We start from the raw sequence: 230,686 nt of genomic DNA, 5'->3' as shown, positions 1-230,686 counted from the left end.
TTTTGTAATCCACAATAATAGCCAGGGCTACGGCAACCATTTTCCCCTCAAGTTCTATACAAAGCTGACCTTCCGGAAAAATTTCCAGAAGTCTTTTGATGTCCATGCGTTCCCAGTAAGGATCCTTCACTTTACCGTAGACCTGGGTCATTATATCTCTCAGTTCCGGATAATCTGAGAGCTGAAGATGCCTTAAGTGCACATTTTGTGACTTTCCTTCCTGTGCCACGGGATTTTTTTGTTTTGTCATATTGTTAACCAGCAAGAGGTCAAAATGATTTAGAAGATACCGAAAAGATACTGTCGTTCTGGCTTCCGGGTTGCGAATTTCGATAACTTTAATTTGAAACATCATTATAGCCATGCATTACTACGAATCATTGATCGATACAATTGGGAATACACCGCTGGTTAAGCTGAATCGAGTGAATAAGAGTATACCGGGAACCATTTTGGTTAAGGTAGAATACTTCAATCCGGGTAATTCCGTGAAGGATCGAATCGCCTTAAAAATGATAGAAGATGCTGAAAAGGAGGGGGTGTTGAAGCCAGGTGGAACCATTATTGAAGGTACTTCAGGTAATACAGGAATGGGGTTGGCTTTAGTGGCCATAGCCAAAGGTTATAAATGTATTTTCACACTTGCTGATAAGCAGTCCCAGGAAAAAATGGATGTACTCAGAGCAATGGGTGCAGAAGTGATTGTGTGCCCAACGAACGTACCAGCTGATGATCCGAGGTCATACTATTCCGTGGCTAAAAAGCTTAATGAGGATATTCCTAACTCCTTCTATCCGAATCAATACCATAACCTGTCAAATACCGCTGCGCATTATGAGACCACAGGCCCGGAGATATGGGAAGATACTGATGGAAAACTCACTCACTATGTCGCAGGAATGGGCACTGGAGGGACCATCAGTGGAGCTTCTAAATACCTTAAGGAAAAAAATCCGAAGGTCAAGACTGTTGGTATTGACACCTATGGTTCCGTATTTAAGAAATATAAAGAGACCGGTGAGTTTGATCAGAAGGAGATCTACCCATATCTGACCGAGGGCATTGGAGAGGATATATTACCAGCCAATGTTGACTTTGATACAGTAGATCACATTGTGAAGGTTACTGATAAGGATGGTGCCATCATGGCTCGTAAACTATCCAGAGAAGAAGGCCTTTTTGTAGGGTGGTCATGCGGTTCGGCGGTTTTCGGTGCATTGGAGTATGCAAAGCAAAATTTAAAGGAAGAGGATGTGATGGTGATCCTTTTGCCGGATCATGGAACGAGGTATTTAGGAAAAGTCTATAATGACAACTGGATGAAGGATCATGGATTTTTAGAATCCAGAAAGTTTGCCACAGCCAAGGATATCATTGAACACCGGAATGGTAATGGAAGGCTAAAAACCATCAATAAAAACACTAAAGTTGGAGAAGCAATTCTGAAGATGAATCAGCTGGGAATAGACCAGATTCCAGTAGTGGATGGCGATGAATTTGTTGGTAGCCTAAACGACACGAAGGTCCTAAAGAGTATTTTGGAAAATCCGGATGTCAAAGATCAGCGGGTAAATGACATTATGGATCCCTGTTTCCAGTTCGTGGGGATGGACAATACGATCGACGTTTTATCCTCTCTGATTAGTAAGGAAGCTAAAGCCTTACTGGTTCGAGATGAGCAAAATGGTGTGCATATTATTACCCAAAGTGATCTTTTGATGGCAATGGCCAATTGATTAACTTAGATCATTATTAACTAAACTCTAACTCTTTACTTGCAATCCCGCTGTAAATTTCAGCGGGATTTTTTGTTAAACTTTTGAGGATAACGGATGGTTACTTAAGATCTGCTGGTCTTATTAATTTTGCAAGGGGTATGAGTTTGATAAAGCTCCAGGGGGTTGTTTAATAGGTCACTATTCATCGCGCTTTTAATCCTAATTGCAGGATTGAACTTTTCCTTTGGTCAGGATGAGGGTTGCGGGACGATTGTGGGTGTCAGACAAAGGAAGCTGCTTGAAGATTTTCATCCTGATCTCAACAAATCCTCAGCACGCATTGCGGCCTCAAATTCGGAGGTGGCCATAGTGGCTCATATTGTTACGTTGGATGATGGTAGTGGCGGTCTGACTGACGACGAGTTGGATTTGGCCATAGAAGATGTAAACGCTTATTTTTCCAGTGCAGGTTTACACTTTTTTGTTATTCAAAAGAACTACATACAATCCACAAAATATTTTGATTTGGTCACCTCAGATGAGCTGGAGATGACCTCTGGAAATGATATTGGCAATACTATCAATATTTATTTTGTAAACTCCATCGAAACTACCGAGGCTTTAGCCTTGTGTGGTTTCACTTACTTACCACTTGCGGGACCGGAGCGAATGGTAATGGATAATGACTGTGCAATTAATGGAAGTACCCTGCCTCATGAAATGGGACATTTCTTTTCTCTACTACATACCCATGGACTGACATCCAGTGGTACGGATGAGTTAGTGGACGGATCTAACTGTATTGATGCCGGTGATGAAATATGCGATACTCCTGCTGACCCGGTACTTTCTCTTAGCAAGGTGTCGACTTCCTGTGAATATATTGGTACGGAAACAGATGTGAACGGTGATCCATACCTTCCCAACGTTCGGAACCTGATGTCCTATGCGCCAAAGCAATGTCGTGATGAGTTTTCGGCAGAGCAATATGCGCGTATGAGTGATGCATATTTGAGTTTTCGGTCCAACCTATATTCAACCAGTGTTGTAGCCCTTTTGGAGGTGGAGGAACCCAGGGTATGTGTAGGGAACAGTATTGAATTCACTAACGCGTCATTGGCAGCGACTAGCCTGGAATGGACCTTTGAAGGAGGTAATCCACCCACCTCGACTGAAGAAAATCCAATTGTGAGTTATAATGATTTAGGTACCTACAATGTGCGTATTATTGCTACTTCCGCGGGTGGGGAACGAGATACACTGCTAATGCAAAACTTTATTCAGGTAGAGGCTCTTGAACGACCTCTTTTTGTGGATCGATTTGAGGATTTTGTTATACCCGGGATAGAAGTCATCAATCCCGGCATGGATACCACCTTTGTGATGATAGATTCGGTAGGATTTTCCGATAGTTATTCAGCCATGATCCCATTTTATAATTACCCAATGGCTGGGGAGGTCGATTACCTTAAGATGGGGCCGGTAAATACTGAGATCAACAAAGTGATAAATGTTGATTTTGAATATGCCTACACTTACTATGATGACGATGTCGAGCAGTATTATGATGAGCTTCAGATAGTCTATCGTTTCAACTGTGATAAAAACTGGACAATACTTTGGCAGGATGAAGGCGTCACCCTCGCCACTGCTGCTGCTACAAGTGCTCCATTTGTCCCTTCTGGTGCTGACTGGCGTCACGTGTCGCAGTCGCTTGTGGTGGCCGACTCAGTAAAATCAGTAGAAGTTGCCCTTAGGACGATCAATGGTTATGGCAATAATCTCTATATCGATGATTTCAACGTGTTTTCTGACTCCGAGGTGGATTTTGGAACGGTTAATATCAAAACCACCCAAGCCACCTGCCATGGAGATACTGATGGTAGTTTGAATATTAATGTTGATGGTCCCGGATCGTATAAATACAGCCTTGATAATGTGACCTATAATCCGAGTGGAAATTACAATGGTCTGGCTGGTGGTCAATACCTGATGTACATCGTGATGGATGATGTGGATACGCTTATGAAGTCTTTCACCATTGTCGATCCGGACTCACTGATAGCTGATTATCAAATTGATGTCCCTTCGTGTAGTTCCGGAGGAGCGGTCAATGTGATCGTTTCGGGGTCAGGCGGTACAGGAATCTATGAATATGCGCTAGATGGGGGAGCCTTTGGGGGATCATCTACTTTTACAACTCTGTCTAATGGGGCTCACACTGCTCATGTAAGAGATGTTATGGGCTGTCTGGGAAGTGTTGATTTTTCAGTTCAAACCTATGATAGTCTCATTGTGACAGGGACCAAGAGTGATATTCTTTGCTACGGAGCTAATGACGGCTTGATTACATTGGATGTCACCGGTGGATTAGGTGAAATAGTTTTCCTTCTAAATGGCCAGAGCTTTACGAATGTGACCGGGTTCTCCGGATTAAAACCGGGCAATTATGAGGTGGTTGTATCGGATGAAACATTATGTGAGTGGAGCAAGACTTTTCAAATTAGTGAGCCGGCTGAAGTTGATATTGTAATTGGTATAATAGATGTGGTATGTGCAAATAAGGCTGAGGGGTCCATTACGGCTATAGCTTCAGGAGGTAATGGAACTTTTCAATATTCCCTTGACACCGGACGAACATGGAATTCTTTGGGACAGTTTGCCGAACTATATAAAGGAGAATATACGTTGTTGGTGTCGGATAGCGAAGGATGTGAATATTTTGAAGAGGTGACGATTGACGGGCCTGATTCACTTTACGCGGAAATTGCAGTTACGAATGAAGAGTGCTATGGTAGTGGGTCGGGTAGCATATCAATATCACCTTCTGGGGGGACTACACCGTATTCCTTGTTCTTTGATGATGTCATGGTTGATAGTGTCGTTGTGGAGCTCTCATCCGGTAGCTATCTTTTCGAAATGGTCGATCAAAATGGTTGTTATTACAGTGAGCTGGTTAACATATTTTCGACATTCGATTCTATACCTACACCGGAAATTAGTGTGGAGGCTAACATTATTTCAGTTAATCCTCAACAAGATTATGAAATAGTATGGTACCGGAATGGCCAGTTCTTGGCAAACGAAAATGGCGAGCAATATGAGGTTCTACAGGGTGGGCTTTATGAAGTCGCCTATTTGAATGCCATTAACGGCTGTGAATCAATCGATGTGGGTTATGAAGTTCCGGAATTTAACAAACTGGCCAAACAAATAGCCGTTGGCCCGAACCCTGTCAAGCTTGAACTTCATTTTCTCATTCCTCCTATGCTTATAGGAGCAATCAACAGGATTAAGATATTTGATATATCGGGAGACCTTATTTTATCCAAATCTTATCGCGAGTCAATTGTATTGAATCAACCTCCCGGATTGTATTTTGTAGTGATCGAAGGCGAAGGATTTGTTCACCAGGTAAGGGTACTGAAAGAGTAGATGTTTTCACGAAATATCGCATGTTAGACAACCAATTTGTATCTAGTTTTGTCGCATGACTATTGAAGAAGTTCATCAACTGATCCGGACGAGAAGGTCGGTTTATCCACCTCAATATATTGAACAGGAAATACCAAAAGCGGTGTTGCAGAAGGCACTTGAAAATGCCAACTGCGCCCCTACCCATAAGCTTACGCAACCATGGAGATTTCGCGTAATGCAAGGTACTGCACAGAAACGCTTCGGGATTTTTATGTCGGAAAAATACAGGAGTATCACCTCACTCGAGACTTTTTCCATTGCCAAGTATGAGAAGCTGAAAATGAATCCACAAAAAGCAGGAGCGCTTATTGCCATTTGTATGCAAAGAGATCCAAAGGGGCGAGTTCCGGAATGGGAGGAAGTTGCGGCAGTCGCTATGGCTGTTCAGAATATCTGGCTTACTCTTCACGCATATGGTGTAGGCTCATATTGGAGTACTCCTGATTTGCTGGAATATTTTGGTGAATTTGAACCTCTTGAGGAAGGTGAGCAGTGTTTGGGGATATTTTATGCGGGATATTATAACGAGTTGCCTCGTGGCCCTAAGAAGGAGGTTGCGCAGAGTAGAGTAAAGTGGTTGGACTAGGCAGGGAGGTCTCTGGAGTAAATGTCAAGAATGGACTTCTTGATAGCTTGTTTCTTATAATGCTGTCTTACGAATCCTGCGATTAACAGGATTGTGAAAATTGAAGAAATGATGGTTATTAATGTGAGGTAGATGTTTTCATTTTTTGCTGAATTCTTTTCAACAAAAAATCCAGCAGCCAATACCTCCATTTTATATTGATCTTTCACTTTGATCATCTCATCCTGGAAGGCGAGAAACTTCTCGTTTTCCTCTCGATATCTTATAGCATTCTCATGAGATTTTAAATACTGTTCCTGAGCAAAATAGATGCTTGACATAACATCAAAAACAGTGTAATGGTCAGGCTTCAGGTCTACATTAGGATACAGGTCAATCGCACGAAGGCCCATTGCTTCAGCCATTTTCATATCGCCCGATATCTGATAAGATTCACTTAAGTTTAAAAAGACCATGAATCGCTCGTAATCATAACCGGTGGAGTTGTTCCAGATATCATTTGCCTTTAGGTAGGAGGTAATAGCTTCTTCTGTTTTTAATTCTTTGGAATAGGCATATCCTATGTTCTGCCAGGAGAGACCAACATACTTGATCAAATCAGGTCTTTTTGCAGCTAGCTGAATCAAATCTTGAAAATTTTCTCTTGCCGCATCCAGATGACCAAGCTCTATTTGAACTAAACCTCTTTCATTCAATAAATCCATTAACAGAACCTGATCGTCAACTTTCCTGGCTTGTTTGATACCTTCATTAATAAATGTGAGTGCTTGTGGATGTTGATGCTGTTCAATTTCCAATGAGGCCTTATTTTGAAAAATCCTTGCCATCATTTTATAATCCTGCATCCGCTCAGCTATTTCAAGGGCTTCATCAAAATATTTTGACGCCTGAGGATAAGCAAAGTGCTCCTTAAGGATAACTCCCGTATTTCTCATCAAAGTTAGGTATAGAGAGGTAGCCTCCCCGTCGGAGTCCTTAACTGGTTCCAGCACCTCCAAAGCTTTGAGGTAAAGCAGAAATCTTTTACCCTGCTCGTTTTGAATTTTATAAACCCATGCTTGAATGAAAATGGAATTAGCCTCTAATACTTCAAATCCTTGTTGATGAGCTAACTTTTCAGTCTCTTTTCCGATTAACAGGGCCGTTTGGGGGTCTGATTCAAATAGTTTGTAGGCAATACTATGCTGCTCTTGAATGCTCTTTTCAGAGGCGGCCAAAAGGACAGATATACTCAGGGCGAGTACGAAAGTAAGCAGTAAACGTAAAGAAATCATATCGTATAGCCTTCCCCTAATATAAAAAAAAGGCGGGTATACGTACCCGCCTTTTCTACGAACAAGGATATTTTTCGATTAACCGCCTCCTCCGGGAGGTGTTTCGCCTCCTCCGGATCCAGTTCCGCCACTACCATCAGGTGCTACCTGATCTAATTCTGAATTGATAACGATTTCTTCAAAGCCCTCATCGGAGGTGCATGAAGGAGCAATGATTGCTACAGTAAAAAGCACTGCAAAAATTGAAAGTAATTTTTTCATAATACTGATTGTTTAATGTTTGAATTCTCAATCAATATAACTAATTACTTCAATTAAAGCAAACTAAGTATCTGTATATCAGATAGTTATGATTCTTAACCTTTTGACAATAAGGAAGATAATACCTAATGGTTAAATGTTTACATTTACCATACTTATAGGTACTATTAACCAAAATGTAGCGAGAAATATTCCAAATCGAGGACCCGAAACACAGAAAACGTGTTCGGTTATGAAGGAAATTGTCCTATGTAAAGGGCAAAAAAAAGCCTGAGTGGATCAGGCCATGAGGTAATTTTTGAATGAAGAAAACTGTTTCCCTAAGGGGTCAGCTTGTTTTCGGCGAGACATTAAGTCAGCTGCGAAATCAGGGATCTTATATTCGGTATTTAATGCCTTTTCAACAGTAGGGATGAATTTACATGGATGGGCAGTTTCTAAAAAGACTCCCACTTCCCTGTCAAGTAGCGTTTTGTTTAGTGCTTCATAGCCAATTGCACCATGAGGATCCAATGTGTACTTATGATCAGACTGGCATTGCTGCATGGTCCTGAGGGTGTGCTCATCATCTAATGTATAGCCTTTCACGTCATTTTTGACAGCATTCCAATCATCACCATATAGCTCCATCATTCGTGGAAAGTTGCTTGGGTTACTCACATCCATCGCATTAGAAAGCGTAGCAATGGTCGGAAGGATTTCGTAGGATCCGTTGCGAATATATCTTGGAACGATATCATTGGCATTAGATGCTGCTATGAAGCGATGAATGGGGAGTCCCATTTTCTTGGCGAGCATACCAGCGGTGATGTTGCCATAGTTTCCACTTGGGACAGATACCACTACATTCCCGTCACCCTGAGCCTTGCGGACGGCCTGGTAATAATAGATTGACTGTGGTAGCCAGCGCGCAATGTTAATAGAGTTAGCGGATGACAAAGCCAGTTTTTCATTGATCTCTTTATCAAGAAAGGCTAGCTTTACCAGTGCCTGACAATCATCGAAGTCTCCGTCAACCTCCAACGCGGTAATATTTTCACCAAGCGTGGTTAATTGCTTTTCCTGTAACTCACTGACTTTTCCAGTAGGGTAGAGGATAATCACTTTTACACCAGGTACTTTATAAAATCCTGCGGCCACAGCTCCTCCTGTATCTCCGGAAGTTGCCACCAAAATGGTGACTTCCTTATTTTCGGATTCATTAAAATACCCTAAACAACGAGCCAGAAAACGAGCTCCAACATCTTTAAAGGCATAGGTTGGTCCATGAAAGAGCTCCAGGCTATTTATATTTTTTGCAACACTTACCAGCGGGATATCGAAGCTTAGAACATCTTCCATGATCTCCTCCAGCTTATCCAATGGAATATCATCACTGCAGAAGTGCTTCATCACAGAGGTTCCGATTTCAGGAAGTGTATAAGAGCCATATTCGGAGAAGAATGGATCACCAAGTACCGGAATAATTTCAGGAAAGTAGAGACCATTATCCTGAGGCAAGCTTTTGATGACTGCCTCTTTGAATGATATTCTCTGATTTTTGCCTTTTGTACTATAGAATTTCATGATTCTGCTCTGTTCATGAGATCACTTCACAGCCTCTCAAATTGATTTTGGATGAATGAAGAATGACAGGAAGGTTCATTTCTTCATAAAGCTTTTTGATTTCAGGTTTGGCGGCATTCATGGCCTTTTCATTCTTGAACAAGGCAAACATGCTTGGTCCCGAACCTGATATATTGAATCCAACACTGCCATGATCATAGGCCAGTTGCTTTACCTGATCGTAACCCGGGATAAGCCCCTTTCTCACAGGCTCGGCCACCAGGTCAGTAACAGACTTTCTTAACAGCTCAAAATCATGGGTGTTAAATGCCTGAATTAGGCCTGCTACATTTGACCATTGATCACGTGCATCCTTAATGCTTAGACTGGTAGGTATTAATTTCTTTGATTCGGAAGTTTTAATCACCACATCAGGGAAAATGATCAGTACCCATAAATCCGCAGGGACATTTACCTGAAAAATATCAAGTTCTGGTTCATATGCCCGAATAACGTTGAATCCTCCAATGAGTGAAGGCGCTACGTTATCGGCATGGTAAGATTTGGAGGCGAATGCTTCTCCTTCCAAAGCAAAGTGGATCAGATCCTTTTTGTCAATGGGCTCTCCCAGTAGTTCGTTCGCAGCAAAGACTGCTCCAGCTGCACTGGAGGCACTTGACCCTAATCCACTACCTGGCTTAAAAAGTTTTTTGATTGTGATGTCAAATCCCTGATCTGACCCGAGGTGGTCAAGTAGGGCCCTTATAGAGATAGTGGCTACGTTCTCCTCTGGTTCTAGCGGCAGATCAGCACCAATAATTTCTTTAATGACAAGTTTGGAATCACTCCTTTTAGACATGATGATTTCGTCACCAAGCCCATCAATAGCAAATCCAATGGTATCATATCCACAGCCCACGTTGGCGACAGACGCCGGGGCAAAAACCTTAATTTCGTCCATATTATTGATCAGATTGGGCTATTCTAAGTACATCGGCGAAAATCCCGGATGCAGTTACGTCTGCTCCGGCTCCGGCTCCTTTGATCACCAACGGCTGAGCCTTGTACCTATTGGTGTAGAATAGCACGATATTATCACTTCCTTCAAGGTAGAAGAAAGGATGTTCCGGTGAAATTTCCTCAAGGCCTACAGAAGCTTTACCGTCTTTATAGCTTGCTACGACACGCAATTGGGTCCCGTTTGCCTTTGCCTTATCATATATTGCCTTGAAATGAGGTTCTTCTTTCTCTACCTTATCATAGAAGTCATCTATGGAAGTACTACCAACACAGCTTTCAGGGAGGAATGATTCCAAAGCGATTTCTCCGATTTCATGCTCATAGCCACTTTCGCGAATCAGTATCAGTATTTTTCGCTTCACGTCCTCACAGAAAAGGTCCAAACGTGGATCAGGTTCGGTGTAGCCCATTTTCTTCGCTTTTTTGATTACCTCAACGAACTTCTCGGTTCCATCATATTCATTGAATAGGAAATTGAGTGTTCCGGAAAGAACAGCCTCGACAGAATGTACCTGATCGCCTGATTTGATGAGGTCAGATAGTGTGGAAAGCACTGGTAGCCCTGCGCATACATTTGTTTCGAAAAGAAACTGGCTTCCAAATCGCTGAGCAGTTTGCTTAAGAGCTTTGTATTCTCCAAATGGTGCTGTCGCAGCAATTTTATTTGGTGTTACAACAGATACGCTTTCTTTCAAGATGTCCGAGTACATTGAAGCAATTTCTGATGATCCTGTGATGTCTATAAAGATGGAGTTACGAAGGTTGTAATTCTCCATGTACTGGTAGAATGCATTACGGTCAAACTTCTCCGTAGACTCTCCAATTTTTTCTTCCCATTTGGAAAGCGGAATACCATCCTTCATGAAGGTCATTACCCTGGAGTTTGCCAGTCCAATGACTTTGATGTTCAATTGATGATGCTTTTTAAGGTAGGTAAACTGACCTTGCAATTGGCTCAGGAAGGCTTTACCCACATTCCCGGTACCAATAATGAACAGGTTGATTCGTTTGCTGTCAGATAAAAAGAAGCTCTCATGAAGTACGTTGAGCGCCTTGTCAAGATCCTCTTTAACAATCACCGCAGAGATGTTCCTTTCAGAAGACCCCTGAGCAATGGCCTTAATGCTTACACCGTTTCGACCCAGTACATTAAACATTTGTCCACTCACTCCTACCTGGTTGCGCATGTTGGCGCCCACCAGAGCTATGATCGAAAGTTCATCTTCCGATTCGATCGGATTGATGATGCTGTTTTTGACTTCGGTACTGAACTCTTCCGATAAACATTCAACAGCGGTGATGGCATCCTTGGCTGCAACACCGATCGTAATGGTATGCTCTGAAGAGGCCTGGGTAATCAATATGATATTGATCTTGTTATCAGAAAGGGTTTTAAACAGTCGAAATGAAAAGCTTGGAATTCCAATCATTCCACTTCCCGACAAGTTGATCAGCGATATGTCCTTGATACTTGTAATCCCTCGAATTAATGTTTTGTCCTGATCCCATTCCTTGGTGATTTCCGTGCCCTGATGTTCAGGGTTAAAAGTATTTTTTATGGTGATCGGAATGCCAATTTCCAAAGCAGGCTGAATGCTTGGCGGATAAATTACTTTGGCTCCGAAGTGAGAAAGCTCAAGTGCCTCTTCGTAAGAGATGTGGTCGATAAAATGAGCTTGCTTAACCAATCTTGGATCTGATGTCATGATGCCATCCACATCAGTCCATATTTCCAGGTGACCTGCCTTCAGAAGCTTGGCCATTATGGCGGCCGTGTAATCCGAACCACCCCTTCCAAGAGTGGTAGTCTCATTGTTATGAGTGGAGGCAATGAACCCCGGGAATAGGTTGATTTGATTAAGTGTTAATGCCTGTGCAAGTTTTGTGGACGCTTCAAAATCAACAGCAGCATGACCAAAATGCTTGTCCGTTTTGATCACTTTACGTGAATCAAAAAGTGTAATCTTATCGAAAGACTTGTTAATAAATTCTTTGATAATGAAAGATGAAAGCCGTTCTCCTGTACTAACTATATAGTCACTGCTTTTTGGAGTCAATTCCTTTAAAAGGAAAACCCCTCTGCATATTTCCTCCAGTTCATTGATAATCTCATCAATGGTGGTAGAAGATTTTTCTCCTGTTAGTTTTTCGAAAAGATCAAGGTGAAGTGCTCGAAGATCCTGAAGCGCTGTTTGGTAACCAGTATCATGTTTTTGTGCCAACTCACCAATGTTAATCAGCTTGTCTGTGACCCCACCTACGGCAGAAACCACCACTGCTATTTGGTCTGATTGAGCTTTATCAATTACAATTTTGGCTACCTGCCTGATAGCTTCCTCCGAACCAACCGAAGTACCTCCGAATTTTAATACCTTCATCTTATCTGGGCTTTCCGCTCAAGAAAAAAAATTTACTGCGAATTTAAGATGCTTAGATCATCTTATGAGTGGATTTTGAAGTTTCTTTTAATCCTGCTCCATGATATCAGGTTGATATTGTGGAAGAAAGGCTTGTATATAGAATTAATCGTGGTGTCGCTGAGTTTTGGTTGAGAAATCGCAATGGACTTAGACAATATATCTGAAGAGGTCAGGCTGGTCGTTAAGGTATTCACCATAAAAATTCCGCTCCTTCATGCGTTCGAGTAGTGGCTGGAAATCTTTCGGTGACTTTAGCTCAATACCAACCACGGCAGGTCCTTGTTCTCTTGAAGTTTTTTTGGTGTACTCAAAATGAAGAATATCGTCATCCGGTCCCAATACTTCACTCACAAACTCTTTCAATGCGCCGGCACGTTGAGGAAATCTCACAATGAAATAATGCATCAATCCTTCATAGAGTAAAGAGCGCTCTCGAATCTCCTCTGTTCGAGTGATGTCATTGTTGCTCCCTGAGAGCACGCATACTACATTTTTACCCTTGATTTTATCCGCAAACTGGTCCAGGACTGCTACGGATAATGCACCTGCCGGCTCCAGTATGATACCACTTTCGTTGTACATATTAATGAGTACGGAACAGAGCTTTCCCTCATTCACCAGCACGATTTCCTCCATGAATTTTTGGCATAGGGGAAAGGTGAGCTCACCGACTTTCTTCACCGCTGCCCCATCAACGAACTTGTCAATTTTCTCCAGACTTATAACCTTGTTTTGTTTGATTGATTCCAGCATGGCCGGTGCTCCCTCGGGCTCAACACCGATTATTTTGGTTTTGGGACTTAATACCTTAAGTACACTCGAAACCCCGGCAGAAAGACCGCCTCCCCCGACAGGCAGAAAGACGTAATCCATGTTGAAATCTGCATCGCTGAAAAGCTCAAGCCCAATAGTGGCCTGACCCTCTATGACTTTTTCGTCATCAAATGGATGAACAAAAGTGCAGTCATTGGCCCTTTCGAAATCTTTGGCTGCATGGTATGCATCATCGAAGGTATCTCCCTCGAGCATGATATCCACCATCTGCTTTCCAAACATGCGAACTTGTTGGATCTTTTGTTTGGGTGTAGGAGAGGGCATGAAAATCGTGCCCTTTACGCCAAGTTTATGGCAGGAGTAAGCGACGCCCTGCGCATGATTGCCTGCACTGGCACAAACCACACCTTTAGCAAGACTTTCCTGATCAAGAGAGGTAATCTTGTTGTACGCACCTCGTATTTTGTAAGACCTAACAACCTGTGTGTCTTCTCTCTTCAGATAGACGTTGGCCTTGTATTTATCACTGAGGATGAGGCTGTGCTGAAGGGGGCTGTTGATCACCACTTTGCTCAGGTTATTCCGAGCTTTCTTCACCTCTTCGATTTCTGGGATATATGAATTGTTTTTTTGTGTTGTCATAGAAAGCTTGCGGAATTTAATCAATGGCCAATCTAAATAGGTTGTCCTTTAAGACGAAATTTCATGGAAAGAATGGTGTTGAAACTCGTGATGCGAACGGCCAGGTGGAATTTTACTGCGTTTGAGAAACAAAAAAGGAACCCCTTGCGAAGTTCCTTTTAATATCTCAAGTCTTGCGACTCTTAGCTATTCTCTGGTCTCAGCTTTCTTACAGCTTTACCTGCTTGCCACATTTCTGATTCGTGAAGCTCCTTCAATTCTTCTTCTAGTTTTTCACGGTAGTCAGACTGTGAATTACTATCGATTGATTTTTGCGCTTCAACACCGTCAATTACTGACTTGTAAAGTTGCTCGAAAACCGGCTTGGTAGCTTCGTAGAATGGTCCCATCCAATCCAAAGCACCTCTTTGTGCTGTAGTAGAACAGTTTGCGTACATCCAGTCCATTCCATTCTCAGCGATCAATGGGTAAAGTGATTGAGTAGCTTCTTCAACAGTTTCGTTGAAAGCCTCAGAAGGAGAGTGTCCATTCGCTCTTAGTACTTCGTACTGAGCTTTGAATAGCCCCTGGATAGCACCCATTAGTGTACCTCTTTCACCTGTAAGGTCAGAAGAAACTTCTTTGTAGAAAGTAGTTTCAAATAGGTAACCAGAACCAACACCGATACCTAAAGCGATCACTTTGTCTCTCGCTTTGCCAGTAGCATCCTGGTGGATAGCAAAGCTGGAGTTAAGTCCTTTTCCTTCTACGAAAAGTCTTCGAAGAGAAGTACCAGAACCTTTAGGCGCAACAAGGATTACGTCAACATCCTCAGGTGGAACGATACCAGTTTTCTCTTTGTAAGTCACACCAAATCCGTGAGAGAAATAAAGTGTCTTACCAGGAGTAAGGTGTGCTTTAACCATTGGCCAAAGTGCAATTTGACCTGCGTCAGAAAGCAAGAACTGTAGGATAGTACCTTTTTCGCATGCTTCTTCCAATTCGAAAAGTGTCTCACCAGGAACCCATCCGTCTGCTACAGCTTTGTCCCAGGTCTTAGAGTTTTTTCTTTGCCCAACGATTACGTTGAAGCCATTGTCTTTAAGGTTAAGTGCCTGTCCAGGACCTTGAACACCGTAACCAAGTACTGCGATTGTTTCGTTTTTAAGTACTTCTCTTGCTTTTTCAAGAGGGAATTCCTCACGAGTCACTACTTGCTCGGTCACCCCTCCAAAATTGATTTGTGCCATTTTTATTTATTTATTGAAAATCTATTTTTAAAAATCTTTAATACTCAGCCTGTTCGACTTGGCTTCTTCCAATTGCTGGATGAAGGCTTCCGTCTTACGTTTCGATTTTGAGACCGCAATTCTACCTGATCTCACGAATTCTAGCAGCCCATGAGGCATTAATTTGTCGTAAAGATCATGTGTGTCAGACTTGTGACCGGTCTTTTCAATGATGATATGATCTTTTTCGATCACCAAAATACGTGCACCACTATTCCTAACCAGCGTCTCTATTTTGTTACCATTCAGAAAAACATCTGTAGGTACTTTATAGAGCGCAATCTCCTGGTAGTAAACGTCATCATCTTCGTAGACGAATGCGCCTAGTACATCTACCAGTTTTCGAATTTGCTTCACAACCTTTTCAACCTGATCCTTGCTCACGCTTTGAATCACAATCGTAAATCGACTTACGCCCGGAACCTCGGTAGTTGACACATTCAAACTATCGATGTTTATTTTTCGGCGCGTAAAAATAATGGTTATTTGGTTGAGAAGCCCAGCCCTGTCTTCTGTAAGAACAGATAGGGTGAAATCTCTCACTTTATCACCGTGAATGTTATTTATTGAATTAGACATGGTATTAAATTAAAATTTAAGAAAGCGACGACCTCATCCTAATCGAATGTCTGAAACACTGGCTCCGGCAGGAACCATTGGAAACACATTCTCTTCTTTCTCCACGACTACTTCTAGCAACTGCGGCCCATCTGAATTCAACCATTGGTCCAATGCAGCATCCAGATCAGCTCTTTCCTCAATTTTCTGCGAAGGTATGCCGTATCCTTGTGAAATCAATTGAAAATTTGGATTCGTCAATTCTGTGAACGAGTATCTCTTGTCATGGAATAGCTCCTGCCACTGTCTTACCATGCCAAGGAAATTGTTATTCAGGATCAGGATTTTTACCCCGATCTGACTTTGGAAGATGGTTCCTAATTCCTGAATGGTCATCTGAAAACCACCATCACCAATAACAGCAATTACTTGTTTTTCAGGTTGTCCCATCTTGGCGCCCATCGCTGCTGGCAGACAAAATCCCATGGTGCCCAGACCACCTGAAGTCACATTTGACTTGGTATCGTCGAATGCATAATACCTGCTTGCCACCATTTGATGCTGACCAACATCGGTTACCAGAATAGCTTTACCCTTGGTTTTATCAGAAATCTTCTTCATTACCTCAGTCATCAAAATGCCTCCTGAAGTAGGATTAGTGGCTGTTTTGATGATTTTTTCAAACTCTATCTCGTCGCAATCACGGAATTCTTTCAACCAACTTTTATGTTGATTTTCCTTTGTGACTTTGATCAATGACTGCAAAGCTTCTTTGGCGTCTGCGTTTACAGCCACATCGGCTTTTACATTTTTGTCGATCTCAGCCGGGTCGATCTCTATATGGATTACTTTGGCTTGTTTCGCATATTTATCCAGATTGCCAGTTACGCGATCATCGAAACGCATACCAACTGCAATCAATACATCGCATTCATTAGTCTTGACATTAGGTCCATAATTACCATGCATTCCCAAATAACCGACATAAAGCGGGTGATTATTCGGTACAGCCGATAATCCCATAAGAGTAGAGGCCATTGGAATCCCCGCCTTTTCAGCGAATGCGATCAATTCTTTTTGTGCTTCTGCGATCAAAACACCCTGACCTACCAGCATCAAAGGTTTTTGTGCTTTGTTGATCAAGTCAGCAGCATCACTGATAGACTTCTCATCCAAAATAGGGTATGGATGATAGCTTCTGATCTTTTCACACTTTTCATAGCTATAGTCAAACTCCTTGAGCTGTGCGTCTTTGGTGATATCGATCAATACCGGTCCAGGACGGCCGCTGTTAGCAATGTAAAATCCCTTTGCGATGGCATAGGGGATTTCCTCCGGTCTGGTCACCTGATAGTTCCACTTCGTTACCGGCATAGAGATGCCTACAACGTCCGTTTCCTGGAATGCATCGGTACCTAGCAGGTGAGAAAATACCTGTCCGGTGATACAAACCAAAGGAGTGGAGTCTATCTGAGCATCAGCAATACCTGTTATCAGGTTAGTTGCTCCTGGCCCTGATGTTGCAAAGCAAACTCCGGTTTTTCCGGTTACGCGAGCGAACCCTTGGGCTGCGTGAACGGCACCTTGCTCATGTCTGGTTAATATATGGTTGAGCTTATCTGTGTAGCTATAAAGTGCATCATAGATAGGCATGATCGCTCCCCCAGGATATCCGAAAATGACTTCGACATTCTCTTCCAGAAGACACTTCAATACTGCTTCGGATCCCGTCACTCTCTCAGAGGCAGGACTTTTCTTTTTTTCCACTTCTAAAGATGATGTACTACTCATAAGTCATTTATTTAAGCATCAGTAACACAACCTTCAGAGGCAGTGTTTACCGATTTGATATATTTCCAAAGTATTCCTTTATTGGCTTTGTAAGCAGGTTTTTTCCAGGCTGCTTTCCTTGTAGCCAACTCTTCATCGCTGAGTTTTACCTCAAGCTTATTATTGATAGCATCAATACGGATGATATCACCATTCTTGATCAATCCGAGTGGTCCGCCTTCCTGAGCTTCAGGCGTAATATGTCCCACTACAAATCCGTGAGACCCACCAGAGAAACGGCCGTCAGTGATCAAAGCTACATCTTTACCTAAGCCGGCTCCCATTACCGCTCCTGTAGGTTTCAACATCTCCGGCATACCGGGAGCTCCTTTTGGACCTGATTGTCGGATGACGATCACTTCACCCTTTTGAACTTCTTTACCAATGCCTTCGATCGCGGCAAACTCATCTTCATAGATTCTTGCCGGCCCTTCAAAGACTTCACCTTCTTTACCGGTTATTTTGGCAACCGCTCCTTCAGGAGCAAGGTTCCCGTAAAGGATTTGAAGATGTCCTGTCTTCTTGATTGGTTTATCAAAGCTGTATATGATATCCTGTCCTTCTTTAAGATCGGCAATTTCTTCCAGATTTTCAGCTAAAGTTTTCCCAGTAACCGTCATGCAGTCTCCATGAAGGTACCCTTCTCTCAATAGGATTTTCAATACTCCGGGAACACCACCAATTTTATGAAGGTCCTCCATGAGATATTTTCCACTAGGTTTTAGGTCCGCGATGAATGGTGTTTTGTCGCTGATTCGTTGGAAATCCTCCAAAGTTAGATCTACGTCTGCTGTTTTGGCCATCGCCAACAAGTGAAGTACCGCGTTGGTTGATCCTCCGAGTACCATCACCGTGGTGATTGCATTTTCGAATGCTTTCTTGGTCATGATGTCTGAGGGAAGAATGTTCTTCTCCATCAGGTTACGGATCGCCTTACCTACATTTTGGATCTCCTTTACTTTAGGATCTCCTTCTGCCGGGTTTGATGAACTATAAGGCAAGCTCATACCCATCGCCTCAATCGCCGAGGCCATAGTGTTGGCTGTGTACATTCCACCACATGCTCCAGGTCCTGGGATAGAGTTTTTAACAATGCCTTTAAAGTCCTCATCGGAGATGTTATTGCCTAGTTTTTTTCCGTATGCTTCGAAGGCAGAAACGATATTCAGGTCTTCACCTTTCCAGGTTCCAGGTCGTACTGTCCCACCATAAACCATAATAGATGGTCTGTTCAGACGTGACATCCCCATGATGGCTCCCGGCATGTTTTTATCACAACCCACAACCGCCACGATCGAGTCGTAAAATTGCGCCTGAGATACTGTTTCTATTGAATCAGCAATAATGTCCCGGGAGATAAGAGAATATTTCATCCCGGTTGTTCCGTTGGACATACCATCACTCACACCTATAGTGTTGAAGATCAATCCCACCAGGTCAGCCTCCTTTACGCTCTTTTTTACCTGATGCGCGAGGATGTTAAGGTGCATGTTGCATGGGTTTCCTTCGAAACCGGTGCTGACAATTCCTACCTGTGCTTTTTTAAGTTCTTCCTCTGTGAGTCCCAGTGCATAAAGCTGGGCCTGTGAACCAGGCTGGCTAGGGTCTTGAGTAATGGTCTTGCTGTACTTATTTAGTTCTTGGCTCATGTTGTAATTAAACAATAGTTAATCCCTGGTATTCGTCAAACATCACTTTTTGCTGATACAAAATATGCAGGATGTGTCCGATTGATTCTTCCCAATCCTTTTTGTAATGTTCTCCATTAATGGAGTCAATTCGAGTAATCTCTGACGCAGTACCACAGAAAAATGCTGTCTCTGCTTTATATAATTCTTCTGGTTTTATGTCTTTTTCAACTACCTCAACCTTGAGCTCTTTGCAGATCTCAATGAGGGTTTTTCTGGTGATGCCCGGAAAGATGTTTCCCAGTTTTGGAGTGAAAAGCACCCCGTCTTTTTCATAAAAAATATTAGCTCCCGGTCCCTCCGTGATATTGCCATCCATATCTAAAAGAATAGCCTCATCATATCCCAGAGATTTTGCTTCCGCTGATGCCAGGGTAGCCTGTGAATAGTTTCCTACCACTTTCGCATCGATCGGAGTAGATTTCGGGCTTGGTTTCAGGTAGGATGAGATCATGCAATTCAATGGCTCATATCCCGGATATTTTGCCCACTTCCAGGCTGTCATAAATACGTTTACTTCCGAAGAAGGGGAGAGCATCATATTGGGGCCGGCAAAAACTAAAGGCCTGATATACGCATTGGTAAGTTTGTTTCGGTCGATCAACTCATAAGCAGTGTTGATCAGTTCTTCAGTAGAGTAGGGCACCTTTAGAAATACCCTTTCAGACGATTTTTTGAGTCTTTCAAAATGCTCTAATGGACGGAAAATGTTGAATCCGTTACCGTTATTATATGACCTCAGGCCTTCGAAAACGCCGGTACCATAATGGAGCGTTTGGCTAAAAATACTCGCCTGAGCATCCTTTGCCTTAATCCACTTGCCGTTTAAAAAAACCTCTGTCTTATCGTCGAAATACATCTACAAACTCTATTGCAAAAAAAAACGCCATTCTTTTTGGGAATGGCGCTTGATATATCCTAAAACTATCAGAAACACCATTTCCCAATCGCTGTGACCACAGTGACCAGAATAATAATTGGTGTTACGACAATATTTGAAACGATTCTATTCATTTGTGCCTCAAAACTAATGCAATAGTTTAGAAATTCATTCAATTAGTAAATGATATTTCTAATCATAATTCCAAACTTTTGCATTAATAATTACAATTTCTAAAATCATATCAATGCTAAATTACCTCTTAGGAGAATCTATAGTAGTGATTTTGCTACAATTCCAATCCGATAGATTTGATGAAAGCGTCCTGGTTAGGTGCTCTGCCCAGAAACTCTTTGAGCATATCCATTTCCTGAACTGATCCACCCTTCGATAAGATGGCATTTCTGTAGGCCTTTCCCACCTCAGGATTGAGTATCCCCTCCTTTTCAAACCTGGAAAACATGTCCTGGGCAAACACCAATGACCATAGGTACCCATAATAAGATGAGCCATATCCATATAAGTGCCCGAACGCTGCTTCGAAATGGGTGCCCTCTACTCGTGAGAATGGACTGATCCGTTCCATCAAAATGTGAAATAATTCAGTTGTGGTGGTGTCACCATCAGGGTCAAAGCCATCATACAAGGTAAGGGCATATTGGCCATAGATGACCTGTCTAAGGGTCTCCAATCCTGACTGTAGATTCTGGGCAGCATACATCTTGTCGAAAAGTTCTTTTGGTAGTATTTCGCCCGTCTTATAATGTTTCGCGAAAAGGGCCAAAGCCTCATAGTTCCAAACCCAGTTTTCAAAAATTTGGGAGGGCGCCTCAACAAAGTCCCTGCTCACCCTGGTTCCGCTTTGAGAAGGAAGCTCGGTAGTCGAAAGGATATTATGCAACACATGTCCAAATTCATGGAAAAAGGTCTCCACTTCCGAATGTGTAAGTAAGGCAGGTTTGTCAGGGGTTGGTTTGGTGAAGTTGCAGAGGAGTGCTGCCTCAGGGGTTTGATTGCCGGATGATAAAGCCATGGATGGTCTCAATGGCCAGCAGGCTGCATGGGTGAATTTATTTTCTCTTGGATGAAGGTCCAGATAAAACCTGCCAACATAATTGGGTCCTTCAAAAACTTCATAGGCAGTTACATCTTCGTGCCAGACGGAAGCGTTTTCTATTTCTTTATAGGTTAGCCCGAAAAGCTTCTGGGTAATTTGAAAAAGTCCGGATTTAACATTCTCCAGTTCGAAATACTGGCGTACTTCCTCCTGATCCACACCATAGGAAGTTTGCAGGAGTTGATTCTTTAGGTAATAGACATTGTAATATGCTACCTCTTCGCCGGACATGCCTAGCTCCTTTTGCATTTCAACTAGCTCGGCATAATCAGCATCTCCTTTTGGGCGAACATTCTTTTCCAGGTCAAACTCAAATTCCCATACGGTTTTAGGGTTTTTGGCCATTTTCCCATCTAGTTCATAGGAAGCATAAGTAGTATAATCCAGGTGTTTGGCCATGGCGTCTCTTTGCTCGATCAGCGTAGCCAACACGGGAAGGTTACTGTCCGCAGCGCGGTTCAGGAATTTAACATAAAGCTCCTTTCTGGCCGCATCTGATGATGCATTTTCCATGAAGGGGATGAAATCGGGATAGGAGAGACCTACCTTATATGTTCCATCCTCCTGAAGATGGCTTTTCTTAAAATCTTCTGTTGTCCCTTCCATCTCTTCCTCAGTGAAAATGGCAAAGTCAGAATACATAGCAATATTTTTTTGGAAGGTATTTCCAGTCTCGGTTATGGCATCCAGCATTAGCTTAAGATAATCTCGCTTTTCCTTCGAAAGATTAAAGCCGTTTTTGGCATAGTCTCGCATTTGGTCAGCGACCAGTTTTGATCTGGCCGGAGAAAGCTTTTTTGCTTCTTCTGTTTCACTGTAGGCCTTATATGCCTGGTAAATATCCTCATCGAGGGAAATTTCATTGCTCAATTTCCCCAATTCAACTTCCAGTTGGGATGCGGTGGTTCTAATGAGAGAATCGGGATGTGCATTAGCAAGGATGCTGAACACCCCCCACGATTTAGAAGCGACATTACTTAACCTTTCTAATGGCCAAATGGTATTCTCGAAGGTTCGGCCTTCAATAGGCTTTATTTCCTCCACCGTATTTTTATAGAGCGACTTCAGTGCGCTCATTATTTCATTGAGGCTGTCAACATCGATATTGGCATAGGCAGTTGGTTGGTTCTCAGGTAACTGGTAATTGTCAACAGGTTGCTTGTTTTCAGTGCAGGAGAATAAAATGATCAGAGATATAAAAGGGGCGAAAATGGAGTTTTTCATGTTTCTAGGTTTGGTTTATCAGCCAATAACGACTGATGAGGTCAGATGTTTATTAATTATTATAAGTGGTGGAGAAAGCTTATAAATGTCATTTTAATCGCGGCCATATTTTCATGAGTAATAAGGCAGAAACAGATGCAATGACAAGCAAAGTCAATCCAATAATCACCTTTCCGTAAATCAATTGGCCGGTACCGATAAGAAAAGCGTAAACACCGATGGTTCCCAAAATCATGCAGAGAATTCCTACCGGAACTTTCCAGGTTCCTGAAGGGGTGCTCCCTTGTTCCATTTGTGAAGATATTTTTTTCCAACCTGGGCCTCCGGGGTTAATCTTTTGGACGAATCGGATTAACACATCCTGGTCTGCCGGCTTGGTAAGCAGGGTCACCAGTATCCATCCGAGGGTTGTGATGCCAACTCCGGTGACTAATTCAACCCATGGCTTGAGCGGTTCCAGTCCCATCCAGGAATGTGCAGTTTTGAAATAGATAGCAACTAACAAGCTCACAATCATAGCAGTCAATTCGCTGTAGGCATTTACCCTCCACCAAAACCAGCGCAGAATGAATAATAATCCGGTACCGGCTCCAATTTGTAATAGAATCTGAAATGCCCCTAGCGCATTATCAAGCATCAACGCTAAAATCATAGTGAATACCATGAGGATAACAGTCACAATTCTGCTCAATCCCACCAGTTGGCCCGGTGAGGCATCAGGCTTGATAAATCGTTTATATACATCATTAATGATATAGGAGGCTCCCCAGTTGAGATGAGTTGATATCGTGGACATGTAGGCAGCGATTAGGGAAGTAACCACAATACCCAGTAAACCGGAGGGGATGAAAGTGAGCATCGCCGGATAACCCAAGTCATGATTGACAACATTAGCAGCATTTGGGAAGGCCTGTTTGAGACTTTCCAAATCCGGGAATATGACCAGAGAAGCAAGTGCAACGATAATCCATGGCCAGGGTCTGAGGGCGTAGTGAGCGACATTGAAAAATAGCACTGCCTTCACCGAATGATCTTCATTTTTGGCAGCAAACATTCTTTGAGCAATGTAGCCACCGCCGCCGGGTTCCGCACCGGGATACCAGACGCTCCACCACTGAACTAATAGCGGTATGAGAAGGAGAGTTACGAAAATTTCAGGGTTGGATAACGAGGGAAAGAAGCTGAGCTTATCGGCCACGTTTTCATGTGCCAGTAAATTTTCCAGGCCACCAATCTGGGGATGTTTAAGAGCCACTATGGCTGCAATAAGGGCTCCCGCCATTGAGAGGATGAATTGGATAAAATCTGTGATTAGTACTCCTCTTAAGCCACCCAGGGAGCTGTAGATTACCGTGACCGTTCCGGCGATTAATAGAGTCTGTATGGGAGTGAGGTTAAGTAATACGCTTCCGATTTTGATGGCTGCCAGGGATACCGAAGCCATGATCATGACATTAAAGATAAACCCGAGGTAAACAGCTCGAAATCCACGTAGGAAACTGGCCATTTTGCCACTGTATCGGAGCTCGTAGAATTCAATATCTGTCAAGACCCCTGATTTCTTCCACAGTCGCGCGTAGACAAAGACCGTGAGCATTCCCGTTAAGAGGAAGGACCACCAGGCCCAGTTTCCTGAAACCCCATTTTGACGAACAATGTCTGTTACGAGATTAGGAGTATCTGTTGAGAAGGTAGTCGCAACCATAGAAACACCCAAAAGCCACCAGGGCATTTTACCACTTGCGGTGAAGTAATCCTCAGAGGTTTTATTTCCGGATTTGGCCGCCCAAAGTCCTATACTTATGGAGAGAATGAAAAAGCTCCCTACAAAGAACCAATCTAATGTCGTCAGAATCATACTTAAAATTTCAAACCGGATAAAGATACATGTAAATGTTTGGCAGAGGATTGGTAGCCTGAATTACAATTCAATGAATTTTTGTTTGATGCATAAGCGGGATCAAATCGGGAAATATTAAATTATTCCTTCAAAAAAATGGCCTATGAAAATCTTCGAATGGTTGCTCAGTATTCTCGCTGCTGTTATAATGCTCCAAACCCTTTACTTCAAGTTTACAGCGCAACCTGAAAGCGTTTACATATTTAATACAGTCGGTATGGAGCCCTGGGGAAGAATTGGTTCAGGAGTGGTTGAATTGATAGCTGGAATTTTGTTGTTAATCCCTACTTACCGTATTTATGGCGCCATTCTCAGTCTTGGAGTAATAAGCGGCGCTATATTCTTTCATTTGACCAGGTTGGGTGTGGAGGTACAGGGTGACGGAGGGTCACTCTTTTATTTGGCTGTGGCAGTATTTGTTGCAAGCGCCATAATCACCTTTATTAAAAGAAAGGAAATACCGATCATTGGGGAGTGGTTTAAATGAAACGCTTCTTTTGGTTCAATCAGAAATCATACAAATAGGCAAAGACTGGTTTACAAGCCGCGGATGGAAGGCCTTTCCATTCCAGGAAGAATGCTGGAATGCCTATCTGGAGGGGAAAAGCGGCTTATTGAACGCACCCACCGGAAGCGGAAAGACCTATGCATTGTGGATTCCATGTATACTCGAGTTTTTGAGAGATCATGACAAGGCTAATGTCACTCCCGGGGTTCGGGTTTTGTGGGTTACGCCTCTTAGGGCTTTAGCTAAGGATATTCATCGGGCCATGCAGGAGGTCTGTGATGAGCTGGATTTAAGGTGGACAATAGGCTTGCGAACAGGAGATACTACCGCTACAGAGCGTCAGTCTCAAAAGAAAAAAGCTCCACAGGCCCTGGTTATTACTCCTGAGAGTCTCCATGTTTTGCTTAGCCAAACCGATTATCCCAACTACCTAAAAGGTATCCAGGTTGTGATTGCGGATGAGTGGCATGAGATCTTAGGTACAAAGAGAGGGGTGGCATTGGAATTGGCCATCAGTCGTATCAAAACACTCACAGATCACCAACTTAAGATTTGGGGCATATCTGCGACGATCGGCAATCTTCCTCAGGCCAAGCGCGTGTTGCTGGGTGAGGGTATGCATAAGTCCGGGGTGATCATCCAATCGAATATTGAAAAGAAGGTAGAAGTAGTTTCGGTACTTCCTGATGAAGTAGAGAAGTTCCCCTGGAGTGGTCATTTGGGTACGGCTTTATTACCTAAAATTGTCCCGATCATTAATGCTAGCAAGACTACCCTGCTTTTCACCAATACGAGATCTCAAACAGAACTCTGGTATCAAAAGCTGGTGCAATTTGCTCCGGAGCTATCAGGGCTGATTGCCATGCATCACGGATCCATAGAACAGGATATCCGGAATTGGGTCGAGGATGCGCTACATGCTGAAAAGCTCAAAGTGGTGGTGTGTACTTCCAGTCTGGATCTGGGAGTTGATTTTCGTCCTGTCGACACAGTGATTCAAGTAGGAGGGCCAAAAGGAGTGAGCAGGTTTTTTCAAAGAGCGGGGCGAAGTGGTCATCGTCCGGGGGAGGTGAGCAAAATTTACTTTGTGCCAACACACTCACTGGAATTGGTAGAAGGAGCAGCACTTCGAAAGGCTATCGAGGAGAAACGCTTTGAGAGTCGAAAGCCTTTGGAGAAATGTATGGATGTCCTCGTTCAGTATTTAGTTACACTGGCAGTGAGTGGTGGTTTTCGTCCGCTTGATATATTAGAAGAAATCAAACAAACCTATTGCTATCGCTTGTTGCATTCAGAAGAATGGGGATGGGCTTTAGACTTTATCACGACCGGAGGTAAAACACTTGGGGAGTATGATGAATACGCCAAAGTTTATCAGGAAGACGGTATTTACAAGATCATCAATAAGCGTGCGGCTACGCGGCATAAGCTGTCCATCGGGACGATCGTTGGTGATCCGGCGCTCAAAGTCAGGTTTATGACCGGAGGATATATCGGGACCGTGGAGGAATCTTTCATATCCAGACTAAACCCGGGTGATCGTTTCTGGTTTGCCGGAAAGAACCTTGAGTTTGTGATGATCAAGGATATGACCGTTCTGGTAAAAAAGTCCAATCGGAAAAGTGGTCGTACGCCTGTTTGGGGAGGGGGAAGGTTGCCTCTTTCGTCGATGCTGTCAGATGTCATCCGTGAAAAGTTGGAAGCCAGTGCCAATGGCGACTTTCATGATGTTGAGATGAAAACAATAAAACCCATACTGGATTTGCAGGCAAAATGGTCCCAGGTGCCAGATAGGCATACTTTATTAATAGAGAAGGCGAAGTCAAAGTTCGGGAATCACGTTTTCTTCTACCCTTTTGAAGGATTGTATGTACATGAGGTGTTGGCTGGGGTAGTTGCGCTGAGAGTGAGCAGAATAACCCCGATTACTTTTTCCATGTCTATGAATGATTATGGATTTGAGTTGCTTTCAGATCAGGAAATTCCGATTGAGGAGGCTTTGGAGCTTGACCTGTTTAGTGAAGAGGGTATTATGGAAGATGTTCAACACTCCATTAATCAAACTGAGATGGCCAAGCGGAAATTTCGCGACGTGGCCACAATAGCAGGGTTGATTTTTCAGGGTTATCCTGGAAAAAATATCCGGGCCAGACATCTTCAGGCGTCGACGGGTATTCTTTACAAGGTTTTTGAAACCTACGACAAGGAAAATTTACTGATCCAACAGGCTATGGATGAAGTGATGACCATGCAATTGGAACATTCGCGCTTATTTGAGGCGATCAGGAGGATAAATGCACAAAAAATTGTTTTGATGGATACAAAAAGTCCGACGCCTTTTGCCTTTCCAATAGTGGTTGATACGATACGAAGACAGAATTTATCTTCAGAACAATTGATTGATCGGGTGACCAAAATGCAGATGCAACTAGAGAAACTTGCCGAAAATTCTTAAATATTGCGGTTCAAATAGGCATGATGATTGTGTTTGTAGTAAAATCATTGTGAAATGAGCCGTATAAGCCCTTTTTGCTTATTCATCAACTAACTAAAGATTAAAGAAATGAAAACGATTTTTACAGCCATAGCAATTTTATTCATGCTTTCAACCAATGCCCAGACGATCATTGGTAAATGGAAAATGGTAGGTATGAAGTCCGGTAAGGAAAGATCATTGATCGATATCTACGAAAAGGATGGTAAATACTTCGGTAAGGTAATTGAAACTTATCCAACCAATGGTGATGATCCAAATCCACTGTGTACAGAATGTGATGATTACAGGAAGGATCAGCCAGTTGTTGGGATGGATATTATTACCGATTTGGAATATAATGGCCGATCTGGTGAATACAAGGGTGGAGAAATTTTGGACCCTACTTCCGGTAATGTTTATAACTGTAAGGCCTGGTTAGGGAAAGATGGTTTCTTAAGAATTAGGGGGTATTTGATGTTTTTTAGTCTGGGTAAAACCTATGTTTTACCTAAATATGTCGGAGATAGCAATTAAGTGTCTGAAAATAGATCAGATCAGCAAAAGCTCCTAATAGAAGGCCAAAACCTCGTTTTGGATGCTCGAAAGGTAATCTTTTGGCAAGAAACAAGGACCCTGATTTTATCAGATCTTCATCTGGGTAAGGCGGGGCATTTCAGAAAATCAGGCATTCCCATATCGAAAAGGGTACATGAGGGTGACTTATTGCGTCTTTCAGATGTGGTAAGTCATTTTCAACCTTTAAGAATACTTTTCCTCGGAGATCTTTTTCACAGCGACCATAATGAGGAGTGGGACGATTTTGAAGAATGGATGAAGCGACAACAAGGGGTGGAGATGGTGCTTATAAAAGGAAATCATGACATTTTGGAGGAGGGTATTTACCAATCTACCAATTTGAAAATATGTGATGAGCTAAAAGAAGGGCCTTTTCATTTTACTCATGAATCGGTAGATACGGAACTCTATAACTTTTCCGGGCATATTCATCCAGGGATTAGATTGAAAGGGAAGGCGCGTCAGGGAGCTACGCTGCCATGCTTTTATTTTGAGGAAAATTCAGCTTTAGTTCCCGCTTTTGGCGATTTCACAGGGGTATATAAGATTAAACCTGCTAAAGGGTCAAAAATCTTTGTTATCGCCGAAGGAGTGCTTTTTGGCATCAACCCCTAAAAACAATTATTTTACATAAAAATTGATTCGCCGCTAATCAAATGGGTTACTTAACGCTTATTAATCGTATTAAACCACAGGTTAGCGCCTGAAAAGGTGTATGAAGGATAGTGAAATTCTAGAGAGGATTAGCAGGGGAGACGAACGAGCTTTAGACTATTTGTATCAAAAACATTACAGAATGATGGTGAACATCGTTTTGAAAAACAATGGTACTGAGGAAGAAGCAAAGGACGTTTACCAGGAAGCGCTGACCGTGTTTTGGCAGAAGGCGTCGAGTGGCAACTTGGTGCTGACTTCTAAAATTAGTACCTTTTTGTACAGTATATGCTTGAATCAGTGGAGGAAAGAGCTGGATAGAAAGAGCCGCCTGACACGCGAGGAGGTGGATGGAGAGGAGTATCAGGTACATGAAGAAAAGGAAAATGAACAGATCATTACGCAGTGCATTAGTGAACTGGGTGATGTTTGTAAGAAGATATTAACGTACTATTATTTCGAAGGTCTTAACATGACTGAAATTGCAGAACGCATGAATTTTGCGAATACGGATACAGCAAAGACTAAGAAGTATAAGTGCAAGAAGAAATTAGACCAACTTGTTTTAGAAAGATTTTCTAAATCAGATTTTTTTGATTGATCCATGAGGATAGACCAAAATAAAGCAGATTTAACCGATAGCTATCTTAGAAACGACCTATCAGCAGAAGAACAAGCGTCATTTGAACAAATGATGGCTGAGGATCCTTCATTGGCTGAGTATGTAGGTTTTCAAAAACAGATAGTGAAAGGGATTGCTGATTACAGAAAACTACAGCTAAAGGCCCGTTTGGATGCGATTCAGGTTGGGACTGGCTGGTTAGGCGTTAGTCAGGGTGTATGGCGTGTGGCTGCCTCATTTGTAGTTGCGACGGCAATAGGTCTGGGCTCATATGTTTACTGGCCTGATCAGAATCAATTTGAAAAAGTATCATCACCATTAGAGATTGATGACGAAGAAATAGTTGCTGACTTTGCGGCGGAAGAAGTTCCTGAGGTCCCTGTTCCGATAGAGGAGGTCTCTGAGAAGGCTGAATCTTCTGAAACTTTGATTGCAAAGACCAAATCGGTCGCTGAAGTGAAAGAGGAAGTTGCTCCTGTCGAAGCCAAAGAGAGCGAAAAAGTGGCGCCTAAGCCTAAAGAAGAGTTTGTTCCTGATGTGAATAAGCCTTTGTTGTCCAATGTGGTTGACGAAAGTTTGAATACCAAAGGAGCGGATATGCCTGAATCCGTACCAACCGAGTGGGTGAGTACATCAGATCAGCCGATGGATATTGAGACCATTGATCGTAGATCGAAAGAAATCAAGTATAAATATTTTGAAGGCAAGTTGTTCTTATATGGTGACTTTAAGAATGAGCCTTACGAAATCCTTGAGATCAATTCTTCAGAATCGAAAGAAGTTTATCTCTTCTACATGTCTAAGTACTACAAGATTGAGTTAACAGACGATATCAAAGTGCTTGAGCCTATTGTTGACGAAAAGTTTATTCAGGAGCTTCGTATTATTCGTCACAATAAGGTAGACTAATTCACCTGATTATCCCCACTTTCGTTAGTTTTGGGGCTGCATGGAATCCAAGGCCAGAAAAAAAAGAAAATTAGGTAGTTACCCGCTTGTAAGCGTGGTGTTTAGCATCTCATTGTCCTTATTGGTTATAGGTATGTTTGGCATGATTCTGCTTCATGCAAATAAACTTACAAGGGTTATTCAGGAGAACATTGAAGTTCAGGTTTACCTCAACAAAAACATTACTGATTCAGAGGTTACGAAAATCAGCCGTTCCCTTGGAGCAATGCCTTATGTACTTCAAAAGGAAGATAATGCGGAAGTCCGACTTGTGACCAAGGAAGAAGCTGCAGAACAATTCATCGAAGATACCGGGGAAGACTTCACTCAATTTTTGGGAGACAATCCACTGAGAGATTTGTTGGTATTGAATATTGAGCCGGCCTATCAGCCCACTGATTCATTGAGATGGATTCAAAGTGAAATTGCGGCGATTAATGGCGTTTATGAAGTTTCTTACGTCGAATCTTTGGTGGAAAGCATTAATTCAAATCTTACCAAGATAGGAGCGTTTCTTTTAGGCTTCTCGATCATTTTGCTTCTAGTGGTGGTCATACTCATCAACAATACCATCAAGCTGGCTTTATTTTCTCAGCGGTTTCTTATTCGCAGCATGCAACTTGTAGGTGCAACGGGCCGTTTCATTCGAACACCATTTCTAGTGCGGGCCATTTGGTATGGAGCCATCTCGGGACTTTTAGCCTCGGGGGTTCTCTATAGCCTATTGATGTATGCGAACGAGAAAATTGAGGACTTAAGTAGCCTTCAGGATGAAAGAATGATGCTACTCCTATTTGGTTCGCTGGTAATTCTGGGTATTCTGGTTGGCTTTCTGAGCACCTTTAGAGCGGTAAGAAAATATTTAAAAATGTCTTTAGACGAATTGTATTGATATGTCCGAACAAAATAAACTTCCCTTTTCCAAAATCAATTACCTCATTATGTTGGCAGGTGTTATACTGTTGATCATCGGCTTCATTATCATGGCCTCTGATAGTGAGACTTTTGGGTTCGGATTTTTCGGAATTACCCTCGGGCCAATTGTGGTGATGCTCGGTTTTCTGGTACAATTTGTTGCCATTCTTTACAAGCCTAAAACGAGCAATTCAGAAGAGGGCAAATAAATGACCTGGTTAGAAGCGGTGATTTTGGGTATCATTCAGGGTGTTACTGAATTTTTACCTGTAAGTAGTAGTGGCCATCTTGAAATTGGGTCTGTACTTTTAGGTGTCGAGACCAATGATAATTTGCTCTTTGCGATTATCGTTCATGCAGCCACAGCGCTAAGTACCATTACGGTATACAGGCAGGACATCAGGGATATTATCATGGGCTTATTTGAGTTTAAGTACAATGAATCGGTCAGGTTTGCACTGAAAATTATTATTTCGATGATTCCTGTGGGTATAGTGGGGGTGTTCTTTGAAGATGATATTTCGGCTTTATTTGGTGGGAATCTTGTTTTGGTGGGGAGTATGTTGCTGGTGACGTCCGCATTGTTATTCTTCACGCATTTTACCAAAAGCCCAAACGGGTCGGTCACCTATGGAAAGTCTTTTGTAATTGGGCTGGCTCAGGCGATAGCCATACTTCCGGGTATTTCAAGGTCCGGAGCTACGATTTCCACCGGGCTTCTGTTAGGTGTGGAAAAATCTAAAGCTACACGCTTTTCCTTTTTGATGGTTTTGATTCCCATTCTTGGCGCAGCGCTACTAAAGTTTAAAGACTATTTGGAAATGCCGGCGACTGAAGTTTCTACTGGCTTTTTCACTCTTGCTTTAGGGTTTATTGCCGCATTTGTTTCAGGCTATATTGCCTGCAAATGGATGATTGGAATTGTTAGAAAAGGTAAACTGACCTACTTTGCGGTTTACTGCCTTGTAATTGGTTTGATTGCATTGTTTTCTCAGATATGGCTGGTGTAGATCTTTCTGAAGGTGTTTTGTTGCTGGTTGATAAACCACTCGAATGGACCTCTTTTGATGTTGTGAACAAATTGAGGTATGCCCTCAAAGTGAAAAAGATCGGTCATGCGGGTACGCTTGATCCACTGGCGACTGGGCTGTTGCTCATTGGCGTTGGTAAATTCACAAAAAAGCTCAACGAACTGCAGGGGCTGGACAAAGTCTATGAAGGCATTTTTGAAATCGGCAAGACTACTCCATCGTACGATTTGGAAACATCCTTTGATAGCGAAGCCGACATATCTGGAGTCTCCCTTGAGCAGGTACTAGCTGCGGCTAAGCATTTAACGGGGCCTCAGGATCAGATTCCTCCTGCGTTTTCCGCGATTCGCATAAAAGGGGAACGAGCGTATCACAAAGCAAGAAACAATGAGACGGTTAAGCTGGATCCTCGTCCGGTGATCATTCATGAGTTTGACGTGCCCAAATTTGAAAACGGCGAGGTTCATTTTAGAATTAGATGCTCTAAAGGAACTTATATAAGAAGCATTGCAAGAGATTTGGGAAATGAACTTGGCGTGGGGGCTTACCTGAAGAAGCTGCGAAGAACCGAAATCGGGGAGTACCATGTTAAAGACGCCCAATTATTGGAGGATGTAATAACCGAATACCGAAGTGCAGATAGTTGAAGACCTTACTGACTTTCGATTTAGCGCGGACACCGTGGTTACCAGCGGTACGTTTGATGGTGTGCATATTGGGCACAAGAAGATATTGTCCAATTTAGTTGAGACCGGAAAGAAGGAAGGACTAAAAAGTGTGGTGGTGACGTTTTGGCCTCATCCCCGCTTTGTGTTGAAAAAAAATGATACTGGTCTTAAACTCCTGACAACTTTTGAGGAGAAGGCCAGGTATATCGGTGAAATGGGGATTGACTACCTGGTCAAGATACCATTTACAAAGGAATTCTCGGAGCTTAGCTCTGAAGAGTTTATTCAGCAGATTATTGTCGATAAAATCAATACCAAAAAACTGGTCATTGGTTATGATCATCGCTTTGGCAAGAATAGAGAAGGTGGATTTGACTACCTGAGTGCCAACTCCCATGATTATGGCTTCACAGTATCAGAAATCCCGCGACAGGATATCGAACATGTTGTGGTCAGTTCAACCCAAATACGGCAAGCTCTTAGTCAGGGTGACATACAGACTGCGAATGAATTTTTGGATCGTCGCTATGCCTTATCCGGTTTTGTAAAGGAAGGGGATAGGATTGGGAGAAGCATTGGGTTTCCTACGGCCAATTTGGATGTGCCGGAATCCTACAAGCTTATTCCCGGAGATGGTGCCTATGCCGTCTCAGTGGAAGTGTATGGTCATCAATACCATGGAATGTTAAACATTGGGATGCGTCCGACAGTTTCTGGAGAAGAGAGACGCATAGAAGTTAATATTTTTGATTTTAATAAGGATATTTACAATGAGAGGTTGACTATCCATTTTCATGAGCTACTTAGGGCGGAGCGTAAGTTTGAGAGTATTGATGCCTTGAAGGAGCAGTTAGCCCTTGATAAATTGAAGGCCCTTAAAATATTGAACAATGAATAAGAAAATATTTCTGAACATAGCAGTTGTTGCACTTGCTGTTTTGATGATCACTATTCAGTCTTGTAAGAAAGATGATCCTTGTGCCGATTTAGGTAAAGTGGGAGGCTTACTGACCAACCTTACTTTCCCAGTGGCGCAGGATACGATACTGGGAGCTCAGGTGGCACATCAGGTTGATAGTACCTATATGGATTCCATACTTCTAGAGTCAGCAAACCCCCAGGCATATGCTTATCTCCAGTCAATTGTGGATGATCTTCTTGCCTCAGAGGACATTCTTCACAGGGATCTGTTTAAATGGAAATTGACGATCATTGATCAGGACGTGTTAAATGCCTTTGCGACACCGGGAGGGTATATTTATGTCTATACCGGATTGATCAAATACCTTGACAATGTAGATGATCTGGCAGGGGTTATGGGGCACGAGATAGCCCATGCAGACCGAAGGCATTCTGTTAATCAGATGATTAAAAGTATGAAGCTAGCGGTTGTCTTGAGCATAATAGCAGGGGGAGATGAGTCTTCAGCTATAGCTCAATATATTGCAGGGCTTGTAGGCACATTAAAACAATTGGAGTTTAGCAGAGAGGACGAGGCTGAAGCTGATGCTGCATCAGTGGATTACCTGGATGAGACTGATTTTGCCTGCAATGGAGCCGCTGAGTTCTTTAGAAAGATAGAAGCGGAGGGAGGAGCCGGCGTTCCCGAATTTCTCAGTACTCACCCCAATCCAAGCAACAGGATTAATGATATAGATTCTCGCGCTTCTTGTCGCGGTTGTTCAACTGAAAATTCTACCGTTAATATTAACGGTATGACCTACGCTGAGTTTAAGGGTTTGTTTTAAAGTCAAACCAATAGCATCTCAATCGTTTGCTTGAGTAAAGGAGGGTGGGTGAAAAAATGGCGGATGGTTGAGCGTAAAGGCTTGTGCGTTTATTTTTTCGTGTCTTTTGGCGGTTAGCCGCTGCGACTACTTTTTGACAAGAAAAAGTAACAGCCTTCCCGGCTTAAGGGAAACGGAAACGTGGGGATTATTTTTCAATAAAAACCTTATAGGTGCTGGAATCGAGGCTTCTACTGTAAATTTTGAATATTTAGGACACCATTGATGTCAAACAATTTGATCAAACCCAATTTTTCACATATTCTCTTAATTGCCTTATGGGGATCCTTACTGGTCTCCTGTGGAGATGATGAACCTAATTTATTTTCCGTAGAGGATGATGTGAGTGTTTCCGGGAAACTATATGATTGGGTGCTTTCTGATACCCTGAATTCCGTACTGGATGAGGCGTCTTATGCATCAACGTATGATTATGCTGACAATGTCTTTAATTACCTGATTGATCTGGTGGACTCGAATTCTGTTAGTTTATTAGCTAATAAAGATCTGTTCAATTGGGAATTGGTCGTTATTCAATCTAGCGAGTTGAATGGCTTTGCGATGCCGGGGGGACTTATTTGCGTTAATACAGGCTTAATTAATTTAATGTCTACAGAAGATGAGTTTGCCTCAATGCTGATGCATTTGATTTTACATTCAGACAATCGTGATGTCACCAAGCAAATGCTTCAAGAATTCTCTAATGAGGAACTACTGAATGCAGCTTCAGGTAATTCTGAGAGCTCACTGGATAAAATCGGGACTTTTTTATTAGGTAGGGGTGGTTCTCTCAGCTACAGTATTTCTGATGAGAGGGAATTGGATGAAACGATGGTGCAGCATTTGAGTTTGTCAAAATATGCTTGCAATGCTCACGCACTATTTATCGAGACATTAGAAAATAGAAAAAATCAGGGTGATTCACCAGCGTTTTTGAGTGGGCATCAGGATATTGCGGACAGATTAACCACTATCAATGATATAGCCACAGAGTTGGGTTGCAATACCGAACAATCCCAAACTGCCACGGAGTTTCAGGCTTTCAAAGGCAGTTTGCCTTAAAACCTGATGCTGATCGTTGAATATTTTTTATTAGTCATAACCAAATCAAATGAAGGATTCAGAAATAAAGTTCAAGGTTCAATTGGATGATCAAAATATCCCTGAAAAAATCTATTGGGATGCGGACCAGAAAGATACACCCGGGTATTCGGAAACCAAGTCGATTTCCGTTTCCTTGTGGGACCACGAAAAGCATAATACACTTAGAATAGACCTGTGGACGAAAGAAATGCCTGTGGACGAAATGAAGAAATTTTATATCGACTGTCTAGGGGGGCTGGCACAGAGCGTATTGAATTCGACAGGAGATGAGTACATGTCCTCGGAAATGAATGATCTATGTGAAAGGTTAGTGGATCATCTAAAGCGTGAACTGAACTAGTTTAAATCCTTCATTTATTAATAATTATAGGTCTTACATGGCCGCTAAGGCTGATATTCTAGGAGTTTATTATTAGATTTAGTTAGATCAAATAAACACTAAAGACCAAGAATATGCGCGCCCCACTTTTACTTCGAAAGTTTCTGTTCCTATTGTTTATTGCTACAGCTCTGTCTGTATTCGGGCAAACAACCATATCAGGAACCATCACTGATAACGACTCGGGAGAGCCACTGATTGGTGTCAATATCCTGGTAAAAGGTACTGTCCTGGGAACTATTACTGATTACACAGGAAAGTATATCCTGGAGGTGTCCTCTGATCCTCCTTTTTCTTTGGTCATTTCCAGTGTGGGGTATGAACGACAAGAGATCCCTGTTACTTCAAAATCAATAAGTGGACTTGATGTTCAAATGAAGGAATCAACTCTGTTAGGACAGGAAGTGGTGGTTTCGGCCTCCAGGGTGGAGGAAAGTATCCTTAAATCACCGGTTAGTATCGAAAAGATGGACATCCTGGCTGTTCAGGGAACTCCATCAGATAACTACTATAAGGCCATAGCCAACCTTAAAGGAGTTGATGTCGCCACAAGTAGTATAAATTTTCAGATCATTAATGCCCGGGGGTTTGGAAGTACGGGAAACACCCGGTTTGTGCAGCTCATTGATGGTATGGACACGCAGGCTCCGGCGCTGAACTTCCCAATTGGTAGCCTAAATGGGCCTTCAGAATTGGATATTGAGAGTTTGGAATTGCTTCCCGGCGCATCTTCTGCTTTATACGGCCCGAATGCATTTAATGGGATCCTATTGATCAATAGCAAGAGTCCTTTTGAATATCAGGGGCTAAGTGCTTTTGCTAAGATGGGTGTTAATCATGTAGGTAAAGATGCGGACCATTCAGCGAGCCCGTTATATGAGGGGTCAATTAGATATGCCAAAGCCTTTAATAATAAGATTGCTTTCAAGGTGAACGTTTCATATTCCAGAGCAATGGAAGATTGGCATGGTACATCAACCATTGATAGAAATGAGTCCTTCACTCCTGAGGGATTTGATTTTAATCCTGGTGCAGATCGTCTGCATTTTATGGGTGATGAAGCCTCTTTAAACATGAATATTTTGAGGTTTAGCCGTACTACGGATCCTGCCAATCCTGGATGGCAAACACTGGCTTCTTCTTCTGTTGGGGTCTTTGAGCCAGGACTTTCCGCATGGGATTATGCACAAGCCGGTTTCTTGCCAAGTCACCTACTGAACAGTCCGGGATATGCTGAAAAGGATATAGTTGATTATGGAGCAGAAAACCTTAAACTGAATGCCGGGCTTTATTATCGCTTAAATGACAGGATGGAATTAAGCTATCTCTACAATGGAGGATTTGGTACAAGTGTATATACCGGAGCGCAGCGATACTCATTGTCTAATTTTGGTGTAGAACAACATCGCTTCCAGCTTAGGGGGGATAACTTTTTTGTCCGGGCATATACTACCAGGGAGGAATCTGGTGACTCCTACATAGCTGAGTTTTTGGGTAAGAGAATTAATGATGAGCGTTTTGGAGGGGATGTTTCAAATTATCTGACCAATTATCCTATACATTACCTGAGGTCTCTATATGATCAGGGTTATACTTCTTCGGATGACCCTAATTCTGTTACCACGGCTGAGATGATAACGGCTCATCAGTACGCTGAGGCTCAAATGAACACTTTGTTTCCTTTTGATGAATCTGGCAGCCAATTCACTAATGCAAAAAAGAAGGTATTGAAAGGAGTCGTCCCATTCGGGCCACTTTTTGATGATGCATCTAATATGTACCATTCGGAGGTGCAATACGATTTTAAGAATGAGATTGATTTCATGGAGCTTCAGGCTGGCGCCAGTTTCAGGATGTTTGAGTTGAATTCCAAAGGAACCATTTTCCCCGATACAACTGGTGCCATTACCATTAAGGAATATGGAGCTTATGTACAGGCTGCCAAGAATCTTACCGATAACTTTAAATTAAGCGGGTCGGTAAGATTTGATAAAAACGAGAATTTTGATGGTCAGGTCAATCCAAGGATTTCCGGAGTTTACACGTTTAATAAAACCCATAACCTTCGAGTCTCCTTCCAGACCGGGTTTAGAAATCCTACTACACAAGGACAATTCATATCGCTTGATATCATAACGAGAAGATTATTAGGTGGGCTTCCACAGTTCATTGACCATTATGGTTTGACCAAGAGAAGTTCTACGGGAGTTCCATTAGCCTATACAGGCGGTTCAGTGAATGCCTTCAAAAATTACGTATTTGACGGCAACAGCCCTTACGATCCGAATGCATATAATTTACTAGATCCAATTACTTCATTTGATCCTGTAGAACCTGAGAAGGTAAAATCTCTGGAAGTCGGTTATAAGAGTCTCATCAACAATAGGCTGTTGATCGATGCTGTATTCTATTATAACATTTACACCAAATTTATAACTCAGGTACAGGTGTCCGTGGCTTCTGAGTTGGAACAAGCCGATGCAGATCTCATTAACTCTACTTACACAGGCGGAGAACCTGCATTAGCCGCGGGCGATCCATCCTACAGTTCTATTTTGAACCCAACTTCAGATAATACTTATCAGATCTATACGAATCTTGATGATTTGGCAACCACTCAGGGTATGGCCATTGGTTTAGAATATAATTTCTCTGGAGGTTATAATCTGGGTGGAAATTATTCATGGAATAAGCTGATTGGCGGGTTTACTGAAAATAACCTATCGGAGTTCAATACCCCGGAACATAAATTCAATGTCAAATTTGGTAATAGAAAGCTTACAGATATGATGGGATTCAGTATTGCTTACAGGTACCAAAGTGAATTTGAATGGCAGTCTTCTTTTGCTATCGGACAAGTCCCTGCTTATGGGGCTTTGGATGCGCAGGTTTCCCTAAAACTTGAAGGCCTTAAATCCATTCTGAAGGTTGGAGGTTCGAATATTCTGAACAATTATTATATCCAAAGTCTGGGAGGCCCTGATATAGGAGCTATCTACTACATCTCATTGACCTTTGATGAGTTTTTAAACTAAATCATATGCTTTATCACCAAGCCCTTCTATCTTAGAAGGGCTTTTTTTGTTTAATTAGAGTGTAATTCAATGCAGAAAGAGGACTTTAAGCATTTCCCAAAGATTCGTAACAGGCTTTATGAAGTAGTATTTGGTACTGAAACGCCGGAAGGAAAAGCCTTTGATATAGTGCTGCTGGTTGCTATTATTTTAAGTATTGTGGTGGTGATGCTTGAGAGTGTCAAGGACATTAAACAAAATTTTGTAGAGCTACTGGATATCCTGGAATGGACCTTTACCATCATTTTTAGTATTGAATACTTCCTAAGAATATTCATTTCAAGACAACCCAAAAAGTACATTTTCGGCTTTTTTGGAATCATAGATCTGATTGCATTGCTACCTACTTATATAAGTTTGTTTGTGGTTGGAGGTAGTTATTTAGTGGTGATCAGAGCTATCCGGCTATTGCGGATATTTAGAATTCTGAAGTTGTCCCGTTATCTGGAAGAAGCGGCGGTGTTGGCAACCGCGATGAGTGGTGCCAGGAGAAAGATACTGGTTTTCATGGGGGCAGTGTTTACCCTGGTGATGATCACAGGGACGTTCATGTACCTGATTGAAGGGGGAGAAAATGGCTTTACCAGCATCCCTCGAAGTATCTACTGGGCCGTTGTTACTGTGACGACGGTAGGTTATGGGGATATAGCACCCCAAACTGTCTTAGGGCAAACTTTTGCTACCTTTCTGATGCTTACGGGCTATGCTATTATAGCGGTTCCAACGGGGATAATGACTTCAGAGATCAATAAGGCCAGTAAAAAAAGCAAATCTAAGGGGAGAATATGTGATCGGTGTGAAACGAGTAATCCTATGGAAGCCAACTATTGTATGAAATGTGGCGAACGCTTGCAAAAGAAATAGAGAGAATCAAAAAAGGCCGCTATTGCGGCCTTTTTTGATTAATGAATAATCAAATGTGCATTAAGGAACAAGTAATCCGGCAATGATATAGATACTTCCATTTGAAGGTGTAATTCCTGAAATGCTAGGTGGATAAACTATTTCTGCATCCAGATTTGCGCCGGTTCCGGCGAGATCACCCGAATCGAAATCTCCATTTCCATCTAAGTAAATGCCGACACCATTATCCGCCGGAATAGCTGATGTGTTATTGAATACTGTCAAGGTACCACCAACCGCGGTTGTAAACTGGGCATCCGTTACAAGTGAGCCTTCAGCTACAATTGAGGGGACAACGTGGTTAGCCACAATCCCATAAAATTGCTGTCCAGTATACGCGGCCATGAAGCCTGCAAGTTCTGCCTCTGAAGCTGATCCACTTGAATCTGCATCGGCAGCAGCCTCAAAGGTCGCATTGGAAGGTGCAAATAAAGTTACGGAAGTATCAGCAGAAGCTAATAGGTCCTCCAACAAAGTAACTCCAGCAGTATCTGCATAGGCATCTGCTTTATTGATGACATCAGCTAATATGGTGAATTCAGCGCCGAGGAATACTGTTTGTGATACTTTACCAAGGTGTTTCACTATTTCTGCAAATAATGAAGGTGGGATTAAAATTGTCTCTGTTTCGTACAGGTAACCATTAGTTGCTTCCGCGCTGGATACAATTTCCACCATATCGTCAGATCCACCATTAAGAAGCGTACCATCGGCGTTGATCGTCAGGGTTTCGCCTTGTTTTGTCGTGAGTGTTCCTCCTGCGGTTAAACTTGTGTTTTTTCCTGACACATAATGATACGCCAAAACACTTGCGATGACATCGGCCCGTATTCCTGTAAGATCGTCCACATCAAGGGTGGTTTTCAGTTTGGTAAAAGCTGCATTATTTGGCACAAAAAGAGTGTATTCGTCTGTTCCGGAAATATCAGGAAGGAGGGTACTGTTGGCGTCAATGAAAGTGGCAAATTCAGAATAATCTGGATTAGCTTCGATCAATGCTATGAGAGCATCTTCAGGAGGGCAATTGTTTTTTTCTTCACAAGTCTTCCCGTTATCACAGCTAGTAACTATAACAAGGCTCAATACACTAGCCACTAGTGCCGATAACCTCAGACTGTTCATTATACTTTTATTCATCATGAGTGGGGTTTTTGTTACAAATGTGTTTATCTAATTTAATGAAATTTTGCTCCTAATTGTTATGTCTGGAATAATATTATGCTTGCATACTAAAGAACCATAAAAGGAGTAAATAGTTTGATTGAGGCCTCAAATTGGAGTCTGAGTTAACCTCTTATGTAATTTATTTATTTTCATCACTGCAGCACTCCCATACCATGGATGCAGTTCCATGATCAACCTGCCAGCCTTAATTGCAGGATCGGTATTTGTTAGTTCCTCCGCCTCTTCGATGGTTTCAACCGCAAAAATGTAAATTCCCCGAATTTCCCCGTCGTCCATAAATGGGCCGGCTAGAACAAGTTTTCCTTCATCTGCCATTCTTTGGATGTTATCCAGGTGAGCCCTCTGCAGGGAATCTGCCTCAGCCTGAGTCTGTGATCGATTAGGTCCGGCCTTCAGATAAGCCAGTATGTATTGCCGCATGCCATATTCATCCGCCCCGGTTTCTGCTGCCAGCACACTGTCATAAGCGTTTACCTGAATTTGGTTGCTAACTACTGCTGTCTCGGTGCTTGTGTTTTTTGGTACACAGGAAATAATGATTAATACAGGGAGAAGTGACAAAATGATGGGTTTCATAAGCATGGGCTTTGATTCACCCAATCTAATTTTTTTACTGGGTTAAATCAACCAGAATTATTATAAATGGAGCTTTTGAAGTTTCAATCTCACCTGTTCACCGGTTCTCATTTGAGCCAGTTGATTAATGCTGGCTTCGGATAGCTGAAAAATGCGTGGGTAACCGCCAGTTACCTGTGCATCTCTCATGAGTGCCATCAGCCTTCCTGAGGGGGTGAGTTGGATGGTGCCGGGAACTACCGGAACAGTTAGTATTGAGGGTATGGTCCTTAAGGCTTTTGGGGGTTCAATCTGATATCCCATGCGGTCATTTTCCCTAATAAGAAGTTCCGATGAAAGAAGATCATCAATTTCGAGTTGTTCGAAGAGGTCCAATTCTGAGCCAGGGAAAACCGTGAGTGAATTCACCGCTTCATGTTTGAACCTAACTTTGGAAGTTCCTGAATGGGGAAAAGACCAGGTTTCAAAGGAGAGCTCATCTCCTTTTTGTAGCCGAGACTTTGTGGTTATTCCGGGATACTGTGAACAGCTTCCCAGGACAGTGTCGCATGATAAACCATGGATGCCAATGTAGCACCGATAACCAGACTTGAGCCTTCCGTACGAAAGCGTTTGTCCTGGTTTGATTACATGCCTTTGATTCATCGAAATCCTTGTGCCATCGATGGATGGAGTCATATCTGCCCCTGTTATTGCGATCATTGCTTGTTCTTGAAAATAGATTTTGGGGCCTATCTGGGTCGCTTCGAGAACGGGTGCATAGGTATGGTTATGCACCAGCAAATTGGCAAGTATTGCACTCCTTTGATCCATAGCTCCGGATTGAGGAATGCCGAATTTCTGATACCCCATTCTGCCCAAATCTTGAAGGGAGCTAAAAAATCCGGGGTGTATGATATGACATTTACCCATTCCTTACAATTTGACCGTAATCGAATACATCTAGTTTTATTTCCAATGCCATGACTTTGTATTCCTGATAAGAAACGGGGTTAAACTTCACGTGGTCGCCTGGTTGAAAGAGACAAGGTGGGTCTTCTAGAGGGTCAAAAAACTTTAACGGACAGTTGCCAATAACATGCCACCCTCCGGGGCTTTCTTGTGGGTAAATGCCAGTTTGAGCTCCTCCAATGGCAACCGAGCCTTGTGGGGTAAGCTGTGGTTTGTTTTTTCTGGGGATATGCAAAGCTTCATCTAAGCCTCCCAGATACATGAAGCCCGGCAGGAATCCCAGAAAATGCACCTTGTATTCCTGCTGACTATGTTTGTGGATGATTTCATCTGTGGACATGCCCAGTTGGTCTGAGAGATTAGGGAGGTCTGGGGCATAATTGGCCTCGTAACATACCGGTACTACCCAAAGTTTGCTATAGACTATTTTAGGAGAGGAAATTTGGACAGACTTAAAGTATTCGATCAGGATACCATGATTGGTCTTTTCAGGATCGAAGATTACCGCAATCTCATGATAAGCAGCGTATGAGGTTAGAACCCCGTTTATCGAATCTTGTTCAATTGATGTTAAGAAGCCCTGAATTTCGGTGAAGGTACTATCACTCATATCCTTTGGCCATGAGATTGATAAGGTGTTTTCGTTTATCGCTCGGTATGTCAGCTTATGCTTCAAACTGATGCATTTTCAATGTTTGCAATATTTCCAGTGCTTTTGGGTTGTCCCCGTGGACGCAAAATGTATCTGCACGTATCGCAATTGTTTTTCCATCGACGAAGGAAAGTGTTCCTTTATTTATGATGGACAACAATTGCTCCAGCGCCTGTGTTTTATCCAGTATCACCGAATCTGGCAGATTACGTTCCAGCAATTTTCCCTGATTGTCATACACTCTATCTGCAAAGGCCTCCGGTCGTACTGGTACGTTATGGAGCTCACATTGTTTGAAAAAAGCTGAATTTAACGGGGCAAGAAAGGGGAGATGACGATAGTCTGTTAAGGCTTCCAAGACGAGATCGGAGAGATTGGAATCCGCTGCCGCCATATTATAAAGGGCACCATGAAGTTTGATGTGACCTGGTTGGGCCTTATACTTTTCGCATATTTTAAAAAGTGATTCGACCTGATGCTTAAGGCTGCTGATTAATTCGCCTGCTGAAATATCCATTGCCTTTCTTCCGAAATTTTCCTTATCGGGGAAAGACGGATGTGCACCAATTTCTACCTTATGTTCCATGGCTAACTTCACTGTATTTCGCATAGTTTGCTCATCTCCGGCGTGTCCTCCACAGGCTATGCTACATGCATCTATCCAGGGCATGATCAGGTGATCATTTCCTATACCCTCACCCATATCACAGTTCAGTTGAAATAGTTTCTTTGGCATGATTCAGCATTAATATCCATAGGAAATTGTGTAATAGTGTCGGGCAGCATTGGCATTTGTTGTAATTTTCAATTTTAATCAAATTAATAGCAAATGATTACAATCTACCATAATCCAAGATGTATGAAGAGCCGGGAAACCCTGGCGCTACTGGAAGAGAAAAGTGAGGAAATAAAGATTGTAGAATACCTGAAGGAGCCACCAACAAAGCAGCAGTTGAAGGAGATTCTTGCTATGTTGGGAATTAGCCCTGCCAAACTAATCAGGAAGACCGAGCCCGATTATAAAAACAATTTCAAAGGGAAAGACCTTACAGATGAACAATGGATTGATGCTATGTTGGAGTATCCCAAATTAATAGAAAGACCCATTGTGATAAAAGGCAAAAAAGCTGCATTGGGTCGTCCTCCTGAGCAAGTATTAGAAATACTTTGATATGAAAGCACTGGTATGTGAAAGCTTTGATGGTTTAAGTGGTGTACAGTATAGGGATTTACCTGACCCAAAGCCACAAGAAGGTGAGGTGCTCATCAAGGTTAATTACTGTGGGGTAAACTTTCCTGACACATTGATCATCCAGGGTAAATACCAGTTTAGGCCCGAGCTTCCATTCGTGCCAGGAGGAGAAGTTGCTGGTGAAGTGCTGGAGGTAGGTACTAACGTAAAAAAGCTGAACAGGGGACAAAGGGTACTCGCTGCGATGGGATGGGGTGCTTTTGGCGAAAAGGTTGTCGTCCAGGAAGCGAATGTCTATAAAATTCCTGAGGGGGTGCCCTCAGAACAAGCTGCAGCATTGCTGGAGACCTTCGCTACCGCTTTTCATGCCCTCAAGGATCGAGCTGAGCTTTCTGTAGGTGAAACTTTGGTGGTACTTGGTGCCGCTGGTGGAACAGGTATCGCGACCATACAAATTGGTAAGCAATTTGGCGCGAAGGTGGTTGCCTGTGTTTCGAGCGAGGAAAAGGCCAGGTTTTGTAAAGCTCAGGGTGCAGATGAGGTGATAAATTATGAGGAGGAAAACCTGAAAGAACGTCTCAAGGATATGGGGGGTGCAAATGTGATCTTTGATCCGGTTGGGGGTAATCAGTCGGAATTGGCATTTCGTTCCTTATTGCCTGGAGGTCGACATCTGGTGGTAGGCTTCGCTTCAGGTGAAATACCTGCAATACCATGGAACCTTCCTTTGCTTAAAAGTGCATCCGTGGTGGGTGTTTTTTGGGGGCATTTTTGGAGAAATGAGCCAAAGAAAAATGCCAGAAACACCAGGATATTATTGAAGTGGCTGGAAGCCGGAGCGATCACTCCCGTAATAAGTCAAATGTATCCTCTTGCAGATGGGAAAAATGCATTGCAGGACCTCATGGAGCGAAAGGCCAAAGGTAAGATTGTATTAAAAGTTTAGAATCGCTGATTGTAAACCAGACGGATGTAATTGTGAGTTCGGGCCTCAATATTTTCCCGTCTTCTCCAATATCCCACCACGGCAAGGTCCATCACAGACCAGCTAGCCATGAAACCTATACGCTGTTGCCATACGAGCCTGGTTGGATCCACTGTAAAGGGTGATGGTTTGCCAATCAAATTACCCTGAAGGGTAGCGTTGTAGATGACCAACTCCAATCCCGGAGAATAGAAGAAGAAGGCTTCCACAGGAATTTTGGCTTTATCAGCTTTTCTGGACCCCAGCACTCCATTTGTATATACCGACTGATGATAGGGGCGAATGATCCCGCCTCGGATTATGGGATTATAACGAATAAAGTTATAGACCGTACCGAATTGGATGGTGGCTTCATGTGCCAGGTCAAACTCCTGGATTCCGGGACCTTGTTTAACACCTGTCAATTCCATATTGATCACCGGACTGTCTCGTATTTCATCTTCCCATCCATTAGGAGGTATCAGCCCGAAAGTACGGTGCCATGCCTTTTGTGCAGCCCCCACTCCGGAGTGTGGCCCTAACCAACCCAGCTCAAGTCGGGCCTTCATGTAATTGGCGCTTTCAAAATAATATTCATTTGAAAAGGAACCTGAAAATACACCTGCGTAGGGTCTGTCTCGATATTTTGGGTCTGTCTCGCTCAATATTCTTGGTGTATAAAGTCTGTGATGGAGGGTGAGCGAGCGAATCACTTTGGTTTCGTTCACGCTATCTCCCAGGAATCTGATAGACGGATATATACCACTACTGTAATACTGGTCGAGATAAAGGTTGCCAGTAAAAAGGTCATTGTCCAGTACAAGGTGAGATTCTAATTTTAAAATTTTCCCCTGTGATGATGCGGTAAAGCACAGGCCAATGAAGAACGCAAATAATAATTTGTTTTTCATTCGTCCTCAAAGATAGAAATTTGCTCTTTTGCAGACTATGAAAGAGGACTTTCTATCGGCTAGATTACATGATCGGCAAATGGCCGGGAACCTTAGGTCACTTCCGGATTCAAGGGACTTGTGCGACTTTGTCTCCAACGATTACCTGGGGTTGGCTGCCAATACAGCTCTATGGACTCGAATCAAAGAACGATACGGTCAGTTAGGTCCTTACCCGAATGGTGGAACAGGCAGTCGTTTGCTATCCGGGAATCATAGGCTATATCAGGAAGTTGAAGATCAGTTGAAGGGGGTGTTTCAGGCCGAAGCAGTCCTGCTGTTTAATTCCGGATATGCCGCCAATCAGGCAGTTGTGTCCTCGGTAGCTGAAAAGGGAGATACCATCATTTATGATCAGCTTTCGCATGTCTGTCTGAAGGAGGGAGCATGGTTAAGTCGGGCGCAAACTGTGGCGTTTCGTCATAATGATCCGGATGATCTCCGAATGCGGTTACAACAAGCTTCAGGGCGCGTTTTCGTAGTCACAGAGACCATTTTTTCAATGGATGGGGATGTTGCTCCATTGGCTGAGATCGTGGCTTTGTGCGAGGAATTTGGAGCTTATTTAATTATCGATGAAGCACATAGTACCGGTGTGGCAGGAAAGGACGGAAGTGGGTTGTTGGTTGAAATGGGATTGCATCAGCGGGTCTTTGCCAGGGTCTATACCTTTGGAAAGGGTATGGGGGTTCATGGTGCGTGTGTAGCAGGGTCATTAGCGTTGAGAGATTATCTTGTCAATTTTGGCAGACCTTTTATTTACACAACCTCATTACCTCCACATAGTGTCCTCAGTATAGGGGAAAGTTTTCTCTACCTGGCCGAAAACATGCAATTGCAGCAAGATCTACAGGATAAAATCAATTTGTTTAAAACCCACTACCCAAAATATGTGAGTGACACTGCCATTCAGCCGGTTATGATTGGGTCCAATGAAAAGGCGCGTGCTGTTTCCTTACAACTTCAGGAACAAGGCTTTGATGTCAGGCCGATACTATCTCCAACCGTACAGCGCGGTAAAGAAAGGTTGAGGGTGAGTTTACATGTCTATAATACAGAAAAGGAAATTATGGAAATTGCAGATAAAATCTTAAAGGTCATTTAATCAGAAAGGCCATTCGTTAACACATATTTGATATCCTCTTAATTGTAGCATAAGCAGTTCCAAGCCATTGCCTGTCTACCTTCGCATCGTTAATGAAACGTGCAATTGATAGCGGAATTGAAGCAATAATTTCAGGTTGCTCAATGCAGAAACACCCCCGTTTCATTGCGCTTGAAAGTTTCATATCTAATAATCATTATGAGCGTTAATCAATTATTATCCATTGTTATTGGCTTCTTAATTCTTTCTTGTAGTCAACCGAACAGGGAGTCAAAGAGCTATCAATTAAAATTTAAAGGAAGCGAATCCATGCACGGTGCCTTTTCGGCGCTTAAGAAGGATTTTGAGAAAAGACAGGATACAGTAAAGGTTTTTATCGAAGGTGGTGGTAGCAAGACTGGTTTGATGGCTATCAAGGAGGGTTCGGCAGATGTGGGTTTATCTTCCTATGAGTTTGATCTGGACTCAGTGTTGGGTAGCAATCATGGGGTTAATCAAAAGATCGTGGCTTACGATGGCATCGTGCTGATCAGTCATACCGACAATCCGGTTTTGAAATTGAATAATCAGCAGGTTGCAGGAATTTTTTCCGGGAGGTACACCGATTGGAGACAGGTTGGGGGATATGCCGGTCGTATTGTTCCGATCGTACGAGACTCCAACTCAGGTACTCAGGCCTTTTTTACTGAATACTTCAAGATTGAAAAAGTTAATCCGGTAGCGGTGGTCGCTGATGAGAATAAGGTGATCGTTACCAGGGTTCAGGAGAATCAAAACGCCATTGGCTACATTGGTTTCGGCTATTTTACGGATAGTGCCAATAGTTTGGAGATCGCTCAGAAAGACGAGGTTGATTCACAATTTGTATCTGCTACTTTCAAAAATTTAGGTAGTGGCATGTACCCATTGAAAAGGTCCCTACGGATGTACTACCGAGATCATGAAAATCCAGCTTTGCAGGCTTTTATGACCTACCTGCAATCGCAAGATGCCCAGTTGATTATTCAGGGACAGGGGCTGATGCCGCAATCCATTAACGATAACCTGGCCTCTCGCTAATCTTTAAGCGAAAGGCACGGTATTCCTGAAGTGTGCCTTAACTTCGCCGCATGAATTATTTCGTGACGGCCATTGATACCGATTCAGGAAAGACCCTTGTCAGTGCAATTATTACGGAAATGCTTGGAACAGGCTACTGGAAACCTGTTCAGGCCGGATACCCGACGGATACCGAAGCTGTAAAAAACCTTGTCACCAGAGGCAGCGTCACTTATTATCCTGAGCGTTATTTGCTTCAAATGCCTGCTTCACCACATGCTGCAGCGAAAGCTGAAGGTGTCGATATCCATCTGGAAGACTTTGTTGTTCCCGAGGGTTCCAGTGATTTGGTGATTGAAGGTGCCGGGGGGGCTTTGGTGCCATTGAATGATGAGGATAACGTGATCGATCTGGCTGGTCAATTGGATCTGGAGGTTGTAGTGGTTTCCAATTTATATCTCGGTAGTATAAATCATACATTGTTGACGGCTGAAGCAATCAAATCCAGAAATCTTCGGGTTAAAGGAGTGATTTTTAATGGAGCGCCAAACCCTGAAAGTGAACGTGTGATTTTGCTGAGAACCGGTTGGAAAAAGTTACTTCACATTGAAAGAGAGACTCAGGTTACCAAGGAAGTAGTTCAGAGCTATGCTAAAAAGTTGAAAGCAAACTGGTCATGAATCCGATAGAAAGAGTAGATAGGGAAAATATTTGGCACCCATTTTCACCAATGGCAGGGAATAAGCCTATTGCAGTGAAAAAGGCTAAAGGAGTCTATTTGCATACTTATGAGGGCCGAAAAATTATGGATGCGGTATCGTCCTGGTGGGTCAACGTACATGGGCATAGCCATCCGAAAGTTTCCAAAGCCATTTCCAGACAGGCAGCAAAAATGGAGCACGTCATATTTGCCGGATTCACACATAAACCTGCGGTTGACCTTTCTAAAACCCTGATGAAGATCTTACCTGATCCAATTTCAAAAATCTTCTTTTCGGATAATGGGAGTACTTCGGTAGAGGTAGCTATCAAATTAGCCATACAGTACTGGTATAATCAGGGCAAGGCCAGAAAAAAAATCATTGCGCTGGAAGGAGCCTATCATGGGGATACTTTCGGAAGCATGTCGGTGGCTGAGCGCAATATTTTTTCAGCACCCTTCAATGATTACCTGTTTGAGGTTGAGTTCATCCCATTCCCTTCAGGAAATGAGCAACAGTCCATAGCGGCCATGAAGCGCCTGGTTTCGGATGAGACTGCGGCCTTTATATTTGAGCCGCTCGTTCAGGGGGCGGCCGGGATGCAGATGTATGATCCGGAGGTGTTGGATCAGTTGTTAGACATTGCCAGGCAGAAAGAAGTTGTTTGTATCGCTGATGAAGTGATGACCGGCTTTGGCCGTACAGGTAAGATGTTTGCGTGTGATTACCTCAGGAATGAACCGGATATATTTTGCCTTTCAAAAGGTATTACGGGTGGTTATCTTCCAATGGGAATCACGGCGGTAAGTGAAAGGATTGTGCAAGCCTTCAATGTGGCTGATCGAACTAAAGCATTTTTTCATGGTCATTCATATACTGCTAATCCACTGGCCTGTGCGGCTGCCAATGCCAGTATGGGCCTGCTGATGACCAAAAGGCGCCAACTGGATATTCAGCGAATTTCAGAGCAGCATGAAGCCTATTTAAAGAATTTTAACTTGACCAAAGGGATTAAGGAGATCAGGCAGCGCGGAACGATATTGGCCATTGAACTGGAGGTCTCAGATGCCGGATATACCAGTGATATCAAAGAAAGGATTTATGACTTTTTTATGGATAGGGACCTGTTGTTGCGACCGCTTGGAAATGTGATTTATATTTTACCTCCTTACATCATCAGCAATGCAGAGCTAAAAAAGCTCTACACTGCGATTGATGATTTTTTAGGCACACTTTAATTATAGGCGGTAACATCATATTTGTCCATAACGAGCATCAGCGATGCTTCTAATTCTCTTGGGTGTCCCCATGGTATGTGCTGGCCGAAATGACCCTGCCAGATTACCTTGAATTGTTTCGCATCCATGAAACTTAGGATATAAGACCCTGCCGGCATATTGAATTTTCTGGCGGAACCCTCACCTGATTTAAGTAGTTCTTGTTTGTCTTCTGTGTGTTTAGACTTTTGAATCCAGGAGCCCATGTCGGATTGATTGAATCCGGTCATTTTTACCGGTTGTTCGAAGTATTTATAGGCGATATAGAGGTCCGGATCTTGCGGGTCATACTTGTACCCAATGGCCGTAAGCCGCTTGTAAACAGTTCTTTTGATGATTTCTGACTCTTCGTAGTTTGTAGCATATTGGTCTTCTAGAAAAGTAAATGTTTGGTATGCGGTGAAGTTACCATAGAAGTCATAGGTAGCGTCAAGAACAAGGTGTCCGGGAGAACATGCAACCAGCATGATCAGGGACAAAAAAACGATTGATCGGTAGATAGTTTTCATTGCTTAACCCTTAATAAAGCGTTTGAAGAATTGCGGTTATTCAAAATTAAACACCTTATGATGTAAAAATTACAATTAAATAGGATATTTGTTGAAATATTGAAAGTATTATTACCAATCGATTGTCTTTTTATTAATATTGTCTTTTTATCAATTGAAGCATCAGATTGCTTATCGGAATTGCCATATTTTCATAAATTCATTTTTATTGCTTGACCAGCGGATTTGGACACATAATTCCTATGATAATTACTTCTATGAAGCTTAACCCAATTTTTATTCTTGTCTTAATTATGTTTGTTTCGTGTGCGGAGACCAGGGAAGATTTGGTAGAATCACGCGTGTATGTCTGGAATAATTTAGATAAAGCTGAAAAGGACGGTATAGCAACACGGTTGATTACTGCCGGTTCTTCGCCACATTTTGCTGATTTTGAAATTAAATCACTAACCTTTCAGACAGATTCAGTTCCCAGGACCTTTCAGGATGATTATGAGAATCTGATCATTATTAAGCAGGGAAGGATGCTTTTTGAAGCGGATTCAATAAAAACACTTCTTAGCTCAAAAAGCGTGGCACTTATCATGCCTGGTCAGCAATATGCCATCTACTCAAATGAGCCGGTCGTCTATTACCTGTTAAGATACAAGTCTAATAAGCCGATGGATTTGGAAAGAGGAATGAGGTCGGGAGGGACTATGGTGTTCAATCGTGATTCGCTGGGAGTTAAGTTTTCTTCGAAAGGCGGAAGTACGAAATACTTTGATCGGCCTACGGCAATGTGTGAGCGCTATGAAATGCATACTACCACGCTCAATAAGTTTGGGCCTAGTCATGAAGGTCATACTCATGAAGAAACTGAGATTATTTTGGTGATTTCCGGCAAAACTAAAATGATCATAGGTGAGCAGGAATACAATGGTGAAACAGGGGATTTGTACTTGATGACCTCTGGAATTTACCACCAGGTGAGTAACGATTCAGATGAGCCTTGTGAATACTTCGCCTTTAAATGGAAATAGGACTCATTATTTCTTTATCTCGTAGACCATTCCCGCGCTGATAGTCGCCCCGGCGTAGAGGTTTTTCTTTTTTTGAGGGGAATGAAAATAGTCGGAATAGTTGATGTCAATCCCCCAAAGATCGCTGATGCCATAAAAAGCACCGACAAAGAATGACGTGTATTCGGTTCCTTCACCTCGCACGAAGCTGATGATTTCATTGGATGAAGATAAGCTGTGCTGAAACTTTATTCCGCTCCTCAGTTCAATATGTGTAAAAGGCTGCCATCCCAATTCAAATCCTTCATTAAGCTGATCACCAAAAGAAATGGCCCCATAAGAAGTCCTTAAATTGTATGAAAAATAGCCATTGATATAGACAGGCAAAGGGCGTAAGGAATGAGAAATGGCCAAAATTCCGTAAACATTCCATTCCCCATCTCCAGTGGGTAAATTGAATGTTGTATTGGGGTCTTGTTTGTTTTGTGCGTAATTGTCGCTTTTGGCTATGGGAAGTTCCGGAATGAGACTTATGGATATAGGGACCTTTTTTGAAATTGCATATTTCAAACCCAGTTTCATGTCTCCATAGCCAGAAATTTTCTCTGTTGTTTCAAAACCGTGTCGTTTTAATACTGGCCAATCGACAAGTAATGTGAGTTTATCATTGAGTCCATATTCCCCATACAGGGTAACTGAATTTTGCTTGTACTCATTCGTGATTGAAAACATCCCGGCAGGGTTGTAGTAGTGATTGGATTGCAAATGATGGTGGATTATTTTGGAATAGAGCTCCCCTTTTTTCTGGGTCCATCCGCTTTGAGCATGAACCACATTTTCCTGAAGTTGAAGGAAAAACAACCCACTTACCAGAAGTAAGTGCATAAAGAAATTTCTTTTCAAGATTATAGGCGCTTAGAGTATTGGTCAAATCACAGAGGAATGCCACTGCGACATGATATTTTACCAGCTTTCAATTTTAGGGAATTTGCCAGTAGTAGCCATCATGTGCTTGCCTGCATTGGATTAATAACTCTCCGCGAACAAAAATATTGTTAGATCAAACTGTGAAACTTTTGCGGGTCAATTTGGAGCTTGCTCAGGCTACTTTTCTGAATTTCTTCGGAAATGGTCTGTAAGCATAATGATGAAGAACTTCCTCTATTGCGGTCTTAATGGCTTTATTTACGGGCATGAAGCTGTTGCCCATTCTGAAGTCTACCTGAGACAGTTTCTTATAATAATCTGAAAAGATGGGTACGTAAACACCACGGGTGATTGCCTCAGAGGTCTTTTGATAGTTTTCCGATTGTCCTTCCTTGATGAGTTTACACGTGGCTAGCCTGAGCTGCCCAAATTTATCTCGTGTTGCCCCATAACCGAATAGTCTGCAGATCAATCCTCTGAAAGGATATTCACTACAATTTCCACTGCTCTGATCTGTTATGGAGAGGGGGGAGTAGATATAGCACGTTGAGAAGCTTTCCTTCTGGAGCTTTTCTAAAGTGTCCTCTGCTTGTCCGTTGATAAAAAGGTGAAATGCGTATGGGAGAAACTCCAAAGGAGTAGCTTCAATATCCGGCTTGGTACAGCATTTCCCGCATCCTGCTATGCAATGCAGAGAGGATTGAGCCTTGAATTCTGCGATCTCCATTTCGAGGTGACCAAACAACCGTTCGACCGACCTCACTTTACGCACGATTGACATAAAATGTGCGCGAATGTACGTAAAAGGCGGAATATTGAAGAAAATATTTTTCAGATCGATTGCCCGGAAGGGCAATCGATCTGAAATCATCAGTTACCAGGAATACTGGAGACCGAAAGTTCCAATTTCTTTGGTTTTCATCTGCGGACCATTGAGGTTTTGATACATCGGTAATTCGTACTCCAGTCCTAAACGAACATTTTTGAATGCTCCTCGAGGTATGTAGATGTTAAACCCAAGACTTCCTGTGAGTGTTTCTCCTCCAAAATTCTTCGGGTCCAGCGTTGGAGACATCATTGGATTCATGTAAGCGGGGTCACTCCCAGAGATTTTCCCGGAAAGCATGCCATTAATCTTCGCTGAAAAGCTCAACCATTCAGTGGTTCGATATCCAATCCATCCCAGAAGATTTCCTTTGTTGCTAAGGGAATATCCGTGATCGTTTTCACCAATACGGATGGTTGCATAGGTTTGAGCTCCCCAGGATAGATTCTCTTTCTGACCCATGTAGGTCATGCCCGGAAGTGCATCCCAGGTACCACTACCAATTTGCATCGGGTATGGAAGCTGAGTTGCGTTTGGCTCTGACATGGGTGTGACAGCGGAATTATCAATAGAACCAACGGGGATACTCACTCCAATATTTGCATGAATCCGTTGGCCTTTGGTGTCAAGAAACTTCCATAATCCGAAGATTTTAACATCGCCCAACCCGGCAGATGCAGATTCGAAATGCTCATGGGTGCCCGCCATCATATTCATCATTGAAACGTGCATATGTTGCTCCAGGTAATTACCCATTGCCATGAATGTTAGGTTATTAGAAACTGCATACATCAATCCGAGCATATGCATATGCATGTGCATCTCTTTAGGAGCCATCATATAGTTGTCAAACACTACATCTGCTGATAAGTCGGATGTTTTATTTCTAAGTCCATCCATATGCATGTGCATGAAACGGTAAGAAATCATCCAGTCTCCCTTGCCATGCGTGTGATCCCCCATGACAGAAATAGGTGCATGTCCATCAGGTCTTCCGGATGTCCATTTATCTTGTGCATTAACTGTTGTCAGGACCACGATCAATAGCGTGGCCAGGTATATCTTGAAGTACATTATTTTCCTTTGAATTTTTAGTAATTGAATTTTCGGTCTTTCCATAATGGATTGGAAATGGACCATGATTAAGAATGGAGCAACTACTCAACTTTTAGGATGAGTAATACGGAACTCCTCTATTCGGTTATTCGATGGAATAACCACATTGTAAGATGGTTTTAGCTAAATGAACGAAGGGGGCTCGATGAGCTCATTCACCAAGTGATGCTGGTAAAAGCAAAATAAGCCAGATTCGTGTAATATGTCTGCGGATGTGAATGCATGCTCCTGGGTGTCACTAACACTCAAAAAAAGAGGCGGAATTTCAGTGTTGTACTGGTGCTTTGGCTGAGGAGCATTTTGCTCCTGGTTTTCTAAATCATCCATAGAGCAAACTTTTCCACATATGGTGATTTTTCTACCTGCCACTTCAAGGTATTCCTGTGTGTCCTCACATAGATATTCCTGATACAGGTATTGCATGGTCAACGAAAGGCTGCTGACCATTAATATATGGAGGAGTACTATGGAGAATAATCTTTTCAAAACATCAGAATGGGAAGCAAAATTACATGAGTAAATGGAATGTGTCAATACAACCTATTGTGATTTTACTCAGTGGGGTGGCTGTATGACCTGTGTCATAGGACGTTTGGATTAATCTTCTAATTTTGCCGCCTTATTAAACCAAGAATCATGTCTGAATTTCCTCCCTGTCCAAAATGTAATTCTGAATATACCTATCCGACGGATACATTATTAATGTGCCCTGAATGCGGCCACGAGTGGGATCCAAATGTGGTTGAGGAAGATGGATCAAAAGTCATTGATGCTAATGGAAATGAGCTTCAGGACGGAGACACGGTTGTGGTCGTTAAGGATTTGCCTGTAAAGGGAGCCCCTAAACCTATTAAAGCAGGTACTAAAGTGAAAAATATTCGGTTGACGGACGGGGATCACAATATCTCCTGCAAGATTGACGGCTTTGGAGCAATGGCTCTTAAATCAGAATTTGTGAAGAAGGGGTGATTGGCGCCAGTTGATCAGGTACTGAAGGAAGTTAGGGTGTTCCTGAGATTATCGAAGATGCTCTCCGAGCATGGCTCTTAAAATATGGACACCGTCCCTATCAACAAGGCTCACATTCCTCTGCTTCGGTCTCAAACTCTATCGTAGCATGGTCTATTTTTTCGTGCAGTAGATCGTGCTTGGCTTTGGCTTTGATATTGGCAAGAGACTCCATGTCTTCATTATCTCCAACCACCAAATGAACAGAAAGTACATGAAACTGGCCGTCCAGTGTCCATACATGACAATCGTGGACATCTTTAACACCAGGCATAGCTTTAAGGAGGTTTTGGATTTTCTCAATATTTATGCCTTCCGGAATTCCTTGAAGGATGATCGTGGCAGCCTGTTTCAGGTTCTTGTATACATTAAAGAGGATAAACCCTGCAATTCCCATTGCCAAGATGGGGTCAACAATCGGGATGTTCCAAAATTGAATGAGAATGGCAGCGATTAATGTAGCTACCCATCCCAATATGTCTTCCAGCAAGTGCAAATACACCGCTCTTTCATTTAAACTTTTTCCTTCATGAAGCTTCCAAGCAGCGAGGCCATTGAAGACTATTCCTCCGATTGCCAGGTAGATCATGCCTTCTCCATTGGGGTTTTGGGGGTCAAAAAGGCGAGGAATGGACTCTGTAAGAATGATAATCGAACCTACAACCAAAACGATTGAGTTGATCACTGCGCCTGCCACAGAGAATCGGGCATAGCCATAGGAGAAATTTTGATCGCGCTCTTTGTGAGAGACATTTTGGAAATACCATGAAACACCAAGGGAAAGACTGTCGCCAAAATCATGGAGTGCATCGGACAGGATCGCAATACTATTGGTCCACAACCCTCCAATCAGCTCTATAATGGAAAAGAGAAGATTAATGAAAAACGCAATTTTGATGTTTTTCGTGGTCGAATGCCCATGATGATGTGAATGATCGTGATGATGCATATAGCATTATACAAAAAAAGGCTTCCTTTTGTTAGGAAGCCTTTCTCATTTTTAACTCTTAAACGTTTCTGTTGACATCAAATTTTTCCAGGTAATCGGCCACCCGTCTCACGAACATGCCTCCCAAAGCACCATCCACAACGCGATGATCATAGCTGTGAGATAGAAACATCTTATGTCTTATTCCAATAAAGTCTCCCTGAGGGGTTTCGATAACTGCCGGTTTCTTTTGTATAGTACCTAAAGCAAGGATTCCAACCTGGGGTTGTACGATGATTGGGGTTCCCATTACATTGCCAAATGATCCGACATTTGATACGGTGAAAGTTCCACCTTGTAGTTCGTCTGCAGACAGTTTATTCTCCCGGGCTCTTTTCGCGAGATCATTCACCTGCTTTGTCAACCCAAGGATGCTCAACTGATCCGCATTTTTGATCACCGGTACAATAAGGTTCCCGTTAGGAAGTGCTACCGCAAGGCCAATGTTAATGGCTGCTTTTTTGATGATTCGACTACCATCAATCTGAATATTGATCATCGGGTAGTCTTTGATGGCCTTCACCACCGCTTCCAGTATGATAGGAGTGTAGGTCAATGCCTGACCATCTTTTTCCATGAACTGATGTTTCATTTTGCCTCGCCACTTGACCATTTCGGTAACATCGGCTTCAACAAATGAGGTTACGTGAGCAGAAGTTCTTCTGGAATCCAGCATGCGCTCTGCAATCATCTTGCGCATGCGATCCATTTCGATAATTTCATCCTCTCCGGAAGGTACTACAGGAACTGCTTTAGTAACCGCTGGTGCGGGTGCCTGACCGTTGGATTTTTTCTTCTCTACATAGGCCAAAATGTCATTTTTAGTGACTCTGCCTTCCTGACCTGTGCCTGGTACTGATTCTAACTCCTGGAGGGAAATATTTTCCTGTTTTGCAATGTTTTTAACCAATGGAGAGTAAAATCTGGTGGCATCTACTTCCTCTGATTGTGAAGTTGCAGGTGCTGTTCCATGGGCGCTGATGGCCTCTTCTACCAATTTTTCAGCTTCGAGAATCACCGTATTTTCTTCTTCCTCAGGAGCACTTTCACTTGAAGCAACCTCTCCGTCCACTTCAATGATGGCAATAGGACTTCCAACCTGAACGACATCGCCTTCTTTGACAAGTATTTCTTTCAGCGTACCTCCATATATAGACGGAATCTCCGTGTCCACCTTATCGGTAGCTACCTCCAGTACAGATTCGTCTTCTTCTACAGTATCACCAGCAGACTTCAGCCAGGTAAGGATCGTTCCTTCCATTACACTTTCGCCCATTTTAGGCATGACCAGTTCTACTAATGCCATAATTGATTCAGTTTTCGGTGTTTTTTGATGGGGACAAAGTTACAAAAATTCATACTGCGCCAGCGAAATTTAGCCTGAACATATTCAGGGCCATATAGGCACTGTATTGGATATTGAGAACTCTGTCTTTTGAGAAATTAAATTTTTTAGCCACGGTCTTTTCCTTATCAGAATAAGCGATCCAAACGGTTCCGACAGGTTTTTCTTCGGTTCCACCATCGGGTCCTGCGATACCGCTTATGGAAATCCCTATGTCGGTGTTTAATTTTTTTCGAACGGATTCGGCCATTTGCCTTACAACTTCTTCGCTAACTGCGCCCTTCGTTTCCAGTGTTTCGTGATCCACGCCAAGCACGTTTTCCTTGACATCATAGGAGTAAGAAACCACCGACCCCGCATAGTAGGCAGAGCTTCCCGGAATGGTGGTCATGAGGTGAGACAGGTAGCCTCCTGTGCAGCTTTCTGCAAAGGCAATGGTTTTGCCCGCCTTGAACAATATCTGGCCCATGTGATATTCCAGTTCCCTGTCATCATAACCGTAGATATATTGTTTAATCAGTGGCTCGACCAAGGTAACTTGCTGCTTGCAGTTATCTTTAAGCGCCTCGTAATTGGTGCCAATTGCAGTCAGGCGAAGTTTTACCATTCCTAAAGTTGGGAGGTAAGCCAGCTTCATATGCGTTGGTAGGTTGTCCTCCCAATCAGAAATAATCTCAGCCAGGGCAGATTCACCAACTCCAATGGTCCGGATCATTTGATGATAAATGACCTGATCTACAAACTGCTTTTGAAGCCGTGGTAGAATGGTATCGGTCATCATACGTCTCATTTCAAAAGGAACACCGGGCATGGAGATAAAAACTTTGTCTCCTTTTGGGAACCACATTCCTGGGGCTGTGCCCAATTTGTTAGGGACACGTTCACAAACAGCAGGGATTTCAGCCTGTTGGCGGTTGATTGGAGTAACTGGTCTACCTGATTTGGCAAAAATGGCGGTAATGTCTTCCAGAGCAGCTTCATTCAAAACCAGGTGAGATTGAAAGTACTCGTTCAATAGAGGTTTGGTCAAGTCATCCTTGGTTGGCCCTAATCCTCCTGTAATTAACACGATATCTACTCGTTCCTCAGCCGCTTTGAAACTGTTAAGAATATCTTCTTTGACGTCACCCACAGTTGTTTTATACCGTACTTTTATTCCAATTTCGTCCAACTTACTACTCATCCAGTGCGAATTCGTGTCAAGTGTCTGACCATAAAGGATTTCGTCTCCGATGGTAATAATTTCCGCAGTTGCCGACATTTTAATTCGTTTTCTTTCGGTTTAAAATTATGGTTATTCCATTACTTTTATAGCAAATACATTTTGAAAACATTGCTATGAAAAACATAAGAAGTTTTACTGTCCTGATACTGTTTATTTTACTCGCCGGATGTACTGCTCAGCAAATCCAGCAGGCACTGGGTGACTACATGGATACTACTGATGAGGTAACTACTGATCAGGTGGTGGCCGGTTTAAGGGAGGCCTTGACTAAGGGAATCAGTATAGGTGCGGATAATGCTTCGCAAGTCAATGGATTTCTTGGCAATCCATCAATTAAAATACCATTTCCTCCGGATGTTCAAAAGGTGGAAGATAAGTTGAGACAATTGGGACTGGGTAATCAGGTAGATCAGTTTGTGGAAACTTTGAATCATGGTGCAGAGGAGGCGGCTAAAGAAGCCAAGCCTATATTTATTTCTGCGATCCAATCGATGACAATCCAGGATGCGTGGGGTATTTTGAAAGGCGAAGACGATGCTGCAACCAGCTATTTAAGGAGGACTACATCTGATGAATTGAGGTCAAAATTTCAGCCGGTGATCAAAAATGCTTTGGATAAGACGAACGCCACCAAGTATTACAGTGATATTATTACCACCTACAATAAAATACCTTTATTGGAAGATGTGAACTCAGATCTGGAGGCCTATGCTACAGAAAGGGCTCTGGATGGTTTGTTCTTTTTAGTCGCAGAGGAAGAGGCTAAAATCAGAGTGGATCCTATGGCAAGAACTACCGATCTATTGAAAAGGGTATTTAAAGAACAAGATTAAAGCGAATGTGATACATTTGTTAACAAGTCACTAACCAAATAATTATGCTATCTGAATTTCAGACAAGAAAGCTTACTCACTTTTTTAATCTTCTGGATTTTAATGATAATGGAGTACTCACGCGAGACGATTTTGAAGCTATTGCTGAAAATCTATGTGTACTCTGGGGTTTTAAGGAGGGGTCAGCAGACTACAAGCGGGTCATTGAAAAGTCACATGAGTCATGGAATTCATTCATCCAGTTTACGGAAGATCCATATTCCATTGAGGCTTCGTTGTCTCAGTGGCTGGGATTCTGTGATATGAACATGATGAGCATTGATGAAAATGCTTACAAGGCTTTAGTGTCTGCCTTTGTGAGTGAGATTTTCGATTATTTCGACTCTAACGATGATGGTTACATCAGCCTGGATGAGTACGTTGATCTCTTCATGGCATTCAGAATTGAAATCCGTTACTCAGCGCGTTCATTTACCAAGCTGGATCTTAATGGAGATGAGCTGATCAGCAAGAATGAATTGAACCTGGCTGTTTCAGACTTCTTCCGCAGCGACGATGAAAATGATGGTGGTAATTGGCTCTTTGGCTTTTGGAAAGCTTCCAAGATTTAGAAAATACTATCTATCTAACTACCAGCTTATCCTTTTTTACCCATCCGTTTGTCTCGTAGGAGATGATGTAAATTCCTTTTGTGATGGAAGCAGGAAGCTGGATTTTGTCCATGTCTCCGGTAGTTCCACTTAATTGAAGATGTCCTTGAAGGTCATAGATTTGAAAATCAATTTCTTCCTGACCAAGGTTGCTGAAGGAAATTAGTCCGTTAGCTCTGGCTGGGTTAGGACCTACGGCGATCTCTCTTGCTGATGCAGCAACGCTTTCGATAAGCACCATTCGTGTTTCGAATGTTTCTCTGTAACCATCAAAATCTACGGATTCAAGACGATAGTAGTTGATTCCTAAAAGAGGACTTTCATCTGTCCATGAGTAACTCTTAGCTTCTTTGCTCTCACCAGAACCAGCTACTCTGGCTACAACTTCGAACTCACCGTCTGCACCGGCACGTTGTACTTCGAAATAATCGAAATTCTTTTCAGTCAAAGTCGTCCAGTTTAAGACCACCGTATTGTTGTCCGGAGTGGCAAGAAATTCACTCAAGGTGATCGGTAGAGGATTTGATCCACCTGAGGTAATGAAGTCATAAAGATTCTGATCAGCAGGATCGCCATTGTCAAGATTTTCGATTGGCTCGTTTACTGAGCTGGCATCCGCAATTGCAGTTGTGTTGGATCCGTTGATATCTCCATCTACATATAATGAACCGCCTCCGTTTATATAGTCTGTTCCTGCACCACCATTGATCGTAAGATCTCCCATCACCACCAATACTCCACCATTGTCTATATCTACCTGGTTGTTCACTTCATAGTTTCCAAAAATCACAACAAGACCACCTGCAGGTATTACTAATCCATGAGCCTGGTTCTCAGTGATAGTAGATCCTGTAACTACCAAGGTATCATAAACAGTAAGGTAGTAAAGGTCACCACCAGTCGGGTTGTCCAGGTTTAGATTACCGTTCACAGTGATATATCCATAAACATCAATATCTGAAGCGACAGAAACAGGATTGCCAGGAGTTGATGTACTCCATGATGAAGTATTGCTCCAAGATCCGGTATAGTTGTCGTTAGAAATGAGTTGTGCGTGAAGTAAAGTAGTGCTAAACAGCGCGATGCTCACAAATGATATTAACAGGTGGTTTTTCATAACTTCAAAATTATGTTACAATAATGTAAAGTCAATAAAGAAATCGACGACTCGTTAATTTTTGACAATGAATAAGTGCATTATGGCGTTGAGTTGGTTAGAAAAGTGGGATAAAATTGAAGATTTTGGCTTTTGACGTGCGTATTTCACGCAGATCAATTTTTTGCGTGAATTTCGGAGATAATTTTGGAGATGGAGATTTGTGATATCAATTGATAATAAATCAATCGATTGCCCTAATGTGTTGTTATATCCCTTATTGGCTTTCTTAGAGATACGAGATCGGCAAGAAAATGGATTTTAGCTGGCGGATTATCAGGCTATTCGAAGCGGTTTTTAACTCACCGAAACCTGCCTAAGTTTGGTTCTTTTTGATGCAGGTACTAGTGTTCTTGAGCTAAACATTAACGGGGTAATTTGATTCCCCATTTTGTCAGCGAACAGTATATTGATATCCTTTATCATATTACAAACATACGCTGTCCGGCCCCGGTTGGATTGACTTCTTCGATGAAAAGTGTGATTCTAACGATTAATGATCAAAATCGGTCAATTTGAATGCTAAAATGGGGAAGAAAGTCTGATGCTGGCTTATTTGAAGTTTTATTATGAACCTCGAATAAAGTTTGCAATAGCACCTTAGGAACTCATGTTTCAGCTTTTCGAACAATTTTTGAAAAAAGGGAAGGAAAGAAACGCTTAAGGTAAATACCTGTTACTTCCTTAAATCCTCCAATATAGACTTCTTCTTTGTTCTGTTCAATTGCTTTAATGGTTTGGGCGGCACAATCCTCCGGAGACATTCCATTGTCCTGATTTGCATCCATTTTGTTCTGAGTCGATCCATCTCCTTTCAAAGCATTATAGCTGATATTCGTCCTGATGTAACCCGGAAGTACCAAAGTGACCTTTTGACCTTCATCATGATATTCTGCCCTTAGCGCTTCATAAAATCCGTGAAGCGCATGTTTGGAGGCGGCATAAGATGAGCGTTTAGGGGGACTAATGATTCCTGAAGCAGAGGTAATCACCACCTGATGTCCTTTTTTTCTTTTTAGCATGGATGGCAGCAGCGTCTTGGTAAGTGCAATAGCGCTGAAGTAGTTTACTTCCATGAGTTTGCGATCTACGTCCATGCTCGTATCCGCGACTTTGTCTCTGTTACTAATTCCACCGCAATTGACCAGTATATCGATTGGACCAAAAAATGTTTCGGCCTCTTTCGCCTTTTGTATGACGGAAAAATTATCAGCGAGGTCTATTGTAAGAGTCTGAACGTTATCTGGGTAGGTGCATGTAGCTTTTACTCTGTCTAATTCAGCCGATCGCCGAGCTGAAATAACCAGTTTGGCTCCTTTTTTTGAAAATTCGTATGCCAAAGCTTCACCAATCCCGGAAGAGGCTCCAGTCAGAAATACTACGCTGTCTTTAATCTTGGTCATTTGAGTTGTTTGGTTGCTGGGTAAACACCCAGATGGTATAAATGCCGATAGCAGTACCTAAAGGAAAGCTGATCAATGATAAACTACCTGGTATCATGAGGAGTGTCAAACCCCATTTTTTTTTGTTTAATAATGCCATTCCTCCGATAATGGATGGAATTGGAATTAATATCATAAGCGTATAGGCTACAATTCGTGCTACTGGTAGGATGATTTGTAATACCAAAAGCGTTTCTTCATCTACATTCGAAAGTATAAAGGGCAGCAGGCTCTGAACGATGGTACTCATGGTCGCTAATATCAAAAGGGTAAGTGCACCATAAATGACATGTAGGATTCCGAGGGTTTTAAGGTGGGTTTGCATGGCGAATCATTTCTTATAAATAACGAAATCAAACGCATATTTGTGTCGATCGTCCACCGGGTGATGGGTTCTGGAGGTCTCCTTCCAGATGCCTTTGTCAAGTTCAGGAAAAGTAGTATCCCCTTCTATTTCTTTGTCAATCTCGGTCAGGTAAATTTTATCGGCATGAGCCAGACCCAAATGGTAAATTTCCCCACCTCCAATGATAAATATTTCCTCTTTTTCATTGTGCTTGACGCCTTCTTCGAGCGCCTCACGAAGGGAGTTAACAACAATGGCACCCTCCGCCTGATAATTGGAATTACGGGTAATTACAATGTTAGTACGGTTGGGTAAAGGTTTGAAGTTGGGCGGTAGAGACTCAAAATTTTTGCGCCCCATGATGACTACATGCTCACTCGTGGTGTCTTTAAAATATTTGAAATCATCAGGGAGGTGCCATGGGAGATCATTGTTTTTGCCGATCACTCGGTTAGCGCTCATGGCTGCAATCATGGATATCGTCATAATTATAAATTTATTTGATAACCGCGCAAAAAGTCATCCGTTTTCATTCTTTTCTTGCCCTGCATCTGTACTTCTGTTACACGTAAAGCCCCATCAGCCGTCACAAAGTCTAAATAGCTTTTGTTGTCAGTTTTGATCGTTCCGGCTGGATCACCATATGATTGAGGTGCTAATTCTGCCGAAAAAATTTTAAATGTTTGACCATCAAGTGTGGTCCAGGCTGCAGGGTAGGGGCTTAGACCTCTGATGAAGTTTCTTACGATTTCAGAGGACTGATCCCAGTTGATCTCACAATCTTCTCTAAAGATTTTGGGGGCATGTTTGGGCTCCTTATTCGGGATTTGTGGTATTAGATCAACTTCTCCACTGTTGAGAGCTTCAATGGTCTTAACAATAAGCTGAGCTCCCTTGCGCATCAATCGATCATAGACTGTGCCTACATTGTCTTCATAGTTGATCGGTTCCCTTTCCTGAAACAGTATATTACCAGTGTCTATTTCATGTTTGAGTTTGAATGTTGTGACACCTGTTTCCCTCTCTCCGTTGATAATGGCCCAATTAATAGGTGCGGCACCACGATAATCCGGCAGCAGTGATCCATGCAAGTTATAACTGCCCAAAGGAGGCATATCCCAAACGACTTCAGGCAGCATGCGAAACGCCACAACGATCTGTACGTCTGCGTTTAAGGCTTTCAGTTCCTGAAGAAAGTCCGGGTCTTTCAGGTTTGTGGGTTGAAGAATGTTGAGCTTCTGTGATATGGCGTAATCCTTAACTGCACTCGTGCCCAATTTCTTACCTCGTCCCATCGGTTTGTCTGGTGCCGTAACTACACCAACAACATTGCAGTGTGCCTTAACTAAGGCTTCCAAACTGGCCACCGCAAATTCAGGGGTGCCCATAAAAACGATTCTCAACTTATACTCCATGAGGCGGCAAAACTAATTTAATCTTCATACAAGAGGTACTGATTTCTCAGGTTCCGGTAAGCATCCAGATCGGGTTGCCAGGACTTTCGTATTTCTTCTTCAGTCCATCCAGCTTCAATCTGCTTCTGTAACTCTTCGGTTCCGGCCAATCTTTTGAAGTAGGCATTGAAGAAGGGTTTATTGGTTTGTCCTTTTAGGGAATCGAAGAAATGGATCAGGTATTTTAGCGTAAATTCATGTTTCATTCTACTATCGGTGAGATTCAATCCATAACAAACCTCTCCTTGAAGTGGTGGTGTGCTTGAACCTTCGTTGGGCTGAGGTATGAATGAAAACGCAGTGTCCGGATAGTCGGGATGGCCGATGATCTGAAATTGTTTGTCGGTGCCTCTTCCTACGGAGACAATAGTCCCTTCAAACAAGGCCAATGACGGATAAAGTGCAACAGATAGGTCATTGGGTAAATTGGGTGAAGGTCTGATCGGAAGAGAATAAGTGGTGTTATGATCCCAGTTATCAATTTTGATAATATCTAGTTCACATTTCAAACTGTCTGCTAGCCAGCCCTCCTCATTGATCATCTTTGCCAATTCGCCAATTGTCATTCCGTGAACTAAGGCTATTGGATGCAGGCCAATAAATGAGCTTACATCTGGCTCCAATACAGGACCGTCAACATAACTTCCATTAGGGTTAGGTCTGTCCAGAACGATCATGGGAATCTTAAATTTGGCGCAAGCTTCCATCAAATAACTCATGGTGCTGGAATAGGTGTAAAACCGGACACCCACTTCTTGAATATCCACGACCAATACATCAATATTATGCATTTGTTCTGCCGTTGGCTTTTTGAAGCGCTGGTATAGTGATATGAGTTCGAAGGACTCATTAGTGGCTTCCTTTTCAATAATCTCTCCATCGCTTTTGGTCCCAGTGAAACCGTGCTCCGGAGTAAAAACTTTGGTTATATTAATTCCGAGGGAGGAGAGGCTGTCAATAATGTGAGTCAATCCAATTAGTGACGTGTGATTGACGAATAGAGCAACTTTTTTATCCTTCAATAGCGGTAGATATTCGTCGATCTGATAGGCACCTGGTTTGACTTCAGGGACTGCGGGGACTTTTTGTTGTGATGGGCTATCACATGCGAAGACATGGATAAATATCAACAAGCACAGAAGTTTCTTCATATAGGATAGTATATAATTGCACCAAAGTTAAAAGAAGTTTGAACCTCCCCCTTTTTATATCGAAGCGAATTTCTGACAGAAAGGATGGCTCCTTTTCTGGTTTGATTAGCCGGATTGCTGTTGTGAGCATGTCGGTGGCTTTGGTGGCTTTGTTGATGGCCTTTGCCATATTGGGAGGGTTTGAGAAAAACATCAAAAACAAGATTTACAGCTTTGGGGGGCATTTGATTGTAAGTAAATACACGCTTTCTACCTCATTTGAAGAGTCTTCAATTAGTATAGCAGATTCCGTAATGAAGCCTATTGTGGAGATGCCGGGGCTGGATTATTATACTTCCTACATCTATAAGGCAGGTTTGCTGAAAGCCAATGAAGAGGTTCAGGGAGTGATTGTCAAAGGAGTAGACTCAAACTTTGACACCGTTTCTTTTGCTGAGAATATGGTGGAGGGGAGCTTTCCGAAATTTCCTGAGACTGGATACGGTTTGGAGATCGCGCTGAGTAAGAAAATTGCCAACTATTTGAAATTATCAGTCGGAGATGACCTTATTATTTTCTTTTTTCAAAATCCCCCAAGGATGCGAAAGCTCAAAGTCTCCGGGATTTATGAGACCGGCCTCGAGGACTTTGACGAAAAGACCATAATAGGTGATATTAACCTCTTAAGAAGAATTAATGGTTGGAGCGAAGATGTCGCCGGAGGGGTGGAAGTGTTTATGCAGGACGATTCGGATCTGGAGGCTGCCGAAAGTTACCTTTTTGACGAGACCTCTTCCGATCTTTATGTAGACAAGGTAAGTGATAAATATGCCCAGATATTCGACTGGTTGCGGCTCCTGGACCGAAATGTGGTCATCTTTCTTGTGCTGATACTTTTTGTAGCGTGCTTCAATATGGTTTCTATCCTTTTGATTCTGATTATGGAACGTACCCAAATGATTGGAACACTCAGTGCGCTGGGCGCTGATGGCAAACTTCTTCGAAGGATATTCTATTTCAATGGTGTGAGATTGATTGGTAAGGGACTTTTCTGGGGTAACCTTATCGGGCTAGGACTTTGTTGGTTACAATACCAATTCCAGATTATTCCACTTGATCCGGCCAACTATTATATGGACCATGTGCCCATTTTATTTGCACCCAAGACCATTTTGTTAGTGAATGTGATGACAGTGTTGCTCACAGGATTGACCCTGTTTATACCGCTCTCTGTTATCTCAAGGATTCGTCCTATCGCAGCTATTCGCTTCGATTGACGGCGTGATAGGGTTGGTACTTTCTGAATAAACTTCTGACCTTCAATTCGATTACGCCGAATACAGCCTCTTTGAAGATACCTTTTGACATTTTGCTTACACCTTTCGTTCGGTCTGTGAAAATGATAGGAACTTCAACAATCTTGAAACCTCTTTTCCAGGCATTGAATTTCATTTCGATCTGAAAGGCATAACCTACAAAATGTATTTTTTCGGGGTGTATGGTTTCCAGTACGCGTCGGTGGTAGCACTTAAATCCGGCAGTAGTATCCATGATGGGCATGCCCGTAACCATCCTTACATAGTAGCTTGCAAAATAGGACATGAGCACCCTTCCCATGGGCCAGTTCACCACATTAACCCCTTTGATATAGCGAGACCCTATGGCCATGTCATAGTTTCCTTCTACGCAGCTTTGATAGAGCCTGATAAGATCTTGAGGGTTGTGTGAGAAGTCTGCATCCATCTCGAATACATAATCGTAACCTTTCTCAAGTGCGTAGGCGAATCCTCTAATATATGCTGTCCCTAATCCAAGCTTGCCACTCCGTTCGATCATGTGTAAACGTTCGGGATAACTCTCCATCGATTGCTTTACCAGGTCAGCTGTGCCGTCAGGTGAGCCATCATCTATGATAAGAACCTCGAAAGGCGTGGAAAGCTCCATTACCGCCTTGATGATGTCTGTGATGTTCTCAGACTCGTTGTAAGTGGGTATAATTACCAGGTTCTTGTGATCGCTCATAGTCTCAGTTAGGGCTGCAAAATAATATTCTTTTTGTTGCTAGGCCTTTTTGTAACCCAATATTCTAAGCATGCTTTCGCTATCCTGTTCAGGAGCAAAGAGTTCGGTGACAATATTTCCCTGTTCGTCTCTATCCACAATCACATGTTTGGGAGCAGGGATCAGGCAGTGTTGAATACCTCCGTATCCTCCAAGAGATTCCTGGTAAGCTCCTGTGTTAAAGAACCCAAAATAAAGTGTCTCCTCATCATCGATCATCGGAAGAAAGACCTCTCCGATATGGGCCTCAGAGTCGTAATAGTCCTGACTATCACAGGTAAGCCCTCCGATATTTACCTTGTGGAACATGTTATCCCAATGATTAACCGGAAGCAGGATGAATTTATGGCTGAGACCCCAGACATCTGGCATATGCGTAATGAAGGAGCCATCCATCATGTACCACAGTTCTTTGTCATTTTGAAGCTTTTGATCCAACACCGAGTAGATAGTTGCACCACTTTCTCCAACGGTGAAGGAGCCAAACTCAGTGATAATATTAGGAACGTCCACATGGTTTTTCTGGCAGATCCATTTGATATTTCGAACGATCTGCTCTGCCATGTATTCATAGTCGTATTCGAAGTGTAGGGAGTTCCGTATTGGGAAGCCGCCTCCAACGTCAATAGTATCCAGCTCCGGGCATATCTTTTTTAGCTCACAGTATTTATATACAAATCGGCTCAGCTCACTCCAGTAATAGGCACTGTCCTTGATTCCTGTGTTGATGAAAAAGTGAAGCATTTTTAATCGGGCATTGGTGCCCTGGATCTTCTCTTTATAATGGGGGATGATGTCTCCATATCTTATCCCCAGCCTTGAGGTGTAAAAGGCGAAATTTGGTTCCTCATCAGCTGCGATCCTGATGCCAACATTGTACGGTTTCTTGATGTTTTCATGATAGTAATCCAACTCCATCAGGTTGTCGAGAACCGGGATACAGTTTTCAAAGCCATCGTTGATCAGTTCGGAGATATATTGAACATATAATGGACGCTTGTATCCATTGCACACGATGATCTTCTTTTTGTCAATTTTCCCGGAATCATACAGGCTCCTGATGATCGGAATATCAAACGCTGAGGAAGTTTCGATATGGATATCGTTTTTCAAGCCTTCCTCCAGGACGAATTCAAAATGCGACGACTTGGTACAATAACAATAGGTATATGTACCTTGATAATCATGCTTTTTTATTGCAGCATTGAATATTTGCTTCGCATACTGAATGTTTTCGCTGATTTTAGGAAGATAAGTCAATTTTAAAGGAGTACCATACTCCTTGATAATATCCATCAGGTTAACACCATGGAAGTTGAGAAGATTGTCCTTTACCGTGAATTCCTTGGTCGGAAAATAAAAGGTTTGTTCAATCAGGTCCGAATAAGATTTCATCAATCAAAATTGAGTTCAAAAAACAGGACACAATGATCAGAAAAAAAAGCGAATACATGATAACCATGCATATAAAAATAACAGGCAATCATTAGGATCAAATGTCCAATAAACGTGTACGCTAATGGCAACTAATATAAATGTAAATAGTTGGATATTGACAGGCTGTACCCAAAGTATGCCATCCATATAAATTTATAATTCCTTTTCAGAATCTTAATCTGCATGTATGTTGTTCATCCTATACATTCGTCCTAAACCCATGGATGACAATGATAGGTTTGGATATAAGAGATGAAACCGCTCCTTTAGAGGCTGTGGTGCTGGGTACAGCAGAGAGCTCGGGAGGTGTTCCCAAGCTTCATGAGGCCTATGATCCCAAGTCGATAGAGCATATCAATGCAGGTACATATCCTAAGGAGCAGGATATGATCAGGGAGATGGATGCCTTCTGCAAGGTTTTCGAAAAGTATGGGGTAAAAGTTTACCGACCGGAAGTACTCAAAGACTGTAACCAGATATTTACCCGGGACATTGCATTCGTTGTAGATGATTACCTCATTAAGTCCAATATTCTTCCTAAGCGGGAAAAGGAATTGGAAGCTATCGATTATGTGGTCAGACAGGTCAATCCGGATAAGGTGGTAAGGCTTCAGGAGGATGTACATATTGAGGGGGGTGATGTCATGCTATGGGGGGACTATATTTTTGTTGGTACCTATCGTGGTGCCGATTACCCGGATTTCATAACGGCGCGGACCAATGAGGCCGGTGTGCGGTTTCTGGAAAGCTTCTTTCCTCAAAAAAAAGTGATAGCCTTCAACCTTCGGAAGTCCAATACCAATGCGAAGGATAATGCACTGCATTTAGATTGTTGTTTTCAACCGGTGGGAAGAGGTAATGCAATCATCCATCGAGAGGGATTTTTGGAGGAATCTGAATACCAATTTTTGGTTGAACTATTTGGTGAACAGAACCTGTTTCATATCGATAAGGAAGAGATGTACTTTATGAACAGTAATGTCTTTTCCATTTCTCCGGATGTGGTTGTTTCTGAGCGGGGGTTTACGAGGCTCAATCAATGGCTCAGGGCTCAAGGTATGACGGTGGAGGAAATTCCGTATGCGGAGATTGCCAAGCAGGAAGGTTTGTTGAGATGTTCCACATTGCCACTAAAAAGAACATATGCCTGAGCAAGTAACCAATACGATCATGATGGTACGCCCGGCAGCATTTCAAAAAAATGAAGAGACTGCCATCAATAATTTCTTTCAGCAGGCTTCGGGTGATGTGGAATCGGCTGAGACCATTCAAAAACATGCGATGGTTGAGTTTGATGGGTTTGTTTTTAAGCTGAGGGCTCATGGCATCAATGTGATCGTCTTTGAGGATGATGAAAAGAATGGAACACCGGATTCCATCTTTTGCAACAACTGGAATTCTTTCCATGAAGATGGGACAGTTTACTTCTACCCAATGTTTGCAGAGAACAGAAGGAAGGAAGTAAGAATGGATATTGTCGATGCGTTGCAAAATGATTTTCAAATCAGCAAAATCCATTCTTTTACTCATTGGGAGACTAAAGGACATTTTCTGGAGGGGACCGGGAGTATCATCATGGACCGGCCCAATCATCTGGCTTATGCCTCCATTTCTGACCGTACTCAGCAGGAGGTTTTAATGGATTTTTCAGACAAAACAGGATTTGAGGTAATCACATTTACCGCTTATCAAACCGTAGAAGACAAGAGACTTCCGATTTACCATACGAATGTGATGATGTGTATGGGAGAGGAGTTTGTATTGATTTGCCTGGACTGCATAGATGATCCGGGCGAACAGGAAATGCTTCGAAAATCATTTCAAAACACAGGGAAAACAATCATAGAAATTGTTGAAGCACAGATCGATCAATTTGCCGGGAATATGCTTCAGGTAAAGAACAAGGATGAAAAACGGTTCGTTGTTATGTCCGAAAGTGCCTACCAATCATTAGACCATCATCAGTTAAAAGAGCTTCGCAACCATGGTGATTTAATACATCATCCACTTCCTACTATCGAAAAATATGGCGGAGGAAGTGCCAGATGTATGATGGCTGAGATATTTTTGCAGCCGAATCGAGCATTATGAGTAACATAGAATCGCAACTGAGCGAAGGTATATCGGCAGCATTTAAGGATATTTTCAGCCTGAATGTCCCGTCAGACAAGATTTCACTACAACCTACCAGAAAGGATTTCGAGGGTACACATACCTTGGTGGTTTTTCCCTTTTTAAAGGAAACCAGACAAAAACCGGAGGATTTGGGTACTCAAATTGGAGATTACCTCATCAAGCATAGTCGGATTGTGAGTGCTTTCAACGTGGTGAAAGGTTTTTTGAATTTGACGATTTCGGATGAATTCTGGTTGACACAGCTACAGCAGGTCAACAGACTGAAGACCTATGGAGACCTGCCTTCTAATGGTCAAAAAGTGATGGTGGAATTTTCCTCTCCCAACACCAACAAGCCACTTCACCTTGGACACCTTCGAAATAATTTTCTTGGTGATTCGGTATCCAAAATATTGGCAGCTGCGGGTTACGATGTTATGAAAGTCAACCTGGTGAATGACCGCGGCATCCATATTTGTAAATCCATGCTTGCTTATAAGAAGTTTGGAGAGGGGGAGACGCCGGAAACTTCCGGAATAAAAGGCGACCACCTGATCGGAAAATACTATGTTAAGTTCGATCAGGAGTACAAAAAGGAGATGCTTGAGCTTATTGAAGAAGGTATGGACCAGGAGGAAGCCAAGAAAAAAGCTCCCTTGATGCTGGAAGCCCAAACCATGTTGCAAAAGTGGGAAGATGGAGACGACGAGACTGTTGCGCTTTGGAAAAAAATGAATGGATGGGTCTATAAAGGTTTTGATGCGTCTTATAAAACGATGGGCATCGACTTCGACAAAATCTATCATGAATCTGAAACCTATCTGCTAGGTAAGGACATAGTGGATGAAGGCATTAAGAAGAACATTTTCTTCAAAAAAGAGGATAATTCTACCTGGATTGATTTGAGAGGAGAGAAGATGGACGAAAAATTGGTTTTGAGGGGTGATGGTACTTCCGTTTATATCACTCAGGACATCGGAACATGCGATTACAAACACAATGATTTTCCTTTCGATAAGTCAGTATATGTAGTGGGCAATGAGCAGGATTATCACTTTAAGGTGCTGTTCAAAATCATGGAAAAACTGGAGCGTCCGTATGCCGGTGGTCTTTATCACCTTTCCTACGGCATGGTGGATTTGCCCTCCGGTAAAATGAAATCTCGCGAAGGAACGGTTGTGGATGCGGATGACCTGATGCAAGAGATGTTCGATACTGCTGAGAAGCAGACGAGAGAGTTAGGAAAGATCGAAGGGTTGTCAGAAACAGAGGCTCAAAATCTTTATCGCACGTTAGGGTTGGGAGCATTAAAATACTTCTTGCTAAAAGTTGATCCTAAGAAGCGCATGCTCTTTAATCCTCAAGAGTCTATTGAATTTCAGGGGCATACCGGACCTTTCATTCAGTACACTCATGCTCGAATTTCAGCCATTCTTCGTCGTGCTGAAGGGCTAGGAGTCGAAACAGAATTTGACACATCTAAAGTTGACTCTTTGCATCCAAGAGAACTGGAGATTATTTCAAAGCTCGTGACTTTCCCTGAAGTAGTAAGAGAGGCTGCTGAGTCCTATTCGCCGGCATTTATCGCCAACTTCGTCTATGAAGTGGCCAAAGAATATAACGGCTTCTACCAGGAGGTGCAGATTTTTGGCGAGGAGGATAAGGAAAAAATGAAGATGCGTGTTGCACTATCTGCATCAGTTGCGAAAGTGATCCGAAAGGGCATGAGCCTGTTGGGTATTGAGGTTCCGGAAAGAATGTAGTTCATGAGTGCATCTAAAACCAAAGCATGGATTCAGGCCTTTCGATTGAGAACCCTTCCGTTGGCTTTTTCATCAATCTTGTTGGGTGCATTTTTAGCCTCTGCTTCAGATTATTTTAATGGTGTTATTCTCGGTCTAAGTCTATTGACTACCCTGTTTTTGCAGGTACTCTCCAACCTGGCCAATGACTATGGTGATGCCAGGTCTGGGGTGGATGGTGATGAAAGGGAGGGACCAAGTCGAACCGTTCAGACTGGTCTGATATCTCAGGCGGAAATGAAATCTGCTCTTTTTATCTGTGCTGGTTTGGCTTTAATCAGTGGCGTTGCACTTATTATTTATTCCCTGCCTGACCAATGGGGATATACGCTCACCTTTTTGGTGATGGGCTTCGGAGCCATTGCGGCGGCAATAAAATATACCGTGGGTAAGAATCCCTATGGATATGCCGGTTTTGGGGACCTTTTTGTGCTTATATTTTTTGGGTATGTAGGGGTCCTTGGTACCTATTTCCTGTATGCACAAAGTATTTCAATGGATTTGTTGCTTCCTGCCACCACATGCGGTCTTTTTTCCGTGGCGGTATTAAATGTTAATAATATTCGAGATATAGAGTCCGATAGGAAAACTGGCAAATACAGTATTCCGGTCCGATTAGGGAGGTCAAAAGCAGTGGTTTATCATTGGTTTCTTCTCCTTAGCGGACTACTCACCTCCGTTGTTTATGGTGTTCTGCATGAATTTCAATGGAGCGGGTGGCTCTTTTTATTGGTGACTCCTTTGGTTTTTATTAATGCCAGGGCTGTTTATACTAAAAAAACTTCCCAAGAATTAGACCCCTTTTTGAAACAAATGGCACTCACAACGTTATTATACGTGGTGCTTTTTGGTTGGGCGCTGCTGTAAAGGTTTGATGTTCCGCCAATTGCACAGAACAGATAATTGGTTAACTTAGGAATGTCACATAAAAACCTTAAAAATGAATAAGATTCTTGTCCCCTACGACTTTTCAGATGTAGCGCTTCACGCACTGAATTTTGCTGCGGATTTGGCTCGTAAAGTCAAAGAACATTGTACCGTCAATCTCATTAACGTAATCGAACACCCCACTCCGGACACGATCAAAACCATGGGAATTGTTGATTATGACCCCATGGAGGCGGTCTATATCAAACAGATGATGATCACCATGGAGGAAAAGATGAAGGCGTTGATGGCGGATGCAAAATACAAAGACATTGATTTAAATTATAAAATTGTTCTTGGTCAGCCCTTCCATGAGATCACGAATGAAATCACTACTACCGGTGTGGAGTTGGTGGTAATGGGAACATCCGGTGTAAGTGGAGCAGAAGAGTTCTTGGTTGGTTCCAATGCAGAGCGTATGGTTAGGTATTCAAAATGTCCTGTGATTACGCTGAGTGAAGAATCAAACGTGAGTTCTGTTCAGGATATTGTATTTGCTTCGAATTTCTATGAAGTACCAGCATCGTTTGTAGAACATATCAAGAGGCTACAGGCGGCCTTTGATGCCGAGCTTAAAATTGTGAAGATCAATACCCCGGCGAGCTTTACTACTACGCGCCATGACATGAAGCAAATGAGCAATTTTGTAGAGAAGTTTGACCTTAAGAATTATTCCCTGGATATCTACAATCATACGAATGAAGAAGATGGAATCGTCGCTTATGCAGAAGATATGGGAGCGGATTTAATAGCACTGGGTACAAATCAAAGGAGAGGAGTTGGTCATTTTATTAATGGCAGTATTGCCGAGGATGTGGTCAACCATTCTAAAATTCCGGTCTGGACATTTGGTCTGGATGCCGAATAAAATACTGAGCCCCGAGAGATCGGGGTTTTTTTATTTGCTTTTTGGTTGAATAATTTCTCTGTGGCATTATAAATTTGCAACATGAGTATAGCAAGACAGCACCATCATCATCACGTCCACCATTGATACCCCATCTACATCGGTATCCCATAGTTGCTATACTTAACTTTCTTTACATTTTTTTCATTTAATTATTATCATGTCATTACTCAAAGTAGCAGTTCAGAAGTCGGGCAGACTTAGCGAAGATTCCTTGAAACTTTTCAATGAGTGCGGTATTAAATTCAATAACGGAGCCAAAAAGCTGAAAGCTCAATCTCATAATTTTCCTATCGAATTTTTGTTTTTGAGAGATGATGACATTCCCGGATATGTGGAAGATGGGATTGCTGATATTGGGATCGTCGGACAAAATGTACACGAAGAGTACGGAAAGGACATTGAAGTGGTCAAATACCTTGGATTTTCTAAATGTAGATTATCTCTGGCCATTCCAAGAGAAGACAGCTATACGGATGTCACTTATTTTGAAGGAAAAAACCTTGCTACCTCTTATCCGGTTATCCTGAAAAAATTCCTGGATGAAAAGGGAGTAAAAGCGGACGTGCATGAGATCAGTGGATCAGTTGAGATCGCTCCGGGCATCGGATTGGCTGAAGGGATCTGTGATATTGTAAGTTCCGGAAGCACGCTGCTTTCCAATGGATTGAAAGAAGTGGAGACGGTGATGAAATCAGAAGCAGTTATGGTTGCTTCAAAATCATTATCTACTGATAAGAAGAACATATTGAATCAATTGATTTTCCGAATCAATGCGGTATTGGAAGGGAAGAATAAGAAATATGTTCTTCTCAATGCACCGAACGATTCTATTGATAAGATCATTGATCTGCTACCGGGGATGAGAAGCCCGACGGTACTTCCGCTTGCTGAAAAGGGATGGAGTAGTATCCATTCTGTGATCAGCGAGGATGATTTTTGGGAAAATATTGAGAAATTGAGGGAAGCAGGAGCAGAAGGTGTGCTAGTGGTTCCTATCGAAAAAATGATCAAATGATACCTGTTTATAAAAGCCCCGGAAAAAAGGAGCTGAAGGAAATACTTAAAAGGCCCGGGATTGATCAGGCCAAGATCAGTAAGATCGTCAGACCTATCCTGGATAAGGTAAAGCGCTCTGGAGATGATGCTCTGAAAAAACTAGCATTGGAATATGATCACGTGGAGCTGGATAGTCTTTGGGTAAGCGAGGCGGAGTTTGCTACAGCGGATGCCCAGGTGCAGGATACGTTGAAAGAGGCTATTCAGGTGGCCTATGCTAATATTAAGAAGTTTCACGAAGCGCAAAAACAGGACGACCTGATCATGGAGGTAATGCCGGGCGTTATTTGTAGTCGCAGGTCTGTTCCGATTCAAAAAGTTGGGTTATATATCCCGGGAGGTACCGCACCATTATTCTCTACGGTGCTCATGTTGGCCATTCCCGCAAAGATTGCGGGGTGTAAGGAGATCATCCTTGCTTCACCAACGAATAGATTGGGAGAGATCAACCCGGTAGTGTTGTATACAGCCAAGTTGGTAGGAGTTGACAAGGTGCTTAAAGTTGGCGGAGCCCAGGCAATAGCCGCAATGGCCTATGGGACAGAGACTGTACCTAAGGTGCATAAAATATTTGGACCGGGTAATCAATATGTAACGGCGGCCAAACAGTTGGTGGCGCAGACAGATGTAGCTATCGATATGCCGGCGGGACCATCTGAGGTGCTTGTTGTAGTTGACGAATCTTCCGATGCAGCATTTGCAGCCGCCGATCTGTTGTCACAGGCAGAGCACGGTGGTGATAGCCAGGTGGTTTTGATTTCAACTTCTGTAGAAAAAGCAGAAGAGATTAATGCTGAAGTGGAAGCGCAGTTAGAAAAGCTATATCGTAAGGATATGGCCGGTCAGGCATTGGAGAAAAGCTCGGTGATTGTGGAGTCCAGAAAAGAGAAGATCATAAAGATCATCAATAAGTACGGACCTGAACACCTGATTATCAATACTCAGGATGCGGAGGAGATCGCAGAACAGGTGTCCAATGCCGGATCTGTCTTTATTGGGGCCTATACGCCGGAGTCGGCGGGTGACTATGCGTCAGGGACTAATCATACCCTGCCAACGAACGGATGGGCAAAGTCCTTCAGTGGTGTTTCTCTTGACAGTTATGTAAAGAAAATCACGTATCAAAAAATTGACGAGGAGGGTCTGCTTCATCTTGGACCAACCATCGAAAGAATGGCTGAAGCAGAGATGCTGGAAGCGCATAAAAATGCAGTAACAATCAGGCTTAAAAAACTACGGGAAGATGGGATCTCCGCAGCAACTAATAAGAAACCACATAAAGACCTTAAAAGCGTACTCTTCGGCAAGAGATGAGTACACGGGCACACTGGGGATTTTCCTGGATGCCAATGAGAATTCATTAGGCTCGTCGACGTCAGCGCTTTATAACCGGTACCCTGACCCGCACCATGCTACCTTAAAAGCACAGTGGAGTGAGATCAAAGGGGTTGCTACGGACCGTATTTTCTTTGGAAATGGGAGTGATGAGCCTATCGACTTGCTGTTAAGACTGTTTTGTGAGCCGGGTAAAGATCACGTCATTACCATGCCACCAACTTATGGTATGTATGCTGTTTCCGCAGATATCAATGCGGTGGAGAATGTGAAGGTGCCTTTGAAATATGATTTTCAGATTGACCTTGCTACCTTGAAGGAGACCTGGAATGAAAATAGTAAGATCCTGTTTGTTTGTTCTCCGAATAATCCTTCCGGGAATTTGCTAGACAGAAAGACCATCCAGACGATACTGGATGAGTTCCCGGGTATGGTAGTCGTGGATGAGGCCTACATCGATTTCTCCTCTGAGGAAAGCTGGACAGATAAACTGGCAGAATATCCGAACTTGATTGTTTTGCAGACCCTCAGTAAAGCATGGGGGATGGCAGGAATACGTGTTGGGGTGGCGATGGCTGATCCGTATGTGATAGAGATGCTGGATAAGATCAAGCCTCCATACAATATCAGTTTACCCAATCAGCAACTGGCTACGGAAGCCCTTAGCAATGAGGCTAAAAAGAATGCCTATGTTGAGGAATTACTTGAGGAGAGGACCAAACTGATCACTGCGCTCGGGCAATTACCAAATGTCAGGAAAATTGTGCCCAGTGATGCAAACTTCCTTTTGGTAGCGTTTGAAGGCGCTAAAGAAGTATTCAACTACCTGATAGAAGAAACGCTAATTGTGCGCGACCGTAGTTCACAGCTACATTGCACCGATTGCTTGAGAATTACAATCGGAACAAAGGAGGAAAACCTCGAATTAATGAATTTACTTAAGGCTTATTTGGAGAAATCAGTAAGCAAGCTGTAATACATTAGTTCTCCTTTTTTGTCGTAGGTTTCGGTTTTCACAATCCCGACTCCTTTGGTATACCATTTGGATGAAGTGTTAGTTGTCTCCTGATTCATCCCCATCATTTTCATTGAAGTAATGGTTGTTTCTGTGACTTTATAAGCTTCGAAAGAACCTGCTGATGTGGTGATGGTTTCCTTTTTTTCCACTTTGCGATCAGTGAACTTCATATTCATAGTCATGTTCATATTCATGGCTCCCTGAGCCATTTTTATGGTAATAACCCCTGAACCATCCGGTAGCATCTGACCTGCTGAGAGGTCGTTAGGAATTTCCACGAAGTCTCCCTCTATTGTCACGTCCATGTTTTCATACTGCTCTAATAGCTCATCAGGCATATATTGCTCCATATCTATCTTAATCGTGCCATTGTCACAGATTACTACAAAATCTCCTTCAGAAAGTAATTCTCCTTTTTTATCGTAGGTCTGGTTACTAATAGTGATGGAATTTCCATCGATGGCACCATCCTTAATGGTTGAGCGGACTTTGCCATCTTCTTTATCATTTTTAGTGTAGGAGGTCATCTCGTAAGAAACTCCCTCTTCGAAAGGGAAGTAGGCATTGTCACACTGAGAATAGGCATTTGTAAAAAGGAAGGCGGTAACAATAAGTAGAGCTAACTTTTTCATGATTCAGATAGATTATTGTCTCTATCTAAGGTAGGAAAAAACAAAATGCTTTCTGCGTATCTACATTTTTATCTTTTATAACTGGATTAAAATTCTATCCCTTAGCCGTAATCAAAATGTCTTTGGGTCTGATGACCTTTTTGTCATAACCCTTCAGGGTGAGATTGATCATCGATAGGCCTATTTCAGTAGTATTTACGACTGAATTTGGTGAAACTTTTTTAATCAGACGAAGCAACCAGGAAAGGTAGTCATACATGGTCTGGTAAAGTTTGGTTTTTGACTTAATGCCCCTTAGAGGTAAAATCGCACCGGGCCTGAAGGCGAAAGCCTGTTTGAAGTCCAGGTTAATAATATCATTCTCCGTTTTGCCTTTCACCCTGGCCCACATGATCCGACCTTTTTCTGAGGAATCTGTTCCCTCTCCGGACACATAGATGCAGGTCATTTGCGGGTTGAGGGCTACTAGTTCCTTTGCAAGGGCTAGCGTATAATCATAGGTGATTTTGGTGTACTGCGCTTCATTGAGTCCGGCAGCGCTAATACCCATGCACAGATAGGCCGCATCATATCCTGCGAGCTGATCCTTGATTGTGCTGAAGTCGGAGAAGTCCATGTGCTCGACCTGCTTCAGTTTTGGGTGTCCCAAATTGACTTTTGATCTTCCGATTGTCAGAACCTGCGTGATCTCGGGGTGGTCCAGGCATTCCAGAAGAACGCCCATTCCCACCATTCCCGTTGCTCCTGTGATGATTGCTTTCATAGTATTAAGTTATTTAATCTGACTCATTATGGCTTTATCAAAGACACGGTCATAAAGTAACCGACATTGAATTCATCACGATCTTTATCCTTGAAGCTTTAAATCAGGTCCTTTTTGTGCTTTTGAATGATGTCATAGTCACTTTTAAACAATCCCAGCACCTCTTCTGATGGAGGCATGTTGGTATTGGGACCACCACAATCAAGGATAATTTTACCCATATCCAAGGCTTTTTTATGCTGCCAAAAAGTAAGCTTTGTGAACCCAATGGCGTGGGTTTCATCGTTTCGCTTAAAAACCTGCTTGTGATAAACATATTTATCATCCCAACCCTCGAGGACCAGCGTGATGGTAAACTTATCCCATCGTTTTAGTGGTTTTTTGTAGATAATTTTTTGAGAAGCCAGAACGGCATATACTCCTTTTTTGTAAGTATTTTCGAAGAGTTTGGATCGGAATAGAATTTCGAAGCGAATGAGGTCCATATAGAACAGGTACCTAGAGTTGGCCATGTAATTCAAGCCTTCACAATCCAGGATACTAACCCATCTGGTTCGTACCAGGTCTGACATCAAATCGACTTTTTTCCAAAAGAGGAGGGACCCGAAGTAAAGGTGGATTACATGTAACCAGTAGTATAGCATAATCCTATTTTGATGGCCTGAAGGCAGGACCTTACAATGTCGAATATCTATCTAATGTATTGATTTATATCGAAAAACGGAATTTGATTTGGGAGCCTGATGACCATCTATTCCTTTATTTCAATTTGCATCAGCAACTTATCCAGACAGTCATTTTCTTTTCGCCTTTCCGGTTTAAGCTTTAATTTGCGCTAAAATTCCAAAATCGCATGCGACCCATCCTTTTCATAGACCGAGACGGTACCATCAACCACGAAACAGAGGACGAACAGATTGACAACATTGACAAGGTCAGTTATCTGACTGATGTGTTTTTCTACCTGAAGAAAATTCAGGCGGAATCCGACTACCTGTTGGTGATGGTGACGAATCAGGATGGGCTAGGAACGGATGCTTTTCCGGAAGACACTTTTTGGCCGGTGCATAACCTTATCATGCGAACGTTGGAGAGTCAGGGCATTCACTTTGATGCAGTTCATATCGATGAGCATTTTCCTGCCGACAATCATCCGAACCGCAAACCTGGCATCGGTATGTTGACAGAATACCTTAAGGGGGATTATGACATTAAAAACTCTTATGTGATCGGGGATAGGGTGACGGATATTCAGCTGGCTGAAAACCTGGGTTGTAGGGGCATTCATATTTCTTCAAAGAAGACGTCTTCTGCAGAATTCACTACAGAAAGCTGGAGAGAGATCTATGAGCACCTTGTTTTTAAGCCGAGAATTGCTTCGGTTACCAGAACTACCAAGGAAACCGATATTAATATCAGCTTAAATCTGGATGGATCAGGAAAAACCAAAATCGATACGGGCTTAGGCTTCTTCGATCATATGTTGGACCAGTTAGGAAAACATGGAGGTATCGATCTTGAAGTTCGTGTGAATGGAGATCTGCATATCGATGAGCACCACACGATAGAAGACACGGCTTTAGCTCTTGGAGAGGCCTTCAAAGTGGCACTGGGGAATAAGAAAGGGATCAATCGATATGGTTTCCTTTTGCCAATGGATGATGTGCTGGCGCAGGTGGCCATTGATTTCGGTGGACGTCCATGGATGGTTTGGGAAGCCGAATTTAAGAGAGAAAAAATTGGTGAAATGCCGACGGAGATGTTTTTCCACTTCTTTAAATCCTTTTCGGATACTTCCTTGTCCAACCTGAACATCAAAGTAGAGGGAGACAACGAACACCATAAAATCGAAGGCATTTTTAAAGCCTGGGCAAAAGCAATTAAGATGGCCATCAAGCGCAATCCGGATGAAATGAGCTCTTTGCCGAGTACGAAGGGGGCCCTCTAAAACGCTACAAGGTCAAAGTCGAAATGCACTTTCATTAAATGAAAATGTTTGTCGTGGGTCATCAAGCTAAGGTTATGGTCAATGACCTGCTGGAGAATGATTAGATCAGGAATGCCAATCTTATTGATGCCGTTTTTGAGATTAATCTCCTGGTATTTCCTCAGAAGTTCCCAATCAATTGTTAGTGGAATCAAATCAATGGCGGAAAGCGAATCAGCTGCCTCCTGAAAGCCAAGTTTACGAATCGAGGGAAGCAGTTCTGTTAGGATAAGCTCATTGGTGCAGATGAGTCCTTCAGGGATCAAATCATCCAACACATGTTTTTCACTATTTCGGAAAAAGTCGATCCAAACAGAGCTATCAACCAGGATTTTTGCAGTGCTCATTTGTTTCTGTCCCTGATGTCATCAAGGTTTATGGATAGATCAATTTTTCCTTTAAATGAAAGCAATTTGAGTCGTTTACTTTTTTTTATTTGATCTTCCAACGCCTGCCTTATCACCTGGCTTTTTGTCTTTGCGCCGGTAACCTCCATGGCTTGTTTAATTAAGTCTTCTGGTAAATCGAGTGTGGTTCTCATAATATGTTATGCATAAATGCTTATAAATATATGCATAAACGAGAATTATACCACAATCGTTTTAGTGAGGTTGTATCCGTCTGTAGTATTTCCTGTGATGGAGTCTGCCATATTGTTATTGAGGCTATCTCTGAAAACACCGTCACCGGCATTGGAGGTATCGGCAGCTCCCTTGTAATCTGAAGAGGTATAGACCCCTGCTGACACTTCTTCCGGGAATGCGATTTGTGATACCCGAAGGGATTTTTCCTTGGCATCAAGGATTTCAAGGTGAATATGAGGGGCTCTCCCCGGATACCACCCTGGGTAAATGCTGATAAAGGAAACCTGGCCATTGGCATCGGTTTGCTGTCTTCCTCTAAGAAAATGTTTGTCGGTGAGGTCATTATATTCTGAATAATTTCCGACCGCATCGCAGTGCCAGATGTCGACAAGGGCTCCTTCAAGCGGAACACAATCATTAGACTGGTCCTGAATGGTAAGATTGATCAAAAGGGCAACTCCTGAGCGATCGCCTATAATATTGGCTCTTACAAAATCAGCAGGTGTTTTATTGGGGAAAGGACCTGCAGTCTCGGCTGGTGAAAGCATACAATCACCATTGATCATTTCCTTCTCCTTTTCATTACATGTTGCCAGAGCAGTCGGGATTCCCACTATTGTGCCTAGCCCAATGATTGATCTTTTTATAAAGTCTTTTCTTTTCATGTTCCTCAAGCGTTGCCGTTGTCTTTATAAGTTACGAAAAAGACGAATCATTATGCTTTAATTCTACGAAGCATCTCCTAATGTAAAGGCACGCCGTTGAGATCGGTTGTCAGGATTTCGCTCATATAATCAAAAAATGGGCGTAAGGAGAGGTAGACAGCCATGACCTTTTCAGGGAAGTCAGGAGCCACTACTTCCTGATCGGAGAAGGGGTGTTTGACAATGAATTGTTTGTGCTTTAGCAGGTCTATAGCAGGATCATCTTTTTCAAAACCGCGTGGGGCACTCTTCAGTTTTTTACCTACCAACGCTCCAAAGTATTTGATGAAAGATTCGCTTTGGATGATGCTATAGAGCCTCTCCGGTTCCTGTGAGATCTGTTTTCTGATGTGTAATAAATCTTCCGAGTTAGGACCGAAAAAGCCACCAGCAACAAAACTGTTGCCCGGTTCAATGCTCCAATAGTATCCACCCCTCAAAAGTGCAGTTGCTCTTTTGAAGCTTCCACTTCTATTCGTTTTATAGGGTGTTTTGTCTTTGGAAAAGCGAACGTCTTTGTAGATCCTGAATACTTTCGTTCCGGTCGGTTCAAGATGATCATGGGTGGATAGCAAGTTGAATACCTCTACGGAAAAGGATTTAACCTCCTTGTCCGCTTCCAGATAACTTTCTTTATGCGCATTGAACCATTCGCGTTCGTTGTTTTGGGCGAGTTGGGTAAGAAAGTCGAGGGTCTTTTTCATGGCAGGTTAATATAGATCAATTATTCTTCGTCACCATAGATGAGCAATTTCACCGCGCCGGACAGAGTAATGTAGCCGCGATACATGCCTTCAGTGCTAAAGGGCATAGCCACATTCCCTGCAGTATCCAAAGCGATCAATCCTCCGAGACCTCCAAGGTCATAGGTCTGTTTGAGAGCCAATTCCGCTGCTGTTTTGATATCCAGTCCTTTATATTCCATCAAGGCAGAGACATTATAGGCAGTAGCTGTGCGAATGAAGTATTCTCCGTAACCAGTGCAGGAAACACCGCAAGTAGCATTCTTGGCGTAGGTCCCTGCCCCAATGATCGGAGAATCACCAATGCGGCCCCATTTTTTATTGGTCATTCCTCCCGTTGAGGTGCCTGCACAGAGGTTTCCTTCGGTATCTAAAGCTACTACTCCGACGGTCCCATGTTCCTTTTGAATTTGCTGTAAACGCTCCAGTCTGTTTTGGGTCGAAAAATAGGATGGCTCCACAATTTCTAGTCCCTGCTCTGCAGCGAATGCATCAGCTCCTGCCCCTGAAAACATGACATGGGAGGACTTTTCCATTACTAAAAATGCTGCTTTGATTGGGTTTTTGACAGTTTTGACTCCGGCAACTGCGCCCGCATTGAGATCGCTGCCTCTCATGATTGAGGCGTCGAGTTCAGTTGTCATTTCAGAGGTGAAAACGGCACCAACTCCGGCATTGAAAAGTGGATTGTCTTCGAGGAGGCTGATTGCAGCGATTACGGCATCACAACTCGTGCCACCTTTTTCGAGGATATCATAGCCGGTTCGCAAAGAAGTTTGCAGGACCGACCGATAGATCGAGTCCATGGTAGCGGACATTTTCTCTCTCGTAATGGTACCTGCCCCGCCATGGATAACCAGAATGACCTTGTCTTTAGGCACTACTGCTTCCTTTTGGGATGGGCTTTGACAGCCCAGGAGATGCACGATGCTAATCAAGAAAAGGGTTCTGGTAATCATGGTCTAAGCCTCTAGTTTAAAAATTAATTCTGCCGACATCCATCGAATCTTAGCTTCCCAGGGCAACGCCTGTTGAAATTTGGCTTGCATGAGCGCTTCCCATTCCTGAACCTTCGGATTGACCTCATCCATGGCCGCTTTCTTCTCCAGGCTAAAGTCAGCATCTACTTCCATTATCATAAACAGTCGATTTCCAAGCAGGTAGATTTCCATATCAAGAACACCTGCATTGTAGATGCTTTTGATGATTTCAGGCCACGTGTTGCCGGGTGCATGATAATTTTTGTATTCCTCGATGAGTTTTGGGTCATCTCTCAGGTCTAAGCCCATGCAGATTCTTTCGGACATAGTTTTATTATTTAGGTATTCCACGAAGGTATAACTTCCTGGGTTTGTGATTTATAATTCCCTTTTCTCATCGGTATATTTTGGAAGAGGGGATATTTCTAATAGTTCATTCAGGTGATCAAGGGTAAATCATTTACTTCAAGAGGCCTTATAGATAGCTTCATGATTTCCCATGGTTTCGGTTCATATTGACAAGAAAAGCTCCTGCCAGTATGATGAGCATACCCCAGATTTGATCGATGGAGATCACTTCATTAGCAATCCACCAACCCATAAATACAGCAATGACCGGATTGATATAAGCGTAGGTCCCTACGATAGCCGAGGGGAGTTCTTTGAGCAGCCAGGTATACGCTACAAAAGCGATAATCGATCCCGCAAAGGCCAGGAACAAGACACTCGTCCAGGATTGCCAGGAGATATCCGCAACAGGAAAATGGCCGTATTCGCCCAATACCAAACTGACAATAAAGCTGATAAACGCTGCACTAATTAATTGCCAGCCCAGATTGGAGTACATAGAGCCTGATGAAGGATGAGATCGATAATACAATGTGCCGGACACCCAACATGCTCCACCCATTAATACGGCTATAGACGCAATAATCTGGAGTCGTATGTCTTCCGTTGGCAAGGGTTCATTGAGTTTGTCTCGGAACAATAATATGATCCCAATAAAGCCTACCACCAGCCCCAGTATGATCATGTAGTTAGAAAAGTAGTAACTCCAATGTTTGCGATCCAACAGCACAAACATGAAAGGAAGTGTGGCGATCAGGATTGAAGCATAACCGGAGGCGATATATTGCTCACTCCACATAAGCAGACCCTGTCCACCCACCAGGACAATGCCACCCACTATGAAATTATTGATGAGTACCCTCATGCTGGGCATCGGTTCTCCTTTGGCAAGAACATAGCCAACCAAAATTACCCCCGCAATGATGAACCTTGAGCTGGCCACAACAAATGGAGGTATCTCCTTAACGGCTATGGCTATGGCAAGATAAGTGGCTCCCCATATCAGGTATATGGATAAAAAAGCCAGTATGATCAAGAATTGACGAGAATAGTTGTTGTCCATTTAACCCTGCGTTTGACGTTTTTTAATCAACTGGAAAATATGATATCCGTGGATGCAAATGAATAGCACTCCCGCAAGCATGACGGGATGTGCCCCGATGGTAGCTCCGTAAATGAGATAGGCCAGTGCCGACAGAGCATGAAAAATCCGGAGTATCATCATTTCTTTCATACTGATAGCCAGTAGTCCCAGGCCGAGCGCTATATATCCAATGATCTCAGTACTCATAAGTTCATACTCATACGGATGTCACATCTGGCATAAGGCGAACAACCGGTGAGGGGTACCTCTTCGAAACCAGTGTTGCGGTAAAGCCCTATGGCATTTTCCAGTTTTCTACTCGATTCAAGTACCAACTTAGTTTTGCCTGTCGCTTTCGCTTTTTTGATGGCATACTGGATCAGCTTTTTTCCGATTCCCATGCCTCTCATTTCAGGTTTTACTGCCATTTTAGCCAATTCCAGCGTGTTTTCATCCTCGACAATCAAGGCAGCGGTCCCGACGATCTGCTCGTCGTATTTTACAAAGAAGATTTGTCCGCCGGGCTCAATAATGTGTTCAAATGGGTGCTCGAGCATCTCCCGGTCATGTTCTTCAACGGAAAAATACCTTTCCAGCCATTCATAATTGAGCAGTGCAAAGTCCCTGGCGTATTGCTCCCGATAGTCGAAGATATCTAATTGTAATTCGGTGTTCATCATCGTTTCACGTATTATGGAGTTCGTCAAATGTTCTCTCTTTAAAGCCTTTTTCAGCAAAGCGTTCTTCAAGCAGCTTTAGCGTGGCCATTGTATCCGTGTCGCACAGGGCCTTGATGACCCCTCGCTCTCCGGCATCCCATATTTCTTCCAGTCTTGGCAGTGCCTTCATAGCTTTTTGGGTTAGTTTCAAAACCCGACGGCGGCTGTCTACCTCGCATGGAGTAGAGGAGAGGTAACCAGCTTTCATCATTTTGTTGGTGATAGAGATAACCGAGGGGTGAGAGAGACGGATGCTGTCGGCAATCTCCGTCACGGACATTTCGTCTTTTTGTTTGAGCAGCCGAAAGACAACGTACCAGTTTGGTTCAATATCCAACCCGAGCTCTTTATACATCTTCCTGCCGTCGTGGATCAACGCGTCAGCAAGGCGTTTGAGTCTCATGGTAAATCCAAGACATCCCAATTCCTCTGCAAAGTCTTTCATTTCGTCTATATATGTAGTTAGCTACATAAAAGTAGAAAAATTTACGTAGTTAGCTACATACTTGGTTATTTTTTTTGATTTCCGGTTTGAAATTGGGCATTAATGGCACTTGAGAATTCTTGGAAGTAGCTGTTTTGGCTCTTGAAATAGGATTGAATCAACTTCACTTAATAGTACTCCTTCGGGATACATATTGGGTTTTGTGATGGAGGGATGACCAAACGCAATCGTCTAATTGATTAGAGGTTACTCATTCGCTCCATGAATTCATCCTTCTTTTTAGGAGAAATACTTACCATGGACTCGTCGTTCATCAGTATATATCCTCCTTCAGACTTGACGAATTTCTTGACACCTGTAAGGTTAATAAGGTAGCTATTGTGTACGCGCATGAAGTTGTCGGATGGGAGCAGGTCTTCATATTCTTTGAGATGTTTGCTGACCAGAATATTGCGACCGTTTTTTAACCTGAAGTCAGTGTAGGAACCATTTGCTTTGCAAAACAGGATCTCATTTTCTTTAATGAACTCCATGCCTTCAGCTGTGGACAGACAGATGTTTTTATCCTTATTTTCATTAGAGAGCCTTTGCATGAGTACATCCAATTGTTTGGAGTACTGTTGGTTGTTTTTTGTTTTACATTTTTCAACCGCTGCCTGAAGTTCATCGATAGATATGGGCTTGAGCAGGTAATCGAGACTACTCATTTTAATCGCCTGGATCGCATATTGTTCGAAAGCTGTAGTGAAAATTGTTTCAAAAGAGATATTTTGAATACGTTTGAGTATGTCAAAACCTGTTCCTGATTGTAGCTCAATATCCAGAAAGACAACATCGGCAGGTATATGATTGATTAGTTCAATTCCACTAGGTACTGAGTCGGCTTCTCCGACCACCTCCACACCATCGCAATAATCTCTTAACAGGTTTTTTAGTGTTTCCCTGCTGTGCTTTTCGTCTTCAATAATCAATGCGCGTAACATAATCTTAGGATTTAGGTATGGTTACTGTGACTTTCGTTCCGGTCATGCCGTTACTGTTGTTAAGGTCATCTATGGAGACCAGTTCTTCATTTCCTTTTTGCATGGCTTTGATGCGCTGAGCAGTAACCGACATTCCACGAGAAGGTCTTTTATTGCTTTTTTCTCCTTGCATCTTATGATTGCGACCAACACCATTATCTTCTATGGTACATAGTATGCAGTCATCTTTGTCAATAAACTGAACGGATAGTTTCTTATCGCCTACTTTAGGCATCAGTCCATGAATGATGGCATTTTCAATATACGGTTGAACCAATAATATAGGCACCTCATATAGATAAGTGTCCAGTTCTTCATCTACTTTGAATTCATAACTAAAACTATCATCAAACCTCAGTGCCTCGAGTTGGACGTAGATTTTGAGCAGGTTGATTTCATCTTCCAAAATGATGTTGGTGGTAATGGAGTCTTCCAGAATTTGGCGTAGGAGTTTAGAGAATTTAGTCAGATAAGTCAGGGCGGATCGCTTGTCATTGACGGTTATGAAGTGCTGGATAGAATTGAGCGAGTTGAAGATAAAATGGGGGTTCATCTGTGCACGAAGCATCCTTTTTTCCAGTTCGAAATTCATCTGGCTTATCTGTTCCTTTTGCTGGGAGATCAACTCATTCTTTTCTTGCAAAATTTGATTGGTTTTCGTTTTTCGTCGATTAGCAACAATGAGCACCCCTCCTGTAATGAGTAGTAATGCTGAGGTAACTATAAGAAATATCTTCCTCCTGTTCTCCAGATCGATACGGGCGTTGAGCAAGGAAACCTCCAATTCTTTTTGAGCGATTTCCTTATTTTTCATGTACACATCATGGCGAGCCTCCAGTTTGCTTAATTCCTGTACTTTGGTTTCGTCAACAAGACTATCGTTATAAAGAATATACTGTTTGAGGTGATAATTAGCTTTTTCAAGGTTTCCACTTCCTTCCTCCACGTTGCTAGCAGTTTCATGAATCTTCTTCTTCCACTCATAATGCCCCTGCCCTTCAAGTACCTTTAAGGCATCATTGTAATATTTTCTAGCCTCTTCTATACGACCCTGACGAAACATCAGTTTTGAGAGATTCCGGGAGCTGATGGCTATTTGCCTCGTGAGGTCAAGTTCTTTCGCAATGTCCAGGGATTTGAGAAGAAATTCCTCTGCCATTTCGGGTTGATCCAATTCCTGATAACAGTTACCGATGTTGGAATAATTACCTGACATTTCAAAACGATCATTGTCAGCTTCATAAGAAGGCTTGAGCGATAAGAAGATGTCCAGTGCCTTTTGGTAGTTCTGATCACTGAACTCCATCACCCCGATGTTGGCCTTAACGTTTCTTTTGATATCCTTTTTGTCAGGACCGGTATAGGTGGCAATAGCCGAATCATAGGCTGCTAATGACTTTTCTCTTTCCTCCATCAGGTCATATAAGATGCCCAGGTTACTGTAAGTAGAGGACAGGCTCACATCCAGCTTTAGAGAATCTACCAATCGAATATTTCGGAGGTAGAAGGAATGGCTGGTGGGGTAGTCTCCTATATTTTTATAGATAATCCCTCGCGTATTGTTGATGTAAATGATTCGGTCGAGGTCGTTTACCCTTTGCGCCAGCTTTTCACATTGATCAAGGTAGCCTAGAGCCTCCGGGTGGTCTCCGCTCATGCCATGTGTAACAGCCATGGAGAAGATGCTTTTTGCTTCACCCACTGTAAAGCCTATTTTATGGGCCAGATCTACACTCTTTTTTAAATAATAAAGTGAGCTATCCTTATTGTACTTCCTGAAGTCGTATCCGAGGTTTCGGTAGGTTTCGACATCCACTGTATCAAGTTTGTAGGTAATTGCACTTTTAAGGCTGTCGATTCTCGAGCTTTGTCCATAGCCGATTTGCAGAAGTGCCAGGGCGGTAACACTAACGAGGGCTTTGATCCGGAACATTGTTTTGAGGAATGGTGATTTGGTAGGTCTTTTGTGTTTTATCCGTGAGCATGGTGCTTTCCGTATTGTAACGGATATGCCCCTTTTTTAATTTATTAAAGATGTTAATCTGATCTTTCCAGGAAATCGCTTTCTTCTGGATTTGCGCTTTCTTTGGTTCGACACCTGAATATCGGAATAAAAACTGAAGAATCAGTTCATTTTCTGTTCTCTCAAAACCAATTTCCAATTCGAGGAGGTCAGATCCTGTTAAATGTTTTTCGATGATGTCCTCACAAGTTGAGATAATGAATATGGCTGGTAGTACACATTCCTTTAGCGCCACCTGGTTGTCCTCCTGGATTGTGAAATTGAATTTTTCACCGTACCTGAGCTCTTGCAGAATGAGATAGTTTTTAAGCGCATTAAGTTCTTTGTCTAAAAGGACCCAGCCAATCTCAAAATGTCCAAGGTAGTACCTGATAAGCTTACTGAATAAAGTCAGGTACCTCAATGCAGTTTCCTTGTCATTTTCAGTAAGAAAATACTGAATTGTGTTTAAGGTATTGAACACAAAATGCGGGTTGAGCTGTGATTTAAGTACTTTGGTTTGTAGCTGAGCAAGCTCAAGTTTAATACGGTGGGATTCCATCAGGTGATGATTTTTGGCCTGCTGAGCACTCAGCTGACTAAGCTTGATAGAGCAGATTCGTGCAATGGCATTGAGAATGCGGAGATGCTCCTCATTGAAAAAACTTCGCTCTGAATGCTCACAGTCAATTACACCCACCACGCGATCGTCCAATTTGATGGGTACGCAAATCTCGGAAAGTCTGGGGGCATCATCGACGATATATCTGGGATCCTTTGAAGTGTCACCGATGAGAATGTGCTCTCCGGATTTGGCAACTGATCCGGTAATACCCTGTCCGATGGGGATATTGATAGGTGAAAGGATTTTTTGTCCGATTGGGTTTTTGGGGCCATGAGCTGCTTTTTGTATCAGCATGCCCGATTTCGAATCAATGTAATAAACGACACAGTCCTCAAAGCCCAGTGCCGATATGCAATTTTTGGCCACTGCCCAGGCCAGTTCTTCCTCGCTCTTCGTCTCCAGGATAGAGAGCGAAAATGAAACCAGTATGTCTTCAATTTCGACTAAGTTTTGATTTCCGGGCAATGGAAAGAGCATTTGATTCTATTTAAATGTACAAGGGAAATGTGTGAATTACCCACACATTTCCCAATAATCATATCCTGTCTATTTGGCGATTAGGACCAGGATAAAAGGCGATCCTTCCGGATCGTGAGAGCTCACAACGAGCATTCTACTTTCTTCATACGATAGCATTGCACCTACGAAGTTCGTTCCTAGATCACCAGGGAAGGTGATGTCTCCATCCAGCATTCCGTCAGCAATACCGTCAATTCTGAGGGATACACTATCAGCATCTAATTCGCCAGTGTGGATGTTGTTGATCTTGGCACCATTTCCAAGTACCAGCTCACCATTGTCTTCAAAGGTTAGCTGTACTGCTGCCGTTTTCTCATCATTGTTATTTGGCATATAGGCGAAACCGAACATGTCATGACCAACAAGATCAGTGAATTCATAGGTAGCAGATTGTTTGAAAGCAAGGACTCCGCCATTGCCTTTACCCATATCGAGCATCATTACCCCGGCTGCAGTGAATTGACCCTCTACGGCTGTTACCTGGTCTTCGCTTTGGATTACAACAGAACCATTCTCTGTACATGAAGCAGTTGGTAGACCGGTAATGCTTGAGTTCAAAGTACAAGCTCCTTCATTCGCACAGTCAAGTGAGTACTTATTGCCTGAAATCGCATAAACTCCTTCTCCCTGCTCAACGATACTTACCTCTCCATACGCCTCTTCGGTGGCAGGATCGTAAGCTTCGCCATTACCAGGAGCAGTTAAGATGTAGTTATAGTTACCGGCTACGTCAGCACAGTCGCCGGCCGCTACAGTGGCGATAAGGTCTCCCTTGATGCTTCCCTCAGGCTTAACTATCATGGCTACGCCCGGAAGGTGCATGGCATAGAAATAAGCTGAGCCATCATCAGGGATATCCTGATTGGCAGGACTTACATTATTAATAGTGCATTTTAGGTAACCGGTTACCAGTGTTTCGTAGGTACCTTCGATGGTAATATCATCAGAAGTGTCATCAAACGTTCCATAATCCCATACAGTAGTGAACGTGTTGTTGTCGTGGTCAAGGGTCCATTCCCAAACATCTCCGGGGCTCTGGGTCCCTTTATAGTAAGAAATATTCTCTGTTACTTTTCCAGAGACATCATCCATTTCATCATCGTTACAAGCGGTGAATACAAGTAACGTTAAAGACATAAAGTAAAATAATAGATTTTTCATGATCGCTTTGAATAATTGTTTAGGCAATGATCCGACGATCTTCCGGATGTTTTTGAGCACAATTGACGGATGCCCCCTCTCAATTGATGAATAGGATATGAAAATCACGACCTACCCAAATTATGGTATGAATATTTTAAGAAATAATTGAAATAAAGTAAGGATCAATTCAATTAGGCCATTCATCAATCAAAAGGCCACATTGATCCATTCATGTGGATCATGCTCCCTTCCCGGCTCTACCTTCGAAGCATCTATTAAAACTATATGTCATGAAAAATTCATTATTAATCTGCTTGCTTACCGCCCTTATATTCTTTGCATGTGAAGAGAATGACTCTGATGTGAAAAGAGAAGAAGAACAGCTCGATGCACTGAACCTGGCCATGGAGGAGATCAACTGGAATGCGCAACTGTTTGGCGAAATTCTGGATGAGGCATCCCTGGAACTAACTCAGGATACTATCGAATATTACCTCAGCGAATCAACTACCCGTGCGGAATTCATCCGTGGCTTTTTCTTTCCATTGAATGGTCTGTTTGAGAAGGCTATCCAAAGGAATAATGACTATGTGGATGTAAGTGGGGTTAATTTTGGTCCCGGAGTGATTAGCGAGGAAAGGGCCGATTTCTGGAGCCGTATTTTTGTTGAAGAGGACCCTATTCAGGCCTATTACGACTTATTGGTCCCTGTGATCGACCTTGCTGATGAGGAGCACAGGGACTGGGTCATACTTACATCATTTGTGGATGCGTCTGAATCGACTCATGATCTTCCGTTGGAGCATTCAACTTTGACTCGTCGCATAGCGAGGGTGATCATTAATATGAAAGATATGATCCTGGATGCGCCGGAAAATGGTGCTGAAGGTGCGGCGATTGAGGAGATCTTCGTCACCAATAATGTGCCTCAGCCATATATCGGATTGCTTCTTCCTGCTGTTCAGAAAGTTAGAGAAGTCGAGACCAAAGAACCTTTCAATTCCTGGATAGATGCAAATACAGAAGCCGGTATCAATGGAGGTTTAAACAGAGATATTATTAGGAGACTTCAGATTGTAAGCCTTTTGAGTACCATCGACCTGATCCTAAATGAGGAATACGATCGTGGCGATCAGGATGGATTCTCGGTAGGGTTGATGCAGGCACAGTATGAAGCTTACTGGGCGTTTATTGCCAACGAGTATTGGATTGACAAACTTTAATCAGCGATCGGATAGTATGTGAACCATATTGTCAAACAGAAGCCTTCTGGATTTCCGGAAGGCTTTCCTTTTTTATGGACCTTGCATTAATCAGTTCCTGCTACTCCAATTCTGCTGAGATAGGGACAGATTGGTTCGCTGGTCTTCTACCCAGTTTGCTTTCATATCCTCGTCAGCAAACAGATAAAGCGTTTCATCTACAATTTTGAATACCTCCGGGTCTGTATTTGCTGTAAATCCTTTACTCACCGCAAAGGAGCAATAGCCGCCAAACGCCGGTGCGTACTTTTCAGGGTTTGCCTGGAAAAGAGCTCTATTCTCCTCGCTGGCAAATTGCCAGGTAGCGTCGCTCCATTGGAAGGTGACCGATTCAAGTCCCTGCATCGGCTTATCCTTGGTGAAGTAGGCCACGGGATCGTATCCATTGATGGCTACATTCGAAAACATGGGTTGGTTGACTGCAGGAGGGTTCATGGAAAGCGGAGTGATCCTTTTGATTCTGGAAACGGTGAATATGACGATGATCAGACTTGCCAGAACTATTACTCCATATTTCAATAACTTCTTCATCATGCAACGACTGTTTGGTTGTTCCAATTTTGATTCGCTTTCTCCAATCTGCCTGGCATCACTTTGAAAAGGAACCGGGCTACAGGATTAGAGAATAAGTAAATGGTTCCGTCAATGACAAGCTCATGGTTTCCGCCTGTGACGTCTAGTTTATTGGTGCTTACTGCAAATGCACAATGTCCTTCGAATGCTATGTTTTCAGTTTTCATGTCTTTAATATTTTAGGTTTAAGAGTATTGATTAGTTGATTCCGTCCATTTTTTTGATTGGTCTGATTTCCATAGTGGCCTCAGTGTCCTCAAAAATTGGGTTAGCCTTGGCGATGGCCACCGCCTCCTCAAGACTTGCAGCTTTAATATGAAAATAACCTACGATCACCTCCTTTGACTCTGTGAATGGGCCATCTTTGAAACTGCCTTTATTACCTTGAACTACCGCACCACCCATCTCTAAAGGCTGAGCACCCACCAGTTTTCCATCGTTCATCAGCCCTCCGATGTAGTTGCCTATTTTCTGCACGTGAGCTTGTTGCTCCTGAGGAGATAGATGTGCAAGGTGATCTCCGGTTGTTTTAATGAATAGCATAAATTCTTGCATGATCTTGTATTTAAATTTCTAATTGATTTTCTACCCCTAAGTCAAGTGAGCTCAGGGAAAAGGGACATGAAAACTGAAAAAAGTTAGTTTTTTTTCGAATATTTTTCTAACAATCTGGTAATCAGGTATTTGTAATTTTCGCCAAAAGGTATTTTTTGAGCTTGCCTGAGGTGTTTCAGTGCTTGTTCTGGCTGGTGATTTTGATAGAAGAGTTCGGCTGTGGTCGTGAAGTAGGGAGGGTAAGCCTTTAGGGTTTCCTGATCTTTTATCGCATGAATGACCTCCAGTGCTTCCCCGGGAGAATTGATTTTGGAGATGACCACCGCCCTGTTGAGCTCGATAAGAGGAGATGGGCTCAGTTGCAATAGTAAGTCATATAAGGAAAGGATCCCCTGCCAGTCAGTAGACTCATAATTTGGGGCTGTGCAGTGGTGAGCGGAGATGGCGGCAAGTATCTGGTATTCTGAGACTTTTTGTTGTGATGCTGAAAATTCGAGGTATTGCAGACCTTTACCAATCAATTCCTGATTCCATTTTTTTCGATCCTGATGCTCCAGGTTTAGGAGGTTATCCTGATCATCAATGCGCGCCTTGAAACGTGATGCATTAAAAGACATGAGGGCCAACAGGGCAAATACTTCAGATTTATCTGAAATGTGTTGGCTGGAGGCCACCGTTTCTGCCAGTCGGATGGCTTCTTCACAAAGCTCGTAGCGAATGAGCTCATTCCCCTCAGTGGCTTGATATCCCTCATTGAATAGCAAGTAAATGGTCTCCAAAACACGTGAGAGTCGGAATCCCAGCTCGTGAATGTCCGGGACTTCGAAGGGGACTTCGGCCTCACGGATCGTTTTTCTGGCCCTAACCAATCTTTTGTTGATGTTCTCTTCACTTGTCAGGAAGGCTTGCGAGATTTCGGGAATACTAAACCCACAAAGAGTCTTAAGGGTAAGTGCCACCTGTGAGTCAGCCGATATGGACGGATGACAGCAGGTAAACATCATTCTTAGCTGGTCATCCGCAATAGCCTGATTGGAGAAGAGCGCTTCCAGATCGATATCCAGGGTGTTGTCAGTTTGGAAGGTGGAAACGATCTTATCATTTTTCTCTCTTCGGTTCTGAGCCTGCTTGATGACGTTGATCGTCTTGTTTCGAGCCACCTTGTAGATCCAGCCCACCGGGTTTTGTGGGATGCCTTCATAGCTCCATTGCCGGATGGCGTCCAGCATCGCCTCCTGTACCACATCTTCAGCCAGTTCCATGTTTGCCGGACCAAAGGTTTTGGTCAGGATGGCCACCAGCTTACCGTATTCATGACGGAATATGTGATCGATCTGTCCGTGTATAGCTGAATCTGCCTCACTCATGGGTGTGTCTTTGCTTTGGAAGTTCCTTAATCCCAAAAACAAAAACAAGTTTGCACAGATTGGCAAATATCAACAGAATTCCGACTTGCAGTATGATACCGCCATGATGTCCAAAGACGCTCTCCGAGCGTGACTTTTGAGGTTCGATTCTACGTCACGAAGTTATTCACTAGCCGTGCGCCCCGAAGGGAATCGATGATCTTATACGCTATGAAGTCATTCCCGTAGGGAATCTTTGATTTTTAGGGAAGTGTTCTTTTTATCAAAGTCACTCTCCGAGCGTGACTTTTGAGATTCGATTCTACGTTATGAAGTCATTCACTAGCCGTGCGCCTCGAAGAGAGTCGATGATCTTATACGCTATGAAGTCATTCCCGTAGGGAATCTTCGATTTTGAGAGAAGTGTTCTTTTTATCAAAGTCACTCTCCGAGCGAGACTTACTGGTGTAAAGTGGTTGTATGCTATTTAGGAAATCATTACTTTTTAGAGAAGTGTTTCATTTTACAAAGACACTCTCCGAGTGTGATGTTACGTGAAGGACTTGGTATTACATCCGTTAAACAATTCCAATCTCTATCCCCTGGATGTTGCTTCAGGGTGCGGAGGCCAATCCATTACCATAGAATTTAAAGAGTGCCAACGAGGGTTACCCTGATTTATTAAGGCTTCTTTTTCCTTTCTGGTCATGGACTTTATTTCCTTTTCTCTTTCAATCGCATGCATAGGTTGGGAAAACCGTTCAAAGTATAGTAGAAAATGACAGTAGTATCTGCCCGCAAATGTTTTTTTATCTCCACGATTTAGAAAGTGTTCTGTAAGTCTTTGTGCCAGGTCGTTTGTTATTCCAGTATATAAAACCGTCTTCCCCGGGTTGGTGATGATATAGGTGAAATAGCATCGCATTCGGTGAATATAGTAAGTAACTGTATGATTAGTTTAATTTATTGGAAATGCTACCAGATAATTTTAACCTTCATAGGCATATTCTGCAGTTTGATTCTGCAAATATGTTCAACGACACTCTCCGAGCGTGACTTTTGAGATTCGATTCTACGTTATGAAGTCATTCACTAGCCGTGCGCCTCGAAGAGAGTCGATGATCTTATACGGTATGAAGTCATTCCCGTAGGGAATCTTCGATTTTGAGAGAAGTGTTCTTTTTATCAAAGACACTCTCCGAGCGAGACTTCCATGTGGAGATAAAGTCATTCGATGGCCGTGCGCCCCGCAGAGAATCTTTGTTTATTAAATAAAGTGTTCTGTTTTGTCGTAGACACTCTCCGAGTGTGACTTACTGTTTACCCTTCCTGCTCAGCTTCTACCTCACTCAAAGGCTTCAGGTTGGCAGGGATGGCATTCGGATCGTAAGGGTATACCTCTACGATCTTCGTCAGAGTCACCGAAGGAATAGAGTAGGGCACCAACATAGACTTCAAAAACTCATTAGTGTTCTCAATGCAGTCTCCAATGTTGTCCGCCGAAACCATGAAGTAGTTATTGATGTTCACCTCTTTCTCCGAGTCGCCGTCTACCGTGGTGTAGACCACCTTCACCTTCCACCAGTAGTCCGCAGGCTTATCTTCATTGATCACCAACTCTGAAATGTTCGTTTTCGTGATCTGGGTGACGGTAAATTCGCCGTGGACGTCACGCTCCATCGCTTCATAGATTCTGGTTTCAGCTTCTGTATAAGTCAACGCATCAAGCATATAAGCTTCAGTTATTTGCTTGAGCATGCCGTTTTCCTGCTCTTTATTGTATTTTACTTTGCAGCTGTACCAGGTCTTCATGTGCGTGTATTTTGAGTTTTTCTTAAGGGGGGCAAAGATAGCTTTTCAGTAGAATGAGCCGGGGTGATGAAGGGATTTTTTAATCCTGATTTTGTTGACATTTTTAGGACGCCCCTCCCGCAAAGCCTCTTGGCAGACCGGCGCTCGGCGGGCCTGCCGCTTTGTTCCTGCACAGAACATTGACTAACATGCCATGACTCGAAGTCATAGCATGAGTGTATCAAACGAAAAAACTTCCTCGTGACTATAATTAGAAGCTAGGCACCATCCCCTGACAAAAATCAGCTTTGAGTTTGTATAATCTCATGTTTTGGAGGTTTGTTCAAAACTAACTTCAAACGAAACAACAAACTCATATGCATCATGATACCCCTTAGAAAATTCCGAATACCGATACTGGTAATGGCTGTGCTATCACTGCTCATGTACCAGTGTACGAATGATGATGACATGCCTGACTATGTGCCAGGAGATGCTGTAATAGATACAGAAGGAACTGTTTGGAGATTTGATAAAGCGCACTCCAATGTGGAGTGGGAGACTGCATACCTTGGAGAGCTTGCTTTATTGACGGGTAGATTTAGTGATTTTTTCATAGATGTAGATTTTGATGAGCAGAACCCCGAGCTCAGTTCTATTTTCGCTTCAGTAGTTATTACCAGCAACCTGACCGGAGAGCCCAACAGGGACCACCTGGGTGGATGTATGCCAACTACCTTAGGAGTCATTCATAATGGCGATACCCTCGCAGATGGATCACTTGATCCGGCGGGTATCGATTCACTTTCTAATGTTGCAAGTTTTCAGAGCGTGTCGATCACCAGGGACGGACCGGATTACCATGCCAAGGGAATGCTGACTTTCAAAGGGGTGAGTGATGAAGTAGAGTTGGTATTCAACTTCCTTGGAGTACATGATCATAGCGATGCGCAGGATGCATCTGATCTAAGAGCAGCCTTTACCGGAGAGTTTAGTTTCCTTGCCAAGTCGATATTTGGGGTAGACTCGGATAATATAGGTGACGAAGTGACGGTCAAGATCAACTGCCATACACGATTGAGGTAAACTTAGACACATGAGCCATGAAACGGGATTTTTGGGTCTTGATACTACTCCTTGGCTGGTTGCTCTCTTCCTGTACTTATAGAGATGATACCGATGTCTCTCCCGAACCAATAGATAATGGAGGACAGCAGATCTCTTTTTCCACGAGCGTCCAACCTCTTTTCACCAGCAACTGCGCAGTGACCAACTGCCATGTCTCGGGAGGAGAGTCACCCAACCTTGAGGTAGGTGTGGCCTATAATGAACTGTTTTCGAATAGTCTTATCAATGTATCAGACCCTGAGTCCAGTGAAATACTTATCCGTATGCGGTCTCTGACCGACCCTATGCCAACAAGTGGTAAACTATCTAATGCACAGATTAACATCGTTGCCACCTGGATTAGCCAGGGTGCCAAGGACAATTAAACTTCAATGCTATGAAAACCATGAAGCCATATTATCAACTTGTTCTGCTGGTAGCGATCATGTTTGGGCTGGGTAGCTTGCCGCTATTGGCACAGGAAGAAGAATCTGATGCCATTCGCCCACCCTTTGAAAGTGCCATGTTGATTGATAACCAGACGACCGTGGTGTATTCTCCGAAGACGCTGGAGTTCAATATTCAACACCGTTTCGGCACGGTGGAGAATGGATATGATGACCTCTGGGGCTTATGGGCGCCTTCCAACATTAGATTGGCTATGAGCTATTCACCGATCAATAAATTGTTGGTGGGAGCCGGGTTAACCAAGTTCAATAAAGTGCTGGATTTAAATGCCAAATATGCCCTTCTCACCCAGACCCGATCCGGCAACATACCTGTTTCGGTGTCCTACTATGCGAATGTGGGTGTCAACACCATGAGTAAGGATAATTTTGACAAGGGAGGGGACCGGCTTTCCTATTTCCATCAGTTGTTGATTAGCAGAAAGGTGAATTACTGGGTTTCGATACAAGTTGCCCCGAGTATGACCCATTTCAACTTTGTGCCGTCGGAGTCCAGGCAAAATGATCATTTCGCTATTTCAGGAATGGGAAGAGTGAGGGTGGCCCCTGCATTGGCGGTTGTATTCAATGTGGATCAGGCGATCACTTCACATCCGTTGGATAATCCCAATCCCAATTTGGCTTTCGGGATAGAGATGTCAACAAGCGGGCACTCGTTCCAGATTTTTGCAGGCAATTTCGGTAGTCTCGTGCCACAGTACAATAACGTGTACAACAGCAATGATTTTACGGCAGGAGAGTTTTTGATTGGATTTAACATCACACGATTATGGAATCTATAACCTACTATCGTAAGCGGATTGAAATGCTGAAAGGGCTCATTGGAGCTGCCTTGACGGCATTTTTTTTCCCGTTAGCAAACAGAATCCATCAGGAGAAAGTCTATTTAACTCACGATGGAGAACTTGTTCAGGTACCAACAGACAAGGTAAAGTCCACTGGTCAAAAGGTGACTTTCAGGAAGATTCATCATTGGATACTCAAGCGTATTAAAAAATGAAAATTCCGCAAAGAGATATTGATCGACGTACCTTTCTTGGGCTCTCGGCCCTCGGAGCATTCCTTCCTGATGCGTTTGGAGCTTCGGAACCTGAGGTTTCCGATAGTGAAGACGAGTTGGTCGAATTGCTTTCACCGGATGGGGAGATAGTCCATGTGAGCAAGTCTTTGCTCAAGCCGGTGCCGGATGTCCCGAAAAACCTTAGGAAAGGCATTCCTGACCGACAATTTGTAATGGTCATCGATCTGTCTCGTTGTGGAAATCAAAGAAAATGTCAGGCCGCCTGTAACAAGGCTCATGGCTTATCAGATCCCAAAAACTGGGTGAAGATCTATGATATGCAGAATGCCGAGAGCACCTCGCACTACTGGCAGCCTACGATATGCATGCATTGCGATGAGCCGCCCTGTGTGAAAGTTTGTCCGGTGGATGCCACTTTCAAGCGCACCGACGGCATCGTGGGTATTGATAATGATCGCTGCATTGGCTGTCGGTTTTGCATGGCAGCCTGCCCGTACTCTACCCGGGTGTTCAACTGGTCAGAAGAGCATGTAAACCCTGGCGGGGATCATGAAGGCCTAATGCATCATACAAGTCAGCTCGGTACCGTAGAAAAATGCGATTTCTGTCCTCATATGATTACAGAGGGAAAACTGCCGCACTGTGTGACAGCCTGTCCGAATGGCGTTTTTTATTTCGGTGATCTAAATGAGGACGCTGTCACCAATGGAGATGAAACGGTGAGGTTTAGTCAGTTGATAAAAGACAAGGGAGGGTACCGACTGATGGAAGAGCTGGGTACCGGACCAAGGGTGTATTATTTGCCTCCGGTCAATCGGATGTTTCCTTTTGAAAAAGAAGCACAGGAAGTGAATGGTTAGGTGATGAAAAATGATAACAACATACCATCCAATGATCTCAAGGCTCTGATGCCTGATAAGTTTGGACGTGTGGGGATTCTCTGGACATGGTCCCTGCTGTTGCTTTTTGCCATTGGGGTCGCCGCTTATATCTACCAGATCAGGAATGGTCTGGGCATCACTGCAATGCGGGACTATGCATCCTGGGGTATTTATATCTCCAACTTCGTCTTCTTCGTGGCCATAAGCCTGGTAGGCTCGCTGGTAAGCGCCATACTGCACCTGGCCGGTGTGAGCTGGGGTCGTCCGCTCAACCGAATTGCTGAAATTATAGCCGTCTCAGCCATCGTTTTCGCAGGGCTCATCATTATTGTAGACATGGGACGTCCCGACAGGCTTTGGCATCTTTTCGCCTATGGCAGGCTGCAATCACCGATCATCTGGGATGTACTGGTGATCACCACCTATCTCGTGCTCAGTCTGCTGCTACTTTACTTTCCATTACTGCCGGATCTGGCAATCATCGGTAAGGAAAAAGAAGGTACTTTCTTAGGCAGATTGTATACCAGGATGAGCCTGAACTGGACAGGCTCAGAGAAGCAAAAAATGATCTTAAAAAGAGCTGTCAAAGTGATCGCCATTTCGATCATACCGATGGCTTTTGCGATACACACGGTGACTTCATGGTTATTTGCCACTACCTATCGTCCCGGTTGGGACAGTACCAATTTTGGTCCATATTTCGTTTCGGGGGCCTTTCTGGCAGGGGCGGCCGGAGTGGTAATAGCCATGTTCTTTTACCGCAGGTATTATCAACTAGAGAAATACCTGACCGTTTCTCATTTTGATAAAATGGGACGGTTGATTGTCATGTTATCGCTGTTGTATATCTATTTCAACATCAATGAATACCTGGTTCCCGGTTTTAAAATGAAGGCCACCGAGGAAGAGCATCTGGTCAGCCTTTTTACCGGAGAATTTTCCACGATTTTTTGGGCGGTGATTGGGTTGGGTATGATACTTCCCACCATTGTATTGCTGATTCCGAAAGGTCGTCAGCCTGTTCCGCTGGTTATCATGTCTATCCTGATTGTGGTAGGAGCGTGGTTTAAGCGTTACCTCATCGTGACACCGACATTATTGCATCCGTTTTTGCCCATTGAAGATGCTCCAGAGTCCTATTCGCATTACATACCCACCATTCCGGAAGTGATGATCACTGTAGGATCGCTGGCGGGTGCGTTACTGATAATGACCTTTTTTACGCGATTTTTGCCGATTATTCCTATCTCCGAAGAAGAAGAACCGGTTGTTGAAGTCAAAAGCCAGCACATGGGAGCGATGCGGATCATGACCTGCCTGCTCATTTTAGGTATGGCCCTGCCTATACAGGCGCAGCAGAAACAAAAAGTAAAACTCAACCTCAATTATTACCATGAGATGGGGCAGACACCCTACCTCACCACGCGTGTCAGAACGAGAGGAGAACGGGGGTATGAACCCGTCGAGGGTGTTATTGTGAATCTCTTTTTGTATGACGAAACCAAAATGGGAATGCTCGGCAATATTACATCAGATGTAGATGGAGAGGGGACTTTTATCCTTCCCGATAAGTTTCAAACGGCGCTTGATACCCTGTCCGAGCTGAACTTCATTGCTCGCATTCTGGATGACCCAAATTATAAGGATAAGCGTGAGGAATTGTCAATCACCCGTGCCACCCTTGACTTGAAAACCTCTGAGATAGATTCGATCAGGACTATTCAAATAGTGCTTTCGGGACCGGATGGTGAACCTGCGGCAGAGGAGCAGGTATATATTTATGTCAAGCGTATGTTTGGGCAGATGCCCATCGGAGATAAGTACAATATCACAGATGATGAGGGGACGATCACGATCCTTTTAAAGGATCAAATCCCCGGTGATACTGAAGGTAATCTGGAGCTTTGTGCAAGGGTTTCGGATCATGATAGCTATGGTACCATAAGCATAACCAAGAAGGTCAATTGGGGAGCGGTACCATCTATTGAACCTATCCACCTGGGCCGATCTCTCTGGGGAACCAGGGATAAGGCCCCGGTGTGGTTATTGTTGGTAGCCAATGTTACGATCATTGGTTTCTGGACCGTCATTGGCTACCTCCTTTTTCAGCTTTATATGATACGTCAATCAACGTAGTACAACTTTAAACTTTCACCCCATGAGGACAATTACATCAAACCAAAGATCACGGTCGCGCATCCTTTATTTCTGGCTGCTGATACTCTTGTCCATCTTTCTGCTGGCCTTTCAGGGACCGGTTTGGAAGGTGCCGGCATCTAGTGCAGCGATGAAAAACCCTGTGAAATATGCTGGTGAGAATACCATTATTGCCAAAGGGCTTTATACTAAGCACTGTAAGTCATGTCATGGCAAGAGTGGAGAAGGAGACGGAACCAAAGCGGAGGAGCTGAAGACCTTTCCCGGAGATTTTACAACAGACGAGTTTCAGGATCAAAGTGATGGCGCCATCTTTTACAAGATCAGGGCCGGACGTGATGAGATGCCTGCTTTTGATAAAAAAATTAGTGAGGAAGACAGCTGGTTGCTCGTGCACTACCTGAGAACATTCCAATGAATCTTTAAATACCATAGAGATGAAACAAAATATTGAAACATGGCTACGATTGATTCTGGGGGCGTATCTGATAGGGTATGCCCTCAATCAATTTCTGCATGTGGTACCCACGAGTTACGGTGCCATGCCCACGATCACCAGGGATTTTATTGATTCTATCGTGATGTACCTCCCCTTTCTGTATGTTTTTGAAATGCTGATTGGGGTTCTGTTGCTAATGAATAGATGGACCGGATTGATTTTAATAGTCTTGTTTCCGCTGTCCTTTAGCTTCATGATGTTTAACATGATAAATGGTGATTTGGCTATGCTGTGGCCGGCAGTTTTAGTAGCCACTTTAAACATTGTGTTGCTATTGATCAACCGGGAACGATACACGCCTTTATTTGAATAGGATTGTGCTGCATGGGGTGGCCTAATCTGCCTATCCCGGGTATCGTTTGATGCCCGGGTGGGCACTTTGGGGTGCTTCGAACTGTTCCATTTATAATGGTTAAACCTTAAAAGCAATAGCTATGAAACTTTTTCGAAACATTTTGCGCGTACTTTCTACGCTGGCTGTGCTTTCTTATGCTTTCATCTTCATTGATGAGGTGTTTCCGCCTTACGACCCGAATTTGCAGGAGTCCAATTTTGGGATTGTAATGGTCGTTGTTCTGTTCATTTGGTTTTCCGTTGGTTATTCCTATCTCTGGAAAAACGAAAAGATGGCAGGTCTTTTCTTTATTACCTGGTGGATAGGTCTTTTCCTCACAGCCTGGTTGATATGGTTGTATGGAAATGTTACCGTGATTTTGGGATTACCAATCTTCGTTATAGGAATTCTTTTACTTGTCTATGCACATAAAAAGGATGTAGCATCGCATCAGCATTGATTATATGAATTTATAACTACAAGATATTTTCAGCTAGCTCTGCCATCAGGTTGATCAACCTGACTGGTATGAATTCACCATGTCGTCAGGTGCTTTCACCTGACGACTTGCTTTTGTTAATGCGTATCTAATAGATCTTAATAGCCCTAATCCTGATCTGCCCAGAGTGCATCAATACGTCGAAGCATCAAAACTTTCTGAGGCGTTCGGAGTTTGGCCATTTTCTTCCAGGTCTCCTCCATGGAAACACTGCCATGTACCTCCTTCCAGGTGGCAACCTGATCGAATTCCTTGCTTCCCTCATCTGAGTAGCCATCCACTGCTACATACTGGTATTTATCATCCCATCTGGGGAAAAGGGCATAGACGCCCCAATAGGCCCGATTACTTTTCTTCATTGAGGCCTCGTGAAAGGGCTTGTAATAGGTTTTTTCCATTTCCTCATAGGCATCAAAATTAATTTCATCGACCTTGAAAAAGTTGACAACCAGGTAGTCGAGTTTCTTATCGCTGATCACCTGGTCGACGCGCCAGTTCACCTCATTTTTTTTCTGGATTCTTGTCGCTTCAGTCGTTTTCATCAGGTTTTGAAGGTCTGCCTCTTTCATGATTTTGAGGATACTTTCTGCAAACTGGTCGTTAGATCTATTGTATTGCTCCATATCCTTGTAATGATTGGCGGTAATAAAGTGAGGGCCGTCAGCGCCGCTAAACATCACCTCATACAGTTCCCAGCCTTCCATCAGATTATCATCGATAAGCTGCTCATGGATTTTTTTCCATTGCTGTTCCAGATCCAGGTAGTTAGATCGCGTGTCGGTGAGCTTCATGTAGCTGGTTACAACTAGCTGAGCATTCAGGGTGGTACTCATCATCGCCAATAGCAATATGAGTCCCAGGGTTTGGGTGAAGGTTTTCATAGGGTAGGGTTAATGTTGTTTTATTGAATATACGATTATTAATCACCCAAGTCAATACCTCGATCATGGACAAGCTTTTGCGAGTCTCGTCAGGTCTTTCGACCTGATGAATTTGGATCCTGCTCAGGCTTGTCACCATTTTCAGGTGTTTCTCGGCTGGTATATTCCTGATTTGGATAGTGATGCTTCCGGGATGGCAGTAGAAAAAATAGAATTGGCTGCTGAAAGGATTGAACGTGCAGATTGAAAAAGTTTAAAGAAAGGACTCTCGCCTTACCTTAAGATGATTCAAATGCTAATTTTCCCAGTGGAGGAAGGCAGTTCTTAGTTTCACTATTATGGATTAGGGATCGGGAGGTTGAGCTTTTTGAGGAGTGCTAAATATTCCGGATGGTCTAATAGCCTTCTATCCATTTTATAAATAGCAGCCAGGTAAGGCATATTCGGGTCATGGGTGTCATAGCCTTTTTTATAGTATTTCATCCCCTCATCCAGCAGCCCTGCTCTCACCAGTTCACTTCCGATAGCACACGGCGATATATAATGCCCTGCCGACTCTCTTTCCTTCAATAAGTCTGTCAGCTTTTTCATTTCTTGCTGGTATTCTTGCTGTGTATAGGAGTCTCTGATTTCAGGTATAAAGTCCTCTTCAATGTAACCAGCTGTTTTGTGAATGGTATAGGTCAGGGCCAGGGACTTTGCATATGCTCCACTGTAGAAGTATGCATGCTCCAGGGCCCCTTTTGCAAAATAGTGATTTGGGTCAATAGATAATGCTTTAACTGATCGGGCAATTGCCTGATCATAATTTCCGCCAGTCATGGACACTACACTGCTCAAGCCAAGTATAAATGGACGCAATGGGTCTAGTTGTACTGCTTTCTCAGAGTGAATCAGGGCTTCTTCCTGACGTCCCAGAAGGATAAGTAAATGCCCATAAAAAATGTGAGACATTTCGTTGTTAGGATTCAATTCCAGGGATTTTTTAAATGCTTTTTCCCCTTCTTCCCAGTTCCACATTCCCCAGGTCATTGTAATTGCTTTTAAATGAAAGGCCTGCGTCGAATTTGGGCCTAGCTCCAGCGCTTTCTTCATATTGTGTTGAAGGATCGGTCCATTTTCTTCAGGTGATTTGAATCCCATCTGCATCTGATATCCCGCCACTGAGGCCAGACCTTCATAGGGGCCGGCCCATTGTGGAGCCTTTTCGCTTGCGCGGGTAAAATACTCAGCTGCTGTTTGCAGTGAAGTCGGATTGATTTGGTCGAGATGGAATTTGCCCTTCAGGTAATCATCGTAAGCATCTTTGTCGATGGCATTGGATTCAGCCAGTAAGCTTTCTTCCTCTGGTGTTAGCACCACGTTGATCTCTTTGGATATCTGCCGGGTTACCAGGTGGTAAAGGTTTTCTATCTGTGATTTATCCGCTACAAATTTCCGAACCCACAGTTGCTTCTCTTCCGGATAAGTACTGATAAGTTGAATATTAATGCATATGCTGTCCGGTCCTATGCAGGATACACTCGCTTCAACCGCCGCATCTACTCCGAGTTCCGAGGTGATTTGAGGAATGGACTTGTTTTGGTCCTTAAAAGCCCTGGAGGATGTTTTAGAAATCACACGAAGGGCGCTGACTTTCCCAATGTCACCAATTAGTGAAGCATGCATTCCAGAGACATAATACTCGTAGTTGTCATAGCCCGTGAAATTATCGAATGGGAGCACCACGATAGACCTAATAGACTCTGCCAACTCTTTTTGGTCTTGCTTAAACTTAAAAACCCGAAGTTGTGAAGCATTGAGGGTATTGGGGTTTGCTAAAAAATAGGCTATTGCCAGCAATGCCGCGACACCATTGATAGCATGAAGGGAGATAGCTTTGCCGGTAAATTTTTGATCATACCCTGTATGGATCAGGGTAGACAACAGTCCGAAAAATAAGAGAATTAAAGCGACATCCAGAATCCTCGGATCCCAATGATATTTGTCGAGCAAAAAGTTGAGGGCTTCTATCAATACCCAGGCACTCCCCAGGTAGACGGCCAGGGTTCGCCATGCACTTTTAAGAATCGATTGATTTTGATCCTGCTCAGCCATTTTAGTCTTAGAACACGCTAAATCTAAGATACTAAGTAATTGTTTAAAGTGCTATGAGACCCTGAGCTCGTCCGAGTTTGCAACTCGGACCTTTTCTTTGGGGGTGGAGGCTATAGCAGATAAATGCTCCACGCTGAGGCAGAAGTTACTTTAGTGGTAGAGAGCGTTGACAGCTCTGGTTATGTTTTAAAATTTAATAATGAGCTTCCTCCTCATGCCGGAGGGGCACATCCTTTTTCCTGGATAAAAAAACCTACACGGCCCGAATCAAAAATCATGGAAAATTAAACGCTCAAGGCCTTTGCGCTCATCCGCCCCCCAATTTTCCCCCGACCTCCTCACATAAATTTACGAGTTTCGTCTGGTCTTTCGACCTGATGAATTTGGATCCTGCTCAGGCTTGTCACCATTATCAGGTGTTTCTCGGCTGGTATATTCCTGATTTGGATAGTGATGCATCCGGGATGGCAGTAGAAAAAATAGAATTGGCTGCTGAAAGGATTGAACGTGCAGATTGAAAAAGTTTAAAGAGAAGATTGGCACCCGATATAATATTGATTCTTGCATCTATCTCTATCTCTTGTGACACGGTGATTAGTTAGGCATGTACATCTCCTCACCAACCTTAACACACCTCAAACCCTCACCAAATTCAACACTTGCCCGCATCCTAAAAACGGGAACTTCATTTGTCAACTTTAAAAGATATAAGTGGATTGAGATATTAGATGCTGTTTGATTAACCGAAAAGCTGGTGATGCTTACTGCGAATTAGTTCCTTATACTTTACTGTCATTTCTTTGGATAATAAGGACTGATCCATAAAGTCGAACCACTTATGAGGGATACCAGCGTATTTATTGAGAATATTTTCGGCGGCTTTATCAGGTATTCCGGAGGTAGTCATAGCACTAAAAAAATCAGATTTTCTCAGCTTCTTTTTCTTTCCGGCTAAAGTCAGCGCAAGTTCCTCATCGTCTTCCTCAACAACCAAAGCGGATGAAACCAAATCATATGCAGGAGCCAATTCATATTGACGATGGTCGCTTTTTATCAATGAGAAGTTTTTTAAATGCATGTCAGCGTTTCCAGTCAGGAAGCTGAACAAAGTCAATTCATAAAACCGTACCAGATCGAGTCCCGGATTGATACTGTGGCGTTTGATTTCTCTGGCAATCTGCTCATGCGATGATTTGTATTTGTCTTCTGTTAGTCTTTCGAGTAATTGACACATATCCTCCATATGAAGTTTTGCTCCATTTTTTCTGTCCATTCGTTTGGTTATGTATGCCAGCTGCCCTGAAGCTAATCGCACTAAAGAATGATCTGCCGTTCGGATTTTGGATAGCTGTGCGAGATGCATGGTCAGGTCCTCTATTTGTGGTAATTCGGCCCACACAGGAGATTGAGGTTTGAGTATATATTGTCCCCATAAGCCAACGATGGTCAGTTTCTCAGCTCCATTGTCCGGTTTTTCAATATGTAAGGAAAGCTTCGGCTGAACTCCGGTAACCGTGGCACTCCCTTTAATCATTTGCTCGGCAAGCTTTAAAAGATCATCTTCAGTATATGGTACCTTAGGAGGTGTAGGGGCACCGAAAATTTTCTTACTACAATTAGTATGAAAATCGGTTTCTGAATCTCTATAGCAGTATAAACACTTCATTTTATTGGTTCAATTGAAACAGCACCGATACAATCCTTGCACGCAACCAACAGAATTCCCATTCTGTCCCTTTCATTGATCTTCCAGTTTTTTGTAACGATGTCCAGAATCCAACCTTCAGGAATAAGGCCATCAAAAAAAGGAAATAGTATCTTTGAATGATAAGGTTCTTTCTGAAGTGGGAGTGTTAAACTTATGGGCTCACCTTTTTCAGCGATGTAGTCATGTTCATATTGAAAATGATACCCGTGGTCATCCTCAGTTAAGGTTCCAGCCCATTGGTTCTGATAAAGTACTTTAGCTTTTCTCATCTTTGTTCGCTTTTATGGGCCCTAATTCGTAACCGAAGAGGTTTAGTACCTGATTGACTTTGTCCATCCTCAAAGTTGATTTTCCTTGTTCCAGGTCTCGAACGAACCTTAAACCAACGCCTGCAGCAAATGAAAGGTCTTCCTGATTCATCCCTGCTTGTTTTCTTTTCTCTTTGATGAACTTGACTAATTGTTTTTTTGCCATATCTATACCCTTTCAGGTGTAAATATAATCAAGCATTTATTTTATATCAGATAGGGTATAGAAATTTATTTATCTGTATATCTATACCCTAAAAGGTATAATTTATTTATCTGTAGCCGCTAATCCCATTCAAGCTGAACACCTCAGTTGTTTGAAGTCTTTCTGTCGCTACAATTGAAACTCGACCTCATCACCTTTTTACTTTAGCACCCTCCAAAACCTAACACCTTCCCCACGCTGGTCCGAGTTTACCGTAGCGCTGGTTCGAGTTTGTAACTCGGACCTGTAAAAATCAATTCCACCACAGCACCATTCCATTAAGCGCATTATTTTTACGGAGTGAGTCGTAAATACAAATTTTATAATAAGGAAGGACTATACTTTGTCAGTTTTGCTACCAAAAACTGGATTGATGTATTCGTACGTGAAGAGTATTTTCAAATTTTGATTGAAAGCCTGGACTATTGTAGAAAACACAAAGGAATGGAGATCTATTGTTATTGTCTCATGCCTAGTCACGTTCATCTCATTTTTCGGGCTCAGCAAAACAATCCGGGAGATTTGCTGAGAGATTTCAAAAGATATACTTCCAGAAAGGTCCAATCCGAAATTTCAGCAAACAATAAGGAAAGCAGAAAAGAATGGATGCTATCGATGATGGAGAAGGCTGGCCAAGCCAATAGCAACGTAAAACACAGACAATTTTGGCAACAGCATAATCAACCGGTTGAACTGTGGACTCCAGAGGTCACCGATCAAAAAATAGATTATATTCACATGAACCCCGTCATTTCTGGATTCGTGACAGAACCAGAACATTGGAAATACAGTAGTGCAGTTGACTATTCAGGAGGGAACGGTTTGTTAGGGATTGATTTTATTTAACAATTGAAGAGGTACGAGCTAAAAGCTCGCACCAGCAAAAGCCAGTCCGAATTTACCGTAGCGCTTGTCCGAGTTTGCACCTCCGACCTTTTCCTCCAAAACCTGCTAACTGAATTGTTCTAAGTATTTCCGCAGCTACACTTGAAACCTTAATACTTAAAAAACCCTCCCAACCCTAACACCTTCCCAACTTTACAAACCTTCCCGCCCAACCCAACATTTCACCTGCATAAATTTTTATTTTTTATAACGGAGTGTATTTTGCGGCCTCGTTTCAAAAATTAGATCGCCTAAACCGCTATTATGTCCAAGCCAGCACCCGCCAAGCACCACACCCTGCTAATCCTCTTATGTCTTTTCATCACCTATAATGCCACCGCACAGCAAACCCGCGTGCTTGCCCAAAACCACCCCGCCAACGACCAGCAAACACAGACCATACAGGTAAAATGGTACTCCCAGACCCTCACATACCCCGAAGGCGTGCATGTCTACCGCCGACAGAGCGGGCAGACCAACTGGACCAGGCTCACCGCGGAACCCATCCACCCACAGCAAGCCATTGACCCCGCATTGATCGAGCAGGACCCCGACCTCGAGTTCTATACCGAGCTCCTCAAAGAAGACAACCTCTCCGAGCAGCTGCTCCTGTTCAACATCGTCATCAAAACCTTTGAAAGCACCCCCTTCGCCACCTTCATGGGACTCTACTACGAAGACCATGACGTCATAGCAGGAGAGGAGTACACCTACCGCATCCAGCAGCTGGTCAACGGTCGGGAAACCTTCCTCGGACAGTCCGACGCCGTCCGTGCCGGCACCTTCCGACCAGCCCCACCCGTCAAAGACTTTACAGTCACCCAGGACAAGGACTTCATGACCTTCGACTGGCAAATGGAAGAAGACCGCTTCTATGCCGTCAACCTCTACCGCACGGCCGCCGATACCGTAGGAGAGACCCGCGTCAACCAAAAGCCCGTGGTCATCACCCAGATCGAGACCGACAGCGGCCTCGTGTACCCCACGCCCAAGTTCCGGAGCACCGACCTGACCGAAGGCACTACCTACACCTACCAGCTCGCAGGGCTCGACTTCTTTGGTCACGAGCTCCAGCGCACCGAGCCCATCGCCATACCCTTTCGCGACGTCACCCCACCCGCGCCACCCACCGGGCTCACCGCCACCCAGGACACCCTGCGCGTCACCCTCACCTGGACCCGCCCGAACGATCCGCAAGTGCAGTACATGACCCTCTACCGATCGCAGCATAGCGAAGGCCCTTTCGAAAGCATCCTCACCACCCCGAGCCAGACACAGTATACCGACAGCCTTCCGCACCCCGGACCCTACTACTACCACGTCACCAGTGCCGACGCCAGTGGCAACCAGGCCCCCTCGCGCACCGTATTCGTCCACATCCCCGACCAGCAGCCCCCCGCCGCGCCGCAGCAACTCACCCTCCGCGCAGACACCGGACGCTTTCACCTCAGCTGGCAGCCCGGCACCGAGCCCGACCTCCTGGGCTACCTCGTCTACCGCACCGCCGAAGCCTCCCAACAGCACTACGTGCGCCTCACGCCCGAGCCCCTCGCACAGCCCCGGTTCACCTACCGCCTGCCTGCCAATGTCAAAAACCAGTTTTCCTTTTTCGTCGTGGCGCTCGACTCCTCCGAAAACACCAGTCCCCCCAGCCAGGCAGCCCACGCACAGCTGCCCGACGTCACCCCGCCCGAGCAGCCCCATCTCCGACACGTGGAAATGCACGAAGGCCACCCCGTCATTCACTGGACGGCCAATACCGACGAAGACCTCACAGGCTATCATCTCCTTCGGTCCCACACCCAGTCACCCTTCACCCGTATCAACAGCCAGCTCCTGCCTCCCGACGTCCCACAGTATACCGACAGGCAGGCAGCCCCCGGCCAGACCTACCAGTATCACCTTATCGCCATAGACAGCGCCGGCAACGCGTCCATTCCGTCCCCTCCCCTCACGGCCTATGTTCCCCCCTCCGAAACCGCATTTTCCGGTAGCCTGCAGCTTTCCTTCCGGCACAAACGCCGAAAAAAGCACAATATCCTTAGCTGGTCCCGGCCCCATCAGCCATGCCTCGGCTTTGTGGTTTATCGTGGCGAAACAGCCGCGCAGCTACGGCCCTACAGCGGGTTGCTGCACGAGGTCGCCTTTGTGGATCAGGCGCTGGATGCCCCGCAGTACGTCTACCAGGTTCGCGCCTTCTCAGAGCAGGGCGGCGTCCTCAGGTCTGAGGTGCATGTGTGGGAGGAAAAGGGAATTGATTGATGATATTTTATATTGCAAATAACGTTAATTAATAAAATTTTATATTTTTACGCCTTCGCTATTCGATTGGGACTTCTGTCTCCAATCTAAATGATGAGAACCGCATTTGATTATTTGCTACACAGATTAGGACATTGGGGCTTGATCTGTTGTGGTAGAAAGCTATGGAATTACCACAAAACCGCCATTTACAAAAAATATTTAAACTCAATAATTGTAGGGGACTAATTTTCTTGTCTTTGATATTGTTGGTTCATGTGGTTCGAGGTCAAACTAATCTGTTTGTGGGCGGAACGAGTACCGGAACTGCAAACATTTTCGTCGACTCTGAAGCTGAGCTATTTGTATCGGGTGATTACATAGATAGTTCGTTTGTTGACGGTTCCTCAGATAGCAAGTTGTTCTTGGCTGGTCTCCTGAAACTGAAGGGGGATATTAGGGTTGTAGGGTCAGGATCTAGTCTCACGCCCTCCTTTGATCCTGATAGTACCTATTTCAACAAAAGACTTGTTCAGTTTACCGGAGATGGCACTCAATACATTACTTCTAATGATAGCATCTTTCTTCCCGGGATGAGCATTGACAAGCTCAATGGAGATGTAGTCTTGGATGCTCCATATCTATCGTTGTATGACACGCTCAGCCTAGTAAATGGAAGCATCAATTTGATGGATAATGAGATCCGGTTACTTGCGACCATTAACAGACAGTCTGTTCTTTATGGAGAGTCAGAAGTCAATCGAGTTTTCGGGGGTGGTGGGAAAATCTCCGTAGACCAAAGGACGTATTCCTCAAGTGATTTTATTGAGCCGGCAGGTTTGGGCCTAACATTTAAAGTGGGCGATGGAAATATTGTTTGTTCTATTTCAAGAATTCACGGGACAAGAGATGATGTCTCTAATAGTTCTATCTCCAGGTATTATGCTATTGTCCCGTTTGATGATGGCAATGCAAATAAAGAGTTGATTGACCTGAGCATGGAGTATCATATCGATGAAGTCAATGGAGTTGCTCCCTCTGATTTGTTGGTTTATTCTCATGAAGCTTCAAACGGTAGTTGGATGTATCATTCAAGTAGTGAAGGAGTCTCATCAATTCGCACTGTCGATACAATTTTGTTAGATTATGATTCCACACTCATAACCCTTGCTGAAGCGAGATGCTCCTCAACGAACCTGCCTGATTTTAATATCCTGGTTTCAGTCGATTCCGAAAACAGTCTTATTACTGGGGGGAAATTTTCAGCAATAATGGACTCTTTGGATGTCTGTGAACTTAGTGACATTTATGTGCAGTCAAGTATCGAAAATCATCCTTATTATGTTTGGACGTTTGATAGTGCTGATACCTTAGCGGAGTTAGATTCTATTGGAATAGTTGATGTTACAATAGGACAATCCGGCTCCTACAATCTCCTGGTCAGAAATACCCGCGGATGCGAACGCACAAAGAGCCTTACCTTAAAGGTGCGATCTAGTCCAGTTTCATATTTTGCTATGAGCCCCAATAATTTAGGAGGGGAGAAAGTTTGTTCACCACAGGAAGTAATATTCGATGGGGGAGCCTCTATGGTCAATGGACTTTCTTCGGTCACCACATATTTCTGGGACTTCAATGATGGGGTTATTGACACTACATTCTCATCTTCTAATACTCATATTTTTCCATCAGAAGGCTTATACTTTCCAAAGCTGACTGTCTTAACTGACCATCAATGCTTCAGTTTTCCTGATGACTCTGATATAGATACCCTAACAGTTCTGGATCCACCAGCTATTACAGCGATTTCTTTTCAGTATGATCTGCTTTCAGGCATTGATGAGATTTGTGAACGCGAGACTATATTGACTGAGGCTGAAGCAGAATATGTGGATACTACCCCTAATAGGTTCGACCCAAGTATTGGAAACAATAATAACCTTTCAAGTAACCTCTTTTACGATTGGGATTTTGATGATGGAACTGTAATTAGGGATGAAACGGCTTCAAACTTTTCTGATACTACTCATTCCTTTCTTTTTAGAACTGATAATAAATTTAATGTGAAGGTGACTGTTATGGATACTTCACCAAGCCATAATTGTTTTTCATCAGATTCTCTCGATTTAATTGTTCACCCTATGCCGGAAGCGGCTTTTATTCCGAAGTTTTTAGATGATAGTGTGGAAGTACCAGGAGAGGTTTGTGAAGGAGTTTACATCTATTTGAAGAACAACAGTTCAATTAAAACAGGTCTTTATAGGCCAGACACAATTTCTGGTTATTGGTGGGACTTCGGAAATGGCACTTACTCAAATGAGTCTGATCCTGTGGTTAGCTTTTTAAGCGAGGGAGAGTATGATATTAAGTTGGTTGCTTATTCAGGAAACGGTTGCGTTGGAGATACATCTGTCTATCCAATTGTAGTGAACCCCGCACCTGAAGGTGTTCTTGGAACCCATATCTATGCGGAGGAAGACACAATTTGTGTTGGAGGAGAGGTGCAGTTTTTAAATGGAACTTCTATTCCCTCCGGAAGTGTGTCATATTTATGGGACTTTGGGGATGGTTCATCTGCAAGAGAAGAGTCACCATTGCATGCATATGTCACCTCCGGCAACTACCCTGTCTCTTTAACACGGACTTCGGACAAGGGATGTGTAAATATGGTAAATGGATTGAATGTGGTGGTTAATGATTATCCTGTAGCCGGTTTTGAGGTTTCAAATGTTTGTGAGGGGCAAGATGTTCAATTCAATAACACATCATATGTCCCTGGTTCAGGTTCAAATGTGACCTATTTATGGGGTTTTGGAGACGGGACCACAAGCTCAGAAATTAACCCAGTTCATTTCTATGATCTATCCGAATTCAATGGTGGTACTGATACTGTATTTGATGTCAGTTTGTCGGTAACAAGCTATAACCTAACTTCTCAATGCAGGGATATTCAGCAGAAATTCATTTCAGTTCACCGAAAACCACGATTTGATTTTGGAACGGCGATTTTATCATTTGGTGATACTTTATTGAATCCCGAAAATGACCCAAATTCATTTTTGCCATCAGGAACTTCATTTGAGTGGTTTAATCAGAATGGGTTGCTATTGTCAAAAGCGGATACTTATAACGTATCTCAGACAGGCTCATATCGTACCAATGTGGTGTCACCTCAGTCGTGTGATTCAACCGTTCAATTTCCTGTTTTCATTTTGGAGCCAGCAGATCTAGGTGGAAACCAGACATTGTGTGAAGAAGGTTATTTGATTGCCGCTCCTCCAATGTCGCAGGAGTTACAGCCAACCAACTACCAATGGATCAAGGATGGTGCTCTGGTTCAGACCGGTTCTTCTCCAAAATTATTTGTTGATAAACCCGGTTCGTATGGGGTAACCATTTCATATCAGGCGTTAGGAGTTACCGTTACAACATGCGATTCAGTTGTTATATCTATTGCAGGGATCGATTCGGGGGATCCGGCTTGCGAGCCCAATTTATATCCAGTACTCAGTTTTGAGGACAGCATAGCAACTTGTGAATCTGTAATAGTTCTGGATGCCGAAAATACCGGAGCTTCCTATCATTGGTCTGATGGGTCAGTGGCGAGTACATTGAGTGTTACAACTAGTGGCACCTATTGGGTAAATGTGACCATGCCTAACGGAAATTCGGCGACAGATACAGCAGTCGTTTTTTTCAAAGATGCTCCTCTTCCTGATTTGGGAATTGATCGTGAAGTATGTGGAGGCACAGGTCTGAGTGCTGAGGTAGATGCCTTCAGTTATTTATGGTCGACAGGTGAATCATCACCACAAATTGAGGTGACAGAGAGTGGAATTTATTGGGTGGAAATAAGTAGTTCGGATAATTGTCTGAATTCCGATACCGTAAACATTCAGGTCAACCCTTATCCCGATTTTGACCTTGGTCCTGACCAATTTTCCTGTGAAGGTGAGAGCGTGATTCTTTCAGGTTCTTTTGTTGGAGATCATTTATGGTCTACAGGAGAAACGGATTACCAAATAGAGGTAACAAATAGTGGAGAATACCATCTTCAGGTTACCTCCAATCAAGGTTGTACAGCATGGGATACGACTGAGGTATTGTTCTATCAGCCACCGGCAATACCAATAGGAAACTTCGTTGAAGCTTGTGAGGAAGTGTTGCTTGATGCTGGCAATGACGGTGTATACTGGCAGTGGTCAACAGGAAATGAAAGCCAGTTTCAGCTCGTAACAGAATCAGGTTACTTCTGGGTAAAAAGTGTCTCAGATAAGGGATGTGAAAGTGTCGACACGACTTTTGTTAATGTTTATGACTATCCTCAAATTAACCTTCCCTCCTTAATTACAGCTTGTGATGGTGAAGAGGTTGTTTTAGATGCAGGAATTCAGAATGATACCAATCAGATTATCTGGAGTACTGGAGCAACAAAGCAAAAAATCAATATTGTTAGTTCGGGAGTGTTTTGGGTTGAAATAGAAGGTCCTATTGGGTGTGTCGCTATCGATTCAACAGAGGTGAATTTTGTTCCACCGCCCCATGTAAACCTTGGAGAAGACCTGATATTCTGTGGTGACATCTCTCTTGATGCTGGCACGGAAGGGGAGGAATACAGATGGGGCTCTTCATTTGGAGAAGAATGGAATACTTCGAAAATTAGCCCGAGTAGATCAGGCACCTATTGGGTGAATGTAACCAATGGTTTTGGGTGTCTCGTCTCTGATACAATAGAACTAAAGGAAACAACCGAAGAACTGCAGGCAAGCTTTCTTCTGCCAAGTGAAGTTACTCAAGGAGATTTCGTGTTTTTTGTTCCTTTAACAGAACCCACTCCGAAGTCCTATTTTTGGGAATTGGGTGATGGGATTACAAGTACATCTTCTTCGCCATACTATCAATACACACAGACTGGAGAATTTATTGTTACACTAACTGTATCAAATGGTGTTTGTCGGCATTCACTTTCAAAGCAAATTGTTGTTAATCCTCCTGGGGCCAGGTATGTATCCGAATCTGGTCCGACATATCATTTTGTTGATATTCTGAAAACTCAAGTTTATCCTACTCCTATCAGAGATGGTGAAATGATCTATGAAGTTAATCTCTCATCAGAGGCAAAGGCACAGTTGACTATTCATGATTTTCGGGGCTATCTGATATTATCTCATGAATACTTTTTGAAAGAAAGTAACGAATTGAAGTTCGATATGAGCGGATTGCGGGAAGGTATGTATATGATCTCTCTTAAGGTCGGTCGTCAAACAAAGGTTAATCGATTCATAAAAATTAATTAAAGAGTTAGCTATGCAGAAAGACAAGGGGCCGATTCAATGGAGGGTAATTCTATTTACATTATTTATAGCCATTATATGTAATGAATTAGTGGCAGACCCTACTGCGGCCTTTTCTTATTCATTTCCTTTACCGTGTCAGGGAGAAGGGATACAGTTTACGAATAATTCTTCAACACTTTCAGGTACGATAGTTTTAATAATATGGGACTTTGGTGATGGAAATAGCTCCGCAGTGTCATCTCCAACTCATATTTATGAAGAGTCTGGCAACTTTACTGTCAAGTTGACCATTCAAAATTCTAATGGGGATTTTGATATGATATCAAAGACAATTTCTGTGAATCCAATTCCCCAGGTCAATTTTCAATTGACAGGAACCAATCAATGTGAAAGTGTGTCTCAGGGGTTCGATAATCTATCTTCTGTTCCTTCAAATGATTTGACATTTGAGTGGGATTTTGGGGATGGAAATACCTCTACTGATGTAGGTCCAACTCATTTATATGAAAATGATGGTACCTATAATGTTATTCTTATTGCTTCTTCCGCCTCAACGGGATGTGAATCATCGATTTCTAAACAAGTAATTATTAACCCTGAGGAATCCATTGATTTTCTGGGTTCTAATGCATGTCTAGAAAATTCTATTGATTTTGTCAATGAATCTTCCAAAGAAGCAACAGACGTCGAATGGTTGTGGGATTTTGATGATGGGAATATCTCCACGACGGAAGATGCCTCTTATTCTTATTCATCCCCGGGAGCATACAATGTAACACTACAAGCTACTACTGACAAAGGATGTATTACATCAGCCTCAAAATGGGTAAACGTGTTTGAACAACCTGTTGCGGCTTTTGAGGTGGGTAATGGGTGTTCGGATGTTGATGCCAACTTCATTAATGAAAGTCAATATTCTGACAATTTCACCTGGTATTTTGGCGATGGAAACATTTCACATATTGAGAATCCGACACATCATTATGATGCCTTTGGAACATATGACGTAGCCCTTGTCAGTACTAATTCGGATGGTTGCTCCGATAGTACGGTCAAGACTTTGAGCATCTACCCAGTACCAACGGCAGGGTTTACTGTGGAAAGCGTATGTCAGGGGAGTCTTACCTCATTTAATAACACGAGTCAAATTTCATCAGGAACTATTTCGTACCAATGGGATTTTGGGGATGGGCAGGGGGCCATACAATCAAATCCACAACATACATATTCCAGCAAGGGGACTTATCTGGTTAAGTTGAAAGTCAAATCTGAACATGGATGCTCCTCAGTGCATGAGGAGACACTCACAGTTTATGAACAACCAGCAGCAGACTTTTTGGTAGCAGATGTTTGTGCAGATTCGTCTGCCGAGTTTGTGAGCTCTTCGATAGGTAGTGGAATTGTATATGAGTGGAGTTTTGGAGATGGAGAAAGTTCATCTGAATCTAATCCAACGCATGAATATGGGGCGTCAGGAACTTACCCTGTTAGGCTGAAGATTCAAAACGAAAATGGTTGTTGGGATGTACATAATGATCAGGTGATTATCAAACCTCTCCCCAACGTGGATTTTTCATTTTCTTCTAACTGTGATACTATAACCGTTCCGTTTAAGAATTTATCTTTTATATCTAGTGGGGGTTTATCCTATAATTGGTCCTTTGGAGATGGAAATACTTCATCAGAATTGGAGCCATACCATCGATATGAAGCCCACGGAACCTATCAGGTTAAGCTAAATGCTGTTTCAGATGGGGGGTGTTCATCTCAGAAAATTAGAGAAATCGACATTTATGCCAGGCCAGTTGCAGATTTCAGTATAAATGTAGTTTGTGATGGTGAACCTACTATTTTCAATAATGCATCAAGTATTGAAGCTGGTAGCATTGTTAGATATCTCTGGGACTTTGGAGACGGAAGCAATTCAATCGTAGCTGATCCCGAAAAACAGTACCTTAACAGTGGTGATTATAAAGTAAGTCTGAGTGTTTTTTCAGAAGAAGAGTGTGAAAGTAAGATTGTAAAGACAACGAGAGTTCTTGAAATTCCAATCGCCAATTTTACTGTTGATGATGTTTGCCTTGGTTTGCCAATTACTCCGGTTAATCTATCGAGTATTAGCTCTGGGGATTTACAGTTTCACTGGGATTTCGGAGATGGGACAATATCGGAGAGCATAAGCCCAGAACATTCTTACACCTCGCCAGGTGTATATACGATTACACTTTCTGTAATATCCAGTCCGGGATGTATGGATCAGATAAAAAAGGATGTCAGGGTTTATGCTAAACCGGTAGTTGTAGCTGGTTCTGACACTTCAGCAAGTCTTGGTTTTTCTGTTCAACTTTCAGCAACTGGAGCGCTCAATTATTTATGGTACCCGGTTCATGGCCTGAACAACAGCAGTATTCCTAATCCGTTGGCTACACCAGATTCAACTACTACCTATTTTCTCGAGGGTACAGATCAATATGGATGTAAATCATTGGACAGTTTGATTTTGACAGTTGTCAATGACTTCAAGCTTTTAGCGAGTAATGTTTTTACTCCGGATGGCAATGGGCAAAATGATACCTGGGTTGTTGAGAATGTCGAAAGCTTTGGATCCGTCCATGTGAGGGTATATGATCGGTATGGAACTCTCGTTTTTCAGGATCATGCATATCAAAATGATTGGTACGGAGTCTCTGGTAAGGACATACTTCCTGATGGAACCTATTACTACCTCATCACCTTTTCAGATTCTTCAAAATCCTACAAAGGAGCAGTAACCATATTAAGAAACAAATGATTCGACTTTTACTGCCTTTCATATGCTTCGCAGTGCTTTTGGGATTTTCCCGAAGCCTGGTAGCTCAGCAGACGCCGTTGTATAGTCAATACTATCTCAACCCATATTTATATAACCCTTCCTTTGTGGGTCATTTTGGAACTCAGGCTTTTTTTCAATACAGGAAGCAGTGGGTTGGGGTCAATGGTTCTCCGGAGACCCAGACCTTCACAATTGACAGCAGATTGAAAAACGAAGCCTGGGGTGTAGGGCTGTCCTTTTTTAATGATGTATCCAATGTTGTTGGAAGAACCAATGTGGCCTTCTCCGCAGGATATACAGTTCAACTAGCTCCTGAGCAAGCTCTTTCTTTTGGCTTGTCAAGCATGTTGATTCAAAATAAAATTTTCTTCGATCGGATCCAGGTAGCTGATGGATCGGATCCGAATTTACTTAGCAGTGTTAATAGCCGTACTGTCTATGAAATGAATGCAGGGCTTAGCTATTGCTGGAAAAGGCTGAAGTTGGGTGTAGCTGGGGATCAGCTTCTTCAACAGGAAATAAAATATGAGAATACGGCTCAATTTCAGTCAGTGAACTATAAGTACGTACGACACTATGTGACCACGTTGAATTATGATTTCCCAATAAATCAAAACTGGATTTTAAAACCTTTTGCACTAATCAGAATTGTGGAAGGATTAAGTCCCAAGATGGATGTGGGCCTAGTCGCTGACTGGAAAAATACGCTTTGGGTCGGGACGTCTTATCGTCATCAAATTGGTGTCGGAGGCTCCTTTGGTTTTTTTGTTGATCAAAGGTTCATTGTGGGTTACAGTTTTGAGGCTCCCACATCAGATTTGAAGACTATTGGCGCCGGCTCTCACGAATTTGTTATTGGACTGAAATTCGGAGAGAGTAGTGGCCGGACATCGGATATTAGTGCAAGCACATCTTCAACCGGTTCTTATTCCCGAAAGCAAGCATACAAAATGGAATTAGCCTCTCAGTATGAAAGAATGGATCAGCTATCAGCGAGAAACCAATCGAATCAACAAAAAATGGAGGAATATGGAAAGCTAATAGATAGACAGGCAACTGAGTTGGAGCAATTGAGAGAGTTGTATATGTCTTCCAAAAATGAGCTTGATGAACTAAAGGAAAAAAATAACAAACCTGTCAATTCGATTCAGGGTAGGACAGAACTGCCGGTTTCAATAAACCTCGAGGAGGGTCAGCCCGAGTACTACGTAATTGTTAGTGCATTTAAAAGATTGGAAACAGCGAAGCGATTTCAAAAAATCATGAAGCGTGATGGGGGGCTTGATACACGGGTGATTCTAAACAATGAGCTTACGTGGTTTCTGGTATATACCGATTCGTTCATGGATTTATCTCTGGCAGATGAGAAAGTTAAGCGAATAACTGAAAGCAAAGCCGGTGATTTGGTGATGGGTGAGCCCTGGATATTTATAAAGGATACCGTAAACCCAAAAGGTCTGCCAGAATGAGTCCGAGCTGGAAGGGATTAATGGTTTTGGTGCTCATGGTTGAGGTGAATGTCTTAGCTGCCCAGGACCTTGAAAACATAAACGAAACCAAAATTTTGGACTATAGCGGAGGGATTTCAGCAAGTACAACCGCCTACGAAGCCTGGGGTATTGAAAATAGGCGAGACCCTTTTTTTTGGCAGATTTCAGCCAATTTAAATTTCACCATCCTGGGAATTGTTGAGGCTCCATTTTCAATGACGTTTAGTCAGCAAAACAAGGACTTTTCTCAACCTCAGCCATTCAACCGTTTTGGTATTAGTCCTACATACAAAGCACTGACTATGCATTTGGGGCATCGCTCTATGAATTTTTCAAGTTATACCTTGGCGGGTAATTTGTTTTTTGGTGCCGGAGTGGAGTATGAGCCGGAGAATAGCCCTATCAGAGTCAGTGCAGTTTATGGTCGTTTCGCAAAACCCGTTCGCAGATCCAGGCATGAAGGTCTGATTTTTTCTGATCCAACTTTTCGAAGAGTTGGATATGGAGCTAAGGTTGGATTCAGTCAGAATAACCAGGACATGCACTTCATCATGTTTAAGGCCGCAGATAGAGCTTCCTCTGTTCCGAGCTTTGACACCTTATCCATACGGCCTGAAGAGAACCTGGTTCTTGGACTTATAAGTTCATTTAGGTTTTTTAATCGGCTAACCTGGAGCACGGATTATGCGCATAGCATGTATAGCTCGGATGCTAGTGGTCCTGAAGCTTTTATTGATAAATACACCTTCGTAAACAACCTCGGAGGGTTATTTACTCCAACCATTTCATCCAGATATTCAAATGCGATAACTACTTCTCTTAATTATCAGGCTGAGGGGTTTCAAATTTCCGGAAAATACAGGCGTGTTGATCCGGGCTATACCACTTTGGGTAGCTCTTTTTTGAATAATGACCTCGAGGATATATCAGGAGGAATAACCTTCCCTCTATTCAGTCGGAAGGTCACCATTGGAGGAAGTGCAGGAGTTCAAAGAAACAACCTCAATAATCAACAATCAGCAGATATTAGGAGGTTTGTTTTCTCTTCATCTGTTACCTGGATGGCTAATGATAGACTCCAATTAATGGCTAACTATGGAAACTATAACAGCAGTACGACCCAGGCTCAGATACAAGCAGATATAACTGAAGAGGAGCTTGAATATTATCAGGTGTCAAGAAATGGGACGCTCAATGTTAATTACTCCTTTGGAAAGAGCAAATATCCATATCAGGTTTCATGGATGGGTAGTGTACAGGATGCAACCGACAGTGATAGTAATTCATCAACATTCATTTCCAATACCCTTGGTATCCAAAAGCAGATTCAAACCTGGAGTACAAACTTTTCTACCACTGTTAATAAGAATCGCACGGGGGAATTTGAGAGCTTATCTACGGGACCAGCACTAGGTGTTAACAGGTCTTTTCAAAAAGGAAAGTATCGTACCGGGTTTACCTACAATTTATTGAATGTCTTTAATGATGGAGCACTTGCAAGCAGAGTAAGCAACATAAGGCTGAATGGGAATATGAAGATTGGTGAAAAACAGGGTTTATCACTCAGTGCCTTTTTTGTTACGAAACATCTTATCGCAGAATCGGAAGATAAAGACATAAAAGAGATGAGGGTCTCCTTAAGATACAACTATCAGCTATGATAAAATCTAACTATTAATTAAAACCAGAAAAATGAGAAAAATCTATTTCGCGTTACTATTTAGTATTACCATATTATCCACAACCGCCCAAAACCTGAATCCCGAGTGGGAGACATCCCTTGGCGCCAATATCAGCTGGCTGGAAGTAAATGACTGGGGTGTAATCATCGCCGCCACCGAGAAGGGGCTTTTTGGTTTGGATCCACAGAACGGAGGGGCGTTGTGGAAGCAGGAAGCGTTGAAAGACGTAGATCAGCAGGGATACCGGGTTATCGCGGGGACACCCATCGTGTTATTGGAAAATGGCCCCTCACTACAAATCCTTAATGGCCTTTCGGGAGTGCTGTTGTTTGACAGCCAGGCCCAGGGCTACGAGAAAATCAAGGATACCGAAATACTCCCTTCCATCGGTGGGCTGTTGATCCGTTTTAAAAAGGAAGAAGGAGAGGGGCTAGCCCTCTATGATGTGAAATCAGGTGATAAACGATGGGAGCGCGCATTTACCGGAGGGAGAAAAGGAGCTTTGCAGCCGGACCCACTCATTACGGAAGGGAGTAAAATTATCTATCCGTTCGGAAAGCAGCTTCTGGTAATCGATGGCGAATCAGGAGAAAGCCTGTGGGAAAAGGAATCCAAAAAGCCCTATTGTGATATTTTTCTGTCTCCGGATCAGGAAGCTCTCATAGCTGTGAGCGGATCATCGAGCAACGCTTTCATTCGAAACAATGATGATACCGGTCCCGTGGTGACCACCCAGGGCAACACCGGAAAGTTCCTGATGAATGCCTACGCGATTGAGACGGGTACTGAAAGCTGGTCTCACGAATACAAGTCCAAATACGGCGGAATAGCTCAGGGAGAGCAGGACTTCATGCTCATCCACACCTTTAGCATCAACTTTATAGACTATAACACCGGTCGAAAGAAATGGAAAAAAGAGCCAAAATACGTTGGAGGAGGGCTATTGCATAACGCTATCGTTGATGAATCGGGAATCCTTTATGCGGTTGAATCCCATGTAACCGAAGGCCGAATTTTGATGTATTACCTGGATCATGAAGGAAAAAAGCTATGGAAGAAACCAGCCTATACAAACACAGGATTACTCTATTTCGAGAAAGTGGCCGGAGGAGTCCTCTTCGTCTCACCACATGGTGCGAATATTATCAATATCGAGAATGGTAAAACTGTATGGTCCGGCAGTAATTACCTGTCTACCGGAGGAGCACCGGTGGCTATGGTGAATGATGCCGCCGGCAGACCAGTTTTGTTACTGAACGGCCAGCTTATTCGCGTGTTACCACAGGAATCAAAATGGGAGCTGCTGGCTGCTGATGCTGAGTTGGGTGAGGAGCGATTCGGCACTTTCGAAAGGGTGGAGGAAGGCTACCTGATCACCTCTCCACAGCAGGCCTTACTCATTGGCGAAAAAGGTGAGAAGAAATATCATGTATCCTACAAAGCCCCTGGCCAAGCTGTAGGAAAGCAGTTACTTCTGTCTGCGGCTAGCCTGGCGTTGACCACTACCGCGGCTATGACAGTAGGCAGTGAAGGATTGGCCTATTCCATGGCCGGTGCTATGACAGGCAAGAATAGCTACAAGGATAAAGGTTCGCTGTATATGGACATGTTTACCCTTGGGGCAGACATCAGCGATGAATTGTCAATGACCGCACAAAAGCGTTTTGTAGCCAACCTGGAGTCTCCAGATTACAAGTTGATCCTATGTGAGAAGGAGAAACAAATCGGTTTGGCTAAAGTCGATCTGAAGAATGGTGATGAAGTAGCATTCCTGCGTACAGACGATAGAAAGCCACAATATGTGTTAGATAGAGAAGATCATAAGCTCTATTTCAAGTCAGGAGAGCAAAGTGTGTCTGCGTATAGCATGCAGTGATTTTACAATTCAGATTAAATAAAGAAGTATGAAGAGCAGCATAGCTTTTTGGTTGATACAACTAGTACTATTAGAGGTGGCTATTGCCCAAAGTAATGACGGTGTGGGGGTAGGTACGACCTCTGTGAATGAAGATGCCATATTTGAGGTGGAGTCATCTAACAAAGGGGTATTGATCCCGAGGATGGCCTCAGCAGAAAGAGTCGCGATCAACACCAGCTCGGATGGGTTGTTGGTCTATGATACCGATCAGAGTGCCTTGTTTGTCTTTGATGGTAGCCAGTGGATGACGGTAGGGCCTCCCGCAGGAACAATTGTGATGTGGTCAGGCACCACTCCCCCTAATGGCTGGGCATTGTGTGACGGAACGAATGGCCCGGATTTGAGAGGGCGATTTGTCGTTGGTTATCATTCAGGAGATAGCGATTATAACTCAACCGGGAAAACTGGGGGAGAGAAGGCTCATAAGCTTACCGCAAGCGAAATGCCAGGTCATAATCATTCTATTGGCAGTGATACTCATTCACATACCGCATCGACCAGTGGTTCTGATGGAGCACACAGTCACACGATTAATTGGAGTGATGGAGTGCCCCCAAAGGTCTTCTATCGAGAACGGGCTGGTGGAGGTAATGCCACCAATGGTTACGAAGGGTCGACTACTCCAACAATACCCAGTGGCGGCACTCACGGTCACCAAATAACGGTAAATAGTGATACCCATACCCATGCTATGGGGAATACAGGTGGGAGTCAGGCTCATGAAAATCGTCCTCCGTACTATGTGCTGGCTTATATCATCAAGCTATAGAGGTGCAGAGTTCAGGTGGAAACACTTAGGAGGTATAGTCGGGTGTTTCCACCCGACTATATCCGTCTGACACTAGGTTGTTTTAAGTGTTTGCGTAGCTACACTTAAAACTTAACAATGAATACGAGTGTCTCCAGACACGGCATTTAAAAGTGTATGAATAAAAAAATATCGACATGTCGGCCTACAAGTTCGATGACCCAGATGGATTGTATTTTCTAACTTTTACTGTGGTGGAATGGGTAGATATATTCTCTAGACAAGATTATGTGAACATTATATTGGATAGTCTTAGATTTTGTCAAAGGGAAAAAGGTCTTATTGTGACTGCATGGGTGATCATGTCCAATCACTTGCATTTGATCATTTCCCGGGAGGAAAATACCAGGAACACCTTATCAGATATTGTGCGTGATTTCAAAAAAATCACTTCCTCACAGATTTTAAATGAAATTCGATCAAATTCTCTGGAGAGCAGGAAAAATTGGATGCTATGGATTTTTAAATCGGCTGGAGAGCGAAACAGGAATAACAAAAACCATCAGTTTTGGAAACAGGACAACCGTGCGGAGTTACTTTTTTCCAATGATTTTATGGAGCAAAAGTTAGATTATCTACACCAGAATCCGGTAAAAGCCGGTTTGGTGGACGAAGCGGAACATTATAGATATTCGATTGCGAGGGATTATTGTGGATATCAGGGACTACTTGAGATAGTTTTGATCGAGTAAGGAGATCGTGTCGGAGACACTTAATATCATTAGCTACTTTTAAGTGACCCGTTTCACGGAACACTTAAAAGAGCGAAGCACCTGCTTAAGTGAGAAGGCTTTCGGTCTGGTAGCAATAAAAAAACCTGTGAAGCGTTCTCCACAGGTTTTATGATAATCCTACCCCAACAGATTTGGAGGGCTGGTTATTTAAGAAGGTGCTTAGAAATAGAAATTCAGGCTAACGTCTCCTCCAGCGTTATCAATACCGGCAGTAATACTACTTCCGTTTTTAGTTTCGATGGTTGTTTCCTCAACTGCGTTAGCTGTTGCGTCCCATTCTTCCCAGGTACCGCTGGTAGCGGTATTTCCATCATATCTGATTCCCCAGGTGAAGTTACCTCCAAGTGAAACTTTTGGAAATAAGAACACTTCCACTCCAATGAAACCTTGTACACCTGCAGAATAGCTGTTTTGAGTTTTGGCCTCAAGAATTCTGTAAGCATTTACCGGTGTTGGATTACCAGCAACTGGGTTGAACCAGCCAGTAGAACTAGGTGTTTGATTCGCGGTAGTCATGTCATTGGCATAGTTATAAGTGTATTTAGAGCCATAGCCATAGCCTACGAATACATCAGCACCGTAAAAGCCCTGAACTCTGTTGTTACCCTTACGCTTTTCAATACCAAATAATAGCGTTACACCTGTACTCATGATTTTTTGTTCGTCATCCAGGTAGTCATCCGCAGTGGCTGCAGGATCATCATCAGCTACAGATGAGTAAGCTGTATTTGACGAAAAGAACAGTTGTGCCCCTGCTCGAAAAGCAAAATCAGAGGCTGTGAACAATTTCCCTCTAACTACGAACACCGGTGAAGAAGGAAATTGCCATAAAGCCGAGTGGGTATTAGTTGCTGAGAAAAGGTTTCCTACCAAAAGAAGGGGCTCTTGAGCAGAAATTGAAAGCCCCCAATCTCCTTCCTGAGGCAAAAAATTGTTTGTTTCAGTTTTGTCTTCTGCGTCATCATCATAGTCGTAATCGTATGAATCATCTTGCGCAAATAGAACAATTGGAAAAGATAGTAATAAGATTAATGTGAGATTTTTTAGCATTATTTTTATGGTTTTTTGTGCGAATATAAATGTTCGATTCGTTATTAAAACATTACTCACAATCTTTTGCTTTTTATTGAATCTTAGCAAAGAGCCCTTTCTAAATTCATCGCTCTGGTTGTCAGGGTTTTCCATCTCAATTAACCTGGCCATCCTCTTAAATTTCAAACTATTTTAAAGTTGTCAGGTGTTTCCATCTGAACCGTGTAAATCATGTATTGACAAAGTCCCTGGATTTTCATATTTTCAATTATGAGGGCTTTACTCAAAATATTCGTTTTCCTTCTTATAGGTGTCAGCACAGCTTATTCGCAATCGGCCATTACTGCCTCCGGGGGAGATATTACGAGTGCCAGCGGAACCATTAGCTACTCCATCGGTCAGCTTTTTTATGCCACCTTAACAACTGAGACAGGCATACTGGTTGAAGGCATACTGCACCCGTCTGAAACCATTGAAATAAAGGCACTCAATAACAATTCATTAGAAGTATTAAAGATTGTGCCGTATCCCAATCCCACATCCGAGAAGGTGGTATTAAATCTTGATGGTATATCTGGTGACAATCCGTCTTTTGTACTTTATGACCCGAAGGGCAAGGAGGTCGCCAAAGAGATAATTCAGGGCAATGAAATTCTCATTGAAATGGAGCACTTGGCCCCATCAACTTATTATTTGGTCCTCAATGGACTTGAATTGGATCAAAGAATTTATAAAATCATAAAACATTAAGACCATGAGCTGCTTAAAGTACTTTCTCCCTATGCTCATTGCTTTATCACTGAGTGAAATCGCTCCTGTAATAGCACAGGCTCCTGAGAAGATTAGCTATCAGGCAGTTTTACGAGACTCAAATGGTGAGTTGGTCATGAATAAATTTGTTGAGATGCGGGTCAGTGTACTACAAGGTTCTGTAGATGGATCGGCCGTGTATGTAGAGACTCACAATGCCACTACCAATCAGAATGGCTTGCTAAGTATTGAAATAGGTGCCGGGACAGTAGTAAGCGGATTATTTGAGTCCATTGAGTGGGGGGTGAACACGTATTTTGTTAAAACAGAAACAGATCTTGAGGGTGGATCAAACTACACGATAACTGGAGTCTCCCAAATATTGAGTGTGCCTTATGCCCTTTTTGCGAAAACGGCCGCAAACCTGTCGGGTGAAATAATCGAAAGTGACCCCGTTTATGTGGGATCAGTGTCCAGTGCGATTACCTCGGAAGACCTGACCAACCTAAAGAATTTGACCGGGGTGAATACCGGAGATCAAAACCTGGATACCATGGCGACTATTAAGGCTTTAGAAGATACTGCTTTCTCGATTCGTTTGAGTTTGAGTGGCCTAATCAATACAGATAACCTTTCCGCAGGAGATATTGTACGCTATGATGGAACCGGGTTTGTTTCTGCTGAATTTATTTTTTACTATCAGGATCTGGATGGCGATGGCTCTGGTAATGGTACCGTGTTGGTTTATAGCCCGGTTAGTCCACCGGGGTATTCTACTAGTCCTGATGACTGTAATGATACGGACCCTGAACTAAATGAAAATACGAACTGGTATGCTGATCTTGATGCTGATGGTTATGGGGACCCGGACAACTTTGTCACTCAGTGTGAGCAACCGGCGGATTATGTATTAAATGATGCGGACTGTGATGATGCCAATAGTGAGATCACTCCAACAACAGTATGGTATTTGGATTCAGATGGTGATGGATATGGCTATCCTGGAGTATCGACCACGCAATGTCTGCAGCCCCAGGATTATGTAGCGGATAATACGGATTGTAATGACTCTAATCCCGACATTAATCCGTCTAACATTTACTATGCAGATTTTGATAGCGATGGTTATGGTGATCCGGATAATGCCACAAATTCATGCGTACAGCCCATTGATTATGTTGCTGATAATTCTGATTGTGATGATTCCGAAAGTACGGTTCATCCGGGAGCAGAGGAAATATGCGATGGGTTGGATAATGATTGTGACCAGCAGGTCGATGTTGATATAACAGCCTGTGCATCAGCTAACAACGCCACTACCCAATGTGAGGAGGGTAATTGTACTTTAAGCTGCAGTCCGGGTTATGCAAATTGTGATAATAACCCGGATAATGGTTGTGAAGTGAATCTTACCTCAAACTCAAATCATTGTGGAAGCTGCTTTCAGACCTGCCCACCAGGTACGTCGTGCTCCAACGGATTTTGTTCCTGACAGGTATGTCACTTAGGTCAGATATTCCTGAGTCATTTTAAAATCCTTCAAAAACCCGCTCCATCCCAATTCGGTCACGTTCTCCAAACATGACCAGGTACACCTTTTCTATAGAGTCTTGCTTATTCAGGAAGTCGCTGATGGTTTGCAAAGCTATTTGACAAGCCCGATCAAAAGGGAAACGGTAGGCACCGGTACTGATCGACGGAAAAGCGATGGTTCGAAGCTGATTTTCTGCGGCCACTTCCAGTGACCTTCTGTAAGCTGAAGCCAGAAGGGCTTCTTCATTTCGGTGGCCACCATACCAAACCGGTCCGACGGTATGGATGACATATTGGGCCTTTAATTTAAAGCCGGGAGTGATCTTGGCATCTCCGGTATCACAACCTCCCAGTGGCTGGCAGGCTTCGTTAAGTTCAGGACCTGCTGCACGATGAATCGCACCATCTACACCGCCACCACCCATGAGCGACTGATTGGCGGCATTGACAATGGCATCAACATCTAAAGTGGTGATGTCTCCTTCAATAATGTTGATTTTCTCTTTTGCCTTCATTTTCAAAGTGTTTTGAGGAAACCCCTCAATTACTGTTATGCGCCCAGGCAATAGGGATACCCCCTGTAAGGACAATGACCAGAACGCTTATGATGATTTGGAACACGTCATCATTCGGAGGGGAAGGAGCATTGCTTATTGGAATCACAACAAAGCTCATAACCAACCAAATAATGATCCCGTATATCGTTCCAACAAAAATTGTATTCCCTTTAATCTTAAAAAGGGGATAAACAACAAAGAAAAACGAGACCCAAAGGAAAGCGATCAGGAAGTGGAACAGGATACCGAAAATCACAATATCAGACCCTCCTGCAAAGGCTTTAAACCCGAAAATACCACTAGCAATGAACTTAAAAACATTTTGTGCTTTGTGACCTCCACTCAGGTAATATAAGATGAGGTCAGCCACGCCATCTGCAACACTTACAAAAATGGTTGTGAGGATAAGGGCTTTGAATCGAAAACCTTTCATGGGTGGGGTGTTAGTTGTTGACCATTCAATTTACAAAAAATGAAGAAACGGTGGGAGATACGGAGTTGGTGATCTCGGTCCTAAAAATCAATGTGAATTCAGGTTTTCTTTAGAATCTTTTTCGAACTTCAGGAATCACTTCAATACCCCAATGATGAAAGAGCTACGAAAAGAAGACCTCCAGCAAGAAGTATTTGATCTATACGATGACTATGCCCACAACCGCATGGAGCGAAGAGAGTTTATGGAAAAGCTATCGGCTTATGCCGTTGGTGGTCTCACACTAAGTTCACTGATGAGCTTCATTATGCCGAATTATCAGGATAATGTTCAGGTGGCGGAGAATGACCCAAGACTAAAGACCGAGTTCATGACCTACAACGCTCCCAAAGGCGGAGGTGCTATCAAGGCGCAATTGTCTCGCCCGTCAAAGAGTCAGGGAAAGCTGCCAGGGATTGTGGTGGTTCATGAAAATAGGGGGCTCAATCCACATATCGCAGATGTAGGCAGGAGGGCGTCACTGGAGGGGTTCATTACTGTGTCTCCTGATGCCCTGACACCATTGGGAGGATATCCGGGTAATGACGACGACGGCCGAAGTTTGCAGCGCCAAAGAGATCGGACAGAAATGCTTGAAGACTTCATCGCAGCATTTGAGTACCTGAAGTCACATGCAGAATGCAATGGTAAGGTAGGTGTGGTAGGCTTTTGTTTTGGAGGATGGATTAGCAATATGATGGCAGTAAGGGTGCCTGAGTTGAAAGCCTCTGTGCCTTTTTATGGTGGTCAGCCTTCATTGGATTTGGTGCCTGATATCAATGCTTCGTTACTTCTTCATTATGCTGAGTTAGATCAACGGGTGAATGCTGGCTGGCCGGATTACGAGAGTGCCTTGAAGGAGAATAGTAAGGAGTACAAAGCGTATATCTATCCGGGCGTGAATCATGGATTTCACAATGACAGCACTCCGAGGTACGACAAGCAGGCAGCTCAACTCGCGTGGAACCGGACAATAGCATTTTTTAAGGAGAAATTGGCTTAGGATGTCACAGCATCTTTTGTGTCAGGAATAAACTCCACGTAGTATCGGAATCGGTCCATAATCTCTTTGACATAGCTCACAGGTTCTTCTCCACGACAATATCCGTATTGAACTACCTCGTCGTTGAAGTATTCCTTTTGGCTTTTCAGTAACAAGCATTTATCCACGTTATCAAACCATATTTGGCTGTTGTATCCCATTTTTTCTGCCAATCTTCTGGCATCCTGCACATGATTTTGTCCGGCATTGTAAGAAGCGAGGATAAACTTTACACGTTCCAGAGAATCAGGGATATGTTCTTTCCAGTAGGTGTCCAGGTAAGTCAGGTGAGCTATCCCTGCTTTGAGGTTAGTTTTGGGATCCTTGATATTGACGAACCCATAACCTTTTGCAGTTTCAGGCATGATTTGCATGAGGCCCTCGGCACCTACCCAGGATTCTTCCGATGGCTCAAAACCGGATTCCTGGTATATCAATGAGGCCAGGAATCTCCAATCCCAGTTAATGGACTTTGCAGCGTCTTTGATCAATTCGTCATACTCAGAAATGCGGCTACCCTCTTTGGAGTACAAATCACTTTTCACCCTTGTAGTAAAGGCCCTTCTGTTCTTGAAGTATTTGTTATAGATCACATAAAAATCTGTTTCCTTTCTTTGGACCTCGAGCCAGTCATTCACTTTTTTCTTTAGGTCGGGGGAGGTTTTTCGAACGGACCAGGCCAGCTGCTGCATGATGCCCACAGGGGTTTTGATGTCAATGTTTTGATAATAGGCAGCATTGATATTGGCAATATTAAAGTCGGCAATGGTGTATGGGATCTCACCACGACTAACCTTTTTGATAATCTCATCCGTTGAAAGGTCCCCATCCACATAATTGATGTCAATTTTACCACCAAGTTCATCCTGGAGGTTGAGCAGTCTTTCGGTATAGGAAGAGTTTTTTCTTACATAGATCGGCAAGTCAATCATTTGAAGGGGATTCCGGACGAGTTCATTTTCAATTTCATGGATCTTCATATCTCGCCAGTTGTCCGGCTTCTTTTGCACCAATACCTGGTGGGTAAAATTGAGCGGAAGCGTGAAGTCTACATATTGTCTTCTGTTGTTTGTTACCGTAAGATTATAGGTGATAATGTCACCTTCCCCTTCAATAAGCATCTTGAAGATATCGTTGATGTCCTTGGCAATGATCATTTCCAGCTCTACTCCCAGGTGATCTGCGAGTTTTCTGGTAAGCTCATATTCATAGCCCATCGGCTGCCCGCGGTAGAGAAAATAACTGGTAGAAGAGTAGGTAGTAATAGCCTTTAAGGTATCCCGCCTCATGACTTCATCCAGGTCAGCGACGAACTTTTTGGATTTTTTGATCAGTTGTTTGAAGTCAAGAATTTCTTCGTCGCCTGCTTGTGAAGCTTCAGCCTTGGCATCTCCATCTGATGATGGCTTGTGACAGCTCAGGACTAACAAACTAAAAATGAGTACAAGAAATAAAGGTTTGAGTATTGTTCGATAGGTCATATAAGCGGCTTATCGGTTTAAATTATCTAATAAGTCTTGTTGGTTGTAGCGTTAATCTAACAAGAAAATACGGATAGTTGTTCAGATTGATGTTTTCCGTACCCTTGGTTTGTGTTTTATATCGCTGGTTCGAGTTTGCAACTCGGACCTTTTTTCAATCTGGTTCAGGTCAAATCGGCCATAGTCGACGTTGTTCACTAACGAGCTTATATCGGCCCTTGTTGGTCTTATTCATCAACAGGCTTGGACCCAGTCACGGTTATAGCATTCTTCTATAAGGATCAAAGATGCTCTCCGAGCATGTCTTTAAAGAATTATGTACAAGGTTCTTTGAAGTCTTCCGAAGGTAAGACTTCAATGAATAAATGAAAACAAGTGTCTCCAGACACGAGCATGTAATTAGCTCTCTGGTCAGGTCTTTCGACCTGATGAACTTCTCTGGCACAATCACAGAATTGCCGCGGTACCCTCGCGCTCCTGACAGTCCCCCAACTGGCGCAAGCGTCCGCTTGTGTCCTCTTAGATGTCAAAGATCAAAGATGCTCTCCGAGCATGTCTCAAGAGGAGGAAGGTCTAGTCGAGTCTTTCCACCTGACAAAATTCTCTGTCACTCCGCCCTTGTTGGTGTTGTTCACCAACAAGTCTGAGGCTCGCTAGAGTTGAAAAGCAGCCTCCCGCGCTCCTGATAGAGGCGATACCCCGCAGCATCGGGTCGGTATCGCCCGGGGCGAGGAGTAAAGACGATAGCAGGGAATAGCGCCCACATCCGTTTGCTCCATTTTCTCCCACTCCACCTTCAGTTTTTCCTAATTCCCCCACATCTCCCCACCAAAACCCTAAAAACCCTAATTTTTTACAATTATTCGTTGAATCACCTCGATTTTAGGCGTTGCAGGCCAGTGACTTATCGATTTTTTCCAGCAAAAAGCCTCAAAAAAGCCGTTTTCTGGTGTGGATAAATAATTTTATAGAAAAGTGGGTGAAAGTGGGGGATTGTGGTTGTAAATGTCATCTCATTCCCTATATTTGCTATGGTGGTTTATATTTTTCAAAGCTCAGATGGCTTTTTTTACAAGCGAGTATGAGTGTAAGTTGGATACCAAAGGCAGGTTGGTTTTGCCTGCAAAGATCAAAGCCAATCTGCCAGAGGTCTCCACTCACGAGCTCGTAATCCGACGAGGATTCGAGCCTAACCTGATCCTGTATCCAATGTTAGAATACAAAAAGATACATGCCAGGATAGCTGCGCTCAGTGAGTTCAACGCCGAGCAGAGAAAACTAAAACGAACCTTTTTCAGGGGCATAGCCCAGGTGGAGTTAGATAATGCGGGGAGAATATTGCTACCTAAGGCCATGCTCGCTCACGCCAAACTAGACAAAGAAGCATTATTGGTGGGTATGGGCAACTACATTGAAATGTGGAATCCAGAGGTATTTAATGAATACCAGTTAGAGGATCCAATGGAATATTCCGATCTGGCTCAGAAGTATTTGGACGAGTAGATGAGTGAGTATCATGTACCGGTGATGTTGAAAGAGTGCCTCGAGGGGCTGGACATCAGGCCGGACGGCAGCTATGTAGATGTCACATTTGGAGGAGGCGGCCACTCGCGAGAAATACTAAAAAACCTGGATTCGGGACATCTGTTTGCTTTTGATCAGGATGATGATGCAAAGGCCAACGCTCAATCGCTTAAAGAAGCGGTAGGGCAGTCACGTTCTTTCACATTTATTGAATCCAATTTTAGGTATATCAGCAAATACCTGCGCTTTCATAAAGCAGGGCAGGTAGATGGTATTCTTGCAGACCTGGGTGTTTCTTCCCATCAGTTAGATGAGGGCTCACGCGGATTTTCTACCCGTTTCGACGGGGATTTGGACATGCGCATGGACAGGAGCTCCTCCGTTACGGCAGCAAACATACTCAATGAATACGATGAGTCTGATCTCATTCATATTTTGAGTGCCTACGGGGAAATCAAAAACGCCAGAACCCTGGCATCGGGGATCATCAAATCCCGCCACCAACCATTCACAAGAATTCAGCAGCTCAAGGATATCGCGCTGAAAGTAGCGCCTAGAGGAAAGGAAATGAAGTACCTGGCACAGCTCTTTCAGGCTATCAGGATCGAAGTAAATGACGAGATGGGTGCACTGAAGGAATTTCTGGAGCAAACTGCAGAGGTGCTAAAGCCGGGAGGCAGGCTGGTGATCATGAGTTACCATTCGCTGGAAGATCGTCCGGTGAAAAACTTCATGAACACAGGCAATTTCAAGGGGATCATGGAAAAGGACTTTTTCGGACATGAGATCAGACCTTTCAAGCCCCTGAATAAAAAGCCGATTACACCAGCACAGGATGAAATAGATGCGAACAGCAGAGCACGCAGTGCAAAGCTGAGAGTGGCAGTAAAGATTTAATAGATAGTTAATTAAATAAAAGCAAGTCGCTAGCGGCCGGAAGCCAACAGCAAAGGGCTAAAGGCTGACGCCAATGGCCAACAGCTAAAAGCAAATAAAAAAATGGCAACCAATACTTATAAAATACCGTCATCCACACAGCACAAGGAGGGATTCTTCTCGTGGGTAGATAGGATGTTGAGTATGGATAGCTCCGTGGCTCAGGTCATCCACGTGCGTTTTTTGCCTCAGATCTTTTTTATCTCCACGCTTTGTATCATTTATATCGGCAACCGTCATTATGCCGAGAAGAAGATCAGAAATATCAGTCAGCTCGAGACCCAGGTTGCGGACCTCAGAGCAGACTATACGACATTAAAAGCCGCTTACAAGTTTTCAAGTAAGCAGTCCGAGGTTGCGAAGCAAGCAGCCTCTTTAGGATTACTAGAAAGTGATGTTCCACCCTATAAAGTGATTCACCGCGAGGAATGAGCATCAAGAAGTCCATATTGATCCGTGTGCGTGTTGCTTTTCTATTGGTATTCTTGTTTTCTGCGGGAATACTTTTTCGCATTTTCACCGTCCAGTATGCCGAAGGATCCAAGTGGAAGGAAATAGCCGAGTCGCTGGGGCTTCAGGTGATGAAGGTTAGTGCGACACGAGGAAACATCTATGCCGATGATGGAAGTCTACTGGCCACCTCGCTGCCATTCTACCAGGTCGCCTTTGACCCGTTGATTGCCAGTGACGAACTCTTCTACGGTCAGGTTGACTCACTCAGTTACCTGCTTTCGGAATTTTACGGAGACCATACCGCGAGCAGTTACAAGACCAGGATCGTTCAGGCCAGGAAAGGCAAGCGGCGATACCTCATCCTCAACAGAAAAGAAATTGATTACCAGGAAAAGAAGCTGATGGAACAGTGGCCGATTTTCCGAACCGGAAGATTGACAGGCGGGGTAATATTTGAAAAGGTGGAAAAAAGGTTTCGACCTTTTTCGCATTTAGGCTATCGTACAATCGGCTCTACGGATGGAGACCACCGTGGGACAGTGGGTTTGGAGTACAGCTTCAACCGACAGCTAGCCGGAAGAGATGGGGAGGCTTTGTACCAAAAAATGGCCGGAGGAGGCTGGAAGCCAGTTTTTGATGGCACTGAAATTCAACCGGTGAATGGTTACGATGTGCAGACTACCATCAATGTCAACCTTCAGGATGTGACTGAAACAGCCTTGTTGAAGCATCTGGAAAGGCATCAGGCGGACTATGGTGTGGCGATTTTGATGGAAGTGAAAACCGGTGAGATCAAAGCCATTTCGAATCTGAGCCGAAACAGTCTGGGACAATACTATGAGCGATACAACTATGCTGTGGGTAGCCAGGGGGCCAGAGAGCCGGGATCAACTTTCAAGCTGGCGAGCATGATGGCATTGATGGAGGATACCAAAATCAAGCTCACAGACACGGTCGATACAGGTGATGGCACCATGCAGTTTTTTACCGAAACCATGAAAGACCACAAGCCGGGAGGCTATGGAGTGCTGACCGTGCAGGAGGTATTTGAAAAGTCGTCAAACATCGGGGTAGCGAAGCTGGTAACAGAACATTTCGGCTCTAATCCGAGCAAGTTCACCGATTATCTGAAACAGATGGGAATTGACAAACCTCTTAGTTTTCAGCTGGTAGGTGAGGGAGTGCCTTACATTAAAGACCCGGAAGATTCGACCTGGAGTGGGATCAGCTTGCCATGGATCTCTCACGGCTATGAGTTGAAAATGACGCCATTGCAGACCTTGACATTGTACAATGCCATCGCCAATGAGGGCAAAATGATCCAGCCGATCATTGTGAAGTCTGTGCTCAAGGATCATCGAAAAATGGAGACTTACAAAGCCAAAGTGCTGAACAAGAAGATATGCTCGGACGAGACTTTGGACAAGCTGAAGATCATGTTGGAAGGTGTGGTTGAAAGAGGTACAGCGGTCAACATTAAAGACGACCGATACAAAATTGCGGGTAAAACGGGGACGGCCAAGAAGGTCAAAAACGGACGTTATACGAATCGTTACTACACTTCTTTCGCAGGGTATTTCCCTGCTGAAGATCCAAGATACAGCTGCATCGTTGTGATCGATGAGCCGAAAGGCTATCACATATATGGTAGCGATGTGTCGGCGCCGGTTTTCAAAGAGATCGCGGATAAAATTTATGCCTTAGAAATTGAAATGCATCAGGAGTTGCCTGATCAGCACCTACAATTTGCAGGAGTGTTTCCTGTGATTCGTGCAGGAAAAAGAGATGAGCTGCAGATGATCAGTAATGAGCTGGGTATTTCCAATCATACAGATGATCAGGATGTGTGGGTGAAGACGGATGTGATCAATCATGCGGTTTACTGGAAAGGAAATGACCCCGCTACCGGTCTGGTGCCGGATGTACGTGGGATGACCCTACGTGATGCGCTTTATGTTCTGGAAAACGCAGGACTCAAAGTGTACATCTCGGGTAGAGGACGTGTGGATAAGCAGTCCATACTTCCTGGAGTGAGATTTTCAAATGGTGCCACCATCAAACTGGAACTGAGCTGATGAAACTGATGAAAGACATATTATATGGTGTTTCATTGCTGGAGGTTCACGGCGATCGTGAGATTGAAGTAAGCAGCCTGACCTTTGATTCGCGCAAAGTGGAAAAGGGGTCGATGTTCTTTGCGATCAAGGGACTGTCATCTGATGGGCACACATTTATTCCAAAAGCCATAGAGAATGGTGCTACTGTCATCGTGTGTGAAACACTACCAGCCAGCCTGGATGATAAGCTAGCATATATACAGGTGGAGAATAGCGCAGCAGCTATGGGAATAGCTGCTGCCAATTTCTACGAAAAGCCATCAAAAAAATTGAAACTGGTAGGGATCACCGGAACCAACGGTAAAACGACTACGGTTACCCTGCTTCACCAGCTATTTGTCAGCCTTGGATATAAGGTCGGGTTGTTGAGTACTGTTGAAAATAAAATAAATAATAGGGTCCTACCGGCATCCTTCACAACACCTGACAGCATACAGATCAATTCGCTCATGGCGGAGATGGTCGCTGAGGGCTGTACACACTGTTTTATGGAAGTCAGCTCACACGCCCTGGTTCAGGAGCGTGTGACCGGTCTCCATTTCAATGGCGCGGTATTCACCAATATCACCCATGATCATCTGGATTATCACGAAACCTTCGATGAATATATCAAGGCGAAAAAGAAGCTGTTCGATGGTCTGGGAAGTGAGTCTTTCGCCATTGTGAACGTGGACGACAAACGTGGACGTGTAATGGTGCAAAACACCAAGGCACATGTGGAGACTTACTCCATCAAGTCCATGGCGGATTATAAAGCCAGGATCATCCATAATACGATCCAAGGCTTGGAACTGGACCTCAACGGATTCAATGCGTGGTTCAGACTGATCGGGGATTTCAATGCTTACAACCTGCTGGCTGTGTATGCAGTGGCTGTGTCACTGGAAGAACCCAAAGAAGAAGTATTGACAGCGATGTCGCAGCTGGCCGGAGCCAGAGGGCGCTTTGAATTGGTGCCTAACCCTAATGGCATTCTGGCTATTGTCGATTATGCCCATACACCGGATGCGCTGGAGAATGTGTTGAAGACGATTGACAAACTGCGAACTCGCCAGGAGACATTAATAACGGTAGTGGGCTGTGGTGGTAACCGGGATAAGACTAAACGACCGCAGATGGCGAAAATCGCAGCAGGTTTTAGCAATAAAGTGATTTTGACTTCCGACAATCCCAGGGATGAGGATCCGTCGGACATACTGAATGACATGATGGCGGGTATCCCAAAGGTGGACCAGAAGAAGACGATGGTCATACAGGATAGAAAAGAAGCGATCCGGACGGCTTGCAATATGGCCGGCGCCGATGACATCATACTGGTAGCGGGCAAAGGCCATGAGACCTACCAGGAGATCAAAGGAGTGAGACATCACTTCGATGACAAGGAAGTACTAAATGAAATGTTGAACTGAAGTAATAAAAATAAAAGCTGAAGCCAATGGTTAATTGCCAACGGCCAAAAACCAATAAAAATGCTCTATCACCTCTTTCAATATCTGGATGCACAATATGACCTGGCAGGCGCCGGAGTGTTTCAATACATCTCCTTCAGAGCCGGAATGACGACGATCATTTCGCTGCTGATCACTATTGTATTCGGTAGAAGGCTGATTGATATGCTGAGAAGGTTTCAGGTAGGAGAGTCTATCAGAGATTTGGGTCTCGAAGGTCAGATGGAGAAGCAGGGAACCCCAACGATGGGAGGTATCATTATCATTGCAGCCATTGTGATTCCGACTTTGCTTTTCGCAAACCTCACCAATGTTTACGTGCAATTGCTATTGACAACGGCAATGTGGATGGGGTTGATCGGTTTTATCGATGACTATTTAAAGGTTAAAAAGAAAAATAAAGAAGGCCTTAGCGGAAAATTCAAGATTGTTGGGCAGGTGGCGATCGGTCTATTGGTTGGATTGGTCATGGTGATGCACCCCGATGTGATCATTCCTTCATTGCCTTCGTCAGGTTTTGAAGATGCGGGATCTATTATTACCACGCTTCCATTTATTAAAAACAATGATTTTCGGTATGACTGGTTGCTTCCTTATTTTTTGGAAGACTATACATGGTTGCTATATGTATTGATTGTGATCTTCATTATCACTGCAGTAAGCAACGGGGCCAATATTACTGACGGAATAGATGGGCTGGCTGCGGGTTCTTCGGCTATCATAGGTCTTACGTTGGCGATTTTAGCGTATCTGAGTGGTAACGCCATTTTCGCTGATTATCTGAATATTGCCTTTATCCCGAATGCCGGTGAACTGGTGATCTTCAGTACAGCATTTGTGGGAGCATGCATTGGCTTTTTGTGGTATAATTCCTTCCCGGCGCAGGTCTTTATGGGAGATACAGGAAGTCTCTCGATAGGCGGTATCATCGCAGTGTTGGCATTGGTGATCCGCAAGGAGCTATTGATTCCTGTTTTGTGTGGGATCTTCCTGATGGAAAATCTGAGTGTGATCATGCAGGTTTCCTATTTCAAGTACACGAAGAAGAAATATGGTGAGGGCAAACGCATCTTTTTGATGTCGCCGCTACATCACCATTATCAAAAGAAGGGATACCATGAGGCCAAAATCGTCACGCGTTTTTGGACGACAGGTATTTTACTAGCTATCGCCACATTAGCAACATTAAAACTTAGATGAAGAAATTATGACCCTGGATCAACTCTATCAACGCAACGAAAAATTTCAGAGAGAAGCAGCAAAACTGGCAGAATTGCTGCCGGGTGGCAACATGCTTGAATATGCGTCCATGTTGATTCGTGGGGCCAAAAAAATCGATGTCTTGTTGCAGAAGCTGATTGCGGCTTCAGGGGAGAGGAGCTTTTATGGCGCACTGGATCGTATTGAGGAAGAAATGGACGAGATCCTTTTTATGCTGGATAAACTGGACGAAGCGAGCAGGGCAAAGAATGTAGAATATATCAATAGCTTTTTGAAGAGAGGCTATGATCTTATGTCCATCTATTCCATCTGCTGTGATCAGTTGATTGAAAGAAGGATCAAAACAAATGAATTTGAAGCTGACTGATAAATGAGTAAGGCAGTAGCCATATTGGGAGCAGGCGAAAGCGGAATCGGGGCAGCCATTCTGGGTAAAAAGCTCGGTATGGAGGTGTTTCTTTCTGATGCCGGTATAATCAGCGCGGAGCGCAAGGTGATACTGGAGCAGGAGGGTATTGCCTTTGAGGAAGGCGGACATGACCGTGAACGCATATTATCTGCTGACTTGGTGGTGAAAAGTCCTGGAATTCCTGATACGGTGCCATTCGTGGTGGAGATCTCGAATAATAATATTCCGGTCATTTCGGAGATAGAGTTTGCCTTCCGACATATTGAGTCTGATGCCAGGGTGATCGCCATAACGGGTACGAATGGAAAAACCACGACTACGCTGCTGACTTATCATTTGCTCAAAACTGCGGGATTGAAAGTGGCGCTAGGAGGTAATGTGGGCGTTAGTTTGGCCAAACTGGTAGCTGAAGGGGGATATGATTACTATGTAGTCGAAGTAAGCAGCTTCCAGCTGGATGGTATTGTTCAATTCAAGCCGGATGTGGCCGTCTTGTTGAACATTACGCCGGATCATCTGGATCGTTATAACAATGATTTTCAAGCATATGTAGCGTCCAAGTTCAGGATCGTAGAAAATCTCACTCAGGACGAATGCTTTGTTTACTGTGCGGATAGTGTTCCGGTGACCAAAGAAATCGCCAAGCGAAATATCGATGCGTCATTGTTTGCGGTATCAACTACCAAAGGACCGAAGTGGCAGGCCTTCGTTGACAACGACCACCTGATTTTTGACTATAAATTCAAGAAGGAAGGTGTAAAACATAAGATTCCTGTATCTGAAGTTTCACTTATCGGAAAGCATAATATGATCAACGCCATGTGCGCGGTGCTTAGTGCATTGACCATGGGCGTAACAATCAATGCTGTATTGAAGGGATTGAAGTCCTTCGTAAATGCTCCACACCGATTGGAGTTGGCCGGAAAAATAGGAGGGGTGAAATACATCAACGATTCAAAGGCAACCAATGTAGACTCGGTCTTCTATGCTTTGGAAGGGATTAATGAAGATATCGTGTGGATTGCCGGTGGGACAGATAAAGGTAATGACTATGAACCATTATTGGATCTGGTAACAACGAAAGTCAAAGCACTTGTTTGCATGGGGGTGGATAATGCACCTCTCATAAATGCTTTCAGTGGGGTACTAAAAGATATTGTGGAAGTGCAATCCGCTGAAGCTGCCGTTATGGCGGCCCATCAGTTTGCTTCCAAGGGTGACGTGGTGTTGCTGTCTCCTGCTTGTGCCAGCTTCGACCTTTTTAAGAACTATGAGGATCGTGGAGATCAGTTCAAAGCGGCAGTAAAATCTTTTTCTCAATCTAAAACAATGCAGGTATGAACGTGATCAAAGATTGGGCATATAGAAATTTGAAAGGTGATCCGGTGATCTGGTTCATCGTGCTCCTGCTTTCGATGTTGAGTATCCTGGTTGTCTATAGTGCTACCGGAAGTTTGGCATACAGACACATGGGTGGTGACACGGAGTATTACCTTATTAAGCACTCAGGGCTGGTATTCTTGAGCTTGTTTGCCATGTGGATTGCTCACAAGGTGGACTATAGGTATTATGCCAAACTGTCGAGATTGGCACTTTATATATCTGTTCCGCTATTGTTGATTACCTGGAAGTTTGGAACCAACATTAATGAGGCATCAAGATGGATTACCATCCCGATCATCAATCAGGCCTTTCAGCCTTCCGATTTAGCTAAGCTGGCTTTGTTGGTGACATTGGCTGCTATGCTTTCCAAAAAGCAAAAAAGCATTGATGATTTTCAACAGGCAATCATCCCAATGTTGCTTTGGGTGGGCTTGATATGTGGTCTCATCGCGATGACTAACATCTCGACAGCCGTGTTGTTATTTGCCACCTGCATGCTGATGTTGTTCATCGGCCGGGTACCAGTGAAGTTCCTGGTTATGTTGACATTCATCGGTATTGTATCCGGGGGAGCGGCGCTCACACTGGGACAGCGAGCAGGAACTGCGATTAGTCGTGTAGAATCATTTTTTAATGATGATGAAATACCTTTCCAGGCTAAGCAGGCCTATATAGCTATAGCCACAGGAGGTTTGACTGGTAAAGGACCAGGCCAAAGTGATCAAAGAAATTATCTACCACACCCATATTCGGATTTTGTGTTTGCGATAATCCTGGAAGAGTATGGGATGATTGGTGGGCTCTTCGTGCTAATGCTTTACCTCGGGTTGTTGTACCGGGGAATGAAAGCGGCAGCGGAAAGTGACAGGGCTTATGGAGGACTGCTCTCGGCAGGATTGGCCTTTGCGTTGGTCATGCAGGCAATGGTGAACATGGGAGTAGCAGTTGGGCTTGGGCCAATTACAGGGCTTCCACTTCCCCTGATCAGTATGGGGGGTACCTCACAATTGTTTACCGGTCTGGCTATTGGTATCATTTTGAGTGTGAGTCGTGGAGAAATTGATGATCTCGGATCACCAATTTCTAATGGGTATAAAAACAATATGAGAGAAGCAGCATAAATGAGTGAGCAAAAGACATACAGGATAATGATCAGTGGTGGAGGTACCGGAGGGCACATCTATCCGGCCGTGTCTATTGCGCAGTCGCTAAAAGAGCTTTTGCCTAATGTGGAAATCCTGTTTGTAGGAGCGAAAGGCAAAATGGAAATGAAGAAGGTGCCTGATGCGGGTTTCGAGATTGTTGGCCTTTGGATCAGTGGACTTCAGAGAAAGTTGACGGTTCAGAACCTGATGTTTCCTTTCAAAGTCATTTCCAGCGTGATGAAGTCATTTGGACTCATCCGAAGCTTCAAGCCGGATGCGGTGATCGGGGTAGGTGGCTATGCCAGTGGACCATTGCTTTATGCTGCAACTAAGAAGAAAATACCAACGCTCATTCAGGAGCAAAATTCATATGCCGGTCTGACTAATAAGTTACTAGCCAAAAAGGTGGATAAGATTTGTGTGGCTCATGGAGGGATGGAGAAATACTTCCCGAAAGAGAAACTCGTGGTGACCGGAAATCCGGTAAGGAAAACCATCCTGTTGGATGAAGAGGAGTTAAATGATGCTTATGACTTCTTCAACTTCTCAAAGGATAAGAAAACGATCCTGATTGTGGGCGGAAGCCTTGGAGCTCGTACCCTGAACGAATGCCTGGTGGCGAATTATGAAGCGTTGGAAAAATCTGATTTCCAGGTGATCTGGCAAACCGGAGGATTCTATTATGATGAAATGTTGGAACGTGTTGGAGAGGAAGCTGAAAACATTCGCATGTTCGATTTTCTGCAGGAAATGAATTATGCTTATGCCGTGGCTGATGTGGTGATTTCCAGGGCGGGAGCCTTGTCCATCGCAGAGTTGATGCTGACCGGGAAACCAAGTGTTTTAGTGCCATCTCCGAATGTAGCCGAAGATCATCAGACGATCAATGCAAAAGCCTTAATAGAGCGTGATGCAGCAGTGATGGTAAAGGATAAAGAAGTGGTGAGTAAGCTGATGAAGGAAGTTTATGCGCTTTTAAAGGATGAGGCGAGAAGGGAACAACTCAGCACAAATATTAAAAAAATGGCGCGGGTAGATGCGTCAAAAGATATAGCGAACGAAGTAATCAAAATGATTGCCTAAATGGAGTTAGAAAAATTCGATAGTGTCTATTTCGTAGGGATCGGAGGGATCGGAATGAGCGCTATTGCCCGTTGGTTCAAGCAGCGAGGCAAAAGCGTCGGGGGATACGATCGTGTCAAAACGCCATTGACTTCAGAGCTGGAGCAAGAGGGGATTTGGGTCCATTATGAGGATAAGCTTAAAGACGTTCCTGCGGAATACAGGGACAAGGACAATGTGCTGATTGTCTATACTCCGGCCATACCGTCATCTCATGAAGAATTGAAGTTCTTCCAGAAGAAGAAATTCAATGTGCTGAAGCGTTCGGAGGTATTGGGATTGATTTCGAAAGATCATTACTGCGTGGCGGTAGGAGGTACGCATGGAAAGACAACCACCTCTTCCATGGTGGCGCATATCCTCAAACATTCGGAAAAAGGTTGTAGTGCTTTCATTGGAGGTATCATGACCAATTATAATTCTAACCTGATTATTGGTGAAAAAGATGCACCAGTCGTTGTTGAGGCAGATGAATTTGATCGTTCGTTTCACCGATTGTCGCCAAATCACGCGATTGTCACCTCTGTCGATCCTGATCACCTGGATATCTACGGAGATGAGGAACAAATGAAAGAGGCTTTCGGTAAGTTTCTACAGCTCGTTCCGGAGGAGGGTCACACCCTCATCCATTACAAGGCAGCTGAGAAGGTGAACATGTATCTCGAAAATCTTTACTACACCTATGGTATCGATCAGGGAGACTATCAGGCCAAGGCGTTGAGGGGAATCAGTGGGGTGTTCTATTTTAACTATCACGGTAAGCGCACCATAAAGGATCTGTCGCTTTATGTACCGGGATTCCATAATGTTGAAAACGCAGTAGCGGCGATCACGGCAGCAATTGAGTTGGGAGTGCCTTCAGAAACGATTAAGGACGCCATTGCATCATACAAAGGTGTAAAGAGAAGATTTGAGTACATCTTGAGACAGGATAACCTGATTTATATCGATGATTATGCACATCATCCGACTGAGATCAAAGCCTTCCTGAGATCTGTGAAGAGCATGTATCCAATGAAGAAGATCACTGCGATTTTCCAGCCTCATTTGTATAGTCGTACACAGGATTTTTATCAGGGCTTTGCGGAAAGCCTGGACCAGGCGGATCAGGTTTTCATGTTGGATATCTATCCGGCCAGAGAGCAGCCTGTTCCTGGCGTCACGTCGCAAATGATCCTGGATCAGATGTATACCGGTGACCGAAAGCTGGTCGCCAAAGAAGACATAATAGAGGAATTGAGTAATACCAATCTGGATGTTTTGGTTACGATTGGTGCCGGGGACATAGATCAGTTGGTGCCGGTCATTGGAAATCACTTTAAAGAAGCAGCAAGTTGAAAAAGGGATTGAAATACATATTGATCTATTCGATTACTGCAGGTTTGGTGTTGGTGATGATAGGTTTTTCCAGTGTAAAACGATCGGTACGCAAGATCAGCGAAGTGCTGGTGGAGATCGAGTCGAAGGACGGAAACTATTTCACTGATAAAGCAGAGATACTCAGTATGATGAATGCACAGGATTCAGATTATGTGTTGGGTAGCACTATTGGGAGGCTGGATTTGAAGCAGCTGGAGCTCAGGATTGAATCACACCCATTCGTTAAAAATGCCGATGTGTATAAAGACATCAAAGGCAACCTGATGGTGAAAGTGGAGCAGGCCAAACCGATTGGGAGGATACTTGGCTTTGAAGGATCGGGAAGGTATATCGATGAAGAAGGATATCTGCTTCCTGTAACTGCCAGACAAACGGCTCGTGTGCCGATCATTGAGCTGGAAAGGACATTAGACTGGGAAGAAAACATAACAGAAACTCCATATGGAGAGGATTTGCTGGAGCTATTGACCTTTATTCAGAGAGATAAATTTTGGAATGCTCAGATCGCTGAACTGGTGATTGAGAAGGATGGTGAGATCGTAATGCTTCCGCAGGTGACCAAACAGGAGATTGCTTTTGGAATGCCGGATAATTACGAGAAGAAGTTCAGAAAGCTTAAGCTTTTTTATAAGGAGATTTTACCGAACAAGGGTTGGAATACTTACAGTAGCGTCAACCTCAAGTTCAAAGACCAAATAGTATGTAATTAAAGAAAAACCATAGCCCTACATCAATAGCCCGCAATCGCGGTGACAGGCAGAAATTCTATTGATAAGAGCTGTGATCTAAACAAATAGGAATATGGAAGACGACAAAATCATCGTAGGACTCGATATCGGCACCACCAAGATCTGTGCGATCGTTGGTAGGAAAAACGAGTTTGGCAAGCTGGAAGTCTTGGGTATGGGTAAGGCAGTATCCGACGGAGTGATTCGCGGCATTGTCACCAATATTGATAAGACGGTAGTAGCCATTGAAAAAGCTATCAAAGAAGCTAGCGACCAGTCTGGCATTGATATCAATGTGGTAAATGTTGGTATCGCGGGTCAGCACATTAAAAGTGCAGTCCACCATGGCTCCATCACCCGTGACACGGATGATGAGATCACCGTAGAGGACATCAACCGACTCACGAGCGATATGTACCGTATTGTGATCCCACCGGGTAGCGAAATCATTCATGTAATGCCACAGGATTATATCGTGGATTACGAGGATGGTATCAAGGATCCTGTAGGGATGTCAGGTGTGAAGCTGGAAGCGGATTTCCATATCATCACTGCCCAAACCAACGCGATCAATAACATCAACAAATGCGTTCGAAGAGCAGGTCTTGAGATTGAGAACCTGATTCTTGAGCCATTGGCATCCAGTCTTTCTGTTCTTAGCGATGAGGAAAAGGAAGCGGGTGTGTGTCTGGTAGATATCGGTGGTGGTACCACGGATATTGCGATCTTCTATGACAACATCATTCGCCATACGGCGGTAATCCCATTCGGGGGAAATATCATCACTTCGGATATCAAGCAGGGTTGCATGGTAATGGAGCATCAAGCCGAATTGCTCAAAACCAAATTTGGTAGAGCCATAGCCGAGGAGGCAAGCCCTAATGAGATCGTTTCGATCCCTGGATTGAGAAACAGACCGCCAAAAGAGATTTCTCTAAAGAACCTGGCTCACGTGATTGAAGCCAGAATGGAAGAGATCATTGAGATGGTCCATACGGAGATCATCACGTCAGGATTTAACAAAAAGCTGGCTGCCGGTATTGTGGTAACAGGAGGTGGGTCACAGCTCACTAACTTGCAGCAGTTGTTCGAATATATGACCGGACTCGATACTCGCGTCGGTTATCCTAACGAGCACCTTGGTAAGAGCAAGGTGGAGTCAGTGAAAAGCCCAATGTATGCCACTACTGTTGGTCTGGTGCTTTCCGGCTTCCGTGCTATTGATATTCGCGAGGACAGCTACAAGGAGAAAATGGGGAAAGGAAATTTGAAAGTAAAACATAAAAAAGGGACCAAGTTTTTCCAGAGCATCATAGACAAGACCAAAGATCTGTTGATTGATGATCTGGATGATAAAGACGACTATTAATGAGAGCGTACTAGAGAATTAAAAGATTAAAACTAAAAAGGCAGAAATTATGTATTCATTTGATTTACCCACACATCACAAATCCATCATCAAGGTGGTAGGTGTAGGTGGTGGCGGTGGAAATGCCGTTAACCACATGTATAACTCCGGGATCAAAGACGTAGAGTTCGTGGTCTGTAATACGGACATTCAGGCATTGGAAAGCAGCCCTGTTCCGAACAGGATCCAACTTGGTGCGTCACTTACTGGAGGTTTAGGTGCTGGTGCTAACCCTGAAAAGGGGCGAAATGCAGCGCTGGAGTCTAAAGAAGACATTCGCGAGATGCTGGCAGAGGATACCCGAATGGTATTTATTACGGCTGGTATGGGCGGTGGTACCGGAACAGGTGCAGCGCCGGTTATCGCACAGGTTGCAAAGGAAATGGACATCCTGACTGTTGGGATCGTCACTGCTCCATTTGCATTCGAAGGAAAGAAAAAGATGAACCAGGCCAATGAAGGTATCGCTGCACTTAAGGAGCATTGTGATACAGTTCTGGTAATACTCAATGATAAGCTCAGAGAGATTTTTGGCAATCTGGCCATTAGAGAGGCTTTCGCTCAGGCTGATAACGTATTAACTACTGCGGCCAAGGGCATCGCTGAGATCATTACCGTACCGGGTTATGTCAACGTCGACTTTGAAGATGTTAAGACTGTAATGAAGAACGCCGGGGCGGCCGTGATGGGTTCTGCACAAACTTATGGCGAGAGCCGTGCCAGACGTGCAGCGGAAGAGGCACTCAACTCACCATTGCTTAACAACCAGAACATCACCGGAGCACAGAAAATATTGCTCTCCATTATGTCCGGTGAGGAAGCTGAGCTTCAAATGGATGAATTGGCTGAAGTTACTGACTACATGCAGGAGTTTGCCGGCGATGATGCTGAGGTGATCTTCGGTCACGGTGTAGATGCTGAGCTTGGTGAAAATATCAAGGTAACGGTAATCGCTACTGGCTTTGCACATGAGGAAATTAAGCCTATCGCTAAGAAAAGCACTCCGGAATCGGTAGAGCGTAAGAAGGTTTTTGACCTGGAAAATCCACGTCAAATCAGACTTTTCAATGCGGCAGAAGATCGCCTGGAAGAGGATGAAGAAGATGAGATTGATCTTCCAAAAGAGGATAACAGGGAGGAGGAAAATGAGCGACCATTCACTTTTGATTTTTTGAAAGATGAAATCAAAAGAGCGGTGGAGCGTGAAGATCAGATGGAAGAAGACGAAGACAGTGACTTTGACTTCGAGTTTGAGGAGGAAGAAGAGGAGGATTCTGTTTTTGAAAGGCCAAAAATGGAGGAAAGAAAAGATCCTATCGACCTGTCAAAATTGACGAGCATGGATGTTCATTCCAAAAAGGTTCAACTGATGGAAGAGCGCAGAAAGCGAGAAGAATTGCTTAATGGCTCACAAAAAACAGATATCAGTGCGCAGGATTATAAAAATAAATTCGATGTACCTGCCTATGAGCGCAAGAAGATCAACTTCGTGCAGGTTCCTCATTCTGCGGATAGAAACATTTCGAAATTTAACTTGACTGAAGACAATCAAATACTCGGAAACAACAAGTATTTGCACGATAATGTAGATTAGATCACAAATATTTCTGCCTGTGATCGGCCGCACGTTAAGAACGTGCGGCCTCTATTTTTTTGCTCTTCAATGCATTTTATATTTCAAATAAGCGTTCGATTTATTAAACTTGGGTATTAAACACTAAAATTTTAAGTGTTAATTCAAAACAAACCGTACTCGCATGAAAATCCTGGATAATTTCTTTAATTTATTTAAGCCGTCATATTCAGTTGTTGTTTCCATGTATCATGTGGTTCCTGGACGTAAAGTTCAGAAATATGATCATCGACATGATTTTGGTAAAGGGGGCGTAGAACAAGCCAGAACCTTCTACAATGCCGTAATTGCCAAGCATACAGAAACAGGTTTTCCGGGCACCGAGATCAACCTTATTAAAGGAAAAGGGACCGTAGTACATACCAAGCAATTTGGGCCGGTCGATATGATTAAGACGCTCAATGTAGCCTAAGATATTAATGTAGCCTAAGATATTCTAGTAGAGATAAGTCAAAGCCTTTCTTCAGTAATGGGGGAAGGCTTTTTTGTGTCTGGGGAATATTTTGTTTAATAAATAATTAAAAAAGTTAAACAAAATGAATCAACACCTTGTTGGGACCCCAAATCAAACATTAACAATTATGAAAAATACAATTCTCTCATGGATTATGATGCTAACTATTGCGATGGTTGTGCTTTCATGTAATGACAATGATGAAAATATGAACAACTCGTCAGAACCTTCTGATAACATTGTAGAGTTGGCCGAAGCGAATGGTTTTACCTCTCTGGCTCTTGCACTCGAGAAGACCGGACTAGACGCTGCATTGGCTGGGGATGGAAACTTCACCGTTTTTGCGCCTACGAATGAGGCATTTGCTGCTTTGCTAGCGACTATAGGTCAAAGTAGTATAGACGATGTTCCTACCTCTGTACTCGAGAAGATTTTGCTCTATCATGTATTGAATACCTCTGTGGAATCATCAGAAGTTACCGCAGGGAGTTTGGCTACCTTAAATGGTGCTTCAATTGATCTTGCGACCCAATCCGGTATCGCTGTAAATGGGGCATCAGTTATCAGCCCATTCGATGTAGAAGCTTCTAATGGTATCATTCATACCATTGATGCTGTGCTCGTACCTGGGGACATTGGACAGTTTGTTAATACTGTTCTTGAACCTGCCTATTTTAATGTTAATTATTCAACGCTTATTGAGGCCGCGGTTAAGGCGGATCTGGTTTCAACCTTATTAACTACTGACAACCTAACCATTTTTGCTCCAAATAATCAGGCATTTATTGATGCTGGTGTTGATGTTTCGAGCTTGAGTGCGGATGTGTTGGGTGATGTGTTGAGTTATCACGTAATTGGATCGAAGGTGTTGGCTGCCGACATTCCGAACATGGCTACTACGCTAAATGGAGATATCTACTTTTCGGTAACTGGAGATGGTGTTTTTATTAATGGATCTACAAAGGTTATTGCTACAGATGTGGAGTCCGGATCAGGAGTAGTTCACGTGCTTGACAATGTATTAATGCCACCTTCAGGAAACATTGTGGATATAGCCGTCGCACTTTCAGAGGATGGTGAATTCAACTCGCTGGTAGCTGCACTTCAGCGTACGGCTGATGAAGGAACGGCTGAACAAAATTTATTGACGGTGTTAAGCGGCGAAACAGAGTACACTGTTTTTGCCCCGACCAATGCAGCATTTCAAGCATTATTGGATTCAGAGGCATCATGGAACACGCTTGCGGATATTCCTTTGGAAACGCTAATAGCTGTCTTAACCTATCATGTGGTGCCTGGCCGTGTGTTCGATGTAGATTTGGCGGGCGCACTTGATGCGTCCAATATGTTGGGTACAGCTAATTCTTCTGCATCCCTAACGTTTGACCTCAATACACTTACCATTGATGGCTCGGCTTCTATTACAGGTACAAACACTTTAGCTACCAATGGAGTTATCCATGTTATTGATGCGGTTTTAGTGCCATAGCAGTTTGTTTATGTGATTGGATTGGCCCCTTCTTCAGCAATGGAGAGGGGCTTTTTGGTATAAAATAAAGTGGAATGATGGAGTGCTATTTTTGGATTGACGCCACCAGTTGCAAACTGGCGGCAGTGTGAGTTTCAGTAAAGTCAATAAGCTGTCCTGTGTTGCAAGCTGGCGGTTGCTTGGTGACGCGATCAGGCTAATGGCCAAAAGCCAACAGCAGCAAAGGGCCCTCTAGTCCAAACCTAGTTTCTCCCTCCAAACACTATCAGCTACGTGGTTCTTGGTCCAGTAGTCTGTTCGAATAGTTTTCATCAGTGTTCCGGTAGTTGTCAGTTGCTTCCTGTTTTCTCCCCATCCACTATAGTAAGTCTCCGTCCATTCGGTGATTTGAAATGGAAATTGCTTTTCAAAGGTGATCATCAGGGTTCTTTCCAGATTCGGATAATTAATCGATAGGGTATGAGAGTCTTCGTCCTTCACAATACTGATGTCGGCCTGATAACTTTTCAGGTCTTGATGTGACAATCTGATATACGTAAAAGAGGGGATTAATTGCATTTTCCCAATAGGGAGCGCATCAGGATTGATACGAATCATTGACCAAAGATCATCTTCTAGTAAAGCTTTATCCAGGTTGATAGATTTTTTGGATTCACTTTGAAAATAGGAATGGTTCGCAATTTGAAACCCTTGTTGGTCCAGTAATTCCATATAGGTATGACCGCACCATTCCTGGCTAGAGGTTGATATCTTCAATGAGTTTTCCCCGTTTGGAAAGGGGAAAAAGGTACTCGTCATCATCGAATAAGGATAGATTCCGGTGACAAATTTGCGGGTGGAGTTGAGCTTAAGGACCGAAACATTTTCCGGCGCCGGTTGATCGGCCTTGGTAAAGGTTTTAGAAGAGAAATCTTCAGTGACGAAAATGTGCACAGCATGCCCATCTCTGATCTCGCCATATCTGGCCTGTTGTAGTTGATAGGAAGTGAGCTCTGCCTCTCCGTTATACCAATAAGCCTTTAATTGTTCTTCGTAAGGATTGGTGTCCGTTTGAAGTTGCTCTCCAGCGGGTTGACAGGAAAGTAAGGAGAGAAGAAAAAAAGGGTAGAACAGTGAAAACATTAGTTTCATTCTTTGAATGTTGATCAAACATAAGAATACTCAAAGAACAAGACACTGCATTTTTCAGTTGCTTTACCCTCTAATGATCCGGAAAGCTTAATGGGCTTTCACGGATTTTTTAACGTTTTCAACGGTCCCTTTGGCTGACTCAATCAGGTCCTTGGATGATTTTGCATATTTATCAACAACACCATTGTACATGGATTTGTATTCATCCAGTTTTTGATCCAATACTTTTCTATTCTTCTTTAATTCCTTTTCAAGCTTTTTCAGCTTTGCCTGGCTCCCTTTCGGGTCGGCATAATAGGCAATTCCAAGTCCGGCGGCCAATCCTAAGATGAATGAGAAAAACGATTTCATAACAATTTTGATTTTAAGTTAGACCATAGTTTTAACGGCCTGTGGTATCAAATTGTTTGAGAAACAGTCTCTTAGTTTAGACCCGCTCCCACGGAATAGCGAATACCACAGCCAATAAGGCGATAGATAAGAAGATAGCTAAAAACTTGAACTTCCCGGTCGAATCTGATGCTTTTTTGGCTTTGGCCCTTCCGATATGTGCCAATGCGATGGCAATAACCATAGTCACCACGTGCTCTACTCCCCAAAATCTGAGGTTATCATCACTCATCATATTTCCGGAATCCAGTGCCGACTGTACGATGGGGCTAATAAAATAAAGCACAAGACCGATTAAAAACTGTAAATCCAATAATCCCACTGTCGCAGAAGAAAGGATGTTGTCCAGCTTGGTGAAGTTCTTATTTCCGAACCATCCAATAAATGACTTTATAATTACAACAACCATCAAGAGTAAAACAATCCATCTAAGACCTGAATGGGTATGAAGAAATCCTGTATACATAGTTTTTTTTCGGCAAATATAGCCTCAAACCATTACCGGATTAAGACTCTCTTCCAATAGTGATGCTGTTATCAGTTTTATCACCTGATGCTCGGAAATGATATTATAATGCCCCATTTGCCTGGTGTGTACCCACGTGGCATTTGGATAGTGCCTATGCAGTTCCTGGCCCTTTTGGAAGGGTACAGTTTGGTCATCCTCGTCATAAATGAGTGTGATGTTCTGCTTTGAAAGCTCAGATGTTTTCTCCCTTAAGTCAAAATGGTCTATTGACTGATCATAGTTATGATGAACGAGATCACACATGTGCTCGTAAACCTGCTCGTTGCAACCAATGTCCTTCTTCACAAGATCAGAGAAAAAGTAACGCACATATGGTGGAGCAGAAATGATGATCAGCTGCTCCGGTTTCAAATAATCCGATAATTCCGAAGTGACGATGCCGGCAGCAAGTCCGCCCATAGAATAACCTACCAAAGCATAATAGGGGCCATGTTCATGATAATAAGATTGAAGCACCTCGCAAAACTCAGGCAGTGCGGTGGATTTGCCTTCCGATTGTCCATGGGCTTTCATGTCGATGCCTTCTACAGTAAACCCTGCTTCGACCAGTGTTTCGATCATTCGTCGAAAATCGGCTACCCTTGAATTCCATCCATGACAAAGTAGCACCTTCCTGGCACCAGAGCCCCATCGATAGGTAGTGAGGGTTGCTCCCCGATACTCGATGGTACTGGTTTCCGCTCTTTCGATAAGTGCGACCTGTTTAGCTGTGAACTTTCTGCGATGAGGACGCACGGCAAAGTTCCAGATGATCTCAGCTGTTTTAGGTGCTGAAAAATGCTGCATGACACGCAGCCCTCTTTTGATCCATTCCTGTCCACTCGATTGTTTCCTGGTGGACTGGCGTCCTGAATTTGGATTTTGTGAAGTGATTGTGATGTTTTGCTGTTTCATAATATACCGATCGGTATTTTATTGGATAAAAAAATTAGAGGCTTATTTCGTCAACTCTTCGATCAATCTCCTTCGAAACAAACCTGGCTGTAGTAGCATTTCCCTCGGTAAGGGAAATCATAATTCCACCTTTGATGGTGGCATAGAAAACATTGGCAAAGGCTTCCACATCAATATCCTTCTTGATTTGTCCTTCGCTTATTCCACGGTGGATGATCTTTTTGAATGATTCTTTGATCATGGCCATGGTTTGTACCACTTTAAGCCTTAAAAGTGGGTAGTTGTCATCAGCTTCTATGGAAGTGTTAATCACTGGGCACCCCCCCTGAATGGGTGGATTTGTAACATATTCCGTGTAATAATGAGCAATTGCTTTGAGCTTCAGCGGTGCAGTCGGTGCTGCTTTGATACGGATGGTTAGCTGGTCAATGACTTTTTGAGCTGCATACTCATAAGCGGCAACAGCTACGGCATCCTTGTTTTCGAAGTTTCCGTAAATCGCCCCTTTGGTGAGTCCGGTAGCCTTGGTGATGTCGGATAGGGAAGTCGCACGATAACCCTTAGTGTTGAAAAGGGCTATTGCCTTTTTGATAATGGTATCTCGTGTCTCAATTGGGTTTCCCATACTACAAATATACCGATCGGTATATTAATTTCCAAATCCCTTAGGAATGCGACTCTGGAATATCTCAGTTTTCGGGCATTAAAATGAGGGATCGTTTGTTCTAGAATTATGTAGAACCTTAACCCCCACGATCATGTCAATTGATTTGAAAAAATATATGAATGAGCGGGATGAAAAAAGAAGTCGTCTCCATAAGCATGATGGGCCAGTTGTCACTATTTCTAGAGAATTTGGATGTGAAGCTAATCGGGTAGCTCAGCTTTTGATCCATGAAATCAATGAGCATCACAAGTTTATTTCCCACCGGCAACCATGGAAAATGGTTAGCAAAGAAGTGCTGGATGAAGCAGCTAAGGAATTGAAGATTACCACGGATGTCCTGGATAAAAGGATAATGCAATACCATTCGGATAGCTTCTCGGATATATTTTCATCCTTTTCACAACTATACAATGTTTCAGATGAGAAAATCATTGAGAAGGTCAGGGAAATAATGCACCATCATGCTGAAGAAGGTAATATAATTTTGGTAGGTAGAGGAGGGGCGATCCTGACCAATGACCTTGCACAGGTGCTTCGAATCCGACTCATAGCTCCTCGGGAATGGCGAATTAGAAGTATTGCTGAGAGGCGTAAAATTTCTGAAAAAGAAGCAGAAGAACTGATTAGGCATCATGATGAAGACCGTGTGAAATGGACTGAGCATTTGACTGGTGTACCGTTTGATCTTTCTGTCTTTGATCTGGTGATCAATGTGAAGACTCTTTCAGATCATGAAATTGTTGATCTGGTATTGCACATGCTGAAGGATCGTGGTTGGATAGATCAGTCGGTTACGCGAGTAACCGCCGAAACCTCAGAAGCTAAGGGTTAACTGGATAGGGCTATCTTCTGAGGGGGACTTGAAATTTGAAATACCAACACCGAGCAGCCGAACACCGTTTGTTTCAGTAATATTTGGGTCAATGAGCCGCATGACCTCCGATCGCAATGTTTCCAGAGATTGAAGTGGTTGCTCTAGTGTATGACTTCTGGTGATGGACTTAAAATCATCGAATTTCACCTTGAGGGTAATGGTACGTCCTGATTTTTCCAGCTTATCGTAACGTTTGAAAGTGATATCGGCAATATTCATGGCCTCTTTCACAACCTCTTCATAAGACGTCAAATCTAATTCGAAGGTATTTTCAGCACTAATCGATTTACGCTCCCGATCAGGAATTACCGGGCGAGAATCTTCCCCACGACAAATGTGATAATAGTATTCGCCTGTTTTTCCATATCTTAGTTGGAGGTCTGAAAGACTCTTTTTTCGTAGGTCCGCACCGGTGAATATTCCGGCTTTCTTCATTTTTTCTGCTGTTGCCTTTCCGATGCCAAAGAATTTTGAAATGGGCAGCTTGCTCAGAAATGCTTCGGCCTGCTCCGGGAGGATGACATAAAAGCCATCAGGCTTGTCCATATCGGAGGCGATCTTGGCGAGAAACTTATTATATGAAATGCCAGCTGAAGCGGTCAATGCTGTGCGTTCCTTGATTTTTCTTTTTATCTCCCGACCAATCTGCGTGGCGTATTCAATTCCGAGTTTGTTCTGGGTGACATCCAAATAAGCTTCATCCAAGCTAAGTGGCTCTACGAGATCGGTGTATTCATGAAATACTTCTCTAATTTGTTCTGAGACTTCTTTATATCGACTGAACCTCGGTTTGACGAAAATGAGATCCGGACATTGTCGGGCGGCTATAGATGAAGGCATGGCAGATTTAACCCCGAATTTTCTGGCTTCGTAACTGGCCGCTGCCACCACACCCCGCTCTTTGCTGCCTCCAACCGCCACAGGTTTTCCTTTCAGTTCAGGATTATCGTGTTGTTCAACAGATGCAAAGAATGCATCCATGTCAACATGAATAATTTTTCGGATGGTTGTAGGCTCAATCACACTTAAAAGATACGTTATGCAGCCCTTTTGAGTCTGGGTTCTTCCACTTGTGGTCCGAAAATCATTTTATTGATGAAGTACATCAAAATGATAGTTAAGATGACCGTTCCGCTAACGACATATCCCAGCGTATCGTAGTGAAGAATTTTTCCGGAATCCGACTGAGAAACTATCATGCCAGCAATCGCAGAGGCAATACCTCCGGATATCTGCATTACAGAGGAGTTGATACCCATAAAAGCGCCTCTGTCTTTAGGATCAGGAACTGCTGTAATCAGGGCTTGTGAGGAGATCATTCTCGCCGTAATCCCGGCGAAGAGCAAGACATTCATCAGGATCACCAGCCACATAGGGGTCAGTCCCATACTACAGTAAATGGTGATAATAATGATCGCCAAAATGGATCCCGCTGTAAAGACCCTGTATTTCCCAAAGCTATCACTCACCTTACCTGCCAGGGGTCCGAAACCAATGGTGAATAGTCCGGTGACCATATAGACAAATGGAAGTTCTTCCAAAGTGATTCCCAGGTTGTTCACACTAAATGCACTCCCAAATGGCATCAGCATAAATCCACCAGTGGCTAAAAAGATAGTTACGCTAAAACCTTTCAGGTATCTTCTGTTGCTCAAAGTATGAAAGAGATGAACGAAGGCGTTGTTCTTAGATTGAAGTTGTAAATGTTCGTTGATGGGTTTCAGGTAGGCGATCACCAGAATCAAAACAACAGATGCCAAAGCAACAATAAGAAGAAACGGTGAATGCCATCCGAAATGATTGGCGAGGTATAAACCGAAGGGAATACCAAGCACCTGACTGGCCGCAAAAGCCATCTGTACAAAGCCCATCACACGTCCCCTTTTCTCCAAAGCAAAGAGGTCTGTAATGATCGCATAGCTCACTGAACTCATTACTCCACCAAAAATACCCGTAACAACTCTTGCAATTAGCAGGGTGCGGTAATCCGGGGCAATACCACAGAAAAATGTTCCAACTAAAAAACCGGTATAGAAAAATATCAACAAGCGCTTGCGATCAAACCGGTCTGCAAACCCTGCCGTAAGGAGTCCTGCTGCTCCGGCACTGAAGGCATAGGCCGAGACTACCAGACCAAACTGGCTCGTGGTAATATTAAGCTCATCCAGTAGAATTGCACTGAGTGGTGAGAGCACCATGAAGTCCAATACCACGGTAAATTGTAAAAACGCCAATAGGGCGATCACGAATTTTTGATAGGAGGTGAAGGTCCATTTTGTTGTGGTTTTTTGATCCATTTATTCTGAACTTTTATGGTTTGAGTCCTTTTAATACCAGTGAGGCTGCCAGTTCGATGGTTTTCTCTTCAAGGATGTAGGGTTTGCCATGCATTCCTTTTTGATTGATGTGAAACTTTACCAACTGATAAAGCGGAGCGAAGGCCAGGGACCAGTACACCTCCAATGGTAATGGCGTTAACTCTTTATTGTCGATAGCATTTTGTACGAAAGAAGTCAATCTTGCTATGTAGTCTGCTTTTGCCTCATGAAATACTTCTTCATGGTATTTAGAATACCTCACCTGTTCCAAAAAGTGCATTTGTACAGGGTGTTTTAGAAAATAGCTGGCCCGACTCTTCCATTGATGTCGAAGCCCTTCGGCAAAAGACATGTGAGGATCGAACCCTTCCATGGTGGCCTCAAACATTTTCCGCTCTGCATCGATACTTAGCTGAATGATCAGATCATCTCTGTCCTTGTAATAGATGTAGATGGTGGCCGGAGAGACCTGAGCTGCTTTGGCTAGTTTATGCATACTAAGCCCATCGAAACCATCTGCAACGATGATCTCAATCGCCTTTTGTTGTATGGTAGCTTGTTTTTGTTCGTCTCTTAATCTCACAGTATGAATGTACTTTGGCTTATGAACGACAAAATTAAATGAATGTTCGTTCATTTATGATATTATTTTACTTCACCTAGTCTGATTGAATATTTGGAAAAACAGTTTCTATCTTGGGCCTGTTAATCAAATCGAAAGAAAAACATTCCAATATGGCTCAAATAGAAGTAAAAGGAAATCTTGTAAACACGATCGGAGAGCTTCCCGGTATCGGGAGTCAGGCTCCTGATTTTACCCTGGTCAAACCTGATATGTCAGAAGTTTCATTGTCTGAATATGGTGGTAAGAAGGTGATCCTCAATATTTTTCCAAGTGTAGACACGAGTACCTGTGCCACATCCGTACGTCAGTTTAATGACAAAGCGACTGAAATTGAGAATACGGTGGTGCTTTGCATTTCTGCAGATCTTCCATATGCCTATAGAAGGTTTTGTGCGGCTGAGGGTATAGATAATGTGGAAACGCTATCCACTTTCAGAAGCTCGTTTCCTGTGGATTATGGAGTTCAGTTTACAGAGGGATATATGAAAGGATTGAACTCAAGAGCCATCGTGGTGTTGGATGAAAGCGGGGTGGTGATTCATACGGAGCAGGTACCGTTTATCTCACAGGAACCTAATTATGAGGCTGCTTTAGGAGCCTTGTGAGCTTCGTAGTAAGCCTGCTCTTGTCAAGTTTAGATGATGATGCATCAGAAATGCAGGGTTGGATTTATTTATAAATCCCCTGCCATACCCCTTTTGTATAAAGGGGGAATAATGGAACAAACCTGCTTTGGCTTTTTCTCAAACCTAACAAAGTAGGATTAAATATTGAGCCTCACTTATCCAGTGGGGTTTTGTTTTTTACAGTTGACTCATGGATCTCTTTGTCTATATTTGGCGCCTGAAGTTCTTTTCTTGATTTCTTGATCAAAATCGATCGGGGTTTGCTTCGCCGCCAGGTGATGCAATTAAAAGGGAATCGTGTGTGAATCACGAGCTGACGCGCAACTGTAATTTCTGATGTCCAACTTGTCAAAGTTTGACATAGCGTGTCCTTGTTACTAATCGCCATTGTTTTGCTACCGGCAGAATGAGAAGGCCGACAAGGATCAGAATAGCCAGGAGACCTGCCTTGTTCGATCTGCCAATAGCATATTGGTGGAGTTTGACAATACTTTCGCGTAATGAAGTAGGTCAGAGAATGGTTGCGACGTGGAATCCCTATGTCCTCATTTTCCTGTTCTGTTTCTAAAGTGTTGTGAAGTTGGGCTAAAGAGCTTTTAAACTAATTCTTTAATTATTTAAAAGCTTAAAAATGCAAACACACAATTTGGGCTATCCACGGATAGGTAGCCAGAGAGAACTGAAATTTGCTTGTGAACAGTACTGGAGTGGTAAGATTGATGTAACGGTACTTCAGAAGGTAGCTTCTGACATTCGAAAAAGGAATTGGCGCCTTCAATCTGAAGCCGACCTGGACCTGATCCCCTCCAATGATTTTTCTTACTATGACCAGGTACTGGATATGTCGTTGGTACTGGGTGCTATTCCTAAGCGATATGAAGTACTGACAGGGCAAAAGGAGCAACTGTTAGACCTGTATTTTGCCATGGCACGAGGTGTGCAAAAGGAAGACCTTGATCTTACGGCAATGGAAATGACCAAGTGGTTTGATACAAACTATCACTACATTGTTCCGGAGTTTACAGCCGACCAAACCTTCGAATTCTTTGATGATAAGCCGGTAAGGGAGTTCAAAGAAGCGCTTGAGCTGGGTTATAGTACTAAACCGGTACTGATTGGACCATTGACATATTTGCTTCTTGGCAAGGAGAAAGAAGACGGGTTTGATAAGCTGGATCTGATTGACAGGCTTTTACCGGTTTACCTGGAGCTGATTGGAAACCTGGTCGAGGCCGGAGCCGAATGGATCCAGTTGGATGAGCCTTTCCTGGCCATGGATCTGGAGACTAGGGCTGTTGAGTTGTATCAGCGTGTTTATCAGGAGATCAGAGTACAATATCCTGATCTTAAGATCTTAATGACGACATACTTTGAAGGCTTACGTGAAAATTTATCACTGGCACTTTCTCTGCCCATTTGTGCCCTTCATATAGACCTGGTTCGTGACCCATCTCAACTCGATGATATATTGGACAATGTAAAGTCTCCAATGTCTATTTCACTAGGGGTAGTGGACGGTCGCAATGTATGGATCAATAACTACGACAACTCGCTGAAGCTCATAGGAAAGGCGATAGAAAAACTTGGTGAGGACCGTGTGATGATTGCGCCGAGTTGTTCACTCCTCCATGTCCCATGTGATTTACAGTTGGAATACGATGCAGCACTACCTCCAACAATTAAACAATGGCTGTCCTTTGCTCGCCAAAAGCTGGGAGAGATCAAAGAGCTAGCCGTGCTGGCTGAACTTGACTCGAATAGGAAGGAAGACCCAACGTATATTGAAAATCAGCGAAGGATTGAAGCGAGGAAGCGTTCGGAATTGATCCATGATGAAAACGTTAAAGCGAGGGTTTCTGCCCTTCGACCGGAGAACTTTAGCCGGATGAGTGGTTTTGGAACGCGTCAGCAGATCCAGAAGTCAAGACTGAACTTACCACTGTTCCCAACTACCACGATTGGTTCCTTTCCTCAAACGGTGGACATCCGTCAGTTGAGATTGAAACATCGTCGAGCAGAAATCACGAATGACCAATACGAACTGGAATTGCAGACCGCTACGAAAAAAGCGATCCAGTTACAGGAAGCAATCGGTTTGGACGTACTGGTTCATGGTGAGTTTGAGCGAAATGACATGGTCGAATATTTCGGTCAGCAATTGGATGGGTTCGTTTTTACCCGTTTTGGTTGGGTGCAGAGCTATGGTTCGCGCTGCGTGAAGCCTCCAATCATTTTTGGTGATGTGAAAAGGCCTAAGCCGATGACAGTGAAGTGGTCGGCGTATGCCCAGTCGCTTACTGAAAAGGTGGTCAAGGGAATGCTTACCGGGCCTGTTACAATTCTTCAATGGTCTTTTGTAAGAGATGATCAGCCAAGAAAGGATACTTGTAATCAGATAGCCCTGGCTATCGCGGATGAGGTGAAGGATTTGGAGTCCGCCGGTATCAGTGCCATCCAGGTAGATGAGCCGGCCATACGGGAGGGACTGCCTCTTCGTCGTGGAGATTGGTCTGATTATCTGGACTGGGCGGTCAGGGCTTTCAGGCTTTCAACGAGCAATGTGAAGGATAAAACGCAGATACATACTCACATGTGTTATTCTGAATTCAATGACATCATCGAGCACATTGCAGCGATGGATGCGGATGTGATTACCATTGAATGCAGTCGCTCGCAAATGGAGCTGCTCGATGCGTTTGGTAAGTTTAACTACCCTAATGAAATAGGCCCCGGAGTATATGATATCCATTCACCTCGTGTGCCCACCAGGGAAGAAATGGTTGATTTGATGGAAAAGGCAGTGCGCGTAATTCCAGCGGACCGACTTTGGGTTAATCCGGATTGTGGACTTAAGACGAGAAACTGGCCGGAGACCATAAAGGCCCTTGAGGCGATGGTCGATGCGGCACAAACGCTCAGACAATCAGTTTCTGAATTGGTAGACTAAATTTGATAATCAAAAGGAGCGGGGTCATTATGGCCCTGCTTAATTCTTATCATGGAAAAGCACGAAATAAAGAAATGTGTTAAATGCGGAAGCTCTTTCGAATGTAAAGTGGGGTCCATCCACTTATGTCAGTGTATGACAGTGACCATGACCAATGAGGAACGTCAGTTTTTGAAGGAGGGATATGAAGATTGTCTCTGCAAAAACTGTCTGATAGAAGGAAAAAGACAATATCAGCAAAAGCAGTTTAAGGAGAAGCTCAAAGGCCTCGGCGACCAATTTGGTTAATCCTTAGATACTTGCCGACTCACATACATAGGTGGGGATAATTCCGGAAGATAAGATTCGGGTTTCAGCATTGGCTGGAAGGGTGTTTCCGCTAAGTACCAGTGCGGTATCTAAACCAAATTTGTTTCCTCCGAGGATGTCCGTCACAAGGGTGTCCCCAACCATTAAAATTTCATTTTTCTGAACATGCTGTCCTTCTCTGAGGGCGTGCTCATAAGCGAAAATGAACATTTGAGCATCGGGTTTACCGAATCGAATAAACTTTTTTCCCACGATCTCCTGAACCATTTTGGCGATACCACCAATGGCAATAGCTACTTCGTTTTTAGCTACCGGATAGGCCATATCTGTATTGCAAACGATCGAAGTAATATTATTGTATCTCAATAAATTGACCGTTTTGTTCAGGTCGTTCGACCAATCGAAACCTTCATCATCCAAAAACACCAGCGTGTTGATGTCCTGAACATTGTTGAGGTCAAGATCCTTAATGGATACTGTTTTAAGTCCTACTTTCTCAATATAATGGGCGGATTCAGGAGTACCCAAATAGGCAACAGAGCCTGATTTTACTTTGTGTGTAAGGTATTCTCTTGCCAACATGCCGGAGGAGACTATTTTTTCCTCGGTGATTTGTGTCAGACCTTGTCTTTGATAGCTAGCTGCTAATTCAGATGGACCTTTTGAAGAGTCATTGGTTATGACGAAGAAATCAATATTTTCCCTCTCCAGTAATTCGAAGGTTTTACCTATACCCGGAAGCAGTCCCTGATGATTTTTAAGGACACCAAAGGCATCAAAAAAAATGGTTTTGTATTGAGTGACAATCGATTCGAAGGAGGTCAGGTTCATCAAATATTCAGGGCTTTTAAGATTTTATCAGCGTCGAAGGACTCTTCTAATTTAGGGAAATAAATTTGATGGGCTTCATGTTGAAGCTTTGTCGCATAAATTTCATGGAAAAAATATCGCCCGTCCTTGATTACATAGTTGATGATAAAGAATCTGTATGCTTCTTTTATTAATCGGATCTCGTTTTCGGTCAGCGGGTAAATCTTATGATAGGCTTTTAGGAAAATCATGAAGCGATCCTCCATGACCGGGTCGATATGGTAGCTGAAGACTGTCCGATCACCAATGGCAGAGCAAACTCGACTAAAGAAATAAAAATCCATTACCCGGGAGCTCATTCTGAACCAGTCATAATCCCATCGAGAGAAAAACCTGAAGTCTTTAGTAACGGAGAAGTTACCAATATTCCAATCGACGAAGACAGGGATTGAATCCATCCTGGAAACCTCAAGTTTATCGCAGTTTTCTAAAAAGGTGTTGCACTGCTTTTTGATATTTTCTTCATTCCCACGGTGCGCAAATTTCCCGGTATCGGTTTGTAGCAGTTCAAACAAGTGGTTGATGTCATGGTCCACCTGTTTAAAGTTAGGAGGGAGGGTGTTTTTTATCGTAAAGCATGACTTATGAAAACGGGCGAGTTCCTCACCTAGAATAGCAATTGTTTTCTCCGTTTGAACTTTGGGTAGTTTTTGGTCAATCTGTATAGGGTTATAGAATACCACCCAGGCATCCAAAAGGCTGTTTTGGTATCGATGGACAAAAAGTGAACCATGTTTGGTTAATGACTTCGCCAGGAAGTTTTCAAAAGGAGCCGGAAGATTCGTTGCAAGGGCATTTATGATCGAGTGATCTTCTACGAAATGATCGAATTTCCCAAAGTAGGATAGTTTTCCAATAATGATGCTGCCATCTTCGAGTCTTATTCGATAGACGTGGTTGGTAGAAACCTTTGCACTTATATCCTCAATTGACTTGATCTCTCTTGAGGAATCGTAGTCTTTCCAGGCCTCTTCAACAATCTGGGCAAAATTGATAATTCTTTCCATTCTATGATATTATTCCTCTTCTACCATTACCGAAAGTTCGGAGACCATCTTATCCAGTTCTTCAAGAATGAGATGCTTTGGTAAATCACTATGTTCAATAAGGGAGTCAATTTCCTGGTAGATATGAAGTTCGTAAGCCATGTGGCCTCTATCCACAAACCGAAGGGCATTTTGAATATGAACCAATCCATATTTTAGGGCTACCATAGCTTCGTGGTATTCATCCGTTGCGAAAAAATGCTCACTCACTTTAAGTTCGGCATAAGTGAGTGCATTCATTGCTTTGGTAAAGGCATGATTCATATCCTTTTCAATCAAGCTATCGCCTTTCATTTCCAGATGGACTTTTTCAAGGTCGGCGATTGCTTTATCGATGGTTCTTTGATCGGTTGAATCAAGGTATTGCTCTATATCCTTAATGGCATTTATTGCCAGCTCAAGATGATGAAGGCTACGGTTATAGGCATGTTCTCTGGCATACGTACTAGAATTTCCAATAAGTGTTTCAGCATCTTCTGCTGCCTCGATCACAGAGTGGTGAGGCATAAAAAATGAGATGGCATATAAGCATCCAAAAAAGGCGATGGTTAGAGAGAGATATTGAAAAAATTTCATAAGCCTGATTTTTCTCAAATATAAAATACTCCTGAACCAGAGTCAGATTTTAAGGAAAAAACATCAAAGGCTAAGTGTGATTTTTAGCTCGGTATTCATGGTGGAAGCGCAATCACCTCCATAACTTCCAATGACGGGCATCGTGTTTTTGGGATGATAGGAAGCTGAAAGAGGAATGTAGAAATGATTACAAAATAGTCCGGAAACAGGATCAAATCCTACCCATCCGGCACCTGAAATCCAGGCTTCTACCCATGAGTGAAGCTCATGTCCTTCCTCCATTTCAGGATTGAAGGCATAACCGCTGACAAATCTGGCAGGTATATGCAGATGTCTGAGGGCAGCCATCATCATCCAGCATAAATCCCTACAGGAAGCCTCAGCTACCTTGAAACATTCATTTGGTTCGAGTATACCGGGTTGGTAACGTACTTTGTGAGCCCATTTTTGACTGATCTCCCTGTTGATTCCTCCAATCAGGGTCATATGATCATCCCCAAAGATTTGGCTTTGGGTTTTAACCCATTCCTGCAATTCCGTAGATAATTTTGTTAATGGGGTCAGGTATATCTGGAGCTCAGGTTGGTTCATATAGTCCTGCTCTTCTCTTAAGAAATAAAAGGGGTTAAGCTCACTGACCTTCACTTTAGAAATTGCATGAATTTTCAGGGATTTATGCTTTTCCGAAAACCATGATTGATGATAAATATTGTTTTCAGCATCTATTCGCTGAGTAAGGCCTTCGGGTTCTTCAGTAACATCAAGTTTGAAGGATTTTAACTGTATATGTTCCCGCAACGCCGGGTGGAAGCGTAGATGATGAGGGTTTAAAAAGACCTCTTTTTCATAAAGGTACTGTGTGGTATGCTCAATGGTCAGGTTCATCATGAGTAGGTTAAGATAGACCGATTTATTGAGATTGTTCCTCTAATACATAGTTCGGTTTGACTTTAAAATATTGCTCAAATATGGCCTCTGACAGCGTATTGATTTTTTGTTGCAGATTGTCCATATATTCATGAAGCCCGAAATTGATAACGTCGCTAACCTCTGCAAATTCCAGGTCAGACCTCAGGTTACCAATCAGTTTCTCTATCCTGTTTGAAAAACCGCTTCTTCCGCGGGAGTCAGAGATTTCATGCAGACATTCCTCTGCATTACTAAGGCTGAACAGGATGGATCTTGGAAACTTTGAGTCCAGTACCAGGTACTCCACAACGTTCGAAGGCATGATGGTGCCATAGTTTCTGCGGTAGGCGTTAAAGGCGCTCACGGACTTAAGAAGTGCAGTCCAATGGAGAAAATCTAAAGGTGATCCCACATCTTCTACAGACGGGAGTAGCACATGATACTTGACATCTAGAATGCGTGATGTTTTGTCTGCTCTTTCCAGAAACTGGCCCAGTCGGGTAAAGTAATAACCCTCCGTTCGTGGAGCGGTATCATAGGTTAACCCATTAAGAAGCTGTATACTTTCTTTGACATGTCTGAAGAAATCACTTGGATCTTCTTTTCTCCAAATTTTCTTTTTTGCAGCGGTATTGATGTAATGATAAAGGTCATTCAGTACCTCCCACATTTCCTTCGATAAATTCTCTCGTACAACACGAGCGTTTTCACGTGCTTGCTTAATGCTATTGATAATTGAGTTGGGGTTCTCAGTATCAAAAGCAAGAAAGTTGATGGCGCTTTCGCGTGTGAAGTCTTTGTGCCGTTTGGTAAAGTCATCCCAATCTCCGGTTGCAGCAATTAGGGGTTCCCATTGCTCTTTCATTCCGGGAGGTAAATCCAGGGAAAGATTAAAATTAACATCTGTGAACCTGGCATAATTGTCGGCACGCTCGGTGTACCTTCCCAGCCAGAATAATGATTCCGCAACTCTACTTAGCATATTTCTCTTCTTTAATCATAAAGAACCCAGGTGTCCTTACTTCCGCCACCTTGTGATGAATTTACGACAAGTGATCCCTTTTTCAAAGCCACTCTTGTCAGTGCTCCCGGGATTACTTTGATGTCGTTTCCGTATAAAATATAAGGTCTTAAGTCAACATGTCGTGGAGATATTCCCGACTTGCTGATGGTGGGGACGGTAGATAATGACAGTGTGGGTTGGGCAATGTAATTTCTTGGATTGTCTGATACCAGCTTTCTAAACTTGGCATGCTCCTCCTTTGTAGCCTTTGGACCGATAAGCATTCCATATCCACCTGCAGCATTGGTCTCTTTCACCACCAGCTCCTCTATATTGTCCAGGACATATTTCCGGTCTTTTTCCTCGCTACACAAGTAGGTAGGTACATTGGAGATGATGGGATCCTGATCAAGATAATATTTGATGATTCTAGGCACATACGCATAGACTGCTTTGTCGTCTGCAATCCCTGTTCCCGGCGCATTGGCTATGGCTACGTTTCCGGCTTTATAGGCCTCAAAAATCCCAGGTACACCCAACATGGATTTAGGGTTGAAGGTCAGAGGATCCATGAAAGTGTCGTCGATTCTTCGGTAGAGTACATCCACTTGTTGCAGTCCCTTGGTGGTCTGCATGTAGACTTTGTTGTTTTCTACAATTAGGTCCATGCCCGAGACAAGTTGAACACCCATTTGTTGCGCAAGGTAGGAATGCTCGAAATAAGCTGAGTTGTACATTCCCGGAGTGAGGACAGCCACCGTTGGTTGGTCTTTATCGGAAAGGTACCGCAACATTCTTAGCAATGATCCGGCATAATCTGATACCGGCTGGACTCCGATGCTTTCAAATAATCGAGGGAACGCTCTTTTGATTATTTCCCTGTTTTCAAGGAGGTAGGATACACCGGAAGGGCATCGAAGGTTATCCTCTAACACCATGAAAGTGCCTTCCTTATCACGTACAATATCACTACCGGATATGTGGCACCAAATACCTTTTGGCGGCGTCAACCCAATACAGGGCTCAAGATAATCTTTACTGGAAAGAATGAGGTCCTTAGGTACGACCTTGTCTTTTAATATTTTTTGGTCATTGTAGATATCCTGAAGAAAAAGGTTGAGGGCTTCAATCCTTTGTTGTAATCCATTTTCAATGGTTACCCAATCTGATTTGCTTATGATTCTGGGGAGGATGTCAAGAGGGAGGATTTTTTCAACGCCCTTATTGTCATGATAAACATTGAACGTCATGCCCATCGCAATCTGAGCTTTGTCAGTAGTCTCCTGTAGTTGCTGGAGTTTTTTCTTGGAAAATTGGTCTAATGCTGATTTGAATTGTTGGTAGTGTTCACGGCAAACCCCCTCATCATCAAACATTTCGTCGAAATGCTCCTCATTTTCGTAGTCCTGAAATATCATATAAGCATTGCTTTGTTGGCAACAAAATCAACAAAAAGATAGTAAATTTTAAATGAAATAAGAATTTTATTTAAGGATTCGCAAACAATTCTTAAACTTTGAATTTACTCCTCTTGTTTCTGATAATTTCGCAATTGCGGTTCTATTAATATATGATTATTATGGGTAATTTAAAATATCACTTTTCTAATATTGATATTTTAAATTTTGGCACGATTAACCAAATGATCATCGGTCTATTGCTCACAAATGAAGGCCGCTAGCTTGTGGTGATGGGTAAAGGTTGTCAGGTGGGCTTTGCCATTATAATTAACAACAGGGAGGCCTTTCCAGTCTTTTGACATTTCCCCTTCAATTCCCTTTTCCATCAGGAAAAGAATGAGCTGTTTCCGAACTTCCAAAGATTGATCTTTTTCGATCGATTCAAATAGCTGATACCAGGGGGTGGAGCTAATTGCTTTATTCCAGCAAATACATAATGTGGATCTATTGTTTTGATCAATGAATCCCTGAATGTCATTCGATAGAATGGAAATCGAGCCGTTTTTTTGAGTAATAGAAACGGGGATTTGTTTTGGTGCAAAACGTATAGGCAACCGGTTGGCTTTGTAGATCGCTTCCTTGGCAGCCCAGTATAGCCAAAAGAGATTTTCCAGATCAGTTGTTATAGTAGCATCATGCTGATCGGAGGGGTGGGAGATGAGCCTAAAGCTTCGTTCATTGCGTGGACGAAGGAGGGGGTCGGAGTGATCTACGACATCTATACCAATCAAAACCTGATTATTTAATGAGCTAAATCTAGGAATTGCCGGGGGTATAAAAAACAAAAGCCTCGATAATCGAGGCTTTCAAGGAAGTCTTGTGCTATTATTTTGAATCCAGCTTTTGGAAGATGATGTCGATAGATTCGCCTACAGTTCCCATTTTACCGATGGCCTCATCTTCAATCATGATGTCATATTTGTCTTCGATATCCAAAACAATATCTACGATATGTGCTGAATTTATCTTTAAATCGCCAATTAGTTCATGTTCTTCACTTAGAGATTCCAAGAGTTCTTTTTCCGGAACATAGTCACCTATGATGCCTTTTAGTTCGTCTTTGATTTGCTCTCTGGTCATTTGTTACTCCATTTTCTTAAAACTAAGACGCAATTTAAATCCCCGAATCCAAAATTCGCCTTAATTACCGTATCAATTTTTTTGCTCACCATTTCTGTTGGTACCCGATCGGATGAAATCAACCTGGTTATTTCAGGGTGTAATTCTTCACAATTGAGGTTAGGGTGGACGTATCCGTGTTCCATTTGTAGTACGCTGGCCACCAACTCGATTGAGCCTGCACCCCCTACAGAGTGTCCAATCATTGATTTTGGAGTGTTGATGTATGGAAAGTCTTCTCCGGAGCGACCTAAAGCTGTCACCCAGTTTTGGACTTCAATAGGGTCACCTTTCGTGGAAGTCAGATGTCCTGAAATAAGATCGATTTCTTTTGGGTCTATATCCGCCTCGGCCAAAGCGGACTTTATGCACGCGACGATAGCCTCAGAATTAGGCGCAGTCATGGTACCCCCATTTCGTTGTCCCCCCGAATTGAATTCTCCACCCAATATTTCGGCATAGATTTTTGCTCCTCTTTCCTGGGCACTTTCTAAGGATTCAAGTACAAGTGCTCCTGAACCACCTCCTGGTACAAATCCGGAACTTGTGGCACTCATTGGACGGGATCCAAATGAAGGATTTTCGTTGGAGTCACTACAAAGTACGCGCATGGAGTCAAAACCACCCCAGATATAATGTCCGTCAGATTCCGTGCTACCGCAGATCATTCTTTTTGCCTTGCCATTTTTAATGTGTTCATATCCCACAAGTATGGCTTCACTGCCGGTGACACAGGCTGAGGAGTTGGAGACTATACGGTTTCCCAATCCAAGAATATTATTTAGGTAGGCACTCGCACCACTATTCATGCATTCTGATATGGATCGCGAACCTAACCTTCGATTATTTCCGGCATCAATTAAGACAGTTGGTGCTTCGTTGGGTGCTTTTGCGTCGTCAAAACTTAAGTCTCCGGCGCCAAAAACGATTCCTGACTCATAATCTACCCCATTTTCATTAGGAGTTAACCCGGCATCCAGCCAGGCCTCCATGCCAGAAAGACATGCATTGATGATGGCATTGTTTCTGACCTTTCCAATAAAAAAATCAGGAAGTAATTTCTCTTTATATGATTGTTCAACATTGGTTTTGGCTCCGATTTGACATCTGAAATTCAACTCTTTAAGTTTTTCATGAAACTTAATGGCTGATTTTCCCTGTTGTAGCGCTTCATTGAACGCTGCCACACCGGTACCATTTGGAGCCACTACCCCTAGACCTGTTATAACAACTCTATTATTTCTCAACGTTATCCTTTTTTACGATCATGCCAGAAAATTCACCCTTGCACACCAACTCGTCTGAGGTCAAATTATGGCATTCAATTGAACATTTCAACTTACCGAAGCGATAATATATCAGCCTTGAACTCACTTTGAGTTTATCTCCGGGGTAAGTAGGCTTCAAAAAATCAACATTGGTCGATGAAAAGAGGGGTACAAAATTATCAGAATTATTGGACTTGTTGTGCTCTAAATTGATTCCGAGACAAACCAACCCAATCTGCGCCATGATCTCCACGATAATCACTCCCGGAGTCACAGGGTTGCCAGGGAAGTGCCCCTGAAAGAAATACTCATCTTGTTTTAGGGTATAGTATCCGACCGTTCCTTTATCGGTTACTTCTTCTAACTCATCTACAAAGTGAAAAGGTGTTTTGTAGGGTAGTTTGTCTATAATTTCTTGCGGTGAAATCATATTAATGTTTCTCCTCCATCTACGTTAATAATGCTGCCGTTGATCCAGTTGGCTTCCGGTCTGCTTAGCAAATAAACAACGTTAGCAACATCTTCTGGTTGTGTCATCCTTCCCAGTGGGTTTTTTCTGGTTGCTTCTTTTACCAAGTCATCATAGCCTGGGATAAATTTCAATGAAGGTGTATCGGTAATTCCCGCATTGATGGCGTTGGCACGAAGGTCGTGTCCGGCCAATTCAACCGCCAGGTATTTTGTCAGGATTTCAAGTGAGGATTTAGCGATAGCTACGGCTGCATAACCTGACCAGTACTTTTGGCTTCCGGCGGAAGTTAATGTAATCACTCGACCTCCTTTTGCCATGAGTTGATTGCCGGTGAGGGCTTTGACCCATGTCAGGGCATTTATGGCCATCGCATCAATAGTGAGGTGAATATCCTCTTCAGATAGTTCAGGTTCCCCATCACTGATCAGCTTCTTTAAATTACCTCTTGACAGCGAATGAAGCATTACAGAAAATTGCACATTAGGTAAGTCTTGCTTGAAGGTTTCGCAAGCCGCAATTACCTTTTCTTTGTTGGTGCCATCTATGTTGTAGGTATGAACCTCAATATTCGCTGCTTTCAACTCATTTACTTCTGCCTCAAAGACCTGCATGGTTGATCGTCTGTCACGGTGTACGATAACCAGGCCAAATCCTTCCTGGCCCAGTTTTTTAGCAGACGCTAAACCTATACCGCTAGACCCTCCAATGATGATCGCGTACTTCTTCATATATTAGATTGCTTTTTTGTAGCACCTTCTTCTGATGCTACCGGTATCAATATTGTCCTGGTATTCATTCCAAAGATTGAGTACTCCGTAGTTGTCCTCCATCATGGGCCCCGAAGATACCTTTTTCACTCCTTTATTGATATACGTGCTTAAAAGTTCGTGAAAAATTAGTGGGCTAACACCCAACTTCTGGTATTCGGGTTTTACTCCTATCAAAAACATATCGACATGCTCGTTGCTTTTAAAAGCCTTAAGGATATGAATGAACCCGAATGGGAACATGGACCCTTTTGCTTTTTGGAATGCTTTTGATAAAGAAGGGAATGAAATAGCAAAACCCACCACTTCATCTTTGTCATTAACGATAAGTGTCACGAATTCGATTCTGACGAATCCGAAATACTGATCGATGTAGTAGTCAATTTGCTTTTGAGTAAGTGGGTGATAGCCATAAAGATCGCTATAACACTCGTTGAGCAGGTCAAACACTTGTCCCGCATATTTTAAAACCTGCTTACTCTTTTTAAATTTTTTGACCTCAAGATTAAATCTGGAGGTAATAATTGAGGCGACCCTCCCAAGACGTCTTGGAATTTCTGTGGGCACAGTACCCCTCAATTCCACCCAATCGCAAGCCTTTCCAAATCCAAGAGCTTCATAGTGCTCATGATAATAAGGATGGTTGTAGATGGTTGCCTGCGTTGCCAACTGATCAAATCCTTGTACCAGGGATCCTTCAAAATCCAGATCTGTAAAGCCCATAGGGCCGTGGATGTTTTGCGCACCTTTCGATTTGCCCCATTCAGTGATTTTATCAATAAGCGCCTTAGAGACCTCTTTGTCGTCGATAAAGTCCACCCACCCGAAACGCATCAGCTTCTCTGCTTCGAGCTCAGCATTGAGAATGATACCGGCAATTCTGCCTACAATTTCTCCGTCTTTTTTGGCCAGAAAATAAACAGCATCACTATGATCAAATGCTGGATTTTTGTCTTTAGACAAAGTGCTTATTTCAAAATCCAAAACCGGGGGAACGTAATAGGGGTTGCCTTTATAAAGCCCAAACGGGAACTTAATAAATGCCTTAAGATCTTTTTTGGACAAGACCTCCTCAACGGTAATACTCATCTATTTAAACCAGGTTTTCGGATTTGTAGTGTTCGTATGTGTTGGCAAATCCGGAATGTAAATCAAACTTGATCGATAAAGGTATTTCTTTTCTTTCTAACGAAAAATCATGATCCCAATCTTTAGTGATTTCATTATGCTTTTCCACCGTTAGGATAGGTTCGAAGCCAAATATCGATCCGAAGAACTTGATTGTTCTAAGCGAAAGTCTTGTGAGCCAGATAGGGATAACGAGCATCAAGGATCGCTTATTCAATACTTTTTCAATGGCGGCTTTCATTCCCGAATGGGAGTAAACCTTTCCATCTTCCAGGTGAATGATTTTGTTGGTAAAATCCTGAGAGGAAAGTGTGATCACATTATTTGCTACATCAAAAGCGTGGATCAGTGTCATTTTCTGATTTTTCGGTGCAGCACATGGGTAGAGCCCCATTTTCACAGATTGGAATAATGCCAGGAATTCGTTGTCCCTTGGGCCGTAGATGCCTGTAGGTCTGTATATCAGGTAATTGAGGCCTGAATTCATAATAACCTGTTCTGCAGCCAATTTACTATCTCCGTAGGCCGATACCGGACCATTCAGTCCCACCGGACCAAGAGCTGCCTGTGAGGATACATAAGCCAGCTTTCCGGTTAAAATACCAGTCTCCTGAATGGCTTGAACTACCCGATTGGTAAGTCCTACATTAATCTTGAAAAAGGCTTCTCGATGGATTGATTTGGTGAGTCCGGCATTATGAATCATGAGATCCATTGCCCCTTCTTCATTCAATAGTTTTGTGAGTACTTCGTTGAGGCTCAATTCCGAATAATCCGATTGGAGTATTTGAAGGCCGTCCAAATTCTGTATTTGGCCAATATTCGCCTTTGGGCGTACAAGGGCAAAAACTCTTGCTGAATGTAATTCAGTAGCGACCTGACACAGCCAGCTTCCTAAAAAACCATTTGCGCCAGTTATGAGAATTTTCACAAAGGAAGCTTCTTAGGCTGCTTTGATAGCCAATGAGATGTTCAGCTCTTTTACCGTTTGGTAAATGATGTCAATTGCTTTGTCGATCTGGTCTTTAGTGTGAGAAGCCATCAACGAGAACCTGATCAATGTATCTTCCGGAGATACTGCAGGTGCCACTACCGGGTTTACAAAGATTCCTTTCTCCAACAAAGTCATTGTCAACTGATAAGTCTTCGGATTGTCCCTGATATAAAGAGGGATAATAGGAGACTCTGTTGCACCGGTATCAAATCCAAGATCTTTGAATCGAGCGATTGCGTGATCGGTGTTAGCTAACAGGTTTAATCTCAATGAGTCATCTGACTCAATAATATCTAAAGCCGCAAGTGCAGAAGCGGCAGATGCAGGTGTAAGTGCCGCACTGAAGATCAATGAACGACTATGGTGCTTCATGAAATTGATGGTATCGGCATCAGCGCCAATAAAACCACCTAGAGAAGCTAGTGACTTACTGAATGTTCCTCCAATAAGGTCAACTTCTTTATCCAGGCCAAAATGTGATGGGGTACCTGAACCATGATCACCGATTACTCCAATCGCGTGTGCACAGTCCGTCATCACTACGGCGTTATATTTTTTAGCTAATTGTACGATCTCAGGAAGCTTAACAATATCACCTTCCATGCTGAAAATCCCATCTACCACGATTAGCTTCATTTTAGCATCAGCTGAAAGCTTCAGTTTATGCTCCAATGATTCCATATCGTTATGACGATACATCACAGATCTTGCCTGAGACAGACGTGCTCCTTCAATGATAGAGGCATGATTCAATCTATCCAGGAAGATGACATCGTCTTTTCCGGTAATCGTTGGGATCGTACCAATATTTACCTGAAATCCTGTGCTAAAAAGCAGTACAGCCTCTCTCTTGAGGAATTTTGCTAATCTGTGCTCTAACTCGATGTGAAGGTCGGTAGTACCATTAAGGAACCTTGATCCGGCGACGCTACTACCATATTTTTTGATAGCGTTAATGGCCGCTTCTTTGATTTTAGGATGGGTGGTCAGTCCTAAGTAGCTATTTGAACCAAACATCAAGGCTTTCTTGCCTTTAACAATAACCTCCGTTCCTTGTTCGGATTCTATTTCCCTAAAGAAAGGATAGATATCCTTGCTTTGGAAGTATTGCGGTTCTCTATAGCTTGAGAATTTGTCCTTTAATATGCTACTCATGTACTGAAAAGTGATCCAATCTTACCCGGATTTCTATCTTATAAGCTTAAAAACCCAAGCTTGAAATTCTACTAAATCCTTAATTTTTAGAATAGATGCAAATATACATTTTCTTATTGTATTAAGAGAATGTTGCTTTCAGTACGCATCTACTTCCTTTGTAAATTTTCTTTAAATGAAGGAAAATTTTATGAATTTCTAAATGAATATTCGTTTTTCTTAGTTGAGAGGCTAGTTCTTTGACTGTTGAGTGGTCAAAGAAAAACCTTCAATTAATTTGTTAAACGATAAAAACTGTCATCCTTTTTGGACCATGTGCACCCACTACCAACGATTGCTCAATGTCGGCGGTTTTGGAGGGTCCTGCTACGAAAAGACCGAATCCCGGAATCTCGGATATTTTGGAGTAGGCTTCATGCATGTTGCTAACGATACTTTCTTTTTGGATCACAACGAACAGATGAAGGGTGATAAATGGGAGTATTCGCTGGCTCATATTCGATTCAGGGACCCAAATGGCGCCATTTTCGGCAACTCCAACCTTTCCGTTGATAATCATGGCCTCCACCTTATTGAGTGAATCTTTTGATTTGAGGTCCTCCTCGTTCATGGTGCTATCAATCCCCTTAACAGCTGACACCACATATTCATATTCAGAAATTTCCTGTTTGATGCTATCAATCAGGTTCCCTTTGACAGAAGTCACTTTTACATGACTTCCTTCTAATGTTTTGGTAATGGTATCGATTAGATTATCGAATCCTTCAAACTGAGGGATTTCAGGAAGCCTGGCAGGTTGAAGGTCCAGGTCCGAAATTCTCTTTAGGATGTTTTCCTTGCTGCTCATGATCTGTTTTTTTTATACCACTCCTTGAAGCTTTCTTTCGGAGGATTAGGAAGGTCTCTCTGTTTTCCCCAGGCATTAAGTGGATTGTTGATGAGTGATTTAGGGAGAATACTCAAAGACTTTCTGGCGATTTTCCCTAAGGTGAAATACACTTTCGGTGAAGAGAGTACTTTCCTTGCAATATTCATTGAAAATCGCTTAGGCATATCGTCCAGCCCATTTTCGGCAATGACCTGGCGCCATTCGTATAGCTGCTCGTGGATATTGATCTTTACCGGGCAAACATCCGAGCATGATCCGCACAGGGTAGAAGCGAAGGGAAGGGACTTATGCTTTTTCAGGTCAAAACCCGGAGAAAGTATAGACCCAATGGGTCCTGGTACGGTAGCATCATAACTGTAACCACCACTTCTTCGGTAAATAGGGCAGGTGTTCATACAAGCACCACACCGAATGCATTTTAAGCTGTTTCTGAACTTTTCCCTTGCCAGTTGTTTCGTGCGACCATTATCAACCAGGATAATGTGCATCTCCTGATCTGGTCTTGGTTGGTGGAAATGACTCGTATAATTGGTTATAGCCTGTCCGGTAGCGCTTCTGGCCAGCAGGCGCGTGAACACTCCTAAATGCTCAAATTTTGGTATCAGCTTCTCGATCCCCATGCAGGCGATGTGTACCGGAGCAAGGTGGACGCCCATATCGGCATTGCCTTCATTGGTGCAAACCACAAATCCTCCGGTTTCAGCAATTCCAAAGTTGACGCCGGTAATGGCGATATCTGCTTTGAGAAATTTTTCCCTTAGGTGGTTTCTGGCTGCCTCTGTTAAGTATTGTGGATCGCTGTTACCCTTTTCGGTTTGAATGTGCTCATGGAACAACTCCGATACCTCTTCACGTTTCATGTGGATGGCCGGCAACACAATATGACTTGGTGGTTGCTTGGCAAACTGGACAATACGTTCGCCCAGGTCAGTATCCACGACATCGAAGCCATTGCTTTCGAGGTGTTGGTTGAGGTGGCATTCTTCTGTAAGTATAGACTTGCTTTTGACAATACGCTGAGCGTTGTGCTTTTCAATGATCGATTGAACAATGCGGTTATGTTCCTTGCCATCTTCAGCCCAATGTACATGTACGCCATTGGCAAGTGCATTTTTTTCAAATTCCTGGAGATAGTTGCCAATGTTGGAGAGTACATTATCCTTGATTTGAGAGGCGAGTGATCTTAGCTCTTCCCATTCGGGAATTCCCTTAGAGGAAACGTCTCGTTTGCTACGTACCCACCAGAGCGTTTCGTTGTGCCAGTCTGTCTTGGGTTCGTTTTTGAGGAATTCTTCAGTCAGTTTGGCGTGGCTCATAGGGTCGTTCCGTTAAGAATTTCTGCAACATGTTTTACTTTGATCGGGAGGCCGTCACGGTTAATGATACCCTCCATATGCATGAGGCAGCTCATGTCATTTCCTGCGATCACCTGTGCCTCGTGCTTCACATGATCTTTAATACGGTCCTTTCCCATCTTCACAGACAGGGCTTCTTCTAACACTGCGAAAGTGCCTCCGAATCCACAGCATTCTGTGGGCTGATCAAGATCAACTAACTGGATGTTCTCTACCTTCGACAGCAACTCGGCAGTTTTGTTGAACGGGGGGATGTTTCTTTCCGTTGAACTTCCTAGTTTCAGGCCTCTCAGTCCATGACAGGAAGCATGCAGACCTACCTTATAAGGGAATGTTGTCTTCAGTGTGTCAACCTTTAGGACATCATGAAGAAACTCCACAAGTTCGTAGGTCTTTGATCTGATCTGCTGGGCTTCTTTTTCATTTGAATCAGAATGCAAATGATCTTTCACGTGAAGAGAACAGCTTCCGGAAGGGCATACAATGTAGTCATACCCGGAAAAATTCTTAATAAACAGGTCGTCTATTTCCTTGTTTTGGTGAGCGTAGCCTGAATTGGCAGTAGGCTGACCGCAACAAGTCTGATTCATAGGGTATTCTACCTCGCAGCCTAGCTTTTCCAGTAACTCAAGTGTGGCAATGCCCACCTGAGGATAAAACTGGTCCACATAGCATGGGATGAAAAGGGCAACTTTGGTCATTCGTCCTTTTATTTTAAAAATTTATTGGTCAGTTCGGTAATCTCATCCTGACCGATGGCTACAAGATTACCAATCATTTTACTCTCGATTAACGATTGCGCACTAAATTCAGCAACTTCCAGTCTATCGAAGGTTTCCAGCATGGTCTTACCTGTCACCACAACACTATCATTTTTAATAATGACAATAGGGGTTTCCTTAGAGAGTAGCTTTGGAATGGTCAGGTTGCCGTTGAGATGATCCCCGAATTCAATAAATGGGATGTCCTTCAGAAGAATGTAGCTTTCCGGAATAGTTCGGGTTTCGAACATCTGATGAGAGATACCAAACGCCATTACTCCTGGAGGCTGGGTATTAATGATACAATTGATATCTGGGTTATTTTTATAGATTTCCTGATGCAATTGAACCGCGCGGCTTGGAAGTTTCCCTTTTTCACGCGTGCCATTCTTAATCTGAACGATGTCAGTATGTCCAATGAACCGTCTGTTTAGACTCGTTGGTGTAATGAGGAAGTCATCCCCACGCCAGCGCATTGAGACAGTTCCGTGGCTACTGATCATCAGGTTTTGTTCACAGGCTCTTTTTACGTAAGTATAGATTTCGTTGCGGATCAGTTTTTCATCCGTGGTGTAAATGGTTTCTTCGGCTTCCGGAAGTTCAATGTGCTGGTCCTCGAAGGTTTTGATCTGCGCATCTTCAAGTATCTTATGTCCGCCGAGTTTTTGAGAATTAATAATAGAGCGAGCACAGAACTCTAATGTTTCGAACCGCTGAAAGGCTTTGAATAGATTGCTACCGCCCACAACCGTTCCATGGTTTTCCATGATCACGGAGTTGTAGTTCTCCTTGAAAATATTTGCAATACTTTGTCCCAGCTCATCACTACCGGGGAGTTTGTAGGGAGCATAGCCAACAGGGCCACAGAAGATCCTTGTTTGAGGAATGACCTTGGTATCTGGAATCTGGCGAACAATACTAAATGAAACCAGGGCAGGAGGGTGGGCATGAATAACCGCTCTTATGTCAGGGCGGAATTCGTAAATGGCTTTGTGAAACGGAAATTCAGAAGAAGGACGGTGAATGCCCTCGACTGAACCATCTGCTCTCACACAGACAATATCTTTAGGCGTCAGAATACCTTTATCATATCCCGCAGGAGTGATCCAGATGTTGCCATCTTCATCCTTGATAGAAATATTTCCACCGGAAGTGGTGGTCATGCCATTTTTATAGATCAAATCCATGATCAGGGCAATGCGGTTTTTCGGATGAAGCAGCTCTAAGTTCATAATATTGGGGAGTGTTTTTTGATCTTATAGTTTTCCTTCATGAAGTTTTCGGGAAGCGTTCGGTAATTCACCAACAATGCTGCCCCCAGTGCTGTTCCAAGCGCGAAGGAAGTTGAATAAATTTCGTAATCCGGTAGCTTGTTTGCCAGCAGTTGTACAAACACTTCGCTGGAACTGAATCCACCGTCAATAAATATCTTTTTGATCTCACTTTTTCCTATAGCTAACTTGAGAGAGGCTACCTGCAGGTCGGTGAGTTCATCCATTAAATGGAAATAGGCATCCTGGTAATCATCAAAGATCCCGAGGTCTTGCTGATCGTTATTTATAAAGCCAAACCTTTCAGGGCCAAGAATGCTATGATCGAAAAGCAACTGCTCTTTGGATGTTTTTTTACCAAGTGAGAAGTCCTGCCATTTGATCCCTTTATAGGTTTGATAATCAATTTGGAAATAGTCGCTCAGGAGCTTTGCCTGATTGCTGAGATGTTTTCCCAAAAACAGACGGGAGGCTTTTACTGAGGTGCCTTTTATGCCTATGAAATTGAGGCAATCCTGATGCAATTCTTCGATGGTAAGCTCAGCCTCATTGAAGAAGTTCATGCAGATACTCCAGGTACCTGTTGAAACCAATACAAAGGGATCGTTATTAGTGTTGATATAAGGGACAAGGGCCGAGGAACTGTCATGAACACCGACTCCGACCTTTACCTGGTGACCGTTAATATTGACTCTGGATATGGTGCTGCTCTCGACCTGTTCGGGTAGAAGGTGACCTACTTCCTCTCTCTCAAGCCAATGATGGTACTTGTTATTATGAAAGTCCCACATGGCTGTATGGCAACCAATACTTGTATAGTCGGCCACTTTTTTACCTGTAAACAAGTAGCTGAGGTATTGAGGGAAGTGCAATGAAGCAGCAACCTTTTTGAATGTTTCAGGCTTTTGCTTTTTTAGGTAGTAAAACTGAAAGCCTGAATTAAGCAATCCCATGATCGGGCTGGAAGTGTCAGACGCGAATTGATCCTGTGGACCGTAAGACTTAAAAAAGCAGTCTAGCACACTTTGATCAATAGGTTTTAGATAGTTGTAAAAAGGTAGAACTTGGTTACCATCACTATCCAGATGTACCAGAGATGCTCCGTAAGTAGAAAAATTCAGTGTTTTGAGATCGTAGCGTTCGTCCTTCGTGAGTCTGTCTACACAATCTTTCATCCATTCGACCAGCTTCGGTAAATTTTCGGAGAGGAATCCGTCATCATCCGGTATTTCGTCAAATCGAATGTACTCGTGAGATATTTCCGTTAGGTTCTCATCGAATAGAAAGAACTTCTTATTGGTTTTACCTATATCAAAAACCGCGTTAACTGCTTGTTTCATTCCGTGTTATCAATCAGACTGATTTAATCAGCCCGTTTTTGGATGGAATGTGAAGCCAACCGAAGTTGACTTCACCTAATTTTATAATCCGGTTGAGACGGTTACTTCACCTCTTTCCTGTATCAATCTTTTTCTGACATTCACGTGGCGATAGGCACCAATTGGATCAAGTGCTCCTCCGTTTTGAGCTCGTGATTCTGCTACGATGGATCGCACATCTGTTCTAAATGCATCTTGTAAGATCGACTGAGCTGCGGCCACATCACAATTTTCCTGTGCTTCTTTTAATGCAGCTCGATCAATGGTGAGTGCCTGAGCATAGGCTATTTTGATGGCATCAACAGACTGAAGAAGGTCTTCCAATGGATCCTTAAGATTGTGACTTGCGTCAATCATCCATGAGAGCTCAGGGTTTTTGGTGTTTTTCATACCGTCAACCAACTCATTGAAGATCAGGAACAGTTGATAAGGTTTCAAGCTACCAACCGTCAAATCATCATCACCGTATTTGCTGTCATTGAAGTGGAAACCACCAAGCTTGTTTTGCATCATTAAGATGGCGACGATCTGCTCGATGTTTGTATTTGGCAAGTGATGTCCAAGATCTACAAGACTCAATGCTTTCTCTCCAAGGCTACTTGCGAGTAAGTGGGAAGTCCCCCAATCAGGGATCACCATTGAGTAGAAGTTTGGCTCATAAGGTTTGTACTCCACCAGCATGGTCCAGTCATCCGGTAGATGGCTGTATATCTGAGCAAGTGAGTCCTGAGTACGCATCAACGCTTCTCTGAAATTGTGCTGACCCGGGAAAGTCGATCCATCTGCCAACCAAACCGTTAGAGATTTAGATCCAAGCTCAACCCCGTAATCAATTACTTCTTTGTTATGAGCGATGGCCTGATTACGTACCGCCTTATCAACGTGGCAAAGAGAACCAAATTTGTAGGAGTGTTCGGCATCTGGCTGATCCTGAAAAGTATTAGAGTTTACTGCATCAAACTTTAGGTTGTATTGCGCAGCTAAAGCCTTGATCGCATTGGCATTATCAGGAATGTCCCATGGAATATGCAAACTGATAGCACCACTGGAAGCATTGAGTTGATGAAGAAGACCTACATCAGCAATTTTTTCTTCGAGTGATCTTGGTTCTCCACCACCTGGGAATCTTCCGAATCGCGTTCCCCCTGTACCTAATGCCCAACTTGGGATGGCTACCTGGAAATTGTTCAGGGATTTTATAATTTCTTCCACCAGGATACCTTTATCGGCTAGCTGGTGTGCAATATGAGTGAAAGCCCGTTTATGAGTTACATTATGAGCAATGTTATGTTCTTGAATCTCTTCTGATGTTATCATGGCTACGCATTAAAAGGGGTAAAAAATAAGCCCCCCAGGCATAAAGGGAGACTTATTAGTGAAATAAAAATAAAGATTATCTAACGAAAGCGGCAGCAACACCACCGTCAACGTTGAGTATGTTTCCAGTACTCTTAGATAAAGTTCCATCTACAAATGCCAGCGCTGCTTTAGCCATGTCCTCACCTTCAAGGATAGCATTCAATAAAGTTCTCTTAGCATAATATGCTGGAAGTTCATCAACTGTGATACCATAAGCCTTAGCTCGACCTGCGGCCCATCCGCCGGCCCAGATATTACTTCCTTTGATTACGGCATCCGGATTAACCGTGTTTACTCTGATTTTGTCACCACCAAGCTCAGCCGCCAACAATCTTGTCATGTGTGCCTGAGCTGCTTTGGCAGATCCGTAACCTAAGTTGTTAGGACCTGAAACGATGGAGTTTTTAGAAACGATGTTTACAATGTCACCACCAAGATCACCACCGCCAAGGTTTTGGGCTCTGATGATTTCTACACCTGCCTGAGAAGCAGCAAAGGTTCCTTTTACTAAAATATCATGTAGTAAATCCCAATCTTTCTCAGTAGTCGCTTCAAGAGATTTTGAAGTAGCGATACCAGCATTATTAACGATGATATCTACGCCTCCAAACTCAAGGCATGCTTTCTTAAAAGCAGCTTTGATTGAGTCCATTGAAGTCACATCCATAACGGCCCATGCCGCTGTATCTCGAGCGAAGGTTTTATGAGCTGCTTTCACTCTTTCTTCATCGATATCTGTGACGATTACACAAGCACCATTTTGAACGAACTTCTTAGCGATTTCCAAACCGATACCACCACCAGAACCAGAGATCAAAGCCACTTTCCTGGATAATGACTGTTCTTTTGGCATTCTCTGAAGCTTAGCCTCTTCTAGCAACCAGTACTCGATATCGAAAGCCTCCTGAAGGGGCAATGCTACGTACTCAGATACCGCTTCGGCACCCTTCATTACGTTGATAGCATTCAGGTAGAATTCGTTCGCTACCCTTGCTGTCTGTTTATTTTTAGCGAAAGAGAACATACCTACTCCAGGCCAGATGATCACAACCGGATTGTTGTCTCTGATGGCTGGAGAGTTGTCTCTCTTGCAGTCGTTGTAATATTTATTGTAGTACTCCCGGTACTCTTCCCACTGTCCTTTGATAGTTTCAACGATAGCAGCAGCATCAGACAGATCAGCACCTTTATCAAGGTCTAATACTAAAGGACAAATTTTAGTTCTTAAGAAGTGGTCAGGGCAGCTTGTTCCTAGTTTAGCAAGTCTTTCAACATCGTTGCTGTTGGCAAACTCAAGAATTCTTGCATCATCGCTAAAGTGGCCAACCATTCTCTGATTTGATGAACACAGACCTCTAAGGATAGGTGCGATAGTTGAAGCCTGAGCTGCTCTCAATTCAGGAGCCAAAGACTCAACTTTCTGACCTCCGAAAACAGGGCCTTTTTTACCATAGTTAGCCTCTAAGTAAGCTGATGCCTTCTCGATAGTTTCAAGAGAGTTGATATAACATTCATATGAAGTCTCACCCCAGGTAAATAGACCGTGACCGCCCAGGTATAATCCTTTCAGGTTTGGATTCTTTGTGATTGCTTCTTCCAACTGAAGTGAAAGATCGAATCCAGGCTTTTGCCATGGAATCCAGGCAAAATCCTCACCGTAAATTTCTTTCATGATTTGCTCACCTTCTTTAGAGGCAGCAATAGCAATAGCCGCATCCGGGTGAAGGTGATCGATATGCTTATATGGGAGTAAAGCATGAAGAGGAGTGTCAATTGAAGGGGCCTTAGAGTTAAGGTCATAAATGCAGTGATTAAACAATTCAACCATTTCATCCTCGTGTTCGATACCTCGGTAAACATTCTTAAGAGCTCTTAATTTGTCAACATACAAACCGGCACATCCACCTTTGGTTAAAGTCCCAATGTCTCCACCAGATCCTTTAACATACATAATTTCGGTTTCCTCCTTAGTCAGTGGATCAGGAAGATTTAACTTTACGCTAGTGTTACCACCTCCATAGTTGGTGATTCTCAAGTCAGCACCAAGGATATTGGATCTGTAAATGAACAATGCAATTTCGTCTCCTGCCAGTTCCGCTGCCTTCGCCTCGTCCCATAGGTAATCGACGTATTTAAATGTTGTTACTTGCGACATTTCTTATAATAGTTATTGAGATTAGTTTCAATTTAGTTTTGCTAAATTGAGATGATTGGTGATGATTACCATCCTGTACTATACCGAAGCATTTTGAATAGATTTGCGTAGATAAGTATCCAAAACAGCATCAGACCACAAGTATGGAAGGATCTATTTCCCTCGAAATCAGCGACGAATCCAGCACTCCCAAGTACAAGCAGATTGTTTTCAGCGTAATTAATAAGATCGAAACGGGACATATTAAATATGGACAAAAACTGCCATCTATTAATAAGTTGAGCTTTGATTATTACCTGGCGAGGGATACCGTTGAAAAGGCGTATAACGAGCTAAAAGATCGGGGAGTAATAGAGTCGGTAAAAGGAAAGGGTTATTATGTGCGAAATTCCACCCCGACATCGAAAGTGAACGTGCTGATTCTATTTAATAAACTCAGCGCCTATAAGAAGGAGATATTTAATGCCATATCAAGGGAGTTAGAGGGGAAGGCTAATATTGACTTCTTTGTCTATCACTATGACTATGAGACTTTTGAGCGCATTTTGACCGAGCATTTGAAAGGTTATTCTTACTATGTGATTATGCCTCATTTTACGGATTTTGAGCCTTTCGATCTGAATAAATTGCTCAAGATGATCCCAAAAGAAAAGATCATCCTACTTGATAATCAGATTGAGGGTGTTGACCACTATGGTAGCATCATCTATCAGGATTTCAAGCTGGATATCTATGATGCTATGGTGGAGGCCTCTGAGTTTCTAAATAAATATGACAAGCTGGTAATGGTTTTCCCTGAGAATGGGGACTATCCTTATCCTAAAGAAATTGTTGTAGGGTTTAGGCGTTACTGCGGCTTTAATAACAAGAAGCATGAGATTCTCAATGAGCTTAATGAGCATCATGAAATAAAGGCTAATTCAGCTTATATACTTATTGAGGAATCTGATCTGGTGGCTTTAATTAAGCTTCAGAGAAGTTCAGGGCTTAGTCTGGGCAAGGATATTGGTATCTTATCATATAATGATACCTTACTGAAGGAGGTGCTGGCAGAAGGGATCTCAGTGATTACGACAGATTTCGTTAAAATGGGGTCTTTAGCGGCCAAATGTATCACCTCAAATGAGGCCGTCGAATGTAAAAATGACTTTCGGTTTATTCAGCGAAACTCGCTTTAATCCTGATTGATCAGGAAGCTCACAAACGCATTTGAATAGAGATTCATCTTGTCGTTTTTCTTCTCATAATACATGTTGAATCTGTAGCTGAATTTTGAATCGATGCCCCATAGCCATCTTCCCGTTTGCCTGGCATAATGGAGTCCAAGGGTCAGTTCAAGTTCATGTCGAAGGACTTTTGAGAAGTCATTGGGTTTGACGCGAGCGATATAGTAGTCCTCATCAAATCGAATCCTCTGTAGAGAAAATCCAGCTTTTTCATTTGAGCTATATCGGGTCAATTCGAAGTAATCAGATACCGATCCTGGACCAATCCCGGCTCCCAACAACTGACCATCATTAGTATAGCCATGAAGATTCATTCCATGAGTATAAAAAGCAGGGGTGGGCCTGTAATTATATGAATCGTAGCGGGGCAGATAGGTATGTTCAAATGCCATATATAAGTCCTTCCCTGATTTCGTGAAAAAAACCTTAGCAAGCCCAAGCGTATAGGCACGACTGTGCTCAATTTCTAATAAGGTTTGTCTGAAAGAGCCTCCAAAATCATTTCTGGCAAACTCGAAATATAACCTCAGGTCCTCAGCCGGCAATTTCCATTCAATGAACACTGAAGCAAGCTGGTCAAAAGCATCGTTCGCAAGGGATAGGGTGTCACCTAGCAAATTGGTTTTGTTCTCATCATTTCTAAAAAGAGCATACAGGTTTCGCGACTCAAAATACTCTGTGTTTTTGTACATGACCCTGTTCAAGCCAATGGTCAATCCATCTATATATGGCACTTCGTAACCCAAAGACAGCCCGGTAATGAATCGCTGATCATTGGATTTGATAGAATCGTAATAGTCTGATTCTTTGAGCAACCCATAAAACACATTTGCTTCCAGTTTTCCGAGCTCAATATTCTTGAGTTTTAGATTGATTTTTTGAGGCGTTCCGATCATCAAATGGGGAAATCCGGGAGCCGAGTTGCTCATCATGATGCCATTATAAGCAGCAGGCCCTAAGGTGAAATTTTGAGTTGAAGCGGCTATTCTAAAGTGATCATTTCCAAAGGAGATTTCACTTTGACCCGGATGGGCGTAGATAAAGCCTGAATTTCCATAGCGCTGGACAAAGTCAAATTTAGGGGAGAGCCCGAATTGATAATTGTAGGGGTTTTGATTTGGGTTAACACTTGCTAAAGGATAGGAAGCATTTTGTGATGCAAATATGACCGGATAGATTGTCGCGCTGAAAAGTCCTTTTTTATACTGAAAACCGGCGTGTAATTCTTGAGTGAGTCCTTTTCCTTTCCACACAGGGCCATCATTGTAGCTTCTCGCATAGCTGGTGTTTAATGATGTTTGGGATAGAGGAGCAATCAATGAAAAGCCTTCTGACTCATACCTTATAGAAGGTTGTATAGTGAGATAGGGAAGTGAATCCTTTTTTAGTTCTTCAAGTCGTTTGGTATGCTCAAAGTGACTGCCGGGAACAAACACTTGTGCCTGAGAATAAAATCCGATTAGCAAAAAGGATATAAGAAGACTTATTTTATTTCTCATATAGATATAAGGAGATCAGTAATTAATCTTAACCGGCACAAAGAAAGAAACTAAATAGGAAAGCACTGCGATTGGAATCGTAAGGATTCTAATGGGTTGAAAACGCTGTTTCGGATTCATCAGTCTCATCAACACCTCATCAAAGAATTGCCATGAGCCAGGAATGTGGATGATCGAAGGTTTAGTTCCGGTCACCCTATTCCTAAAAACCTCCGATTTAGAGTCATATTGAATATCAATGAGGCAGTTTTGATAGAGATTTAATCCCAGAAGCTTAACCAAAAATCGCTCGATCTTATAGCAATTAAATGCATGGAGTCTGGATAGGTGGGGCAACCTGATGAGTCTCATTCTGCCACCGGCGACTTCCATTAATGAATGTTGATAGTCGAGCTTCAATTTGAGCTCGGAACTGTTTTTAATAGATTGGTCGACAAAGAACTTCCCGTATAGATACTGGTCTGATCGCACTGGGATGAACGAGTCCATGTCTGTGGGATCAAGATGATTGTTCCTCATGATCTCATCGAGCATCTTTTTAATGGCACCAACGGTACCGATAAAAGTTCCGGAATTAAGAAACCGATAAAGGGTGGGGGATGCAGGGTAGTTTTTAAGGTAGAATCCTTTCAGTTTGGGATTTCTAAAATAGAAATTGGCTTCGGCAGCAAAGACAATATCGCATTCAAAGGCAGTAAATGTGTCCAATATTTCCTGTGCCTGTGCATTGATATAAATATCAAAGGCATCCACAACTAAAATCACGAGTTCATCAGGATGATCGCTGATGTGGTCATTGAGGAGCTTGATTTTTTGGGCATTTACTTTCCAGGGCCCTTCCGGAGAAATGATATCCAGGGATAGACCATTCTTGTCGCAGCTTTGAACCAGTTTATTGGTTTTGGGTAAGGGCTTATCGGTGAATGTAAGTACGCTTAGCTCTTGCATGATCAGATGAGGTGCAAAGATGCCTTTCTTTTTGGAATAAGTGACTTACTGGATTTATGGCTAAGGGGTATTTACCAAATAGGGTTTATGAAAAGGACCAATCCATCAAAGGAAAAAGCAAAATCTTGAAGTTGTATTCAGGGAAGTTGTGTTGCCGGTAGGCCTAGTCCGGGATGCGTAGTCCGGGACACGCAGTCTGGATTCGAACTGGGGTGGCTAATTCAAGGATTTAGGGAGTAAATTCAGAAAGTCTGGGATGTTGTCGCTGGCTAATGTCTCCTATGTAAAAGAGAATAGTCTGGATTACCTGGCGTTGATCCAGATTACCGGAAAATTCCGAAAGTAAAACTCATTCGCTTCGCTCATGCATTTTTTATTTTCATCTGTTCACATGAAAATAAAAAACTCGTAAGTCTACTTACGGGTACTACTTTCTTCTCGGGGTGACCGGGACGCGTAGTCTGGATTTGCACTCTTTCTCTAAGTAATAGATTTATAAATTGATTTTAAAACTGTTCACCGGATTGTACACTTCCAAACTAATATTTATTGCCTTAAATGAATTTATCATTTGACCTCCAAAATAGTAACATCATGAATTTATTCTTGTAATTAAGGTGTCCTAGTATTGTGCAAATCATAAAATTATAGTTCTGTTAATATCCATGCTATTTGAATAAAATGAAGTTATCAATAATTAGAAGTATTCTATATACCAATGTTTTAATCTTAGCATTGTATTCATGTACAAGAAAAAATGAAAAATCTTTTTCATCACCAAATTATCCAGATGACTTGATGAAAATATTCGATGTTCATGGTGGCTATGATCAGTGGAAGACCATGAATAGCCTGTATTTTGAGGTGAGGAGTGAGAAACATGTTATTTCGCTAGCGGACAGAAAAGTTAGGCTCTCAAATGGGGAGCATATTATCGGGTTTGATGGAGAACAGGTTTGGGTAAGCCCGGACACAGCTGATGTTCCGAATGCTCAGTATTACTATAATCTATATTTTTATTTCTTTGCTATGCCTTTTGTTTTTGGTGATCCGGGGATCTACTACGAGGAGCTTGAAACCAAAACAATATTGGGTAAACAGTACAACGCAATTAAAGTCTCATATGATGCCGGGGTTGGCGATTCTCCCAAGGATAATTATATCATTTTTTACGAACCCGATACCTACCAGATGAAATGGCTGATGTACACTTTCACATTCAAAACTCAACAAACCAGCGACCGGTTTAAGTTGATACAGTATGATCAATGGCAAACGGTTAATTCACTTGTCTTACCCAAAGTCATTCGCTGGTTCGAGTATTCAGACGGAAAAGTCGGAAACCAGCGTTCTGAGGTGCAATTTGAACAGGTCAGAATAGAGCCAGATATGATTGATTCGCTTTTCTTCGAGAAGCCAAAGAGTGCCAAACTGAATTCTTGATCGAGCAACCAGGCGAAGCTATTTTGTAACTCATCCGAGGATGGTTTGGAGATCTTTTGTGCCGTACATATTCGAATGACTTATCATTTGTCCCTAAATGGGTATCACTCGTAACTTATCACGGTCATTTTGGTCATTTAGTTTTGACTCATGAGAATGAGTAGTATTTACGTTGAGGCAGGTTGCCTCAAAGTGATGAGATACTCTTTTGACTAGCCCATATTGAAGAAAAAATGAAAAACAAGTCCATTGCCACTGTATTTATCCTTATTGCTTTTACGATGGCCTGTTCATGCCAACGCTCAGATACTGATCTTGTCGTTAACAAAAATGAAATTCTGGACCCCAACAATGAACCAGGTCTCGACAATGAACCGGATTCCTCACATTCATCTTCGACATATCGGATTCCATGCGTTGATCCGATAAGCTCAACAGAACCATACAGAATCCTATACGACTATTGGGCTCAAGGAGACATTATACCAACTTCCAAAATCGTTGATTGCAACATGATTCCTATTGGCTCTCCGAAGGCCGAGGGTTTTGAGATTTGGCGGGATCCACAAATGTTGTACAATGGCAAACCCAGCTATCGCTTCAAGATGGTTGATAACTCAAAGACACGTGTGGAGTTACAAAATGTGTTTGTAACACAGGAAGATCTTGATGAAGCCGGGCTGACTCAGCAGGACATAGAAGATCAGATTGCTTTGAAATCTTTGTATCATTTCGGAAAAGGTGAAGCAAAAAAGGGCGAGACCTGGATGTATGAATATGGTTTGTATCTACCAGAGGTATTGAAGGATATGAAGGGTATCATCACGCAGTGGCACGGCATGCCAGATAGGACAACTATTGTTACACCGGAGGGTGATACCATCAAAGTTCCAGAGGATGAATTCTTAAGAGACTATCTATCTGTTATGTATTTTAATGGCCCAACTGGCTATAATAAGAGTGATGATGCTGTAAACGGATATTCACTAGATGCTGGTGGCTATCCACCCATGTCACTACAAGTGAAAAATGGATACCTATATTTGATTTGTCGATTAGATCGCCCAAGAGTGACCATGGACTCGAGGGATCGTGTTCATATTTATCCTCCTAATATGCCAGAATCTGCAACCAGTCCACTAGGAAATAACACCGTTTACGGTATCTGGTCTCAGGTGATGGATGAACTTCCTATGGAAGAATGGATCGATATGAAACTCATTGTGAAGTGGTCCAATTTTGCTGAGGATGGAAGTGGGGTATTGGACGAAGGCTTTGTCAGGCTATACATGAATGGAGAGCTGAAAGCTGATTGGACAGGCTACATAGGCAATAACGACGAGCATGGTACCTATTTCAAATACGGGTTGTATGTGCCCGGCCCCAATGGGTTAGAGGTACGTGTAGGTGACTTCAGACAAACCAAAATAGATTAACAATAGACATCAGTTGTAATTATTTGATACTCTCTCAACGCCCCATCAGTAACCTGATACGGTCTTTTCTGAATTGTCATACGGAGCAGCAAGCCACACATTGGATCGCTAAAAATCCTTGTTTTCTGTCGCTAAAACACCAAATGTATCATTTGTCTTTTGGATCGGTAACATTGATACATGCACACTTGATGACATCAGACCTAGGTTTGCGATAGTAGAATTTGTGACGATTTTAAATCATTCAGGTATGAGCGCATACTTACTGCAACAGATTACAATGTTTTCATTCACCTATTTCAGTAACCTTAGATGAAAAAGACTGCGGCAATCGGTATAGACATTGGAGGTACCTCAATCAAATTTGGTTTAGTTGGTCCTCTCGGAAACTTATATTGGGAGTCTCAGGTAGAAACGCGCTCTGATCTGCCACAGGAAGAAGCACTAAATAGGTTGCTAAAAATTGCTACTTCCGCTTACCTCAAGGCCGACGAGCTGGAGTTGGAAATTGAATCCATAGGAATAGGTGCTCCCGGCTTGACTGATACGACAGGTGTTATAGTTGACGGAGCTCCAAACGTCCAAAACCTTGTTGGGGCACCCTTGTCTCAACGCCTGGCTTTTGGTTTGAACTTACCCGTGATCGTGGCGAATGATGCTGAGATGATGGCTATAGGAGAGCAGGGTATCCTGGAAGAAACTTATAAAACGCTATTGTTCTTTACCCTGGGTACAGGTATAGGTGGGGCAATGATTCTCAATGGTAAGATTTTTAGTGGACATTACGGCTTTGGAGGTGAGTTAGGAGTGTTTCCTATGGTTGTCAAGGGTGAAGTGAAATACTGGGAGGATATAGCTTCCACTGAAGCGCTTGTCAATGCGTTTAAGCACCATGTGAAACCGGGACCGCACCAGTTAAATGGGGAGTACATTATTGACCAGTATCGTAAAGGAGAACCCCTGGCTAAAGAAATTGTCCACGAATGGGCTCATTATGTTGGATTGGGCATTAGCGGGTATGTGAACGTGTTTAATCCTCAGGCGATCATACTCGGAGGAGGTATTGTGGAGGCCGGTGAAGTTTTCATTCATAAGATTGAGGAAACAATCCATCAATATGCCATAGGGAAATCTTGCGAAGGATTGCAACTGAAACGGGCAAAACTCGGTAACCGGGCAGGGCTGATTGGAGCAGCGCTATATTCTTTGAGTCAGACAAATTCAAAGGTTTATTAATGCAACATTAGATAAAAGTATTGTTCAAAACTAAAGATTTTACAACCATGAATAGAAGGGTATTATTAGTTGGGTTAGTGCTACTGGTCTTCTTTGTCATATCATTCCTGACGAATATTTTGGGAGCCTTGAACCCGGCAATCAAAGAGACCTTTCATCTGGAATTTTCTTCCTTAGGTTTTATGACGCTGGCCTTTTTTTCTGCCTATGGTATTATGTCCATCCCCTCCGGGATGCTGGTTGAGAAATACCGGGAAAAGAAAATCATGCTGGTGGCCTTTGGTTTAGCCACTTTGGGCGCATTCACATTTGCGTTGTTTCCAGTTTTTATAGTGTTTTTGTTCTCTCTTTTCCTGATCGGAAGTGGCATGGCGATGTTACAAGTGGCGATTAACCCACTTCTGAGACAAGCTGGAGGAGAGGAGCATTTTGCATTCAACTCTGTTCTTGGACAGTTGTTTTTCGGGGCCGCTGGCGTGGCGGGACCGTACCTTTTTTCCTATCTGGTGGAGAATGTCGGAAGAGCAAGCAACTCCGGGGTTATTGATCTGCTAAATATGCTTGTTCCGCATCAGATGAACTGGGTATCTATCTATTGGGTTTTTGGGGCCATTGCGTTGACAATGGTTGTCATCATTGCACTTCTTAAATTCCCTAAGGTAGAACTTAATGAGGATGAAAAAACAGGAGAGTGGTCGGTGTATAAAGAACTGTTTGCCAATAAAACGGTCGTGTTGTTCTTCATCGGTATTTTTTGCTATGTTGGATTTGAGCAAGGGGTATCATTCTGGATTTCCCAGTTTTTGGATACCTATCACGGGATAGACCCGGACACTAAAGGAGCGGCTACCGTGGGTAATTTTTGGGGTTCACTGACAGTAGGCTGTTTCCTCGGCCTGGTACTTCTGAAATTTATAGACAGCAAAAGGGTGCTATTGGTTTTCAGTACACTGGCTTTTGTCTCCCTTACCATGGCCCTGTTTGGTCCTGCTCATATTGCTCTTGTCGCATTTCCGGCAGTTGGATTTTTTGCCTCAGTGATGTGGTCAATCATATTTTCACTGGCCCTCAATTCATTAAAAGACCATCATGGATCCGTGGCAGGTATACTATGTACGGGCATTGTAGGAGGTGCCGTTGCACCATTTATTGTTGGAGGTCTGGGAGATGTGTTTGGTCTGAAAGGAGGCATGTTGTTTAACTACTTCACCTTGGCTTATATCTTCAGTATAGCCATATGGGCAAATCCACTCATTAAAAATAAGACCATAGGAGGAGGGAAGACAACCTCCAATGAGGAGGTCCAACAGGAAGAAACAATAGAGTACGAAACAATTAATTGAGTTTGAATACGACCGAACAAAATCGAAATATCATGACAAGTTTTAAAAACTACATTGCAATACCTCTATGGGTTTTTGTGGTACTGGTAACCAGCTGTAGCACACCGGAGAAAGAGGGTACGTATGATAAAAAGCCAAATTTTTTGATCCTGATGTCTGACAATCACTCGTGGAACCATCTTGGAGTGTATGGGGACAAGGTTTTAAAAACGCCAAACATAGACAAGCTGGCGTCTGAAGGGATTAAATTTAATAATGCCTATTGTGCGTCACCTTCTTGTTCTCCGGCACGAGCATCTATGCTTACTGGCCAGGACACCTGGCGATTGGGTGAAGCAGCAAATCTATGGGGAGGATTCCCACAGGTGCCGGTTTATACAAAGTTGCTGGAAGAAGCAGGCTATCACGTTGGTATAGAAGGTAAAGGTTGGGGGCCGGGAAAGGCTGAAGAAAACGGATGGGAAAATAACCCTGGAGGTGAGAGGTATGGCTCCTTTGAAGAGTTTTACAATGAAATAGAAAAAGGGCAATCATGGACCTACTGGTACAGTAGCCGTGACCCTCACAGACCTTTCAGAAAAGATGGATGGAAAAAGTCAGGAATTGATCTGGCCAGCATAGAAGTGCCTCCTTATCTACCGGATACGGAAGAAGTGCGAAAGGATATTGCTGACTACTATAACGAGATTCAACTTTTCGATAGAGAGGTAGCTTCTTACATTGCCCTGATTGAGGAAATGGGTCAGTTGGAGAATACGATCATTATAGTTTGTAGCGATAACGGCTGGCAAATGCCGCGCGGGCTGGCGAATCTCTATGATTTTGGAACCAAAATACCTTTGATTATTTCATGGCCGGAACATTTTCCGGGAAACAGAGAAGTAGAAGATTTTGTTACGTTAAATGATTTTGCACCAACATTTTTGGAACTGGCCGGAGTGGAAATACCGGAAGTGATGAATGCAAAAAGCCTGGTTCCAATCCTGACCTCTGAAAAAAATGGAATAATTGATTCTGAAAGAGATTTTGTGGTGACAGCCCGTGAGCGACATGCTTTTGTGAGGAAAGATGGCGCTGGATATCCAGGTAGAGCGATCAGAACCAATGATTACCTCTATATCCGAAACTACGAAGACAACAGATGGCCAGCGGGGGATCCCCCATTATATGGAGATGTGGATGCGCATATGCTACAATATCCTGCACCTACCAAATTCTATATGTTGGAAAATCAGGAAGATAATCAGATTAAACCTTTGTTTGAACTGGCTTTTTCAAAAAGGCCAAAAGAGGAGCTGTACATTATTTCGGAAGATCCCTATGAGATGAATAACGTAGCTCAAGAGGAACAATATGCTGAGATAAAAACTCAATTGTCAAGCCAATTGACAGCTTACTTGAAAGAGTCTGGTGACCCACGGGAGACCGATACAGAATTTGATTGGGATGCGGCCGAATACTATATGGAAGGAGACAAGACTCCAAGACCAGGGCTTGAGGCGATTGAGGTCTTGGGACTTGAGGAAGAGTACTCATATATCGATTAAGCACTGAAAGAACTAGAAATCTAAATCATAGGAAAATGATAGATCAAAAAATTGCAACGATGGAATCCGTGCTCAAGCATCAGCCATGCGGGTCAAATGAAGTGACTCAGTTCGAAAAGATTCATACGGTTGTTTTCAAAAATCCGGTAGAAGCTTCAGAAAATGTGGCAGCTGAAATCGGCGATTTGATTAGATCGAAGGCTGAAGAGGGTTTGCCTTGTGTTTTAGGATTAGCAACAGGGTCTACCCCTAAAAGTGTTTATAAAGAATTGATTCGCCTACATAAGGAAGATGGATTAAGCTTTAAAAATGTACATACTTTCAATTTGGATGAGTATTTCGGTTTGCAACCATACGACATGCGAAGCTATCATTTCTTTATGCATGAGCAGTTGTTTGACAACATCGATATTCCTGAGGAAAACATTCACATTCCAAGTGGAATCGTGCCTGAAAAGGAGATAGTTGATTACTGTCGAGCCTATGAGCAGAAAATTGAATCTCTTGGGGGTATCGACCTTCAGATACTGGGTATTGGCCGTACCGGGCATATTGGGTTCAATGAACCCGGTTCGCATGTCAACTCAAGAACGCGAAGAGTCACCCTGGATCACCTGACCATCTCTGACGCAGGTCCGGCTTTTGACGGTGTAGAGAATGTTCCCCGAAAGGCTATTACAATGGGAGTGGGTACTATCATGAACGCGAAAAGAGTAATCATCATGGCCTGGGGTTCATCAAAAGCCTCAATCAGTCAAAGAGCCATAGAAGGAGAGGTTTCAGACCTTATTCCGTCCACCTTTTTACAGCATCATGATAACACCACCTTTGTAATGGACGAAGCAGCCTCGGGGGAGCTTACAAGGTTCAAGACACCCTGGCTGGTAGGTGCCGCCAATTGGTCGGAAGCTGAGATCAAAAAGGCCGTGATATGGCTTAGTTTGAAATTAGGTAAGCCGATTTTAAAGCTGACAGATGAAAACTATGCTGAGAATGAGATGAGTAGCCTGATTGATGAACATGGACCGGCTTACAATATCAATATCAAAGTATTCAACAGGTTACAACATACCATTACTGGCTGGCCAGGAGGAAAACCGAACGCTGATGATACTTATCGTCCTGAGCGTGCACTACCGGTTAGCAAAAGAGTGGTTGTTTTCAGTCCCCACCCGGACGATGATGCCATTTCTATGGGTGGTACAGTGATGAGGTTACTTGAGCAGGGTCATGAGGTGCATATCGTCAATCAGACATCCGGAAGTAATGCTGTTTTTGATGATGATGTGATCAGGTATCTTCAGTTTTTTAAAGATGCCAACCAGCACTTTTTGCTGGAGTCAGACATTTTGGAAGAAAAGTTCAATCTCATGATGGATATGCTAAATAAAAAGAAATCCGGAGATGAGGACAGCGCCAGTATTAAGCTGATGAAAGGTTTAATCAGGAGAGGTGAAACCAAAGCTAGTGCAAGGTTCTCTGGTGTCAAAGAGGGAAATGTACATTTTCTGGACATGCCCTTCTACCAGAACAAGCAAAACCGAAATTTGACCAACGAAGATATCAAGTCAATCATTGATATTCTGGAAAAGGTTAGGCCACATCAGGTTTTCCTGGCAGGGGATTTGGCAGACCCACATGGCACCCATCGCATCTGCTATGATGCTATTCTACAGGCTTTGGATGTTATTAGAGATAAGGTATGGTTTGGGGATTGCTATGTCTGGATGTACCGAGGTGCATGGCAGGAGTGGAACGTCGATCAAATTGAAATGGCTGTGCCACTCAGTCCGGACGAGTTGATGAAGAAGCGTAAAACAATTTTTAAGCATCAAAGCCAAAAAGACTTTGTTATGTTTAAAGGAGACGACAACAGAGAGTTCTGGGAACGATCGGAGGCAAGAAATCGAGCCACAGCAAACACCTACCGTAAGCTAGGCCTCGCAGAGTATGAGGCTATGGAGGGTTTTGTGAAGCTTAATCTGGAAGAAACAGACTAAAACATTTATTTAGGAGAAATTGTGAAGAGTTATACCTACCGTTTTGGAATGAGAAGTGCTTACTTCATTTATTGTCCTTTTCTTAAGTTTTAGACGAGAGCTGAGCGCTCAAATCACAGAAATGTTGTAGTAGTTGAGAACCGATGTTTACAAATGCTGACAGATTGCCCTGATCTGGATATTTCAATGAATACTTAACTGTGGCTCTGAAAAAACAAAGGAGTCCGCAGCATATTCAAAGGGACTATATGCCAGAGGTCTGAAGGTTTTGGAGTCACTTCCGGCAACAAAATACCATTAACCGTAAATCAGCTATCGTAAACTTTGTTATTAGCATTTTAAAGGAACCATTTTTTGCATTTAATAATATGAGAAAAGTTAAACTATTTTCCTTCCATTCCTTCTCGCTGTTATTGCTTATTGTTACAGCCTGCCACCCGGGAGGTGTACATATGATTATTTCAGTAGAAAACGAGCTTGAATTTGATCGAGTCGATGAGATTGTTCAGGTTTCTCTGTCCGGTGTGACTGAAGGAAAAGAAACTGATCCAGGTCAATTAGCGGTTTGGGATGGAGAGAAACAGTTGGTGACTCAGCATGTGGATACTGATATGGATGGTATGGTTGATGCAGTTTTATTTCCTGCTACCGTTGGAGCGAATAGCACTAAGCAATATGAAATTAGAGTTAGGAAAGATTCTTTACCGGAAGAAAAGATCGATCGATGTTTTTCACGTTTTGTTCCCGAACGCACGGATGATTATGCATGGGAGAACAACCGGATAGCCTTTAGGACCTTCGGCCCAACAGCGCAAAGTATGATGGAAAGCGGTATTGAAGGAGGCACGCTAACCAGCGGCATCGACTGCTGGCTGAAGCGTGTGGAATACCCCATCATAGATAAGTGGTATGGTAAGTATTCGAGTGGTAGCGGAAGCTATCACGAAGATGATGGTGAAGGGCTTGATAACTTTCATGTTGGAGTAAGTCGAGGGTGCGGCGGAATCGCTGTTCAAGGTGGGAGTGACTATTGGGTTTCTAAAAATTTCACAAGTTGGAAAACTCATTATTCAGGACCCTTGAAAACAGCATTTACCCTGGGCTATGACGACTGGCAAGCTGACGATCGCCTTATCCGGGAGGGAAAGAACATATCATTGGACTATGGTAGCAATCTATCCCATTACATTACCACCATTGAAGGAACCGATGAAATTTCCGTTGGTCTTACCTTAAATGAAAGAGATGGAGAACTATCGGTAAACGAAGAACATGGCTGGATTAGCTATTGGCAGCCCCATGGTGATTCCGAACTGGCTATGGCAGTTGTTGCTGCACCCGAGACCTTTTTGACCTATAATCAATTCATGTCAGGTGAAAAGGATCTCAGTAATATCTATGTGCACATAAAAGTCAACGACAATAAGGCTGAATACTATTCTGGTTTTGCATGGAAGGAGAGTGGGCAATTTAAAAGCAAGAAAGCCTGGGAGGCCTATCTCACATCTTTTGCCATCAAGCTGAAAAACCCTCTAAAAGTCAATGTTCGCTAAGATGTTCATGTTGGTTTATTTATTCAAAAATTAAAATTCAAAATAGAAATGAAAGAAGGATTATTCAGCACCGCTGGAAAAGTAGCATTGATCACTGGTGGAGTTCATGGGCTGGGCATGGCTATGGCCAAGGGCATTGGAGAAGCAGGGGCGACAGTGGTTGTAAATTCCCTTAAACAAGATGAAGTGGATGTCGCGGTGGCTCAATATCGCGAATGGGGAATCAAAGCTTATGGCTACGTTTTTAACGTCACTGAGGAGCAGGCTGTTGATGAAGCTTTATCCCAGATAGAGGCAGAAATTGGACCTGTGGATATATTGGTGAACAATGCCGGAATCATCAAGCGTACACCTATTTTGGAGATGGAACTGGCGGATTGGAAGGCCGTCATCGACGTGGACCTTACCTCACCCTTTATAGTTAGCAAGCGCGTTGCCAAAGGCATGATTGAGCGAGGTCATGGTAAAATCATCAATATCTGCTCTATGATGAGTGAGCTGGGCAGAAACAGTGTGAGCGCTTATGCAGCGGCTAAGGGAGGATTAAAAATGCTTACTCGCAACATGGCGACAGAATGGGGTCGTCACAATGTTCAGGTAAACGGGATCGGTCCGGGCTATTTTGCTACCTCTCAAACTGCTCCGATTCGGGTGAATGGTCATCCATTCAATGAATTTATTATTGGACGGACACCGGCAGGCCGGTGGGGAGACCCTTCTGATCTCGAAGGTGCGGCGGTGTTTCTTTCGTCAAGAGCAAGTGATTTTGTAAATGGCCAGGTGGTTTATGTAGATGGTGGGATTTTGGCGACCATTGGGAAGCCGAGCAATGAGGATTGATTTGAAGATCAGGCACTAAGTGAAAGCCTCTTGTAAGTTAAGGGGCTTTTTCCGTTTATCATTTGTCCCTAAAGTGGTAACATAAGCACATGAATACCCTTTTCTGAGTTCTTAGGTTTGTATGGAGTGGAGTATGACTCAACGCTCATGTAAATGAGTCTCGCCATGAAAACATGCGAAAACCGAGACATGGCTTGACACCACCTACTGATAATCTCTTAAATGCTAAAAAATGAAGCTTATTTCAATAGTTTTTATCTTGACAGCCTTAACAATGACCAGTTCATGTCAGACTTCAGACGGTGATCTTGTTGTCAGGCAAAATGAAAACCTTGACCCAAACACAGATCCGGATCCGGATTCTGATCCCGATCCGGAACCAACATCTGAATTTCGGATTCCATGTGTTGATCCGCTAAGTTCTTCGAACCCTTACCGAATTCTTTATAATTTTCATGCGCAGAGGGATATCATCCCAATTTCAAAAATCATTGATTGCAACATGATTCCTATAGGTGCTCCTTATGCCGAAGGTTTTGAAATTTGGAGAGACCCACAAATGCTCTACAATGACAAACCCAGCTATCGTTTTAAGATGATAGATGACTCTCGAAAGCGTGTTGAATTGCACAACCTTTTTGTCACACAAGAAGATCTGGATGAGGCTGGGCTTACAGAAGAGGAAATTGCAGGTCATATGGCTACTGCAACTTTATACCATTTTGGGAAGGGTGAGGCAAAAAAAGGAGAAACCTGGAGCTATGAATATGGATTATATCTTCCTGAGGTATTAAAAGAGATGAAGGGAATTATCACCCAGTGGCACGGCATGCCTGACCAAACAACAATCGTCACGCCTGAAAATGATACAATGTACATTCCTCATGATGAATTTGTAAAAGACTATTTATCCAAAATGTACTTTGATGGGCAAATTGGTCACAACAAAAGTGATGATGCCATTAATGGATACTTGGTTGATGAAGGAGGGAATCCTCCCTTGTCACTGCAGGTAAAGGATGGCTATTTGTATTTGATCTGTAGAATAGATCGGGCTCGTGTCCATAATAGTAACGAACGTATTCATATTTATCCGCCTGACATGCCAGAATCTGCTTCAAGTCCGTTGGGTACTAAGACGGTTTATGGCATTTGGTCACAACACATGGATGAACTACCTACGGAAGAATGGATCGACATGAAGATTGTTGTGAAGTGGTCCAATTTCGCAGAAGATGGAAGTGGTGTTCTGGACGAAGGTTCCGTGAAGCTGTATATGAACGGAGAATTGAAGGCTGATTGGACGGGCTATATTGGCAACAATGATGAGCATGGCACCTATTTCAAATACGGATTGTATGTGCCCGGACCGAATGGATTGGAAGTGCGCGTGGGGGACTTTAGACAGATCAAGGTAGAATAATTTGAGTGGTTGGTTGAGAAGAATTGGTGTTTTATAAACTTTCAAGGCTTGAAAAGTCAGGTTATTAATAAAACGTATTACAATAAATAATGAAAAATCATCCTGCAATTACCTTGTTGTTGGTTTCCGTGCTAATGATCGTGTGTTCATGTCAAACTTCAGAGGGTGATCTTGTTGTCAGGCAAAATGAAAATCCAAGTCCTGAACCAGACACAACGCCAAGCCCTGACTCAGCCCCTGAATATCGAACCCCATGTGTAGATCCTTTAGAGTCAGAATTACCATACTTCATAAAGCATAACACTCATCCTGAAAAGACAATTATTTCTGTAGATCGAATTCTCGATTGTAGTATGGTTCCCATTGGGGCTCCTTATGCATATGATGAAGGTTATCAAATAGTCAGGGATCCAGAAATTCTCTATCATGGAATACCAAGCTATTACTTTAAAATGGAAAGTGATGCTAGAACACGTGTTGAGTTACAGTCTTTGTTTGTAACTCAGGCCGATCTTGATGAAGTCGGGCTTACCAAACAAGATATTCAAGACCATATAGCAACGAAAACCTTATATCATTTTGGAAAAGGAGAGGCTAAAAAAGGAGAAACATGGAGCTATGAGTATGGGTTATATCTGACGGAAGAACTTAGAACAATGTCAGGAATTATTTCTCAATGGCATGGCATGCCTGATAAAACCACGTTGGTAACTCCTGCAAATGACACAATCTATGTGCCTCACAAAGAGTTTGTTGATGATTATTTGTCTGTAATGTACTTTAATGAGGCCATTGGGTATAATAAAAGTGATGATACGGTTAATGGTTATATCGTTGATGCAGGTGGAAACCCACCAATGGGTCTTAAAGTTAAGAACGGGTATTTGCATTTGGTCTGTATGATAGATAGAGCTCGCGTACATAGCAGTACTAAAGAACGAATTCATATTTACCCTCCAAATAATTTCCCGGAGTCAGCAACAAGTCCGGAAGGGAATAAAACGGTATACGGTTTATGGGCTCAGAAATTATCGGAACTGCCAGTGGAGCAATGGATAGATATGAAGTTTGTTGTAAGATGGTCCAATTTTGCTGCAGATGGCAGTGGCGTATTGGATGAGGGCATAGTTAAATTTTACATGAATGGAGAGTTAAAGGTCGATTGGACGGGTTATATAGGTAATAACGATGAGCATGGCACGTATTTTAAATACGGATTATATGTGCCAGAATCTAATGGACTGGAAGTCCGTGTCGGTGACTTCCGACAGACTAAAATAGAATGATGAAGCGCTTATTGCCCAACATGAGAAATTGTACATTTATACTTGTTTTATGCAGCAGTCTTAGTCTTGTTGCTCAAAATAACGAAGATAATCTTCAGGACAGGCCAAATGTACTTTGGCTGGTTATTGAAGATACCAGTCCCTATCAATTCAGTTGCTATGGTAATAGGGATATTGCTACGCCTGAAATAGACGAATTGGCAAAAAAGGGGATATTGTATACCAATGCTTCGGCGAATGCGCCTCATTGTTCGCCGGCCAGATCAACTTTGATCACCGGTAGCTATGCCACCACCTATGGCATGGATATTCACAGGCAAACTTATGACACACCCGAGGGTATATTTTATCCTGAGTATTTACGAAAGACCGGATACTTCTGTACCAACAATGCCAAAACAGATTACAATACAACTATTAATAACGATCAGCTCTGGGATGAATCAGGACTGGGAGCGACCTATAACAGTCCCAGTAGAAAAGAGGGGCAGCCATTTTTTGCGATTTTCAATACAGAAGCCACTCATATGGGGCTTGTGAGGACAATTACGGCCAAAGACAGACCTGATTTCAAACAATATGGAATAGATGAGGAAAATATCTTTCTTCCTGCTCATGTGCCCGATCTGCCTGAAGTCAGATCGGATGAGGCCTATATGCTCAAAGCCTCTCAGGAATCAAGCAAATGGGCGCAATCCTATATGGATGATCTGAAGGAAAAGGGATTGGATGACAATACGATTGTGTTTTTCTTTAGCGATCACGGAGGATGTTTGCCCAGGGGGAAAGGTTTTCCTTTTGAAAGTGGGCTAAAGGTGCCTTTGGTCATCTATGTGCCCCCGGCCTGGCAGGAAAAGCTGGGTGTGAAACCGGGAACGGTAGATTCACGCCTTGTAGGTTTTGTGGATTTTGCGCCGACGCTGCTAAGTTTAGCTGGGGTAAAGCCACCCGAATTCATGCAGGGCGATCCTTTCATGGGAAAGTTTGAAACAAAGCCTGCGAAGTTTCAGTATGGTTTTAGATCCAATCAGGAAAATTACCATTACGATCCGTGCAGGACTGTGAGCGATGGAAATTTCAAGTATATCAAAAATTATGTACCGCATAAGCCATTTTGCCTGAGGAACCTCTATCAATGGGGGATGCCAGCCAATCAGGCCTGGGATCAATATGTAATGTCAGGAGAATGTACACGGGAAACATGGTTGCAGCCATTCAGGCCCAAAGGGGTAGAGATGCTTTTTGAACTCAAGAATGACCCATGGGAATTGAATAATCTGGCTAATGATCCACAATATCAGAAGATCTTAAAAGGTCTTAGAAAAGAAGAACAGAAAGAGCTGCGCAGGACTCAGGATCTTGGGCTGTTTGTTCGAGGGATTCGTGAGGTGGAAGGAGGGCTTTACAACTGGGTGAGAGCACAAGATTTTGTACTGAAGAGGTTGTATGAAGCGGCGGATCTGGCCAGTAGAGCCAAGTCAAAAGATATTGGTAAGTTGAATGAACTCCTGCAAAGTCCTTATGCCGCCATTAGGTATTGGGGAGCGATTGGATATTGCACGCTAGGTTCTCAAAGGAAATTGGAAGGAGCCACGGAGGAACTGAAAAATTCCCTGAACGATGAATCTAAGGAAGTGGCTTGTGCAGCGGCAGAAGCGTTGTGTTATCTAGGTGAATTTGATTTGGGCATCCAAAAATTGATCGACCTCTATAAGAGTAATTTCAATTTGGCGTACTCGAGTATTGAAACATTGACATGGTATCCGGAAGAAAAGAAGAAGTTGCAAGTGTACTTACCTGTATTCCTGAAAATAGCCGAAGAACAAGCAAAAATCACCCAGGAGAGAGAGGGGTTAGCCATAAAGAACCGATCCATTTTAGTGAACTTGGGAGTCCTACCATTGGATAAACTTTACTCGGAGGAGGAGAGAAAGAAAGGAGAGAAGGCGAATGCCTCAGGAAGGAAATTCCGATATGCGAAATAAATGAAATAATAAAATGAACGAAAACCCTGATCGACCTGCCCCGCAGGTCGATCAGGGTTTTTTTGTACCAGTACACCTCTAACTAAACTGCTAAAGACTAATCGTTCTTTTTACCTTTTGTCATATTGATATATCGGGCGAGTGCCTCCAGAAAGTAATAGTCCGCATAATTTATAGGAACGTCAATCTCCGAATACCCTGGAAGGTGACCCACAGAATGTTTGAGTATGAAATAATTATTTTGACCTACTTCCGCCAGGTATTGACTACCGGAGAGGTTTTTGAGCATGGTTTCTGCGAGTAAAAAGTATTCGCTATTATCCGTCAGGGTACTGAGTTCCAGAAATGCACTGGCCATGATCGCCGCGGCCGAAGCATCGCGATAGTCATTGGGGATATGGTTCGTATCAAAATCCCAGTAAGGAATCTTATTCTCTGGCAATCTGGGGTGGTTCATCAGGAAGTGGGCGATTTTCTTCGCTTGCTCCAGATAATGCTCCCTGTTGGTTTCGCGGTACATCATAGTAAATCCATACAAACCCCACGCCTGGCCCCTGGCCCATGACGATTCATCAGCATAACCCTGAACGGTCATTTTTTCGATGATTTTTCCGTTTTTGGGATTGTAATCGACCAGATGGTAAGAACTGTTGTCTGGTCTGTAGTGGTTTTTTATAGTGTTATTTGCATGGGATAACGCCATTTCCATAAACTTCGATTCCCCTGTCGCTTTGGAAGCCCAGGTCAGCAGCTCCAGATTCATCATATTATCAACTATCACTGGATAATTGTACGGGGGCATGTCCCATGATCGGATACACCCTACAGCATCAGAATATCGGGTGGCCAGTGAGCGAGCTCCGGTGATGAGTGCTTCTTTATACGCTTCATTTCCAGTCAGGCGGTAACCATTGCCGTAACTACACCGATGCATAAAACCGAGATCATGCGTGTGTGTGAAGTATTGTACACTATCAATGCCCGCAGTAAATCGCTCTGCTTGTGTTTTGAAAAATTGATCCCCGTTCAGTTCATAGATCAACCACAGGGAACCAGGAAAGAAACCGGAGGTCCAGTCTCTGGGAGTCGCGTATCTGAGTTCCCCGTTTGGCCATACAGATCGGGGATTCATTCCTGGCGCATAGTATTTGGATGCGAGTAATAGCTGTTGCCTGGATACTTCTATGCTGCGGGTTAGCCAGGTCTCATTCTGGTTTTCTGGTTTTTGCTGTGCGTGAACACTGCGGCCGGCCAGCATGATTAGGAACATTAAAACTATTCGGAAATTCTTTTTCAAAATAATCATTATAGTAAAGTGTTTATCAGGATTGCTCATCCATCATCTTCAGGAGGTTTGACAATTCCTCAACCACCTCTCCATACAAGGGATTATCAACCTGATTGATATTTTCATCGGGGTCATTTACCGCATCATAGAGCATTTTTCCTACTACCGTGTTGGCGCTGTCCGAGTACTCTGTGTACACAAACTTTTCCGTTCTTACCGTATGTCCATGATAAGGGTTACTCTCCTGGTATCGGCTAAATACGGCTGTCTTACCCGGATGTGTCGGTTTTTTGAGCATGGGGACGAGACTCATGCCCTGAACGCTTGACGGCATAGGGGTCTGCGTTAACTCGCACAGGGTAGGGTAGATGTCTATGAATTCTGTGAGTCCTTTGACTTTCTTGCTTCCTTCCATCCAGGGAATGCTGAACAGAAGTGGTGCATGCAGGCTCGCTTTGTAGTTGGTGTGTTTGTCCCACAGGCCGTGTTCCCCAAGTTGAAATCCATGATCTCCCCAAAGGACAATAATCGTGTTTTCGTATAGCCCCAATCTTTTCAACTCATCTACGACTCTGCCGACCTGTGCGTCTACATAGGAAACGGCGGCATAATAGCCGTGAATCATTTTTAGTTCCTCATCGGAGGGCATCGGTCCCTCGTTGGGCACGTTGGAATAGAATCGTGTTTCATCCCAGTTATGCAGCGACATGTCTGGGGCATTTAAAGGCTCACCCGGATTGATGGCTCGCTTAATGTCTTCGTTGGTATACAAATCCCAGTATTTTTTAGGCGCCTGAAAGGGTAGATGAGGCTTCACCCAACCCACTCCTAAAAAGAAAGGTTGATTTCTTGTTTTACATGCCTGCAATTGTTTGATGGCCCACGCTGTGAGTTTCCCGTCTTTATAAACGCTATCCGGTGCATCCGGTGCTTCGTAGGCTGGTGCAGTGTTATTTTCAACCATGGATTTTTGGTTTTCTTCCAGTGCATAGTCTCTCCACAAGTCAGCGTTTTTGGGTGGGAGATAGGCTGGCTCGCTCCACGCCTTTTTACTGTCCCTGTTGGAGTGGAATATCTTGCCACCCGACATAGTATAGTATCCATTGTTTTTGAGGTGTTCAGGAAGTGTGATGGCAGAAGGTGCTTCTTTATCTGCATATGTTCTGGTCATGGAGAAGCGATCTTTTTTGGGACGGACACCTGTCAACAAACTAGCCCTGGACGCTCCACATGTGGGTACCTGGCAGTAGTTATTCATGAACGCTACTCCCGTCTTGGCCAGGGCATCAATATTGGGTGTTTTCATCTGTTCATTCCCATAATAGCCTAACTGGGGCCTGAGATCGTCCACTGATAAGAATAGGATATTGGGCTGGGAGGGTACGCCTTCGGAGGTGGAAGCTTCAGCTTGTTTTTGCTGATCCGAACAACCTAGTATCAATAGAAAGGAGGTTGTCAGGAACACCGACTTCAGTGTGGTTTTGTTTCTCATGATTATTTCCGTTTCAGGGTTACTGATATTTATTATGTTTTTTGGTTACATCAAAATTGATGTGTTTTCCATTCAACATTCGGTAGAATCGTTGCATTAAGCGAGGTAAATGATACGTATTTCAGAATGTAAGCAAGCAGGCAGCATCATTAATAAAGCTTCGTCCGGTGCTAATAAATCTTAATCCCAGTGTGATCTTGAGAACAGATGCTTTTTTGAGTTACCAAGGAGCCGATTGAATGACAATTTCTCCGATAAAAATTATCTTCATTTATCTGTAAGTCAGCTATTTAAGTTTTTTGGTTGTGAAGGAAGATAGCGTGCATATTTATGTTCGAACAGATTTTTTCCGGAAACAGGTGATACAAATGTCCCTGAATTGGTAACAAAATTACAGATCATTCAGTGTTTTGGATGGGAATTTTAAAATCGATAAAACGCAACCTAAAAAGCGTGTACTATTTGACAAAATTCTAAAAAACATGAAACACTTATTACCCGATTGGGGGATGGGAACATTCTCCTTCAAATCTTTTAAAATGACAGTCTTGTCAAAATGTTTATTAATGCTGCTTGTGTGCTGCTGGTCACTTCAGATGGCTTCTGCACAAGTAACACCCACATCCACTCAGTTAATGGTATACTCACCCGATGGTTTGTCTGGCCGTCCTGATATGGCCAAGCACAATGATGATATGTATATTGTGTATACAGAGGGGAAGAAGCATTGGGGAGAGGTGGTAAAATACAATTTGACCACAGGGGCTACTGTCTATGGAACTCGATTATTTCCGACAATAGGAAAAAATGATGCAAGTCACAATGATGCCACAATAGCTGTGGATGGTGATGGGTATATCCATGTGATGATTGGGATGCATAACGACAAAATGAAATATTACAAATCCGATAATCCCGAGGATCCAACTTCATTTACGAATCTGAGCACCAGCATGCCGGGTTATAACGATACGGGTATGTATGAAAAACAATATACTTACCCTGATGCTGCTACAGCCTCTAATGGAGACGTGATTTTTGTTCTCAGACGTAATGGTTTAGGCACCGACGGTAATAGCAAGCAGCATTACGAGAAGCAAGACCTCTACCACTATGATCTTTCTACAGGACAGTGGAGCATGGTATGGATAAAAGGTAAGGATGCAGATGCGAGTGGTGAGCTATATAGAAATGCCTATATGAGCCGAATATTCGCCGATGACAATAACAACATCCATATTGGTACTGTCTGGTCATGGTACCACAATGGAAACAATACCTTCCAAAGGGGTACTTACTTGAAATATGATGTATCTACAGGTAACTGTTACAAAGCGGACGGTACAGATGTGACTGCCCAACTGCCTATCTACGTGGATGACACTGATGGCTCAGTTGATTTCTTTTTCAACAGTGGTGAGCCATGGGGCAAGATCAAGTTAGAACTGCAAACTCCTCATGTAACTTTAAATGATTTGGGGCATCCGGTGATGTCATTTGCGCGAAACTGGGAGCCAAGCCTCAGCAAAGGAGCTGATGACAGGGATCCTGGTCTTCCGGATCCAATTATGAAAAGAACCATTTCGTACTGGGATGGCTCAAGTTGGAACCTGGTAGATAGTTTGTCAGAAGAAACTGCTGGTGGAAGACCGCTAATATCCAATACTGCAGGTCAGCTTAATACCTACAGCCGAGATTTGGCCACCACCCGTTACATTGTTTCATCAACGGATAATGGAGTGACCTGGGGTTCGGAGTTTGATGATGGAGGTACTGGATGGCTGCCTGCTTTAGTCAAAGTAAGCCCTAATAAAGATTTGGTTCTGGCGAGTCACAGGTTGTTTGAATTTACTTATGAGACAAGTGGTCCTATTGCGGACTTCAGCGCCAATATTACCAGTGTAGAAGAGGGTGGATCAATTACCTTCACAGATCAGTCTTCAGGTTCACCTACCAGCTGGGCATGGACCTTTACTGGTGGTACTCCATCGTCCAGCACTGCTCAGAACCCTGTGATCGTTTACAACACGGCAGGAACCTATGAAGTAGCGTTAACAGTGACCAATGCAGAAGGCAGTGATGTCGAGACCAAAACCGGCTATATCACCGTAACTGTGCCAGGTAGCAACCCTCCGGTAGCGGATTTCAGTGCAGATGTAACCAGTGTGGTAGAAGGAGGATCAGTTTCTTTCACCGACCTGTCTACCAACTCACCTACCAGCTGGGACTGGACCTTTACAGGAGGTTCTCCAGCATCCAGTACTTCACAAAATCCGGTGATTGTTTACAATGCCGAGGGTACTTACACAGTACAGTTAACAGCAACCAATGCGGATGGTAGTGATGGAGAAACCAAGGTAAGTTATATCACGGTAACAGCTGCTGGCGGAGGTGGATGTACTGTGTACAATACAGAAGGTTTTGAGTCCGGATGGGGTATCTGGTATGATGGTGGCTCCAATTGTGACCTTGTCAACAATCCTGCAATGGCGGCTACAGGCAATTATTGTGTGGATATAAAAAATGGTAATGGTAGTTCTTATACAAGAACAACCGATCAGGACTTGAGTGCATATGCTTCTGCAGAATTTTCACTTTCATTCATCACTGATGGCTTGTCGACTGGTGAGTCGTTTACAGTCAATGTATCTAACAATAGTGGTGCTGACTGGACGCTCATGAAAAGATATGTGGAGGGAACAGATTTTACCGATGGTGTGCGTGTAAATGATGTCCTAACCACTAGTGGAATCACATTGACCGCCAACAGCAGATTCAAGATTATTGGTGAAATGAATAGTAAGAATGACCATGTCTTTCTCGATGATTTGGAAATCCGCGGATGTGCATCAGGTGGAGCAAGAATGTCCTCTATGACTACTGTCGTATCTTCAGAACTGGATGTGCAGCTTTATCCAAACCCTGCTCATAACCTCATGAACGTGCAGATCAACAAAGTTTTGGATGTCAATAGCACCCAGGTGATGGTCTATAATATCATGGGGGCTAAAATGAGCAACTACAATGTTTCTTTTGATGCTGATGTGCTGAAGCTGGATGTAAGCCAGTTGCCTCAGGGTGTTTACCTTATCTCTCTCATTTTAGGAGATGAAAGAATAGATAAGCGATTTGTGGTGAAGTAAACTTCTATTATTAGTTGAGTGTGGCAGGACCGCCTTCGGGAGGTTCTGCTTTTTTTTGGTGCAACAAGTTAGCGAGGTTAAATATTAGCAATAATGCCAAACAGGTGTTTTTCTTAATGAGCTGTTTTAAAGCCTGTTAACTGTCTTTTCCTTCAATAACACACACAACTTGATTAATCGTGTGTGAATGTGTTATCCCACGAAATGAGTGATACAAATGTCCCTTAATTGGTAACATAATTACGAATCATCTAATGTATTAATCATGAATTTTAAAATTGATAAAAGACATCCTATAAGAGTGCTCATTTTTAACAAATTGAAAAAAAACATGAAACAGCAATTACCCGATTCAGGGACTGAATTGACTTCCTCAGGAAAAGGGAATAAGTCCCAATTGTCTATTAACTTCTGGCTATTTTTTATTTGCCTTTGTGCAGCAATGGCCACTTATGCCCAATCTACCCCTACCAGTTCGCAGCTTGTGGAATATTCCCCACAAGGTTTAGCTGGTCGTCCTGATTTAGCACATATCGGAGACAAGATCTATGTATTGTATACTGATAATACAACATATATGGGATGTATTGCGCAATACGATTTGTCGAATGGCTCTACCACGAAGAATGAGAATTTATTCCCAACTATCGGGCAAGAGGATTCTAGTCATAATGATGCTGCAATAGCCATAGATGGTGATGGTTATATCCATGTGATGATTGGTATGCATAATCATAAAATGAGATACTATAAATCCCAGCACAAGCATGATTATTTCGCAGACTTTGATGCTTTAGAATTTGATACATTGGGCAGCAGTATGCCAGGTTATAATGATACAGGCATTCACGAAAAATTTTATAGTTATCCATCGGCAGTTACAGCATCTAATGGAGACGTTGCATTCATTCTCAGACGAACTGGTTTTATTCTACAACAAGGGGATAGTCAGAACTTTGAGAAGCAAGATCTTTATCATTATGATCTATCGACCGGTCAGTGGAGCATGACCATGGTGAAGGGAAAATATGCAGTCGATACTTTGCCTGGGGGAGGCAATTTTCCAAATGCCTATATGAGCAGGTTATATGCTGATGACAGCAACAATATTCATATTGTGACAGCCTGGTCCTGGTTTCATAATGGAAATAATACTTTTCAAAGGGGAACATACCTGAAGTTTGATGTGGATCAAAATACCTTCCATAAAGCCGATGGTACTGAAGTGACTGATAAATTGCCAATTTTCGTAGACGACACTGACGGCTCAGTAGATTTCTTCTATAACAGTGGAATACCATGGCGCAAAAACTTTTTAGAACTACAAACTCCAAATGTTACGGTTAATGAATTAGGTTATCCTATAGTGTCTTTTGCAAGAAATTGGGAGCCGAGTCTGAGTAAAGGAGCAGATAGTAAAGATCCCAACCTTCCTGATCCGGTCATGTTCAGAACTATTTCCGCATGGGATGGATATAAATGGGTATTGAACGATAGTTTGGCGACAGAAAAGGCGGGCGGACGACCAGATATTACTTATACTGCTGGTCAACTCAATACCTATTCCAGGGATGCGTCCAGTACCAATTCCACCAGACAAATAGCCATATCAGTAGATGGAGGGTATAGCTGGCCATTACTCGTAAATGATGGTGGTACTTCCTGGATCCCAAGAGCCATTCAGATAGGGCCTAATACGGATGCATTTCTTGCGGGTAAGCGATTAATGAAAATGGAATATCCTGCACCGGATCCTAATCCAGTTCCAATTGCGAACTTCTCATCTGATTTGACGACCATTTATGAAGGAGATTCCGTTACTTTCAAAGACCTTTCTACGAATTCCCCTACTTCTTTAAGCTGGTCATTTCCAGAAGGGACTCCTTCCACCAGTACCTCTTCCAACCCTGCAGTGACTTATGCGACTGCAGGAACTTACGATGTTACTCTTGTGGCAACCAATGGCATTGGCAATGACACGCTAGTGAAAACAGGATACATCACGGTCAAAGTTGATTATCCGGACACCGTCTTCACAGTGGGCCCAAGTGATGATTCCTATGTTTCAGGTGGCGGGAATGCAACATTAAATTACAACAGTGAGACTTCTATGAAAGTAAAAGGTGGAACGGCTGAACAGGATAGGATCTCTTTTGTGAAGTATGATATCTCCGCAATTAATCCTGATGAGGTCTTAAGTGTTGTGCTAAAATTGACCCCCGTGTCAGGTGATAGCTGGAATTCATCGGTAACCTATGTTTCATCTGTCAGTGATGATAACTGGTCTGAAGGTACACTTAACTATAATAACAAGCCTGAAACAGGGCTGCCAATAACTTCTGTATCCAATAGTACTGGAGCTACAATTGAGGAATTTAACATCACGGATAAATTCAAATCAGAATTGGATGGTACCCTCACATTGGCGATTTCCTCCAGCATACCGAGTGGATCAGCTGGAAGGTTCTATACCAAAGAACATGGTGACTCTACCGCATGGCCAGTATTGGTGATAACCAGTGAACCCCCAGTCGAGACCGGATCAGCCCCGCAAGCTGAATTCAGTGCGGATGTTGCATCTGTTATTGAAGGAGGAGAGGTGATATTCACAGATATGTCAGCCAATACCCCTACCACATGGGATTGGAGCTTTCCAGGTGGCACACCCTCGTCCAGTACAGCTCCAAACCCTTCTGTTACTTACGACACACCTGGGATCTATGACGTGACCTTGACCGTCACAAATGCTCAAGGCACCAATGCTCAAACAAAATCCGATTTGATTAAAGTGTATTATGATATTTCGGATACAACCCTGGCTTTTGAGCCCATAAGTGATTCCTATGTGTCAGGAGGAATCAATGCTGACACTATTTATGGAGGAGAGACTTCCATGAAGGCAAAAAATGGAATCGATGTGAATCATAGATATTCATTTTTGAAGTATGATTTGTCACTTATTCACCCGGATAGCGTGGAAAGTGCTCTGCTTAAAATAACCCCTGTAGATGGTGATACATGGCTGAGCTCCACTACCTTTGTATCATATGTGGCAAATGATGGCTGGGAAGAAGATGCGTTGACATATAATAATATGCCGGTTATCGGGAGTCAGTTAGATAGTGTGGAAAATAGTGATGGAGGTGAGGTAGAAGAATTTAATGTAAGTAGCCAGATAAAAACAGAGAATGATGGTGTGATCACTTTTGCTATTTCAACAACGATTAGCAATGGTGCTGCAGCACGGTTCTACACCAAGGAGCATGGCGTATCCACTGAGCGCCCACTTCTGATGATTTCTGGTGGCGCAATCATTAGTAACCCTCCTGTAGCGGATTTCAGCGCAGATGTAACGAGCGTGGAAGAAGGTGAACCAGTGACCTTTACAGATTTGTCTACCAATAACCCAACGAGCTGGGATTGGGAGTTTACAGGTGGTACTCCGTCAGCGAGTACTGATCAAAATCCGGTCATTGTTTACAGTAGCGAAGGTACTTATCAGGTCCAGTTAACAGCGACCAATGCAGATGGTAGTGGTATAGTAACCAAAACCAGTTATATCACTGTAACAGCACCGAGCACCGGTTGCTCAGTGGTGAACGCGGAAAGTTTTGAGTCCGGGTGGGGTATCTGGTATGATGGTGGTTCGGATTGCCAGCTGATAAATGATGCATCAGTTGCCGCCACGGGAAGCTATTCTGTTGAATTAAGAGATAATTCCTCCTCCTCCTATATGCGATCATACGATCAGGATTTTAGTGCTTATGCTTCCGCAGAGGTTGAGTTTTCATTCATTTCCACTTCATTCAATAATGGAGAGTCGCTGATATTGGAGGTTTCTAACAGTAGCGGAAGTTCATGGCAGCATATGAAAACCTGGACAGCGGGCACAGATTTTTCAAACAATGTGCGTGTCTATGAGGTAGTGGCCACAAGCGGAATCACCATGAACAATACTACACGGTTCAAATTTACTTGTGAAGCTTCGAATAATGGTGATCGTATCTACCTGGATGATATCGAAATCCGCGGATGTGGAACGAGTGGATCGAGAACAGCAGAGGAGAGTGCATCCATTGCTTCAATCACTTCATCTACTATGGAAGTGAAGCTTTATCCAAACCCAGCCCACTCCGTGATGTCGCTTGAGATGAATCAGGACTGGGATGTAAACAGTACGAGCGTTAGCATTTACAATTTGCTTGGAGCCAAAATGAGCAACTATGCATTATCATTTGAAGCTAATACGATGAAAGTTGATGTGAGCAGTTTACCTCAGGGTGTTTACCTGATCTCGCTGATTTCAGGAAATGAAAGAATAGAGAAGAGGTTTGTAGTGAAGTAAACTTCTATATTTAGTTGAGTGTGGCAGGACCGCCTTTGGGTGGTTCTGCTTTTTTTTGTGGTTGTTGGTGGGTGAGGTTGAATCCGAATCGTGCATTAGAAAATCTATTCCGGACATCATTAACTGCAAATCAGTAAAATGTACCAGTTTCTTGAATTCACCATAGTGGTGCTATGCCGAATCCAATGAAACGTCTGATTTATTGTTACTTAGGGCTTCCTTGTTTATTACCTTGTTGTCCTCAAGCCGGACAGGCTCATGCTTTCTGCATTAATGCAGAAAGTATGCAAAGAAATCAAGGCTCTGTGTAAATTTCTGAAATTCAGACTATTCCCTTAATTGAATCCGAACTCGTTTCACTCAAACAGCGGATTCAGTTTTGATTTTCATCGTCTGAATTTCTAATCGAAATTTACACAAGGCCCACCCGAAACCCCAAAACCAAGACTTTTTGCTCTATTTTGAGGTTTTAGCCATCCATTTTCGAACCTGAAATCAGCCTTTAGCTAAAAAAATGACCTTTTTGCTTTCAAAGTAATTATCAAGGACGGCCTACTTATATCCTCATTATGAAGTGCCAATGCATGATCTGGGTTGAAATTGCCATCATCTCATGGAACTACCTCTTAGATACAGGACAAAATACCCCTTAGAAAAAGATAAAGGTCATTTTTCAGGTATGACGTCAAAGTCTTATCCGCTATTCACGTAAGTTTATAGTGCATTTGGGTGTTTTGAAGCTTCACATTTTTGAAGTTCTTCTTACAAAAGCGTTCATTTTAGCTCCCAAATTTTGATGTCCTTGTACCGGGCATTTCGTGTATACATGTGACGAAAACCAACCCTACCTGATTCACATTCGGGAAACATTGATACATCCCATTTACAGATCAATTGTTCCGAAGCATTTTGATTGTTTTGTATGTGCATTTCTACCCGATTTTGATACTTAAAAACCTGAATGTGGTAGCTTACATTGGGTTTAAAAAGACCTGTTTTGAAATGGTCTCCCGGAACACCGGTTCCGTTCAATCCATTGCCGTTTGGATGATATCTACGCAATCGAATATAATCGTTATCGCCCGAATACTCTGTGGCTGAAAAAGCGGCATAGCTAATATGGTAAGTATGCATATTGTCGTAATAGGTGTCCATATGTGGAACAGTTCTTTTTTCATTCCATAATGCAATATCAACTGGGAAATCATCATTTCCTTTACCGGAGGCATGAAAATACAAAATATTGACACATCGGGTTGTGGTATCCGTTCGGGTGTAATCATATTCAATGCATATGTCACCCTTGAAGCTTTGCTTTGTCCATATCACAGTGTGACAAGTATCGTTGCCATGTTCGGGGCCAGCCCGAAGCTCCATCCCCAGATCGGTGTTTATCACGGTAGCGCGTTCTCCGTCAAGTATCCAATTTTCTCGCCAATTTGCTATACCGCTATCATCAAATAGAAGAGTAGATTTCAACGGGGTAAGATTTTTATCCGTCTTGTTGTGACAAGCAATCGTACAAAAAAGGGCAGGAGCTAAGATGACATAAAGTAAAGGTGTCTTCATTTCTTTAGTTATGTTAAAACCCTTTCAGTTTATTATTCCTTATTCGGTTCCAACCTATTAGGTAGCCATATGTGAAGCACCTCCCTGCTATCGGAAGAACAGATCGTGATCTGGATTGGGTTGTGATAGTGGCTTCAGATAAAGGTGAAAATGATACCTGGATGTCATTATTCTCATTGCTTAGCCATGAGTGCAATTTCTGCAATTTCAAAATAGATAACTTCAGAAGTCAAATCCGAGGAGTCAATCAAAATTAAAACTTCACATGAGCTCCAGACCGATCAATATTTGCTTCAATTCTGCCTTCTTTTTTTGAATTAAAAAATCGCAGGACTTTAAATAGAAACCATGGTATCCATGCTCGCATAGATAATTTCGCACCTTAAGAAGATACTTTAGATCCCTATTAAGCAATGTCAGGTTATTTGAGCCAACGTCAATATTTAGACATGTATTCATTGCAATAATATTTACAGTTTAACATCATCAGCATTCACTAAAAGGAAGCTAAACCATCAGATACTTTTATCACTTTAAAAAGTGTTTATAAGTATGCTTTGGGTAGTATGTAAGTTAATCTGTGTTAGCATAAACCCTGGGGAAATATGTTTCAATTCAGATGGTGAAATGTATCGTTAATCCATTATTTTTCTAAACCACCATTAACTACGTCGAGATAGCCTTTTTCTATTTAGTCTGGTAAGGTGGAGAAGCCATTGTTTCCCCATGGAATATCACCTAATAACGGTTTTAGTTGATCTTTTCTGTATTCAGGTACATTGAAGATAAGTTCAAAACTCATTGATGAGAGAGAATTTATACAAACAAAAAAGGAATGTTCCCGAGATCTCTTATAATCCGGGAACATTCCTATGACACTCCATTTGGTTCTTATTTCATAGGTAATGGAGTGTAATTATTATGTGTTGTTGTATTGATCTGCTATCGTAATAACGTATAGGTGCCGCCATCACCTTTGAAGTAAAGTGTTCCGCTCTCGCTGTTTACCGAAATGCCCGGTATGAAAACTTCTCCGTCTTTCAGTATCTGCCAGGCACCAGGAAGTAGGTCATTGATCATGATGTTGAATTCACCTTCCTGCCTGATGGTGAAGGTGGTTGGCTGATCAATGACTTCTGTATCGGTACTAAAAGCCACCACACGATCACCAAGACTTACACCTGTCAGTCCATCGCTTTCCAATGCGTTTACCTCCAGCCTGGTTTGCTGTGTGTTGTCCATAACCTGGATCACGTTGAAAAAGAGATCTTCCTTCTGCGCTGATTTGGGTGTCACTTCTACTCTCCAGGCTCCACGCTCGTTGGCTTCATCCGGTCGGAAGGTGTCTTCATTCTCATAGTTGGTGCCAAAGACCCAAAATTCTTTGCCCGGTCCGCCAATCGCCTCGGTTGATCGGTTATCCTGCGCAGGGAGAATGGTGGTGTTAATGATTTTACCGCTATCGCCGTTCTTGGTACGGGTGATTTCCACATCCGCTCCTTTGATGATCGGTTCTTCGATGCTGTGCAGCAGCCAGAACTTTTTGAAAGAAGGATCGGCTGAAACCACTTTGTCATAAACCAGCATGGCTGCCGGGATACTGTCATTCTTCAAATTCAAGAACACAAAAGATCTTCTTACCTGCTCCACTTTTTCGCTGTACGCCTCGGTAATGTCCCCTTTCAAATAAGTGTAGTCAGGGGTCTGGTCATCCGGTCCAAAACCCTGAGCCAGTATCTCACCTGTTTTGAAGTTAGTGTTCAAAAGTTCATCAAGGTCTTTTGGAGGCCCCCATTTGTCACCCGGTAGTCTTTGTCCACCATCATTGTCGGCGAAAGGGGTCTGATGAGCACCGCCATAGTTCGCACTTTCAAAAACCTCATCTGGGTCATAGATCAGCAAGCTATTGTGCGCGATGGTTCTTTTGAAGTAGTTCTTGTTGTGTGGGCTGTTGTAGCCTTTATTGTCGCCCGATGAGCCCTGGTACATTCCGGCATCAATCGCTAAAGGGCCTTTGTAATATATCTGGAAGGCACCGGCATCCTGATGTTGGTGATTACTAAAATTGTATTCGTTGATTTTCATCTCAGCAATGACAGCATTGTCACCCCAGCCTGTACGGGCTACCATCCATCCGAAAGGGGAGCCAAAGTATTTGGAAAGAGGTAGGTCGGTATGGTCTTTTCCTTTCATCTCGGTGTCCAGCCAGAGGAATTCAAAAATCTTGTCCCGTCCGTCAATGTTAGGTCTCAGTAGGTATTCATTGAAGATGTATTCGTCTTTGTAATAGCTGCCAGCCAGGAACCCGATTCTCGGGATTGTTTTCATGCGGCCCCTGGAATAATTTTGATCACCACTAGCCAGCAGTTGGCCATCAGGTCGGCGCATATAAAACCAGTGATAAGGGATGAATTGCTGAGCGGTATTAAAGACATTTCCTGCTCCCATTCGATCCAAAATCCATAATGGGTATAGGTCAGCAGAGAATCTCACATTATCATAAGCCATTCCCTGGTGGTAGGTGTGCGCAGGGTAAAACCAGTTGCGTACCGGTAAGTGCTCTCCAAAAAACCTTTTGGCTGTCAGTTGGTACATCTCCGGAAACTCATCATAGATAGCAATAGAAGTGGAAAGTAGATCCCTCATGATCATCCACTCTGAGGAGTGACCAGTCACCGAGCTTTGCTTGACAGGTGGGTATCCGCACTCCAACGTTTTGGCCATTCTTACAAATTCCGTAATATATGCCTGCTTCTCTTTATCGGTCATAAGGTCATAGCACCAGTCATAGACCATTGCCCCGGAGACCATATTTCTCCCAATCGCCCGTGATGCGTCCTGTGCATCTGGCCAGTCGCTATCTTTCAATTTTTGAAGCATTTCCGTTATCGCCTGTCGACCGTATTTTTTGTTTTGGGTAGTGAGGTATTTAATGGCATTCAGTTCACTGCGTACCGTCGTACCTTTTTGGATAACCATTTCTCTCCAGGTTTTGGCAGAGTTCTTGTCTACGTCATCCTGCTCACTCATTGCCACCAATTCATCCCATATTGGCTTGAGTTTCTCATTCTTCAGTCGACTTTTAAGATCCGGAATATGCTCTTCTCTTAAGTAAAGCCTTGGGTGTACGGCTGGAGGTATGGGTATAGAAACCCCTTCGTAATCTTCCCACTTTACCTCTGACTGGCCGTAGGCCTCAGTGCCCAGACACAAGGCTGCCAGTGCCAGAAATAAGACTATGTTTCTTTTCATGCTTTTAAAGTTTTTTATGCACTCTTATATCAGCAATCCAACTAAAGGGTATGCTGAATGAGTTTTTAATTTTATTCTTCAAGTCAAATCTAGAGCGTGCCAGTTCGTCTGATAGGTAGAAAGGTAACACGAAGGGGCTCAAATGTTACATCGTAGAGAATTGTGTTTTCTACTTTCTCTGACTGTTAGAATACATTGATATGATACCTTCCCGATTCTGTTAGGAGATAGTTAAAAATAAGTTAGCTGAAACAAATGACTCGAATAATGTAACATTTGACAGAATGCCCCTTGCCTTACGAAGATAATTTTACGGAAAGCTTAACACATAAGAACTATCAAGAATGGGAAATGGGCTTAAGTATCCTATAAGAAGAACTATACTGTTGCTATGCCTTTGTATTCTGGGCTTTCTGGCCAATGCGCAGAAAGCAGTGCAACTGGTAAAGTTTGTTGAAAACAACCGATGGTCAGGTAACCCGGCAATGGCGGTTGATAACGGCTTGGTTTATGTATTATACACGGACCCCGATAGTTTCAAGGCACGAATATGTAAATACGATTTGCATGCAAACACAGCCGAATGGTCAGACCATCTGTTTGAGACAGTGGCAAGTGATGATGCCTCCCACAACGATGGGGCCATCGCCATCGATGGTGAAGGATACCTACACATTTGGGTGGGTATGCATAACCATTCTATGAAGTATTATCGCTCAGAAAAACCTGGAGATATTTCATCTTTCACAAACAGGAGTGTGGAGATGCCCAATGCCGATTACGGACGAACATATCCTTACGCTACCACAGCTTCAAATGGGGATGTGTTTATGATTGCCCGACGAACCTCCAGTATCCACGATGAAAGACAAGACTTATATCATTGGAATCTCAAGAATAAAAACTGGGAGATGCACACGATCGCTGCTAAGCCAACAGATTGTGCGTACATGGCCAGTCTCACCCCTGATCAGTTGGGGAACATTCATATTGCCATGGTCTGGTCAGACTTTCATATAGGTGGAAACCTTTTTCAGAAAGGGATGTATATGAGGTTTGATATTGCTGAAAATAAATTCTACAAGTCCGATGGTTCAGTAATTGATCGACTACCAGTGAGCTATGATTCAGAAGATGCCGATCTTTTTTATGATAACAAAAAAGGATGGGGCACTTCTGCCGAAATTCAAACACCGAGGTTGATTGTGGATGAGGCCAATAATCCCGTTATATCCTTTTCACAATCGGAAGACAATGGCCGCACCTGGTCCAATTTCATTGGAGTTAGGCATGAAGCAGACTGGATGACTACCAAACTCGTGGATGGTGTGCATATGTATGGCAGACCTCCTGTGAGTTGTACAGCAGGGAGGATCAACACTTATGTTACAAATTCCGACAAGAGCGTGCTGTCATTAGTCTCTTTAAGGGATACAGGTCATGTGGAAGAAATGGTCATTGATCGCGGAGATAGTATTTCTATTAAGTTTCTGATCCCTTATGATTCTGTGACTGATCTTGTGATTTCCACCAATAAGCTGTTTAAGATCGATTATTCTGGTTCTGTGATTAAGCAATGATGAAGATATACTCCAAATATATGAGGAAGTTGATAGGCGCCTTTATTTTCATAATCGGCGCAATTTGGCCGTTGGGATTGAGTGCGCAAGTCAAGGTGACAGAGCTGGTGGATTTTGCCAGGGATGATGAGTGGCGTGGAAATCCTTCTTTAGCGTCGGATGGTGAAAATGTATATGTTTTATTTACGGATGTTGATAGAAAGGGGAGTGTTTGTAAATATTCAATGGGTTCAGGAAAGGTTGAATGGACTAAGGGAATTTTTGAAACCATTGGCGATCACGATCCGAGTCACAATGATGCAGCGATTGCGGTTGATGGAGATGGTTACATCCATTGCTGGATAGGAATGCATAATGACAATATTAAGTACTATCGGTCTGTTAAGCCGCGCGACATCAGCTTGTTTCAAGACGTGTCTTTTGAAATGCCCAACCATGATAAAGCGCGGGCAACTTATCCATGGGCCACAACATCAGCTAACGGAGATGTGTTTTTAATCTTCAGAAGGGCACTTGGCGCCAACAATGAGTGGCAGGATTTATACCACTGGCATAATGCCGAAAAGCGGTGGACGAGAAGGATCATCTTAGGTAAATTTGGAGACAGCGCTTATATGTCTTCTATGTGTGCTGATAGTGAAAACAGTATACATATTGTCACTGCCTGGTCCGATTTTCATTTTCGGGATAACCATTATCAGCGTGGTTCCTACATCAGGTATGATGTGAATGCTGATAAGTTTTACAAAGCGGATGGTCAGGAAGTTGTGGATTTGCCAATAAAGCATGACGGATTAGGAGTAGACTTATTTTATGAAAATCAAAATCCCTGGGGTGAAATAGAAGAAATTCAGACACCACGTATTACAGTTGATGAGCAAGGTAACCCAATCATCTCCTATCCCTACACCAAAGATGATGGGGGCTTTTGGGATTACAATGTTGCTCGGTGGGAGGATGGGAAATGGAACCACAAGACCGTGTATCGCTCTGGTACTCGGTATGGAAGACCGCCATTGACTTACTCCAATGGTTTGATGCGAATGTATTGCACGGATGTCTCGGAGCAAGCGGTTGATGTGGTCTTGAATTTGAAGTCAAAATCATTCAAGGTTTTTCAGAATGCGGTAAGTTCCGATTACGTTTTTGCTAAAATGGTAACAAGCCCTGCCAGGGTTAATTCAGGTAAGAGAATAGCGACTGATTTCCTGATTTCAAGGAGACATTTGTACCAAATAGAATATGATCTGAAAAAGCTCAAAAAATGGTCCCCTGCCAAGTCAGAACAACGCCCGGAGAACTTGTTGTCAAGAGTTTTGAGTGGAGAGGTAAAAAGTGGATTTGAAGGGAAAGGGGACTATCTGATCATTTGTAAAAATGGCTACAAAGCTGCTGCAGATGTTCCTGGAGAAAAGCTGGCAAAACAGACGATCCTGACAGGGGAAGAAAATCAGATATGGAAAATTGAAGCTATTTCTGAAAATAAATTCTCAATAGTCAATAAGTCGAGCGGAGAAGCATTATGTCTGATTGGCGATGATACCTGGATTGATGCAGAAACCAGGCCGCTATCAGATTCAGAAAATCATCAGTGGATGATTAAGCATTCGGGGTTTGGATATTTAAATATTGTCAACAATGAAAATGGTCTGGCTCTCACTCCCGGAGGCAATCATGGGTCCACGGATGTGATGGCTAATATTACGGGCCAGGTGTTGAACTCGTCCTACAACGCATTTAATTGGTTAATGGTGCCGGTTGATCAGCAAGGTTCTCCTTTTCCTGCTGAAGTCATAAATGATGAATCCTTAGGGAGAATAAAAGCCGGCAACCTGTCTGTGGAAGAAGAGGTTGGTTTTTTTGGAAGTGGCGATTACCTGATCATGGATAAGGAACGGAGCGAGGTTCTTTCAGTTAAGCCAGGTACTGTGGATTTGGAAGTGCAGGCTTTTAACGGAGAAATAAACCAATTATGGATGATTAATCACACCCGAAGACAGTCATTTCCTGTCATAAAAAACAAAATGATTGTGGAAAAACTGATTGTAGAAAATGGTAATCTACAAATGGCTTGTGTTGCTGCGGATACTTCAAAAGTTGATTCTTTGTCAATTGATAAAAGTGGAAAATTAGTTTTTGGTGCATCTGGCGAAAATGCAGGTTCTGAGTTTTACGATATTTTTAATGATAAAGAGTGGTACATCTATTATTATGGAAGTAGAATACCGGTGCCCACAGCGATAGCAGGAGGAGATTTTCAAGGAGAATACCTGATATATGATTCGATTTCCGGAGGGGTTTTATCCAGGGGTCTTGAGGATCCCGGGCTGAAAATCGGTCTGTTTTATGGTTACGTCTATCACAATAGTGTTTGGGAAATCAGGTATCAGGGAGATAACCAGTACTTCCTAATCAACAAAGAAAATCAGGAGTTGCTTTATTATGACCAAAGGAATAAAGTCTGCCGTACAAAATCATATCGTTCGGGAGAAGGTTTTCTTTGGGAGATAATCCCACAGCCTGATGGAAGTTATTCACTGAATAACGTGAGTACTAATCAGTCCTTAGTTGTATTCGAAAATGGTTCGACTGAACAGGTGGGGCTTGGTGAACCTCGGATGGCCTCGTGGAAAATAAGAAAATAGGCGACTTAACTATTTCAAGAAAAAGGGGAGATTAAATCGAATCAAAAAATTGAAATCCGGCGAGTTATAGATCAGAATAGGGAATATGGCCAATATGGCCATATTCTTCTATTCCTTAAATTGAAGGTTGCGTGTCAGTAGTTTACTCAAACCTGGTATGATGAGTGATCAACTCATCATCATTTCCATAATCACGTTTTTGTGTCTGATGAGGTAAATTGATAAATTTAATATGCCATGTTACCTAAAATCTGCTTTGAATACCTTGTCTCATATTTTTATTGACTAAATCAAAGGATTTATATGAGGGTCCGGTATATTATTTTTCTTCTCATAGCTGTTTCAGGCTTTGATGTAAAAGCTCAGAGTTCTGAACCTTCATTTCAGCATATAACCACTGAGAATGGATTGTCTCAAAATGGAGTGATGGCCATTTTCAAGGACAGTAGAGGTTATATATGGTTTGGTACCAGGGATGGACTTAATAGATACAATGGTTACGAAATTGAGGTTTTCCGTTCGGATCGTTTTGACTCCTCATCCATTAGCAATAATAGTATAACATGCATATCAGAAGATAATTCCGGGAATGTATGGATTGGAACTGAGGATGGAGTAAATATTTACGATAGGTATCAGAATGCGTTCAAGCGACTCTATTTAGCTCCACGGAGGGGACGTAATTTGTATGAAAATGCTGTCGGGGATATCACGACCGATAGAAATGGTAAAGTGTGGGTAGGGGGATCGGCCGGACTTTTCTTTTATGGAGATGGAAGGATGAAGGAATACGGCTTAAATGATTCCGTTAATACCAAATTATCTGTGTATGTCAACGAGATATTTGTCGACGATCAAAATAGATTGTGGATGGGGACGGATGAGCATGGATTATTACTGCTTGATTTTGAATCGGGAAAAGTAAATCAATTTAAGCCTGGAAACCCGGGCCCTTATGGTATTCGCATTTCTTCGATTGTTTCTGTCGACAATAAAAACCTTTGGGTGGGCTTTGATGCCTCTGGTTTGGGCTACTTTGATGTATCTAAGAAGACCTTTCAAATGTTTACCTCGAGTGACAAAACGAAACCTTCGCTGAGCAATGACAGGGTAAGGTGTCTGACCGTCGACTCCAAAAGGAATTTGTGGGTTGGGACGTATAATGGGTTGAATTATTTCGATTTAGAAAATTGGACCATAAAGGCTTACTTTCATGAGGATTTATATGAGGGAAGGTTGTCGAATAATTCAATCAGGTCGTTATTGGTGGATGATACGGGAATCTTTTGGGTGGGCACCTACTTTGGGGGGGTAAATATGATGGATCCCCATGCCCAGACCTTTAAATTTTATAGAAGCGATCCACAAAATGAGAACAGTATCAGCTTCGACGTAGTTGGCCCCATGGTAGAAGATTCGAAAGGCAATATATGGATTGGGACTGAAGGAGGAGGTCTCAACTATTTTGATACTAAGAACAACAAATTTATTAGATACCCCTATAATCCGAATGTCTCAGGTGGGCTAAGCGCTAAAACTGTGAAATCATTGGCCCTGGATTCTGATGGTAGTTTATGGGTAGGAACGTACATTCGGGGGCTTGATCATTTTAACATTGAGGATAAGAAATTTGTAAATTACAATACCTCAACCAGTCCTTCAGTATGCGGCGGTAACATCGATGTATTGTTTAGAGACTCTAACGAGAATTTATGGGTGGGTACGGCCTCCGGCTTGACGGTAATTGATCCCAGTCGAAGCAACTCCAGATGTTATCATACATTTAGTCAATCACACCCTGCTTTGACAGATAACAGAGTAAAGGCCATTATTGAGCTTACTAATGGTGAAATATGGGTTGGGACTAACGGGGGAGGAATCAACATATTTAACAATGAATTCAAAATTGAAGAACAATATCTCAACACGGATTCAGATCGGAATTCATTGAGCAATAACAGGGTCTATTGCATTTATGAAGACAGCAGGTCGAATGTTTGGGTTGGTACATATGGCGGAGGCCTCAATAAGTTCAATTCAGGCACCAAAGATTTTTACAATTACACGGTTAACGATGGGTTGGTTAATGCTATCGTATATGCCATTTTGGAGGATTCAGATGGTTTCCTTTGGCTTACCACACCTGGAGGACTGAGCAAGTTTGATCCTGATGAGGAAATCTTTACAAATTATGGTAGAGGTGAGGGTTTGCCAATTACAGAATTCAATGAATCAGCAGCATTAAAGCTGAACAACGGTGAATTCTTGCTGGGCGGTCTGAATGGGCTCATGCTCTTGCAACCTAATAGTCTAACTACCAATGTGTACAAGCCACCGGTATACATTACAGGTCTAAAGGTTTTTAATGAAGAGGAAAAGATCAACGGACGATACGGTATTCTAACACAAGACATTAGTACTACAAATGATTTAGAGTTTAATCACGATCAAAACAACTTTACGCTTGAATTTGTCGCTTTGAATTACACATCATCCAAAAAGAATAAATATGCCTACAAGCTTGAGGGTTTTGATGAGGATTGGATACAAGTTGGCAGTCAACGATTTGCAACCTATACCAACATAGATCCCGGTGATTATGTGTTTAAAGTAAAAGCATCCAATAATGATGAAATATGGAATGAAGAAGGAGCATCGTTGAACATTACGGTTAATCCGGCTCCCTGGAAAACCTGGTGGGCGTACAGCATTTATACAGCATTGGCAATCATTCTTTTTATGGTGGTTAGACGCTTTTTGTTGATCCAACTCAAATTAGAGCATAATCTCGAAGTGGAGCGACTGAGCAAAGAAAGAACTGAGGAAATCACAAAAATGAAGCTGCAGTTTTTTACCAATATTTCTCATGATTTCAGAACCCCACTCACTTTAATCTACGGTCCGATTGAAGAGATGATTAATGAATTAAATGTCCATAATGAATTGAGAGGTAGGTTGCAGGTAGTAAAAAAGAATGTGACTCATCTTCTTAGGCTTGTTGGTCAGCTCATGGATTTCCGAAAGTTGGATAATGGCAAGCTTGAGCTGAAGGTGGTCAAAGAAGATATTGTAGACTGTATGGATTCTGTAATTGAATCTTTTTCTGATCATGCCAAATTGCTCGATGTTTCTTTGAAGTTTAGAACAGAGGTTCAGTCGATGATCATGTATTTGGACAGGGATAAGTTTGAAAAGATCATGTTTAATTTACTGTCCAATTCGTTTAAATATTGTAATAAAAAAGGGGAAATCATTGTGAGCTTGTCCATTGATCAGGATGAGGAAATGATGGTGGTTAAGGTGAAGGATGATGGAGTGGGAATTGAGAAAAGTCATCTTGATCACATTTTCAAACCCTTTTACCAGGTTAGTAACAGAAGAAAACAGAATACGGGTACTGGTATTGGATTGGCGGTTACCCAGGGACTGGTGAACCTCCACAAAGGGTATATAACAATAGATAGTATTGTAAACAAGGGAACAGAGGTGGTCTTTGGATTACCATTGGCAGAAGGTGCCTACAGCGAAGAGGAAAAGGCTGAGCTTATATATGAACAAGATGAGTCAGTTGCCGTAGCACCCGCTACCATGCAAACACAATTGAGTGAAATTCAAGAGTTACCGAATGGTTATTTGGATACCGAGCATGAGGACTTCACAATTTTGATCGTAGAGGATAATGAAGAATTGAGAAGTTTTCTGCGACGAAATTTGCAGAAAAGATTTAAGGTCATTGAGGCTCCCAATGGAC

Annotated in this window: 203 protein-coding genes and 1 riboswitch (2 of these 204 running past the window's edge); of the genes, 100 read left to right on the top strand and 103 right to left on the bottom strand. The window is 43.0% G+C overall.

Annotation, left to right across the window (positions count from 1 at the left end; translation table 11 throughout):
• Positions 1 to 250, bottom strand: partial view of a bifunctional GNAT family N-acetyltransferase/carbon-nitrogen hydrolase family protein gene (locus tag NXR94_RS05985; RefSeq protein WP_258103683.1) — the 5' portion only. Its footprint begins 1,304 nt before the window's first position; 250 of the gene's 1,554 nt are visible here — the first part of the coding sequence; its start codon is at positions 248 to 250; its stop codon lies off the left edge, out of view.
• Positions 251 to 362: 112 nt separating this feature from the next.
• Here NXR94_RS05985 and NXR94_RS05980 point away from each other — a divergent pair, with 112 nt between their 5' ends.
• The 3 genes from NXR94_RS05980 to NXR94_RS05970 all read left to right on the top strand — a co-directional run bounded on the left by NXR94_RS05980 (position 363) and on the right by NXR94_RS05970 (position 5,781).
• Positions 363 to 1,736 carry a cystathionine beta-synthase gene (locus NXR94_RS05980; RefSeq protein ID WP_258103682.1) on the top strand — a complete coding sequence of 458 codons (1,374 nt, stop codon included), beginning with the start codon at positions 363 to 365 and terminating at the stop codon, positions 1,734 to 1,736.
• A gap of 213 nt (positions 1,737 to 1,949) precedes the next feature.
• Positions 1,950 to 5,153 (top strand): M43 family zinc metalloprotease, encoded by a 3,204-nt coding sequence (locus tag NXR94_RS05975; RefSeq protein ID WP_258103681.1) that lies wholly within the window; start codon positions 1,950 to 1,952, stop codon positions 5,151 to 5,153.
• Between the two features lie 55 nt (positions 5,154 to 5,208).
• Complete coding sequence (locus NXR94_RS05970; protein WP_258103680.1) at positions 5,209 to 5,781, top strand: nitroreductase; 573 nt, start codon at positions 5,209 to 5,211, stop codon at positions 5,779 to 5,781.
• Here the strand turns inward: NXR94_RS05970 and NXR94_RS05965 are convergent.
• The 13 genes from NXR94_RS05965 to NXR94_RS05905 all read right to left on the bottom strand — a co-directional run bounded on the left by NXR94_RS05965 (position 5,778) and on the right by NXR94_RS05905 (position 24,140).
• Positions 5,778 to 7,055, bottom strand: a complete 1,278-nt coding sequence (locus NXR94_RS05965; RefSeq protein ID WP_258103679.1) for a hypothetical protein — start codon at positions 7,053 to 7,055, stop codon at positions 5,778 to 5,780. The two genes, NXR94_RS05970 and NXR94_RS05965, sit on opposite strands and share 4 nt — an antisense overlap.
• Positions 7,056 to 7,133: 78 nt before the next feature.
• Positions 7,134 to 7,316, bottom strand: coding sequence for a hypothetical protein (locus NXR94_RS05960; protein WP_258103678.1), 183 nt, complete (start codon positions 7,314 to 7,316; stop codon positions 7,134 to 7,136).
• A 279-nt stretch (positions 7,317 to 7,595) separates the two neighbouring features.
• Entirely contained in the window at positions 7,596 to 8,882 is a 1,287-nt protein-coding gene (thrC, locus tag NXR94_RS05955; RefSeq protein ID WP_258103677.1) for a threonine synthase, read from the bottom strand.
• 13 nt (positions 8,883 to 8,895) lie between these two features.
• Positions 8,896 to 9,822 carry a homoserine kinase gene (locus NXR94_RS05950; protein ID WP_258103676.1) on the bottom strand — a complete coding sequence of 309 codons (927 nt, stop codon included), beginning with the start codon at positions 9,820 to 9,822 and terminating at the stop codon, positions 8,896 to 8,898.
• A 1-nt stretch (position 9,823) separates the two neighbouring features.
• Positions 9,824 to 12,259, bottom strand: coding sequence for a bifunctional aspartate kinase/homoserine dehydrogenase I (gene thrA, locus NXR94_RS05945; RefSeq protein WP_258103675.1), 2,436 nt, complete (start codon positions 12,257 to 12,259; stop codon positions 9,824 to 9,826).
• Between the two features lie 189 nt (positions 12,260 to 12,448).
• On the bottom strand, positions 12,449 to 13,717 hold the full coding sequence (gene ilvA, locus NXR94_RS05940; RefSeq protein WP_258103673.1) for a threonine ammonia-lyase: 1,269 nt from the start codon (positions 13,715 to 13,717) through the stop codon (positions 12,449 to 12,451).
• Between the two features lie 182 nt (positions 13,718 to 13,899).
• Positions 13,900 to 14,946, bottom strand: a complete 1,047-nt coding sequence (gene ilvC, locus NXR94_RS05935) for a ketol-acid reductoisomerase (RefSeq protein WP_258103672.1) — start codon at positions 14,944 to 14,946, stop codon at positions 13,900 to 13,902.
• Between the two features lie 27 nt (positions 14,947 to 14,973).
• Positions 14,974 to 15,564 carry an acetolactate synthase small subunit gene (ilvN, locus tag NXR94_RS05930; protein ID WP_258103671.1) on the bottom strand — a complete coding sequence of 197 codons (591 nt, stop codon included), beginning with the start codon at positions 15,562 to 15,564 and terminating at the stop codon, positions 14,974 to 14,976.
• Positions 15,565 to 15,597: 33 nt separating this feature from the next.
• On the bottom strand, positions 15,598 to 17,334 hold the full coding sequence (gene ilvB, locus NXR94_RS05925; protein WP_258103670.1) for a biosynthetic-type acetolactate synthase large subunit: 1,737 nt from the start codon (positions 17,332 to 17,334) through the stop codon (positions 15,598 to 15,600).
• An 11-nt stretch (positions 17,335 to 17,345) separates the two neighbouring features.
• The gene (gene ilvD / locus NXR94_RS05920; RefSeq protein ID WP_258103669.1) at positions 17,346 to 19,022 is read right to left on the bottom strand and encodes a dihydroxy-acid dehydratase; all 1,677 of its coding nucleotides are present in this window, start codon (positions 19,020 to 19,022) and stop codon (positions 17,346 to 17,348) included.
• Between the two features lie 7 nt (positions 19,023 to 19,029).
• Positions 19,030 to 19,920, bottom strand: coding sequence for a branched-chain amino acid transaminase (locus NXR94_RS05915; RefSeq protein ID WP_258103668.1), 891 nt, complete (start codon positions 19,918 to 19,920; stop codon positions 19,030 to 19,032).
• A gap of 310 nt (positions 19,921 to 20,230) precedes the next feature.
• Complete coding sequence (locus tag NXR94_RS05910) at positions 20,231 to 22,282, bottom strand: M3 family metallopeptidase (protein WP_258103667.1); 2,052 nt, start codon at positions 22,280 to 22,282, stop codon at positions 20,231 to 20,233.
• Positions 22,283 to 22,370: 88 nt separating this feature from the next.
• Complete coding sequence (locus tag NXR94_RS05905; RefSeq protein ID WP_258103666.1) at positions 22,371 to 24,140, bottom strand: sodium:solute symporter family protein; 1,770 nt, start codon at positions 24,138 to 24,140, stop codon at positions 22,371 to 22,373.
• Positions 24,141 to 24,285: 145 nt separating this feature from the next.
• Here NXR94_RS05905 and NXR94_RS05900 point away from each other — a divergent pair, with 145 nt between their 5' ends.
• From NXR94_RS05900 to NXR94_RS05825, 16 genes are all read left to right on the top strand, one after another.
• Positions 24,286 to 24,669, top strand: coding sequence for a DoxX family protein (locus NXR94_RS05900; RefSeq protein WP_258103665.1), 384 nt, complete (start codon positions 24,286 to 24,288; stop codon positions 24,667 to 24,669).
• A 10-nt stretch (positions 24,670 to 24,679) separates the two neighbouring features.
• Positions 24,680 to 27,145: a ligase-associated DNA damage response DEXH box helicase gene (locus tag NXR94_RS05895; RefSeq protein WP_258103664.1), complete on the top strand. Its 2,466-nt coding sequence runs from the start codon at positions 24,680 to 24,682 to the stop codon at positions 27,143 to 27,145.
• Between the two features lie 108 nt (positions 27,146 to 27,253).
• Positions 27,254 to 27,700, top strand: coding sequence for a DUF2147 domain-containing protein (locus NXR94_RS05890; protein WP_258103663.1), 447 nt, complete (start codon positions 27,254 to 27,256; stop codon positions 27,698 to 27,700).
• Positions 27,701 to 28,357 (top strand): ligase-associated DNA damage response endonuclease PdeM, encoded by a 657-nt coding sequence (gene pdeM, locus NXR94_RS05885; protein WP_258103662.1) that lies wholly within the window; start codon positions 27,701 to 27,703, stop codon positions 28,355 to 28,357. It abuts the gene before it with no gap.
• Positions 28,358 to 28,457: 100 nt separating this feature from the next.
• Positions 28,458 to 28,997, top strand: a complete 540-nt coding sequence (locus NXR94_RS05880; RefSeq protein WP_258103661.1) for an RNA polymerase sigma factor — start codon at positions 28,458 to 28,460, stop codon at positions 28,995 to 28,997.
• A gap of 3 nt (positions 28,998 to 29,000) precedes the next feature.
• Positions 29,001 to 29,927: a hypothetical protein gene (locus NXR94_RS05875; RefSeq protein WP_258103660.1), complete on the top strand. Its 927-nt coding sequence runs from the start codon at positions 29,001 to 29,003 to the stop codon at positions 29,925 to 29,927.
• Between the two features lie 40 nt (positions 29,928 to 29,967).
• Positions 29,968 to 30,858, top strand: a complete 891-nt coding sequence (locus NXR94_RS05870; protein ID WP_258103659.1) for an ABC transporter permease — start codon at positions 29,968 to 29,970, stop codon at positions 30,856 to 30,858.
• 1 nt (position 30,859) lies between these two features.
• Complete coding sequence (locus NXR94_RS05865; RefSeq protein ID WP_258103658.1) at positions 30,860 to 31,090, top strand: DUF3098 domain-containing protein; 231 nt, start codon at positions 30,860 to 30,862, stop codon at positions 31,088 to 31,090.
• Positions 31,091 to 31,891: an undecaprenyl-diphosphate phosphatase gene (locus tag NXR94_RS05860; protein ID WP_258103657.1), complete on the top strand. Its 801-nt coding sequence runs from the start codon at positions 31,091 to 31,093 to the stop codon at positions 31,889 to 31,891. It begins immediately after the preceding gene.
• Positions 31,879 to 32,559: a tRNA pseudouridine(55) synthase TruB gene (gene truB, locus NXR94_RS05855; RefSeq protein ID WP_258103656.1), complete on the top strand. Its 681-nt coding sequence runs from the start codon at positions 31,879 to 31,881 to the stop codon at positions 32,557 to 32,559. The genes NXR94_RS05860 and truB overlap by 13 nt, the downstream gene beginning before the upstream one ends.
• Positions 32,546 to 33,478: a bifunctional riboflavin kinase/FAD synthetase gene (locus tag NXR94_RS05850; protein WP_258103655.1), complete on the top strand. Its 933-nt coding sequence runs from the start codon at positions 32,546 to 32,548 to the stop codon at positions 33,476 to 33,478. The genes truB and NXR94_RS05850 overlap by 14 nt, the downstream gene beginning before the upstream one ends.
• Positions 33,471 to 34,328: a M48 family metalloprotease gene (locus tag NXR94_RS05845; protein WP_258103654.1), complete on the top strand. Its 858-nt coding sequence runs from the start codon at positions 33,471 to 33,473 to the stop codon at positions 34,326 to 34,328. Before NXR94_RS05850 ends, NXR94_RS05845 begins: the two co-directional genes overlap by 8 nt.
• A 264-nt stretch (positions 34,329 to 34,592) precedes the next feature.
• On the top strand, positions 34,593 to 35,429 hold the full coding sequence (locus tag NXR94_RS05840; RefSeq protein ID WP_258103653.1) for a M48 family metalloprotease: 837 nt from the start codon (positions 34,593 to 34,595) through the stop codon (positions 35,427 to 35,429).
• A gap of 49 nt (positions 35,430 to 35,478) precedes the next feature.
• Positions 35,479 to 35,811: a gliding motility protein GldC gene (gene gldC / locus NXR94_RS05835; protein ID WP_258103652.1), complete on the top strand. Its 333-nt coding sequence runs from the start codon at positions 35,479 to 35,481 to the stop codon at positions 35,809 to 35,811.
• Between the two features lie 113 nt (positions 35,812 to 35,924).
• Positions 35,925 to 38,885 (top strand): TonB-dependent receptor domain-containing protein, encoded by a 2,961-nt coding sequence (locus tag NXR94_RS05830; RefSeq protein ID WP_258103651.1) that lies wholly within the window; start codon positions 35,925 to 35,927, stop codon positions 38,883 to 38,885.
• Between the two features lie 69 nt (positions 38,886 to 38,954).
• Positions 38,955 to 39,788, top strand: a complete 834-nt coding sequence (locus NXR94_RS05825) for an ion transporter (protein ID WP_258103650.1) — start codon at positions 38,955 to 38,957, stop codon at positions 39,786 to 39,788.
• 60 nt (positions 39,789 to 39,848) lie between these two features.
• On the opposite strand, the gene NXR94_RS05820 is transcribed toward NXR94_RS05825, so the two are convergent.
• The 5 genes from NXR94_RS05820 to pxpA form a co-directional block, all read right to left on the bottom strand.
• Positions 39,849 to 40,967, bottom strand: coding sequence for a fasciclin domain-containing protein (locus NXR94_RS05820; RefSeq protein WP_258103649.1), 1,119 nt, complete (start codon positions 40,965 to 40,967; stop codon positions 39,849 to 39,851).
• Between the two features lie 129 nt (positions 40,968 to 41,096).
• Positions 41,097 to 41,588 (bottom strand): YciI family protein, encoded by a 492-nt coding sequence (locus NXR94_RS05815; RefSeq protein WP_258103648.1) that lies wholly within the window; start codon positions 41,586 to 41,588, stop codon positions 41,097 to 41,099.
• Between the two features lie 60 nt (positions 41,589 to 41,648).
• Entirely contained in the window at positions 41,649 to 42,440 is a 792-nt protein-coding gene (locus tag NXR94_RS05810) for a biotin-dependent carboxyltransferase family protein (RefSeq protein WP_258103647.1), read from the bottom strand.
• Positions 42,441 to 42,492: 52 nt separating this feature from the next.
• The gene (gene pxpB / locus NXR94_RS05805; protein WP_258103646.1) at positions 42,493 to 43,215 is read right to left on the bottom strand and encodes a 5-oxoprolinase subunit PxpB; all 723 of its coding nucleotides are present in this window, start codon (positions 43,213 to 43,215) and stop codon (positions 42,493 to 42,495) included.
• Positions 43,205 to 43,927 carry a 5-oxoprolinase subunit PxpA gene (pxpA, locus tag NXR94_RS05800; protein WP_258103645.1) on the bottom strand — a complete coding sequence of 241 codons (723 nt, stop codon included), beginning with the start codon at positions 43,925 to 43,927 and terminating at the stop codon, positions 43,205 to 43,207. Before pxpA ends, pxpB begins: the two co-directional genes overlap by 11 nt.
• A 93-nt stretch (positions 43,928 to 44,020) precedes the next feature.
• Between pxpA and arsC the strand changes: the two genes are divergently transcribed.
• A complete protein-coding gene (gene arsC, locus NXR94_RS05795) occupies positions 44,021 to 44,362 on the top strand; it encodes an arsenate reductase (glutaredoxin) (protein ID WP_258103644.1) in 342 nt (113 codons plus the stop codon).
• A 1-nt stretch (position 44,363) separates the two neighbouring features.
• On the top strand, positions 44,364 to 45,329 hold the full coding sequence (locus tag NXR94_RS05790) for an NADPH:quinone oxidoreductase family protein (RefSeq protein WP_258103643.1): 966 nt from the start codon (positions 44,364 to 44,366) through the stop codon (positions 45,327 to 45,329).
• On the opposite strand, the gene NXR94_RS05785 is transcribed toward NXR94_RS05790, so the two are convergent.
• A complete protein-coding gene (locus tag NXR94_RS05785) occupies positions 45,326 to 46,258 on the bottom strand; it encodes a lipid A deacylase LpxR family protein (protein ID WP_258103642.1) in 933 nt (310 codons plus the stop codon). The genes NXR94_RS05790 and NXR94_RS05785 overlap by 4 nt on opposite strands.
• Positions 46,259 to 46,295: 37 nt before the next feature.
• On the opposite strand from NXR94_RS05785, the gene NXR94_RS05780 reads away from it, so the two are divergent.
• The 4 genes from NXR94_RS05780 (at position 46,296) to bioA (ending at position 50,379) form a co-directional block, all read left to right on the top strand.
• Positions 46,296 to 47,402 (top strand): 8-amino-7-oxononanoate synthase, encoded by a 1,107-nt coding sequence (locus NXR94_RS05780; RefSeq protein ID WP_258103641.1) that lies wholly within the window; start codon positions 46,296 to 46,298, stop codon positions 47,400 to 47,402.
• Between the two features lie 198 nt (positions 47,403 to 47,600).
• Positions 47,601 to 48,461, top strand: coding sequence for a substrate-binding domain-containing protein (locus tag NXR94_RS05775; RefSeq protein WP_258103640.1), 861 nt, complete (start codon positions 47,601 to 47,603; stop codon positions 48,459 to 48,461).
• 50 nt (positions 48,462 to 48,511) lie between these two features.
• Complete coding sequence (gene bioD, locus NXR94_RS05770; protein WP_258103639.1) at positions 48,512 to 49,120, top strand: dethiobiotin synthase; 609 nt, start codon at positions 48,512 to 48,514, stop codon at positions 49,118 to 49,120.
• Positions 49,117 to 50,379, top strand: a complete 1,263-nt coding sequence (gene bioA, locus NXR94_RS05765) for an adenosylmethionine--8-amino-7-oxononanoate transaminase (RefSeq protein ID WP_258103638.1) — start codon at positions 49,117 to 49,119, stop codon at positions 50,377 to 50,379. The genes bioD and bioA overlap by 4 nt, the downstream gene beginning before the upstream one ends.
• On the opposite strand, the gene NXR94_RS05760 is transcribed toward bioA, so the two are convergent.
• Positions 50,376 to 50,927, bottom strand: a complete 552-nt coding sequence (locus tag NXR94_RS05760; protein ID WP_258103637.1) for a DUF4136 domain-containing protein — start codon at positions 50,925 to 50,927, stop codon at positions 50,376 to 50,378. The genes bioA and NXR94_RS05760 overlap by 4 nt on opposite strands.
• A gap of 257 nt (positions 50,928 to 51,184) precedes the next feature.
• On the opposite strand from NXR94_RS05760, the gene NXR94_RS05755 reads away from it, so the two are divergent.
• Positions 51,185 to 51,949 (top strand): cupin domain-containing protein, encoded by a 765-nt coding sequence (locus NXR94_RS05755; RefSeq protein ID WP_258103636.1) that lies wholly within the window; start codon positions 51,185 to 51,187, stop codon positions 51,947 to 51,949.
• Positions 51,950 to 51,955: 6 nt separating this feature from the next.
• Here the strand turns inward: NXR94_RS05755 and NXR94_RS05750 are convergent, their stop codons facing one another.
• The 4 genes from NXR94_RS05750 to NXR94_RS05735 all read right to left on the bottom strand — a co-directional run bounded on the left by NXR94_RS05750 (position 51,956) and on the right by NXR94_RS05735 (position 55,283).
• Complete coding sequence (locus NXR94_RS05750) at positions 51,956 to 52,831, bottom strand: hypothetical protein (protein WP_258103635.1); 876 nt, start codon at positions 52,829 to 52,831, stop codon at positions 51,956 to 51,958.
• Between the two features lie 196 nt (positions 52,832 to 53,027).
• Positions 53,028 to 53,618, bottom strand: a complete 591-nt coding sequence (locus tag NXR94_RS05745) for a YkgJ family cysteine cluster protein (protein ID WP_258103634.1) — start codon at positions 53,616 to 53,618, stop codon at positions 53,028 to 53,030.
• A gap of 111 nt (positions 53,619 to 53,729) precedes the next feature.
• A complete protein-coding gene (locus tag NXR94_RS05740; RefSeq protein WP_258103633.1) occupies positions 53,730 to 54,755 on the bottom strand; it encodes a hypothetical protein in 1,026 nt (341 codons plus the stop codon).
• A 165-nt stretch (positions 54,756 to 54,920) separates the two neighbouring features.
• Positions 54,921 to 55,283, bottom strand: coding sequence for a hypothetical protein (locus NXR94_RS05735; protein ID WP_258103632.1), 363 nt, complete (start codon positions 55,281 to 55,283; stop codon positions 54,921 to 54,923).
• A 150-nt stretch (positions 55,284 to 55,433) separates the two neighbouring features.
• Between NXR94_RS05735 and NXR94_RS05730 the strand changes: the two genes are divergently transcribed.
• Positions 55,434 to 55,766: a zinc ribbon domain-containing protein YjdM gene (locus NXR94_RS05730; protein ID WP_258103631.1), complete on the top strand. Its 333-nt coding sequence runs from the start codon at positions 55,434 to 55,436 to the stop codon at positions 55,764 to 55,766.
• A gap of 100 nt (positions 55,767 to 55,866) precedes the next feature.
• Here NXR94_RS05730 and NXR94_RS05725 read toward each other — a convergent pair whose 3' ends face one another.
• From NXR94_RS05725 to NXR94_RS05715, 3 genes are read right to left on the bottom strand one after another with little or no spacing between them, the layout of a single operon-like run.
• The gene (locus tag NXR94_RS05725) at positions 55,867 to 56,754 is read right to left on the bottom strand and encodes a cation diffusion facilitator family transporter (RefSeq protein WP_258103630.1); all 888 of its coding nucleotides are present in this window, start codon (positions 56,752 to 56,754) and stop codon (positions 55,867 to 55,869) included.
• A gap of 58 nt (positions 56,755 to 56,812) precedes the next feature.
• A complete protein-coding gene (locus NXR94_RS05720; RefSeq protein WP_258103629.1) occupies positions 56,813 to 58,099 on the bottom strand; it encodes a dihydrolipoamide acetyltransferase family protein in 1,287 nt (428 codons plus the stop codon).
• A 49-nt stretch (positions 58,100 to 58,148) separates the two neighbouring features.
• Positions 58,149 to 59,399 (bottom strand): competence/damage-inducible protein A, encoded by a 1,251-nt coding sequence (locus NXR94_RS05715; protein WP_258103628.1) that lies wholly within the window; start codon positions 59,397 to 59,399, stop codon positions 58,149 to 58,151.
• A 77-nt stretch (positions 59,400 to 59,476) separates the two neighbouring features.
• Between NXR94_RS05715 and NXR94_RS05710 the strand changes: the two genes are divergently transcribed.
• Positions 59,477 to 60,196, top strand: coding sequence for a DUF4197 domain-containing protein (locus NXR94_RS05710; RefSeq protein ID WP_258103627.1), 720 nt, complete (start codon positions 59,477 to 59,479; stop codon positions 60,194 to 60,196).
• Between the two features lie 44 nt (positions 60,197 to 60,240).
• Positions 60,241 to 60,807, top strand: a complete 567-nt coding sequence (locus NXR94_RS05705; RefSeq protein ID WP_258103626.1) for an EF-hand domain-containing protein — start codon at positions 60,241 to 60,243, stop codon at positions 60,805 to 60,807.
• Positions 60,808 to 60,817: 10 nt separating this feature from the next.
• Here NXR94_RS05705 and NXR94_RS05700 read toward each other — a convergent pair whose 3' ends face one another.
• The 6 genes from NXR94_RS05700 to NXR94_RS05675 all read right to left on the bottom strand — a co-directional run bounded on the left by NXR94_RS05700 (position 60,818) and on the right by NXR94_RS05675 (position 66,395).
• Positions 60,818 to 61,963 carry a T9SS type A sorting domain-containing protein gene (locus NXR94_RS05700; protein ID WP_258103625.1) on the bottom strand — a complete coding sequence of 382 codons (1,146 nt, stop codon included), beginning with the start codon at positions 61,961 to 61,963 and terminating at the stop codon, positions 60,818 to 60,820.
• A 647-nt stretch (positions 61,964 to 62,610) separates the two neighbouring features.
• Positions 62,611 to 63,405, bottom strand: coding sequence for an SDR family oxidoreductase (locus NXR94_RS05695; protein WP_258103624.1), 795 nt, complete (start codon positions 63,403 to 63,405; stop codon positions 62,611 to 62,613).
• Positions 63,392 to 63,769, bottom strand: coding sequence for a hypothetical protein (locus NXR94_RS05690; RefSeq protein ID WP_258103623.1), 378 nt, complete (start codon positions 63,767 to 63,769; stop codon positions 63,392 to 63,394). Before NXR94_RS05690 ends, NXR94_RS05695 begins: the two co-directional genes overlap by 14 nt.
• A 6-nt stretch (positions 63,770 to 63,775) precedes the next feature.
• The gene (locus NXR94_RS05685) at positions 63,776 to 64,276 is read right to left on the bottom strand and encodes a dihydrofolate reductase (protein WP_258103622.1); all 501 of its coding nucleotides are present in this window, start codon (positions 64,274 to 64,276) and stop codon (positions 63,776 to 63,778) included.
• Positions 64,277 to 64,278: 2 nt separating this feature from the next.
• A complete protein-coding gene (gene fmt, locus NXR94_RS05680; protein WP_258103621.1) occupies positions 64,279 to 65,205 on the bottom strand; it encodes a methionyl-tRNA formyltransferase in 927 nt (308 codons plus the stop codon).
• Between the two features lie 17 nt (positions 65,206 to 65,222).
• A complete protein-coding gene (locus NXR94_RS05675; protein ID WP_258103620.1) occupies positions 65,223 to 66,395 on the bottom strand; it encodes a DUF1343 domain-containing protein in 1,173 nt (390 codons plus the stop codon).
• A 38-nt stretch (positions 66,396 to 66,433) separates the two neighbouring features.
• Here NXR94_RS05675 and NXR94_RS05670 point away from each other — a divergent pair, with 38 nt between their 5' ends.
• Positions 66,434 to 67,651, top strand: a complete 1,218-nt coding sequence (locus NXR94_RS05670) for an ABC transporter permease (RefSeq protein WP_258103619.1) — start codon at positions 66,434 to 66,436, stop codon at positions 67,649 to 67,651.
• On the opposite strand, the gene NXR94_RS05665 is transcribed toward NXR94_RS05670, so the two are convergent.
• Together NXR94_RS05665 and NXR94_RS05660 are read right to left on the bottom strand one after the other, a co-directional pair.
• Entirely contained in the window at positions 67,635 to 68,396 is a 762-nt protein-coding gene (locus tag NXR94_RS05665; RefSeq protein ID WP_258103618.1) for a polyprenol monophosphomannose synthase, read from the bottom strand. The genes NXR94_RS05670 and NXR94_RS05665 overlap by 17 nt on opposite strands.
• A gap of 39 nt (positions 68,397 to 68,435) precedes the next feature.
• Positions 68,436 to 69,830 (bottom strand): arginine decarboxylase, encoded by a 1,395-nt coding sequence (locus tag NXR94_RS05660; protein WP_258103617.1) that lies wholly within the window; start codon positions 69,828 to 69,830, stop codon positions 68,436 to 68,438.
• Between the two features lie 272 nt (positions 69,831 to 70,102).
• Here NXR94_RS05660 and NXR94_RS05655 point away from each other — a divergent pair, with 272 nt between their 5' ends.
• From NXR94_RS05655 to hisC, 8 genes are all read left to right on the top strand, one after another.
• On the top strand, positions 70,103 to 71,023 hold the full coding sequence (locus NXR94_RS05655; RefSeq protein ID WP_258103616.1) for a dimethylarginine dimethylaminohydrolase family protein: 921 nt from the start codon (positions 70,103 to 70,105) through the stop codon (positions 71,021 to 71,023).
• Positions 71,016 to 71,963: a citrulline utilization hydrolase CtlX gene (gene ctlX / locus NXR94_RS05650; RefSeq protein WP_258103615.1), complete on the top strand. Its 948-nt coding sequence runs from the start codon at positions 71,016 to 71,018 to the stop codon at positions 71,961 to 71,963. Before NXR94_RS05655 ends, ctlX begins: the two co-directional genes overlap by 8 nt.
• Complete coding sequence (argS, locus tag NXR94_RS05645; protein ID WP_258103614.1) at positions 71,960 to 73,750, top strand: arginine--tRNA ligase; 1,791 nt, start codon at positions 71,960 to 71,962, stop codon at positions 73,748 to 73,750. The genes ctlX and argS overlap by 4 nt, the downstream gene beginning before the upstream one ends.
• Before the next feature lie 3 nt (positions 73,751 to 73,753).
• On the top strand, positions 73,754 to 74,656 hold the full coding sequence (locus tag NXR94_RS05640; protein WP_258103613.1) for a 1,4-dihydroxy-2-naphthoate polyprenyltransferase: 903 nt from the start codon (positions 73,754 to 73,756) through the stop codon (positions 74,654 to 74,656).
• A gap of 73 nt (positions 74,657 to 74,729) precedes the next feature.
• Complete coding sequence (locus NXR94_RS05635; protein WP_258103612.1) at positions 74,730 to 75,584, top strand: universal stress protein; 855 nt, start codon at positions 74,730 to 74,732, stop codon at positions 75,582 to 75,584.
• A gap of 199 nt (positions 75,585 to 75,783) precedes the next feature.
• On the top strand, positions 75,784 to 76,641 hold the full coding sequence (gene hisG, locus NXR94_RS05630) for an ATP phosphoribosyltransferase (protein ID WP_374987997.1): 858 nt from the start codon (positions 75,784 to 75,786) through the stop codon (positions 76,639 to 76,641).
• Positions 76,641 to 77,996 (top strand): histidinol dehydrogenase, encoded by a 1,356-nt coding sequence (gene hisD, locus NXR94_RS05625; RefSeq protein ID WP_374987999.1) that lies wholly within the window; start codon positions 76,641 to 76,643, stop codon positions 77,994 to 77,996. The genes hisG and hisD overlap by 1 nt, the downstream gene beginning before the upstream one ends.
• The gene (hisC, locus tag NXR94_RS05620) at positions 77,926 to 78,993 is read left to right on the top strand and encodes a histidinol-phosphate transaminase (protein WP_258103610.1); all 1,068 of its coding nucleotides are present in this window, start codon (positions 77,926 to 77,928) and stop codon (positions 78,991 to 78,993) included. Before hisD ends, hisC begins: the two co-directional genes overlap by 71 nt.
• Here the strand turns inward: hisC and NXR94_RS05615 are convergent.
• The 3 genes from NXR94_RS05615 to NXR94_RS05605 form a co-directional block, all read right to left on the bottom strand.
• Positions 78,963 to 79,667: a hypothetical protein gene (locus NXR94_RS05615; protein WP_258103609.1), complete on the bottom strand. Its 705-nt coding sequence runs from the start codon at positions 79,665 to 79,667 to the stop codon at positions 78,963 to 78,965. The genes hisC and NXR94_RS05615 overlap by 31 nt on opposite strands.
• Before the next feature lie 94 nt (positions 79,668 to 79,761).
• On the bottom strand, positions 79,762 to 80,430 hold the full coding sequence (locus NXR94_RS05610) for an NAD-dependent epimerase/dehydratase family protein (protein WP_258103608.1): 669 nt from the start codon (positions 80,428 to 80,430) through the stop codon (positions 79,762 to 79,764).
• Between the two features lie 98 nt (positions 80,431 to 80,528).
• Positions 80,529 to 81,002, bottom strand: coding sequence for an acyl-CoA thioesterase (locus tag NXR94_RS05605; protein ID WP_258103607.1), 474 nt, complete (start codon positions 81,000 to 81,002; stop codon positions 80,529 to 80,531).
• Positions 81,003 to 81,283: 281 nt separating this feature from the next.
• On the opposite strand from NXR94_RS05605, the gene hisB reads away from it, so the two are divergent.
• Positions 81,284 to 82,378: a bifunctional histidinol-phosphatase/imidazoleglycerol-phosphate dehydratase HisB gene (hisB, locus tag NXR94_RS05600; protein WP_258103606.1), complete on the top strand. Its 1,095-nt coding sequence runs from the start codon at positions 81,284 to 81,286 to the stop codon at positions 82,376 to 82,378.
• Here the strand turns inward: hisB and NXR94_RS05595 are convergent.
• From NXR94_RS05595 to NXR94_RS05530, 14 genes are all read right to left on the bottom strand, one after another.
• The gene (locus NXR94_RS05595) at positions 82,375 to 82,764 is read right to left on the bottom strand and encodes a PIN domain-containing protein (RefSeq protein WP_258103605.1); all 390 of its coding nucleotides are present in this window, start codon (positions 82,762 to 82,764) and stop codon (positions 82,375 to 82,377) included. The two genes, hisB and NXR94_RS05595, sit on opposite strands and share 4 nt — an antisense overlap.
• On the bottom strand, positions 82,761 to 82,958 hold the full coding sequence (locus NXR94_RS05590) for a type II toxin-antitoxin system VapB family antitoxin (RefSeq protein WP_258103604.1): 198 nt from the start codon (positions 82,956 to 82,958) through the stop codon (positions 82,761 to 82,763). Before NXR94_RS05590 ends, NXR94_RS05595 begins: the two co-directional genes overlap by 4 nt.
• Positions 82,959 to 83,003: 45 nt before the next feature.
• Positions 83,004 to 83,666, bottom strand: a complete 663-nt coding sequence (locus tag NXR94_RS05585) for an intradiol ring-cleavage dioxygenase (RefSeq protein ID WP_258103603.1) — start codon at positions 83,664 to 83,666, stop codon at positions 83,004 to 83,006.
• A gap of 77 nt (positions 83,667 to 83,743) precedes the next feature.
• Positions 83,744 to 84,409, bottom strand: coding sequence for a DUF2461 domain-containing protein (locus tag NXR94_RS05580; protein WP_258103602.1), 666 nt, complete (start codon positions 84,407 to 84,409; stop codon positions 83,744 to 83,746).
• A gap of 20 nt (positions 84,410 to 84,429) precedes the next feature.
• A complete protein-coding gene (locus NXR94_RS05575; RefSeq protein ID WP_258103601.1) occupies positions 84,430 to 85,407 on the bottom strand; it encodes an isoaspartyl peptidase/L-asparaginase family protein in 978 nt (325 codons plus the stop codon).
• Between the two features lie 3 nt (positions 85,408 to 85,410).
• Positions 85,411 to 85,755 carry an L-rhamnose mutarotase gene (locus NXR94_RS05570; RefSeq protein ID WP_258103600.1) on the bottom strand — a complete coding sequence of 115 codons (345 nt, stop codon included), beginning with the start codon at positions 85,753 to 85,755 and terminating at the stop codon, positions 85,411 to 85,413.
• A 160-nt stretch (positions 85,756 to 85,915) separates the two neighbouring features.
• Positions 85,916 to 86,839 (bottom strand): EamA family transporter, encoded by a 924-nt coding sequence (locus NXR94_RS05565; protein WP_258103599.1) that lies wholly within the window; start codon positions 86,837 to 86,839, stop codon positions 85,916 to 85,918.
• Positions 86,840 to 87,067: a hypothetical protein gene (locus NXR94_RS05560; protein WP_258103598.1), complete on the bottom strand. Its 228-nt coding sequence runs from the start codon at positions 87,065 to 87,067 to the stop codon at positions 86,840 to 86,842. It lies immediately after the preceding gene.
• Positions 87,064 to 87,540 carry a GNAT family N-acetyltransferase gene (locus NXR94_RS05555; RefSeq protein WP_258103597.1) on the bottom strand — a complete coding sequence of 159 codons (477 nt, stop codon included), beginning with the start codon at positions 87,538 to 87,540 and terminating at the stop codon, positions 87,064 to 87,066. The genes NXR94_RS05560 and NXR94_RS05555 overlap by 4 nt, the downstream gene beginning before the upstream one ends.
• A 4-nt stretch (positions 87,541 to 87,544) precedes the next feature.
• Complete coding sequence (locus tag NXR94_RS05550) at positions 87,545 to 88,024, bottom strand: MarR family winged helix-turn-helix transcriptional regulator (protein WP_258103596.1); 480 nt, start codon at positions 88,022 to 88,024, stop codon at positions 87,545 to 87,547.
• A 239-nt stretch (positions 88,025 to 88,263) separates the two neighbouring features.
• Positions 88,264 to 89,007, bottom strand: a complete 744-nt coding sequence (locus tag NXR94_RS05545) for a LytTR family DNA-binding domain-containing protein (RefSeq protein WP_258103595.1) — start codon at positions 89,005 to 89,007, stop codon at positions 88,264 to 88,266.
• Positions 89,008 to 89,011: 4 nt separating this feature from the next.
• Entirely contained in the window at positions 89,012 to 90,979 is a 1,968-nt protein-coding gene (locus NXR94_RS05540; RefSeq protein WP_258103594.1) for a tetratricopeptide repeat protein, read from the bottom strand.
• The gene (locus NXR94_RS05535) at positions 90,954 to 92,150 is read right to left on the bottom strand and encodes a histidine kinase (RefSeq protein WP_258103593.1); all 1,197 of its coding nucleotides are present in this window, start codon (positions 92,148 to 92,150) and stop codon (positions 90,954 to 90,956) included. Before NXR94_RS05535 ends, NXR94_RS05540 begins: the two co-directional genes overlap by 26 nt.
• Before the next feature lie 69 nt (positions 92,151 to 92,219).
• Positions 92,220 to 93,353, bottom strand: a complete 1,134-nt coding sequence (locus NXR94_RS05530; protein ID WP_258103592.1) for a hypothetical protein — start codon at positions 93,351 to 93,353, stop codon at positions 92,220 to 92,222.
• Positions 93,354 to 93,625: 272 nt separating this feature from the next.
• On the opposite strand from NXR94_RS05530, the gene NXR94_RS05525 reads away from it, so the two are divergent.
• Complete coding sequence (locus NXR94_RS05525) at positions 93,626 to 94,558, top strand: hypothetical protein (protein ID WP_258103591.1); 933 nt, start codon at positions 93,626 to 93,628, stop codon at positions 94,556 to 94,558.
• Between the two features lie 90 nt (positions 94,559 to 94,648).
• Here NXR94_RS05525 and NXR94_RS05520 read toward each other — a convergent pair whose 3' ends face one another.
• The 6 genes from NXR94_RS05520 to NXR94_RS05495 form a co-directional block, all read right to left on the bottom strand.
• The gene (locus NXR94_RS05520) at positions 94,649 to 95,131 is read right to left on the bottom strand and encodes a YHS domain-containing (seleno)protein (RefSeq protein WP_258103590.1); all 483 of its coding nucleotides are present in this window, start codon (positions 95,129 to 95,131) and stop codon (positions 94,649 to 94,651) included.
• Complete coding sequence (locus tag NXR94_RS05515) at positions 95,128 to 95,337, bottom strand: hypothetical protein (protein WP_258103589.1); 210 nt, start codon at positions 95,335 to 95,337, stop codon at positions 95,128 to 95,130. The genes NXR94_RS05520 and NXR94_RS05515 overlap by 4 nt, the downstream gene beginning before the upstream one ends.
• 31 nt (positions 95,338 to 95,368) lie before the next feature.
• Positions 95,369 to 95,725 (bottom strand): YciI family protein, encoded by a 357-nt coding sequence (locus NXR94_RS05510; RefSeq protein ID WP_258103588.1) that lies wholly within the window; start codon positions 95,723 to 95,725, stop codon positions 95,369 to 95,371.
• Between the two features lie 83 nt (positions 95,726 to 95,808).
• On the bottom strand, positions 95,809 to 97,092 hold the full coding sequence (locus NXR94_RS05505; protein ID WP_258103587.1) for an RNA polymerase sigma factor: 1,284 nt from the start codon (positions 97,090 to 97,092) through the stop codon (positions 95,809 to 95,811).
• 574 nt (positions 97,093 to 97,666) lie between these two features.
• A complete protein-coding gene (locus NXR94_RS05500) occupies positions 97,667 to 97,996 on the bottom strand; it encodes a GIY-YIG nuclease family protein (RefSeq protein WP_258103586.1) in 330 nt (109 codons plus the stop codon).
• A 395-nt stretch (positions 97,997 to 98,391) separates the two neighbouring features.
• Positions 98,392 to 98,883 carry a DUF4494 domain-containing protein gene (locus tag NXR94_RS05495; RefSeq protein ID WP_258103585.1) on the bottom strand — a complete coding sequence of 164 codons (492 nt, stop codon included), beginning with the start codon at positions 98,881 to 98,883 and terminating at the stop codon, positions 98,392 to 98,394.
• Between the two features lie 363 nt (positions 98,884 to 99,246).
• On the opposite strand from NXR94_RS05495, the gene NXR94_RS05490 reads away from it, so the two are divergent.
• The 9 genes from NXR94_RS05490 to NXR94_RS05450 all read left to right on the top strand — a co-directional run bounded on the left by NXR94_RS05490 (position 99,247) and on the right by NXR94_RS05450 (position 105,788).
• The gene (locus tag NXR94_RS05490) at positions 99,247 to 99,948 is read left to right on the top strand and encodes a YceI family protein (protein ID WP_258103584.1); all 702 of its coding nucleotides are present in this window, start codon (positions 99,247 to 99,249) and stop codon (positions 99,946 to 99,948) included.
• 17 nt (positions 99,949 to 99,965) lie between these two features.
• A complete protein-coding gene (locus NXR94_RS05485) occupies positions 99,966 to 100,355 on the top strand; it encodes a cytochrome c (RefSeq protein ID WP_258103583.1) in 390 nt (129 codons plus the stop codon).
• 11 nt (positions 100,356 to 100,366) lie between these two features.
• On the top strand, positions 100,367 to 101,218 hold the full coding sequence (locus NXR94_RS05480; protein WP_258103582.1) for a DUF5777 family beta-barrel protein: 852 nt from the start codon (positions 100,367 to 100,369) through the stop codon (positions 101,216 to 101,218).
• Positions 101,206 to 101,436 carry a hypothetical protein gene (locus NXR94_RS05475; protein WP_258103581.1) on the top strand — a complete coding sequence of 77 codons (231 nt, stop codon included), beginning with the start codon at positions 101,206 to 101,208 and terminating at the stop codon, positions 101,434 to 101,436. The genes NXR94_RS05480 and NXR94_RS05475 overlap by 13 nt, the downstream gene beginning before the upstream one ends.
• Positions 101,433 to 102,317, top strand: a complete 885-nt coding sequence (locus tag NXR94_RS05470) for a 4Fe-4S dicluster domain-containing protein (RefSeq protein WP_258103580.1) — start codon at positions 101,433 to 101,435, stop codon at positions 102,315 to 102,317. The genes NXR94_RS05475 and NXR94_RS05470 overlap by 4 nt, the downstream gene beginning before the upstream one ends.
• Before the next feature lie 3 nt (positions 102,318 to 102,320).
• On the top strand, positions 102,321 to 104,474 hold the full coding sequence (nrfD, locus tag NXR94_RS05465; protein ID WP_258103579.1) for an NrfD/PsrC family molybdoenzyme membrane anchor subunit: 2,154 nt from the start codon (positions 102,321 to 102,323) through the stop codon (positions 104,472 to 104,474).
• Positions 104,475 to 104,496: 22 nt separating this feature from the next.
• Positions 104,497 to 104,913 (top strand): c-type cytochrome, encoded by a 417-nt coding sequence (locus NXR94_RS05460; protein WP_258103578.1) that lies wholly within the window; start codon positions 104,497 to 104,499, stop codon positions 104,911 to 104,913.
• A gap of 19 nt (positions 104,914 to 104,932) precedes the next feature.
• Positions 104,933 to 105,307, top strand: coding sequence for a hypothetical protein (locus NXR94_RS05455; RefSeq protein ID WP_258103577.1), 375 nt, complete (start codon positions 104,933 to 104,935; stop codon positions 105,305 to 105,307).
• A 121-nt stretch (positions 105,308 to 105,428) separates the two neighbouring features.
• Entirely contained in the window at positions 105,429 to 105,788 is a 360-nt protein-coding gene (locus NXR94_RS05450; RefSeq protein ID WP_258103576.1) for a hypothetical protein, read from the top strand.
• A 146-nt stretch (positions 105,789 to 105,934) separates the two neighbouring features.
• Here NXR94_RS05450 and NXR94_RS05445 read toward each other — a convergent pair whose 3' ends face one another.
• The gene (locus NXR94_RS05445) at positions 105,935 to 106,708 is read right to left on the bottom strand and encodes a hypothetical protein (RefSeq protein WP_258103575.1); all 774 of its coding nucleotides are present in this window, start codon (positions 106,706 to 106,708) and stop codon (positions 105,935 to 105,937) included.
• Between the two features lie 106 nt (positions 106,709 to 106,814).
• Here NXR94_RS05445 and NXR94_RS05440 point away from each other — a divergent pair, with 106 nt between their 5' ends.
• Positions 106,815 to 106,955: a phage tail protein gene (locus tag NXR94_RS05440; protein ID WP_258103574.1), complete on the top strand. Its 141-nt coding sequence runs from the start codon at positions 106,815 to 106,817 to the stop codon at positions 106,953 to 106,955.
• A gap of 89 nt (positions 106,956 to 107,044) precedes the next feature.
• Here the strand turns inward: NXR94_RS05440 and NXR94_RS05435 are convergent, their stop codons facing one another.
• Entirely contained in the window at positions 107,045 to 108,805 is a 1,761-nt protein-coding gene (locus tag NXR94_RS05435) for a hypothetical protein (RefSeq protein WP_258103573.1), read from the bottom strand.
• A 377-nt stretch (positions 108,806 to 109,182) separates the two neighbouring features.
• Here NXR94_RS05435 and NXR94_RS05430 point away from each other — a divergent pair, with 377 nt between their 5' ends.
• Positions 109,183 to 109,323: a phage tail protein gene (locus NXR94_RS05430; protein WP_258103571.1), complete on the top strand. Its 141-nt coding sequence runs from the start codon at positions 109,183 to 109,185 to the stop codon at positions 109,321 to 109,323.
• A 221-nt stretch (positions 109,324 to 109,544) separates the two neighbouring features.
• On the opposite strand, the gene NXR94_RS05425 is transcribed toward NXR94_RS05430, so the two are convergent.
• The 3 genes from NXR94_RS05425 to NXR94_RS05415 are packed head-to-tail and all read right to left on the bottom strand — an operon-like array spanning position 109,545 to position 110,987.
• The gene (locus NXR94_RS05425; protein ID WP_258103570.1) at positions 109,545 to 110,471 is read right to left on the bottom strand and encodes a type II toxin-antitoxin system HipA family toxin; all 927 of its coding nucleotides are present in this window, start codon (positions 110,469 to 110,471) and stop codon (positions 109,545 to 109,547) included.
• Positions 110,468 to 110,782: a HipA N-terminal domain-containing protein gene (locus NXR94_RS05420; RefSeq protein WP_258103568.1), complete on the bottom strand. Its 315-nt coding sequence runs from the start codon at positions 110,780 to 110,782 to the stop codon at positions 110,468 to 110,470. The genes NXR94_RS05425 and NXR94_RS05420 overlap by 4 nt, the downstream gene beginning before the upstream one ends.
• Positions 110,769 to 110,987, bottom strand: a complete 219-nt coding sequence (locus NXR94_RS05415) for a helix-turn-helix transcriptional regulator (RefSeq protein WP_258103566.1) — start codon at positions 110,985 to 110,987, stop codon at positions 110,769 to 110,771. Before NXR94_RS05415 ends, NXR94_RS05420 begins: the two co-directional genes overlap by 14 nt.
• A gap of 339 nt (positions 110,988 to 111,326) precedes the next feature.
• Between NXR94_RS05415 and NXR94_RS05410 the strand changes: the two genes are divergently transcribed.
• The 9 genes from NXR94_RS05410 to NXR94_RS05370 all read left to right on the top strand — a co-directional run bounded on the left by NXR94_RS05410 (position 111,327) and on the right by NXR94_RS05370 (position 128,851).
• Positions 111,327 to 111,872 carry a transposase gene (locus NXR94_RS05410; RefSeq protein WP_258103565.1) on the top strand — a complete coding sequence of 182 codons (546 nt, stop codon included), beginning with the start codon at positions 111,327 to 111,329 and terminating at the stop codon, positions 111,870 to 111,872.
• Positions 111,873 to 112,175: 303 nt separating this feature from the next.
• The gene (locus NXR94_RS05405) at positions 112,176 to 114,173 is read left to right on the top strand and encodes a fibronectin type III domain-containing protein (protein WP_258103564.1); all 1,998 of its coding nucleotides are present in this window, start codon (positions 112,176 to 112,178) and stop codon (positions 114,171 to 114,173) included.
• A gap of 233 nt (positions 114,174 to 114,406) precedes the next feature.
• Complete coding sequence (locus NXR94_RS05400) at positions 114,407 to 119,449, top strand: PKD domain-containing protein (protein ID WP_258103563.1); 5,043 nt, start codon at positions 114,407 to 114,409, stop codon at positions 119,447 to 119,449.
• 10 nt (positions 119,450 to 119,459) lie between these two features.
• Complete coding sequence (locus NXR94_RS05395; RefSeq protein ID WP_258103562.1) at positions 119,460 to 122,240, top strand: PKD domain-containing protein; 2,781 nt, start codon at positions 119,460 to 119,462, stop codon at positions 122,238 to 122,240.
• Positions 122,237 to 123,730 carry a PorP/SprF family type IX secretion system membrane protein gene (locus NXR94_RS05390; protein WP_258103561.1) on the top strand — a complete coding sequence of 498 codons (1,494 nt, stop codon included), beginning with the start codon at positions 122,237 to 122,239 and terminating at the stop codon, positions 123,728 to 123,730. The genes NXR94_RS05395 and NXR94_RS05390 overlap by 4 nt, the downstream gene beginning before the upstream one ends.
• Positions 123,727 to 125,412, top strand: coding sequence for a hypothetical protein (locus NXR94_RS05385; RefSeq protein WP_258103560.1), 1,686 nt, complete (start codon positions 123,727 to 123,729; stop codon positions 125,410 to 125,412). Before NXR94_RS05390 ends, NXR94_RS05385 begins: the two co-directional genes overlap by 4 nt.
• A 31-nt stretch (positions 125,413 to 125,443) precedes the next feature.
• Positions 125,444 to 127,309, top strand: coding sequence for a PQQ-like beta-propeller repeat protein (locus NXR94_RS05380; protein ID WP_258103559.1), 1,866 nt, complete (start codon positions 125,444 to 125,446; stop codon positions 127,307 to 127,309).
• A gap of 28 nt (positions 127,310 to 127,337) precedes the next feature.
• Complete coding sequence (locus NXR94_RS05375; RefSeq protein WP_258103558.1) at positions 127,338 to 128,120, top strand: tail fiber protein; 783 nt, start codon at positions 127,338 to 127,340, stop codon at positions 128,118 to 128,120.
• A gap of 176 nt (positions 128,121 to 128,296) precedes the next feature.
• Positions 128,297 to 128,851 (top strand): transposase, encoded by a 555-nt coding sequence (locus NXR94_RS05370; protein ID WP_258103557.1) that lies wholly within the window; start codon positions 128,297 to 128,299, stop codon positions 128,849 to 128,851.
• 201 nt (positions 128,852 to 129,052) lie between these two features.
• On the opposite strand, the gene NXR94_RS05365 is transcribed toward NXR94_RS05370, so the two are convergent.
• Positions 129,053 to 129,943: a hypothetical protein gene (locus NXR94_RS05365; protein WP_258103556.1), complete on the bottom strand. Its 891-nt coding sequence runs from the start codon at positions 129,941 to 129,943 to the stop codon at positions 129,053 to 129,055.
• A 252-nt stretch (positions 129,944 to 130,195) separates the two neighbouring features.
• On the opposite strand from NXR94_RS05365, the gene NXR94_RS05360 reads away from it, so the two are divergent.
• Together NXR94_RS05360 and NXR94_RS05355 are read left to right on the top strand one after the other, a co-directional pair.
• The gene (locus NXR94_RS05360) at positions 130,196 to 130,675 is read left to right on the top strand and encodes a T9SS type A sorting domain-containing protein (protein ID WP_258103555.1); all 480 of its coding nucleotides are present in this window, start codon (positions 130,196 to 130,198) and stop codon (positions 130,673 to 130,675) included.
• Positions 130,676 to 130,679: 4 nt separating this feature from the next.
• The gene (locus tag NXR94_RS05355) at positions 130,680 to 132,167 is read left to right on the top strand and encodes a MopE-related protein (RefSeq protein WP_258103554.1); all 1,488 of its coding nucleotides are present in this window, start codon (positions 130,680 to 130,682) and stop codon (positions 132,165 to 132,167) included.
• A gap of 37 nt (positions 132,168 to 132,204) precedes the next feature.
• Here the strand turns inward: NXR94_RS05355 and NXR94_RS05350 are convergent, their stop codons facing one another.
• Together NXR94_RS05350 and NXR94_RS05345 are read right to left on the bottom strand one after the other, a co-directional pair.
• Positions 132,205 to 132,723 (bottom strand): O-acetyl-ADP-ribose deacetylase, encoded by a 519-nt coding sequence (locus tag NXR94_RS05350; protein ID WP_258103553.1) that lies wholly within the window; start codon positions 132,721 to 132,723, stop codon positions 132,205 to 132,207.
• Positions 132,724 to 132,748: 25 nt separating this feature from the next.
• The gene (locus tag NXR94_RS05345; protein ID WP_258103552.1) at positions 132,749 to 133,198 is read right to left on the bottom strand and encodes a hypothetical protein; all 450 of its coding nucleotides are present in this window, start codon (positions 133,196 to 133,198) and stop codon (positions 132,749 to 132,751) included.
• A gap of 154 nt (positions 133,199 to 133,352) precedes the next feature.
• On the opposite strand from NXR94_RS05345, the gene NXR94_RS05340 reads away from it, so the two are divergent.
• The gene (locus tag NXR94_RS05340; protein ID WP_258103979.1) at positions 133,353 to 134,240 is read left to right on the top strand and encodes a dienelactone hydrolase family protein; all 888 of its coding nucleotides are present in this window, start codon (positions 133,353 to 133,355) and stop codon (positions 134,238 to 134,240) included.
• Here the strand turns inward: NXR94_RS05340 and NXR94_RS05335 are convergent.
• The gene (locus NXR94_RS05335) at positions 134,237 to 135,760 is read right to left on the bottom strand and encodes a transglycosylase SLT domain-containing protein (protein WP_258103551.1); all 1,524 of its coding nucleotides are present in this window, start codon (positions 135,758 to 135,760) and stop codon (positions 134,237 to 134,239) included. The two genes, NXR94_RS05340 and NXR94_RS05335, sit on opposite strands and share 4 nt — an antisense overlap.
• Before the next feature lie 1,059 nt (positions 135,761 to 136,819).
• Here NXR94_RS05335 and mraZ point away from each other — a divergent pair.
• From mraZ to NXR94_RS05255, 16 genes are all read left to right on the top strand, one after another.
• A complete protein-coding gene (gene mraZ, locus NXR94_RS05330; RefSeq protein WP_258103550.1) occupies positions 136,820 to 137,263 on the top strand; it encodes a division/cell wall cluster transcriptional repressor MraZ in 444 nt (147 codons plus the stop codon).
• Positions 137,264 to 138,181: a 16S rRNA (cytosine(1402)-N(4))-methyltransferase RsmH gene (rsmH, locus tag NXR94_RS05325; protein ID WP_258103549.1), complete on the top strand. Its 918-nt coding sequence runs from the start codon at positions 137,264 to 137,266 to the stop codon at positions 138,179 to 138,181.
• A gap of 102 nt (positions 138,182 to 138,283) precedes the next feature.
• Positions 138,284 to 138,652 carry an FtsL-like putative cell division protein gene (locus tag NXR94_RS05320; RefSeq protein ID WP_258103548.1) on the top strand — a complete coding sequence of 123 codons (369 nt, stop codon included), beginning with the start codon at positions 138,284 to 138,286 and terminating at the stop codon, positions 138,650 to 138,652.
• Positions 138,649 to 140,748 carry a penicillin-binding protein gene (locus NXR94_RS05315; protein ID WP_258103547.1) on the top strand — a complete coding sequence of 700 codons (2,100 nt, stop codon included), beginning with the start codon at positions 138,649 to 138,651 and terminating at the stop codon, positions 140,746 to 140,748. Before NXR94_RS05320 ends, NXR94_RS05315 begins: the two co-directional genes overlap by 4 nt.
• Complete coding sequence (locus NXR94_RS05310) at positions 140,748 to 142,199, top strand: UDP-N-acetylmuramoyl-L-alanyl-D-glutamate--2,6-diaminopimelate ligase (RefSeq protein ID WP_258103546.1); 1,452 nt, start codon at positions 140,748 to 140,750, stop codon at positions 142,197 to 142,199. Before NXR94_RS05315 ends, NXR94_RS05310 begins: the two co-directional genes overlap by 1 nt.
• A 60-nt stretch (positions 142,200 to 142,259) precedes the next feature.
• Entirely contained in the window at positions 142,260 to 143,438 is a 1,179-nt protein-coding gene (mraY, locus tag NXR94_RS05305; protein ID WP_258103545.1) for a phospho-N-acetylmuramoyl-pentapeptide-transferase, read from the top strand.
• Positions 143,439 to 143,445: 7 nt separating this feature from the next.
• A complete protein-coding gene (locus NXR94_RS05300; RefSeq protein ID WP_258103544.1) occupies positions 143,446 to 143,826 on the top strand; it encodes a hypothetical protein in 381 nt (126 codons plus the stop codon).
• Positions 143,827 to 143,829: 3 nt separating this feature from the next.
• Entirely contained in the window at positions 143,830 to 145,209 is a 1,380-nt protein-coding gene (gene murD / locus NXR94_RS05295) for a UDP-N-acetylmuramoyl-L-alanine--D-glutamate ligase (RefSeq protein ID WP_258103543.1), read from the top strand.
• Positions 145,206 to 146,372, top strand: a complete 1,167-nt coding sequence (locus NXR94_RS05290; RefSeq protein WP_258103542.1) for an FtsW/RodA/SpoVE family cell cycle protein — start codon at positions 145,206 to 145,208, stop codon at positions 146,370 to 146,372. Before murD ends, NXR94_RS05290 begins: the two co-directional genes overlap by 4 nt.
• Positions 146,373 to 147,479 carry an undecaprenyldiphospho-muramoylpentapeptide beta-N-acetylglucosaminyltransferase gene (gene murG / locus NXR94_RS05285; protein ID WP_258103541.1) on the top strand — a complete coding sequence of 369 codons (1,107 nt, stop codon included), beginning with the start codon at positions 146,373 to 146,375 and terminating at the stop codon, positions 147,477 to 147,479.
• Positions 147,480 to 148,856: a UDP-N-acetylmuramate--L-alanine ligase gene (murC, locus tag NXR94_RS05280; RefSeq protein WP_258103540.1), complete on the top strand. Its 1,377-nt coding sequence runs from the start codon at positions 147,480 to 147,482 to the stop codon at positions 148,854 to 148,856. It abuts the gene before it with no gap.
• Positions 148,853 to 149,608, top strand: a complete 756-nt coding sequence (locus NXR94_RS05275; RefSeq protein ID WP_258103539.1) for a cell division protein FtsQ/DivIB — start codon at positions 148,853 to 148,855, stop codon at positions 149,606 to 149,608. The genes murC and NXR94_RS05275 overlap by 4 nt, the downstream gene beginning before the upstream one ends.
• Before the next feature lie 91 nt (positions 149,609 to 149,699).
• Positions 149,700 to 150,995 carry a cell division protein FtsA gene (gene ftsA / locus NXR94_RS05270; RefSeq protein ID WP_258103538.1) on the top strand — a complete coding sequence of 432 codons (1,296 nt, stop codon included), beginning with the start codon at positions 149,700 to 149,702 and terminating at the stop codon, positions 150,993 to 150,995.
• Between the two features lie 49 nt (positions 150,996 to 151,044).
• Positions 151,045 to 152,628, top strand: a complete 1,584-nt coding sequence (ftsZ, locus tag NXR94_RS05265) for a cell division protein FtsZ (RefSeq protein WP_258103537.1) — start codon at positions 151,045 to 151,047, stop codon at positions 152,626 to 152,628.
• Between the two features lie 163 nt (positions 152,629 to 152,791).
• Positions 152,792 to 153,079 carry a hypothetical protein gene (locus NXR94_RS05260; protein ID WP_258103536.1) on the top strand — a complete coding sequence of 96 codons (288 nt, stop codon included), beginning with the start codon at positions 152,792 to 152,794 and terminating at the stop codon, positions 153,077 to 153,079.
• Positions 153,080 to 153,248: 169 nt separating this feature from the next.
• The gene (locus NXR94_RS05255; RefSeq protein ID WP_258103535.1) at positions 153,249 to 154,610 is read left to right on the top strand and encodes a fasciclin domain-containing protein; all 1,362 of its coding nucleotides are present in this window, start codon (positions 153,249 to 153,251) and stop codon (positions 154,608 to 154,610) included.
• A 231-nt stretch (positions 154,611 to 154,841) separates the two neighbouring features.
• On the opposite strand, the gene NXR94_RS05250 is transcribed toward NXR94_RS05255, so the two are convergent.
• The 5 genes from NXR94_RS05250 to NXR94_RS05230 all read right to left on the bottom strand — a co-directional run bounded on the left by NXR94_RS05250 (position 154,842) and on the right by NXR94_RS05230 (position 158,179).
• On the bottom strand, positions 154,842 to 155,732 hold the full coding sequence (locus tag NXR94_RS05250) for a hypothetical protein (RefSeq protein WP_258103534.1): 891 nt from the start codon (positions 155,730 to 155,732) through the stop codon (positions 154,842 to 154,844).
• 96 nt (positions 155,733 to 155,828) lie between these two features.
• Positions 155,829 to 156,092, bottom strand: a complete 264-nt coding sequence (locus NXR94_RS05245) for a hypothetical protein (protein WP_258103533.1) — start codon at positions 156,090 to 156,092, stop codon at positions 155,829 to 155,831.
• Positions 156,093 to 156,168: 76 nt separating this feature from the next.
• Positions 156,169 to 156,597, bottom strand: coding sequence for a hypothetical protein (locus NXR94_RS05240; RefSeq protein ID WP_258103532.1), 429 nt, complete (start codon positions 156,595 to 156,597; stop codon positions 156,169 to 156,171).
• 24 nt (positions 156,598 to 156,621) lie between these two features.
• Positions 156,622 to 157,554, bottom strand: coding sequence for an alpha/beta fold hydrolase (locus tag NXR94_RS05235; RefSeq protein WP_258103531.1), 933 nt, complete (start codon positions 157,552 to 157,554; stop codon positions 156,622 to 156,624).
• Between the two features lie 34 nt (positions 157,555 to 157,588).
• The gene (locus tag NXR94_RS05230; protein ID WP_258103530.1) at positions 157,589 to 158,179 is read right to left on the bottom strand and encodes a TetR/AcrR family transcriptional regulator; all 591 of its coding nucleotides are present in this window, start codon (positions 158,177 to 158,179) and stop codon (positions 157,589 to 157,591) included.
• Between the two features lie 133 nt (positions 158,180 to 158,312).
• On the opposite strand from NXR94_RS05230, the gene NXR94_RS05225 reads away from it, so the two are divergent.
• Positions 158,313 to 159,053 (top strand): AAA family ATPase, encoded by a 741-nt coding sequence (locus tag NXR94_RS05225; protein ID WP_258103529.1) that lies wholly within the window; start codon positions 158,313 to 158,315, stop codon positions 159,051 to 159,053.
• Here NXR94_RS05225 and dinB read toward each other — a convergent pair.
• From dinB to NXR94_RS05210, 3 genes are read right to left on the bottom strand one after another with little or no spacing between them, the layout of a single operon-like run.
• The gene (dinB, locus tag NXR94_RS05220) at positions 159,036 to 160,076 is read right to left on the bottom strand and encodes a DNA polymerase IV (RefSeq protein WP_374987996.1); all 1,041 of its coding nucleotides are present in this window, start codon (positions 160,074 to 160,076) and stop codon (positions 159,036 to 159,038) included. The genes NXR94_RS05225 and dinB overlap by 18 nt on opposite strands.
• Positions 160,077 to 160,132: 56 nt before the next feature.
• Positions 160,133 to 161,392, bottom strand: coding sequence for an MFS transporter (locus NXR94_RS05215; RefSeq protein ID WP_258103527.1), 1,260 nt, complete (start codon positions 161,390 to 161,392; stop codon positions 160,133 to 160,135).
• A 13-nt stretch (positions 161,393 to 161,405) separates the two neighbouring features.
• The gene (locus tag NXR94_RS05210) at positions 161,406 to 162,050 is read right to left on the bottom strand and encodes a TetR/AcrR family transcriptional regulator (RefSeq protein ID WP_258103526.1); all 645 of its coding nucleotides are present in this window, start codon (positions 162,048 to 162,050) and stop codon (positions 161,406 to 161,408) included.
• A 98-nt stretch (positions 162,051 to 162,148) separates the two neighbouring features.
• On the opposite strand from NXR94_RS05210, the gene tpx reads away from it, so the two are divergent.
• From tpx to NXR94_RS05195, 3 genes are all read left to right on the top strand, one after another.
• A complete protein-coding gene (gene tpx / locus NXR94_RS05205; RefSeq protein ID WP_258103525.1) occupies positions 162,149 to 162,643 on the top strand; it encodes a thiol peroxidase in 495 nt (164 codons plus the stop codon).
• 260 nt (positions 162,644 to 162,903) lie between these two features.
• Positions 162,904 to 163,130, top strand: a riboswitch (cobalamin riboswitch).
• 165 nt (positions 163,131 to 163,295) lie between these two features.
• The gene (gene metE / locus NXR94_RS05200) at positions 163,296 to 165,611 is read left to right on the top strand and encodes a 5-methyltetrahydropteroyltriglutamate--homocysteine S-methyltransferase (RefSeq protein WP_258103524.1); all 2,316 of its coding nucleotides are present in this window, start codon (positions 163,296 to 163,298) and stop codon (positions 165,609 to 165,611) included.
• Between the two features lie 51 nt (positions 165,612 to 165,662).
• Positions 165,663 to 165,899 carry a cysteine-rich CWC family protein gene (locus NXR94_RS05195; protein WP_258103523.1) on the top strand — a complete coding sequence of 79 codons (237 nt, stop codon included), beginning with the start codon at positions 165,663 to 165,665 and terminating at the stop codon, positions 165,897 to 165,899.
• A 3-nt stretch (positions 165,900 to 165,902) separates the two neighbouring features.
• On the opposite strand, the gene NXR94_RS05190 is transcribed toward NXR94_RS05195, so the two are convergent.
• The 21 genes from NXR94_RS05190 to NXR94_RS05090 all read right to left on the bottom strand — a co-directional run bounded on the left by NXR94_RS05190 (position 165,903) and on the right by NXR94_RS05090 (position 187,856).
• Positions 165,903 to 166,751: an HAD-IIA family hydrolase gene (locus NXR94_RS05190; protein ID WP_258103978.1), complete on the bottom strand. Its 849-nt coding sequence runs from the start codon at positions 166,749 to 166,751 to the stop codon at positions 165,903 to 165,905.
• Positions 166,751 to 167,797 (bottom strand): hypothetical protein, encoded by a 1,047-nt coding sequence (locus NXR94_RS05185; RefSeq protein ID WP_258103522.1) that lies wholly within the window; start codon positions 167,795 to 167,797, stop codon positions 166,751 to 166,753. Before NXR94_RS05185 ends, NXR94_RS05190 begins: the two co-directional genes overlap by 1 nt.
• A 9-nt stretch (positions 167,798 to 167,806) precedes the next feature.
• Positions 167,807 to 168,412: a hypothetical protein gene (locus NXR94_RS05180; protein ID WP_258103521.1), complete on the bottom strand. Its 606-nt coding sequence runs from the start codon at positions 168,410 to 168,412 to the stop codon at positions 167,807 to 167,809.
• A 63-nt stretch (positions 168,413 to 168,475) separates the two neighbouring features.
• The gene (locus tag NXR94_RS05175; protein WP_258103520.1) at positions 168,476 to 169,300 is read right to left on the bottom strand and encodes a transglutaminase family protein; all 825 of its coding nucleotides are present in this window, start codon (positions 169,298 to 169,300) and stop codon (positions 168,476 to 168,478) included.
• Positions 169,301 to 169,322: 22 nt separating this feature from the next.
• Entirely contained in the window at positions 169,323 to 170,303 is a 981-nt protein-coding gene (locus tag NXR94_RS05170) for an alpha-E domain-containing protein (RefSeq protein ID WP_258103519.1), read from the bottom strand.
• Positions 170,304 to 170,314: 11 nt separating this feature from the next.
• The gene (locus NXR94_RS05165) at positions 170,315 to 171,742 is read right to left on the bottom strand and encodes a circularly permuted type 2 ATP-grasp protein (protein WP_258103518.1); all 1,428 of its coding nucleotides are present in this window, start codon (positions 171,740 to 171,742) and stop codon (positions 170,315 to 170,317) included.
• 236 nt (positions 171,743 to 171,978) lie between these two features.
• Positions 171,979 to 172,515: a 4'-phosphopantetheinyl transferase superfamily protein gene (locus NXR94_RS05160; protein WP_258103517.1), complete on the bottom strand. Its 537-nt coding sequence runs from the start codon at positions 172,513 to 172,515 to the stop codon at positions 171,979 to 171,981.
• Between the two features lie 94 nt (positions 172,516 to 172,609).
• Positions 172,610 to 172,864 carry an acyl carrier protein gene (locus NXR94_RS05155; RefSeq protein ID WP_258103516.1) on the bottom strand — a complete coding sequence of 85 codons (255 nt, stop codon included), beginning with the start codon at positions 172,862 to 172,864 and terminating at the stop codon, positions 172,610 to 172,612.
• Complete coding sequence (locus NXR94_RS05150) at positions 172,861 to 174,150, bottom strand: beta-ketoacyl synthase (RefSeq protein ID WP_258103515.1); 1,290 nt, start codon at positions 174,148 to 174,150, stop codon at positions 172,861 to 172,863. The genes NXR94_RS05155 and NXR94_RS05150 overlap by 4 nt, the downstream gene beginning before the upstream one ends.
• Entirely contained in the window at positions 174,140 to 174,601 is a 462-nt protein-coding gene (locus NXR94_RS05145) for a 3-hydroxyacyl-ACP dehydratase FabZ family protein (RefSeq protein ID WP_258103514.1), read from the bottom strand. The genes NXR94_RS05150 and NXR94_RS05145 overlap by 11 nt, the downstream gene beginning before the upstream one ends.
• Positions 174,598 to 175,371: an SDR family oxidoreductase gene (locus tag NXR94_RS05140; protein WP_258103513.1), complete on the bottom strand. Its 774-nt coding sequence runs from the start codon at positions 175,369 to 175,371 to the stop codon at positions 174,598 to 174,600. Before NXR94_RS05140 ends, NXR94_RS05145 begins: the two co-directional genes overlap by 4 nt.
• Positions 175,372 to 175,374: 3 nt before the next feature.
• A complete protein-coding gene (locus NXR94_RS05135; RefSeq protein ID WP_258103512.1) occupies positions 175,375 to 176,499 on the bottom strand; it encodes a hypothetical protein in 1,125 nt (374 codons plus the stop codon).
• A 4-nt stretch (positions 176,500 to 176,503) separates the two neighbouring features.
• Complete coding sequence (locus tag NXR94_RS05130) at positions 176,504 to 177,469, bottom strand: NAD(P)-dependent oxidoreductase (protein ID WP_258103511.1); 966 nt, start codon at positions 177,467 to 177,469, stop codon at positions 176,504 to 176,506.
• 12 nt (positions 177,470 to 177,481) lie between these two features.
• Positions 177,482 to 178,687: a pyridoxal phosphate-dependent aminotransferase family protein gene (locus NXR94_RS05125; protein ID WP_258103510.1), complete on the bottom strand. Its 1,206-nt coding sequence runs from the start codon at positions 178,685 to 178,687 to the stop codon at positions 177,482 to 177,484.
• A gap of 280 nt (positions 178,688 to 178,967) precedes the next feature.
• Positions 178,968 to 179,534: an LUD domain-containing protein gene (locus NXR94_RS05120; RefSeq protein WP_258103509.1), complete on the bottom strand. Its 567-nt coding sequence runs from the start codon at positions 179,532 to 179,534 to the stop codon at positions 178,968 to 178,970.
• Entirely contained in the window at positions 179,531 to 180,892 is a 1,362-nt protein-coding gene (locus tag NXR94_RS05115; RefSeq protein WP_258103508.1) for a lactate utilization protein B, read from the bottom strand. The genes NXR94_RS05120 and NXR94_RS05115 overlap by 4 nt, the downstream gene beginning before the upstream one ends.
• The gene (locus tag NXR94_RS05110) at positions 180,889 to 181,632 is read right to left on the bottom strand and encodes a (Fe-S)-binding protein (protein ID WP_258103506.1); all 744 of its coding nucleotides are present in this window, start codon (positions 181,630 to 181,632) and stop codon (positions 180,889 to 180,891) included. The genes NXR94_RS05115 and NXR94_RS05110 overlap by 4 nt, the downstream gene beginning before the upstream one ends.
• Positions 181,633 to 181,640: 8 nt before the next feature.
• A complete protein-coding gene (locus NXR94_RS05105) occupies positions 181,641 to 182,924 on the bottom strand; it encodes a class II aldolase/adducin family protein (RefSeq protein ID WP_258103504.1) in 1,284 nt (427 codons plus the stop codon).
• Positions 182,921 to 184,303 carry an FGGY family carbohydrate kinase gene (locus NXR94_RS05100; protein ID WP_258103503.1) on the bottom strand — a complete coding sequence of 461 codons (1,383 nt, stop codon included), beginning with the start codon at positions 184,301 to 184,303 and terminating at the stop codon, positions 182,921 to 182,923. The genes NXR94_RS05105 and NXR94_RS05100 overlap by 4 nt, the downstream gene beginning before the upstream one ends.
• A gap of 81 nt (positions 184,304 to 184,384) precedes the next feature.
• Positions 184,385 to 185,659 (bottom strand): TIM barrel protein, encoded by a 1,275-nt coding sequence (locus NXR94_RS05095; RefSeq protein ID WP_258103502.1) that lies wholly within the window; start codon positions 185,657 to 185,659, stop codon positions 184,385 to 184,387.
• A 76-nt stretch (positions 185,660 to 185,735) separates the two neighbouring features.
• Complete coding sequence (locus tag NXR94_RS05090) at positions 185,736 to 187,856, bottom strand: bifunctional aldolase/short-chain dehydrogenase (RefSeq protein ID WP_258103501.1); 2,121 nt, start codon at positions 187,854 to 187,856, stop codon at positions 185,736 to 185,738.
• A gap of 143 nt (positions 187,857 to 187,999) precedes the next feature.
• Here NXR94_RS05090 and NXR94_RS05085 point away from each other — a divergent pair, with 143 nt between their 5' ends.
• Positions 188,000 to 189,034, top strand: a complete 1,035-nt coding sequence (locus NXR94_RS05085; protein ID WP_258103500.1) for a GntR family transcriptional regulator — start codon at positions 188,000 to 188,002, stop codon at positions 189,032 to 189,034.
• On the opposite strand, the gene NXR94_RS05080 is transcribed toward NXR94_RS05085, so the two are convergent.
• Both NXR94_RS05080 and NXR94_RS05075 read right to left on the bottom strand, forming a co-directional pair.
• Positions 189,031 to 190,581 carry a capsule assembly Wzi family protein gene (locus tag NXR94_RS05080; RefSeq protein WP_258103499.1) on the bottom strand — a complete coding sequence of 517 codons (1,551 nt, stop codon included), beginning with the start codon at positions 190,579 to 190,581 and terminating at the stop codon, positions 189,031 to 189,033. The genes NXR94_RS05085 and NXR94_RS05080 overlap by 4 nt on opposite strands.
• Before the next feature lie 15 nt (positions 190,582 to 190,596).
• Positions 190,597 to 191,529, bottom strand: a complete 933-nt coding sequence (locus tag NXR94_RS05075; protein ID WP_258103498.1) for a glycosyltransferase domain-containing protein — start codon at positions 191,527 to 191,529, stop codon at positions 190,597 to 190,599.
• 798 nt (positions 191,530 to 192,327) lie between these two features.
• Between NXR94_RS05075 and NXR94_RS05070 the strand changes: the two genes are divergently transcribed.
• From NXR94_RS05070 to NXR94_RS05020, 11 genes are all read left to right on the top strand, one after another.
• Positions 192,328 to 192,972: a DUF6503 family protein gene (locus NXR94_RS05070; RefSeq protein ID WP_258103497.1), complete on the top strand. Its 645-nt coding sequence runs from the start codon at positions 192,328 to 192,330 to the stop codon at positions 192,970 to 192,972.
• Positions 192,973 to 193,205: 233 nt separating this feature from the next.
• Complete coding sequence (locus NXR94_RS05065) at positions 193,206 to 194,408, top strand: polysaccharide lyase (RefSeq protein WP_258103496.1); 1,203 nt, start codon at positions 193,206 to 193,208, stop codon at positions 194,406 to 194,408.
• 312 nt (positions 194,409 to 194,720) lie between these two features.
• Positions 194,721 to 195,644, top strand: a complete 924-nt coding sequence (locus tag NXR94_RS05060) for an ROK family protein (protein WP_258103495.1) — start codon at positions 194,721 to 194,723, stop codon at positions 195,642 to 195,644.
• A 47-nt stretch (positions 195,645 to 195,691) separates the two neighbouring features.
• Positions 195,692 to 196,987, top strand: coding sequence for a sugar MFS transporter (locus NXR94_RS05055; RefSeq protein ID WP_258103494.1), 1,296 nt, complete (start codon positions 195,692 to 195,694; stop codon positions 196,985 to 196,987).
• 32 nt (positions 196,988 to 197,019) lie between these two features.
• Complete coding sequence (locus NXR94_RS05050) at positions 197,020 to 198,534, top strand: sulfatase (protein ID WP_258103493.1); 1,515 nt, start codon at positions 197,020 to 197,022, stop codon at positions 198,532 to 198,534.
• Positions 198,535 to 198,569: 35 nt separating this feature from the next.
• Positions 198,570 to 200,534, top strand: coding sequence for a glucosamine-6-phosphate deaminase (gene nagB / locus NXR94_RS05045; protein ID WP_258103492.1), 1,965 nt, complete (start codon positions 198,570 to 198,572; stop codon positions 200,532 to 200,534).
• Positions 200,535 to 200,902: 368 nt separating this feature from the next.
• A complete protein-coding gene (locus NXR94_RS05040) occupies positions 200,903 to 202,087 on the top strand; it encodes a DUF4861 domain-containing protein (protein WP_258103491.1) in 1,185 nt (394 codons plus the stop codon).
• A gap of 48 nt (positions 202,088 to 202,135) precedes the next feature.
• Positions 202,136 to 202,927 (top strand): gluconate 5-dehydrogenase, encoded by a 792-nt coding sequence (locus NXR94_RS05035; RefSeq protein ID WP_258103490.1) that lies wholly within the window; start codon positions 202,136 to 202,138, stop codon positions 202,925 to 202,927.
• A 232-nt stretch (positions 202,928 to 203,159) separates the two neighbouring features.
• Positions 203,160 to 204,350: a polysaccharide lyase gene (locus tag NXR94_RS05030; protein WP_258103489.1), complete on the top strand. Its 1,191-nt coding sequence runs from the start codon at positions 203,160 to 203,162 to the stop codon at positions 204,348 to 204,350.
• Positions 204,351 to 204,439: 89 nt separating this feature from the next.
• The gene (locus tag NXR94_RS05025; RefSeq protein WP_258103488.1) at positions 204,440 to 205,636 is read left to right on the top strand and encodes a polysaccharide lyase; all 1,197 of its coding nucleotides are present in this window, start codon (positions 204,440 to 204,442) and stop codon (positions 205,634 to 205,636) included.
• Positions 205,633 to 207,621 (top strand): sulfatase, encoded by a 1,989-nt coding sequence (locus NXR94_RS05020; protein ID WP_258103487.1) that lies wholly within the window; start codon positions 205,633 to 205,635, stop codon positions 207,619 to 207,621. Before NXR94_RS05025 ends, NXR94_RS05020 begins: the two co-directional genes overlap by 4 nt.
• A 97-nt stretch (positions 207,622 to 207,718) precedes the next feature.
• Here the strand turns inward: NXR94_RS05020 and NXR94_RS05015 are convergent, their stop codons facing one another.
• Together NXR94_RS05015 and NXR94_RS05010 are read right to left on the bottom strand one after the other, a co-directional pair.
• Entirely contained in the window at positions 207,719 to 208,891 is a 1,173-nt protein-coding gene (locus NXR94_RS05015) for a glycoside hydrolase family 88 protein (RefSeq protein WP_258103486.1), read from the bottom strand.
• A gap of 52 nt (positions 208,892 to 208,943) precedes the next feature.
• Complete coding sequence (locus tag NXR94_RS05010) at positions 208,944 to 210,401, bottom strand: sulfatase (protein WP_258103485.1); 1,458 nt, start codon at positions 210,399 to 210,401, stop codon at positions 208,944 to 208,946.
• A gap of 482 nt (positions 210,402 to 210,883) precedes the next feature.
• Between NXR94_RS05010 and NXR94_RS05005 the strand changes: the two genes are divergently transcribed.
• A complete protein-coding gene (locus NXR94_RS05005; RefSeq protein ID WP_258103484.1) occupies positions 210,884 to 213,544 on the top strand; it encodes a BNR-4 repeat-containing protein in 2,661 nt (886 codons plus the stop codon).
• Between the two features lie 331 nt (positions 213,545 to 213,875).
• On the top strand, positions 213,876 to 217,889 hold the full coding sequence (locus NXR94_RS05000) for a PKD domain-containing protein (protein WP_258103483.1): 4,014 nt from the start codon (positions 213,876 to 213,878) through the stop codon (positions 217,887 to 217,889).
• A gap of 774 nt (positions 217,890 to 218,663) precedes the next feature.
• Here the strand turns inward: NXR94_RS05000 and NXR94_RS04995 are convergent.
• Both NXR94_RS04995 and hepB read right to left on the bottom strand, forming a co-directional pair.
• Positions 218,664 to 219,458: a DUF1961 family protein gene (locus NXR94_RS04995; RefSeq protein ID WP_258103482.1), complete on the bottom strand. Its 795-nt coding sequence runs from the start codon at positions 219,456 to 219,458 to the stop codon at positions 218,664 to 218,666.
• A 942-nt stretch (positions 219,459 to 220,400) separates the two neighbouring features.
• On the bottom strand, positions 220,401 to 222,710 hold the full coding sequence (gene hepB / locus NXR94_RS04990) for a heparin/heparin-sulfate lyase HepB (RefSeq protein ID WP_258103481.1): 2,310 nt from the start codon (positions 222,708 to 222,710) through the stop codon (positions 220,401 to 220,403).
• Positions 222,711 to 223,054: 344 nt separating this feature from the next.
• On the opposite strand from hepB, the gene NXR94_RS04985 reads away from it, so the two are divergent.
• The 3 genes from NXR94_RS04985 to NXR94_RS04975 form a co-directional block, all read left to right on the top strand.
• Complete coding sequence (locus NXR94_RS04985) at positions 223,055 to 224,290, top strand: BNR repeat-containing protein (protein ID WP_258103480.1); 1,236 nt, start codon at positions 223,055 to 223,057, stop codon at positions 224,288 to 224,290.
• A 20-nt stretch (positions 224,291 to 224,310) separates the two neighbouring features.
• On the top strand, positions 224,311 to 226,935 hold the full coding sequence (locus NXR94_RS04980; protein WP_258103479.1) for a BNR-4 repeat-containing protein: 2,625 nt from the start codon (positions 224,311 to 224,313) through the stop codon (positions 226,933 to 226,935).
• A 303-nt stretch (positions 226,936 to 227,238) separates the two neighbouring features.
• Positions 227,239 to 230,686, top strand: partial view of a two-component regulator propeller domain-containing protein gene (locus NXR94_RS04975; RefSeq protein WP_258103478.1) — the 5' portion only. It continues 701 nt past the right edge of the window; the window shows 3,448 of its 4,149 coding nt (coding positions 1–3,448); it begins with the start codon at positions 227,239 to 227,241; its stop codon lies off the right edge, out of view.

It is taken from the genome of Marinoscillum sp. MHG1-6, from assembly GCF_024714475.1.
Classification (GTDB): domain Bacteria; phylum Bacteroidota; class Bacteroidia; order Cytophagales; family Cyclobacteriaceae; genus JAMZMI01.
Note: the sequence above shows the minus strand (reverse complement) of the source record. Positions and strands in the feature narration are given on the sequence as shown.

Bases quoted from the DNA above. Each gene is read 5' to 3' on its own strand.
- NXR94_RS05420 (WP_258103568.1), bottom strand. From the start codon at position 110,782: ATGAGAAAAGCTAAAGTACTTTATCAGAACCAATGGGCTGGAACCTTA.
- NXR94_RS05880 (WP_258103661.1), top strand. From the start codon at position 28,458: ATGAAGGATAGTGAAATTCTAGAGAGGATTAGCAGGGGAGACGAACGA.
- NXR94_RS05105 (WP_258103504.1), bottom strand. From the start codon at position 182,924: ATGAACTTAGAGCTGCTTCATCCGAAAAACCGCATTGCCCTGATCATG.
- NXR94_RS05525 (WP_258103591.1), top strand. From the start codon at position 93,626: ATGAAAAATTCATTATTAATCTGCTTGCTTACCGCCCTTATATTCTTT.
- NXR94_RS05210 (WP_258103526.1), bottom strand. From the start codon at position 162,050: ATGAACGAACATTCATTTAATTTTGTCGTTCATAAGCCAAAGTACATT.
- NXR94_RS05910 (WP_258103667.1), bottom strand. From the start codon at position 22,282: ATGAAAAACTCCATTTTCGCCCCTTTTATATCTCTGATCATTTTATTC.
- NXR94_RS05405 (WP_258103564.1), top strand. From the start codon at position 112,176: ATGTCCAAGCCAGCACCCGCCAAGCACCACACCCTGCTAATCCTCTTA.
- NXR94_RS05555 (WP_258103597.1), bottom strand. From the start codon at position 87,540: ATGATGAACACCGAATTACAATTAGATATCTTCGACTATCGGGAGCAA.
- NXR94_RS05570 (WP_258103600.1), bottom strand. From the start codon at position 85,755: ATGTCCGAAAGAATCTGCATGGGCTTAGACCTGAGAGATGACCCAAAA.
- NXR94_RS05810 (WP_258103647.1), bottom strand. From the start codon at position 42,440: ATGGGGTATCAGAAATTCGGCATTCCTCAATCCGGAGCTATGGATCAA.
- NXR94_RS05490 (WP_258103584.1), top strand. From the start codon at position 99,247: ATGATACCCCTTAGAAAATTCCGAATACCGATACTGGTAATGGCTGTG.
- NXR94_RS04995 (WP_258103482.1), bottom strand. From the start codon at position 219,458: ATGAAGACACCTTTACTTTATGTCATCTTAGCTCCTGCCCTTTTTTGT.
- NXR94_RS05000 (WP_258103483.1), top strand. From the start codon at position 213,876: ATGAAACAGCAATTACCCGATTCAGGGACTGAATTGACTTCCTCAGGA.
- NXR94_RS05890 (WP_258103663.1), top strand. From the start codon at position 27,254: ATGAAAACGATTTTTACAGCCATAGCAATTTTATTCATGCTTTCAACC.
- NXR94_RS05640 (WP_258103613.1), top strand. From the start codon at position 73,754: ATGAGTGCATCTAAAACCAAAGCATGGATTCAGGCCTTTCGATTGAGA.
- NXR94_RS05215 (WP_258103527.1), bottom strand. From the start codon at position 161,392: ATGGATCAAAAAACCACAACAAAATGGACCTTCACCTCCTATCAAAAA.
- hisG (WP_374987997.1), top strand. From the start codon at position 75,784: ATGTCATTACTCAAAGTAGCAGTTCAGAAGTCGGGCAGACTTAGCGAA.
- NXR94_RS05485 (WP_258103583.1), top strand. From the start codon at position 99,966: ATGAAACGGGATTTTTGGGTCTTGATACTACTCCTTGGCTGGTTGCTC.
- NXR94_RS05320 (WP_258103548.1), top strand. From the start codon at position 138,284: ATGGCAACCAATACTTATAAAATACCGTCATCCACACAGCACAAGGAG.
- NXR94_RS05700 (WP_258103625.1), bottom strand. From the start codon at position 61,963: ATGAAAAACCACCTGTTAATATCATTTGTGAGCATCGCGCTGTTTAGC.
- pxpA (WP_258103645.1), bottom strand. From the start codon at position 43,927: ATGCCAAAGAAACTATTTCAACTGAACTGTGATATGGGTGAGGGTATA.
- thrA (WP_258103675.1), bottom strand. From the start codon at position 12,259: ATGAAGGTATTAAAATTCGGAGGTACTTCGGTTGGTTCGGAGGAAGCT.
- NXR94_RS05480 (WP_258103582.1), top strand. From the start codon at position 100,367: ATGAAAACCATGAAGCCATATTATCAACTTGTTCTGCTGGTAGCGATC.
- NXR94_RS05100 (WP_258103503.1), bottom strand. From the start codon at position 184,303: ATGAAACAAGCAGTTAACGCGGTTTTTGATATAGGTAAAACCAATAAG.
- bioA (WP_258103638.1), top strand. From the start codon at position 49,117: ATGAATCCGATAGAAAGAGTAGATAGGGAAAATATTTGGCACCCATTT.
- NXR94_RS05875 (WP_258103660.1), top strand. From the start codon at position 29,001: ATGAGGATAGACCAAAATAAAGCAGATTTAACCGATAGCTATCTTAGA.
- NXR94_RS05545 (WP_258103595.1), bottom strand. From the start codon at position 89,007: ATGTTACGCGCATTGATTATTGAAGACGAAAAGCACAGCAGGGAAACA.
- hisB (WP_258103606.1), top strand. From the start codon at position 81,284: ATGCGACCCATCCTTTTCATAGACCGAGACGGTACCATCAACCACGAA.
- NXR94_RS05085 (WP_258103500.1), top strand. From the start codon at position 188,000: ATGGAAGGATCTATTTCCCTCGAAATCAGCGACGAATCCAGCACTCCC.
- NXR94_RS05695 (WP_258103624.1), bottom strand. From the start codon at position 63,405: ATGACCAAGATTAAAGACAGCGTAGTATTTCTGACTGGAGCCTCTTCC.
- NXR94_RS05460 (WP_258103578.1), top strand. From the start codon at position 104,497: ATGAGGACAATTACATCAAACCAAAGATCACGGTCGCGCATCCTTTAT.
- NXR94_RS05440 (WP_258103574.1), top strand. From the start codon at position 106,815: ATGAATTTGGATCCTGCTCAGGCTTGTCACCATTTTCAGGTGTTTCTC.
- NXR94_RS05760 (WP_258103637.1), bottom strand. From the start codon at position 50,927: ATGAAAACTATCTACCGATCAATCGTTTTTTTGTCCCTGATCATGCTG.
- NXR94_RS05965 (WP_258103679.1), bottom strand. From the start codon at position 7,055: ATGATTTCTTTACGTTTACTGCTTACTTTCGTACTCGCCCTGAGTATA.
- truB (WP_258103656.1), top strand. From the start codon at position 31,879: ATGGCTGGTGTAGATCTTTCTGAAGGTGTTTTGTTGCTGGTTGATAAA.
- NXR94_RS05090 (WP_258103501.1), bottom strand. From the start codon at position 187,856: ATGTCGCAAGTAACAACATTTAAATACGTCGATTACCTATGGGACGAG.
- NXR94_RS05110 (WP_258103506.1), bottom strand. From the start codon at position 181,632: ATGACCAAAGTTGCCCTTTTCATCCCATGCTATGTGGACCAGTTTTAT.
- argS (WP_258103614.1), top strand. From the start codon at position 71,960: ATGAGTAACATAGAATCGCAACTGAGCGAAGGTATATCGGCAGCATTT.
- NXR94_RS05055 (WP_258103494.1), top strand. From the start codon at position 195,692: ATGAATAGAAGGGTATTATTAGTTGGGTTAGTGCTACTGGTCTTCTTT.
- NXR94_RS05455 (WP_258103577.1), top strand. From the start codon at position 104,933: ATGAAACAAAATATTGAAACATGGCTACGATTGATTCTGGGGGCGTAT.
- NXR94_RS05125 (WP_258103510.1), bottom strand. From the start codon at position 178,687: ATGAGTAGCATATTAAAGGACAAATTCTCAAGCTATAGAGAACCGCAA.
- NXR94_RS05340 (WP_258103979.1), top strand. From the start codon at position 133,353: ATGAAAGAGCTACGAAAAGAAGACCTCCAGCAAGAAGTATTTGATCTA.
- NXR94_RS05960 (WP_258103678.1), bottom strand. From the start codon at position 7,316: ATGAAAAAATTACTTTCAATTTTTGCAGTGCTTTTTACTGTAGCAATC.
- NXR94_RS05245 (WP_258103533.1), bottom strand. From the start codon at position 156,092: ATGAAATCGTTTTTCTCATTCATCTTAGGATTGGCCGCCGGACTTGGA.
- hisC (WP_258103610.1), top strand. From the start codon at position 77,926: ATGGGATCTCCGCAGCAACTAATAAGAAACCACATAAAGACCTTAAAA.
- NXR94_RS05180 (WP_258103521.1), bottom strand. From the start codon at position 168,412: ATGAAATTTTTTCAATATCTCTCTCTAACCATCGCCTTTTTTGGATGC.
- NXR94_RS05475 (WP_258103581.1), top strand. From the start codon at position 101,206: ATGGAATCTATAACCTACTATCGTAAGCGGATTGAAATGCTGAAAGGG.
- NXR94_RS05260 (WP_258103536.1), top strand. From the start codon at position 152,792: ATGAAAATCCTGGATAATTTCTTTAATTTATTTAAGCCGTCATATTCA.
- NXR94_RS05095 (WP_258103502.1), bottom strand. From the start codon at position 185,659: ATGATAACATCAGAAGAGATTCAAGAACATAACATTGCTCATAATGTA.
- NXR94_RS05080 (WP_258103499.1), bottom strand. From the start codon at position 190,581: ATGAGAAATAAAATAAGTCTTCTTATATCCTTTTTGCTAATCGGATTT.
- NXR94_RS05825 (WP_258103650.1), top strand. From the start codon at position 38,955: ATGCAGAAAGAGGACTTTAAGCATTTCCCAAAGATTCGTAACAGGCTT.
- NXR94_RS05505 (WP_258103587.1), bottom strand. From the start codon at position 97,092: ATGAGTGAGGCAGATTCAGCTATACACGGACAGATCGATCACATATTC.
- NXR94_RS05040 (WP_258103491.1), top strand. From the start codon at position 200,903: ATGAGAAAAGTTAAACTATTTTCCTTCCATTCCTTCTCGCTGTTATTG.
- dinB (WP_374987996.1), bottom strand. From the start codon at position 160,076: ATGGATGCATTCTTTGCATCTGTTGAACAACACGATAATCCTGAACTG.
- ctlX (WP_258103615.1), top strand. From the start codon at position 71,016: ATGCCTGAGCAAGTAACCAATACGATCATGATGGTACGCCCGGCAGCA.
- NXR94_RS05840 (WP_258103653.1), top strand. From the start codon at position 34,593: ATGTCAAACAATTTGATCAAACCCAATTTTTCACATATTCTCTTAATT.
- NXR94_RS05705 (WP_258103626.1), top strand. From the start codon at position 60,241: ATGCTATCTGAATTTCAGACAAGAAAGCTTACTCACTTTTTTAATCTT.
- murD (WP_258103543.1), top strand. From the start codon at position 143,830: ATGAGTAAGGCAGTAGCCATATTGGGAGCAGGCGAAAGCGGAATCGGG.
- gldC (WP_258103652.1), top strand. From the start codon at position 35,479: ATGAAGGATTCAGAAATAAAGTTCAAGGTTCAATTGGATGATCAAAAT.
- NXR94_RS05165 (WP_258103518.1), bottom strand. From the start codon at position 171,742: ATGATATTTCAGGACTACGAAAATGAGGAGCATTTCGACGAAATGTTT.
- NXR94_RS05335 (WP_258103551.1), bottom strand. From the start codon at position 135,760: ATGACCTATCGAACAATACTCAAACCTTTATTTCTTGTACTCATTTTT.
- NXR94_RS05050 (WP_258103493.1), top strand. From the start codon at position 197,020: ATGACAAGTTTTAAAAACTACATTGCAATACCTCTATGGGTTTTTGTG.
- NXR94_RS05845 (WP_258103654.1), top strand. From the start codon at position 33,471: ATGAATAAGAAAATATTTCTGAACATAGCAGTTGTTGCACTTGCTGTT.
- NXR94_RS05865 (WP_258103658.1), top strand. From the start codon at position 30,860: ATGTCCGAACAAAATAAACTTCCCTTTTCCAAAATCAATTACCTCATT.
- NXR94_RS05820 (WP_258103649.1), bottom strand. From the start codon at position 40,967: ATGATGAATAAAAGTATAATGAACAGTCTGAGGTTATCGGCACTAGTG.
- NXR94_RS05610 (WP_258103608.1), bottom strand. From the start codon at position 80,430: ATGAAAGCAATCATCACAGGAGCAACGGGAATGGTGGGAATGGGCGTT.
- NXR94_RS05560 (WP_258103598.1), bottom strand. From the start codon at position 87,067: ATGAGTACTGAGATCATTGGATATATAGCGCTCGGCCTGGGACTACTG.
- NXR94_RS05575 (WP_258103601.1), bottom strand. From the start codon at position 85,407: ATGATTACCAGAACCCTTTTCTTGATTAGCATCGTGCATCTCCTGGGC.
- NXR94_RS05175 (WP_258103520.1), bottom strand. From the start codon at position 169,300: ATGATGAACCTGACCATTGAGCATACCACACAGTACCTTTATGAAAAA.
- NXR94_RS05230 (WP_258103530.1), bottom strand. From the start codon at position 158,179: ATGGGAAACCCAATTGAGACACGAGATACCATTATCAAAAAGGCAATA.
- NXR94_RS05235 (WP_258103531.1), bottom strand. From the start codon at position 157,554: ATGAAACAGCAAAACATCACAATCACTTCACAAAATCCAAATTCAGGA.
- hepB (WP_258103481.1), bottom strand. From the start codon at position 222,710: ATGAAAAGAAACATAGTCTTATTTCTGGCACTGGCAGCCTTGTGTCTG.
- ilvN (WP_258103671.1), bottom strand. From the start codon at position 15,564: ATGTCTAATTCAATAAATAACATTCACGGTGATAAAGTGAGAGATTTC.
- mraY (WP_258103545.1), top strand. From the start codon at position 142,260: ATGCTCTATCACCTCTTTCAATATCTGGATGCACAATATGACCTGGCA.
- NXR94_RS05720 (WP_258103629.1), bottom strand. From the start codon at position 58,099: ATGGCATTAGTAGAACTGGTCATGCCTAAAATGGGCGAAAGTGTAATG.
- NXR94_RS05365 (WP_258103556.1), bottom strand. From the start codon at position 129,943: ATGCTAAAAAATCTCACATTAATCTTATTACTATCTTTTCCAATTGTT.
- NXR94_RS05710 (WP_258103627.1), top strand. From the start codon at position 59,477: ATGAAAAACATAAGAAGTTTTACTGTCCTGATACTGTTTATTTTACTC.
- NXR94_RS05450 (WP_258103576.1), top strand. From the start codon at position 105,429: ATGAAACTTTTTCGAAACATTTTGCGCGTACTTTCTACGCTGGCTGTG.
- NXR94_RS05520 (WP_258103590.1), bottom strand. From the start codon at position 95,131: ATGATGAAGAAGTTATTGAAATATGGAGTAATAGTTCTGGCAAGTCTG.
- fmt (WP_258103621.1), bottom strand. From the start codon at position 65,205: ATGGAGTATAAGTTGAGAATCGTTTTTATGGGCACCCCTGAATTTGCG.
- ilvB (WP_258103670.1), bottom strand. From the start codon at position 17,334: ATGAGTAGTACATCATCTTTAGAAGTGGAAAAAAAGAAAAGTCCTGCC.
- NXR94_RS05740 (WP_258103633.1), bottom strand. From the start codon at position 54,755: ATGTACTTCAAGATATACCTGGCCACGCTATTGATCGTGGTCCTGACA.
- NXR94_RS04980 (WP_258103479.1), top strand. From the start codon at position 224,311: ATGAGGAAGTTGATAGGCGCCTTTATTTTCATAATCGGCGCAATTTGG.
- ilvC (WP_258103672.1), bottom strand. From the start codon at position 14,946: ATGGCACAAATCAATTTTGGAGGGGTGACCGAGCAAGTAGTGACTCGT.
- NXR94_RS05585 (WP_258103603.1), bottom strand. From the start codon at position 83,666: ATGAAAAGAAAAGACTTTATAAAAAGATCAATCATTGGGCTAGGCACA.
- NXR94_RS05345 (WP_258103552.1), bottom strand. From the start codon at position 133,198: ATGAAAGGTTTTCGATTCAAAGCCCTTATCCTCACAACCATTTTTGTA.
- NXR94_RS05715 (WP_258103628.1), bottom strand. From the start codon at position 59,399: ATGTCGGCAACTGCGGAAATTATTACCATCGGAGACGAAATCCTTTAT.
- NXR94_RS05595 (WP_258103605.1), bottom strand. From the start codon at position 82,764: ATGAGCACTGCAAAAATCCTGGTTGATAGCTCTGTTTGGATCGACTTT.
- NXR94_RS05120 (WP_258103509.1), bottom strand. From the start codon at position 179,534: ATGAGCAGCAAGGAAAACATCCTAAAGAGAATTTCGGACCTGGACCTT.
- NXR94_RS05980 (WP_258103682.1), top strand. From the start codon at position 363: ATGCATTACTACGAATCATTGATCGATACAATTGGGAATACACCGCTG.
- NXR94_RS05495 (WP_258103585.1), bottom strand. From the start codon at position 98,883: ATGAAGACCTGGTACAGCTGCAAAGTAAAATACAATAAAGAGCAGGAA.
- NXR94_RS05915 (WP_258103668.1), bottom strand. From the start codon at position 19,920: ATGTATTTCGACGATAAGACAGAGGTTTTTTTAAACGGCAAGTGGATT.
- NXR94_RS05390 (WP_258103561.1), top strand. From the start codon at position 122,237: ATGATTCGACTTTTACTGCCTTTCATATGCTTCGCAGTGCTTTTGGGA.
- NXR94_RS05015 (WP_258103486.1), bottom strand. From the start codon at position 208,891: ATGTTCCTAATCATGCTGGCCGGCCGCAGTGTTCACGCACAGCAAAAA.
- NXR94_RS05035 (WP_258103490.1), top strand. From the start codon at position 202,136: ATGAAAGAAGGATTATTCAGCACCGCTGGAAAAGTAGCATTGATCACT.
- NXR94_RS05540 (WP_258103594.1), bottom strand. From the start codon at position 90,979: ATGTTCCGGATCAAAGCCCTCGTTAGTGTTACCGCCCTGGCACTTCTG.
- NXR94_RS05470 (WP_258103580.1), top strand. From the start codon at position 101,433: ATGAAAATTCCGCAAAGAGATATTGATCGACGTACCTTTCTTGGGCTC.
- NXR94_RS05730 (WP_258103631.1), top strand. From the start codon at position 55,434: ATGTCTGAATTTCCTCCCTGTCCAAAATGTAATTCTGAATATACCTAT.
- NXR94_RS05435 (WP_258103573.1), bottom strand. From the start codon at position 108,805: ATGGCTGAGCAGGATCAAAATCAATCGATTCTTAAAAGTGCATGGCGA.
- NXR94_RS05815 (WP_258103648.1), bottom strand. From the start codon at position 41,588: ATGAAACCCATCATTTTGTCACTTCTCCCTGTATTAATCATTATTTCC.
- NXR94_RS05615 (WP_258103609.1), bottom strand. From the start codon at position 79,667: ATGAAAAAGTTAGCTCTACTTATTGTTACCGCCTTCCTTTTTACAAAT.
- NXR94_RS05785 (WP_258103642.1), bottom strand. From the start codon at position 46,258: ATGAAAAACAAATTATTATTTGCGTTCTTCATTGGCCTGTGCTTTACC.
- NXR94_RS05655 (WP_258103616.1), top strand. From the start codon at position 70,103: ATGATAGGTTTGGATATAAGAGATGAAACCGCTCCTTTAGAGGCTGTG.
- nrfD (WP_258103579.1), top strand. From the start codon at position 102,321: ATGAAAAATGATAACAACATACCATCCAATGATCTCAAGGCTCTGATG.
- ftsZ (WP_258103537.1), top strand. From the start codon at position 151,045: ATGTATTCATTTGATTTACCCACACATCACAAATCCATCATCAAGGTG.
- NXR94_RS04985 (WP_258103480.1), top strand. From the start codon at position 223,055: ATGGGAAATGGGCTTAAGTATCCTATAAGAAGAACTATACTGTTGCTA.
- murC (WP_258103540.1), top strand. From the start codon at position 147,480: ATGGAGTTAGAAAAATTCGATAGTGTCTATTTCGTAGGGATCGGAGGG.
- NXR94_RS05530 (WP_258103592.1), bottom strand. From the start codon at position 93,353: ATGAAAAATCTATTATTTTACTTTATGTCTTTAACGTTACTTGTATTC.
- NXR94_RS05010 (WP_258103485.1), bottom strand. From the start codon at position 210,401: ATGAGAAACAAAACCACACTGAAGTCGGTGTTCCTGACAACCTCCTTT.
- NXR94_RS05065 (WP_258103496.1), top strand. From the start codon at position 193,206: ATGAAAAACAAGTCCATTGCCACTGTATTTATCCTTATTGCTTTTACG.
- NXR94_RS05060 (WP_258103495.1), top strand. From the start codon at position 194,721: ATGAAAAAGACTGCGGCAATCGGTATAGACATTGGAGGTACCTCAATC.
- NXR94_RS05660 (WP_258103617.1), bottom strand. From the start codon at position 69,830: ATGAAATCTTATTCGGACCTGATTGAACAAACCTTTTATTTTCCGACC.
- NXR94_RS05145 (WP_258103514.1), bottom strand. From the start codon at position 174,601: ATGATTTCACCGCAAGAAATTATAGACAAACTACCCTACAAAACACCT.
- NXR94_RS05250 (WP_258103534.1), bottom strand. From the start codon at position 155,732: ATGTTTTCACTGTTCTACCCTTTTTTTCTTCTCTCCTTACTTTCCTGT.
- NXR94_RS05350 (WP_258103553.1), bottom strand. From the start codon at position 132,723: ATGAAGGCAAAAGAGAAAATCAACATTATTGAAGGAGACATCACCACT.
- thrC (WP_258103677.1), bottom strand. From the start codon at position 8,882: ATGAAATTCTATAGTACAAAAGGCAAAAATCAGAGAATATCATTCAAA.
- NXR94_RS05020 (WP_258103487.1), top strand. From the start codon at position 205,633: ATGATGAAGCGCTTATTGCCCAACATGAGAAATTGTACATTTATACTT.
- NXR94_RS05310 (WP_258103546.1), top strand. From the start codon at position 140,748: ATGAAACTGATGAAAGACATATTATATGGTGTTTCATTGCTGGAGGTT.
- NXR94_RS05430 (WP_258103571.1), top strand. From the start codon at position 109,183: ATGAATTTGGATCCTGCTCAGGCTTGTCACCATTATCAGGTGTTTCTC.
- NXR94_RS05185 (WP_258103522.1), bottom strand. From the start codon at position 167,797: ATGGAAAGAATTATCAATTTTGCCCAGATTGTTGAAGAGGCCTGGAAA.
- NXR94_RS05510 (WP_258103588.1), bottom strand. From the start codon at position 95,725: ATGCAAGAATTTATGCTATTCATTAAAACAACCGGAGATCACCTTGCA.
- NXR94_RS05355 (WP_258103554.1), top strand. From the start codon at position 130,680: ATGAGCTGCTTAAAGTACTTTCTCCCTATGCTCATTGCTTTATCACTG.
- NXR94_RS05170 (WP_258103519.1), bottom strand. From the start codon at position 170,303: ATGCTAAGTAGAGTTGCGGAATCATTATTCTGGCTGGGAAGGTACACC.
- NXR94_RS05070 (WP_258103497.1), top strand. From the start codon at position 192,328: ATGAAAATATTCGATGTTCATGGTGGCTATGATCAGTGGAAGACCATG.
- NXR94_RS05195 (WP_258103523.1), top strand. From the start codon at position 165,663: ATGGAAAAGCACGAAATAAAGAAATGTGTTAAATGCGGAAGCTCTTTC.
- NXR94_RS05005 (WP_258103484.1), top strand. From the start codon at position 210,884: ATGAAACACTTATTACCCGATTGGGGGATGGGAACATTCTCCTTCAAA.
- NXR94_RS05725 (WP_258103630.1), bottom strand. From the start codon at position 56,754: ATGCATCATCACGATCATTCACATCATCATGGGCATTCGACCACGAAA.
- NXR94_RS05665 (WP_258103618.1), bottom strand. From the start codon at position 68,396: ATGAGCGATCACAAGAACCTGGTAATTATACCCACTTACAACGAGTCT.
- NXR94_RS05140 (WP_258103513.1), bottom strand. From the start codon at position 175,371: ATGAAGAAGTACGCGATCATCATTGGAGGGTCTAGCGGTATAGGTTTA.
- NXR94_RS05755 (WP_258103636.1), top strand. From the start codon at position 51,185: ATGAAGCTTAACCCAATTTTTATTCTTGTCTTAATTATGTTTGTTTCG.
- NXR94_RS05315 (WP_258103547.1), top strand. From the start codon at position 138,649: ATGAGCATCAAGAAGTCCATATTGATCCGTGTGCGTGTTGCTTTTCTA.
- NXR94_RS05375 (WP_258103558.1), top strand. From the start codon at position 127,338: ATGAAGAGCAGCATAGCTTTTTGGTTGATACAACTAGTACTATTAGAG.
- NXR94_RS05580 (WP_258103602.1), bottom strand. From the start codon at position 84,409: ATGAAAAAGACCCTCGACTTTCTTACCCAACTCGCCCAAAACAACGAA.
- NXR94_RS05190 (WP_258103978.1), bottom strand. From the start codon at position 166,751: ATGAACCTGACCTCCTTCGAATCGATTGTCACTCAATACAAAACCATT.
- NXR94_RS05300 (WP_258103544.1), top strand. From the start codon at position 143,446: ATGACCCTGGATCAACTCTATCAACGCAACGAAAAATTTCAGAGAGAA.
- NXR94_RS05515 (WP_258103589.1), bottom strand. From the start codon at position 95,337: ATGAAAACTGAAAACATAGCATTCGAAGGACATTGTGCATTTGCAGTA.
- tpx (WP_258103525.1), top strand. From the start codon at position 162,149: ATGGCTCAAATAGAAGTAAAAGGAAATCTTGTAAACACGATCGGAGAG.
- NXR94_RS05950 (WP_258103676.1), bottom strand. From the start codon at position 9,822: ATGGACGAAATTAAGGTTTTTGCCCCGGCGTCTGTCGCCAACGTGGGC.
- NXR94_RS05780 (WP_258103641.1), top strand. From the start codon at position 46,296: ATGAAAGAGGACTTTCTATCGGCTAGATTACATGATCGGCAAATGGCC.
- NXR94_RS05535 (WP_258103593.1), bottom strand. From the start codon at position 92,150: ATGCTCTTTCCATTGCCCGGAAATCAAAACTTAGTCGAAATTGAAGAC.
- NXR94_RS05115 (WP_258103508.1), bottom strand. From the start codon at position 180,892: ATGAGCCACGCCAAACTGACTGAAGAATTCCTCAAAAACGAACCCAAG.
- NXR94_RS05550 (WP_258103596.1), bottom strand. From the start codon at position 88,024: ATGAAAGACTTTGCAGAGGAATTGGGATGTCTTGGATTTACCATGAGA.
- NXR94_RS05075 (WP_258103498.1), bottom strand. From the start codon at position 191,529: ATGCAAGAGCTAAGCGTACTTACATTCACCGATAAGCCCTTACCCAAA.
- NXR94_RS05360 (WP_258103555.1), top strand. From the start codon at position 130,196: ATGAGGGCTTTACTCAAAATATTCGTTTTCCTTCTTATAGGTGTCAGC.
- NXR94_RS05565 (WP_258103599.1), bottom strand. From the start codon at position 86,839: ATGGACAACAACTATTCTCGTCAATTCTTGATCATACTGGCTTTTTTA.
- NXR94_RS05445 (WP_258103575.1), bottom strand. From the start codon at position 106,708: ATGAAAACCTTCACCCAAACCCTGGGACTCATATTGCTATTGGCGATG.
- mraZ (WP_258103550.1), top strand. From the start codon at position 136,820: ATGGCTTTTTTTACAAGCGAGTATGAGTGTAAGTTGGATACCAAAGGC.
- NXR94_RS05970 (WP_258103680.1), top strand. From the start codon at position 5,209: ATGACTATTGAAGAAGTTCATCAACTGATCCGGACGAGAAGGTCGGTT.
- NXR94_RS05240 (WP_258103532.1), bottom strand. From the start codon at position 156,597: ATGTATACAGGATTTCTTCATACCCATTCAGGTCTTAGATGGATTGTT.
- NXR94_RS05675 (WP_258103620.1), bottom strand. From the start codon at position 66,395: ATGAAGAAACTTCTGTGCTTGTTGATATTTATCCATGTCTTCGCATGT.
- ilvD (WP_258103669.1), bottom strand. From the start codon at position 19,022: ATGAGCCAAGAACTAAATAAGTACAGCAAGACCATTACTCAAGACCCT.
- ilvA (WP_258103673.1), bottom strand. From the start codon at position 13,717: ATGACAACACAAAAAAACAATTCATATATCCCAGAAATCGAAGAGGTG.
- NXR94_RS05605 (WP_258103607.1), bottom strand. From the start codon at position 81,002: ATGTCAGACCTGGTACGAACCAGATGGGTTAGTATCCTGGATTGTGAA.
- NXR94_RS05385 (WP_258103560.1), top strand. From the start codon at position 123,727: ATGAGTCCGAGCTGGAAGGGATTAATGGTTTTGGTGCTCATGGTTGAG.
- NXR94_RS05425 (WP_258103570.1), bottom strand. From the start codon at position 110,471: ATGAAGTGTTTATACTGCTATAGAGATTCAGAAACCGATTTTCATACT.
- rsmH (WP_258103549.1), top strand. From the start codon at position 137,264: ATGAGTGAGTATCATGTACCGGTGATGTTGAAAGAGTGCCTCGAGGGG.
- NXR94_RS05775 (WP_258103640.1), top strand. From the start codon at position 47,601: ATGAGCGTTAATCAATTATTATCCATTGTTATTGGCTTCTTAATTCTT.
- NXR94_RS05025 (WP_258103488.1), top strand. From the start codon at position 204,440: ATGAAAAATCATCCTGCAATTACCTTGTTGTTGGTTTCCGTGCTAATG.
- NXR94_RS05905 (WP_258103666.1), bottom strand. From the start codon at position 24,140: ATGATTCTGACGACATTAGATTGGTTCTTTGTAGGGAGCTTTTTCATT.
- NXR94_RS05155 (WP_258103516.1), bottom strand. From the start codon at position 172,864: ATGACCAGAGAGCAAATCAAAGACGAACTAAAAGGCATCATAGGTGAC.
- NXR94_RS05590 (WP_258103604.1), bottom strand. From the start codon at position 82,958: ATGAGAACCACACTCGATTTACCAGAAGACTTAATTAAACAAGCCATG.
- NXR94_RS05635 (WP_258103612.1), top strand. From the start codon at position 74,730: ATGAATAAGATTCTTGTCCCCTACGACTTTTCAGATGTAGCGCTTCAC.
- NXR94_RS05380 (WP_258103559.1), top strand. From the start codon at position 125,444: ATGAGAAAAATCTATTTCGCGTTACTATTTAGTATTACCATATTATCC.
- NXR94_RS05225 (WP_258103529.1), top strand. From the start codon at position 158,313: ATGTCAATTGATTTGAAAAAATATATGAATGAGCGGGATGAAAAAAGA.
- NXR94_RS05900 (WP_258103665.1), top strand. From the start codon at position 24,286: ATGAAAATCTTCGAATGGTTGCTCAGTATTCTCGCTGCTGTTATAATG.
- NXR94_RS05395 (WP_258103562.1), top strand. From the start codon at position 119,460: ATGCAGAAAGACAAGGGGCCGATTCAATGGAGGGTAATTCTATTTACA.
- NXR94_RS05830 (WP_258103651.1), top strand. From the start codon at position 35,925: ATGCGCGCCCCACTTTTACTTCGAAAGTTTCTGTTCCTATTGTTTATT.
- NXR94_RS05370 (WP_258103557.1), top strand. From the start codon at position 128,297: ATGTCGGCCTACAAGTTCGATGACCCAGATGGATTGTATTTTCTAACT.
- arsC (WP_258103644.1), top strand. From the start codon at position 44,021: ATGATTACAATCTACCATAATCCAAGATGTATGAAGAGCCGGGAAACC.
- NXR94_RS05870 (WP_258103659.1), top strand. From the start codon at position 29,968: ATGGAATCCAAGGCCAGAAAAAAAAGAAAATTAGGTAGTTACCCGCTT.
- NXR94_RS05255 (WP_258103535.1), top strand. From the start codon at position 153,249: ATGAAAAATACAATTCTCTCATGGATTATGATGCTAACTATTGCGATG.
- NXR94_RS05415 (WP_258103566.1), bottom strand. From the start codon at position 110,987: ATGGCAAAAAAACAATTAGTCAAGTTCATCAAAGAGAAAAGAAAACAA.
- NXR94_RS05030 (WP_258103489.1), top strand. From the start codon at position 203,160: ATGAAGCTTATTTCAATAGTTTTTATCTTGACAGCCTTAACAATGACC.
- metE (WP_258103524.1), top strand. From the start codon at position 163,296: ATGCAAACACACAATTTGGGCTATCCACGGATAGGTAGCCAGAGAGAA.
- NXR94_RS05500 (WP_258103586.1), bottom strand. From the start codon at position 97,996: ATGCGATGCTATTTCACCTATATCATCACCAACCCGGGGAAGACGGTT.
- NXR94_RS05790 (WP_258103643.1), top strand. From the start codon at position 44,364: ATGAAAGCACTGGTATGTGAAAGCTTTGATGGTTTAAGTGGTGTACAG.
- NXR94_RS05135 (WP_258103512.1), bottom strand. From the start codon at position 176,499: ATGAGTATTACCGTTGAGGAGGTCTTGTCCAAAAAAGATCTTAAGGCA.
- ftsA (WP_258103538.1), top strand. From the start codon at position 149,700: ATGGAAGACGACAAAATCATCGTAGGACTCGATATCGGCACCACCAAG.
- NXR94_RS05685 (WP_258103622.1), bottom strand. From the start codon at position 64,276: ATGACGATATCCATGATTGCAGCCATGAGCGCTAACCGAGTGATCGGC.
- murG (WP_258103541.1), top strand. From the start codon at position 146,373: ATGAGTGAGCAAAAGACATACAGGATAATGATCAGTGGTGGAGGTACC.
- NXR94_RS05690 (WP_258103623.1), bottom strand. From the start codon at position 63,769: ATGCAAACCCACCTTAAAACCCTCGGAATCCTACATGTCATTTATGGT.
- bioD (WP_258103639.1), top strand. From the start codon at position 48,512: ATGAATTATTTCGTGACGGCCATTGATACCGATTCAGGAAAGACCCTT.
- NXR94_RS05860 (WP_258103657.1), top strand. From the start codon at position 31,091: ATGACCTGGTTAGAAGCGGTGATTTTGGGTATCATTCAGGGTGTTACT.
- nagB (WP_258103492.1), top strand. From the start codon at position 198,570: ATGATAGATCAAAAAATTGCAACGATGGAATCCGTGCTCAAGCATCAG.
- NXR94_RS05290 (WP_258103542.1), top strand. From the start codon at position 145,206: ATGAACGTGATCAAAGATTGGGCATATAGAAATTTGAAAGGTGATCCG.